Genomic DNA, 230,686 nt, shown 5'->3' on the forward strand with positions numbered 1-230,686 from the left:
TGGATTTTTACTGATTGATCGATCGAAAATATTTCATTGATTGAAGGTAAAAATTACTCGAAGTTTATTTGAGAAATATTTGTCAGAAAATTGATGAGCCAAGATTTGTAGCCATAAGCTACTAATGATTTTAACTGAAGAGTTTGATCATGGCTCAGATTGAACGCTGGCGGCAGGCTTAACACATGCAAGTCGAGCGGGGAAGGGTAGCTTGCTACCTGACCTAGCGGCGGACGGGTGAGTAATGCTTAGGAATCTGCCTATTAGTGGGGGACAACATTCCGAAAGGAATGCTAATACCGCATACGCCCTACGGGGGAAAGCAGGGGATCTTCGGACCTTGCGCTAATAGATGAGCCTAAGTCAGATTAGCTAGTTGGTGGGGTAAAGGCCTACCAAGGCGACGATCTGTAGCGGGTCTGAGAGGATGATCCGCCACACTGGGACTGAGACACGGCCCAGACTCCTACGGGAGGCAGCAGTGGGGAATATTGGACAATGGGCGAAAGCCTGATCCAGCCATGCCGCGTGTGTGAAGAAGGCCTTTTGGTTGTAAAGCACTTTAAGCGAGGAGGAGGCTACTTGGATTAATACTCTAGGATAGTGGACGTTACTCGCAGAATAAGCACCGGCTAACTCTGTGCCAGCAGCCGCGGTAATACAGAGGGTGCGAGCGTTAATCGGATTTACTGGGCGTAAAGCGTGCGTAGGCGGCTTTTTAAGTCGGATGTGAAATCCCTGAGCTTAACTTAGGAATTGCATTCGATACTGGGAAGCTAGAGTATGGGAGAGGATGGTAGAATTCCAGGTGTAGCGGTGAAATGCGTAGAGATCTGGAGGAATACCGATGGCGAAGGCAGCCATCTGGCCTAATACTGACGCTGAGGTACGAAAGCATGGGGAGCAAACAGGATTAGATACCCTGGTAGTCCATGCCGTAAACGATGTCTACTAGCCGTTGGGGCCTTTGAGGCTTTAGTGGCGCAGCTAACGCGATAAGTAGACCGCCTGGGGAGTACGGTCGCAAGACTAAAACTCAAATGAATTGACGGGGGCCCGCACAAGCGGTGGAGCATGTGGTTTAATTCGATGCAACGCGAAGAACCTTACCTGGTCTTGACATAGTAAGAACTTTCCAGAGATGGATTGGTGCCTTCGGGAACTTACATACAGGTGCTGCATGGCTGTCGTCAGCTCGTGTCGTGAGATGTTGGGTTAAGTCCCGCAACGAGCGCAACCCTTTTCCTTATTTGCCAGCGGGTTAAGCCGGGAACTTTAAGGATACTGCCAGTGACAAACTGGAGGAAGGCGGGGACGACGTCAAGTCATCATGGCCCTTACGACCAGGGCTACACACGTGCTACAATGGTCGGTACAAAGGGTTGCTACCTAGCGATAGGATGCTAATCTCAAAAAGCCGATCGTAGTCCGGATTGGAGTCTGCAACTCGACTCCATGAAGTCGGAATCGCTAGTAATCGCGGATCAGAATGCCGCGGTGAATACGTTCCCGGGCCTTGTACACACCGCCCGTCACACCATGGGAATTTGTTGCACCAGAAGTAGGTAGTCTAACCGCAAGGAGGACGCTTACCACGGTGTGGCCGATGACTGGGGTGAAGTCGTAACAAGGTAGCCGTAGGGGAACCTGCGGCTGGATCACCTCCTTAACGAAAGATTGACGATTGGTAAGAATCCACAACAAGTTGTTCTTCATGACGATGTATCTGAGGGTCTGTAGCTCAGTTGGTTAGAGCACACGCTTGATAAGCGTGGGGTCACAAGTTCAAGTCTTGTCAGACCCACCAAATCTGACTAACAAGCATTGTTAAATGCTGAATACAGAAAACAGAAACATTGACTTATTGATAAGCTGGGGACTTAGCTTAGTTGGTAGAGCGCCTGCTTTGCACGCAGGAGGTCAGGAGTTCGACTCTCCTAGTCTCCACCATAGATTATAGAACTTAGTAAGTTAAAGCTTATTAACTTCTGTGATTTATCACAGTTTCCTGACCTGACGAAGGCTGGAAAAATCATTAACAGAATATATTTGAGTTGAAATAATTTGTTCATACTCGTTTTTAAGATCGACATTAACAGTGATTTATTACTGATTGATGAAGATTGAAGAAATGAGTTACTAGCGAAATTAACTGAATCAAGCGTTTTGGTATGTGAATTGAATTGAAGCTGTACGGTGTTTAAGTACACAGAGCAACAAACTGTATGATCGAGCAATCGATCTGTCCTAGTACTACTTGTAGGTGCTACGACTGTTTGGGGTTGTATAGTCAAGTAATTAAGTGCATGTGGTGGATGCCTTGGCAGTCAGAGGCGATGAAAGACGTAATAGCCTGCGATAAGCTCCGGGGAGGCGGCAAATATCCTGTGATCCGGAGATTTCTGAATGGGGAAACCCACCTGTCATAAGGCAGGTATCGTATGATGAATACATAGTCATACGAGGCGAACGAGGGGAAGTGAAACATCTCAGTACCCTTAGGAAAAGAAATCAATTGAGATTCCCTCAGTAGCGGCGAGCGAACGGGGAAAAGCCCATTAAGTCATATAAGTTCTAGTGGAATGCTCTGGGAAGTGCAACCATAGTGGGTGATAGTCCTGTACACGAAAGGGCTTATATGATGATGTCGAGTAGGGCGGGGCACGTGAAACCTTGTCTGAATATGGGGGGACCATCCTCCAAGGCTAAATACTCCTGACTGACCGATAGTGAACCAGTACCGTGAGGGAAAGGCGAAAAGAACCCCTGTGAGGGGAGTGAAATAGATCCTGAAACCGCATGCATACAAGCAGTGGGAGCCGACTTGTTCGGTGACTGCGTACCTTTTGTATAATGGGTCAGCGACTTACATTCAGTAGCGAGGTTAACCGAATAGGGGAGCCGTAGAGAAATCGAGTCTTAATAGGGCGTTTAGTTGCTGGGTGTAGACCCGAAACCGGGTGATCTATCCATGAGCAGGTTGAAGGTTGGGTAACACTAACTGGAGGACCGAACCCACTGTCGTTGAAAAGCCAGGGGATGACTTGTGGATAGGGGTGAAAGGCTAATCAAACTCGGTGATAGCTGGTTCTCCCCGAAAGCTATTTAGGTAGCGCCTCGGACGAATACCATTGGGGGTAGAGCACTGTTTCGGCTAGGGGGTCATCCCGACTTACCAAACCGATGCAAACTCCGAATACCAATGAGTACTATCCGGGAGACAGACTGCGGGTGCTAACGTCCGTAGTCAAGAGGAAAACAATCCAGACCGCCAGCTAAGGCCCCAAAATTATAGTTAAGTGGGAAACGATGTGGGAAGGCATAGACAGCTAGGAGGTTGGCTTAGAAGCAGCCACCCTTTAAAGAAAGCGTAATAGCTCACTAGTCGAGTCGGCCTGCGCGGAAGATGTAACGGGGCTAAAACTATATGCCGAAGCTGCGGATTTACACGTAAGTGTAAGTGGTAGGGGAGCGTTCTGTAAGCCGATGAAGGTGTATTGAGAAGTATGCTGGAGGTATCAGAAGTGCGAATGCTGACGTGAGTAACGACAATGCGAGTGAAAAACTCGCACGCTGAAAGACCAAGGGTTCCAGTCCAACGTTAATCGGGGCTGGGTGAGTCGACCCCTAAGGCGAGGCCGAGAGGCGTAGTCGATGGGAAATTGGTTAATATTCCAATACTTCTATGTAATGCGATGAGAGGACGGAGAAGGTTAAGTCAGCCTGGCGTTGGTTGTCCAGGTGGAAGGTTGTAGGCATGTATCTTAGGCAAATCCGGGGTACTCTATGCTGAGAACTGATAGCAAGCTGTACTTGTACAGTGAAGTGGCTGATACCATGCTTCCAGGAAAAGTCTCTAAGCTTCAGTTACATAGGAATCGTACCCGAAACCGACACAGGTGGTCAGGTCGAGTAGACCAAAGCGCTTGAGAGAACTCTGCTGAAGGAACTAGGCAAAATGGTACCGTAACTTCGGGAGAAGGTACGCTGCCGACGGTGATAGGATTTACTCCTTGAGCTATTGGCAGCCACAGAAACCAGGCCCCTGCAACTGTTTATTAAAAACATAGCACTCTGCAAACACGAAAGTGGACGTATAGGGTGTGATGCCTGCCCGGTGCTGGAAGGTTAATTGATGGGGTTAGCGTAAGCGAAGCTCTTGATCGAAGCCCCAGTAAACGGCGGCCGTAACTATAACGGTCCTAAGGTAGCGAAATTCCTTGTCGGGTAAGTTCCGACCTGCACGAATGGCATAATGATGGGGGCGCTGTCTCCAGCAGAGACTCAGTGAAATCGAATTCGCCGTGAAGATGCGGTGTACCCGCGGCTAGACGGAAAGACCCCGTGAACCTTTACTGCAGCTTGACATTGAACTTTGATCTTACTTGTGTAGGATAGGTGGGAGGCTTTGAAACCGAGACGCTAGTTTCGGTGGAGCCAATCTTGAAATACCACCCTGGTAATATTGAGGTTCTAACTCTGCTCCATTATCTGGAGCGAGGACCATGTCTGGTGGGTAGTTTGACTGGGGCGGTCTCCTCCTAAAGAGTAACGGAGGAGTACGAAGGTGCGCTCAGCGTGGTCGGAAATCACGCGTAGAGTATAAAGGCAAAAGCGCGCTTAACTGCGAGACCCACAAGTCGAGCAGGTACGAAAGTAGGTCTTAGTGATCCGGTGGTTCTGTATGGAAGGGCCATCGCTCAACGGATAAAAGGTACTCTGGGGATAACAGGCTGATACCGCCCAAGAGTTCATATCGACGGCGGTGTTTGGCACCTCGATGTCGGCTCATCTCATCCTGGGGCTGAAGCAGGTCCCAAGGGTATGGCTGTTCGCCATTTAAAGAGGTACGCGAGCTGGGTTTAGAACGTCGTGAGACAGTTCGGTCCCTATCTACCGTGGGCGTTGGAAATTTGAGAGGATCTGCTCCTAGTACGAGAGGACCAGAGTGGACGAACCTCTGGTGTACCGGTTGTGACGCCAGTCGCATCGCCGGGTAGCTATGTTCGGAAGGGATAACCGCTGAAAGCATCTAAGCGGGAAGCCTACCTCAAGATAAGATTTCCCTAGGACTTTATGTCCTCTAAAGAGCCGTTGAAGACTACGACGTTGATAGGTTGGATGTGGAAGCATAGTGATATGTGAAGCTGACCAATACTAATTGCTCGTGAGGCTTGACTATACAACACCCAAACAGTTGGTGTTGTGGTTCAAATCACTGCAAACAACTTGATTTAGTTATAAAGCTAGATACAATATCCAACTCAAATATACCTGTTAATAACTCATTTGATGAAAGTTAGGCATACACAATGTGTAAATAAGACCCAACGAATAGTCATAAACAGTTGTGCTGGCGACAATAGCAAGAGTGAACCACCTGATCCCTTCCCGAACTCAGAAGTGAAACCTCTTAGCGCTGATGGTAGTGTGGAGTTATCCATGTGAGAGTAAGTCATCGCCAGCTCATTAATTCTAAATCCCCCTCCGCTTAAAGCAGAGGGGGATTTTTTTATGCTGAAAAGATTAAAATAATAAAAATAAATAATTATTAATAGGGAAAAAGAGATAGAGAACAAGTGAAATAGCTTATCTATAAGGGCCTAAATGGTAAAAAGCCAGCAGTTGCTGACTTTTATGTCTTATTTAAAAGAGGTTACAGAGCATCTTTTAAGTTTTTTTGATGTGCTTTAACCTGTTTGGCATATTTCTTTCCTTGACGCTTCATTTTCCAGGTCGAATGGTATCCTGTTGGACCGACATTATAATAAGCCAAAGCTTTGGGCCAACTTTCTGCTTTTTGGTTATAGCTAGCGAGAATATAGGTGCCACAATTAATATTATTAATCTCTTCAAATAAATCGCCAGGGCAGGTTTGTTGCCAATAGCGTGGGATAACTTGAGTAAGTCCAATAGCACCAGCAGGGGAAACGGCATAATTTCTATAGCTAGACTCTTGTCTTATGACTGCTGCAACTAGTAATGGATCCACATTATAACGATCTGCACTTTGTACAATCATAGGTGCAATACGTAGTGCTGTTGTTGGTTCAACAGCATATGCCTTTTGAATGCCATTGGCTAATTTTGCTGAACGCTTTTCAACTGAACCGCCACCAAGTGATGAACAACCAGTAAATATTAAAGTTGTTGTTAAAATTAAAACAGATTTAGCTTTAATATGAGATGTTGGCAAGTATCGTTGATAATTCAGCAAACTGTATATCCATTGGTATAATGTCTGAGAAGATCATATTGAGCTGTGCAATTACAGTCAAGTTGAGACAGAAGGTACTATTTTATGGTTTTGTTAAATCCGTACTTTATTTAAGCTAAATAGAGGCGATTAATTGAAATTCTAGATTTTATGCTGTTAGTAGATCCACTTGCAAAGATAGTTTTGTCATATAACCCCATAGTATTTAACTTTTTTATAGGTGATTGCATGGACAAGTCAAAGAAATTCTTCTTGCTTATAACAAATAGCCTAAGCAGTATCTAAGTTGGTAAGACTTACTATTCTCCAAATATTAAATTTGCTCAATAAATCTAAGTTCTGTGATAGCGATACGTTTTTTGAAGCCCAACAAATAAGTTCAGCCGTTGTTAGATAGCATGAATTTAAGTCCAGTAATTTCTACTTTTATATTACTTCAATGTGAGGCCATAATCTTCTATTTATAAAAACTATGGCATCAACATATCTGAATGAGATGTTTTATATTATTTCAATTCGCTCGATGACTTTCCGAGTTCACGGCGTGCGATAATGAGTTGCTGAATTTGTTGCGTACCTTCAAAAATATCTAGAATTTTAGAATCTCTTGCCCATTTTTCTAAAAGCTCATCTTCGTTGTAACCAACCGTTGACGCAAGTTCGACGCACTTAAGGGTAATTTCATTACAAATTCGACCAGCTTTGGCTTTGGAAATGGAGGCTTCCTTTGAGTTCGGTTTCTTGTTATCTGCCATCCATGCGGCTTTTAAGGTCAGTAAACGTGCTGCTTCCCATTCGGCTTCCATACGATAAATTTGACTCACAATATGAGTCGTTTGTAAGTATGGGGTTATATATTGAGGATCTAAACAATCGCTGAAGATCTCTTTAATGCGTTCTAGTGAGGCCTTGGCACAGCCTATAGCCATCGCTGCAACGAGCGGACGGGTATTATCAAAAGTTTCCATCACGCCAGCAAAGCCTTTAGCAATGTCAATTTCCGCATTTCCTAGTAAGTTATTGGCTGGCACTCGGCAGTCGATTAAACGAATAACTGCGGTATCAGAGGCTTTGATTCCTAGCTTATGTTCTAAACGTTCCACTGTCATGCCAGCAGTTCCTTTAGGAATTACAAAAGATTTGATCGCTGAACGGCCTAATTTTTTATCCATCGTTGCCCAAACGACGATAGCGTCAGCACGCTCTCCTGAAGTCACGAAAATCTTTTCACCATTTAAGATGTAATCTTCACCATCTTTTATTGCTGTGGTGCGAATCGCGGCTGAGTCCGAACCACAGTTTGGTTCAGTGATTGCCATGGCTGCCCATGTGTTTTTGAAAAGCTCTAACTGCTCTTCATTGGCAACAGCTGCAATTGCTGAGTTTCCCAACCCTTGGCGGGGCATTGATAGAAGTAAAGCGGTGTCTCCATAACACATTTCAATTACACTTAAAGCGGTAGAGAGATTCACTCCATTTTTATTGCCTTGTTCATTGGTGCCCCGCTTACCGATAGCAGCACCCGCGTTCATACCTTCACCGCCTTCATTCATACCATCGACCAAAGATGCCAACATATCCAGTTCTTTAGGATAGCTGTGTTCAGCTTTGTCGTATTTTCGGGAGATAGGTCGAAGTACATTGATGGCCACTTGGTGGGCTTGATCAATCAGTAATTTAAATTTTTTAGGGTTTTGTAAATTCATGCCAGTTTTCCTTTTTATTATGCATGTAGACCAGAGTGAACAATCGCTGTTGCACGTAAATCACGATACCAACGCTCAACAGGGTGTTCTTTGGTGAATCCGTGCCCACCTAAAATCTGTACACCATCGGTGCCAATTTTCATGGCTTTTTCGGCACAAAGTAAGCGTGCTAAATAGGCTTCACGGTGAAATGTCTGCCCAGATTCAGCTAGACTTGCGGCATTTAGAATGAGCATACGCATGGCATCAATTTCGATGGACATATCGGCAATCATAAATGCAACACTTTGACGGTGAGAAATTGGTTCACCAAAGGCGGTACGTTCATTGGCATATTCAATACAATATTTTTTGACCGCTTCACATGTGCCGACCGCCATTGCACACCACATTAAATTGCCGAGGTCTAAAAATGCCGTGTAGTTGAAATCTTCATCACCTAAGCGTAAAGCAGGGGTTTGATTAAAAATTAAAGTTGCTGTTTCCGTTGCTTTGAGTCCCATAGCGGGAGATTTTTTAAACTGAATACTTTCATCCCGTCTGAGAATAAAAACTTCAGCTTGGCCATTAAGTTCAGCACTGACAAGGAAAATATCTGCACTTTCAGCCAATAGTACCAGTGTCTTTTCACCTTGAATAAAATATTGACCATCACATGAAATGGCTTTGGTTTTTAACAGGTAAGGATTAAAAGCAGGCGTAACTTCTTGAATTGCAAAGCTAGCGCGAATGCTACTGTCTTGCACAAAACTATTTAAATATAAAGCTTGTACTTGCTCAGAACCCCATTGTGTAATGGCATTAATTACACTAAAGGTAGAGAGCATACCCGCGGCTAAACTAAAATCACCTTTGGCCAGATGCTCTGCAATAAGTATATTGCTCAAAATATTTTTCTCAGCAGCGACACCACCAAGCGCCTCAGGCAAAGCATAAAAGTTCAGACCTAGCTCTTCAATATATTGCCAAAGTTCTGTTGGAAAAGTTTCATTTTGATCGGCACTTGCGGCTAACGGGTAAAGTATATCGGCGGCAAACTGTGACATGGTGTCGATGGCCATTTGCTGATCTTCTGAATAGCTCAGATCAAATAATGATTTTTCTTGATTGTTGAGTCGCTGTTTATGCAGATCCTTATTGGCTTTAAAGGCTTTTTGTGTTTTTGATAAAGTCTTATAGCCCGCTTTTGAGCCTTGATATAGCGATTTCTCCACAAATTTTCTAAGCTTTAATTGGTCAAGTACGTCGCTACTTGCCATTTTTGTGATCAGTGATAAGCCAAATCCCTGCGCCTTATTTACCATATTTGTCATTATTTTCATCCAGCAGAATTATTCTGTGGTTTTATGCTGACATAGCGGCATACGAATAACTATGTCATGACTGACATGATGTATTGTCAAAGATAAACGGTATGTGGTGTATTTTAAATTATTCTAATATTTTGTTTTTTAAATTTTTTATTGAATCGTTTGGAATTGAAGTGATTGATCAATTGACCAAAATGACATCGCGTCATTTTGGTCAATGTACTTTTAGATAAATTTTTTCACCATTGCACGAACATTGGTTTTCGCTTCAATCACAGTCATAAAGGTATAAGCACCGATGAATTTACGGCTGATAAACATAAACTCTTTGGGTGGAACACTGAAATAACGAGATGCCATCGACTTTGAAGCTTGCTGCATTACACGGCTATGAAGCTGGCTTGCTTTCCAGTCATAAGCAAAGTTTTCACCCATAACACCAGCAGGTAAGTCTGGGTTGTTGCTTGGGCTGCTGAATGCTTCAGTTGCAAGTAAGAAGACTTTAGCCATATCGGGTTTAATGCTTTGAGGGATAGAGTCGAAAAACTCATAGCCTGTCATTGCTTGAACCATTTCTTCACTACTATGATTAAACCCAGCATGAATGAGCTTGCGAGCAACACTAAGTAAGTGTTCATCAAACTGTCGGATTGCACCAAAATCAAGCAGAACGATTTTATCCAAGATGTCATTGCCATTGCCTAAGCGAACGAGGTAATTACCAAAGTTCGGGTCGGTCTGCATTTCACCCCATTCAAAAATCTCGCGTACCGCAATTTCAAGTGATGCTTCACCAAGTTTGTTGCGACGTTCTTGCGGCAGAGACAGCATGACAGGGCTGTTAATCGGCACGCCACGTTCAAATGTCATACACAATACTTGGTCTGTGCAGTAGCCATCTATAATTTGTGGCACGATGTAGCGAGGGTCTTCTTTTAAGCGAGCAGCAAAGCGGCGTGTGGTTGCAGCCTCAATTTTATAATTCACTTCACGGTGCATCATCTCACGAACTTCATCGAACCATTGGTCGAACTCGCGTGTTTGCGGCACCATTCGTGTCAGTTTAAGCATGTTTTTAAACAGGCTCATGTCTGAGTCAATAGCTTCAGCAACGCCTGGATATTGAATTTTCAATACCATCTCTAAACCATCAGACTTGCGCGTTGCACGGTGGACTTGTGCCAGTGATGCAGTGCCCAGTGGCTCATGATCGATGGTCAAATCATCTAGTTTAGAACCCAACTGGCTGTGCAGTTGCTGTTTAATCGCAGGCCACGCTAAAGCGACTGTTTGATTATTTAAAGTATTTAAGGCTTGTGTGATTTCTTCAGGTAGAAAGTGTTCACCATAAAGTGCCATCATTTGGCCAATTTTGACGATAGAACCTTTAAGTTTGCCTATTTCAGAAACAAGATAATCGGCCTGTTCTTTCATTGCTTTTTTGCGTTTCTTTTCTTTTTCTTCTTCGCTAGAAAACATAGTTGTCGCATTAGAAGCAGCCCAACGTGTTCCAGCAAGCAACGAAGCTTTGGCAATCGATAAACGACGATCCATAGAGGAGGTTTTCAGTTGTTTAAGCTTATCGTTGTGATCTGACATAATTCAGTAAAATCCTTTCATCAGCAAGGGCAGCATTTTAGATTGTAACGGATAATATCGTGTATTCACGTATTAAAAAAGTTCAACTTGCTGAATCTAGAGTTAAAAAAGGCCATAAGTGTTAAGCAACCATCTAAATAAAGCCTAATCGGGATTGTTACATGCGAAATTTTACTTTAAGCGTATTTTTCTGAATCAATTCATCTTTATGCATTTGTATGTGTTGGAGGATCATTTCTTGTACCGGTTGGTGCATAAATCCATGTGCATAACCTTTAACAATGATGATGCTCGGTAGGCTAAAAAAGAAGTATCGAGCATCTTCAATGGTTGCACATTCATAGATCCCTTGCTGCTGTAACAGCTGCTGAAAAAAAGCTTTTTCAGTGTCGACATGATTGTTTTCGGTGTCATTCCAATAGCGTTCACGCATCGCCATTAAGTTGTTGTGTTTATAACTCATAAGTTTGGAGAATATTGGCAGAAGAACTCACTTTATAATAAGGCTGTTTGATCAGGTTTCAATGCAAAGCCTGTGAGTTCATGTAAAAAGCTGTGTGGTGGAAATTTTATAGAGGGCTAGTATGTTCATACAAAATAGGATGTTATATTAAAGCGCTGCAGCACGTAGATGTTGTGAATGACTAGATTAAAAAATGAATGAAGAAAATTTGCTTTGGGGAAAGGAATTGAAACAAATATTTAGTGCATTGCTTGTTGTGGGATTGTTCAGTGGTTCAGCCTATGCAATGGGCCCAACTAAAAAATATGAAGCATGCATGAAGCAAACTGGCAATGTGTTGAGTGAAATTGATGCATGTATGAGTAAAGAATATAAAGCACAAAAGAAACGCTTAAAGAAAGTATTTAAGCCGTATTTGGCGCAGGCTCCTGTAGATGAGCAAGGATTGGTTAAACAGTCTCATCAGCAATGGCTGGCGCAGCGTGATCAGATTTGTAATAACAAACCTATCGTGAAAAATGAAAAGACTGAATTACAGCGTATTTCGTGTCTGATGCAAATGACGCAAACCCGTGCAGATATGTACGAAGCACGTACAGGCCGTATAAACAAATAAGTGCAAAGCGTATGAAAATGTGTTTGCTGTGCATCAAAACATTATAAATCATAGAAAAACAGGGTATCATAAGGCGTTTTTATTATGACCTTGGAGACGCCTTTAGTGGATCGCCCGACTATTAGCCCTGAACATATACAGGAAGCCGCTGAAAACTTAAGCACAATTCGTGATTTTATCCGTTTTGGAGTGACAGCATTACGTCAATACGATGCACATTTAGGTCAAGGTACAGAAGACTATTTTGCTGAAAGCTCAGCTCTGGTTTTACAAACTTTATCTTTAGATTGGAATGCGGATGCTGAAATCTTAGAGTCGAAGCTACTACCAAGCGAAAAGACAGAAGTTTTAAGCTTATTAGAACGTCGTATTAATGAAAAAGTACCGACTTCATATTTGCTTAATTTGGCATATTTTGATGGCAAACCATATTATGTCGACGAACGCGTACTGATTCCACGTTCACCGATTGCAGAATTGATTCAAAACCGTTTTGCACCTTATTGCTTAGGTGAAAATGGCCAAATGGGTGAAGCAGTCAATAACTTGCCAGAAAACCCGAATCCAAAAACGCCACAACGTATTTTAGATATGTGTACGGGCTCAGGTTGTATCGCGATTGCTCTGGCTTATGCGTACCCAGATGCCGAAGTAGATGCAACAGATATTTCTAAAGAAGCTTTAGAAGTGGCTCAAATTAACTCGGAACACCACGACAAACAGTATCAAGTGGCTTTACTTGAGTCTGACCTGTTCTCCAAAATTCCTGCTGAAAATCAATATGATCTCATCGTGTCGAATCCACCTTATGTGGATGCTGAAGACATGGCAGATTTACCTGAAGAATTCCACCATGAGCCAGAATTGGCATTGGCGGCAGGTCAAGATGGCTTAGATTTGGTTCGTAAAATGTTAGCTCAAGCGCCAGATTACTTAACTGAAGATGGTCTCATCGTGATTGAAGTGGGTAATTCTGAATGGGCAATGCGCCAAAACTTTAATACTGTTGATTTTTACTGGTTACAGTTCCAAAAAGGCGGTACAGGAATCTTTGCATTGACTGCAGCTCAATGTCGTCAATTCCGTGATTTATTCATTCAATCTGTTCAAGCATAAAAGGAGTCGTTGGACATGGCAGGTAATAGTATAGGGCAACTCTTCCGTGTAACGACTTGTGGTGAATCTCATGGTGTAGGCTTAATGGCGATTGTGGATGGTGTTCCACCGGGCCTTGAGCTTACAGCAGACGATTTACAAAAAGATTTAGACCGTCGTAAGCCGGGCACCTCTAAATTTGCGACGCAGCGCAAAGAACCTGATGAAGTTGAAATCATTTCTGGTGTGTTTGAAGGTAAAACAACAGGCACACCAATTGGTTTATTGATCCGTAACACCGATCAAAAATCCAAAGATTACGGCAATATTGCACAAAGCTTCCGTCCGGGACATGCAGATTATACTTATACACAAAAGTACGGTTTTCGTGATTACCGTGGCGGTGGTCGTTCAAGTGCGCGTGAAACGGCGATGCGTGTGGCTGCGGGTGCAATTGCGAAAAAATACTTGGCTGAAAAGTTTGGTATTTTAATTCGTGGTCATGTGACCCAAATTGGGACTGAAATTGCGGAAAAATTGGATTGGAATGAAGTACCTAATAATCCATTTTTCTGTGGCGATGTCGATGCCGTACCGCGTTTTGAAGCACTGGTAACTTCATTGCGTGAGCAAGGTACCAGTTGCGGTGCAAAGCTTGAGATTTTGGCTGAAAAAGTGCCTGTAGGTTGGGGTGAGCCTGTTTTTGACCGTCTAGATGCTGACATTGCCCATGCCATGATGTCTATTAACGCGGTTAAAGGGGTTGAGATTGGTGATGGTTTTGCCGTTGCTGGTCAGTTTGGACATGAGAGCCGTGATGAGTTAACGACTGATGGCTTCCTTGCGAACCATGCAGGGGGTATCTTGGGCGGTATTTCAAGTGGTCAAACCATTCGTGTGGCCATTGCTTTAAAACCAACAGCGTCTATTACCACACAGGGTAAAACGATCAATATTAATCGTGAAGATACTGATGTATTAACCAAAGGTCGTCATGACCCTTGTGTGGGTGTGCGTGCGGCTCCGATTGCAGAAGCAATGCTTGCGATTGTTTTAATGGATCACTTTATGCGCCATCGTGCTCAAAATGCAGACGTCGTTGCACCATTTGCACCGATTGAATACTAGAAAATTCTCTTTATATTTAAGAGAGTACGCATTAAAGTCAGACTTCGGTCTGACTTTTTTTTATTTGCGTATGAAAGCTAATCTTAAATATAAGAAAAGAGCTGTTGGCATATTATGCACGTTATGGTTATCACGATACTCAGAAAACGGCATCTTACCTATTAAGTGCCAAAGTAGGCCAAACGTTGATGAATCTTCATTCGGTCTTACTGAGTAAGAAAATTTAGAGAGTTCATTTTTAAAAGAAAAAAGGAAGGGGGATATGAATAAAAAAATAAGCACAGTCAGACGAGGCACCATTATATTTTTATCACTACTCACAGTTTTGGTTATTTCATTGTTGATATATGGCTATGACAGTATGCATGACCCTGAAAAAGTTAAAGCGCGCTTATATGCTTGTGGAAAATTTGGTGATCGGCACATGCTCATTGATAAGCAGTATTTACTTTTTGGCAGAGTGACTTATCAAGGTGTGAATTATTGGGGGAAAAATATCGAAGAAGAACACGAGGCCAAAGGTTGTGATGATCAAATTCAAAGTATTGATTTGAAAGTAAAATGGCCTGAAATGACAGCATCTAGAGAAGGCTTTAGACTAGGTTCTGAGTTTAAAAATGATATCACAATCGCATTAAACCAACGTTCCGTTTGGAAAGAGGAGTGGGGAAGTAAAGACTTCTTTAATTATTTGGGTCATTTAAAAAGAAAATTAAGAAAAGGAATGTTTTCATCTAGTGGAGAAGAGGTGAGTGAAATATGGGTAGATGAAACAAAAAAATTTAACTCAGATTTAGGACTCTATGAAATAGAGGTAAAAAGTGATGACGGTGTTGGAAAAAAGGTGTATTGGCAGGAGCGTAAAGGTAAAGGGGTAAGTCTCACTATTAAGTGTCTTTATTTTAAGAGTGGTGCAACAAGTTGTGAATTTAATACACATCAGCCCAATTATGGGTTTAATACGAGTTATATCACTATAAAATTTCATAGTGAGTTACTGCCGCATTGGCAAGAAATTTATCAAAATGTAGAACAACTCATTCATTCTTTTAAGGTTGAGAAAAAATAAAATGAAACATCCGAAGAGTATAGACCGTACTCATGCTCAAAGATGTTTAGATGACCTCAGGATAGCGCTAATGTCCGACAGCATGCGTCCTCTTTTGAAGCAAAAGATAGTCATGTTAGCCAGTATAGTGCAACGCTTGTCCTAAGCTGAGGTTGTGCTCTATAAAAATAAACGAAAGATAATACTTTAAGAGCAGTTTCCAATAGGGTGATTACATGGTATATAAATTGCTCATAGAATAATAAGCATTATTGCAGGAGAGAAATGTTCTGCATTCGCCGAAGGAGCAACGACCCCGGAAACTCTCAGGCAAAAGGACTGTAATAATGAAAAAACTCTGGAGAGAAGTGTTCAATCACTCACCGAAGGGGATGGTTTAAAACATCATGGGATGTTTTAGGTCGAAGCTCTCAGGTACACATGACAGATGGGGTTGACATCAAACAATAAAAAGGAGGTGTCTATGTGTCATGTCGTTGTCATTGGTGCTGGAATTACAGGCGTCACAACTGCATATGAATTAAGTCAACTGGGTTATCAAGTGACAGTTGTGGATCGGCATTTATTTCCAGCCATGGAAACTTCTTTTGCAAATGGTGGACAACTGTCTGCATGCAATGCGGAAGTTTGGAACCAAAAATCGACAGTGCTGAAAGGCATGAAATGGATGTCTCAAAAATCTGCCCCTTTATTGCTCAATCCTGCGTTTAGTGTGCATAAATATGCATGGCTGATGGAATTTCTGGGCAATATTAAACATTATGAGGCCAATACCCACGAAACAGTACGTTTGGCTTTATTGGCTCGTCAACGCTTGTTCGAAATTGCGGATAAAGAATCAATCGACTTCAATTTAGAAAAACGTGGTATTTTGCATTTTTATCATAATAAACAAGATTATGACGTCGCCATTCGAGTCAATGATTTACTCAATAAAGGTGGACTTGAACGTTGCGGCGTAAGCAATGAAGAAATTAAGCAAATTGAGCCGACATTGACCGGCGACTATTATGCTGGATTTTATTGTGAAGGCGATGCGACGGGTGATATTCATAAGTACACGACAGGTTTGGCTGAAGTTACCAAAAAGTTAGGTGTGAAGTATCGTTTTGGTATGGATGTGACAGATATCGAACATTTAACTTCAGGTGTTGAAGTGAAGTTACAGCCAAGTTCTGAGAATGTAGAGCTTGCACCAGCGGAAGTTGAAATGCTCGCTGCCGATGCTGTTGTGGTTTGTGCTGGGGTGGGTAGCTATCAATTGGCTGAATTGGTCCAAGAGCGGGTCAATGTTTATCCTGTAAAGGGATATTCGATTACGGTTATGTTAAATGACGAAGAAAGCCAGCAAAATGCGCCGTGGGTGAGTTTGCTGGACGAAAGCGCGAAAATTGTAACTTCACGTTTAGGTAAAGATCGTTTCCGTGTCGCGGGCACTGCTGAGTTTAATGGCTATAACCGTGATATCCGGGCAGATCGGATTCAACCTCTTGTTGACTGGACCAATCGTAACTTTAAAGTTTCGACAGAGCATGCGGTCCCTTGGGCAGGTCTTCGCCCCATGATGCCGAATATGATGCCTGTAGTTCGCCGTGGAAAGCTAGAACGTGTGTTCTTTAATACAGGACATGGGCACTTAGGTTGGACGCTATCTGCGGCAACTGCGGCAATGATTAGTCAGGAAGTCGCGACAGCGTATCCTGTTTAATTCGAGTGCATTCTTGGATAGATAAAAACAAGTTTGCTTCGAGCTTGTTTTTATTATTTCTGTTTAATGATGTTATAATTCTGCCTTAATTTCAAAAGATTGCTCACAAATGAATACTTTAAACTTGAGCAAAAATAAGTAGTATTGTTTCAAGCAATTGATGACTAATGTGAAGGTGCATAATGATTAACATGAAAATGGCTTTGGTGGTTCTAGCTTCTGCAACAATGCTGTCGCTTGCTGCGTGTAGTGACAAAAAACAAGAGACTGAACAAACGTCAGTGGAAAGCTCAGCAACTGAAACACCAGTGACCAATATAGAAGTTAGTCCAGAGATGATTGATGCTGCACCTTTAGAGTCTGAAGAAGCAGGTGCATCAGCACCAGTGGCAGCGTCTGAAGCAAAATAAGTCCAAAGATCAAAAAGCCTCCCGATGTGGAGGCTTTTTTTATGGGTGAGAGTGATATCAGCGTTTAATCGTAAATATTTAGATTCAGGATATAAATCAAAAAATCATATTGAAACCATAACGAACAATCGATAGAGTTTATTTAGTAAATATTGTCAATTTGTGATGGTTTTCATCAATGCATCCTTTGCAAGCAAATGGACAGTAGAAAACATGATGTTTAATCATAACTCATGTAAAAATGAGGGAATATTTTGTACGCAGTTAAGCTCACAGAAGTATCGTTGAATTTTAAACAGCATGGCCGAGCATGTTTGATTGTTGCTGCGGTGATTTTTGTCTGCTGTTTGCTTGGGATATTCACTCGGCCGATTGCATATTTCGCTTATTTTTGGCCAGCTAATGCAGTATTGATCGGCTTATTTTTACGGTTAAGCCACTTAGAAATGTTGGTGGCTGGTTGGGCGCATTTATTGGTTATATGTCGGCTGACTTAGTCACAGGGAATCATCTTGAGCTGACGTTGGCTTTAACAATTGCCAATTTTATGACAGTAGGCGTGTCTTTATTCTTTATCCATTATTTACAAATTGACTATCGTGCATATAACAAAGACTTAAATTTTCTTTATCTTTTCTTGGTTTGTGTTTTTCTTGGGTGTTTTTCTAGCGCGATATTTGCCGTTGCGGTCGTTCCGTATATGCCACATACTTTTATGAGTACGCAAGACCTGTGGGCTGAGTTTTATATTTGGTGGACAGGGGAAGTGCTAAATTGTATTTCACTTTTACCCCTCATGTTGACCTTTCCTGCAGCGAAGAAATTAAAGTATCTTTGGAATAACCGTAGACAGTGCGAAACCCAGTTTGTCGATGTTTTACCCTTACTCTCAGTTTTAATTTCTGTGGCATGTACACATCTGTTCTTTGGTCCTGGTGCCTTACTTTTCCCTCTAGCAGGGCTCATTTGGGCGGCTTTAAGTTACAACTTATTTTATGTGAGTATCATTAACAGTTTGGTTTGTTTTGTGACTTACCATAGTTTAACGACCTATTATATTTCACGTACAGCAGATAACTTCTTGGCCACTTCTATTTCGGTGCGTATAGGGCTGTGCATGTTGATGATTGCACCTTTGCTTTTATGTATTGTGAGTCGTAATCGTCATGATCTGTATAAAGAAGTACTTTATCTGGCCAACCACGCCCCCTTAACTCATGTGGGAAATCGCCGTTTTTTCTTCACTCAAACTGAAAACTTATTGAAGGAAAATCTGGTTAAATCGATGAGTATCATTGTGCTAGATATTGATCATTTTAAGAAAATGAACGATCAATATGGTCATTATATTGGTGATGTATTGCTACAAAGCTTTGCTACGACGGTGAAAAGTAATTTGCGTGAACAGGATTTATTTGCGCGTATGGGCGGTGAAGAATTTGTGGTGGTGTTAAATAATACCACTGAAATTGAATCACAAATCATTGCAGAACGTATCTGCCGTGCTGTCGCTACTTCAAAAACTCAAGTGGCACATGCTGTTTTGAGTATGACGGTGAGTCTTGGTGTGGTGCATCAAGTTTTACCAACGCAAAATAGCCTACAGAGCTTGTTAAATCGTGCTGATCGGGCGCTATATCAGGCCAAAACTTTAGGACGCAATCAAGTACAACTTGCCTCATAGGTTAAAATTTAGTAAAAGTATAAAACAATAAAAACTATAGATACTTGGATAAAAATGAATTTTTCTGAATACCTTCGTTATGATGGGCTGGGTTTAGCTGAGTTGGTTGCACAAAAACAAATCCATCCCGCTGAATTATTACAAATTGCAATTGAGCGTAGCCAACAAACCAATCCTGCTTTAAATGCGATTATTATTCCGATGCATGATTATGCCAAGAACAGAGCGCAAAATGCATTGTCTGGCCCATTTGCTGGGGTGCCATTTTTAGTAAAGGATTTATTTCAAGAATATGCAGGTTATCCAACATCTTATGGATGCCAAGCATTTAAACGTACGGGCCATATTGCAGAACATAATGCAGAAATTGTAAACCGTTGGGAAAACACAGGCATTTTAACTTTTGGGCGTACCAATACCCCTGAGTTTGGTATCAAAGGCATTACAGAATCAGATGCTTGGGGAGCCTGTCATAATCCTTGGAATTTAAAACATAACAGTGGTGGTTCATCGGGTGGTTCCGCTTCTGCGGTGGCCGCAGGAATTGTTCCCATTGCGGGTGCGGGAGATGGCGGTGGATCGATTCGAATTCCTGCATCGTATTGTGGTTTATTTGGTTTAAAACCAAGTCGTGGACGTACGCCGTGGGGCCCAGATATGAGTGAAGCAATGCATGGGGCTGCGATACAGCATGTATTGAGTAAAAGTGTAAGAGACAGTGCAGCGATGTTAGATGCAACGCAGGGTGCAGAGCATAGCTCATTGTTTAAAATTGAACTACCCAGCCAAAGCTATTTGGCCTGTCTACAGCAGCCTGTAAAAAAACTTAAAATTGCATTTAGTACTCAGTCGCCTATCGGAACCACAGTGTCTAAAGATGCAATTGATGCTGTACACCATACCGCACGTTTGTTGGAGTCTTTAGGGCATACAGTGGTCGAAGCACAACCTGAGATAGATGGTATGTCTTTGGCCAGAGACTTTATCACGACGTGGTTTAGTCAATTTTCTTATATGTTAGAGCAGATCAAGCAACACGTTCCGACCACAGCAGGAGATTTTGAGCTGGATTCTTTAGCTTTGGCTGCCTTTGGTGCCAAAACGACTGCGTTAGAATATATTCATAATCTGAATAATTGGGGAGTATATGTCACCAAAATGAACCAATTCTTTGATCATTATGATCTTTATCTGACTCCTGCTACAGCCTCAGTCGCACCCAAAAATGGGCAAATTTCTACCCCATCATGGCAAAAACCAATTTTAAAAAGTTTATTAAAAGTCGGCAAAGCACATCTGTTGGCACAAGGAAAACTGGTCGATAAAATTGTGAAAGATAATTTGCGTTGGGTGCCTTTTACTCAGCTAGCCAACATCACAGGTTTACCTGCGATGTCTGTACCTTTGTATTGGAATGCTGACAATCTTCCGCTTGGTTCACAGTTCATTGCGCCTTTTGCCCGTGAAGATCGGCTCTTACAGTTGGCTAGTCAGCTTGAACAGGCCCAGCCATGGTTTCATAAATATAGTGAAATCAAAGTTTAGAAAGCTGAATAATGAAACTGCTGCAATTTATGTGTGCAGATCAGAAGAGAACTTTTTAAGCTTGAACTTCTTTGGGTAAGTAGCGAATAAAACCCAAACCCAGTAGAACCGCACAGCCTGCCAAAATAAAAATAAGTTCGCCTGACAGGCTGTGCCAATAATGTCCTGCAAGAATACTTCCAGACGCTACACCCAGTCCCCACATGGTGCTATACAGGGCTTGACCGCGTCCTTGTTGTCCTAAACTAAAGTTTTGGAAAATGATACGCATGGCGATGAGATGAAATAGGCCAAAGCTAAAAGCATGAATGGTTTGTGCGAAGAACTGGATCGCGAAGATTTGTGGAAAAGAACCAACCATAAACCAGCGTAGCGCCGTGAGGATAAGACAAATAGACACCATGAGTCGCCATGAAAAGCGTTTGAAAAAAATGTGAGCAATGGCAAACATAATAATTTCGGCCATGACACCGACAGTCCACAAAAAACCAATTTCTGTGGTTGAGTAACCAGCTTGTTTTAAGAAGTTGCTATAAAAACTATAAAAGGGCGCATGCGAAAAAAGCAGAATAAACTCGATACCGAAAAATGCCGCGACAACGGGTTTTTTTAAAATCGGTAACAATGGCTCGAGCTGCCCTTGTGAATGAGGTGCAGTGGTCGGTTCTTTGATGCTAAATGACCAAATAAAGGCCAAAAAAGAAATGCACAGCAATAAAACAGGAAGCATAGAGATGGGTAAAATTTCTAATAAGGCTCCGATACCAAAAACCCCGACAATAAAACCGACCGAGCCCCACTTTCGAACTTTTCCATACAAAGCACTGCGCTGTTCCGCGAGCCAAAATAGCGTAACGCCTTCAAATTGAGCCAGAATGGCGTTTTGGAAGAAGCTAAAGATCAGCATGAGTAGGGCGATCGCCTGAAAGGAGTTTGGAATGATAAAAATCATGAACCAAATACAGGCTTCCATCCACGTTGCAACTCTGACCAAGAGCATCCGTTTCCCTGATTTATCTGCAATCCAGCCCCAAATAAAAGGAGCAAAAAAACGGGTAATGATCGCAATTGAGGAAAGGATGCCGATTTCACTGTAGTTAAAGCCTTGATCTTCGAGATACAGGCTCCAAAACGGCATGAAGGTGCCTACAATGGAATAATAAAAAAAGTAAAAACCAGCCAGTCGGTGCCGAATGGGGAAAGAAAGCATCGTACTGTGTTCCTTGGTTGGGTGGGCAGATTATGAAGAAGACTTGAACCTAAAACAAAGCTTCAAGTCGATGAAGCTTCGAGAATTTTTAAAATGGATGGTTTAAATCATGCTTATTCAGAGTTCAGGGATTAAAGCTCATTATCCTTTGACTAAACCACCATCGACAATCAAGTTTTGACCTGTCACAGCACAAGAATAGGGCGATAAGAACATTAGAATGGCTGAGGCAAATTCCTCAGGTGTAACTACACGACGCAGTGGTGTTGCACTTGCGATGTAATCAAAAACTTCATTGGGCGTGCTTTTGCTAGCATCAGTGGTTTGCAGTAAACCGCCAGAAAGCATATTGATATTAATGCCATATTGGCCAAGTTCATGCGCTGAGGTACGCGTAAAAGCCAATAGTGCAGCCTTCGCTGTGGTGTAGTCATGATAAGGCACCACTGGGTTTTGCACCAGATTGGTTCCGATGTTTACAATGCACCCAAACTGGTTTTGTTTCATACCTTCAAGCGCTGCTTGGGTAGTATTCAAAGCGGCTTTAACTGCACCCTCAAATTGTTGTTGCATAGTTTCCCAGCGGAGCTCATGAACTTTTGGGCGGGCCTCACCATTAAACTCGAATTGAATCAGCGCATTATTAATCACGGCGTTGATATGCTGTCCAAAATGCTGAAAGCTTGCATCAAACATACTTTTGACTTGTGCACTGTCTGTAACATCAGCTTGGTAGATAAAAACCTGCTTTGGATACTGCTGGACTAAGGTTTGCGCTGCAACATGGCTGTTCAAATAGTTCACGACTACACGAGCACCTTCATTGATTAAGGCGTGTGTAATCGCAAGACCTAAACCGCGTGCGCCACCTGTGACCAGTACAACTTGATTTTTAATGTGCATAATGTTTCCGAGCAGATAAATGCATGTATTTTTTGGATAAAGCAAGTATATCAAAACCTTTTCCGTACCTGAGATTTTACAACCGCTGCTTTTCAAGTTTTCGATGCTCATTCAGCTGAGTTAGAGTATTCGGATAAAAATCGCCAAGTAGTAGAACATTTTTAGTACTGTTGATCATTGAGCCCGAGTTTGCTCAAGGTGTAACCTCAAAATACGCCGTAATTCTAATAATGTTTCTGCTTCCTCATGCACCGAATGGTTGCCTTTAATGATTCTTTCAGAGACAGCCTGTTCTAAATGTGAACTGGAATAAGGCACAATACCATCGCTCATGTCATGTATGTCATTGTTCTGACGGTGATTACCAATAATAGAATGATAAGGAACTCTAGATACAGGCATGATGTTACTGGTCAAAGCCATAAAGCGTGACTTTGGACTTAAGTCGTCTGGGCCAGATTGCACCATGCCTTTGGTGCTAGAGCTACCATTGAGTTGTATATCCACTTGGTTAAAGAAAGTGATCGGCAACTTGACCATTTTCTTCACCAATTCCATGTACCAGCGGTCAGACAGTTCACTACCACGGTGAGGCGCGGCAATAAAAATTGCACGTCCAATGGGTAAATCAGAATGAAATTGAAAACGTTCTTTGATTACGGGGTATTGTTGTAATCGGGTGTATTGCTCATAGTTTAATAGTGGAATCACTTGCTCAGAAATATCGTGCTCACTAATCAGTAAGCGACTAATGACGCCGCCCATACTATGTCCAATCAGCACGGCGTCACTTGCCGAGCGAGAGTTGGGTTGAACTTGTGCAAAGGCTTGTTTAAGTAGTGCATGAATTTGATAGCAGCTTTCAACAATCGGCATATTGGTTGAATAGAATACCTGCCATACCTGAAAGTTCTCCCGTAAAGCTTTATCCCGCAAAATGTTATTGGTCAGATTGACCCAAGTTTCAGGGCTGCTGGCGAGACCATGAATAAGTACAATCACTTTTTTATTCGGCTGGTAAGGTTCAAGCATATAGACATGTGGCATACGCAATCGCTCAGTCTTATCGAGCAAGGTCAAGTAGCCTGTTGAGCCCAGTTTATTTTCTGCCAGCCAGTAGGCAAAAGGCACAGAATAATTCGCCGTGAGAATGTATTTTTGTTGATGTATGTCTACATACTTTTGTGTATAAGGATTAAATAGCTCAATCTCAAAAATGGCTTTGCCATTAAGCACATCTTCAATGCTGCTTTCAGGGTTTAATGGCTGTGCCGCTGCGGTTACGGACAAATAGCGTGCAGGATGGATATTGGGATTGGTTTGATTTTGATAAAACGATATCGGGTCAAGGATAAAATCATTTTTATGAATAGGATCCGCTTTAGTCACAACCACGAACTCTGCGCCCAGACCATCTTGACGGTTGACTTGATAAAAACCCGAGAAGTTTAAATTATAACTGGATTGAACTCGGTCAATGGTTTTACTTTTCAGTTCAGGATAGTGTTCTAAATTTACAATATATTGACGTTGTTGGACGTTGAGTTGCGCGGGAACTTGTTGAAAAGGTTGCGTACGGTACGCCGTGGTAATTAAACGCGACAAAGCGACATTGTAAAAAGTGCGGACATGCATTTGTCTTTGATCAAAAACCCGGGTACTTGGGCTTTCTTGCATTTTAAATAAATACACATAGCTATAACGTAAACTCTGGTCGAAGGCCTCAAGGCTCTGTTCTAAGCAGTGATTATTTTCACTATGTGGCTGTGCTTGGGTACAGTTGCGTTGTTTTGAAATATCTAAAGCTTGGGCCAAATACAGTTCACTTAAAGCGGCATAGCGTTCATCTGCAGCAATATCTGTTTGTGTGTTTAAGCGCTTCAAACATGTTTCAAATTCAGCGCTGCATTGCTGTGGCGTCACGCTGAGTAATTTGAGTAAGCTGGTGGTTTCCGCACTCAATTGTTCGTGGCTTAAGATATTTTCGGACTTGCTACGAATAGCCTGATGGATATTATTTTCTTTAACTTTGACCAACTGGCAGGCCGGCAGTAAAACAATCGTTAGCCCTAAAATGATTGGTCGCGTGAAAGTATGATGTCTCGTTAAAAGCATAGTTTTTAGCACGGACGTTATCTATATAGGCTAAAGATGTCTTTCATTTTAAGATAATTTCTAACGAGTTACATCCAAATTCAGTCCAATCTTTTGTGTCCCTAGACATAACTTAAGAACGCTTATATTCAGCTCAAGCAATTTAGCGAGCAAAGGCTTTGCCCAAAACATGTTTATGTATAAATCGTAATTTATCGAGGACTGGCGCTGATAGCGTAAATGGATAAGCATCTTCTAAACCCATACTGCGATTTAACGCATTTAAGTTAAAAGTCAGTGTCATCCATTGTTTGAGGAGTAAATCAAAATTTTGAGCGCCGATTGGATTTTCATAAAAGCTTAAGTCATGCGTATCTTTTCGATTATTGCGCACGATTAAACCTGCATAGTAAGCGGTTTCCAATGTGTCCATCATGTGTAAATAGTGTGCCCACGTTTCTGCCCAGTCTTCCCAAGGGTGTGTGCTGGCATAAGAGCTGACATAAAACTTGTCCCAGTTTTGCGGTGCGCCATCTTCATAGTGGCGTTGTAGTGCTGCGTTATAATCTTGACGCTCATCTCCAAAATACTGACGGAACTCGTCGACCAGCTCAGGATGTAGCGATTTAATGAGGTCAAAATAATAATGACCACTTTCATGACGGAAATGCCCCAAAAGCGTACGGTAGTTTTCACCCATTTTAATACGGGTCGTTTCTCTATAGATGACATCTGCTTCACTAGCATTGAGTGTAATGACACCATTAGCATGTCCTGTCAGCACAGGGTGCTCTGGTTCAGGCATGAGAAAATTAAAACGGAGTCCGTAGCGATCATCATCGTTATATTTGGGCCTTGGCATAATATTCAGGCGTTGCATTAAATACAGAAAACGCCGTTTAGCATGTTCGAGCCGTGACCAATAGACGATATGATCAGGGTTGTCGAGAGTAGGAATGGTATATGTGAGTACACAAGACTCACAGTAGATGTCGTTGCTCTCTGCGGGAATAACCCAATTACAGACTTGATGATGCTGATAGTTATAACAAGGCTTATAGCGCTTCGTCTGGTATTTTTCATTTAGCGCTAACCAAAGAACAGGGCTATGCTGTTCAAAGCTCCCCATATCTTTTTCCGATGCAATATAACCGAGTGTAGTTTGGCAGCTCACACATTGTGAGTTGGCAAAAAAGACTTGGTTTTGACAGGATGCGCAACTAAAGAATTTCATCGGCGGCTGTGTCTTTGGTGAGCTTTTAGAACCAGTATAAAGGATGTCGGTTCCCTTCGTCATGTTCTGTCATCTGTTTTGATAGGCTTGCAAAGTTGAGTATTCATTTGCATATAATTTGAAAAGTTTTTAGTCGTTCGTTTGATATACAGGTATAAGCGCGGTAGTGCTTGCCTAGAGTGCATATTAGAAAGAATACATGTGCTTGGTTAGTAGCGAGCTTTTCAGTGGGGTTCTTTTCTTTCATATTTGTATAAAGAGATATAAATTTTAAAATTTATAAACTGAATGAACGAAAAAGCTTGATTTAGGTGCAGATTCGTCAAAAATAGGGACTGGGAAAAATCAAAGCTTCATTTTAGAATTTCAAAGCCTTTTAAGTTTCTGGGAGTAAATATAATGATAACGAACGTATCGCCAAAAAAATGGCTACTCATGAGTTTGGGGGCGATGTTGCTTTCAGGTTGTGCGACAACCTCTACAGACCCAAGTCGTCAAAATGTGGGTACCACAGGTTTACTCATTTGTGCGCAGAATGAGCTTTGTCCAGTGGTCACTGTGAGCTGGAATGAATCGAACAAAGAGCTGCTTAAGTTAAAAATTCATTTGAGCAGTACTTACAATAAATATGAGATTCATAAAGTTGAGTTTACAAATGAGAAAGACTTTCAAACTTTTGCTGTCACAGGGCCAACTGAGCATGATCATGTGTTAGGTGCCAACCGTTCGACCAATTATATTTTAGCGCCTGTAAATTTGATGAGTAAGTTAAAGGGAACGGATTCGATCAAGATGGATATTTATACGGATAGAGGTATTATCTCTCGATATGTGTATAAAGATGGCGTCTCAGCTCCAATTTTGGGTGAGTTCCAAAAAGTTTATCAATAAAAGAAAAAATCGCCATCTGGCGATTTTTTTTGCTTATAAGTGAGAGAAAACTAAAACTTGCGAGGACATAAGATCTCATTTTCAGAAGGTATTCTGTCTATAGGGACGTAAACATTGGGCCTTTGACGGATGAAAAGTCAAGCTGAATAGCCCGAAATGCACTTTGATGTATCAATCTTAAAAATAGAAATATATTTTGCACAAAAAATAAACTTTCTCATACGCTGTTGCTGTCAATCTAATCAAAAAAATTGGCATGTATTCTGCTTAGTTCTAGGTATTACAAAAACCTTTTTTGGTAATACCGAAAGGAGCAACAAATGTCTAAACAATTCAAAGGTGACTTAAATGCATTCTTCACTGTATTTAAACAGCTCGTGGTTGCCATCTTAAGTGCTAGAGCGGGCATTTATATCAAGCAAGACCCACCAAAAAAAGGATAAGCACGTGCCGAAACATAAATTGGCACGGATCAGCATCACTGTGCCTGAATTAACTGTCGATGCATTGGATCAGAAAATTGTTGATCAGCACTATGAAAGCCGTTCTCAAGCCATTGTCGACATGATCAATAAACATTTGATTGCGGATCAGGAGCAACGTAACGCCGTGATGGTGGGGACGTTTACCTTGCTCTATGACGCCAGTGTTACGCCACTTAGAGTCCAATTGCTGGACTTACAGCAGCAGTTTTTAGAACAAGTGGTCAGCTCACTACATATTCAGTTAGATGAGCAAAAAATTCTAGAAGTGATGATTTTGCAGGGCTTAACTACAGAGTTAAAAGCATTAAGCCAGCAATTCATTGCTTTGAAAGGTGTGATCAAAGGGCATTTGGAGTTGATGGATGCAGTGATGCCGCCGATTCCACAAAATGAAAAACAGAGCGCGTTGAAATCGTGACCATGTTCACCGCCCTCAATGACTCACTCTATACATAGCAAGTTTAAACATTTACAGCATCGGGAAAATTGCATCATGATTAAAAAAGCGTTCTTATCAGTCTCTATTGTTTCGACTATTTTATTGGCAGGTTGTGATAACACCGCCAAAATTCCTGAAACAAAAAACAGTGCATCTGAGAGCACAGCCACCAAAAACATCACGATTGGCTACAGTGATTGGCCGGGTTTTGTTGCATGGCAAGTGGCAATTGAAAAAGGTTGGCTCAAAGAAGCAGGGTTGAATGTTGAGTTTAAATGGTTTGATTATTCATCATCGCTTTCTGCTTTTGCAGCCAATCAGCTAGATGCAGTACTGGTGACCAATGGAGATAATCTAGTCACAGCCTCTGGGGGCACTCAAGGTGTCATGATTATGGCGACAGACTATTCCGCAGGTAATGACGTGATTATCGCAAAAGATGGAATTAACAGCATTGCCGATTTAAAAGGCAAAAGTATTGCCACTGAAAAAGGCTTAGTTGACCATTTATTGCTAAGTACAGCACTAACAGATGCAAAAATTAAGACCAGTGACATTAAATTGGTCAATTCTATGACCAATGAACTTCCACAAGTTTTTGCAAGTCCAGACATTGCTGCAATTGCGGTCTGGCAACCTGTAGCCAATCAAGCGTTGAAGTCTGTTGCAGGGTCTAAAATTATTTATAGTTCTAAAGATAAGCCAGGTTTAATTTATGACACGCTGACTGTAAATATGAGCCATCTTTCTGCCAATAAAGAAGATTGGAAAAAGATGATCCAAGTGTGGGATAAAACAGTCAAATATATTAATGACCCTGCAACACATGAAGACGCCGTGAAAATTATGTCTAACCGTGTTGGCGTCGATCCGAAACAATATGAACAATTTATTGGCGGGACGCATTTACTCGATTTGACAGCCAATAAAACCGTCTTTAAAAAAGGTTCAGGTTTTGACTCGATTTATGGCTCAAGCTACCATGTAAACAAATTCAACGTTGAAAATGGTATTTATAAAACAGAAATGGATGTTGATGGTGCAATTTATCCAGCTTTGGTTGAAGAGTTAAAGTAAGATTTCGTAGAAACTAAAAGCCCAAGTTAACTTGGGCTTTTTTTGTATGAGTGTGTTTAAAAAGCAAAGAAAGATCTAATTTTAAATAAAGAGTAGATTTTAAGGCATGTATTTATAAATGCGTACTTTTAGAAAACACATGAATAATCACGATGCCGATAATCATAAAACTTAAACCAACAACCGCCGCAAAGTCGAGCTGCTGTTTAAAGTAAATCCAACCGACTGTAGAAATAAGAATAATGCCCGCACCTGACCACAGTGCGTAAGCTAGCCCCATAGGGATCGATTTAAACGTTAGACCTAAGAAAAACAGTGCAATTGCATAACCGATAATGGTTAAAACGACAGGTAAAGGTGCAGTGAAACCATTGGTTGCTTTTAATGCAGAAGTCGCGAGGACTTCTGCAATCACGGCGATCAATAAATAGAGAAAAGCCATAACTTATTAAAGCTCCCTTACGCAACCACAGTTGCATGATGCATGAGGTGATGTTGTTCTTGTTTCAGCCAATCCTGACTGTCCGCCGTGGTAGATGTTACATTTTGAAAAGCGTATTCAGGTTCATACACATCCACGACAAACACCAACTGATATGCTTCGCCATCGATCAATTTACGCTGTATGAGGGTTTTAGTATCAAAGACTTCAAAACCGTCTAGAATGAGTTGCTGTTGAGTCATTTGGGTGCAGCTTGAATATTGAATGAGTTGATCCTGAGTTGAAACTGATACTTCATAGCTTTCAATTTGATTTAAGTCAGAAGGACTTTGCTCCACATAAGAAAGAACCCCTAACGCGTCTATATTCTGTTGAATATGGGGTAAACGTGACTGTGCATATGCCATATGCTCACCGCAGATGATGAGACCGCCATCGAGTGAAATTTCTTGCTGCGTGGCAACATGTACGGCTTTGACTAAGCGTAGTCCTAAAAATAAACCTATACTGGCTTGTTGACGCCAGTCTTCAACATAGGCATTACTTGGTGAAAACTCCAAAATACAATTGCCAATGCTATGTAGGGTTGCAGGCTCAGGCCACTGGGTATGGTTCTGATAATTGCTACTTAGCACCCATGACAATGATGCAGTTTGTGCATCCCAATGCGTATAACCGACCCATGCTTGACGCTCTACGATAGGTGTATCTGTTACTGATTTGAGACGTAGGTCAATGGTGAAGCTCTTGGACTGAAACCAATACACAATCGTATTTTCATCAGTCAAACCATTGTAAAAGCTAATACTCTTACGCCGAAATGCGCCCATTAAATAGGTTGGTACATTGCCTGAAGCAGCTGTGATAGGTTTTAGTTGACTTAGAGTTTCGAATAAATTCATGGGGTGTACTCCATGTTTGACTCAGTCAGACCAAAAGAATAAAGCGGAACGGCATTCTTTAAGACCAACTCACCACTGGCTACACGTTGTTTTAAATAATGAAAGGTTTGAGCCGTTTGATTAAACAAATGTTCTCCACCTGCCAGTGGCGCATATTTAGGTGGCTCATTTGTATTAATCGGTTGGATGACATAGTCATAGTCACAAGAAAAAAATAAAGGGAAGGAGTAGCGTTCTTGTTGGACTTTTTTGACCCGATGTTTGGTGGCTAAATATTTGCCATTGGACAAGATTTCCATCATGTCACCAATGTTCATCACCAACGTATTTTCAAGCAGAGGAATATCAATCCATTCGCCTTGCTTAGTAAGGACTTGTAAACCGGGGGCTGTGGGGAGTAATAAAGTAAAGCACTCATAGTCGGTATGCGCTCCGATGCCTTCTGCATCTGTCGCTTGAGGGTTATATGGATAGTGAATGAGGCGTAACTGGCTGGGTGCATGTTGAATATGTGCATCAAAAAAGTCTTCTTTTTGCTCTAAAGCCAGCGCAAAACAGCGAAACAGCTGATGACCAATTGCTTTTAAGTGCTGATAGTACTGCGAGACATGACGTTTAAATGCGGGATCATCTGGCCATTGTGTTGGGCCAAGTAAGGGATAATTTAATGCAGACCCTTGATAGTCATAATTCACATCATAAGATTCTTTTAAATCGTAGCTGTTACTCGAAAACTGTTCTTCACCTATAGGCACATAGCCACTATGATTCAGCGATTTGCCAATATAATTTTGCATTTTGAGTGCGTCATCTTGGGCAAAATAGCGCTTCGCGATGTCACATAACTGTGCAAATAATGCAGGTTTAAATTGATCACCTTTGAGGTAGAGAAAACCAACTTCTTTGCAGGCCTGATCAAGCGCTTGAGCAACTTGCATATGGTCATCTAGATTTGGGCTATTTAAAAGGCTGATATCCACCAGTGGAAGGACATATTTATCTTGCATAGTAAAATCCTCGTGTTGGCCGTCCAACAGTGCATAAAACCTAAGGGTCGTCCCTCAGGCTAGATCAATGAATTATTTATGCGTACTAATTTGGGTCATACGTGGAATTTTGGGTAAATCTTCCAGTGCTGGATCGAGTTCTTCTTCTTGTGCATGTACTAGGAAATCGACTCGCTCTCGAAGTAGCTTAAAGGCAGGGCTGGACATCAGTTCAGTGTTTCGTGGACGGGGTAAATCCACTTCAATAATTTCTTTAATTTCCCCAGGATTGGCTTTCAGCGCTACGATACGATCAGCCAGTAAAATAGCCTCATCCATATCATGGGTTACAAAAATGATGGTGATATCAATGTTTTGCCATAGGTCCATTAGGTGTTTTTGCATTTTCTGACGGGTATGCGGGTCAAGCGCACCGAAAGGTTCGTCCATCAGTAAAATTTTCGGTTCATTGACTAAAGCACGGGCAATCGCAACACGTTGCTTCATCCCGCCAGACAGTTGATGCGGATATTGGTTTTCATACTTCTCTAAGCCAATAATATTGATCCATTCTCGTGCAGCCGCTTCGGCTGAGGCATGACTTGCACCTTTCATCAGTGGACCAAACATCACATTTTCTTTAACCGATTTCCAAGGAAATAAGGTATAGCCTTGAAACACCATGCCTCGCTCTGGGCTAGGGCCTGAAATGGGCTGTCCATCTACTAGTAATTCGCCACTGCTATATGGGTCTAGACCCGCAACAACACGACTAAAGGTCGATTTTCCACAACCAGACGGGCCAATCACACAAATAAACTCTCGCTTATGAATTTTCAAATTGAGTTGATTTAAAATCGTGCGTGAGTTTTTACCATGCTGAAAAACTTGACTAAGTTGTTTGGCCTCTAAAATGACAGGACGTTGATAAATGTGATCAAAATACTGACGAGCATTGAATTCTGGCGTTCTTATATCTGTAGTTATCATTATTTTGCTCCCGCTTTCCATTTAAACAGATGTTGTCCGAGTTTCATTAAAATCACATCACAGACCAAGCCAATCACCCCAATAATTAAAATCGCAGCATAGACATTGTCAAAGTTCTGGTAGCGTGCTTGCTGGGTAATAAACCAAGTGATCCCTGTGGTGGTGCCAATCAACTCAGAGACAATCAAGTAGGTCCACGCCCAGCCCAGCAAAACACGTAAATCACGGTAAATATCGGGTAACGCCGCTGGAATGACCACGTGAAACAGACTTTTTACTTTATTCGTCCCTAGGGTATAACCCGCTTCAATCAGCCCGCGGTCCACCATACGCGTAGTATTGGCAATAATCAGAATTTGCTGAAACAGCGTCCCAATCACGATGATGGCAATTTTTGGTGCATCATTAATGCCTAATATTGCAACAGCCAGTGCACCAAAGGCAGGCGCAGGTAAGTAGCGAAAGAACTCAACAAAGGGTTCAGTGAGCTGGGAAATTTTGTTGGAAAAACCACATAAAATCCCCAATGGAATACCAACGAGTGATGCAATAAAGAAAGCACTAAATACAATCTTGATACTGTGCCAAAGACTTTGATGAAACCATGGTGCATCGGCTTGAGTGGGTGGTGTCGTAAATGCCGTCACTAAGGCTGTCGCAACTTGGTGGGGTGCTGGTAAATAAATAGGATTGACCAAATTACCTTGCGGCGGTTCAGTGCCTGTATTGACGGCATTTTGCGCTTCTGCATAGAACACACTTTTGTCTACACGGCTACCGATTTGTAAAAAAGAGACACTGCCAGAGTTGGTGATTTGTACTTGAGGATGCCAAATAAATGGTAAATAACTCACAGCACACCAAATGAGGATTGGTATTAGAAATGATCCAAAGCCCAGCAATATTTTGCTTTGAGGACTGAGTTCTCGTGCGACATAACCCATAGTTGCTTAGCCCCGATATTACTTTTTTTATAAAACGTAATACTGTTAAGCAAAATGAATGCCAAATTTGTAGTGCTATTGAGTGTTCACCTATGTGCTAATTGTTTAAATAAAAACAGCCTTTGACCTAAATATGTTTTAAAATGCGCTATCGATAGATTGACGCTCAAAAGGGGCAGCATCGCATGGCACAAAAGTCACAACAATCTGCATTGAATGAATTAATTGCGGAACAAAAACTACTGTGTGAAGAATTTGACTCGGCTTATGTTGAAGTAAAAGGTGATGATGTCGTTGCTGTTGCTGTGCATACTTTGAATCAAGAACCCATTGTCGGTTTACGTAAAAAGCCAGAAACTGAAGAGAATGTCGCTTGGTTTATTTATGGTGGTGAATTGGGTGAAGGACAAGACTTTTTTACAACCATGACTGTACGTGAGTTACAAGATATCTTGCCTGACGTACTTCCATACTTGGCTTTAAGTGAAGGTTATCGTTTTATGATTGATGGCGATGACTATGAAGACGTATGGAAAGAAGGCGATGAGTCTTAATACATGAAAAAACAAACATGGACGTTGCTTAGCCTTTCATTATTTTTATCATCGTTTCTATCAACCCTGAGTTATGCAGAAATAACGAAGCTGACTCAGGCACAGTATGATCAGAAGATGGCTGAATATACAGCAACTGTGAATTCAACCAAAACCGTTTTAGATGCAAAAGATAATCCAGCGACAGCAACAGAAATGAAAACCGCATTTTGTCAGCGTATGGATGCATATCATCAAATTGCTGCGCTATCTAAAGCCAATATTGAGTTAAGTACCGCTTCAGTGATGCTGATGGTGGCCAACCGTTATCTTGAGCAGCAAGAAAAAAGCCTGACCGATGCAGGGATGAATGAAAGTGCCTTCTGTCCAACGGCTAAAGCTTTACAAGTTGAAGATACGAAACGATTAAAAAGTAAAGTAACCGAATAAGACAGCATGAAATTAGTGTGGATATTAAGATCTAATTTATTGTTTCAGGATGCTGTATAAATAGACAATGTCCTCGATTGTGTTAAGATAAATAAAAATCAACCATCGTTTGAGTAGGAGTTGGTGTATGGCAGCTTATACCGACATTAAAGTAGGCAAATATGAGGATGATATGATTCCTAAACTTGCCATTCATGCTTTTCATGATGCTTTTCAAAAAGCAACCACTCGTTCGTCTGTAGTTTATGCAAAAGCTGAACAATTGGTTGAACGCGATATTCATGGCAATGAAACTGTTTTACAAGACTTAAGTCATGCTTATGTCGATGTAGGCGTTTTACCGAAACTGACACGTAAAAAGAAACACGCAACCGTATAGATTGATATGCCACCTCGACAACCTAGAATAAGAATGTTTGCAGGGCCGAATGGTTCTGGTAAAAGCACTGTTAAAGATTACCTCTTGCCCCAACATATTGGGGCATATTTAAATGCAGATGAACTGGAACAAAACTTAAGACAGAGTCAACGCATTGATTTATTGCATTATCATCCTTCCTTAAAAGCTTTAGAGTTGGTCACTTTTCTAAAAAGTAAGAAGCGTCCTCAAGCGGGACAGTTCGTGGCCTTACTTGCGCATGAACCAATTGTGCTAGATGAATGGAAGATCGAGTTTAAAACCGAAGAAATTGATTCTTATCTCTGTGCACGCATTATTGACTATATCCGGCTTGAGTTTCTGCGCTTAAAAGTCAGTTTTACTTTTGAGACGGTCATGTCACATATCTCTAAAGTTGAGTTTCTCCGAGAAGCGAAACGTCAGGGTTATAAAACCTATCTATATTATGTCTCAACAGTAGATCCACAAATCAATATTGCCCGAGTCAAGTATCGCGTCAGTGTGGGTGGTCATCCTGTTCCTGAGCAGAAAATTATTGAACGTTACTACCGTAGTATGGATCTGCTCATGCAAGCCATAGAGTGCTGTGATCGAGCCTACTTGTTTGATAACTCTTCTGACGGTATACAAGCGTCTTTTCTTGCAGAAATAGAAGCAGCTGAAACCTTAAAAATGAATGCCGCCGTGTCTAAGCTCCCAATATGGTTTGCAGAACGGGTATTATCAGAATTTCAATAAACTGCTCAGAAAAAGAGCAGATTATTTTATCCTTTTTCATGTGTCTGCCCGCATAAAAAAATATTCAAAAGTCGTAAATGTGTTTCATAAACTGAGAATAATACTCATGATGTAGAGATGTGCCCTAATTCTATTCAGTTTCTTTAAATGAAAACTATCATGAAATAAAGCGAGAGAAGTTAAGTATTTCTAATCTAAAAAAGGGCTGAATACAAAATCCCTCGGGGATATATTCAAGCTTTTTACGTTATTGTGAAGAATAACTATGTAAAAAAATGCTTTAAGGTGTTATCTAAAAGACTAAAAGCTTCGAGAACGGACGGGTAGTGCCATTCAAATATCTAAAGCTAGATGAAAGACCCCGTAGACAGTGACCATAGACATGCATAGCATCCATAGATACAAAGGACGCTTGATTATTTTTTAATTAAATATATTATTAAAACATATATTGTTTTAAGGCGCTTACCAATGCATGATTTTGCGTGGTCTTTTATAGGTGGAATATTACTCGGCATCTCCGCCGTTGGATATTTATATACCAATGGACGAATTGCAGGAATCAGTGGTCTGGTCTCTCAAGTTTTAAACTTAAAAGGGATCATAAATACGCCTGCACTGTGGTTTTTATTGGGCCTGTTCATTGTTCCGTTTATATATGCCGCTTTTGTTCAGCCAGAAATCTATATTGAAGCTACACCTTTCATGTTAATTATTGCGGGCGTATTGGTAGGTTTTGGAACTCGCTTAGGCTCTGGTTGTACCAGCGGGCATGGTATTTGTGGTATCAGTCGTTTATCCAAACGTTCAATCATCGCTACAATGAGTTTTATGTTCGCAGGCTTTATTACTGTGTATGTTGTCCGTCATATGTTTGGAGCAATCTAAAATGAAAAATGTTTGGGCATTCATTTGGGGTGGATTATTTTCAATTGGTCTCATGCTTTCAGGAATGTCGAATCCTGCGAAAGTGATTGGCTTTTTAGATATTTTTGGGCACTGGGATGCCAGTCTAGCTTTTGTGATGATGGGGGCGATTGCGATTGCATTTATTCCTTTTCAAAAAGCTGTACGTCAGCCACATCCACAAACCTTTTATGGTGAAGCCATACAACTTCCTAAAAATACGAAAATCGACAGAAAACTGATCTTCGGAAGTCTGCTATTTGGTATAGGCTGGGGAATTGCGGGAATTTGTCCTGCGCCGAGCTTTACTTTGATTGGACTGGGTTATTATCAAGCGATCTATTTTATAATTGCGATGTTCGTTGGTGTACTGCTACATCGTAAAGTAATGGAGAAAATGCCATGATGCAAATTGCTCAAGTAAAAGCATTTTTTGATACAGCGAGCAACACGTTTAGTTATGTGGTGAGTGATCCCGACACTCAGTGTTGCGCCGTGATTGATAGTGTATTGGACTATGATGCAGCATCGGCAACGACCAAAACAGAGCAGGCCGATTTAATCATTGCTTATATTCAGGAAAATAGCCTAAGCGTAGACTGGATTTTAGAAACACATGTGCATGCAGATCATTTAAGTGCTGCACAGTATTTAAAGCAAAAACTAGGTGGAAAAATTGCGATTAGTCATAAGATTGAGATCGTACAACAAACTTTTGGTGAGATTTATCACTTAGATATTAAGAGTTTAAATGCCAAGCAGTCATTTGATTATCTTTTTGCAGATCATGAGATATTTTTGATAGGCAACATAAAAGCATATAATATTCCGACACCAGGGCATACACCTGCGTGTCTCAGTTATGTCATTGGTGATGCTGTTTTTGTCGGGGACACGTTGTTTATGCCTGACTATGGGACGGCACGTTGTGATTTTCCAAAGGGGAGTGCGGCGGCTTTATTTGATTCAGTGAAGACTTTGTACACATTGCCAGATCAAACGCGGATGTTCTTATGCCATGACTACTTACCCGAAAGTCGTGATCAATACCAATATGAGACATCGGTTTATTCGCAAAAGCATAAAAACATTCATATCAATACTACAACGGGAAAAGTTGATTTTGTCGAGATGCGAAACCGCCGTGATGCAACGTTAAGCATGCCAAAATTGATATTACCAGCAATTCAAATCAATATGTTTGCAGGCAAGTTCCCTCAACCAGAAGACAATGGTATTCCTTACTTAAAAATTCCGCTGAATTATTTTTAAAATACAAAATTAGTAAGACTTAAGGCATTCGGCATCTTTTCATTTGCTTAGAATCTGATTCAAGAATCTAATCTGATATTAAACAGACATGTACATCATGCTTTTAAATTTAGCCTAAGCTAAAATCTCCCACTCAAAATAGCCTAAGCAAAATTGAGCTTAATATAAAAAGTCATTTGATTTATTTCCATTAAAAATTCAATATCTATAGTAATCAAATAAAGTAAGTTTCATATGATCCTAAATCATCAATTTCATCAAAATGAGCAGCCGCGTGCAAAAACATTGGTCTTTGTTCATGGTTTATTTGGCAGTTTAAGTAATTTAGGAATGTTGGCTCGGGAGTTTTATTCAAGCCACCATGTATTACAGGTAGATGTACGTAATCATGGCTTATCGTCACATTCCAATGTGATGAATTATGAGGTCATGGCAGCTGATCTAATTGAAACTTTAGATGAACTCAACATCGAACACTTTTCTTTGATCGGGCATTCGATGGGTGGAAAGCTGGTGATGAAAGTGACCGAACTCGCAGGAGATCGACTAGATCAACTGGTGGTGTTGGATATTACGCCTATTGCTTATAAAGAAAATCATCATGAGCAAATTTTTAAAGCGCTCATTGCAGTACAAAAAGCAGATATTGAAACACGTCAACAAGCCATAGAAATCATGCGTGAATATCTCAAAGAAGAAATGGTGATTCAGTTTCTCTTGAAATCTTTTAGCAAAGGGAAGTGGTTGTTTAATGTAGATGCACTGTATCAGAACTATGCCCAAATTCTGTCATGGGAAAATATAGAAACATGGCATAAGTCTGCATTGTTTATACGTGGTGGAAACTCACCTTATGTAGCAAAGCCAGAATATATAGAAGCTATCCAATCGCAGTTTTCTCAAGCCCAGATTCAGACGGTGGCAGATGCTGGACACTGGTTACATGCAGAGAAAACTGCGCAAGTTTTGCAAATCATCACTCAATATTTAAGTCAGCCTTCAACCTGATTAACTCAAATTCGCAGCTGAAAGTTGTCCTTCAGAGGTCAGCTTTTCAGCCATTTCCGCAGTTTTCTTTAAATTCGGCATTCGAAATTCGGTATGGCCATAGTCTTGGATCGACTTCCAACGTCCGCCCCAAGTTAAACCTACAGATTCTGCAACTTCACCATAGAGCTGATAGCCACGCATTGCCCATGGGTCTCGTTCAGAAATAACGACTTTTCCATCCCGCTTAAATGCGACATCCGCCGCCAATCCAAATTGGTGGTAACTCTGATAACCACGCGCCAAAGTCGTATTTTTATTGCTGGCTAAAGAATTCTGACGCTGCGGGCTACGATAGCCTTCCAGTAAAACCAGTTCATATCCATGCTGCTCACGCATTATTTTAAATACCATCAGTAGACGTTGTTTATAGCGTGGGTTCATTTTGTGCCACTTACGGTCAGCCGTTGCTAAATTGTCATGTGAATGAGTTGAATGTACATCCTGAATACTTGGATCGTAACTCAAAGCACTGGCTTGAATAGAATTATTATTAAGATCCGCTTGCTCAAGCATACTTGCTTCAACTATGGCCGCAGCAACTAAGGATTCTTCGATCTCTGGTGGCGGAGACAAAATTTGTCCATCAAGTAGGGCATAAATTTGTGGATCCGATTGTCTTAAATAATCCGCTTCGATTTTAGTGGGTGTGACGGGGCTGGTAAAAGCAAACATTAAGATGCTGGCAAATAGAAGTAGGCCCGCAACCAATATCCACCACTGTTGAATATGCCAATGTGATTGCAATTGCTCAGGCGCAGCAGCATGATTTATATGCTGTGCAAAATGACGAGCGGATTGAAATCTTTGTTTTCCTTGAGGAATTAACCCGACAAAAAAGCCAGCTAATTTTGCTCTAAGTTCATAGGACAGTGCTAAACCGAGCCCTAGTGCCAGGATTAGAAAAATCGAAAAAATAGCATAAATCATAGTCTGATAGTAGCTGGCATTGGGGCTTCGACGGCACGAGTTGTAATCTTGGTTTGTACACTGCCTGTGGGAGATTCTTCGGATTTTTCCACAGGCTGTTCTGATTTAGTCACTTTGCCGTGATTTTTATCTTTCGGTGTAGCCGAACTTTGCGTTGACGAGTTTTGTTTCTTATTTTCTTTTGGTAAGGGCTGCGGACTAGCACTCTTCATCGATGGTGCAGTAACTGTTTCAGCTGGACGAAGAAAAGCTCTGCTTAATTCATCTTCTTTGGGTTGAGGAAAATCAGCAGGCGGCTCAGTTACATTTGAAGGTTGAACACTTTTAGAAGGGATGACTTTAGTCGCTTCAAAAATAGCTTCGGGTTCCCGCGTCGGGGCTTCATTATCGACTGAGGGTTCAGTGACATCGACGCTAGAATTTTGGCTAACGTGTATTGAATCATTTTTTTGTTGTGTAAAAAAGTAAGTAAAACCAAGAGTGGCCATCAATAAGACACCACCCAAAAAACCACCAAATGCATAGAGCATAGGTGAAATATTTTTCTTTTTTGTAGACGTCAAAATTTTGACTGAAGTCCGTTTTTCATGAGCCATGGAGTTAGTTCTTAGGGTAAATGAATAGTAATATGTGCCTGTTCTGTTGGCGTAGAAATGACATTTTCATATGTGGCCAAAGAATTCGTACTTTGCTTTGATAACATATAGCGCAAGCCTGCAAAGGATAAGAGCGCGAATAGGATTAGAAAAAGTAAAATCCAGTAAAAAGGAAGCTCACGGTGAATCATGTGTTTAATTTGATCGGGGAGCGATGCAAAAGGAGAAAAGGCAGCCTTTTTTCCTTTCAAATAGTCAATTTCATCGCCCACACGTGCGACCAAATGGTTTAAATTTTCTATAGATTCAATGCGATATCTACCATGAAAACCCAGGAGCATGCAGTAATGATAAACTTCAAGTGCGGCTAATCGACTATTTCCTTTACGGCGTAACTCTTCTAAAATTTCAAAAAAACGATAACCCGCAAGTTGCGAGCCAAATAAACTAAGCTGTAAGGGACTGATTAACCAACTATTTTGTAGCTCGAAAAATTGTGCATCTTGCTGAGTCACAATGGTTTCATCTAATAATGCACAGTAAGCATATTTAGCATCTTGAATGTCATCTGATGAAAATTGTAATTTTCGAGCTTGGTTTTCAAAACGGTTGAGTAGGACAAGAATTTTTTCACGAAATTCAGTCGAACTACTCGGTATATATTTGTTTTTTAATAAAAATACAATATAAAAACCATCATGGAGTAAGTCAACCAAGTTGGTTGTACTGGTGACTTTGGCGGTCATGGGCTGAGTAATTGAACCAGTTCCAATTTGTCCATCATCAAAAAGTGAAGGGGCATTATTCATGATTCATTTCCTTAGCCATTCATCACAGCAATCAATTCAACAGCAATATCTTGGAAACCCGCTGGAATATAAATACAAATCGACTCGGCATCCAACATGCGTTGGTATAAGTCATTATTCGGTTCAATTTCAAAGTAACTCACACCAGATCGCACTGGAATAGCAGTTGGAACCTGCATTAAATGATGCAAAGGAACTGCAGGGAGTGCAGCGATGACACGTTGTTCCACATCTACGGTATTGCCCACTTTAAAGCGCAATGGAACCAATTGAATCAGTTCGTGGCTTTGCATCATGCTGCTTGAAACAGCCAAGTAAAGTCTTGAATCTCGGGTGATTTTATCTGACTCTAAACTGCCTAACCAATAGGATGGTCGTGTTTCTTTGAGTTGGATACTGATGTAGCGGTTTGAAATAATCGTATCTAATAACTCACGTAGAATGAAATCGAGCTGACTAAAACTTTCTTGTAAATTATGATGTTGGTAGCGAGGTAAATGATCAACCTCATGAGCCGTTGAAAAAGTCAGCAATGAGCCAGTCAAACGTAATAATTCAAAGAATAGCCGCTCTGGATGGATATGCGGGTATTGCAATAAATGATTCAACGTCGCGTGTGCTGTGTTGAGTGCATTAACCAGCCAAAATGACACAATGTCGCCAGAGCGAAATTCAATCAGTTTTTGCTCGTTTTCTCGATTATTACTTTGAATGGTTTTAATTTTCGCTTTGATAACATTTAAACTGCGTTTCAAACTCGAGATAAGATTTTCAGAAGATTCAATATGCAAGATAGGCGGAATAAAATGACGATCAAATTCAAATTGACCTGAGCTTTGACGTTTAATTTTTGCTAAAGCTAAATACAAAAAACCATCCAGCTCTTGATTCGGTTCTACGTTCGCCTCTAACAAGCGAAACTCTGCACGGCGGCGCAATAAGGTGATATCTGCTGCAATTGCATCTGTAAATAAATCGTGGGTTGAGGTCAGATAAGAGTGGTAGCGACCGAACTGCGCACTATTTTCAGCGCTCACATTTTTCTTATTGGCTTGTACAATCGGCAAAGCCAAATAAACCAAGATTTCGCCACGTAAATTCAGTTCATCTAATAACACTGGCTCTGGCAGTAAATCACGTGTCGGCGCTTGATAGATTTCACCATCTTGCCAAATCATACTAATACTTTCGAGTGCCAAGATATGTGTGTGTAACTGTGCCTCATCAAATTGAATATTTTGAATGCCATAGGCAAATGGAATCGTGGAACGAATGGTATGATTCAGACGTTGTTCATGATACGCATCTTGTAATTGAAAATGTTGAGGGCGTAAAAATAGACCTTCACCCCAAAGTATTTTTTCTGCTTTAAACATTTAGATTACCAATCGTTTGATTCATTTGCTTGTTGTACGCCCAGTAGTTCTTGGACGTTATGCAGTGGATTTTCGTTTTTAATGACTTGATTTAACCATTCATGTAGTGGCATCTGACTCCACTTGATGGTTTTTTGTAACATATAACTTACTGGACTATGCGGTTCATTAGCTTGGAAATAGTCAGAAATTTCTTGTAATACCCGCATGGCTTGTTCACGGTTTGCTAAGTGATTTTGCGGTTGAACCTGAAAGCCTTTGGATGGATGGACGATGTTCATGTCAATCTCTTGTTCTTTGTGCTGAGTAAATGAAAGTGTCTGTGTTGTTATCGTTGTGGCAGCAGAAGACTCAGACGTATGTGTCGCCATTACAGGTTGGGTAAAAACATCGGTTTTATAGAGCTTTTTTAAACTGGTGTGGATGTTTTCAAGCTGAGTATCAATAGCAGCAAAGCTTGGTGCATCTAAGCCCATTAAGGTATCTAACACACTTTTCAAAATTGACCATTCAGCCAGAATCGCCGAAAAATGTTGATAGTTCTGATATTGAAATGATTTTGATGTGTTGAACAAGCTCAGCTCAAACTGTTCCAAAATTTGAGAGCTATTGGCATCCTCCGTATAACTTTCTACTTGTTTCAACAAATGATTTTTTTGTCTCAGTAAGGCTTCATAATCGCTGAGTGAAAATGCAGGAACATTCACGATAGCGACTTGTTTAATCAGTGGAATCAAATGATTAATGGAACCTTGCAACAAACCTAGACGTTGATCTAAATCTTCTTCTTCAATTTCAGGATGAAGTTGTGTCCAATACTCATTTAGCGTTCGATGCATAAGCTCTAAGGCTTTTGCGGTGCCTTCGAATCCGTATAAATTTGACCACGCTTCAAGTAACCAGCCCATTAAGCGTAAATCTTTTGATTTTCCCGTGAGCAGCTCGATAGATTTTTGTTCAACGAAATGCCAGTCTGCTTGCTTAGGTTCAGCGACCCAGTCGCCTTGATCGAGTAGTGGATCATCCTGAGTTTTTGCAATTTTGATAGCGTGGAATTCATTGGAAAAAGACAAGTCTTGTCCACATGGTTGATCGCTTGAGATAGGAGACAATAAAGACTCGATTTCTAAGCTCATAATTTTACACTCTATATTCTATTAAACTTGATTCGCTTTATTTTTAGCAGGATGTCGTTTCTTTTTAGCCGTGGTCTTTTCGACAGGGTCTAAAACATACGTAATTTCATCATCTTTGACATCAATCTGAATGACTTTAGGCAAATTGTCTACTGCCAAAGCCATCAATATTTCTGTGGCTAAAGCAGGCAATATACTGGCATTCAAAATGTGATCAACATTTCGTGCACCGCTATCGACTTCCGTGCAGCGACTTAATAACAGTTCTACCAATTCCTCTGAATATTGAACTTTGGTTTGGTACTGCTTCTCAAGGCGAGAGGTTATTTTCTTGATTTTATGATGGATAATTTGAATCAGTAAATCATCATGCAGTGGGAAATAGGGAACGATACGCATGCGCCCTAAAAAAGCAGGTTTAAATTGTTTATATAAACTTGGTTTTAACTGCTCTGCTAAGCTTTCCGCGGTTGGCCATGTATCAATCGGTTGATTCAAACACGCCTGCATAATGGTATTCGAACCTACATTCGAGGTCAAAATAATGGTGGTATTCTTAAAGTCGATGACTCGACCTTCGCCATCTTCAAGCGTACCTTTGTCAAAAACTTGATAAAAGAGTTCTTGAACATCGTTGTGTGCTTTTTCAATTTCATCCAATAAAACCACACTATAAGGATTGCGGCGAACGGCTTCAGTCAGCACACCACCTTGACCATATCCCACATATCCAGGTGGAGCACCTTTTAAAGAAGAAACGGTATGTGCTTCTTGATATTCAGACATATTAATAGTGATTAGGTGGGATTCTCCACCATAAAGCTCATTCGCCAGCGCAAGCGCGGTTTCGGTTTTACCGACACCACTTGGACCCACCAACATGAACACGCCTTGCGGTTTATTGGGATCATCCAATTTTGCTTTAGATGTTTTAATTCCCTGAACCAGTTGATGTAGGGCAGAGTCTTGTCCCATAACACGCTCAGCCAGTTTGCTTTCTAGGCTGAGAATTTGTTTTATTTCATCGTTCACCATATTACCCACAGGAATACCGGTCCAGTCTGAAATAATTTCATTAATGATTTGTGCATTAACACGCTCAAACACTAAGGGATTCTGGCCTTGTACATTGCTTAATTCTTCACGAAGCGCAGCAATCTCTTTTTGATCGTTGTGAACCGTTGTATCTTGTTGGCGTTGTTTTATCTGTTCAACAAGCGCTCTTTCTTTTTGCCATTGCGCTTGAGTGTGTTCAATTTCACACTCAAGCTGCACTAGTTTTTGCTTTAGATCATGTAGGCGCTCATGATGAATCGGCAAATTTTTATGTTCATTTTCTAAAATCTCATATTCAAGTTTGAGATTATGTTGTTGAGCAAGCATCTGATCTAACTTCACAGGTTGTGCGTTTTGAGTGAGTGCTACACGCGCTGCGGCTGTATCGAGTACGCTAATCGCTTTGTCTGGGAGTTGGCGGCCACTAATATAACGATGCGAAGAATGTACGGCTGTGATGATAGCTTCATCATCAATATTTAAATTAAAATGATTGGCCATGACTGGTAACATGGCACGTAACATATCGATGGCGACATCTTCGGTTGGTTCTTCAACTTTAACGACTTGAAAGCGTCGACTGAGCGCTGCATCTTTTTCAAAATATTGTTTATATTCAGCCCATGTGGTTGCTGCAATGGTACGTAACTCACCACGAGCCAGTGCGGGTTTTAATAGATTGGCAGCATCATTTTGGCCTGCTTGACCTCCCGCACCAATCAAAGTATGTGCTTCATCAATAAATAAAATTATAGGATGAGTGGCAGACTGAACCTCTTGAATCACTTGTTTCAAGCGATTTTCAAATTCACCTTTTACACTGGCACCTGCTTGCAATAGTCCCATATCAAGCGTATGCAGTTGAACATTTTTTAAAGCATCAGGCACTTGGTTGTTCACAATTTTTAATGCCAAACCTTCAACGACAGCCGTTTTTCCTACACCCGGTTCACCAGTTAAAATGGGGTTATTTTGGCGTCGACGCATTAGGATATCGAGCATTAAACGTATTTCAAACTCACGACCAATAACGGGGTCGATAAGGCCACTTTGTGCCTTTTGGGTCAGGTTAATTGTATATTGATCAAGTGCTGGCGTTTTGTTTTTAGCCAAATGCTGTGCAGGCTCAGTGCTTTCGCTTGGTGCTGTTTCCTGTAAAACATCTTGTTCGATACTGTTTGAGCATAGGTCTAAAAATTTATGCTTCATTGTATCGATCGGGAACAGTTCAAATTGGCCCGAAGCGCGTAATGCCATTTGATGCAAATCTGGTGCTGTTAAAAGTGCTACCAAAATATGACCTGTTCGAATGACAGGATTTTGTTCGGCTGAAGCAAGTAACCACGCTTGCTCCAATAAACGAATAATGGATTGAGCAAATATCGGGGTGCGAGTATTTCCTTTAGGCAACTGGGAAAGACTGAGTTGTAAATCCTTAACTAAAAAATCATGGGAAATTTTATATTTTTCAACCAATAAGTGGAGATCATTTGGCTCTTGTTGTTCTAATAATTCAAGAAAAAAATGCTCAATTTCGATTTCATAATTTTGTTGATTAATACAACTATTTGCAGACTTCTCTAGAGCAACACGCGCATGATTAGATAGCTTCTTAATTAATATTTTAAGGTTATTCATATGTAACTCAGTCATGCTTTATAGCAAAGTTTTTACAAGACAAATATGCCAATGGCTATCTGTGTTTTTAGTGTAAATATAAAATTATTTATAAATTAGCATTTTACAAGCCATTATAAATGCTATTTGGCGGGTATTTTATATATATGCCATCATAATACACAAATGAAATTTAGATAAAAAAGAAGATATATTACAAAAAGCAAACACAGTTACTTTTGAGTAACATTTTTTACCTTGACTTTAGGTGCCATATTTTTGTTAAATCCAAGCGCATTATATAAGCAGAAAGTATTTACCTAGGGTGTGTATATTTTAAATCGAAGTTACTGATAATAATTTTAATTTTTATTCATAAAGGTTTGAGGCAAGTTTTGAAAAAATATTATTTAATTTTACCTACATTCGTTTTATTAACGGCGACACCATTTGCTTTTGCAGCGGTAGAAGAGGGTATTAGTTTAAAAAATAAGTGTATTAAAAATTACCCATTGGTAAATGGTGAAACTGATCATGATTTACTAAATTTATATGCACAGATTTGCGATAGTAAAAATAAAAAAAATGATGAGCTAAAAAATAAATTATTGGTTCAAGCTGCTAGTCGATATCAAGAACTTGGGAAAAGTTATAAAGCACTTCAACTGGTTGAAGAGTTAAATGCGCGAAATATTAATCATACATCATTAACAGATACTCGGTTTTTAGCTGGCGTTTCGATTGCAAATACGGCGTTAAACCATATGCGTCAAGAAGAAATGCGCTATTTATCTACAGATTTAACCTATCCGCCTGCCAAAGAGCTGTCTAATCTCGTTCGTAATTCTTTGCCTGCGCCAGATACGAGTGATGCAAAGGCTGTGGTGATCAAAGCACCAAAGAAAACCACGCGTAAGACTGCGAGTTCAACCAAACAAACCACAAAGAAAACAACGGCTCAGGTGGCAAAACCCAAAAAAGTTGAGAAAGTACAATCAACAGAAGTGGCGAGCAAACCGAATACAAATCCCTTCAATTCACTTTAAAAACTTTCATTTTTGAAATAATAAAAAACAGGATTTTCATATGGCTAAACGTGAAAGCGTCCAAAAAAAGTTACAGCGTATTCGACCACCTCGGGTACAACTGACTTATGATGTTGAAGTTGGTGATGCTAAAGAAATTAAGGAATTACCATTTGTTGTTGGTGTTTTAGGTGATTTCTCAGCGGCATCTGAAATAGAAAAAACCAAGCTCAAAGACAAAAAATTTATTAATGTTGATTTGGAAAACATTGATGAAGTCATGGAGTCTTTAGCACCACGTGCAGCCTATCAAGTTGAAAATACATTGACTGAAGAAGGTGGACGTATGTCTGTTGATTTGACGTTTAAGTCGATGGAAGATTTTCGTCCTGAAAATGTGGTTCAGCAAGTGGATCCATTGAGAAAATTAGTGGAAGCTCGTGAACGTTTAACTGATTTGCGTAACAAAATTTCGAATAATGAGCGCTTAGAAGATCTACTTGATCAAGTTCTGCAAAATACAGATCAAGTACGCAAAATGAGTGTGGAGGCTGAAAATGAATAATGCCCAATCCGCTGCAGTTGCTCAAGATACTACTGAAGAATTTACGCTTTTAGATTCAATCGTTGAACGTAGTCGAATTGCTCGAAATGAAGAAGAGCATGATCGAGCGAAAAGTTTAATTGGCGAACTTGCTAAAGAAGTGATGGCGGGGACGATTACTGTTTCAGAAAATATGACATTATCGATTGATAAGCGTATTGCTGAAATTGATGCGCTCATTTCGACGCAGCTCAGTAAAATTATCCATGATGAACAATTTCAAAAAATTGAATCGACATGGCGCGGTTTATATTACTTTTGCCAAGAAACGCCATCTAATCCATTGATTAAGATTCGTATGTTGAATACAACGAAGAAAGAATTAATCAAGGATTTTCAAGGCGCAACGGACTTTGATCAAAGTACATTGTTTAAAAAGATCTATGAAGAAGAATATGGGTCATTTGGTGGTGCGCCATATGCCACATTAATTGGCGATTTTGAGTTTGATCGTACACCTTCAGACATGTATTTGCTGGAACAAATTTCACATGTTGCTGCAGCTGCACATGCACCTTTTATTTCTGCAGCAGATGCCAACATCCTCGGATTGGAATCCTTTACGGATATTGACCGTCCGCGTGAAGTATCCAAAATTTTTGAAACCGCTGAATATGTCCAGTGGCGTTCTTTCCGAGAAAGTGATGATGCGCGCTATGTTGCATTAACAATGCCACGTGTATTGGGGCGTCTGCCTTATCACCCTAAGGAAGGTACAGCGACTGAAGGCTTTAACTTTGTGGAAGAAGTCTCTGGGCAAAATCATGATGAATATTTGTGGATGAATGCAGCCTATGCTTTTGGTACGCGTTTGACCAATGCTTTTGATATGCATGGTTGGTGTGCTGCCATTCGTGGTGTTGAAGGTGGTGGTTTGGTAGAGGGATTACCTGTTCATACCTTTAAAACCAGTGATGGTGAAGTGGTCTTTAAATGTCCAACTGAAATTGCCATCACCGACCGTCGTGAAAAAGAACTCAGTGATCTTGGCTTTATTCCTTTAGTACATTGTAAAAACACGGATTATGCAGCATTTTTTGGTGCGCAATCGACGCAGAAACCTAAAAAGTATAATAGCGATTCTGCCAATGCGAACTCTGCTTTATCTAGCCAAATTCAGTACATTATGGCCGTTTCACGTATTGCACATTATTTAAAAGCCATGATGCGCGATAAAGTCGGAAGTTTTGCTTCGGCTGGAAACATTGAAACATTTTTAAATGAGTGGTTGGCTCAATATATTTTGCTTGATGACGGGGCTTCACAAGAGGCGAAAGCGCAATATCCGCTGCGTGAAGCATCTGTCAAAGTTGTAGAGAACCCAGCACAACCGGGGCACTACAAATCTGTGGTTTTCTTAAGACCACATTTCCAGTTGGATGAGTTGTCAGTATCACTGCGACTTGTTACTGAGTTACCTCAGTCCTCAAACTAATTTGAGTGCCAACACATAATAACTTTAGAATAGGAAAAGATTACAAATGAAAGACATATACGTACAGTTCAGAGGTAAATATAAGGTCGATGGCGAGTCACGTGATACAGAGCACCAAGGCTGGTTAGAGGTGAACTCTTGGTCACACAATATTCGTCAGCCAAAGTCTGCAACATCATCAAGTGTTGGTGGTCATACAGCGGAACGTGTTGAACATTCTGATATGCTGTTTGTTAAAGATTTGGATGCAACCAGTCCAAAACTTTGGGAAGCATGTTCAGCGGGTTATACCTTTGATGAAGTACAAATTGATTTTTATCGTGCAAATGGCGATAAGCGCATCAAGTATCTACAAATTAAATTGAAGCATGTTTTGGTTTCAAGTGTTACGCCAACAGTAAGTGAGGAAGGTGTTCCGCTTGAAGGGTTTGGTTTGAAATATGCTGCTGTGGAATGGACGTATAACCAGCAAGATATTAATGGCACACAAAAAGGTGCTGTGACCAAGAAATGGTCTCTATCAAACAATACTGCATCATACGCTGCATAAAAATAACTGAAAAAATAAAGGCTAACCAACGTTGGCCTTTATTTATGCGAGATGATTTTAATCAACATGAATCTAGATCAGCTTTATCCCTATGGGTTTAGAAAAACGCTATTTGACCGATTACTACCGACCACTGAACAGGACCGATTGGGGATGTCTCTTCAGGAGCTACGTGAATCCGTCGCGACCGACTTAGAAGATTTGTTGAACAGTCGTATGGCGAATTTTAATGATTCAATTGATGCTTTTCCGTTGGTGAAAAAGTCCATTGTTCAATTTGGAATCATTGATTTTGTTGGATTATCGACTGCAAATCCGACCGATCGCGATAAAATTTGCCAGTCGATTGCAGCGTCTATTACTGCACATGAGCCGAGACTGAAACAAATCAAAGTCGAAATGTTGCTTGATGGACAGAATATGGGGGCGTTGTGTTTGAGTATTCAAGCCTATTTAAATATTCATCCTTTATATGAACCCGTGATTTTTGATGCTTTGCTCAAACCGACAACACAACAATATGTTATTTCTGCAAGAGCTTAATGGGGCTGATTTGTGATTGAAGAATTATTACCGTACTACGAAAAACAATTACAAGAATTTGGGCAGCAGTCCCGTGAGTTTTCGCAAAAATATCCAAAAATCGCTCAGCGTTTATCCTTAAACCAAGAGCAAGTAGATGATCCACATATAGAACGCTTAATTCAGTCCTTTTCTTTAATTGCAGCAAGAATCGATAAGAAACTGGCGGACAGTTACGACATCTTTACTCGGTCTTTGTTTGAGGTGATGTTCCCTCAATACCTCAAACCATTTCCTGCATGTACTGTGGTCAGTTTTGAAGACCTAAATAAGTGTAAACAATTAACTGAAGCTCATCTTATTCCTAAAAATACTGCAATAAAATCAAGAAGTTTTAAAGGTGTACAGTGTGAATTTAGCACCACACAAGAACTAAAGTTATTACCCATTGAACTTAGTCATCTCAATTTTAAAACCAATCCTAGTGCGCATATGCATTTAAATCAAAATGCAACGCTTAGCTTAGGATTTAATATTTTTAATCAGGCACATCGAATTTTAGAAAAAGAAAATTTGCCTATTTATTTGGATGCGATATCCAATTTTCCACTACAAGTTTTGGATGCTGTGTTCCAGTCGAGTACAGGATTTTCATTAAAGGTTGGTCATCGCGTCATCGACATCACAAATCCGTTTAGTATCATGGGTTTTGCTGAAACTGAAAGTCTGTTGCCCTTGGATCAACATACACATCATGCATACCGGCTGTTGATGGAATATTTCTGTTTTTCTGAAAAATTTAATTTCCTCAATATGAACTTAGGTTTGTTAAAATATTTAGAAAAAGAGCAAAATCAGTTTGAAATTTTGATTCATCTTAAACTGAATTTAAATGATCAGGTCAATATTCGAAATTATTCTGAGTTGAATATCGCGAACTTTAAATTATATGTAGTACCAGTTATCAATTTATTTAAAAAACAGGCTGAACCTCAAAAAATTAATCATCAACAACTCGAATATCCTTTAATTACCGATGCTCATCATCCTGAGTTTTATCAAACTTATTCGATTACTAAAATGCAAATGATTCGTGAAAAGTCAAATAAAGATCAAACTACTTTTGACATTTATCCATTCTTTGCGATGAGTCATTATCAAAAGGATGAGACTCAGTTTTTTTATAGTTTGAATTCGGCACAGCTACAAAATAAATATGTTGAAACAGGTTATAGTATTATTTCAAAACATTTATCACCTGAAACAACCAAATCTGATTTTATCAGTACGCAATTATTATGCTCCAATCGTGATTTACCCCATGAGGCATTGAGCCAAGCCAACAATATATTAAATTTGAATGACAGTAGTCTGGCACGGCGAGCTGTGGTTTTAAAAAGACCGAATAAACCCTATTACTTTGAACAAAATAAAAAAGAGCAATGGCGGATCATTTCGCATTTATCATTAAATACTTTATCTCTCACCAAGGGCGATGCTTTAAGCCATATTCAGGAATTGCTTGAACTGTATAACCTGCCTCAGCTCAAAGAAAACCACCTTATTATTAATGCGATTCAGTCGGTTAGTTTTGAATTAAAGCAAAAGATGGTGGATGCAAAACCATTCCCACTCTTTATACGAGGGTTGAAAGTAAATCTAGGGGTTGATTCGAAAGTGTTTCGAGGACATAGCCTGTATATTTTTAGTCAGTTGTTGTCGCATGTCTTTAATCTAAAAGTCCAGATGAACAGTTTTGTCGATGTTGTTATTTCAGATGCTCAATCTCAACAGGAGTTATACCAATGCGTGCAGAACGTTGGTGGCAAGACACTTCTATAGTTGACGTACTGGTTGAACAACCGAACGCTTTTGAATTTATTCAGGCCACGCGATTATTACGTCATGCGGAAGCTCCCCATGCCCAAAAAGAAGGGGATTGGGCAAAGCAGTTTAAGTTTCATAGTTCACTGAATCTCAATTTCCCGAATGCCGAAATTGAGAGTTTGACCCTTGACGAAGAAAAAATTCACTTAACCAACTTAATGATTGGTTTAACTGGGATTCAGGGCACCTTACCGTATAGCTATACCAATAAAATTAAACAAAGTGCGCGTATACAACGGAATGAAACACTTCATTTTTTAGGTTTATTTAATCACAAGCTCACGGCGCAATATGTGGACGCCTCTTTAGCTTACCATTTACCGATTCGCTATGAGATTGAGCAAGAAAACCATTACCTCGATATTTTGCATGCACTAAATGGTTATGTGAGTGCTCAACATGAGCAACAGGACTTAGATGATTATTTTGCTGAATTCGCTGGATTAATGCAGGGGCAAAATAATACAGCACATGCGCTAAAAACCATGCTGGGCTGTGTGTTTAAGCAACCGTTTAAAATTAAAGAATTTGTGGAAGAGATCTTTCGCTTGTCCCCTGAACAAAGAAGCACACTGGGGGGCAATAATCAATTAGGCATTAATACCTTTTGTGGAGAAAATATCCGTCAAATAGATGGAAAAATTGAAATAGAAGTTGGCCCCGTCTCATACACCGAGTATTTAAAATTTTTACCCGATCAAGCTGAGAGTATAAAACTTAAACGATTACTTGCAAGCTGGCTGAGTCCAACGCTTGGGGTGGATTTAAGAATCATCCTGAGGAAAGAGGATATTCAACCGATTCAGCTGAGTTCAACGATGACCATTGGTTTATCACAAGGCGCTTTTTTAATGCCGATGCCGACCGAACACAATCACGAAACCTGTTATACATTGATGGGGATGGGACATGCTTAAGCTCTTTATTGGTACTTTGAGCAGCTTATTGTTGTTTGTCGCAGGAATCGTCATTTTTTACTGGCGTGATATTCAGTATGACCCAACTGGGGCAGACCTGCTTAATTATTTACTTCTATTTCCATTGATTCTGTGCGTAATTTTATGGTCTCCAGTATTTATTTATCGTGCAATTAAAGCTCACCAAAAGCGTAAAGAGCAACAAAAACAAGCACAAGTAGAGCAGCATCAGGATGATGAGAACCAACAGGCTGGAGCTGTTGAAGTTCAGTGGTTAAACCTGAATATTTATTCCTCGTCTGCATATAGTGCCTTTGGGGAAAATGACGAGATTCTTGACGAGATTAAAAAATTTAAAAGCCCAGAGCTCGATACGCAATTACAAAATGCCTATGGCTTACCGATGCTGTCTTATCGCATACATGCACTAGATCATGTCATTACAAATCAGGACGATGATGAAGTTGTTGATCATCCGCGCCATCTGCGAATCCAAGCCCTGATCGAGCATCAACTAGAGCAACATGCAGAAACATTGTGGCAAATCTCACAGCATTTAAAGCAATCTGCCTTATTTTATGATAGTGAATTGGCCTATGAGTATCGTATGCATCCGGCATGGATTGATCCTAGGAGTGAATATGATAGCAATGAACCAGAGGAACAACCTGATGTGCAGCAGGTTGCTAAATTAAACCGTATCAATATACATATGCTGCTGCCTGAATCGATGTTACATGCTTGGAATGAAGAACAAAGCAGTGGTGTCGTACAGGATTATTTAAGTTCACTGGGCATGATTACGCAGCAAATTCATCTTGAGCACCATTATTTCAGTCAAGAAACAGCCTATAAAGAGTGGATGCTGTTATTGGAGCAAATTTCTCAGCAGTCAGAAGAAATCACGTTCATCCTGAATGTAGATTCAGAAATTGACCAAGAACTGCTTGATGAAAAAACATGGTTAACCGACCATTACTTGCCTGCTGAATATGCCTCTAGTTGGTGCTTAGCATCATCTTCTTTACCATTACTTGATATCAAACCCTTAAAACAACTCAAGATTGCACTAAACGAGGCCAATCTTGCCAATCATTTTGCATCCCCACCGATGAAGCAATTAGAACAATTTAAAGATATTCAGCCTTTTGTGCTGATGCTCGATGATATTACAGACATTCAAACCATGAAAAAACTTAACCAAACTTTCGATCGAAGTGGGATTGAATCGCATCACTTCATTCATACCAAACAAAGCTTTGGACATACGCAGCATTTGGCCAAAGTATTTGGATTTATGTTGAGTATGCATTTGCCTGATGAGTTGATGGCGATGATTTATAGCACTGATCAATTGTCTACACATTGTTTTCTACATGCGTGTGAAGACAGTAATATCCCTATAGAACCAACCATTTAAATTAAAAAAGAATAAGAGAGTATTGTGAATTCTTTATTTTATAACGTCTTAGGTTATGTTTGGCAGTATGTGAGCAACCCGAAAGCCATTATGGCCATATCGGGTTTTGTCGCACTAATGGCCATGTATAACGTCATTCCAGCCAAAATCTTTTGGCCTTTAATGATTTGTTATGTATTCGGGGTGATGCTGTGGGGGATTTATTTACTCATTGTACGTCGTCGACATGCAGCACAAGGTGAAGCTCTTGCCGATGCCATTGCACATGATACCAATGCGGAATATGGCAAACAAAAAAACAAAGATGAACTTCATTTGATTCAGCAACAAATGAAAGAATCTATTCAGTTGATTCGAAAATCAAAACTGGGAGATAAAAAGGGCAATGCTGCACTCTACGAGTTGCCATGGTATATGGTAATTGGTAATCCTGCTGCGGGTAAAAGTTCGGCCATTTATAACTCAGGTTTAAAATTTCCTTTTGAAGAAACCCATCAAAAATCAGTTTCTGCTGGACTCAGCGGAACGCGTCATTGCGACTGGTTTTTTTCAACAGAAGGCGTGTTATTAGATACTGCAGGGCGTTATTCCGTTTATGCGGAAGATCATTTTGAATGGTTAGGTTTTTTAAATATTTTGAAAAAAAACCGCTCCAAAGCACCAATCAATGGTTTGATTGTGATTGTCAGTATTGCTGAGTTGGTGAGTAACAGTCCAGAAAAGTCGATCAAACTGGCAAAGAATTTACGTGCACGAATTCAAGATCTTACTGAGCGTTTAGAGGTTTTTTCGCCTGTTTATTTGGTCTTCTCTAAAATGGATTTGATTGCAGGTTTTACTGAGTTTTTTGAATGCTATGAAGTCGGTGAATTTGATCAGGTTTGGGGGGCAACACTGCCTTATACAACCGATGGGGCCAATAATGCTGTTGAATTGTTTGAAAAACATTATTCAATTTTATATGACGGTTTAAAAGGCGTCAGTACGACACATCTCAGCCGCCGACATTCGCAGAATATTTCTCCAAGTGTCATGACATTTCCTTTAGAGTTTAAGAGCTTAAAGCCTGCGTTAAAGACATTTATCGGCACACTGTTTGAAGATAACCCTTATCAATTTAAACCTGTTTTCCGTGGCTTTTATTTCACCAGTGCGCTGCAAGAAGGCATTATTGAAAGTCCAATGACCGAGCAAATTGCTCAAGACTTTTTATTGCAAAAAGGTTTAGACAATGAAAATGGCATTCCAACGCGCTCAGTTTCTCAAAACCATGGCTATTTTTTAAAAGGTTTATTTTCTGACATTATTCTCAAAGACAAGAACCTCGTTAAACAACATATTAACCCTAGCCGAAAGCGTCAGCGTTATATTGCCTTTGTTGCCGCTTTATTTGGTGTAGCTATTATTCTAAGTCTATGGGTGTGGTCTTATCGGAATAATCAGCAATTGATTGCAGACGTACAAGCCGATTTAGACAAAGTCGTTTTACTTGAAAAGCAATCGGGTCAAGAGTTGTCTACACAACTGAGTGCACTCTTGATTTTACAGGAACGTATGCAGCAGTTGGACCAATTTGAAGAAGATCGTCCTTTAAAGCTGGGTTTTGGTCTATATCAGGGAGATGAGCTGCAGGAGAAGCTAAAAACAGAATATTTAAAGGGTGTTGAGCAAATCGTCTTGATTCCAACACAACAAAATATTGCCCAATATCTACAGCGGGTGAAAAGCAATGAAGAAAAATTGCGCACAAACCATGCAAATGTAGAGCTGACACCTGTTGCGAAAACCCAGCAATATTTAGAGCCTAATGATGCAAATCCACAAGATGCATACAATGCTTTAAAAGCCTATTTAATGATGGGTAATACTCAATATATGGATGCAAGTCATTTAAGTGATCAAGTCACACGTTTCTGGCGTTCATGGTTGGATAATAATCGTGGTCAAATGCCGCGCGGAGAAATGATCCAAAAGGCAGAGCAAATTTTGTCGTATAGCATGACTTTAGTTGGCGATCCTAAATTTCCAGTACTCAGCTCAGACAGCTTGGTGGTGGATCAAACGCGTCAAGTTCTTCTGTCTGTTATTCGTGGAATGCCTGCACGAGACCGAGTTTATAATGAATTAAAAATGCGTGCGGCTGTCCGTTATCCAGCATTAACCATAAAGCAAATGCTTGGCGATGCCAATCAAAATGCAATCTTAGGCAGTTATGCCTTACCGGGTATGTTTACACATGCTGCATGGTCAGAATATGTTGAACAAGCCATCGATGAAGTTGCAAAACGACCTACGGATACCAAAGACTGGGTACTCAACAGCACACAGTCGGATGACTTATCATTTAGTGGTAGCCCAGATCAAATCCGTAAACAGCTCACAGAACTCTATAAAAAAGAATATATTGCGGAATGGCGGAAATTTTTAGGTGCGATACATTATGCCAAAGCTAAGGATTACGGACAACAGGCGAGCTTTGTCCAAGTTTTAGGCGAGCCTGAAAACTCACCCATTCGTAGTGTTTTTGATCGCGTTGCGAAAGAAACCAGTTGGGACAATCCAGTCGTAATGGCGGAGCTGGCAGCGCCACAAACAGGTTTTGTGGCTTGGTTTAAACGCAAAGTATTAAGACGAGATGAAACTCAGATTGATGCTAAAGTCATGAATCAAGCGCAAGGCCCGATTTCTAAAGAATTCCAAATGTTTTATCAGTTGGTGCGTAAACGTGATGATCAACAAAATAAGTCTTTGCTTGATGAATACATGCAATCTTTAGCTCAAGTTCGAAGTAAATTCAATGACTTGAAAAGCTCAGGTGATATTGGGCCATCTGCGATGAGTTTGGTTAAGTCGACCATTAATGAGCAAAATTCTGTCTTTAATACAACGCAGAAGTTGGTCGATGAAAAAATGTCAGTTGGCCTATCTGAGGTTGATCAGAAACTGCTCCAAAAGCTGTTGATGTCGCCACTGACACAATCATTTGAAAGTTTAATTCTCCCAGCGCAAGATGAGATGAATAAGCTATGGGTTATGCAAGTCTACCAACCTTTCAATACGAACCTGAGTAAAAAATATCCATTTAACTCTTCAGCGACACTGCAAGCAACAAGCAATGAAATTAGCCAGATTCTTGGCGAAAATGGCAGTATTGCGCGTTATGTCAAAGAGTATCTTGATCCACTTGTTATTCGTCGTGGTTATACCTTGACTTCTAAGACGTGGAAAGATTTAGGGATCAGCTTGAATCCACAATTTGTAATGAATTTTCAAAGCTATGTTGCGCCAAGTAATGGGATGGCAACAGGAGCGTTAAATCAAGCTTCGTCTGCACCTGCGGCTACGGCGCAATCCAATTTTCAATTTTACCCAATTGAAAATCCTAAGTTTTTATCCTATACCATTGATATTGATGGACAAAGAATGCTTTATGAAAACGGTATTCAACAATGGGTGAATTTTGTATGGCCAAATGCCGGAGCAATTCCAGGTGCACGTATTACAGCCATTGATTTAGATGGGAAAACGCATACGATTTTTGAGGCACCTGGTGAATATGGTATTAATCGTTTAATTGATGGTGCTGAGCGAACGCAACGTGGCGGAAGCTATGAAATGATTTGGAGAAATCAGCAAAATCCAGAGCTTGCAGTAAAAGTCAATTTCCGTTTAATCAGCGGGGACGCCAATGGTGGAGTAGGCGGGCAGCGCAGTTACAATGGCATGCAACTGGTCGATCAAATTGTCACCAATAAATCCGTACGTGTGGTGGCAGCGCAAACCACACCTTCAGCAACAGCTGCAAGTCCTAAAGCTCCAACACCAGGTATACAGGAGCCTCGTTTATGATTTCTAGAAAGTGGCTAGGTTGTAAGGAGTATTGCGATGGATGAACTGCGGACTTTAGCTTTATATTACGGAAAATGTCCTGCACGTGGTGATTTCTTAAAAACACGCGGTCAGTATGCCTTAATTCAACTAATTGATCAGTGGATTACTGAAGCATTAGAACATGCCATGCAATCAGAGGGATTTAGTCAAGCGTATGAAAAGCTACCTTCATTAGACTTTTTTATTGCCAATCCACAAGAAAATAATTTTCTTGTGGCAAATTTGATTGCCAGTCACGATAGTTCTGGCCGTCAATTTCCAATGGTATTGAGTCATTTATTAGAAGTTGAAAATAGTTTTGATAATATTATTTATGCGCCATATCGCTATAAGCAAACTTTAATCGACTTATTTCAAAAGAATCGTGTGGTACGTTCGATACGTGACCCTAATATCGTGCTCGATAAATTATCTAAATTAAATAATGAGATACAAGTTTTTAATCACAGCGAAGTTTCGGCATTTTATGAACACCATACGATACATTCATTTGCTCAATTACTAAGAATGAGCAGTTACGAGCTTGCACAAAGCATGATTGGACTCGGGTTATTGTTACAGCCCGTCATTCAACATGGTACTAGTCGCTTAACTAAAGTGTTGATTTTACCTATTAATAACTCTAGCTACTGCTATGAAATTGCAGCTTTTTGGGTCAATCTAATTAGTTTTTTTATTCAAAATCAAAATGCTGAGCTTCTGATAGGGATTTTGCATAGCGAAAAACCGGTACTGCTTTTTGGCTTTCAAGGGGCAGATATTATGACTTTAAGTGAAATTTTCACGCAAAAGTTAGATTCAGATCACTGGGTTTCATTGGTTCAAGCCAATTGGATTGATGCATATTTAGAGCAAAATGCAGGTTTGGCAACGCTGGAGCAAGCTTTGTGTGAGCGGCAATTGAGCTTAATACAAGCTGTGAAACTTTTTAAAAAAACTTTTATAGATTAATAAAATATGAAAATAAATCATAGATTTAAGTCGAATAAATGGCTGCTGACTTTAACGTTGGTTTTGAGCGTGAATGTCTGGGCTGAACCGATTATTATTGAAGGTGTTGTTCCAAATGATGCCAGTAAGCAAATCATTTTGAACAAGATGTACAGTGTCTATGGCACTGACCAAGTGATTGATAAAATAAAGGTTAAAGCAGTTAATGCTCCGAATGGTTGGAGTGAATCTGTTGCGAATATGGTGGTTCCAGAGTTAAAAAAAGTTCACCAAGGTAAACTTTCTGTACGTGGTACGCAAATGGAACTTAATGGAAAAATATCGAGTTCAAATGAAATTCAGCCAACAACAAACTTATTCCAAAGTTTAGTAACACCACCGTATCGCTTAAATGCGCAGCTTTCTGTCAATCAGGCTGAGCAGCAAATTGTAGATGAAGCACTTAAAAACAGAATTATAGAATTTGAATCTGGCAGTGCAGTTTTGGCTATGAGTGGAACTCAAATCTTAGATGAAATGGCGGTGGCTCTGAATAAGGTTGGTGGAAAAAAGGTTAAAATTATTGGACACACAGATAGTTCAGGTGACGCTGCAAAGAATCTTGCTTTAAGTAAAGAGCGTGCTGTAGCTGTTAAAAACTATTTGATCAATAAAAGTATTGCAGCTGAACGTTTAAGCGTCGAAGGATTAGGCTCGAACAAACCTGTTGCTGATAATGCGACTGCAGATGGTCGTAAGAAAAACCGTCGAATTGAATTTGACGTAATCTAAGTCATTTATAAAAAGCCACAATTGATGATGTGGCTTTTTATAAATGACTTAGATTACGTATAATGTATATTATGTTAAATCCGATACACCTAACAATAACTTCATATCCTTCTTTCTTAAACTAAAATTCAATAACTTAACTAATTTCTATTTCAATCATAAAATATGATATGTTGACATTAATAATACTTCATAAACTTTACTATGTTTGCTTTAAAAACAATTCATTTGGAAAAGAAATTCTCAAACGAAAATCAAATTATTCTTTTATTTGATTTGGATTCATCTTGTCCATGTTTGTACCCTATGCTGTACACCATGAAATTTCTTAGATTTCAAAGTATTTCTACGCAGCATGCAGATTTAATCGCAATAAAATTTTGGTATGAATTTTGGTTTGAAAAGTTTGCCACGTCCTTTTGTGAATCTTTTTATTCGTCGTCATACAACTTTGAAATCATTCAAAGTGAAATTGATAATTTCATTATCTATTTAGAAAACAACAAAAAAATTGACAGTAATCTCATAAGATTAAGAAATAAAGAACATACTAACTACACTACAATTGGCCATAGAATTAGATCCTTTCTAAAGTTTTACAACTTTTTGATTGATGAATACTTAAGCATCCAATCACAACCACAACTCACGTTAAAAGAAATTCAAAAAATTAAAGAAAACTTGAATAAATATATGACAATAAAGAAAAAAATTATAAATAACTTTTCAAAAGCCAATAAAACAATTAAAAGTGAGATAAATCATAATTTTAAGAGCATGAATCAGGAAATGATTAAAGGATTGTATTCAATTATTTCACCGAGCAACGCTAATAAATACAATGAATTAAATCCTTTTATATCTAAAAGTGTGCAACTCAGAAATTTTCTGATCATACATCTCATGCTTAACTATGGTCTTAGAATTGGTGAACTTATGCTACTAACAACTAATTCTATTAAAAAATCAATTCAGAATCATAATTTTAGCTTAATTATTACAAATACAGATGATGAGTTTGATGATCGATCAAAAAAGCCAAAAATCAAAAATGAATATTCGTACCGAGTAATAAAACTACAGGAACGAGACTATAGAATCCTTCAAATTTATATGAATGAAATCCGAAATGAAATCCCTTCACAAATCTTATTTACATCTTTAAAGCCTCCCTACTCTGCTTTAAGTTATGCCAGTGTTAAAAAGATATTTGATCAGATAGATTTATCATTAAAAGCATTGTTGCCTGAGTGTTTTGATACTTCAGCTTATGATTCAATAGAACGTCTAACTCCACACGTATGTAGACATTCTTGGGCTTATATGATGTTAAGTTTTTCTTTTGAGAAATATAAGAAAGAAAATGTTAGTCACTCTGATCTCAAACAAAGTGTAAATGATGCTCTACTAAAAGCACAGGATGATCTAAGAGCCTTAGGTGGTTGGTCACCTACAAGTACAATGCCTATATATTATGGTAAACGCTTTATTGTAGAACGAGCTAATTTTATGAACTTGGCTCGGATCATAGATTCCAGTATTAAATTTTGATTGATAAAAATATGTCCCAACTTAGTCTAGATTTTGAAAAAATTGATAATAGTCATAGTGAATTTATTATTTTCCATGATGCTGATCTTAGGCTCATAGAGTCTTTACACTTACCGACAATCATTCGATTTCATAGAGCGGATAAATTTGATAGCAAGTTCGTTCAAACATCTAACGATGTTTGGAATTTTTCTTATTCAGGGAAAAAACTTCACTTAAACTTTTCTAACTTCAGTACGTCAGAGAAAAAATTGGCTAAATTTTTTCTAGCTAATTACATTCAAGTTAATACACCATCTGCACTTGAAGCTAAATTACAGGCTTACGTTTTTGCAATCAAGTCGCTAAAAACTAGAAACTTAAAGCTTGATTTTAAGAATGCGAAATCTTTATTGGTTGATTTAGCGAAAGCCGATAATTCTACATACTATTATCATTTTAAGTTTTTGGTGAAGCTACTATTTCTTGAGAACTTTTCACGCTTTGATCTTGACCACGAATACGAGTTGGAATTTCTTGAACGTCCTCAAGCATTTAATTCAAGATTATATTACCAACAATACGAAGATTCTATTGATTACCCTCTTATTTCAATGATTCAACAAGGCTTTATTAAGCTAAACCAAGCTATCAAAGATGATTTTCAAGGTATTGATAAACAAACACTGCTTTACTCATCAATACTTGGTTTGGTGTATGTAACTGGTCTTAGGCCTGTGCAATTAGCTAAGTTATCAGCTGAAGATATAAAAATAGATACCACACGTACTACTGATCATTTTCATCGCTATAGCATACTAATTCCCTATGCAAAACAAGCACGTTATGTACATGAGAAAATAGCTGTAAAACTTCCAGAAGAAGTGGCTGAAATTATTATTGCTTATATTGAAAGATTTGACTTAAGTCCAAAAGATAAGTTATTTGATTTAGGGGAAAATTCTGCACGTTTTTGCTCAAAAGCTATTAATACACAATTATTTGATTTTGCTCCTATAACCTATAGAGAAGCTGTTCTTGCTGGTGAAATGATACAACAAAAGTATTCCTTTTCTGATTTTAGGCATCATGTTGGATATAGTTTGGCAATGGCAGGATCTTCTGCTGAAGAGATTGCTTATATCTTGGGTCATTCATCTGTTGTAACTGCCAGACATTATATTTTCTCTACCCCTGAGCTTGCTCAAATTAGAGCGCAAGCACTTGGTAAAAACTCTTTGTATAGACAAATGATTGCTATGCTCCTGACAGGAAGGCTTGTTTATAAGAAAGATTGGCTTCAGAAAAAAGTACTAGGAAATATTGGTGGCAAAATTCATTATGATATTGGTGGGTGCTCCTACGAAGACAAATGTTTATTTCAACCAGTTCGTAATTGCTATGGTTGTATGTACTTTCATCCTTTTATTGATGCTAACCATAATCATGTTTTAGAAAGCATACAAAATGAAATAAACGATCTTATTAAGCTATCAGATGGTATAGGTGTTTCCAGAAATCCACTGATTCGAGTCCATGAGTCCACTAAATTTGAAATTGAATCCATAATTGCTCGTTGTATAACACACAAGGATGATATTTATGAATCTTGAAAAATATAATGCTTTTATTGAAGAACAAAAAAGTTATTTTAATGAAAACATCAAACCAAATTTCAAATGGGAATGGACTGATCCTGAATGGGCTGGAGGGGTTGTTGGTTCAGGATGGTTGCTTTCGCGTAGTGGGAGAACACATTTTTCATTTCAAGCTGCGAGAAGAATGAAAGGAATAGATGACATTTCTATAAATATCAAGTATCAAGAATTTATCAAAGCTGTAATGGTTCTTAGTTATAGAAAGGCTAATTCAAAAACTTCACCGCAAAAACTATATGCAGAAGTGCTTATTCTTAAGCGTTGGTATAGTGAATTATTTAAAACGAATCCCGAAAATACTCATCCTTGCTTCTTATCAACATTAACTTTAGAAAAGTCTTTTGAAATACTAGCTCATAACTCAAGTAAAGCTAACCTTCCTGACCATACTGGAACATATCTTAGATTACAGGAAATGCTCAATCATTACGGTTTTACTGAACAGCAATTGGAATTTTCTCAGAAATATTTATACATAAATTCTCAAAATAGAACACCGAATGCCAAAAAAACAAAAGCTTTGATAGACCAGTTAGAGCTTGATGAAGATGATCTTAATAAAGATAAGCTGATTTCTATTCGTACATTTATTAACATTGTTTCGCTAATTAATTTGTGTGAAACGAATGGTGAAAAGATAGTTCTCAATCTTTTGTTATTACTTATCATCACTGGGTTGCGTTCAACAGAAGTTATTCTTCTAAAAACAGATGCTTTAATTAAACAACCTATACTTGATCCTGCCACCCAAAAACACTTAACTTTAGATGGTATTAAGCAATATACCCTAGGTATCCAATATCACGGTGCCAAAGGTGCTGGTTTTAGAATCCACTGGGTTGAGCCATCATCTGTAAAACTAGTTGAGAGTATTTTTAAATCTGTATTGGAACTTACATCTGAATATCGAAGTCATCTAAATTACATAAGATCGAAAGGTTGTATAGATTATTTTCCTAAATCGATAGATGATATAAAGGAAGAATATCTTGAGATTGATGATTTAATTAATACTATTTTTAGTTTAAAAGATCACGAAAAAGGTCTGAAAAGAAAAAGACAAACTATAGTGGTTAATTTGAATGCTGTCCCAATTTTAAAAGTTATAAAAAATGGCAAAGAATATCAAAAATATTATCTAAAAAAGGATATTGATGCACACCTAAAATCATTAATCAAAGCAAATTTAGAACATCCAATTGATTATGTATTTAATTATGAAGGTAAAATTGAAACGATCGCTTATGAAGATTTGCTTTTTATACATGAATATAGATCTATTAATATGGGGAAATATTTTATCTTTAAATCCCTTGTGGTTCCATTCAGTGTGGTAATGATTAATAATGTTTTAGGTGCTAGGTCGGTTAAGTCAAATAAGTCAATGTTCCAAAAATATAATTTATTAGAAACAGAAACAGAACATTCAAGATTAAGCAGTCATATTCCAAGACATAACATAAATACTTTTCTTGCCCTTAGTGGCTTAGCCGAGCATTTACAGGCAATGCTAATGGGGCGTGTAGATATTAAACAAAATCAATATTATCACCATTTAGCTTTAAAGCAACGTAAAGTTGCGGCTAGTATGCTAGAAAAATATGAATTAATGCCTCCAAGCGAAATTAATCAACCACAGAAAGCTGATTCCCCAATAGATGCTATTAAGCAAGATGGTTTAATGTTCTTTTCGGAACAATTAGATCTAGAAAATAATTTAAAAATGAATTTCCAGACTTTTGACTCAAAAAATGAAGTAGCTAATTATTTAAAGGACTCATTTTTTGATGAGTATTTTCAAGATATTGCTGAATCATTTAATGAATTGATTAATGAAGATCAAACATTAGCTAACTCATTGGTTCAACGGCACGCTTGCTTACATCCCTTACCTTTTGGCGGGTGTATGCGTGAGGTTGCTGTGCATGATTGTCCTAAACGTCTTGCCTGTCAATCCGGCGATCAATGTGGAAATTTTGCTCTAACTGGTCGAAAAGGTGAATTAGAAGTTCTGCAACACACTTTGAATAATTTGTTGGTTGAGTTTGAATATATAGAACAAATCGTAGCTCATGATTCTACATATACTGAAATGCTTGCACAGTTCCGTCAAAAAATTCATTATTTAAGGGATTTAAAAGAAAAAGCACTTGATAGGCAAAATAAATTAATACCTATTCCTGTTTTTCCTTATGGAGATACGATCACTAAATTACCAACAACATTAAGTGAACTATTTGCCATAGAGCAACAAAAAATTGAGTCTAAGGAATCCTGAAATGTTACGTGGTAAACAATTAGATGAAGTAATAGAGCAAGAATTGCAAATGATGTTAGTTGAGGGTTTTGAGAAATCGCCTATTTCGCACAAAGCTCTACATAACCGCTTAACTTTTAAGAGGTATATATCTGGCGGATTAAGTACCTTAAGTTCTGTTGAAAGGAAGAAACTCATCAGCTTATATTTATCAGAACAAATTTCGCCATTAAACTTAAAAGCAAAAGAACAGCAACTTTATGTGAATAAAAAGACAAGACAGGCTCTTTCCGATACTAATAAAAATCTACGTACACAAATTGAAGACTTAGAGTCTCAGCTTCATCAGAATACGGAAACACTTATAGATATCATTGAAGAAGTAAAACTAAGGACTAATTTGAAAATTGATCATCTATTGGCCCCCTACCTACTCAAAAAGTATCTATCAAGGGAGTAGCATTCACATATAATAGTAATATTGACTTCTCCCCTTTAATTCACCCCAAATAGCTACGGTCAATTGCAGTTAATAGTGCTAACTGTTCTTGACTGATGTAAGCATCCAGTAAAGCCCGCTTGAACTCTTGTAGGCTTTCAGTTATGCGGCAGTGAATCACGCAATTTATAACTTGTAGTTCTCCCTCTTTAGAATGATTCAAGTTGATCTTTTTCAATATCATTGAAAATATTCACTATAAAACTGTTCTTATTTTCTAATTCCTTTAACTCTTTAGATATAACATTCTCATATTTGTCGAAAAAACCTTGTAGATCTGGGTTTTTAGTAATGATATTTTCAATGAAAATTTTCTCGGTTTTACGTCGTTCGAGTACATTTTCTAAACTCTTTTGTTCCTCAATTAATGCTTCTTTGACCTTATTTACTTTCTCAACATTTCGATAGGATTTTAAATAAGAGGATTCGCTGTATCTAAAAATATTACGGTTACCCTCATCTCTCACTGTTAAAAGAAAATTGCATTTTACTAGTATATTTAATCCTCTATAAATACTTTGCTTTTCAGAGGGTCTAACAAATTGTCTATCATTAAAAATAGCCTTTATAAAGTCATTCGCTCGCCATTCGATGATTTCATGATTCAGTAAAATGTGAAAAAAATCACTATAAAAAGGTAGAGTATATTTTGACATGGATAAGCACAATTAAAGCAAAAGAGAGTTGATGACCTAAGTGTTGAACTGTATATAGAATCATAACTTTAACAATTGATAGGGGTTCAAAAATAGGCACTTGAGATCAATGCAGATCTGGCAAGTTTGTTCAAAAGTTACCATCGGGCAATTCAATGTAGACTTCTTGATTTCACAATACTAAGGAATCCTTAGTAATAACTCAAGTTGAAACTAAGAAAATCTTAGTTTTAAGGTGGGTGCCTATGTTTAATGCCAACACATAATTTAAATGTTTTTGCCTTACGATTACGTATAGCGCGCAAAGCAAAAAAACTTTCACAAGAGCGCTTAGGGATCTTGGCTGGAATTGATGAATCTTCTGCTAGTGCGCGTATGAATCAGTATGAACGTGGAAAACATGTTCCTGATTTTTTAATGGCTTCCAAAATTGCAGAAATTTTAGACTTACCAACAGCTTATTTTTATGTAGAAAACGATTTATTGGCAGAAATAATACAAGTTAGTCATACTTTAAGTAATGAGCAGAAGTTAGAAGTTCTACGATTTATTAAAGACTTACAAAAGTTTTGAATCTTATATCTTTCCTCTTGAATAAGATGAGTATAGTTCATGATGCAACTTTGACTTCGGTCTGGCGGAGGCAAAATGCTAGCTCATCTTGCCTCCTTCCTACGATTTAATCTCTGTTGTACTTTATTTTTAGATCTAAGTAGGTGTTTAGTCCCAGATTTTAATGGTGCAATATTCTCAGATAAATGGAAGGAAGCACTATGGGACAAGTTCTACACAGCAGCGCCACAACGACACAGGCAGTGCGTCGAGCAATACAAAATAGTCAAGAGAGCTTAAGAACGCTAGCCAAGCGTTACGGCATCAATCAAAAAACCGTCGCAAAATGGAAGAAACGTACTTCAGTAGATGATCTTACAACCGGCCCAAAGAATCCTCGCTCAAGCGTGTTATCGCCTGAAGATGAGGCGGCAATTGTTGCTTTTCGAAAACGCACTTTGTTGCCGCTAGACGATTGCCTTTATGCATTGCAGCCGAGTATTCCTTATCTGACACGCTCGTCGTTACACCGCTGCTTACAGCGGCATGGTATTTCACGACTGCCTGAGGTACAAGGTGATCGCCCTGTCAGGAAGCGCTTCAAGAGCTACCCCATTGGTTACTTTCATATCGACATCGCTGAGATGCAAACAGCACAGGGTAAGCTTTATCTCTTCGTTGCCATTGATCGCACTTCCAAGTTTGCGTTCACTGAATTGCATACTAAAGCCAGTAAGATGGCAGCCGCGGAGTTCATGCGCAATCTGGTTAAGGCTGTGCCCTATAGAATCCATACGGTGCTAACAGATAACGGCATCCAGTTCACGAACCGCACCTGTGATCGCTACGCCTCTGAGCACATCTTTGATCGGGTTTGTACTGAATGTGGCATTGAACATCTTCTTACCAAGGTTAAGCATCCATGGACCAATGGACAGGTCGAGAGGATGAACCGAACGATTAAAGAAGCTACTGTCAAACGGTTCCATTACGACGATCACACTCAGCTATGCATTCACCTTGCTGATTTTATTGCTGCATACAACTTCGGTCGCAGACTCAAAACACTCAGGGGCCTGACTCCCTACGAATTCATCTGCAAACAGTGGACAGATGAACCTGAACTTTTTAAAATTGATCCGATCCATCAAATGCCGGGACTAAACAAGTAGGGTCTGTTGACATTTACTGTTCATAATTAACCCTATAAAGGTAGCCATAAAAATATACAGGCTAAAGCAACAGAACTTTGATAATTTCTTTTGAACTTGTCATATCGAGTAGCTATTCCTCTAAATTGCTTTAATCTACAAAACATATTTTCAACTAAATGCCTGATTTTATATAAATACCAGTCCATATGGTCATTGTTCGATTGGCTATTCGTTTTCTTGGGTATATTCGCTTTAGTCTCTGTTTTCCTGATCTGTTCACGCAGTGGTTCTGAATCATAGCCTTTATCTGCGCATACCACTTTTGTCTCTTTTAAATCTAATGTTGATATTAAATCAGGTGCAACTTTAACATCATGTGTGGTTCCATCGGTAATCATGAAATCAATAGGATTGCCATGTGCATCAACAATCAAATGTATTTTTGAGGAGTTTCCTCCTACACTTTTAGAAATAGATTGATTCGCTATGCCGGCAGAATGTTGATGAGCACGTACATGAGAGCCATCAATAAAAATCCACTCCATATCGGGGCATGAGGCTAGTAATTTGAATAATCTAAGTAACTTACCGCTGCTTGACCAACGATTAAAACGTTTGAAAATAGAGTTTGAATGGGCTTTGTTGCACAAACCTATCTGGGTAGTCCTCCCATAAATAACCGAAGTTAAAAGTAGAGGTTAAGCAGCCATTAAAGGTGGCTTTCCTTTGTTAGCCTGATGTGGTCTTTCATGATTGTAATGCCACAGCCAATTTGTTGCATAATCTTGTACTTCATCCAAAGTATCAAATAAATGTTTGCTCAGCCAGCTATAACGTACGGTTCTATTATAACGTTCAATATATGCATTCTGCTGTGGCTTACCTGGTTGAATATATTCAATACGTATACTGTGTTCAGTTGCCCAGCGTACAAATTCATGACTGATAAATTCAGGTCCATTGTCACATCGGATCACTAACGGTTTTTCTCGATATTCTAGTAACTGATTGAGGGTTCGAATAGGCTTTGTTGCACAAAGATTTGAAATGCAAAGCGCCCCTAATTGAGCCAAATTTAAGGCGTAACTTGGGTAAGTGGTCGACCTAATTCCGTAAATCTGTTTAGGACTGCTACACGTGCATGGATCTCATTCACTTGGCTATCAAAACTCCTTGCACTGAGTTTATCTCCTAATAATTTGATGCAATGCATCTTAGTTTCAACCAAACTTCGCCGATGATAGCCTGACCATTTTTTCCATAGTGTCCTGCCTAAACTTTTAATTGTTCGAAGTAATTCATTTCGCTCTAGCGAGCTACTCTTTGTATCTTTCCATGGTTTCGCATTTTTTCTAGGTGGAATCACCGCATGCCCTTGCCGATCTGCAATGACCTGACGGCATTGCTTGGTGTCATAAGCTCCATCGGTATAAACAGAGTTAATCTGCTCATCTTGTGGAATCTGATTAAGTAAATCACCAAGCACCTGTGAATCACTGACATTATTGGTTGTAAGCTGAACTGCTCGTATTTGTAGGGTTTTAGCATCTATACCAATATGAAGTTTACGCCATTGGCGACGATATTCAGGTCCATGTTTCTTGCGTTTCCATTCGCCCTCACCTAGAAACTTCATGCCTGTAGAGTCCATGAGTAGATACAGCCCATCGCTACTTTTTTGGTAGCTGATTACAATATCAATATGCTTTTGTCTTCTACAAAGCGTGGTGTAATCTGGAGCTATCCAATTTAATCCGCAAAGTTTAATCAGACTTTGCACAAAGCCAGTGACCATACGTAAAGACAGACGGAATAAGGATTTAATCATTAAGCAGCATTGGATGGCTGCGTCGGAGTAGGTTTGATTTCGCCCTTGTTTGCCTTTTGATGGCGCATACCATTGCGTAGCAGGATCAAACCAAATGGCAATATTTCCGCGACTCATGAGTGCTCGGTTATATGCGGGCCAATTGGTTGTGCGGTAGATTTTGTGTGTAGGCTTCTTCATTTGAAAATTATATCGCTGAAAAAGCCTTTACAGATAGGTTTGTGCAACAAAGCCCTCAACATCTATAAATCCTAGAAATCTGGATAAATATTTTCTTAATATTTTTCCTACTATAGGAAATCATTTATTCGTATTTGAAGTATAAAAATTTATTAGTAATATATTCTACAAATATGTTGAGTATACTACATGTCTATTTCTTTACTCATAACATCTCTGCCTACACAGAACACAAGTACTCGGATGAGAGTCTGGCGATCTTTGAAAGCAAGTGGTGCCGCGACCCTTAGAGATGGGGTCTACATACTCCCTATTAATCATAGTGAGAAGTTTACCTCTATTGCTAATGATGTTGTTTCTGAACAAGGAACTGCTTATGTGTTTTACGCAGAGCCACCTTTAAATCTTGAACTCGCACCTATTTTCAGTCGAAAAGAAGAGTACGAAACCCTCTATAAACAACTCACGGAAATAAGAGATCGTCAAACTAAAGATGATAAGAAAGAACTACTCAAACAGATTCGTAAATTAAGAAAAAGCATCGATGCACTTGTAGACATTGACTATTATCCAGATGAGACTCAAGTACAGGTTCTTAATGAACTTTCCTTATTGGAACTCACTATTGCACGTCTCGGTGAAGTCGATGAACCTAAAGCTATACAAGCTCATATTCAACATCTGGATAAAGGTAATTATCAAAACAGAATTTGGGCAACACGTAAAAGACCTTGGATTGATCGTCTAGCCTCTGCATGGCTAATCAAAACTTTTATAGATACCTCACCAACATTCATTTGGTTAGAAACCCCAACTGATTGCCCCGAAGATGCATTTGGATTCGATTTTGATGATGCAACTTTCAGTCATGTCAATCATTGGGTGACCTTCGAAGTTCTTTTACATAGTTTTGATCTAGAAACACCCGCATTAAAGAAAATCGCTGAAATTGTTCATTACCTTGATGTAGGAGGAATTGAGCCTCCAGAAGCGATCGGTATTGAAAAAGTTATTCAAGGAATTCGAAGTCAGATAAGTGACGATGACCAATTATTTGCATTATCGAATCACATTTTCGATGGCTTATATGCCAACCTATCAAGAGAATAATCATGGAACAAGAACTTGTTATACAACCAGAACAAGAGATACAGTCAGTTTCATTTTGGCAAGCATTCCTATTCTGGCTTAAATTGGGGTTCATTAGTTTTGGGGGGCCCGCAGGTCAAATTGCGGTCATGCACCAAGAACTGGTTGAACAAAAGCGGTGGATTTCAGAGAAGCGATTTTTGCATGCACTGAACTATTGTATGCTCTTACCGGGTCCTGAAGCACAACAATTAGCAACTTATATCGGTTGGTTAATGCATAGAACCGTCGGTGGTTTAGTTGCAGGGATTCTTTTTGTACTACCCTCACTATTTATTTTAATTGGTCTTTCATGGGTTTATGTAAAATTTGGTGATGTAGCCATTATTGCAGGGCTCTTTTACGGTATTAAACCTGCTGTTGTTGCCATTGTTTTTCATGCAACACATCGAATCGGCAGTCGATCACTTAAAAATAAATTTTTATGGCTGATTGCAGCCCTTTCATTTATTGCTATATTTTTCTTCAACTTACCCTTTCCTTTAATTGTGCTCTCTGCCGCAATCATTGGTTATCTAACCAGTAAAAAATATCCAAGCCTATTTTCTAGTGGAAACGCACACCAGCAGAATAAAAAAGATTATGGTCGTGCTTTAATTGATGATGATACTCCTACACCTGAACATGCGATCTTTAGCTGGAAACGATTGGGCAGTATTCTGCTAATTGGTGGTCTACTGTGGTTTATTCCAATCCTGAGCCTAAGCTTAACGCTGGGGTGGGATCATACTTACACCCAAATGGCTTGGTTCTTTACGAAAGCAGCCCTGCTCACCTTTGGTGGTGCCTATGCAGTATTGCCTTATGTTTATCAGGGTGCTGTAAGCTATTACGGTTGGTTAAGTCCGACTCAAATGATAGATGGCTTAGCTCTAGGTGAAAGCACGCCCGGCCCTTTAATTATGGTGGTCGCATTTGTTGGCTTTTTAGGAGCATTCAATCAAGCACTCTTAGGCTCAGATCATTTATTCTTGGCGGGCACCATTGGAGCAAGCATAGTCACTTGGTTTACTTTCCTGTTTTCCTTTGTTTTTATTTTAGCTGGTGCACCAATTATCGAATCAACACATAATGAGCTCAAATTTACAGCTCCGTTAACGGCTATTACAGCCGCAGTTGTTGGTGTGATTCTTAACCTTGCCCTATTTTTTGCTTATCATGTACTTTGGCCAACAGGTTTTAACGGCTCTTTCGATATTGTTGGTGCGTTAATTGCACTTGTAGCTTTGGTTGGCTTATTTCATTTCCAGCTCAAAGTGATGTACGTCCTTGCAGCTTCAGCATTAATTGGTTTAATTTGCTTTAACTTTCTTTCTATGTAATTTAAACAGTCGAAGTATAAGCTTCGACTGTTTTTTATATCTTTATATTTCTATTTGACTACCGATCTCTACCACACGATTCGATGGAATCTGGTAAAAATCACTGATAGGACTAGTATTCTTATGCATACTCGAAAATATTTGTTCTCTCCATTTATCTAAGAGCTTATTCTGTTTAGAAATAATTCGTTCACGTGAAACGAAGATGCTGATTTCCATTAGATTAAATTCAATATGATAAGCATCAAAAACAGCTTCAAGCTCTATAGGTAAATTGGGTTGTTCTTTAAAACCATAATTCAATTTAATCCGAAAGAAGTTTAGCTCTAACTGTTCAACAAGAAACCTATCATCCTTAGAAACATACGGTATATCTTGGACATCAACTGTAACCAATACATTTCGTTCATGCAGAATTTTATTGTGCTTTAAATTATGCAAAAGTGCATGGGGAACAACATTTGGTGTACCCGTGAGGAAGACGGCAGTTCCAGTAACTTTATTAACCGAATCATCTACATGTTGAATGAACATATCTAAAGGTAGTGTATCGCTCTGAAGTTTTGCCTGAAGCTCCCCCCTACCTCTCTTCCAGATCATCATTAATGTGAAAACAATAAGGGCAACCACTACAGGCATCCACCCACCAATAAAGAATTTTAATAGGTTTGAACTTAGGAGTACCAAATCAATTACAACGAATGGAACAATAAATAGAATAAGTTTCCAAGTCTTCCATTTCCAATAACTATAAGCTAAAAACCCAACCAGAAGAGTGTCACAGAACATAGTCACAGTAACAGCTAGACCATAGGCTCCTGCTAAATTGCTACTACTTTTAAACAATAGAACAACTGCAATAATAGAAATAAATAAAAGCCAATTTAAAAAAGGAATATAAATTTGGCCCATTTCTGATTCAGAAGTATGCTGTATCGTTAAACGAGGTAAATACCCTAACTGGATTGCTTGTTTTGCCATTGAAAATACACCACTGATTAATGCTTGTGATGCGATAACCGCGGCAGCAGTAGCAAGTACAATCATTGGATAGAGTAACAATGACGGAACTAATAAATAAAATGGATTAGAAATAGCAGTAGGATCTCGAAGTAATAGAGCACCTTGTCCTGCATAATTCAGAATTAAACAAGGCAGTACGATAAGGAACCAACCGAACCGAATTGGTGCAACACCAAAATGTCCCATGTCAGCATAAAGGGCCTCACCGCCTGTCACGGTCAATACCACAGCCCCCATCACAAAAAAAGAAATTAGCGGGTTAGTGAGGATAAAAGAAATTCCCCAATGCGGGCTCAAAAAGGCCAAAATTGAAGGGCTTTGAATAATACTCATCCCCCCTAATCCACCGATGGCTAAAAACCACAATAAAGTGATAGGACCGAAAAACTTCCCCATTATAGCCGTGCCATGCCTTTGTACTAAAAACAAAGCTGTTAAAATTCCGATACTGATAGGGACAATGTATTTTGCAAGTGTAGGTGTAGCAATAGACAAACCCTCAACCGCAGATAACACTGACATTGCAGGGGTGATGATTCCATCCCCAAAAAATAAAGATGCTCCAATAAATCCTAAAGTAGTAATAATTATTTTTGTTCTATTCGAGAGCCCCTTTTGACGAAGATTCAAAGCTAACAATGCCATGATTCCCCCCTCACCATTATTATCGGCTCGCATGATCACCATGACATATTTAAGCGAGACAATCAGGGTAATAGTCCAAAATATTAAAGAGAGAATTCCCAAAATATTAATTTCATTGATAGGCATACCATGTGTTGCATGGAAGCTTTCTTTTAACGCATAAAGTGGGCTCGTACCAATATCTCCAAAAACCACACCTAATGCAGCTAACGTTAATATGGGGACACCAGCCTTTTCGGCTACCTGATTTTGCATATAGTAAAATCACATGATAAAAATTGTATCGATACTAGCACTACAATAACAACATTTACTCTTTAGACTAAAAAACCATAATTTCCTCACTTATTATTGTTTTTACAATTAATTGTAAAATAAAGGAAAATTCAACTAATTATTACTTCTCTCTTTATATATTCTAGAACATCAGCCATTTGAATTAGCGTAGAAATAACTTCCCTCAAACAAAATATCTAAAAATGATGAACAGAATACCGACTTTCTTATTCGCAGCCCAGTCATTGCATGTTCATCCAAACAGAACCTCGATTGAATTAGCTTTATGACTCTCGTTAATGAAGCTGCGAGATGTAATGCTAACAGTGCTTTCAGGTAATAAGGTATTGAAATAAATTTTGAACAATTCATATAAATAAGTTTCTCGTAATAAAAATTAAGCAGGTTGTTTGACCTGCTTAATTTGAGTAGGTTATATAGCAACTTGAAACTGAGTTATTCGATTTATCTCTACGGAAACATGAACGATTTCTTCGTGTATAGAGAGCCCTTTTCTGACACTATCGGCTGTCAGCTTATTGCTATCAGAATCTAATGAAAGAATACAAGAAAATTTACCTTTTCCTACCTTCCAAACATGAATATCAGTAATAACAGCCTGCGCATCTAATTCTTCAATGACTTCAATAATTTCACCAACTACAGGATGTTCCATTTCAGCATCAAGTAAGGTTTTACCTGTTTCACGAATTAATCCCCAAGACCAGTGTGCGACCAAGATGGCACCTACAATACCCAATACAGCATCCAGAAAGTCCCAACCAAAAAACTTACCGGCAAACAATGCAATAATTGCCAATATAGAAGTCACTGCATCAGCCACAACATGTAAAAAAGCAGCCTTTTGATTTAAGTCATGATTATCATGATTGTGAGCATGGTCATGATGATGGTGGTCATGCTTATGACCGTGATGATGGTGATGACTACTGTCATGCAGCAACCATGCACATACGAAATTTACAATCAATCCAATTACAGCAATTGAAATTGCTTCATTGTAGTGAATATTAACTGGATTCATTAAACGCTCAACAGACTGAATCCCCATAAATACAGCAACGACCATCAATAGAATAGCGCTTGAGTAACCGGCTAAAATTTCAATTTTCCAAGTGCCAAAGCAAAAACGCTGATCTTGTGAATATTTCCGAGCCATTCTATACGCAAAATATGCTAAGCCTAACGCCAGCATATGTGAACTCATATGCCACCCATCTGCTAACAAAGCCATTGAATTAAAAAACCATCCCCCAAAAATTTCAAAGACCATCATCACGCCAGTTAAAATGGTTGCTATCAAAATTTTCTTTTGTGCTAAAGGATTCCCCTCATCAAATTGATGGGTATGGTTACTTTTTACATTACTTAAATATTGCATTTGAATGTGCCACAATAGATACTCCCCCACAGTATATATTTTTTATGAGTAAAAGCTATGTCTCACTTAAATCAAAACAAAAAAATCATGAACCGTATAAAACGGATACAAGGTCAAACCAATGCCATAGAGCAGAACTTATTATCTGAAAATATTTCTTGTATCGAAGTTCTACAACAAATTGCCGCCATAAAAGGAGCAATAACAGGTTTAATGAATGAACTAATTGAGCTTCATCTTAGAGAGCATGTACTTAGTGATTTAGAAAAAATAAATGAAGAAGATTTGAATGACTTCTTAGCCCTAATTAAACGTTATACATAAAAAAGAGCACAGTTTGTTATATCACTTAAAAACTGTGCTCAACTCACTCTTTGTTAATGACAGTGATGATCACCTGTTTTGCTATTGGTATGGCAACCCTGTGAATTTGTACCGCCTGAATGGGCATTTACATTTGTCACTGTAAGTATCAATAAAGAAAAAAATAAAATTTTGCTCATAACACCCTCTTTAAATTAATATTCAAGATATAAAGAAGTTAAACTGTACATTATTTAAACAAAATGTTCAAAATTTACTTAAAAAATACCAAGATAAAGCAAATAAATAAAAATATATCTTAATAATTTTGCACAAATAACAATTGATAAAAATTTAATGAACTTCTCTTTTAATACACCACTGACTAAGGTAATAGGATCGCCAATGATCGGAACCCAACTTAGAAATAATATTGCTGATCCGTATTGCATATATAAATTTTGGGCTCGTAGTAATTTGCTTTCTGAAATAGGAAACCACTTTTTATTCTTTAAAAGTTCCAGTTTCATACCAAACCACCAATTTAGACAAGAACCAAGGACATTTCCCACTGTAGCTACTAGGATTAGTAAAACAATAGAATATTCACCGAGTACCAATAATCCTGCTAGAACAGATTCAGACTGTAAAGGAAGTAGCGTAGCCGCTCCAAAGGCACTCAAAAACAAGAATAGATAAGCAATCATCTATTTAGGCCATTTCTGATGATATTCATCAATCACATATTCATGTTCATGCCTTTTACCATGCTTGTGATTCACTAAGTGCTCATGATCCGCAGGTAAATCATCATGTGAATGAACTAAAATCAAGTCATCCTGTTTTGGCCAAATGAAAAAAGCAAAAGACATTGCGATTAAAGCTATGATTGCCATAGGGACAAAAGTAAATAATGTTCCCACATTAGTACTTAACCATCCTACCAATGGATAAGTAATCAGCCAACAAGCATGAGAAAATGCAAATTGGGCAGCGAACAATGAAGTCCTATTTTCACTCGATGCAGATTTACGTATTAAACGACCTGTAGGCGTTTGTGATACAGAATATCCTATCCCTAAAATAAACCACAAAACTAAAAGCCCTCTATAAGAAGATATTAAATATCCGCAGAACAGGCCAGCTACCAAAATTGCCGTACCAGTTAACATGACAGAGCGATCATTTAACTTTTCTAAGACTATAGGCAATATGAAGGCTGCCAACATTGAACCCAAACCAAATAAACCAAATGCCCATGTCGTCGCTTTTTCCGTCAAGCCAAAGGTCGTTTGAACAAGAACGACTGTATTTACGATAACGACTGCACTGGCTGATGCAATTGCCAGATTTAGTGCCAAAAGTGCTTTTAGACGCGGTGTATTAAAATAAATTTTTGTCCCTTGCTTTATACGGCTGTAGATACCTTTAAACTCAGGTACTTTAGCAATAGGTAGTTTTGCACTGACAACAAATAGAGCTGAGCCAATAAAACCAATTACTGTTCCTAAAAACAAATTGTGATAGCTAATATAGGTCAGAAGAAATCCAGCCAACATTGGGCTAATGATATTTTCTAAATCATAGGCTAAACGTGAAAGTGACAACGCATTTGTATATTCTTTTTCTTCAGGCAATACGTCAGGAATCATGGCTTGAAATGTTGGTGTAAAGGCAGCAGATGCAGATTGTAAAATAAAAATTAAGACATAAATTTGCCAAATCTGAGTGACAAAAGGCAGACATAATGCTGTTAAAGCACGAATGATATCTAAAACTACTAAAACTTTTTTACGTGGTAGTCGTTCCGCAAATGCTGAAGCAATAGGTGCAACACCAATATATGCAATCATTTTGATTGCCAGCGCTATCCCAAGTACCTGAGCTGCTTCACCCTTGGCAATATCATATGCCTGCAAAGCTAACGCAATCGTAATGAGTCCCGTACCAATCAAAGCAATGACTTGAGCTAAGAACAAATGCCTATATGTTGTGTTTTTTAATACTTCTAGCATTTTAGGGACTCCTTTATTTAGAACCTAATTGTTATGCAGAACAGGTTCCAAATGAGGTCTAAACCTCATCTGGAATTTTAAAAATTAAAAGACTTTTTTCATTTCACTAAATTGACCTTCTACATTTAGAGTCACAGTGATTGTATTTTCAGTACGATTGCGCCAGAACCAGCCATGCTTACCATCGAATGCAGCAGTTAATGTTCCCTGTTGAGCAGTTTCATTTTTCCCTTTACCATAGCCATGATAGAAACCTTTTGGTGCATTTACAGCATCACCATGTGTGTCGTAGTTTAAGCCACCACCTGAAGACTTCCAATCAAAGGCTACACTCGCATCTTTAGGCATACTTAGCTTCACTTCCGTTGCCTGATTTGGTTTTAACTCAAGTGAAATTGTTTCTTTGGCAATTGGAGGCATCGGCATTTTTGAAGATGAACCCAATGGTAATGCACTACTTAAATTTTCAGTTTCCTGTTTAACTTGATTTGGAATTGAAGCCACTTGAGCTTCTCCTATCCCATTTTCTGATTCTTCCGCTAAGGATTGTTTGATCTCACCCATTTTGCTTAATCCAAGTACTTTACCAATCCCTGTAGGGTCAATCGCATACTCAGCAGGCATCACACAGGTCACTAAAACAACGATAGCGCTTACAGCTGCAATAGCCGTTGATTTAAGTAGTTTTTTTGAAGATGGTAGTTCAACATCTTTTGGAATTTCAGCGTTATACATAATTTAGATCCTTATTGAATAATGAAGCCGGTAAGTTGATAGCCAACAAGTAAAAAACCAAAGAACATTAAAAAGACATTACTTTGATATGCTGTTTTGAAGAAATAAGGCGTTTTTCTCCACATCGTCATCAGCAATAAAATGATAGCTAATGCCATGAATTGCCCTAATTCGACACCAATGTTGAATGAGATCAAATTCGCAAGCAGACCATCATCTGGCACTTCATATTCTTGAATTTTCACAGCTAAACCAAAACCATGAATCAAACCAAAAATCAGTGTGGCAATTTTTGTATTGGGCTGAAAACCGAACCAACGTTGATAAGCACCTAAATTATCTAAAGCTTTATAAACAATAGAAAAACCAATGATTGCATCAATAATGTAGGCATTCATTGAAATGTTGTAATACACACCTATGAGCATGGTAATTGAATGACCAATGGCAAATAAGCTGACATATAAACCAATATCTTTCATACGGTATAAGAAGAAAATAATACCAACGAGAAATAATAAATGGTCATATCCAGTGACCATGTGTTTGGCCCCCAAATAAATGAATGGAATCACATGGACACCATAAATTTCTTGAATATAGCCCTTATCACCTTCTGCTACGCCATGTGCAAAAAGTGCAGGACTAACAAGTAATATACTTAGAGCAATAAAGAGCTTTAAGTAGTTTTTTAACTTCACAAAATGTGAATCAATAATTTGCATATAAATCAAACTCCAAAATAAATAATGAATTGAGAACTCATTGAAGTTTTTGGTGGTTTGAAAATACGGCTTGCCATTAAAAAAATATAATTTTTAGTTCGGTCAAAAATCCGAATACTTAACAGAAGTAAAATGACTGCAATTGCTTTGATAGCTTCATAGCCAACAAAATGTTCATAAAGATTATCTTGATGACTATGTGAATACTGCTGATTTACTTCATGATGGTGAGAGTGAATTGCATCCACATAGTCATGCTCTTGAAGACTTATTTCAGTCACATGCTCATTAAAATGCAGGCATAGTGCAAGACTGATGATGCAGGCTAGCCACACACTAAAAAATTTAAACTTTTTATCTCGCATCATGCTAGTCATCAAAAGTTCTTCTAGGCTTCTTGCTGTTCAGCAAAATCTTCTGATTTCTTTCGACGTTTTTGGTTAAACCAAATATAAAGTGTCGGCAAGATAATCAAAGTCAGCAACGTAGAGGAAATGATTCCACCAATCACCACGGTTGCAATAGGTCGTTGTACTTCAGAACCAATCCCGACATTAAATGCCATTGGAATGAAACCTAAAGAGGCAACCAATGCTGTGATGAGTACAGGTCTAAGTCGTTCTAGTGCACCATGCTTTACTGCTTCAACAAGCTCTTCTCCTTGGCTTGTTAAGCGCTGAATCGCAGATACAAGGACTAAGCCATTCAATACAGCTACACCTGATAGTGCAATAAAGCCAACCGCAGCAGATATTGAAAATGGTATGTCTCTCAAAGCTAATGCGATTACACCGCCTGTTAAAGCAAAAGGAACGCCTGTAAATACCAACACACTATTTCTAAAATTACCGAGTGCCATATAGATCATGGCAAAAATTAGAATCAAAGCAATTGGAACTACAATTAAGAGCCTATTTGTAGCAGACTCCATTTGCTCAAATGTACCGCCCCAAGTGAGCCAATAGCCTTCAGGTAATTGAAATTCGGAATCTAACTTTGACTGAGCTTCCGCGATGTAACTTCCAATATCTGTACCGCGTACATTCGCTGTGATTACAATTCGACGTTTACCATTCTCACGAGAAATCTGGTTTGGACCTTGAATATTCTTCAACTCAATTAATTCTGACATCAGTACACTTGAGCCATCAGGTAAGTTGAAAGGAATTTGATAGATTTTTTCTAAGTCAGTAACTGAGTTTTGATCCATACGAACCACAATATCGAACTTACGGTCACCCTCAAAAACCTTACCTGCTGTTTGTCCTGTAATTAGGCTTGAAACCTGCTCCTGTACATCTTCAGCGTCTAAACCGTAGTTGGCGATCATGTCTTTTTTGAGTTCAACGGATACCATGGGTAAACCAGACATCTGTTCAACTTTCAAATCAGCCGTGCCATTTACCTCTTCCAACACATCCGAAACACGATTACCTAATTCCAATAGCTGCTCTAAATCATCCCCATAGATTTTGACCGCAACATCAGTACGAACACCTGAAATAAGCTCATTGAAACGCATTTGAATTGGCTGAGTAAACTCGTAGTTATTTCCATACACACCTTTAGAAACACGCTCAATTTCAGCAACGACAGCAGATTTTTCCTTATCAGGATTCGGCCATTCGTTACGCGGTTTTAACATGATGAAGTTATCTGCCACATTAGGTGGAACAGGGTCGGTTGCAATTTCCGCAGTACCTACTTTGGCAAAGATGGTTTGAACTTCAGGAATCTTTTTAATTTCTTTCTCAAGTGCATATTGCATTTCTATTGCTTGAGTCAGAGATGTACCCGGAATACGAAGAGCATGTAGTGCAACATCACCTTCATCCAAGGATGGGATAAATTCAGAGCCTAAACGTGTTGAAAGGCTTGCACTAAATACAAAAAACACCGCAACAAATACAACTAATAAATAGCGATGATTAAGCGACCAATCTAAAACTGGGTTATAAAGCTTTTTAATAAAATGAATAATTTTAGATTCTTCATCTTTGATTTTACCTGCGGTAACTAGAGCAACCATTGCTGGTACAAATGTTACCGACAGGATCATTGCTGCAACCAATGCCATCACCACTGTTGCAGCCATAGGGGTAAACATTTTGCCTTCAACACCTGTTAAGGTCATTACTGGCAAATACACCAAAATAATAATAAGTTGACCATACAGAATGGCTTTTCTTGATTCTTTAGTCGCTTCAAAAACAGTCGTAAAACGCTCTTGTCTCGTCAGTATTCGTCCCAGCTCTTTTTGCTTCATAGCTAATTTAGCAAGTGAAGCTTCCACAATAACAACCGCACCATCAACAATAATCCCGAAGTCTAAAGCCCCCAAGCTCATCAAGTTTGCACTGATTTTCTGATTCACCATACCTGTAATGGTCATGAGCATAGATAAAGGAATAACCATCGCTGTAATAAGCGCAGCACGGAAATGCCCAAGAAAAACAAACAAAACAACAATGACAAGAATGGCCCCTTCTAGTAAATTCTTTTTCACTGTTTCAATGGTGGCATCAACCAATGTAGTACGGTTATACACAGCTTTCGCTTCAACGCCTTCAGGTAGAGACTTTTGAACTTGCTGTAATTTTTGATCTACTGCATGTGCAACATTTCGAGAGTTTTCACCAATCAACATAAAGGCTGTACCAAGAACAATTTCCTGACCATCCTTGGTTGCTGCTCCTGTACGCAGCTCGTGACCTATTGAAATTTTAGCAACATCTTTAAGTCGTAAAATATAACCACTACTTGTGGTGATCGGAATATTCTGAATTTGCTCAATAGAGCTAATTTGAGAATCAGAACGAATTAAATACTGTTCGCCATTCTTCTCAATATAACCTGAACCTTTATTCATGCTGTTCTTTGAAATGGCATCCAAAACATCTTGTTGATCTAGTCCAATGCTGCGCAAGTAAGCATAGTCAGGCTGTACAACAAACTGCTTTAAATATCCACCAATTGTATTGATTTCATTTACACCTTCAACATTCCGCAACTGGGGCTTAATGACCCAATCTTGTAATGTCCGGAGATCAGTCGGTGAAAGTGGGTTCTGATTATTTTTCGCATTTTCCACCGTGTACATAAAGATTTCGCCAAGACCAGTAGAAACGGGTCCCATTGAAGTCGATATTCCACTCGGAAGGTTTGGAGTAACACCTTGAAGTTTCTCATTGACAATTTGACGAGCAAAATAAATGTCCGTGCCTTCCTTGAAAATAGCTGTGACCTGAGACAAACCATATCTTGATACAGAACGTGTGTAGTCTAGATTTGGAATCCCTGCCAAAGCCGTTTCAATTGGGTAAGTGACCTGTGACTCCATCTCCAGTGGAGATAGACCCTGTGCTTCACTGTTAATTTGAACTTGTACGTTAGTAATGTCGGGTACAGCATCGATGGGCAGTTTAAAATAGTTATAAACGCCAAATGCTCCGACAAATAAGAAGATGATGAGTACCAGCCAACGATTCTTAATCGAGAGTTTTACAATTTGATCAAACATAATCGCTACCCCTTAGTGATCATGAGTAGCGCCAGATTTACCTAGCTCTGCTTTCAGTAAATATGAGTTACCTGCTGCATAAACTTGTCCTGCTTTCAGGCCAGATTTAACCTCAACGTAACCATTAAATTTATCGCCTAACTCTAGAGGACGTGCTTCAAAGTCATTACCCACTCGAATAAATACGACATCCCAATCACGGAAGGTCTGTAAGGCATCTTCACGGACAACCATCTGCTTCATCGTTTGCTTTTCAAATATTTGAGCCGTAATTAACTGCCCTGAGCGCCATTTGAATTGGTTCGAGATTTCAATAAAGACTTGTGCAGTTCGTGTTTTCGGATCAATCACATCACTGATGTATTTGATACGCCCTAAAGCTTCCTCTGTGCCTGTTTGAGTTTGAGGCTTAACAGTTACTTTATTGTCTGGATTGATCTCATTTAGTTTGTCAGCAGGAACATTGACTACGGCTAACAACTGTGAGGTATTGGCTATTTTGAATAGCGGTGATGCAGGAGTAACATTGGAACCAACAGCACCAAGTACCTGTAGAATCGTACCCGACATTGCCGCTCTGACTTCAATCGTACCATTACCAGAATCACCATATGAACGGATTAAGCTGTTCAGCTCATTGGCACGAATTTGCGCATCTTCAAACTCGCGTTGAGCGTTAATATAATCAATTTCAGGTGAAACTCTTTTTTGGAATAATGTACGTTCTTGTTCCATCTTTTTGCGAGAAAATTGCAATGTATCCATCGCTATAGAACGCTCAGCATTTAAACGGATGAGGTCTTGGCTTTGTACTGTCGCTAAAAGATCACCTTGACTCACTTTGTCACCAATCGTGCTATACGTTTTAATTAAAGTCCCACTCGCTTTTGGTGTGATAAAACTTTCAAAATTATCAGGGAACTTAAGCTCACCTTTGAGTTCCAGTGCATTTTCAAACATCATTGGTTCAACTTTAAGAAGTTCCAAACCACTGCTTTTGATACTGCTATCAAGCATGGTGACACGGCCTTCTTTGGTATCCCACTTCCAACTATGTTTTTTACCTTGATAATCAACATTAATGACCATCAAGAATGAATGTGGTTCATAAACAATTTCATTACCAATTAGGTAATCACTTTCAGGCTTAAAAGTAATAGTTTGTTCTGCATCTAAACGCTTAATAAAGATATTGGCATTAATTTCATTTGGTTTTAATGGTTTATCTTTGAAATAGCCATACACTCGTAAGTGTGGCTCAACTCCTTCTTCAAAGATTTTTACTTCGGCTGAAAAATCGCCATCACGATATAAACGCCCCCCATGTGGACCTTTCTCATCACCAGCGACTGCAACTTTCTCTTCAGTCGCTTCCCCATGTGCTGATGAAGTTTGTGATTTATTGCTTGTTTTATACCAAGCCAATGCACACAGTACGATCAGTAAAGCTATTGCACCTGTAGCCACAATTTTATTTGTTGGTTTGTTCATCATCATTCACCCTTATTCTTGATTTAAATTGGTTACATAATTTCGTTCAACTTCTGCAATTTGATTTTGCAAAGCCAACCACAAATCAAAACGGGCAAGATGTTTATCCAACCATATCTGTTTAATGCTGTTAAATTCCAACAATGAAATTTTCCCTGCTTGATAAGCCATTTCAGCGATACGTAAACTTTCTTTGGTCGCAGGTAAAACGGTTTGATCAAATTGTTTAATTGAATCAATCAAGTTAGAGATTTCTATAGCTTTATTTTCTAGATCAATTTTAGAATTACGCGTGATCAATTCAGAAAGTGCTTCAGCATTTGTTTGTTCTGCTTGGGCAAGTGCAATGTTTCCCTTATTACGGTTGAAAACCGATAATGGAATAGAGGTTGATACCAAAAATACTTTATCACTGGTTTCTTGATAGTTACGTACACCCACCCCAAATGTGATGTCTGGTACAGCCTCTTTTTTCGCGAGATCAAATTGCGTTTGGGCTAATTGCTTTTTAATCGATGCTTCTTGCTCAGATAAACTGACTTTATCTGAAAAATTAATACTCAAAGGAACTTCAATTGCAGCTTCAGGAAGTGCAGTGATAAATTTTCCACAGAGATTTTTTTGGAATTGAACTTTTTTAAGTTCATTTTGGTGACGTAATTTAGCCTCAGAGGATAAAGCTGAACTCAGTTGCACATCTGATGGAATCACCCGTCCAAATTTTAATTTCTCATTTAATACATTCGCTTGGCGTGCATTCAATTTACTTTCAGTGGAATAAATCTCTGCACGTTTTGACGCTATATACCAATTTGACATACATAAACGTAAATCGGCTTTTAGTTCAGCTTGGCGTTTAACAATTTCAAATTGATTACTATTGCCCTGAAAACCCGCCAATTGTTTACGTAAAGCAAGTTTATTATTGAGAGGAATGTCCTGCGATAGACCAATCATTGTTGTTGGTCCATCTAGTTGTTTCAAATCCGAATTACCAAGATTATCTAATTCAACATTAAACGTTGGATTAGACAATCTACCTGCATATTTTTGATTAATTTCATATGCTTGCTGAGACTTTTGTAAACTCTTCAAAATTGAATCGTTTAAAATTACCTGTTGTTGTAGCTGTGCGTAATTAGATTCTGCAAATAATTGAGTCGCTGTTGCTACTAAACCACAGGCAAGGAATATCTGATATTTTTTAGACATGACTTCACCTATACAAAAAAAATGGAAATTATTTTTTGTATAGGTGAATCAATTTCTTAGAACAATTAGATCTTTTGTAAATGTATAGGAATTAAATAAATAGAATATTCTTTTCCTAAAATCGTATACACGAATTGGCCTTTCAAATAGCCCCAGAAAAAGTAATATAAGAGGAAAAATAAAACTTAAAATAAATATGGGATCAATCGTAAAGTGATTCTCGGTTTGATCTGGTTTTATTGAATGATGAAACTGTGGTTCATCATAGCTTTTCCAATTATGATTTTTAGTATCGTCTATAGACGATTTTTGGTCATCTTCATGATGAACCAAAGACCATTGACTTGAATCTTCAGCTTCAACAAAAATATTCAATTCATGATGATGATCAATATTTTTAGCAAAAACTGGCGCCCACGTATAAATCCCCGTCGTTGTTATAGCAAACAAAAACAGGACAAATACGAGAATAAGTTTTGATAACTTATTAGCTAGCATATGATCGAATCACTTAATGATTAGCGAAAGAATACTGAATCGAGTTTCAAATGTAAATCTTTGACTGATTAATTTCAGTAAAACAACAATTGATTATACAAAGTGAAAGCATTTTTTACTTTGCCTAATAGCTTGACCTGCTTCTTACTCAGAACACATTTTTACTTCTATACACATTCTAGATTACTTATAAAAATTTAAACTCTAAACTTAAAGATCATGCATAATAATTTTAGATAAATTGAACAGGTTAATTTTATGGACCCTTCGCCGAGTATCAACTCAAGAAAAAGCAAAATTCCTAATAGACTCATTAGAGGTACAAACTGATGGAGTTTTTGTTAGACCCTGGAATTTGGATTGGCTTATTAACGCTGATCGTTCTAGAAATTGTTCTTGGTATTGATAATCTGGTCTTTATTACTATTTTGGCCGATAAGCTTCCTCCAGAGCAACGTGATAAAGCCCGTTTAATAGGACTTTCCCTTGCACTCTTAATGCGATTAGGCTTGTTATTTGCAATTTCTTGGTTAGTCACTTTAACAAAACCTCTGATTACAATCTTTGATTGGACATTCTCCGGACGTGATTTAATTCTTTTACTTGGTGGTTTATTCCTGCTTTATAAAGCAGTCAGTGAGCTGCATGAAAGGATGGAAGGCCATACTGAAGTTCAAGTGACTACGAATGTTGTGTATGCAAGCTTCACAGCAGTTGTTGCACAAATCGTAGTATTGGATGCGGTTTTCTCTCTTGATTCTGTTATTACTGCGATTGGGATGGTTGATAATATTTATGTGATGATGGTAGCTATGATTGTAGCTATGGTTGTTATGTTAGTTGCTTCTAAACCTTTGACTCGTTTTGTAAATCGTCATCCAACAGTAATCATCCTTTGTTTAAGTTTCTTACTCTTAATTGGTATCAGTTTGATAGCAGAAGGCTTTGGTTTCCATATTCCTAAGGGCTATATTTATGCAGGTATTGGTGTCGCGATCTTAATTGAAGCGTTTAATCAGTTCTCTCAGCGTAATGCTAGAAAGCACGAATCCAAAATTCCATTACGCCATCGTACTGCAGACTCAATTTTAAGAATGATGGGTGGAAAAATGGAAACTATCTCAGATAGTGCCCATCATGCTGAAGCCCAAGAAGCATTTGCGGATGAAGAGCGTTACATGATTGGTGGTGTATTAACACTGGCTGAACGATCTGTAGCAACGATTATGACTCCTCGCAGTCAAATCTCTTGGATAAATATTAATGAAACACCTGAGAAGATTCGTGAGCAGATACTGTCTGTTCCACACAGTTTGTTCCCAGTGTGTCGAGGTAGCTTAGATAAGGTCTTGAGTGTAGTTCGTGCTAAAGAAATATTAGAAGTACTAGATGATGAAGAACAACTTAAAACGCTTCTTAAACGCTATCGTCCAATTTTCATTTTTGAAAAAATGAAAGTTATTAATGCAATTAATACTCTAAGAACATCTAAAGGCTCATTAGTCTTAGTTAATGATGAGTTTGGGAACATACAAGGCTTAATTTCCCCTTTGGATGTGTTTGAAGCAATTGCAGGTGAGTTCCCTGATGCTGATGAACAACTTGATTTAATCGAACTGGACGATAACAGATGGAAAGCATCTGGCATGCTTGATTTGTATCAACTTGAGCTTGTATCCGGATTAGATCTATTTGAAGAAGATGCTAGCTATATCAGTGTTGCAGGACTGATTCTTGATAAATGTAATGGTGTGGTAGAAGTTGGTTCAACTCTAGATTATCAAGGAGCACACTTTGAAGTCACAGAGCTAGAAGCCAATCATATTAAAACAGTCATAATCACTATCAAGTGATCAAAGTAAAAAGCCCTCATAGATTTATGGGGACTTTTACATTAAAGCGGCTTTGTTGCACAAACCTATCTGTAAAGGCTTTTTCAGCGATATAATTTTCAAATGAAGAAGCCTACACACAAAATCTACCGCACAACCAATTGGCCCGCATATAACCGAGCACTCATGAGTCGCGGAAATATTGCCATTTGGTTTGATCCTGCTACGCAATGGTATGATCCATCAAAAGGCAAACAAGGGCGAAATCAAACCTACTCCGACGCAGCTATCCAATGCTGCTTAATGATTAAATCCTTATTCCGTCTATCTTTACGTATGGTCACTGGCTTTGTGCAAAGTCTGATTAAACTTTGCGGCTGAGCAGCCCCGAATATCAGTGCTATTCGTACAGTACGCTTTGTAGAAGACAAAAGCATATTGATATTGCTATCAGCTACCAAAAAAGTAGCGATGGGCTGCATCTACTCATAGACTCTACAGGGATGAGGTTTCTAGGTGAGGGCGAATGGAAACGCAAGAAACATGGACCTGAATATCGTCGCCAATGGCGTAAACTTCATATTGGTATAGATGCCAAAACCCTTCAAATACGCGCTATTCAACTCACTACAAATAATGTGAGTGATTCACAAGTGCTTGGTGATTTACTCGATCAGATTCCTCAAGATGAGCAGATTGACTCTGTTTATACCGATGGAGCTTATGACACCAAGCAATGCCGTCAGGTCATTGCAGATCGGCAAGGGCATGCGGTGATTCCACCTAGAAAAAATGCGAAACCATGGAAAGATACAAAGAGTAGCTCGCTAGCGCGAAATGAATTACTTCGAACAGTTACACGTTTAGGCAGGACACTATGGAAAAAATGGTCAGGCTATCATCGCCGCAGTTTGGTTGAAACTAAGATGCATTGCATCAAATTATTAGGCGATAAATTAATGGCAAGAAGCTTTCCTAGTCAGGTGAATGAAATTCATGCACGTATAGCAGTCTTCAACAGATTTACGGAATTAGGTCGACCAGTTACCCAAGTTACGCCTTAAATTTGGCTCAATTAGGAGCGCTTTGCATTTCAAATCTTTGTGCAACAAAGCCAGTCAAATTTGTAATGCACTTTTATATTTGCTTCAGTTAAACAAGTTTTCCTCAAGGTCTCATTTCGTAAAGAAATAGCCAGAACTCCCATGAGCTTAATGTGCCACCAACAATGATTTAATTTATTCTTAATGTATCAATAACAAGTTTCAAAGCTGGTGACTGCTGTCTACGATGAGGATAATACAAATGAAATCCTGGGTAGGCTATTGCATACTCATCCAATACTTTTATTAATTGCCCTTGTAATAAATTGTCCTGAATAAGCTCTTCAGGAATGTAAGCAATGCCTTCTCCAGCTAATACTGCATCAGCAATAAGCTCAGAATCATTAAAGACCCATTGCCCAGAAACTTTAATTTTAGTTTCAATGCCTTCAACCAAGAATTCCCATTGATATAATCCACCTTGAGTAGACAATCGATAGCCAATACAGTTATGTTGAATCAAATCTTGTGGTTTTTCTGGGATGCCCTTTAGCGCAAGATATTCAGGCGATGCCACCACAACCATTCTGACATCTGTACTAATCCGAACAGCGATCATTCCTTCCGCTACCCGACTACCAAAACGAACCCCTGCATCAAAACGTTCCGCTACAATATCAACCATGCCATTATTTGCAGTTAGCTCAATATTGATATCTGGATAAAGCTGCGTTAATTGCTTTAATTTCGGTAATAGCATATAACGGATAGCATGATGACTTGCATTTATTCTTACATTTCCCGCTGGTGTATCTCTTAGTTTCGACAGTAATGATAATTCATTATCTATATGATCAAAACTCGCTCCAATCGTCTGTCTTAGCTTGTCACCAGCCTCTGTCGGCGAAACGCTACGTGTAGTCCGAGTGAGCAATAACATCCCTAAACGCTCTTCCAGTCCACGAATGGTATGACTCAAAGCAGACTGGGAAACACCTAGCTTACCTGCTGCTTTAGTAAAACTTCCTTCACGTGTCACCATCAGAAAGGCATATAGATCATTATAGTTTTCTTTTGTAATCATATAGACCCTCTATGGTTCAGTAATTTAAGCGTTAATATTAGAAATAATACCACTTAGAAACGTATGATTTATTAATCCTATTGTAAGCGTCCGCTGAATCCCATGCCTATTTTTTAATTTTGGTCGGATTTCCAGCGGTGTGGCAGTAATTCTTCTATTTGGGTCACTTTATGCGTCGGCAGCCTTTTCAGCACATCACTTAAATAGGCATACGGATCCAGTCCATTCAGCTTTGCTGACTGGATTAAAGTCATGATATTGGCAGCTCGTTGGCCGCTGCGCAGCGAGCCAGCAAACAGCCAGTTCTTACGTCCCAACGCCCAGGGGCGCATCTGATTTTCAATCCAGTTATTATCTATAGGCAAATTACCATCATCCAGATAGCGGCAGAGTGCCTGCCAACGTTTTAGGCTGTAATTGATCGCCTTGGCGGTGGGAGAACTCGATGGCACTGTCAGATGATGTTGGTTGAGCCATTCATATAGTTGTTGCATCACTGGTTGACTATGCAGTTGTCGGTATTCGCGGCGGTCTTCCGCTGTACCATCGGTCTTTTTCCTGAGTTCTGCTTCTATCGCATACAGTTTCTGAATCATCAGTAATGCCTGTTCAGCGATCTGACTTTTCCCAGTCACATGTAGCTCATGGAATTTACGACGTGCATGCGCCATGCAGCCCACCTCAATGACATCGCCTGATTTAAAGCGTGCTTTATAACCACTGTAATCATCACAGACCAGATGGCCCTGCCAGCCATTCAGGAACTCTTCTGCATGCTGACCTGAACGGCTATCCTGAAAGTCATAGATCACCGCTTGAACTGGATTGTACTGTGTAGTGGCATAGGCCCAGACATAACCTTTCTTCGGTTTTTTCTCATCATCACCCATCCGCATGATGGTGACTGGTGTTTCATCGGCATGGATCACCCGCTGTTGCAGCACCACCTGTTTTAAGGCATTCGCCAGAGGTTCCAGTTCCACACCGCAGCGACCAATCCAGTCAGATAAAGTAGATCTGGACAGATCAATGCCCGCCCGCTGATAGATCAGGCGCTGACGGTACAGCGGCAAATGATCGGCATACTTCGATACCAGCACATGGCTGAGCAGTTCAGGTGAAGCAATGCCTTTATCAATCACATAGGCGGGCATCGCTTGCTGAGTCAGGGTGTCACACTGATCACAGACCCATTTGCCACGCACATGCTGTTCCTTATAGAACTGTGCCGGTCTGAAATGCAGTTTTTCACTGATATCTTCGCCGATACGACGTAACTGGCAGCCACAACTGCATTGGGTTGATGCAGGTTCATGCTCAATACGGATGGTGTGTAGATGATCGGGTAGCAGTCGACGTTTAGGTTTATTGGTTTTGGCTTTCTGTGTCGCTGCATCGGTTTTATCTGCATTCAGCCGCTCCAGTTCCAAATCAACTGCTGCGATATCCTCTTCAACCGCTTCGTCCCACAGATGGATTTGTTTTGCGGTGAGATGTTCGTTTTTACTGCCAAATTTGTGCTGTTTAAATAGTGCGAGCTCATGCTCGTATTTTTGATTGAGAATAGAAAGATGTTGAACTTTAGAATCTAATTGCTGATTGGTGACTTCAAGATGTTGAACTCTGGCATCTAATTGCTGGTTTGATTGTGCTAGAGACTGATGCTGCAGCGCCAACTGTCTGGTGAATTCCAGCAGTTGTTCATGGGTCAGTTGGCTTAAGTCAGGCAGCGTATTCATGACCGCAGTATGCCTGAGGTCATGAAGATAATGAAATAGAACGTTTGGAGGATGGCAGAATGGTCGAGCTTGGTTTAGAGCATATTCACCACTTGCTGCAATCCAATTCTCTGCCAGGGCAAACCTTGGATTAATGCCTGTAACTGTTCCGGGCTGAGGGCCACGGTTTCACCTTGGTGAACTTGAGCCCAGTGAAATTTACCCTGTTCCAAACGCCGGGCACACAGCCAGATGCCCAGTCCATCATGTACCAGCACTTTCATGCGATGGCCACGTTTATTACAGAACAGGTAAGCACAATGCGGTTTGATGTAGCCAAAGGCTCTCACCACCTGAGCCATGGCCGTATCCATACCTGCACGCATGTCCATGGGCTGAGTAGACAACCAGATTTCATCAATGCGGATCATGTTGCAAGTGCCTTGAGTAATTCTGCCAAGGCAGGTATTTCTGATGTCTGCCATTTCAAGCCAATTTCTGCTTTTGAGTGGGGTAAAGTAATTTGAACCGTTAACATGTCAGTAGGAGTAGGATCTAATGGTGCAGAGCAAGATAAGGCAATAAATGCAGGTTTATTCGGTAGTGGTGAGCGATCATTCCCTGGCTTACCATCAATTAAGCGAATCCATTTGGATACAAGATTTGTATTCAATCCATGTTGCAAAGCGACCGAAGCAATTGAAACGTCCGGTGCTTTACAAGCCTGAACGATCTGCTGTTTAAATTCAGCACTGTATGTTCTTCGTTTTTTCGCAAGAGATGCGATGGATGTCTGGTGATTTGTAGTCATAAATTTTAGTCCCCACTAGTTTTTAAGTGGGGACTAAATTAAGGCTTATAGGATGAATTCATAAGGTGTGTTCAGCGGACGCTTACATCCTATTCATGACTCTATCCCATTTTAGCTCCTTACTCATAAATTTTCGTATTTCTATCATCTGTTATGCTTCGCACAAGTAATTGAAGTTAAAAATAAAAAATCTATAATTCTTAAAAACTATAAGAGATTTGAACGAGATATTTCCCTCTTACCACGTTCATTATTAAAAGAAATATATAAGCTCTAATCCGTAAGCGTCCGCTGAATCCCATGCCTATTTTTTAATTTTGGTCGGATTTCCAGCGGTGTGGCAGTAATTCTTCTATTTGGGTCACTTTATGCGTCGGCAGCCTTTTCAGCACATCACTTAAATAGGCATACGGATCCAGTCCATTCAGCTTTGCTGACTGGATTAAAGTCATGATATTGGCAGCTCGTTGGCCGCTGCGCAGCGAGCCAGCAAACAGCCAGTTCTTACGTCCCAACGCCCAGGGGCGCATCTGATTTTCAATCCAGTTATTATCTATAGGCAAATTACCATCATCCAGATAGCGGCAGAGTGCCTGCCAACGTTTTAGGCTGTAATTGATCGCCTTGGCGGTGGGAGAACTCGATGGCACTGTCAGATGATGTTGGTTGAGCCATTCATATAGTTGTTGCATCACTGGTTGACTATGCAGTTGTCGGTATTCGCGGCGGTCTTCCGCTGTACCATCGGTCTTTTTCCTGAGTTCTGCTTCTATCGCATACAGTTTCTGAATCATCAGTAATGCCTGTTCAGCGATCTGACTTTTCCCAGTCACATGTAGCTCATGGAATTTACGACGTGCATGCGCCATGCAGCCCACCTCAATGACATCGCCTGATTTAAAGCGTGCTTTATAACCACTGTAATCATCACAGACCAGATGGCCCTGCCAGCCATTCAGGAACTCTTCTGCATGCTGACCTGAACGGCTATCCTGAAAGTCATAGATCACCGCTTGAACTGGATTGTACTGTGTAGTGGCATAGGCCCAGACATAACCTTTCTTCGGTTTTTTCTCATCATCACCCATCCGCATGATGGTGACTGGTGTTTCATCGGCATGGATCACCCGCTGTTGCAGCACCACCTGTTTTAAGGCATTCGCCAGAGGTTCCAGTTCCACACCGCAGCGACCAATCCAGTCAGATAAAGTAGATCTGGACAGATCAATGCCCGCCCGCTGATAGATCAGGCGCTGACGGTACAGCGGCAAATGATCGGCATACTTCGATACCAGCACATGGCTGAGCAGTTCAGGTGAAGCAATGCCTTTATCAATCACATAGGCGGGCATCGCTTGCTGAGTCAGGGTGTCACACTGATCACAGACCCATTTGCCACGCACATGCTGTTCCTTATAGAACTGTGCCGGTCTGAAATGCAGTTTTTCACTGATATCTTCGCCGATACGACGTAACTGGCAGCCACAACTGCATTGGGTTGATGCAGGTTCATGCTCAATACGGATGGTGTGTAGATGATCGGGTAGCAGTCGACGTTTAGGTTTATTGGTTTTGGCTTTCTGTGTCGCTGCATCGGTTTTATCTGCATTCAGCCGCTCCAGTTCCAAATCAACTGCTGCGATATCCTCTTCAACCGCTTCGTCCCACAGATGGATTTGTTTTGCGGTGAGATGTTCGTTTTTACTGCCAAATTTGTGCTGTTTAAATAGTGCGAGCTCATGCTCGTATTTTTGATTGAGAATAGAAAGATGTTGAACTTTAGAATCTAATTGCTGATTGGTGACTTCAAGATGTTGAACTCTGGCATCTAATTGCTGGTTTGATTGTGCTAGAGACTGATGCTGCAGCGCCAACTGTCTGGTGAATTCCAGCAGTTGTTCATGGGTCAGTTGGCTTAAGTCAGGCAGCGTATTCATGACCGCAGTATGCCTGAGGTCATGAAGATAATGAAATAGAACGTTTGGAGGATGGCAGAATGGTCGAGCTTGGTTTAGAGCATATTCACCACTTGCTGCAATCCAATTCTCTGCCAGGGCAAACCTTGGATTAATGCCTGTAACTGTTCCGGGCTGAGGGCCACGGTTTCACCTTGGTGAACTTGAGCCCAGTGAAATTTACCCTGTTCCAAACGCCGGGCACACAGCCAGATGCCCAGTCCATCATGTACCAGCACTTTCATGCGATGGCCACGTTTATTACAGAACAGGTAAGCACAATGCGGTTTGATGTAGCCAAAGGCTCTCACCACCTGAGCCATGATAGTATCCATCCCTGCTCGCATATCCAGAGGTTGGGTAGAAAGCCAGATTTCATCAATGCGGATCATGTTGCAAGTGCCTTGAGTAATTCTGCTAAAGCAGATATTTCTGATACTTGCCATTTCAAGCCAATTTCTGCTTTTGAGTGGGGTAAAGTAATTTGAACCGTTAACATGTCAGTAGGAGTAGGATCTAATGGTGCAGAGCAGGATAAGGCAATAAATGCAGGTTTATTCGGTAGTGGTGAGCGATCATTCCCTGGCTTACCATCAATTAAGCGAATCCATTTGGATACAAGATTTGTATTCAATCCATGTTGCAAAGCGACCGAAGCAATTGAAACGTCCGGTGCTTTACAAGCCTGAACGATCTGCTGTTTAAATTCAGCACTGTATGTTCTTCGTTTTTTCGCAAGAGATGCGATGGATGTCTGGTGATTTGTAGTCATAAATTTTAGTCCCCACTAGTTTTTAAGTGGGGACTAAATTAAGGCTTATAGGATGAATTCATAAGGTGTGTTCAGCGGACGCTTACTCTAATCCAACATTCTGCTCGTGACAATGCTTATTTCTTTATTCATATCCGTTTATGAGTTTCCGACTCAATTGGATTACTTTGTCGTCAAACGTGATATCAAAATAGAAGAAATAACCAAAATAAGTGCACTGGCTACAAAAGTTATCTGATAACCACTATGGTCAAATAAAATTCCACCCAGTGTTGAACCTAAAGCAATTGCAAGTTGAATCACCGCCACCATTAAACCGCCACCCGCTTCTGCATCATTAGGTAAGGTACGTGCTAACCATCCCCACCACCCCACAGGTGCTGCTGTTGCTAAGAACCCCCATATGCAAAGCATCACTGCAACGACAATCGTCCAAGTTCCAAAAAATACGAGTGACAATGCGATAACAGCCATCATGATAGGAATAACGATCAAAGTTGCATAAAAACGACGCTTCAAGAACGTATTAATTACGGCAGTGCCAATAAATCCCATAATCCCAATACCTAGTAAAATAAGTGACAAGGTCGAAATATCAACTCGGGTTATGGTTTCTAAAAATGGTCGTACATAGGTATAAAGAGAAAACTGTCCCATGAAAAATAAACTGATCGCTAACATACCCATCATAACGACTGGATTACGCAATAACCCCAAAATGGATGATTGCTTTTCTGTTTGACGAGAAGTAGCTGGCATTGAAGGTAAACTCAACCATTGCCAAATAAAAGCGATGATAGCCACAGGAACTAAGCATAAAAATGCACCACGCCAACCAATGATTGAGCCTAGATAACTTCCTAAAGGAGCAGCAATCACCATTGCCAAGGCATTACCACTGTTAAAAATTGCTAATGCTTTAGGAACTTGTGAGCTTGGTACTAATCGCATTGCCATTGCGACTGACATCGACCAAAAACCACCAATCACCAAACCAATCAACGCACGACCTAGCATATAAATTGTATAGTTTTGCGCCAATGCCACGATTGCACCTGAAACTGCCATAATGGCCGTTAAAACTAACAAAAGTGTTTTACGATTCATATCTCCTGCTAAGCGAGAAATCGTCAAACTTGTGATCACAGCAAAAGCACCTGAAATTGCAATTCCCTGTCCAGCCAAACCTTCTGTAATATGAAGATCTGTTGCAATCGGTGTCAGTAAACTCACTGGCATAAACTCTGATGCAATCAAGGCAAAAACACATAAGGTCATTGCAAAAACCCCACTCCAGTAGGCAGGAGCTTCTACGAGGCTTTCTTTTTCTTCAGGGTTAAGCATTGACTATCTCTACTCGAAATTGGAGTAGCAATTATAAAAATAAGGTTCAACTGGAATAAGTAGCTTAAGCCGAATAGAGTTATGTATATAATTCATGAATCATAATAGTATAAACATCGTATTTTTCGCAGTTTTTAGTATTTACACTTTTAAAAAATCAAATAATTTTTATTTAAATACATTATTTTCAATTACTTAAAATACCCACCACCCAATTAATGAATATAAATCATAAGTCTATGCTGTTTTTTTAGGCTAATACTTCTTGGAAAGAATAGATAAACTCCTTTCAATCCCTAAATTTATGAATCATCTTTTTACAGGAAGCTGGAATCATGCAATCACATATAAAGAAATTCCGTAATGCAACTCTAACAGCGACCCTCATTGCCACAATGGGTTTATTTTCTTCAACTTCAACAATGGCGGCAGATATGCCAAAAGATGCAGATAACTTCTATCAAAGTAGTCAGGTCACGATTCAAAAAGTTACGTTTAAAAATCAATACAACATGAATGTTGTCGGTAATTTAGTGATTCCTAAAAATTTAAATAAGAATACTAAAGCTCCTGCAATTATTGTTGGACATCCAATGGGAGCGGTGAAAGAACAAAGCTCAATGCTTTATGCACAGAAATTGGCAGAGCAAGGCTTTATCACTTTAGCAATTGATTTACCTTTCTGGGGCGAAAGTGAGGGACAACCTCGCAACTTAGTTGCCCCTGAACTCTATACAGAAGCCTTTAATGCTGCGGTAGATTATTTAGGCAGTCAAACCTTTATTGATCGTAATCGTATTGGCGTATTAGGTATTTGTGGTAGCGGTAGCTTTGCGATTAGTGCAGCAAAATTAGATCCTCGTTTAAAAGCCATTGCGACTGTTGCAATGTACGACATGGGTGCGGTAACACGTAACGGTTTAAATCACTCCCAGACGCTTGAGCAACGTAAGAAAATGTTAGAAACAGCAGCAGAACAACGTTACTCAGAGTTTCAAGGTAAAGGTAAAGGTAAACAATGGATAAACTATTTACCTAAAACAGTCGATGCCAATAGCGATCCTATTGTAAGTGAATTTCATAACTTTTATCGAACACCACGCGGAGCAGCAATTCCTACGGGCCAGACTTTGGAACAAACTCAAAATAGAGCTTTAACCAGTGAAGTTAGATTTGTGAATTTCTATCCATTTAATGACATAGAAACCATCTCACCTCGCCCAATGCTTTTTATTACTGGTGATCAAGCGCATTCCAAAGAGTTTAGTGAAGATGCCTATAAACGTGCTGGTGAGCCTAAAGAGTTGTACTACGTTAAGGGTGCAGGACACGTTGATCTATATGATCGAGTTGATGTTATCCCTTTTAACAAATTAACTGACTTCTTTACTAAAAACTTGAAGTAATCTTCAGTTTAGCCAAGTTGTGCTGACTCAAACCAACTTGGCATTTTTTAATTGAAAGTCCATATTATTGCCCAACCATGATGAGAACGAAAAATAAAGTTAGCCTTATTCTGATTACATTAGGCAGATTTTTACCATCTGTACTACTTTACATCGTCCCCAATTTGGACACTTTGAATAGCCACTGATTTTGTAGACACCTTTTAATTAGTGGTGGACTGCCACTACTCTCCTAGACAAATTTAGCCTTTTCCTAAAACCTTTTTAGTAGGAAAATATGCATTCATAGCTAGGTTCATGAACCAAATATTTTATAAGTTATCACTTTAGTGCGCTAAGTAATTAAATTTATTGTTTATTAAACATAAATTTAATTGTGAACTAGATTCTAGGTGAACATAAGTTAAATTGAGTACATGATACTTTAAGTTCATTAATATTGATATAAAGTAACTTTTATCTTATTTACAGTCAAGATGAATAGCCATTTTATCGTACTGCTCCCCATATTCTAGACACGAGATAGCTTCATTTTGTAGCTGCCCCCAAATGCATCTGGGCTAATTCCATCAAGGTGCGAATAGCGCCTAATCCGATTGTAAAACATCTCGATATAATCAAACATATCTGCACGTGCCATTTCGCGTGTTTTATAGATCCACTTTTTAATTCTTTCCTCCCTTAATTTGCTAAAAAAAGATTCAGCAACGGCTTGCAACTACTTATGCTGGGATAAGAAAGCCCCCTACTAGAACTTCTGGTTAAGTAGTAGGAGTATATCGATACAGTTAGTGAGACTATAAAGGCTGGAAGATTTTTTGTAACGTTTTAATGAACCAATTACGAGCCTCTAAGTCATTATGGTGGTTATACCAGTTGGCACTCACATTAAAAGACTTTACAGTAAATGGTAATTCAAAAATATTAACTTCACTATTTTGCATGTACACTTGTGCCGCGCGTGAAGGTAAAGTAACGAGTAATTCAGAGTTAGTTACTACATTTTGTAATACACTGAAATGCGGTACTTCTAGCGTGATATTTCGTTTCAAGCCAAGTTCTTTCAACCTTTGATCAATTTCCATATGCCCAGTAGATGATTTAATGGCTACATGTGTTTCTTTTAAATATTGTTCTAAACTCAAATGATCTTCGAGACGTGGATGCTGTTTATGGGCAATGCACATATATCTCTCTTCAAATAAATTACGTGATTCTATTTTTGGCATGACTGTATAGCTACTATTAAACACAGCAACATCTAAAAAACCTTCAATCAACCATGTTTCCACTTGATCTGAGCGAATTTCTTCAATTTCAATTTTTATAAATGGCGCTTCTTTGGATAAATATTGAATTAGAGATGGTAATAAACAAATTTCACCTAAATCCGAAAGACCTAAACGAAAGGTTCGGTTTGAGGTTTTTGGATCGAAATATTGTGTTGCTGAGATGGCAGTTTCTATTTGATCAATAGACTGACTGAAACTTGGATATAACATCTGAGCTAACTTGGTTGGTTTGACGCCAAATTTATCGCGTTCAAACAAGGGATCATTGAGGAATTTACGCAGACGATTGAGATTGTAGGTAACGGAAGGCTGACTTAAATTAAGTTTTTCAGCAGCATGACTAATATTTTTTGTTTCATAGATGATAATAAAAACTTTAATAAGACTTAGATCTATCAATTTTAATATTCCAAATATAAATCAGGGAGGCTACAACACTCCCTTAATCAATCATTGAGCTTGTACAATTTCAGCTTTTGATTTTTTTTGTTTCAGATAATAGTTAATCATTGAAACACTAATCACGGCAATCATACATGGAATGGCAAGAGCAATAAAATTATAAGTGAGCGGTAAACTCAAACTGAGCAACCAACCACATAAGATTGGACCTAAAATCGCACCTAAACGCCCTACACCCAAGGCCATACCTAAACCAGTCGCACGAATATTGGAAGAATAGTATTGTGACATATATGCCAGTAATAAAATCTGCCCACCAATTGAAGCCGCCCCAGCAACAGCAATACACATGTAAAGAATGAAAGTCGGCAGACTATAGCTGAGTAAGAACAAGGCAATTGCGCCGCTAGCAAATAAAGTGCATAGCACCTTGGCTAAATTAAAACGGTCTGCCAGATATCCACCAAAAATTGCACCTAACATGCCACCAATATTCAATGCAAAAAGGAAAACTAAACTGGTGGATAAATCATATCCTGCCTCAACCATCAGTTTTGGTAACCAGTTGCCTAATGCATAAACCAGAATTAAAGCCATAAATACGCTGGTCCAGAAAAGTAAGGTCACAGAACCCCGGTTTTCTGCAAATAAATCTTTTACAGGTGATTTCGAAACTGCTTGATTCTCATTATGCAAGCTAATCTGCATTTGGTTGTTATAAGTGAGGCTGTTATCAATTTGTTTAAGAATTTTAAATGCCTCCTCTGTATTTTTACGTCTGACCAAATAATCAATTGATTCCGGTAACAGATACCAAATCAACGGCAATAATAGCAGTGGTAAGCCTCCCATCATAAACATGATTTTCCAGCCAAATTGTGGCACTAACCAGATCCCTAATAGCGCAGAACACATTCCACCCACAGCATAGCCGCTAAACATCAGTGAAACGAGCGTGGCACGTAATTTTTTCGGTGCGTATTCAGTCATCAAGGCAATGACATTCGGCATCACCCCACCGAGACCAAGTCCCGCTAGAAAGCGAAAGATACCAAAGCTTTGCGGATTAGTTGCATAGCTACATGACAGGGTAAAGCCACTGAAAAATATGATACATAGTACAATTAGTTTTTTACGGCTAAACCCGTAGCTTTCTAACTTATCGCTAAGACTGCCAAAAATAATTGCACCAAACATCATGCCGAATAAAGCAACACTTCCTAGAAAACCGGCAGTGATGGTATCAATTTGCCATTCCTGCATGAGTTTTGGTAACGCTACACCGTAAATTACTAGATCATAACCATCAAAAATAATAATCAATGCACTAAGCAGAATCACACGCCAGTGAATTGGTTTCAATCGAGCATGATCTATAATTTCATTAGCATTAATATTTGGCATAACTGACCTCCCTGGTCAAAACATTGTGCATTTTTTTGTTTTGATTCCTAAACTTAATCCGCTATTATTGCTAGCTGCTGTAACTGTTGCTGCAATGATGCTGCGGCTGTTTCAATATCCTGCTCAAGTGAATGCTGCCACAACCAATCAAATCGATGCGTTAAGTGGGCACCAATCTCTTTAAAACTTGGATATTGAGGTGAAGAAAGTTCGTAAATTTCACCTGATTCATGAGAGGTATTTTGGACTTGTACAGCACGCTCTAAACGTACTTGCTCATAAATTCCGGAAACTAATTTTATCGTTTCATGTGTCAGCTTTTGATTGGCAAGCAAATTTGCTAAAATTAATGCATCTTCTAATCCTTGCCCAGCACCAGCACCTTGATGTGGTAACATGGCATGAGCAGCATCACCGATCACAATCACATTTTCTGTCTTATTCTTATAGGTTTTTAAGGGGTGAATTTCATGCAGTGCCCATAGGGTTGGAGCTTCAATTAAATTTAGTAATGCCTGACAACTATCGCTCCAATCTGTGAAATCATCCAGCATTTCCTGTTTGGAAACTGATCTGGTCCAAGGCGTATTTTCTGGTAAGACTGTTTGTGTACGGTCAGACTTAAACGCGACGATATTGATTTCTTCACCTTGGCGAATTGGGAAAGTTAAAATATGTTTATCCTTGCCTAGTAGCATTTGTGGAACGTCAGCCAATTCTAGATCATTATCGAGTTCTTTGATGGCCTGCTGAAAATCCTTAAATTTAATAATACCTCTATATGCCCAAGTACCAGAAAATTGAGCAGCAACACGTGGAAGTTGATGTGAATCAAGCACATGATCACGTACTACTGAACGAATACCATCACAGCCAATTACAAAGTCACATTCAATCTCTTGTCCATCTGCAAAAGTAATTTTTACCTGATCACTGGTGGCATTTATTTCATGTAAACGCTTATTAAAATGTACATTTGATGACGGTACGAGAGGTATTAAAGAGTCCAAAAAGTCTGCGCGATGAACAGAAGATTGCCCTACATTTGGTGCGACAGAGGCTGATAAATATTCATCTGTATAGCCATTCCGCCATTGAAACCAAATATCGGTATAGGGTGCTTTTACTTTATCAGCAATAGCCTCGTATTCTTTACCTAGACCCAATAAATGGATTGCTTCAACAGCATTCGCACCAAAAGAAATTCCTGCACCAATTTCAGAAAATTGTGGAGCAGATTCATAAAGATGGACGTCAAGATGGCGTAGCTTAACTAACTGAGTTGTAAGTGCTAATCCAGCAATACCACCACCAATCACAGCAACTTTAATTTTTCTATCCATTTAAGCATTCCTTACTAGTTTTATCTGAATTTTTATCATTCTCCATTTTTAATGTTTAATCCAATTTATATTTTTTACCTTATACTATTTAATTTTTTGATATTAATAATTTATTAGTACATAACTAACATAAAAATTAGGAAGACCTAATTTAAGTTTTAACTTAAATTTTAATAGGATATGAAGTTTAAATTATAGAAACTTGCTTTGTACACGACAAATTTCACAGAACCCTTATCCTATCAGGATTCTGCTTTCTTAAAATTGCCAAAATTTCCTTAAACTCTTCTTTTTTCCCAAAACCAATTAAACGCTGAATCGCCATTTGAACATAGTCTAAACCATAGCGAAATAAACTCATTGAGAGTCGTCCATGCTTCTTTATTATTATCGCTTTTTTTTGATTATGTTGCCATTCACCCGTTAAGTAACACCAACAGAAGCTTATAGCTAACACCGCAATCAATTTTTTCACTCGTCTAGGGTCTGTCAAGCGCGTATTTTCAAGATTAAACCCGCGTCCTTTGAGACAACTGAATAAGGTTTCAATTTCCCAGCGTAATGCATAATCCTGAATAGCATTGGCATTAAACTGAGGAGAAACGACGAGTAAAAGCTCTCCATTTTCTAACTGTAGTGCACTTATATATAGTTTCACCCGACCAACCAAAATCCGTCGTTTACGACATTCAATTTGACCAACTTTAAGATGGCGAAATAAATCACTAATTTTATGATTCTTTCCTAAATGATTGGTGACAATGAAGTTTTTTTAACACGAATGCAGAAGTTGATGTCTTGTTCAATTAACCATGTAAACCACTGCTCACCGATAAACTCTCTGTCTGCGAACACATTCACAATACGGTCTTTACCAAAAATGGCTATAAAGCGTTGAATCAAAGCAATACGCTCTTTCGTATCTGAATTTCCACGTTTATTAAGCAATGTCCAAAGGATAGGTATCGCTATTCCACGATAAACGATTGCGAGCATCAGGATATTAATATTTCGTTTTCCCCATTTCCAATTGGTTCTATCTAAAGTCAGTTGCACTTGGTCGAATGAAAACATATTGAAAATCAACTGAGAAATTTGACGATAATCAAAATACTGACCTGCAAAGAAGCGCTGCATACGTCGATAAAATGATTGTGGTAAGCACTTGATGGGCAAGGCTTTAGATGCAGAAGAAAGATTACATGTTTGCTTTAAAATGATCACAAGCATGATGAGCGCAAAGCACTTTAAATGTGACTTGTTCCATTTTAGAGATTTGTTTAAGATAAGATATAACTCATTGAGATGTGTCATAGTATTCGTCGTTAGAAAACAATTATTGTGACATTATTTCAATGAGTTATCTATTTTTGTCGTGTACAGAGAGAAACTTGTTAAGTAATGATCTTTTATAATTGATTAAATTATAAAATATTTTTCAAAAAAATACTCTAAAGGTATTTTTATAGAGTTAAATAGTATTCTGATTGATTAAGGTTTTTCAGCTATATTAATATTAATTAACAGCATATGAAATCAAAATAAACTGGCAGTTTGTCTTTTAGATGATCATCATATAAAAGTCAGTTCGCATGATAAGGACATTACTATGCAGCTTACGAATAGTGCTTGGAAAGATATAAAGCAAAATTTTTATAAATTTGGAATATTGCCAGATTCATTTGATGAAAACACCCCTTTTGTTCGAGCCTGGAGACTGGCCAAAGCTTCTGGGTTGGATCCTAATACAAAAATATCAGCATTAAGTAAGCTTGGTCTAGAAAGACTAAACAAAAGTGAAAAGGTTTTGGCAGAGTTCATTACGCCTGTTATTCATGACATTTGGAAGCTATTCAGCCAGCAGGATATTTGTGTTTTTTTCATCAATGAAAATTATAAAATTATTGCCGAAAAACATGCTGACAATGATCCTCAAAGCTATTATTTTTTACAACAAGGGCAAATTGTTGAACCATCACGCTTTGGTGCAATTGCACCAGTTTGCAGTATTTTATCTAAAAAGCCGGTCATCATGACTGGTCATGAACATTATCTAAATGAATTTTCCGAGTATTCTTGTGCTTCAGTTCCTGTATTTAATGGTGAAGGACAAATATTAGGTGCTATTGATACCACATCTAAACATGGACTTTTAGCAAGTAACTGGTTTCGACATTTACTCTATCAAAGCCATGTTTTAGAAAATAATTATATTCGTAACAACTGCAGATCCAATGAAAAAACTATTGCTTTTCAGCACTCTAATGATTTACTAGATACGGCTTATGCTGGGCTCATTGTAATTAATGAAGCTGGTCGAATTATCAAGGCAAATCAAATGGCTCTTAAGCTATTAAATATTGAATTTGATCAAATTTATCACTCGTATTTATCTGATTTTTTTATTATTCAGCATAATTTTCAAGACATTTTAGATCATAAAAACCTTTTGATTCAAAGCAGAGATAATGCTTATTTTTATGCTAGTTTGAATGGGGGGAAAATAAGTTATCAAAACTTCGAAAACACTCTTCCTTCCCAAAATCAACAAGTAAATACAGCTGTTAAAGCACTGCTAGCTGATATTCCTGTGCTGATTACAGGCGAAACAGGTACTGGAAAAGATTACGTTACCCGCCAAATTCATGAACGATTTTCATCGAACATCCCTCTCATTTCAATCAACTGCGGAGCAATACCTGAAAACCTAATAGAGTCCGAGCTTTTTGGTTATGAAGAAGGCGCATATACAGGTGCTAAAAATAAAGGGCAAAAAGGTCTCATTGAATTAGCCCATGATGGTATTTTATTTTTAGATGAAATAGGTGAAATGCCGATGCATTTGCAAGTCAAACTATTAAGGGTATTACAAGATCAAATGTTCTACAGAGTTGGCGGGCGTACACCCATTAAATCCAATTTTAAATTAATTTGTGCGACCAATCAAAATCTGAAAAATTTAATCGAAGCTAAATTATTTAGAAGTGACCTCTATTATCGACTACAAGGTTTTGAAATATACTTAAAACCATTGCGTGAACGTATTGATAAAACTTCAGTTTTTCACCATATTTTAAAGTCTCAGAATATTGCACACTGGGATAGTTCTATTGAACATGCTTTTAATAATTATCATTGGCCTGGAAATATTCGGGAATTGATAAATGTAGTTAAAGTTTCCAAGCTGTATATTCAAAATCAAAAATTAGAACAATTGATTTTACCCAAACTGCCTGCTTATTGTTTAACTCAATTAGGAGAAAAGAAAGAATTGAAACTGGATGACATCATTAAAGAACAAATACAATACGTTATAAATGAAGAAAACGGCAATATTTCTAAAGTTGCAAAACGCCTGAAAATCTCACGAACGACTATATATAAATATATTAATCTCCTCTGATTTTATTCTTTATTCTTTACTAAGAGGTTTAGGTAAAAAAACGGCAAATTTGCCGTTTTTTTATAATTTTAAAGTGTCCAAAATATGGACAATGAATATTCAAAAATTGTTAATTAATTGGACAACCCCTTATTCGTGAATAAAATAAAACACTAAATAACAAATACTTATAATTTGGCATGCATAATGCAATCATCCCATATGTACAAAATTCAATGAATGAATTTAACGTATGAACATGGAGATAAAAGTAATGCCCTTTTTAGATCATATTTTATGGAATAAAAAAGTTTTTAATGGTCAATGGTCAGATGCAAGCAAATCATATGATGTTATTGATAAAGCGTCATCCAATATACTCGGACAAATTGGCTGCGCAGATGCAAATTCTGTATCTGCTTCATCAGTCATCGCGAAGAATAAGCAAATTGCTTGGTGGCAAAAAACGTATTTAGATCGCCAAAATATTTTTGAAAATGCAGTAAAAGTTGCGCAAGAAAATCAAAATGAAATTATAGATTGGCTGATGAAAGAAAGTGGATCTTTGAGAATGAAAGCTGCATTTGAAACGCAGATTACCATTCAGATTCTTAAAAATTGTATTTCTTTGCCGACGACTGAACAAGGTCAAGTCTTACCCTCTACTAATGGGAAATTAAGCATTGCGAGACGCTTTCCTTTAGGTGTTGTTGGGGTAATTTCCCCTTTTAACTTCCCCCTTTATCTGGCGATGCGTGCTGTAGCTCCAGCTTTAGCCTTGGGTAATGCCGTCATTTTAAAACCTGATGAACGCACAGCAGTATGTGGCGGAATGATTATTGCCCGTATCTTTGAACTAGCTGGACTACCCGAAGGACTTTTGCATGTATTACCTGGTGGTGCCGATGTAGGTGAAGCAATGACCCTAGATAAAAATATTGCGAGCATTCAATTCACAGGCTCAACGGCAGTTGGAAAAATTATTGCGGAGAATGCTGCTAAAACTCTGAAAAAGGTTTCTCTGGAATTAGGTGGTAAAAACTCTCTTATTATTCTTGATGATGCAAATATAGAAACTGCAGCAGCAAATATTGCTTGGGGGGCTTTTCTGCATTCTGGTCAAATTTGTATGACGTCAGGCAAAATTTTAATTCATGAATCAATTTATAAAAAAGTAAAAAATCGAATCATTGAAAAAGTTCTAGATTATTCAGTAGGCAGCCCTCTAGATGAGTCAACCATTATTGGCCCTTTGATTGATGTAAAACAGGCTAATCGTGTGATTCAGTTGGTTAAAAATGCTGTTCAACATGGTGCCAAACTAGAAATTGGAGGAACTGCAGATGGAGTTTTTGTTCAGCCAACAGTTCTATCAGATGTCGATAAAAGTAATCCAATATTTTCAGAAGAAATTTTCGGACCTGTTGCTGTTCTTATTCCATTTTCAACAGATGAAGAGGCTATAGCTCTTGCCAATGAAGGTGATTACGGTTTATCAGCTGGGATTATTACCTCCAATGCTGGACGTGGTATCAGTCTCGGACAACAGCTCCATGTTGGTTTGCTGCACATTAATGACCAAACAGTGAATGATGAAACGCTAAATCCTTTTGGTGGATTTGGTGCATCTGGTAATGGAACACGTATTGGTGGACCTGCAAATATTGATGAATTTACACAATGGCAATGGATGACCATTCAATCACAAGCACCACTTTATCCACTTTAATTTAATAAAGCTATTTACAAAATATAAGGAAATTCAAATGAACCAATCACTTAAAATTACAGCTGCAGTCATTGAAGCAAAAGGTACTGACTTTAAATTGCAAGAGCTAGAAATCCGTCCGCCCGTAGAAGATGAAGTTTTAGTTAAAATTGTCGCTACTGGCATGTGCCATACAGATTTAATTGTACGTGACCAATACTACCCTGTCCCATTGCCTGCAGTACTTGGGCATGAAGGTGCAGGTGTTATTCAAGCTATCGGACCAAATGTCAAAGATTTAGCAGTTGGTGATCATGTTGTGCTGAGCTATGGTTATTGTGGCAAATGTAATTCCTGTAATACCGGTAATCCAGCTTATTGCATTGAGTTTTTTGGACGTAATTTTGGTGGGACTGATTTATATGGACATACTGCGATTTGCACTCATGATCACCAGCCTGTTCATGACCATTTCTTTGCCCAATCTTCTTTTGCCACATTGGCTTTAAGCCGTGAAAATAATGCTGTAAAAGTCGATAAATCGGCACCCCTTGAACTACTTGGACCTTTAGGGTGTGGTATTCAAACTGGGGCTGGCTCTTCAATCAATGTATTAAAAGTTACACCAGCGAGCAGCTTTGTCACCTGGGGAACTGGTGCAGTTGGCTTAAGCGCATTATTAGCAGCTAAAGTTTGTGGTGCGTCAACAATTATTGCTGTGGATATTGTTGATTCACGTTTGGAATTGGCCAAAGAACTTGGTGCTACCCACGTTATTAATAGCAAACTGGTTAATCCTGTAGAAGAGATTAAAAAAATAACAGGTGGTGGAGTTAATTTTGCGCTGGAATCTACTGGTCGTCCAGAAATCTTAAAACAAGGTATAGATGCATTAGGGCTTTTAGGCAAAATTGCTGTTGTCGGTGCACCACCTTTGGGTACAAATGCTGAATTTGACGTTAATGATCTACTTTTAGGTGGAAAATCAATTGTTGGCGTAGTTGAAGGTAGCAGCGCACCGAAAAAATTTATTCCTGAACTTGTTCGTCTTTATCAACAAGGTCTATTTCCATTTGACAAATTAGTTAAATTTTATCGTTTTGATGAAATTAACCAAGCTGCAATTGATAGTTCAACAGGTACTACCTTGAAACCTATTATTCGTATTCAAGAATAATTTAAGTAAATCAAGTATTAAGCAACTGGGCAGTTTCATCTTTCAAACTGCCTTTAAATATGGAGATCTAAATCAATGAAAAATTTGAATCCACAATTGGCTTCATTCTTTATAGCCTTAGAGCAGAATGAAGTACCACCTTTTGACATAGGTACAGTTGATCAACCAAATATTGCAGCAATGCGTCAATGGTATTTGAATTTTGGTCCGCAAGTTGGTGGTGAAGTAAAGCCAATGCATGATGTATTTGATACTTATGCTGATGCACGCGATCAGACGTCAATTCCGTTACGTGTTTACAAGCCCTCAGCACAGAAAAAGGCCCCTGCTGTTATCTATTTTCATGGCGGTGGCTGGCTCATGGGCGATTTAAATAGCCATGATAAAGTCTGTCGAAATATTGCTACTGTCACACAATCAAATGTCATTGCAGTACACTATAGTTTAGCCCCTGAAGCACCTTATCCGACTCCAATATTTGATGCAATTGATGCTGTTAATTGGATTTTTTCCCACCATCCAGAGTTAGATATCGACCCTAACAATATTGCATTAGCTGGTGATAGTGCTGGTGGAAATTTAGTAGCCGCTGTTGCCCTCGCATTACGTGATAAGCAGCAATATTCACCAACTTGCCAGATTCTCATTTATCCTTGTTTAGATTTGAATACAATTAAGAATGATAAAAATCATTCATTTAAAGTCAATGCATTGAACCCACCATTAACAGCAGATCAGATGAGTATTATGATGAAGATCTATCTGCAAGACATTAAAAAAGCTGAAGAATGGATGGCTTCACCAATCAAAGCAACGTCACATGAGAATCTGCCTCCAGCACTGATATTAACTGCATCTTTAGATCCTCTCAGAGATGATGGCATCCAATATGCTGAATTGCTAAGCAAGTCAGGTGTGGATGTACTTCATCGTAATTATGCAGGTTTAGTGCATGGTTTCTTTGAAATGGCTGGAGTTCTCGACACGGTACAAGACAGTCTGAACTTAATTGCTGATTGGGTTACTTTATTTCAACGTAAATAAATTTACGATTCACATTTAATTCTCACCTATATTCGGCGGAATTTATTTCTGCTGAAGGTGGGGTTTGTCCAAAATTTAGAGTTAAGGATTGCTCTAATGAAATATAGCTGCTTCTTGACCTGTTTAATGACGTCACTGTCATGTTTTGCGGATAGTGATGTATTGAATGGCAAATGGAAAACAATAGATGACCGCACGGGATATGCCCTGACTGAAGTCACTATTCACAAAAACAAACAAGGACTATATGAGGGGGTCATTACCAAACTTTACCCCATTCCTGGAACAAAAGTGGAAGACACCTGCACGCATTGCACTGGTGAATTTAAAGATAAACCCTTTATAGGCACAACTTTTATTTGGGGATTTAAGCCGAGCAAAATAAATCCATCAGAATTTATCGATGGGAAAATTTTGGATCCTGTAGACGGCAAATTATATGACGGAAAAGCCAAATTAAATAGAAAAGGCAACCGAATGATTATAAGGGGATATTTAAATAATTCACCGATAGGCCGCAGTGCTACATGGATCAAACAATAACACTAAATGTAATAGCTCAGTTAGTTAAACCAATATTTTAAGGAAGAAATCATGAAAAAATACTATTTGGCTGGATCACTCGCCATGCTATTCCCGCTTTCAGCTCACGCATTCAATGGAATTTTATTGACAGGTACTGGACAAGTTTCAGCTGGTATGGGGGGTGTTAGTATCGCAGCAGGTTCGGACCGGACATCCATCAGTGAAAATCCGGCAAACCTTAGTTTTCAAAATGCTGGTGCAGATGCACAATTAGCATTACTCAGCGTCCATTCCAAAGCGAATTTTTTAGGCCAAACTGAGGAGCATAGCTCCACACAGTTTATACCAATTCCAAGTTGGGCCTTAGTACACCATGTAGATAACCAATTCAGCATCGGACTTAGCAGTATTGGTGCAGGTGCTTCTGTTGACTATGATAAAAGTGCATTACATGGCTACCCTGCTGATAATGCAAAAGATAATCTTGCGATTGTAACGATTAATCCTTCATTTTCTTATCGACCGATTCCAGAACTCAGTATCGGTCTTGCATTAAATCTTGGAATTGAACAATTTAGAGCCAAAGGGGTTCTGGCAGGAACAGACCCGCAAGGTTCACCAGTTTTTTTGCCAAGTCATGGTAACCAATGGGCTTATGGCTTTGGTTATACACTAGGTAGTACTTGGAATTTTCAGCCTGATTGGTATTTAGGTATATCTTATATTAGCGAGACTCAATTCACCAAGCTCGATGGTTACAAAGAGGATTTGCTTGCCCAAAGCAAAGGCCGAATCAATTTACCTGAACGTTATGGGATTGGTTTAAAATATAATTTGGACAACCGTCTTACCCTGGCAGCAGACTTCCAATATATTAATTGGGAAGATTCCGATGGACTAGGTAAAGATAGTGGCTTCAATTGGCAAAATCAAAAAGTGTATCGACTAGGATTAGATTATCAATTAAATGATACTTCTAATATTCGATTAGGCTATAACCATGCAAATGAGACTGTAGATTCAAAAGATACATTAGTTAACTTTTATGCCAATGCTGTAGCAAACCAAGCATGGACTGTTGGATATGGTCATCGTTTTAAATTCGGGACTTTAAATTTAGCTTATGAATATGCTTTAGATAATGAAGTTAAAGGTACAGGAACAAGTCTAGGAACCAACTTAAAAAATGAAAATCATGTAATTACAGTAGGTCTATCTAAAGATTTTTGATTCTAGTTGACCCAAATCGTGAATAAGAATTTTATTTTTAATAATCATAGGATCAATAATATAGTTTTTTTACAGGATTCGGGTTGGTTAACAACATATGCTACAAAAATCCCAAAAGGAGCTTAAAAGATCCTTTTGGGATTACATTTTTTAAATAAGGTTTGTAGGCTGCGAAGCATCAATATCCCGACTATCCATGATGAACACTTTATAGTCAAAACCATTTAGAAGATTGATCAGCTTCTTCGACCAATAGGTTAATTACATTTCTAAGCTAGCAATAAGGGCATTCTTTCACCCAAAAAATACGATAACAGATGGTTATATCTTCTGGAGTTCTAAAAAATTAATCTTAACCATCTATTAGTTCTAATTTGTCCATTTTTCCTATAAGCCCAATCCATTTTTATTCAATGTGAATGCTTCATCCTACTTTTAAATATAGGTAGATACGCACGAAATGAGCAAGGTGCACAATATTTTATTTAATTAGGACTTACGCACTGTTATTTATAGACTCTCTGTGGTAGCAGATGATTTTTATCGAGAATAAAGTCATCAATGAAGTTTTTGATCATTGGTCTAAATAATTTCTTCTGCCAACGATATACATTTGCAAAGATCCCCTCAAACTGGTTCTTTTGTATCTCAACGTAGGCCATCAAGGCTGAAAAAATATGATTCAAAATCAGTTTAGATCGTCTTACTTGAAACTTTTCAATATGACAAACCTGTTTAATCACTCGGTGATATTGTTCTATTTTCCAATGACTTGAATGTAATTCATGAAAACCCTCAAAGGACAATAAATCATCTTCATCTTGATGCACAATATAAAACCTCTGCTGTTCTTTTAACTGAGTCTTAAATAATTGTACAAAGCCAAAATCTTTGAGCCAGACCACTTGACCCTGATGGAAATTCGGCAATAAACGCAGTTGAAACCATTGTCCTTTTTCTGGGGAAACCTTACGGTTACAGTCGATACCAAACATAAATCGAATACCATGTTTTCTTATGGTTTTTAGATTTGCAGTCGATGAATACCAACTATCACCTGTAATAAATTGAATCTTTGCACCCCAACTAAGTACTTCACTTAACATATCCATAAAGTAATCATTCTTGGTTTTACCCTCAGATTTGTCATAAATTCGGAAATTAATTGGAATATTTTGACCATTCTGATCTGTCGCATACAAGGTAATGAGATTAATCCCCTTGACGGATCGGTGGTGTTTGCCTGACCAAAAATAGCCAACCAAGTCCATATGTTGACTATATGGTTTATCTAAAACAGTATCATCAATACTGACTATAAGTTTATTATTATCAATATGTTGAATTGCTTCTTGATATAGGTCGTGAGGTGTGTAGTCTTCACGCTCTAGAAAGCGATTTACACTATCATGCGAGATATTATAAGTCTCGGCAAGTTGTGTGCAGCTAATAGAGTTCGGTTCTGTCATGAGAAAGCCCATATAAATGGGTAGAGTACAAGTTGCTGTAGAAGCATTTTTAATTCGTCTGATCACAGATACTTTATAAAGTATTTTAATACTTTTTTGAATCCGTCAATGCGTAAGTCCTATTAATCAGTGTTGTAGTTCAATCTGCATATTTAAAAAAATAAGGTCTAGAATTTAATTTTTTAGTTAGTTCATGAACCTATTTTTTCTAGTATAATAAATTTTATTGATAACTATTTAAATTTTATTAAAATATTTAAAAATTAAATTATGAACTAGACTTTAGGTAAACATAAGTTAAATAGAATATCCAAGACTGTAGCCTACGCAACCTCAGTTGGTGCTACAGCTCGACATTGTGAATCTCAGTAAAATTATATTCACAATGCCGAGTACGCTAATGAACATAATATACGTTATGCCGAAATCTACGCGCGCAGCCTATCGATGTGATGATCTAACTTAATAAAAAACTGTTTGAGCTGATCTATTTCTTTATCGTTATCTAATTCTGAATTTTGCAGTTGTTCTAGCACAGTCTCCAGTAGATCGCGCATGTACACATAGTCAGCCTTGGTTAAAACGCCCTTTGATCTGTCATAGCTTCCAGTTTTGTACAAATGTGGGTTTACACGCATAAATCTTTACCGGCATCTTATTAATGGGGGTATCTAAAAATCCCATTCCCCACGTACAAACTTGCGGTATTGATTGTTTTTTGTTCAACATTATTCAATCCCCATATCACGCATGATGTCGTTTTCTTGTTTTAGTGAATCGCAGTACTCAGCAACTTTTGCAGAACGATAGCCCCACTCTGTCATGACCATTTCAATGTGAAAAAGAACCATCTCTGATTCGTAAGCAGGATTTCCCCCGACAATTAATTGACATGCACGGTCGAAAATAATCTTAGATACGTCTTCAAAAGCTTGTTCTTTAGTCATTTGTAATTTGTCACAAGTTACATTTGACTGAAAAATAATATGTCAGATGTTACAAAACAACATGTAATACGATATAAATTACAAATCACATGGAGCAACTAAATGTCCACTACAGTTAGAATTCGAGATGAAGAGGAAGAAATGCTTCAGGAACTTACTTTAAATATGATGATTGAAACGAAGTCACGCATAAAAGAATCTGATGTTCTTCATACACTTATAAGAAAACATCTAAAAGATATAAAAACTTCCGATGTAATGAAATATCGTGAAGAAGTACTAAAAAAAGACTGATAATCTATGTCGATCCAGACTATTAGATTTATAAATAAAAAAGGGCGAATTTATCGCCCTTCTCTTTTGCGCTTGATGTCGCATAACGTAATTTTATGTTAAATCCGATACACCTAACCATAACTTCATATCCTTCTTACTTAAACCAAAATTCAATAACTTAAGTGATTTCTATTTCACTTATAAAATATGATATGTTTACCTTGAGAATACTTCATAAACTTTACTATGTTTGCTTTAAAAACAATTCATTTAGAAAAGAAAGTCTCAAACGAAAATCAAATTATTCTTTTATTTGATCTAAATTCATCTTGTCCATGTTTGTACCCTATGCTGTACACAATGAAATTCCTTAGATTTCAAAGCATATCCACACAGCATGCAGATTTAATCGCAATAAAATTTTGGTATGAATTTTGGCATGAAAAGTTTTCAACATCCTTTTGTGAGTCGTTCTACTCGACATCCTACAATTTTGAGATCATTCAAGGTGAAATTGATAATTTCATTGTCTATTTAGAAAATAATAAAAAAGTTGATAGCAATCTTATTCGGCTAAGAAATACAGACCATACCAATTACACAACAATTGGTCATAGAATTAGATCCTTTCTAAAGTTTTACAACTTTTTGATTGATGAATACTTAAGCATCCAATCACAACCACAACTCACGTTAAAAGAAATTCAAAAAATTAAAGAAAACTTGAATAAATATATGACAATAAAGAAAAAAATTATAAATAACTTTTCAAAAGCCAATAAAACAATTAAAAGTGAGATAAATCATAATTTTAAGAGCATGAATCAGGAAATGATTAAAGGATTGTGCTGCAATGGTTTGTACTAAAAACTGGTCAGATATATTAAATGTGGTACGAAATATCTCATGACGACGCACAATTTCATTCAAGGCAGCTAGCATCTCTGGTATTTGAACTTGCCCAATTAGTCGAGTCATCGCAGATATATTATTAAATTCATTAACACATTTGACCTCCTCCTTGGACAGAAATTGCTCTTGTTCAAATGAAAGAGGAAAAAAATTAGTTGAATTTTTAATTAATGACTTCATTAATTATACTTCCAAAATTAATTTAATAGTACTCAACATATTCACCTACTAAATAGTAGAATATAATCTTGCACATTTTGATTTTTGACCAGTTCCTAATGCAAATTAAAATAATGCGGAACATTCCATTTTTTGATTTTTTTCACCAGAACTAAGTGGTAAAACCTCCCACTCAGATATAAAAACAAAACCATGTCTAGAATAAACATCAACAGCTCTAGAGTTTCCAGGTGATACACTTAATACAATCCTATTGTGCCCTTTAGAAATCGCTAGCTCCTTAATAGTAGAGATCAAAATATCTGCAATTCCCTTTCCACGAAATTTAGGATTTACCCACATCGCCACTAAGTTAAAATCATGAGCTGAATTTTGTATCCCGCCAACAATTCCAATAGCTTGGGTATCTTTGATTGCTAAAATATATTGATATTTAGTTTTATGCGCAGCCCTATCACGCCATTCAGATTCACTATATTTCTCAACAATGGCATAAGTGGCAGAAAAAACATCGGGACTATCTAGAAGTGACTCCAAACGAACTGTTTTAAGAATTTCCCAGTCTTCTTCTATAGTAAGACGTACCTCTATTTCATCCAAACCTTGACTCATTTAACACCTCTAAAGAATTCTTCTAAAAGTAGTAGATAATTAATTTAACTAACAACTCGATACTTTAAACATTTCGATATAACCAATATATTATTCAGCCATATTAGGTCTTTATTTCAATAAAATTAAACAATTTAAACCACCAACTTATCCGAACCCATAATTACAACCAAACCACCCTCAAGTTAATAATTTACACTTTCAAATAATTAGCACTATAAAAAACAAAAAAAATTAAGATAGTAAAATATATTTAACACGTTAAAATTCAAAAAACTCAACTTTATAAAAATACATACCCCTCACATCAAACCATTTTACACTAGTGGTTTTTTAAAATTAAAACATTTGAAATCATAACAACCTCTTCATTGAAGGCTTAAGTCGTAAAATTGAAATTAGATGTTTTTGCATAGATCCAAGTGTTAAGTCATCATTGCGATTTTTACGTACCACACCATGGGCACGTGAAAAAGTAGAAAGCTTATATTTGTATGTCTTATGCCAAAAAGCCAAACAGAAATCGTAGCTTTCAAAACCCCAACCTCAGTCTAATATTTTATACCAAACAGTAAACTAAACCTATTGAATAGCCAATGATTTTGTAGACATCTTTTAATTGGTGGTGGGCTGCCACCACTCTCCTAGCAAAATTTAGTCTATATCCCTATGGTTTATTTAAAAAACTTATTTTCTATCTTTACTAGGCTGTATGATCAAAATCATACTGGCACTCAACACTTTAAATTTGAGAATGAATCTGTAAGTACAGAGTCACTCCCTATCGCTAAAGATATTAGAAATAGCTACATAAAGTTTATTTCTAGCTTATTCAAATTTGTCGTTAAAATTAGGTTTTACTACGGATGAACAATAATTTTTACTGCAGACTCATTATTATGAATCAGCGTTTCAAAGCCTTTAGAAACAAGATCATCTAATGCAATACGTTGGGTAATAAAAGGTTCTAGATTAATCTTACCTTGCTCGACTAAGCGGATGGTTTCCTGATGGTCATTGACATAAGCAATCGTGCCACGAATATCTAGCTCTTTCATAACCACACTATGCACATTAATTGTGGCAGGATGGCTCCAAATCGAAACGATAACGACCACACCAGTTGGTTTCATCGCCGCCACCAGTGTATCCATGACTTTATTAACACTACTACATTCAAAAGCGACATCAACACCACGGTCTTCCGTAATTTTCATCACTTCAGCGACCACATCAACCTTAGATGGATCTAGCACATAATCTGCAACACCCGCTTCTATCGCTTTTTCTTTACGCTTTGCACTCAATTCAGTAATGATGACCGTGAGACCTTTAGCCTTTAAAATGGCTGATAAAAGTAAGCCTATAGGGCCTGCTCCACCAACCAGTGCTATATCGCCAGCTTTTGCACCACTTCTGACATAGGCATGATGACCGACAGATAAAGGTTCTATCAATGCGGCCTGATCTAAGGGAATATCATTTGAAATAGGATGTACCCAACGTCGTTGAACTGCAATTTTTTCAGAAAGACCGCCGCCACGTCCGCCTAAACCAATAAAGTTCATATTTTTTGATAAATGATACTTATCATTCAGGCCAGTCGGGACATCATCCGCAATAATATAGGGTTCAACTACGACATGTTGTCCAATTTGGATATCGTCTACACCCTCACCAACTGCATAAACTACGCCTGAAAATTCATGTCCCATTGTTACAGGTGCAGATTCTCCCGAAATTGGATGTGGATGACCACAAGGTGGAATAAAAATAGGGCCTTCCATGAATTCATGTAAATCTGTACCGCAAATACCGCACCATGCAACTTGAATTCCAACTGTGCCTGGAAGTACTTTCGGTTCAGGGATATCTTCAATTCGAATATCCCCTCGATCATAAAAACGAGCTGCTTTCATTGTGTATTCCTTATGTTGATATTAACGGTAAACCATTCCACCATCTGTCAAAATAGACTGACCTGTAATATAGTTTGCATCCTCGCTGGCTAAAAATGCAACTAATGCAGCCACGTCATCTGGTGTTTCAGCACGTCCTAAAGCAATACCATCTACATATTTTTTATACGTTTGACCAATTGGTGCACCTGTAATTTCAGAGAACCGCTGATCTATTTCGACCCACATGTCTGTACCAACAACACCCGGACAATAACTATTTACAGTAATTTCAACACTGGCATATTCTTTAGCCGCAGCTTGCGTCAATGCACGAACTGCAAATTTAGTTGCCGAATAAACACCGAGTAAAGCAAAGCCTTCATGACCTGCTATTGAGCATGCATTAATAATTTTTCCAGCCTGTTGGCGTTGTTTAAATTTATTTGCTGCGGCTTGAATCCCCCAAAGTACACCACCGACATTGATGTTCATAATTTGGTTAAATTCACTCGGCGTTACTTCTGCCAAAGCTTTGACTTGTGCAATACCTGCATTATTAATCATGATATCAAAGCCATTAAGTGTCGATTCTGCATGATTAATAGCGTCACTGATTTGTATTGGATCTGAAATATCCGCAATAAATGTGGTGGCTTTTACGCCAAAGGCTTCAACCTCTTGTTGAACAGTATTTAACTTTTCTTGATGAAGATCGACCAAGGCAATATGTACACCTTCTTGTGCTAAACGTAAGGCAATACCACGTCCAATGCCTTGTGCCGCACCCGTAATTAAAGCAACTTTGTTGTTTAAACCTCTAGGCATGTTGCGACTCCTTAAATATGGATTGCACGTTGCATCGCCGACAAGACCGACTCATGCATCGCCTCAGACAAAGTAGGATGAGGGAAAATGACCTGCGCTAAGCTTTCATCTGTAGCTTCTAGGTATTTCGCGATGGCAAAACCTTGAATGTGTTCGGTGACTTCATGTCCAACCATGTGAGCACCCAACAATTCACCCGTTTCCTGACTAAAAATGGTTTTAATAAATCCTGCGCTATCGCCCAAAGCCAATGCTTTACCATTCGCTTGTAAAGGAAACTTACCCACATTGATATTCAAGCCCGTAGCTTTCGCTTTCTGTTCTGTCAAACCAATACTGGCCACTTGTGGATGGGTAAAGATACAGCCCGGAATTTGTGTACGATCTAAAGCATGTACATGACTTAGGCCTGCAATTTTCTCCACACAAAGAATGGCTTCATGACTGGCTTTGTGTGCCAAACACGGTGCACCTGCGACATCACCAATTGCATAAATGCCCACTACATTGGTTTTACACCATGAGTCGACTTTAATAAAACCATTCTCAAATTCAACTCCCAAAGCTTCTAGGCCAAGATTTTCAGCATTCGGTTTCACGCCAATAGCTGAAAGCACCTTTTCAACAGTAATGATTTGCACACCTGTGGCAGTTTCAATATGACAATGTACTTGAGTCTGATCAGTTTCTATTTTTTTTACAGTCGCTTCGGTTAAAACCTGCATACCCTGCTGTTCAAATTGCTTTTGTACATACTTCGCAACTTCAATGTCTTCGCTAGGGAGAATCTGCTTTGCAATATCAACCAAGGTAACTTGGCAGCCTAAGTCTTGGTATAGGCTTGCAAACTCACTGCCTATAGCCCCCGAACCAATGACCAGTAAAGATTTTGGTAATTGTTCTGGAACTAAAGCTTCTTTATAACTCCAGACCTGATGGCCATCTACAGGAATATGAGGCAAATTGGCCGCACGTGCACCTGTTGCGACAATAATATGCGGTGCAGAAATCTGCTGTTTTTGACCATTCGCATCTGTAAGCTCTAATTGCTCTTTGGCAATAAACTGGGCTGCCGCGTTAAAAACAGTGATTTGATTTTTTTTCAATAATTGACCGATACCTTGTACCAGTTGCTCAGAAACCTGTCTGCTATGATGGACCAGTTTTTGAATGTCAAAATCAATCGCGTTAAGAGTAAAGCCAAACTGCCCTGCATGTTTGAACTGCTGTGCAAGCGCAGCCCCGCTCAATAATGCCTTGGTTGGAATGCATCCCCAATTAAGACACACTCCGCCTAAGTGTTGTTTTTCAACGATTGCAGTTTTTAATCCCAGTTGCGCTGCGCGAATCGCAGCGACATATCCTCCAGGACCAGCACCAATAACCACAAGATCAAATTGTGTATCTGACATGGCTATTCCTCCTACACCAAAATTAATGCAGGATTTTCGACAAACTGCTTAAATGCCGATAAGAATTGAGCACCCAACGCACCATCAATGACACGATGATCACAAGACAATGTTGCGGTCACCATTTCACGAACAACAATCTCATCATTTTCAACGACAGCACGTTTCTCTGCTGCACCTAAGGCTAGAATTGCACCTTGAGGCGGGTTAATAATTGCATCAAACTGTGGAATACCAAGCATGCCCAAATTGGAAATACTGAAACTGCCCCCTTGAAACTCATTAGGTGCCAATTTTCCAGTTTTGGCACGTGTCGCCAGATCACGCATATCATTGGAAATTTGCGCCAAAGATTTACGGTTCGCTGCTTTAATAATTGGCGTGATCAGTCCATTTTCGATGGCTACAGCAACCGAAATATCAGCCTGTTCAAACTGTAAAATCTGCTGATTCTCTTCATCAAACTGAACATTAACTTGTGGAACTTTAATCAGTGCAGCAGCAGCAGCTTTAATCAGCATATCGTTAATGGACAGTTTGACTTGCGGTACAGTACTGTTAATTTGCTGACGCAAAACCTGAACCGACTCAACATTTAAGTCTATCGTTAAGCGAAAATGTGGTGCATTGCGTTTTGCCGCTTGTAGCCGTGCAGCGATTGCTTTACGCATACCATTCATAGCTACGGTGGTGAATTTTGCAGACTCTGTTGGATGCGCATACTCAGTATGTTGAGCTTGTACAGGATTTTCCCGTTGATATACAGCTTCAACATCTTCCTTACAGACTCGTCCACGTGAACCTGATGCGCGACAATCATGCAAATTAATGCCCCATTGTTTTGCCAAACGGCGGGCAACAGGTGTCGCTAGAACATAACTGTCATCTGCTTTAGATTTCGCGGCTTTCGTGCTGGCTTGATGACGTACATCTGGCCAAGAACCACCAGCAGCTTGAACTGCGGCCTGAATATCTTGAACACTGATACGGCCTTCACGTCCAGAACCCGTAATCTGAGCCAAGTTTACATTATGCTTTTCAGCCAATTTCAAGGCATGTGGCGTTGCAAAAATATCATCGCTTTGTTGGTAGCCTTGTAACTCATCAGGAATAGAATATCCGCCCTGAGTCACCGCTTTTGATCCATTATCAACACTGTTCTGTTTAGGAGCAGCTTGTACTTTGGTTTCAACTTGAGCCACATCGACTTTTTCAGGAACCGCTGCTACCGCTTTATTTTCAGTTACAGCAGGTGTTCCACCTAAAGACTGTGCAAATGCTTCAACTTCTGCATCGGAAACTTGAGCGTCTGCACAAATTGCAATGATTCCACCTACGACCAGTGTGTCACCATCGTTAGCAATAATTTTTCGTAGCAGGCCATCAAAAGGTGCCTCCAATACATTGACGATTTTTGTGGTTTCAATTTCACAAATTTCCTGTCCTTTACTAAATTGGGTACCTTCCTGAATCAGCCATTGGGCAATCGTACCCTCTTCCATGGACAAACCCCATTTTGGGATTTCTAAAGTTTTAATTTCGCTCATCCTAAGCCTCCAACGTCTTGCGTACAGCCTGTTCGATGCGTTCTACACTAGGTAGCCATTCTTTTTCTAGTACTGGTGAAAATGGTACGGGTGAGTGTGGTGGAGTGACTAATTCGATTGGTGCTTTAAGATAATGAAAGCCTTTCTGGGCAATAAGCGCAGCCACATCATGTCCGAAACCACAACGTGCTGCTGATTCATCTACAATCACCACACGACCTGTTGAAGCTACTGACTCTAAAATGCCATCTTCGTCTAATGGTGAAATGGTTCTAGGGTCAACCACTTCAACCGAAATGCCTTCTTTTGCGAGCTTATCAGCGACTTCATTGGCACGATGCACCATCAAACTTAAGGCAATAATGGTGATATCTGTGCCTTCACGGGTGTAATTTGCGACACCAAAAGGAATGGTGTAGGCCTCATCTGGTACTTCGCCCTTAATGTCATATAACAACTTGTGTTCACAAAAGACTACTGGGTCATCATCTCGAATGGCTTGAATCAACAACCCTTTCACATCATAGGCGCTCGAAGGCACCACCACTTTTAAACCAGGCACTGAGGCAAATACGTTATATGGCGACTGAGAATGCTGTGCTGCTGCAGAAAAACCTGCACCAATCATGCCACGTACAACGAGTGGCGCTTTGGCTTTGCCACCAAACATATAGCGGAATTTAGCCGCTTGGTTATACAGCATGTCATAACACACGCCGTAAAAATCCATGAACATTAAATCTGCCACAGGTCTTAAACCCGTTGCAGCAGCACCTGCCGCCATACCAATAATCGCAGATTCTGTAATTGGAGTATCAATGACTCGCTCAGAACCAAATTCAGTCCATAAGCCTTTGGTCACGCCAAGCACACCGCCAAAACCTTCCAGTTTATTGTCATCGGTATTTTTGCCACCATGCCCACCACGAACATCTTCACCAACCACAATGACACTTGGGTCTCGGCGCATTTCTAATTCAATTGCTTCTTTAATTGCGTTTCGATAACTTTTATTTGGCATTTTTCTACTATTCCTTTAGTAAGAGACATAAACATCAGTAAGTAACTGAGAGACTTCTGGGTACTTAGCTGCACGTGCTTTTGCAACGGCATCGTCTACATTGGCTTTAGACTGGGCATCAATCGCATCTAGCTTGGCTTCGTCAATTTTGCCTTTGATTTTTTCACGGAATATTTTCAATGGGTCTTTATGTTCTTTGACATAATCCAGTTCTTCTTTGGAACGGATAAGCCCCGGATCACCTTCAAAATGTCCATAAAAACGGTTTGTTACCGTTTCAATCACACTCGGACCTTCACCACAGCGGGCACGTTCAATGGCTTTTTGTGCAACTTCATACACAGCAAAAAAGTCTGTTCCATCTACTTTTTCAGCGGGTAAGCCAAAACCTGCTGCTCGGCCTGCAATGTCTTTACTGCCTACGGCATAGTCGTGTGCAGTGCCTTCACCAAAACCGTTGTTTTCAAAAACAAAAATGACAGGGAGCTTTAACACGACAGCCATATTAATGGCTTCAAAAGTTAAGCCCTGATTTGATCCGCCATCACCGGTAAAAGATAGACCAATCCCACCATTTTTCAGTGTTTTAGCACTTAAAGCTGCCCCAATAGCCAAAGGTGGACCACCACCCACAATACCGTTTGCACCGAGCATGCCTTTATCTAAGTCCGCAATGTGCATTGAGCCGCCTTTACCACGACACAAACCATCATCTTTGCCAAAAATTTCTAACATCATGGCATGAATGTCACAGCCCTTGGCAATACAATGTCCATGACCACGATGCGTTGATGTAATGAAGTCCTTGTCTGTTAAATTTTCACAGATCCCTACGGCAACAGCTTCCTCGCCGCTATATAAATGGATGAAACCGGGAATATCACCTGTATTATTTTCATCGTGAAGTCGATCCTCAAATTCACGAATGTCGCGCATTCTTTTGTATGCTGCTAGCAATTGCTCTTCCGTTAATTGCATATCTTTGTTCCTTATTAACTACGCTTAAAAGAAAATCCAAAAATTAATGGTTGAATTTTTAAACCGTATATTTATATAAATATATTTTTATTTAATTTCATATTAGACTAAAAAAAAATAATGCATAAAAAGATGAGAAAAATATTAAAAACAGAAGGTTGAGAACTTAAAGAATTTTTAAAAATTTTACAGTAGTTCAATCACATATGAAAACAAACCTTTAACCAACCTTTATTTTATATGATAAGTTTTTTGCACTGTTTTAATTTTATTAAAGCACCTAAAAGAGCTTATTTAATATCGGGATCTATATTAATTATTTTAAACGATGGAGTGTTTGTAATGGATTTAAATAACACAGTATTAACTGGAAAGAAGCTACGTGGCGCTGAAAAAATGGCGCGTATTCCAATTAAAGTTGTTCCAACGGAAACGACACCGAAAAAGCCAGAATGGATTCGGACTAAAATTAGTCAACCTGAGGAAGTTCAAATCATTAAGGATTTATTACGACAACAGAAACTACATACGGTTTGTGAAGAAGCGGCCTGCCCCAATTTGCCACAATGCTTTAGCGGAGGGACTGCAACGTTTATGATCATGGGAGATATTTGTACTCGACGCTGTCCATTCTGTGATGTCGCACATGGTCGTCCTAATATCCTAGATCCTAATGAGCCAAAGCATCTGGCTGAAACAGTCAAGAATCTAAACTTAAAGTATGTCGTGATTACTTCTGTTGATCGAGACGACTTAAAAGATGGTGGTGCACAGCATTTTGCAGATTGCATTCGAGAAATTCGTCAAACCAGTCCAGACACTTTGATTGAAGTTTTAGTTCCTGATTTTCGTGGTCGCGCAGATATTGCACTTAAGATTCTGAGCAAAAACCCACCTGATGTCTTTAATCACAATATTGAAACCGTGCCACGCCTGTATAAAGCCATGCGACCAGGCGCTGACTATCAGCATTCATTGGATTTACTTAAGAAATTTAAACACTACTGCCCTGATATCCCAACGAAATGTGGTTTGATGGTCGGTTTAGGAGAAGTCGAGGCTGAGGTTATTGTCTTATTAAATGATTTGAAAGATTATCAAGTAGACTATGTCACAATCGGTCAATACTTACAGCCATCTAAATCTCATGCGCCAATTCATCGTTTTGTTACGTTGCAAGAGTTTAAGCATTATCAAACACATGGAGAGCGCTTAGCGTTTAAAAATATTTGGAGTGCGCCATTAGTACGATCAAGTTATTTTGCAGACCGTCAGTATCATGGTGAAGCTGTGCCTAACCCTTACATGAGCGAATGACTTTTCATCCTATTTACGTTTATTAACATTTCAGATGGAAATAGTCATTTTCAGCTCATAAGAACACTTTTAAAGTAGCTCAAGGACTGGTAAAGCCAAAAGATCTAATTTAACCAAGCAAAGAAAAAAGCATTTAAAATCGAAGCAAGAAGAAATGACGTAAATGACCATAAATTTTGAAGCTCATTTCTAAAGTTTAAAAATATTACAGTCTCATCATAAAGGAATATGATATGAACCTGTTCAATACCGCATCTGCAAAACAGCTGCAAACGACGCATTTAATTAATCAAACTACTGTACATGCTGCCCCTGTTTTAGCATTGCCTCAAGAAGATCAAACGTCTTTATTCCGCCGCTCTATTCAGCATAATTATGCTGACTTACTCAAAATAGCGGATGATTCAGATATGGCGATTGGTCTTACAGATCATCACGGGACTCTCTTATGGACATGGAGTAGTTCAGCCATGCTTTCTTCTGCTGAACAGGTACATTTTATTGAGGGCGGACATTGGTCTACACAGGCAGTTGGAACCAATGCGATTGGTATGACCTTGAACAGCCAAATTTCAAGTTGCGTCTATTCTCATGAAAACCAAATGGACAGTGTTCGTGATTGGGTTTGTTATGCCGCACCGATCTGGGATCCAGCATCAGGTCAATTTCATGGCATTATTAACCTTTCCACAAAATATAAAAAACATACGCCTTTAGGGCTGCTTGCAGTTGAACGCTGTGCAGATTTAATACAACGCGCCATAAAACTTGAACAGCAAAATTTTTTATACATTAAGGCACTAGGCTCGCCTTGGGTTCAATTTAATGGGCATACATTGAACTTGAGTCACCGTCAAATTGAAATACTATGCATTTTAGCTTTGTATCCCCATGGCATTTGTTTAGAAGAGTTACACTATGCCCTTTATGGTGAGCGTAGTGTCAGCCTAAAAACCCTAAAGGCTGAGCTTTCACAACTTCGTAGCTTATTACCCCATTCAATTGAGGCTCGCATTTATAGGCTTAGCTGTGAAGTTCAATGTGATTTTTTACGTGCTGAACAATCATTAAATGCAAATCTTATATCCAGTACATTCTCGCTATATAAAGGTAGCTTTTTATCTAAATCAGAAAGCCCATTACTCAGCACATGGAGACATTGTTTTGATGCCCGTTTAAGCCAGTTGATCTATCAAATAAAGGATATCGATCAATTATTACGAATTATTGGGCAAACACATGATCGAATTGATGCAATACAACGCTTATTAGAACTCTTACCACAAGATAGCGCCCACCGTAATTATTTTTCTAACCTAATTTAAATATTATTTTTGGCTTCAACTCTAAAGTTTTATTGTGTAGAAGATTGAAAAGGAAGTATGACTTTCATACTTCCTTTAATAAAATTTAAAATTGAGAACTAACTACAGTGAAGTCTAGTAATTCACTTACCTAGCTTTGACACCCAGTTTGTCGCTGGATGGTGTACCCATGCCATTACTACAGCTTTAATAGTTAAAGCCACCAAATCTTCTAAGTCTAAGTTATGTAAGTGTGACTTACCATAAGCGCACGTCTATGCCGTGATGGTGACGATAAATATTTAAGAATGCTGACAAGCTTCATCCACCGTTGGTGATATAGAGGATCGGCATCCCCTTTCTTAAAGGGGTTTCAATGAGGTGTGAATAGCCCCCACTCTTCTAGACAAATTTAGTCTATTCTTAAGACCTTTTTAGTAGGAAAATATCTATTCATAGCTAGGTTCATGAACCAAATATTTTACAAGTTGTAACTTTAGTACTCTAAGTAATTAAATTTGTTGTTTATTAAACATAAATTTAATTGTGAACTATATTATAGGTGAACATAAGTTAAATGAATAATAATTAATATTTTGTTCATTAATACTGATATACAACGAATTTTATTATATGTCACCCCTCAATTACAAATATAAATGACTGCTCGTCTAATCATCTCCATTACACAATTAAATGTTAAAATGCATAGCTAGCTTCATCTAAGATAAAATATATGTATCCAAATCTACAGCACAGCTTCGAAAACAGCGTCATTCTTGTTGTTGAAGATGATTATGATATTGGTGACATTCTTGAAAAATACATAAAAAATGAAAACATGCAAGTCATTCGTGCATTGGATGGACAGCAAGCTTTAGAGTGCCTGAAAAACTACTCTATCGACCTGATTCTCCTTGATATTAAATTACCCAAACTAAATGGCTGGGAAATTCTACAAATCATTCGTCAAACAAGTCATATACCTGTAATTATGTTGACTGCATTAGATGATCAAGTGAATAAGATTATAGGGCTAAAAATGGGTGCTGATGACTTTATTATTAAACCATTTAATCCGAATGAAGTGATTGCGCGAATACAAGCTGTACTTAGACGAAGTACAAGTCAAAATACTGAAATTAATCATGTTATTCGTTATAAAAATATTGAAATTAACCCTGAATATCATCAAGTTTACATTTCAAATGGTCAAAGAAATCAGCTACTCAACCTTACTTTAACTGAGTATAAAATACTGGTTTTGATGGTGAAAACACCAAATAAAGTCTTTACGCGTAATGAATTGATCCAAAACTGTATGCCTGAAAGTGATGCTTTGGATCGCACTGTAGATAGCCATATCAGCAAGTTACGCAAAAAACTTGAGGAAAATTATGTAAATGGCTTGTTAATAAATGTCCGTGGCGTGGGTTATCGCTTAGATCAAAACTATGAAATTTAATTTTTTAAAAAACTCAGTTGGAATTAACTTTCAGTTTATCATCATGATGAGCCTACTCAATTTAGGCGTTACGCTGTTATCTTTCATGATTGGCTATTTTGTTTATAGCTGGGCAATCGAAATCGGCTTTTTAGATTTCCAAAGTGTTAATTCAAATGAATTTTTCATCACATCCGTAGACTTTATATGGCTATTTTTAGTTTTATTAACAGGCTTTTTTCTTTCTACTCTCCTCGCCTTTAAATATGGAAAACGCTATACACAGCCAATCAGTGATTTAGCCGATGTTATTCAGCAAATTCAACAAGGAAATTTAGCACTCAGAATTAAACAGCCACATCATGATATTCCACATGAAATAAAATCACTCATAGAGAACTTCAATGCCATGGCAAACCAGCTTGAAGTATCGGTTAAGAATTCAACCGTTTGGAATGCTGCGATTGCGCATGAACTAAGAACACCTGTGACAATATTACAAGGCCGTTTGCAAGGTATTGTCGATGGCGTATTTATTGCCGATCAAGCTTTACATCAAAGTTTATTGAACCAAGTCGAAGGCTTATCTTACCTTGTGGAAGATTTACGGACACTAACACTGATTGAAAATAAACAATTACGTTTAGAACTAGAAAAGACCAATTTAAAAGACAGTATTGAAAAATGTCTGCAGATGTTTCATGAACGGTTTCAATTTAAAGGTTTAACGACTGTTTTAAATTTGACGGATGAATTGGTTTGCGTTGATGTAAGAAGGATGGAACAAGTCTTTATTGCATTATTCTCTAATTTTCTAAGATATTCGAATGCTGGACAAATCAATATAACAACAGTGACCACAACAGAGCATTGGGTATTAACATTTGAAGATGAAGGCCCAGGTATTAATGAATCGCATCTTGAACACTTGTTTAAACCCTTCTATCGTTTGGAAGACTCTAGATCCCGTTTAGATGGTGGTACAGGATTAGGCTTGGCAGTGATTGATGCAATTATTGAAGCACACCAAGGTCATATTTATTATTCTAAATCCAAAAGCTTAGGCGGCAGCTGTTTTACAATACAGTTAAAGGCCCAAGCTAATTTGAGTATTTAAGTTAAAAATACTCAAATTAGCATCATAATTCTTTTAAAAATCAAACTTTATTAACACCCCACTCTTTCTTTAGGATTGCATATTGCATGGTATTTTCATATTTTGGTGAACCATCTGGATTTTTAATAAATGAGATAAATTCTATAAAATGTCCCTCTTTACGAAAACCTAAACGCTCGCAAAGTTTTTGTGAAGCGGTATTGTAATCTTCGACATAGGCATAGATTTGTCTCGTATCTAATTGATTAAATAAGTAATTTATAAATGTATAAGCACTTTCGTTGGCATAACCTTTGCCATGAAATTTTTCATTAAAATTCCAGCCAATTGAATATGTATCTGGTTCTTCTTTGATAAAGAAAATCTCACCAATGAGTTGATCAGAATCTTTCAGGCATACTGCAATACAGTCATTGTCATTTTGCCTTTTGTGAATTTTAGCCAGTGCATTTTCAATCGTTGTTGTCGTATCGGAGGCAAAACAATTGGTGATTGGCTTTGATAAATATTCTAATAATCCTGACGCATCTCGTTCTTCAAATGTTCTCAAGATTAAACGAGGGGTTTCGATTCGAATTGTCATATTCAATCTCGCATGATTCATCATTAAATTTGGGGATGAGCTGAAATATATTATGTTCAGCTCACCGATTTAGTGAGTTAATGCGCAGCTTTGCGTTTCGAGAATTTCTCTACCATGCTCATGACTACAATAAAGAAAATCGGTACAAAAATAACAGCCAAAACAGTTGCACTGATCATGCCACCAAACACACCTGTACCAATCGCTTTTTGAGTTTCAGAGCTTGCGCCACTGGCAATAACTAAAGGAATAACGCCACAAGTAAATGCTAGAGACGTCATTAAGATTGGGCGTAGGCGCAATTTTGCAGCAGCAACAGTTGCTTCAACCAACCCCATACCTTCTTCTCTCAGCGCTTTAGCAAATTCAACAATGAGAATGGCATTCTTAGCGGATAGACCAATAATCGTGATCATGCCAACTTTAAAGAAAATATCATTTGGCATACCTCGAATCATGACTGCAACAAAGGCGCCAATTAATCCTAAAGGTACAACCAACATCACAGAGAGTGGAATTGACCAGCTTTCATAAAGCGCTGCCAAGACAAGAAAGACGACTAACATCGACAACAGTAATAAAAACAAGGTTTGTGATTCAGACTGTTTTTCTTCTAGAGAAATCCCCGTCCACTCATAGCCCACGCCTTTCGGAAGTTGTTTAATCAGATTTTCCATTTCGCTCATGGCTTGTCCTGAAGACATACCTGCTGCTGGACTGCCAGTAATACTCAATGATGGGCGACCATTGTAACGATTGTATTGTTGTGGTGAATGTTGCCAAATTGGGCTGATAATTTCAGACATGGAAACCAATTTACCACTTTGGCTATTCACCTTAATCTGAAGAATATCCTCAATATTCATACGTGATTTGGCATCAAGTTGCACAATGACTTGTTGCATACGATCTTGATTTGGGAAATCATTGACATACATCGAACCCATCGAGGTCGAAATAATATCGGTCACATCACTGAAATTAACACCCAAAGCCTGCAATTTATCGCGATCAATTTTAAGCTCTACAGAACTGCCGTCAGGCAAACCTTCAGGATAGACCTCCGCCACGATTTTACTTTGTGATGCTAATGCTAAAAGCTGATCTTGCGCCTCTCTTAAAGCAGGCATACCAATGTTGCCATGATCTAATAATCGCAATGAAAAACCAGATGAATTCCCCAGTTCATCAATGGCTGGTGGTAACACAGACATGGTCTGGCCTTCTGAACTTTCAGCCATCGCCATATTGGCATTATTCACAACTTCTTGTGCCGTAATAGTACGCTCTTCAAATAGCAATAGATTGGTAAAATACATCGCTGTATTTTGACCAGAACCACTAAAGCCAAAGCCCAATACAGCCATGTTGTCTTTAATACCCGTCTCTTGGTCTAAGTGACTTTGAAATTCAGCAACGACTTTACGGGTACGTTCTTGTGTTGCATCCGCAGGCAGCTGAATCGAGGTCATAAACCACCCCTGATCTTCTTCAGGCATAAATGCAGTCGGTACTTGTTTAAAGCTAAAAATCAGCACAATAACAATGCCTAAGAAACACAACATTGCGATGGTTTTATGTTTAATTACTTTAAATAAACTGCGCTCATAGCGATTGTTCAGCTTCTCAAAACTACGATCAAACCAAGCAAAAACACCTTTTTTCTGATGATCTTGATCAATCGGCTTTAACATCGTTGCACATAAAGCTGGGGTTAATGTCAGTGCAAGGAATGCTGAGAATAAAATTGAAACCGACATGGTAATGGTGAACTGACGATAGATAATCCCCACCGAGCCTGCTGCCAAAGCCATCGGTAAAAATACAGCGGCTAACACTAAGGTAATACCAATAATCGGATTGGTAATTTCCTTCATGGCTTTAGATGTGGCTTCAACTGGAGATAAGCCTTCTGTCGCCATAATGCGTTCAACATTCTCAATGACCACAATCGCATCATCGACAATAATCCCGATCGCAAGCACCATACCGAACATGGTCAACACATTAATCGAAAAACCAGCAAGCAGCATGACTGAGAATGTGCCAAGCAATGCGATCGGTGCAACAATAGCTGGAATCAAGGTATAACGAACATTGTGTAAGAAGATAAACATGACAATAAAAACTAATGCCATAGCTTCAAGCAATGTCATGATTACTTTTTCAATCGAGACTTTTACAAAAGGTGCAGTGTCGTAAGGTATAGAGTATTTCATACCATCAGGCAATGCTGGGCTTAACTGTTCAATTTTCGCTTTGACGCCCTCTGCAGTCTTAACAGCATTGGCACCAGGGCTCATTTGTATCGCCACAGCTGTAGAGGCTTTACCATTTTCTAAAATCGCAAAGTTATACATCTGCGCACCAATTTCGACACGAGCGACATCCGACAGTCGAACATTGGCGCCATTTTGCTGAGCACGTAGACTAATATTTTTGAATTGCTCTACAGTTTCTAATTGACCTTGAGCCGTTAAAGGAATAGTAATTTGTTGCCCCGTCAAAGTAGGAACATCACCAATACGACCTGGTGATATCGGCAAGTTTTGGTTTTGGATGGCTGTATTCACATCTTGAATACTCAATCCATAAGAGATCAAATGGTCTGGATCGACCCAAATCCGCATAGCTTTCTCAGCACCAAAATTTTGGACTTTACCAATACCTTCAACCCGCTTTAATTCTTCAATCACATAGCGTGTCATGTAGTCACTGACATCAATTTCACTATATTTGCCATTCGGTGAACTTAAGCCCACCATCATTAAAAAACCAGATGATGCGGCGTCGACCATCAGTCCTTGTTGTCGCACTGTTTGAGGTAAGCGTGACTCAATGGCTTTAATTTTGTTTTGCACATCAACTTGTGCCAGTTCTACATCTGTACCTGGTTTAAATGTTGCGGTGATTGTTGCTGTTCCAGAACTATCTGAACTTGAACTGTAATACAGTAAGTTTTTGACACCTGACATTTCCCGCTCAATCAAAGTCACAACACTATCATTCAATGTTTTTGGCGTAGCACCCGGATAGGTCGCAGTAATACTAATCTGTGGTGGCGCAACACTCGGAAATCGCGCAATAGGTAACTTGGGGATGCTGAGCACACCTAACAATATAATAAATAAGGCGATTACCCATGCAAAAATAGGACGCCTAATGAAAAATTGAGACATTATTGCTGTCCTCCATTTTCCTGAGTATTTGTAGGTTGCCACTGCTTAATTTTTAGTTTTTGCTCAGGCTGTATACGATCAGCGCCTTCAACAATGACTTTTTCGCCTGCTTGTAGCCCTTGTGTTACTACATAGCTATTTTGATAACGTTGACCAAGCTGAACAGGCTTGCTTTGCGCTAAACCTTTTTGATTAACAATCGTAACATTGGCTTTACCGCTAATATCATGTTGAATCGCTTGTTCAGGTACTAGGAGTGCATTTTCAACTTGAGCTCGGCTCATATTGACTCGAACATACATACCTGGCAAAAGTTTTTGATTTTCATTATTGGCTAAAATTCGAATCGTGACATCACCAGTGTCAGGATCAACTTTAGTACCCGAAAATAGGATTTCACCTGTAACATGATAAGGTTTACCCTGACTATTCAGGATTTCAACCGTATGTTTGGTGTTTGACACGTCACCTTGCTGTAAAGCTTCCTGTAGTTTTTCATAATCACTAATTGATTGCTTCACATCGACGTAGACTTTATTAATCTGTTGTATCACAGCCATAGCATTTGTATCACCTTGACCAACCAGAGCCCCTTCAGTCACCAAAATTTCACCAATCGTTCCAGATATAGGGGCTGTAACAGTCGCATATTTAAGATTAAGCTGCTGTCTGCTTAACATAGCTTGCATTTGCGCCACGTCCGCTTTTGCTTTTTGATAATCTGCTTCCGTATTGTTGTATTCCTGCTGACTAACCGCATTTACTTTTACTAATTCAGTGTAGCGTTTTAACAGCACCTGCAAACGTGTCACCTCAGCCTGTGCACGGTTTAAAGTCGCTTGATTGCTTTTTACATCTGCCTGAAAAATTTCAGAATTTAATTTAAAAAGTGGTTGACCAGCTTGTACATAAGAGCCTTGTTTAAAAAGCACTTTATCAACAATTCCACCCACTTGCGGACGAATCTCAGCAATACGATAAGCTGCAACACGACCGGGAAGATTTTCAATTACATTTAAGGATTGCGGTAATACAGTGATGGTACTGACAACTGCCGGCGGCATTTCTGTTGGGGACTGATCAGCATCTTTGGATTGTGTACAGCCGATTAAAAATACAGTTGTAATAAGTATTGAACTTATTAAATGATGACGTGTTTGCATGCTTTTTCAGAGGGAGTTTTTAGATGCTAATATTTTGAAATAGCAGTGTTTATGAATTGCTGATGTTGTGTGGAGATTGTGTGGAGAGATTAAAATATTTATTGTTTAATGACACGCTTAAACAGCGTGGCTTGTAAATGGGTATAAATAATTTTGTAGTTCTACATTTTTTGATCGTATCTTAGTTTTTACTCATAGTTCATGAACTTTAAAATTCTAAACTAAGACTAATATCTACATAAGCAATTGAAAATAAAATACATAGTTTCTTTATAAATTTATGAAGTGAACTTTAGGTGAACATAAGTTAAATAGCATATCTAAGACTGTAGCCTACGCAACCTCAGTTGGTGCTACAGCTCGACATCGTGAATCCCAGTAAAATTATATTCACGATGCCGAGTACGCTAATGAACATAATATACGTTATGCCGAAATCTACGCGCGCAGCCTATCAATGTGATGATCTAACTTGATAAAAAACCGTTTGAGCTGATCTATTTCTCGATCGTTGTCTAATTCTGAATTTTGTAATTGTTCTAGTGCTGTCTCTAGCAGATCGCACATATATGAATAATCTTCTCTGGTTAGAACGCCTATTTTTCTGTCGTAATTAACTGTTTTGAACAAATGTGCATTTCGAATCATAAGTCTTTATCTGCATCTTATTTATGGACTGTGGTTCATGGTAAATCTACTTTTTTTATTTCATGTTTTCCTTAATGATCTGAATCGTGAATTGGAATTATAAAAAATAGTCTGTATCACTTTGAATTTTAGGAGAAATATGCTGCTCAACCCATGTTAACCATGCCCTTGTTTTAGCATCTATAAAATGACGCGATGGCAGTAATGTATAAACACCAATATCAGGTGATCTCCAATCTGCTAAAACACGGCGCAATCGCCCAGTACGTATAGCCTCAATCACAGCAAAAGTTGGAAGTAATGCGATACCCATATCTTGTTGCACCATGTCTAATAATAGTTCTGGTGTGTCAGCAATCAACTGCCCTGTAATATCGATTTGATACGAACAACTATCTTCACTTACAAGATGCCATTGCGGTGTAATCGATGGGTTCACTAATCTTAAACATGCATGTTTTTGTAGATCATCTAGTGATTTGGGTTCGCCATATTTTTCTAAATAAGCTGGTGATGCGCAAAGTAATGAAAATATTGTTCCAATTCTGCGAGCAACAAATCTGGAGTCAGCCAAAGATTCGGTGAGATATAAACTGACATCAATTCCTTTGGCTAAAAGGTCTGGCACATTCTGGGAAGTACGGTACTCAACCGTAAGCTCGGGATAGGTTTGACAAAACTCGGCCAGCATCGGAGACACATAATGATGACCAAAACTGGCCATACTCAAAACACGTAACTTGCCCTGCGGTTTGCTTGCCATTCCCATGGCTTGAGCTTCTGCTTCTTCCACCATTGCAAGCACTTGACGGCATTGCTCTGCATAAGCTGCACCAATATCGGTCAACGCATGCTGTCTGGTCGATCGTTGTAGTAATTTTGTACCTAAACGCCCTTCTAACTCGCTAATGAGTCGAGACACTTGCGCTGTTGTCAGTTCCATCTGCTCTGCGGCAGCGGTAAAGCTTCCACTATCAATGACTTTTAGGAAAGCATGCATTGCATGGAGTAATCCACCCTCAAGATTTTTGCGCATAACGTAAATATGTTTTTCTTAATTACGCATTGTTGCACCAGTCTGGATCACCCACAATGACATTAATGTACATACATTGAACAGTTTCATTGTCTTAAGTTGAACTGATCAATCTTTTTCCAAGTATGTCATTTACTCCAAATATTCAACGGGATGTTGAGAAAAGAAAGTAGCTCGATCTACAAAATTCAAAGGAGATATAAATGAATATAGCGACAAAATTTACCCCAAATAAAATTCCAACCAAGGATGTGTCACTTGAAGATAAATATCTCAGTGATAACGGTACTGCTTATATGACAGGTATTCAGGCTATGGTGCGTTTACCACTCGCGCAAACACGGCGGGATACTTTAAACGGTTATCATACTGCTGGTTTTATTTCAGGTTATCGTGGTTCCCCTGTCGGAAATTACGATAATTTTCTCTGGCAAGTTGAAGGCATACTCAAAGACCATCATGTTGTTTTTCAACCCGGTGTAAATGAAGATCTCGCTGCTACTGCAATTTGGGGTACCCAACAAGCCAATCTCGCAGGGCAAGGTAAATATGATGGTGTAACGTCTTGGTGGTATGGCAAAGGCCCTGGGGTAGATCGTTCTGGAGATGTTCTGCGTCATGCCAATCTTGCAGGAACATCAGAACGAGGTGGTGTGGTTGCCTTCTTTGGTGATGACCACTCTTGTAAATCGTCAAGTATTCCACACCAGTCAGAATACGTGATGATTGGTTGTGGCATTCCAATTTTTTACCCGACTTCAATACAGCAAATTCTTGATTTAGGTGCTCATGCGGTTGCCATGTCACGCTTTGCGGGTGTATGGACATCAATGAAGTTGGTCAGTGAAATCGTCGAAACCTCTGCTTCTGTTCATGTGGATTTAGATCGAGTTACTCCTGTTTTACCCCAAAATATTCAAATGCCTGAAGATGGTGTCAATATACGTTGGCCTGATCACGGCATTCAACAAGAAGAACGTCTTTATAAATATCGCTTACCCGCTGTATTGGCTTATGCACGTGAAAATCAACTAAATCAGGTGACATGGCATTGTCCTGATGCGCGTATTGGCATTGCAGCAAGTGGTAAAGGTTATTTAGATACGATTGAAGCGTTACGTATTCTCGGAATTGAAGGTGAAACGGCCCAACAGCTCGGATTGAGAGTGTATCAAGTTGCTTTAATTTGGCCTTTAGAACCGCAAGGTCTGCGTGAATTTGCCGAAGGTTTAGAAGAACTGATTGTTGTAGAAGAAAAACGCCCGATTCTTGAAGCACAAATTAAAGATGAACTCTATGCGCTTCCAGATGGCAAACGCCCGCGTATCATCGGTAAAGCGAGTGATGGAAAAGGTGAATGGAGTACATCGATTGATGAAGCGCCTTTGATTGGTCACTATGAATTCCAACCTGAACCGATTGCAAAAATGTTGGCTGCTCGATTCTTAAAATTAGATCTTCCAGAAAGCTTAAAAACGCAAATTCAAAATAGACTTGAGCTGTTACAAAAAGCAGAGCACGAGTCACGGCGTGTTTTAGATATTGCAGAACGTAAACCTTTCTTCTGTAGTGGCTGCCCTCACAACTCATCAACTAAGTTACCCGAAGGCAGTCGTGCACTGGGCGGGATCGGTTGTCATTATATTGCCGTGTTACAAGATCATGACACAGAAACGTTCACGCAAATGGGTGGTGAAGGTGTGAGTTGGGCTGGTGCTTCTCATTTCACCAATGAAAAGCATATTTTTGCCAATCTTGGCGATGGAACCTATTTCCATTCAGGTTATCTTGCTATACGCCAAGCGATCGCTGCAAAACTCAATATAACCTACAAAATTCTCTATAACGACGCAGTTGCAATGACAGGTGGACAACATGTCGATGGTCATCTCAGCGTGGCACAATTAACACGACAACTCGATGCTGAAGGAATCACAAAACAAGTCATTGTTACGGATGAACCTGAGCTGATTCATGCTGAAGAAGGTATTGCTGCTCATGTCGAGATTTACCACAGAAATGAATTAGATGATGTCCAACGCAAATTACGTGAGATTTCTGGGGTTACGGCGTTAATTTATGTTCAAACCTGTGCCAGTGAAAAACGTCGTCGTCGTAAACGCAATGCTTATCCTGATATTGCAGAACGCGTTTTTATCAATACTGAAATTTGTGAAGGTTGCGGTGACTGTTCTAAACAATCGAACTGTTTGTCGATCGAACCTGTTGAAACGGTATTAGGAACCAAACGTCAAATTAATCAAAGTAGTTGTAACAAAGACTTCTCTTGTGTCGAAGGCTTCTGTCCAAGTTTTGTGACAGTCCATACTCGTGATATGAAACGTCCAGAAATATTCAAAGGTATCGAAGCTGGCTGGCCAGAAAATCCTATCCTTCCTGAACTAGATCAACAACCTATCCGGATCATGGTCGGCGGTGTTGGCGGTACAGGTGTAGTTACAGCGGGTGCTTTACTTGGAATGGCTGCTCATTTGGAGGGTAAAGCTACACGTATCATGGATATGGCTGGGCTTGCTCAAAAAGGTGGTACGGTTTATTCCTACATACAACTCGCTACAGACGATGATCAAATCTCCGCAACCAAAATCCCTGCGGGTCAATGTGATCTTTTAATTGGTGCAGATGCGATTGTTGCAGGCAGTAATGCGGCACTTTCTCGTCTAAAATCTGACGCTGTTATCATCGTCAATGAAGATGGTTCCCCTACTTCTGATTTCCTTCAATCTCGTGATTGGTATGCGCCAATTACAGATTTGATTCACCGACTTCGTGGTCGAACGACTCAAGGAAAACTCACATCTTTACCTGTAACACGTATTGCCACACAGGTTTTAGGTGATGCAATCTTTGCAAATCAGATCTTACTTGGCATGGCTTGGCAAGCAGGTCAGATACCGCTTAAACGCGAAAGTATTGAAAAGGCAATTCACCTCAACGGTACGGCTACTGAAAAAAACCTTGAAGCTTTCCGTATCGGTTGTCATTTGATGAGTGAGCCTGACTTAGCCAAACGCATTATTGCAACCATACCAACAACGCGTAAACCAACCACGTTGGCCGAACTTGTTGAAGATCGTACAGCGCGTCTGGTCGAGTATTGGAATCAAGATTATGCAACGCAGTATCGAAATCTTGCTGAACAAGCTACCAAAGTATTACCCGAAGAACTCGCTGGAACCATTGCGACACAGCTGTATAGAGTCATGGCGTATAAAGATGAATACGAAGTTGCGCGCTTACTCACAGGAAAAAGCTTTAAACAAACGATTGAAACGCAGTTTGGCAAAGGTCTACGTTTAACCTATCACTTAGCACCACCAGCTTTGGGTGCTCATGGTGTCATACGCAAACGTGCTTTCGGATATTGGATACGCATTCCGATGATGATTCTTGCTCGCCTACAGTGGCTCAGAGAAACTTTTCTTGATCCATTCACTTTACAGCAAGAACGTCAAAAAGAACACGCTTGGCGTGATCGTTATATCGTATTTGTCAAAGCCATCAGTTCTACACCTGAAAGTTATGACTTATCTGTTGCTGAGCAAATCGCTCAATTACCAGCGGATGTACGAGGTTTTGGTCATGTCAAAATGCAAGCGATGGATGTAGCGATACGACGTTGGGATGAGCTTTCTTTGAGTCTTCGTAAATAACATAAATAAAGGAAATAGATTTATATAAGTAGCTGATACAGGATCTTAGGTTGTATCAGCTACTTATCATTTGGCGATGTTTCAAAATGTATGTTGATCGTTTTAACACCGCAAAATTTTGACTAAAAAGTCTTAGATTTGAGCCTACAGTACATCATTAGATAACGTAGACTTTTTTATTACGCATTTTCGTGAACTAATCTGCTTATTGCTCCAGCGAACAGTACACATACCATCATTGTGTAGACATCTAACAATTCTAATATTGTTGAAGGGATTTCTTGCTTATTTTTTTCGAAAGCACCATAAAGATAATATTTCAAAGGTTCAAGATCATCGATCGATATCTTAAAATTTACGCGGTGGCTAATTTTATTTCTTATCTTATTCATAGCCTTAATTGAGGGTATAAGTTCCTTATAAGGCTCAGAAATTTGAAAATTAGATAATAAATTTATTTTTTGAGCAAAGGTCAACTTACAGTCATCCCAACTTAAAGTCTTATATTCAGCTTTTAAATACTCATCAAGATAGTGTTCTATTATTAAATGGCATGACAAAAAATACCCTAATTCCTCATAGTTAATATTATCTAATCGTTGCCATGTTATAGATCCTTCCGAAATATTCCCGACTAAAGGTGGAAGCCCTTTCTCGTTTCTCATTAATTAACCTTATTTGATTTAAGCCGTATAACTTCATTTTATGTTAAATCGAAATATCGTAATCTGAACTGTGCAGCTACGCAAGTCTCGGTGGCAAGGGCTTCTATTACAGATGATATTCTTCTTCAAGAAATTACCCAGCTATTTTTAAATGCAATATACCTAAAGCTAGATGTTATGATTACATCCTGTTTATGATCTAATTCTCATATGAAAAATCCATTTTCTGACAACGCCCAAATTAGTGTAGTTTCTAACTTCTCTAAACTTGTAAATTCGAATTTTCAAGGAGAAATGAATGCTATCTGCTGGCGTAGAGATTTGGTTGGCGATTTTAAAGAAATTGTGGCTAAACTTGAGTTAAAAGAGAATATTACAGAAGTTTCCGTTGAAGATCTTTTAGCTTTACAACTTTCAGAAAAAGGGAATCTCGCAAGGGAAATCATTTTAAAAGATATACAGCTATTAACCGATTTTGGCGCATCCCCTGCACTTAACTTATTGAAATGTTATGAACGTGATGACGAGCTAGATTTTATTTCAACAGATGTATATTCGTTTCATATTGATCGTTCACCCATAGAAACAGATACTTTCTTATGTACCTACCACGGTGCTGTAAGTGATATCGTGCCCAATGCTCAAGTTGAGAAAAAAGTTCTCATTCCCGAAATCAGAGAAAAGCTTAAAAAGCGGCATGATGGCCCAGAAACAGAGTTTGAAACTTTCCTAGAAGAGTACTTTTTCGACCTGCATTATCAACCTAAACCGAATGCAAAACCTGTGAATTTAGGCTTAGGACATCTTTGGCGCTTGGCGGTAGATCATCCGACGCAACAGGTCTTGCCTTGTGTGCATAGAGCGCCTGTCGAAAAAGATGGTGAGTATAGGTTGCTATTGATTTGTTAAATATTTATTCGATATAGAGTCGATGAATTTAATCTATTTATAGACGGTAAAAAAGCACCTTAAATTTTTAAGGTGCTTAACTGAAAAGCATTACTATGCAAGTTCACAGTTATTGATTTTAGTAATCCCAAAAAATGCGTTGGATTTCCTTGGCATCTTTTGTTTTTGTTAAAGCAAGTGCAGCAAGTAATTTAGCTTTTTGCGGGTTAAGATCATGTGCGACCACCCAACCATATTTGTCATCTGGTTGTTCTGCATTTCTAAGAATAAAACCTTGAGGTACGCGAGATGAACGAATAATTTGCACACCTTGTTTTTGTAAGTCAGTTAATGTTGGAACAATATAATTGGCTACCGATCCATTCCCTGTACCTGCATGAATAATAGCTTTTGCCCCTGCTTTAGCATAAGCCGTGTATGCATCCGGCAACATATTGCCTGAACCATAAACAATTTGTACCAGCGGTAAGCTATCACCTTTAATATTTTCAATATTAAATTCTGAGCTCTTATTATGACGTTTTGCTGTATTTCTGAACCAGTAAGGTTTTCCTTCGACTAAGGTCCCGAGTGCACCCCATTGGCTCATAAATGCATTGGTATGGATATTAATTGTTTTTGAAACATCTCGTGCTGCAAAAATGTCGTCATTCATGAGCACAAAAGTTCCTTTACCTTTTGCACTATCGTCGGCAGCAAGTGCAACCGCACTATAAAGGTTCAACGGGCCATCAGCAGAAAGTGCAGTACTTGGACGCATTGACCCGACCAATACAATCGGCTTATCTGAATGAATCACTAAATTTAAAAAGAAAGCTGTTTCTTCTAGTGTGTCTGTTCCATGTGTAATCACGACACCATTCACATCAGACTTTTTAAGTAAGTCATTGACTTGACGTGCAAGGGATAATAATTCTTTATCCGTAATACTTTCTGATGCAACTTGCATGGCCTGCACACCAGTCACATTGGCAAGGTTTTGAATCTGGGGAACCGCATTTAATAATGCATCCACAGGAACTTTTGCCGCAGTATAGGTTGCACTATTGGTAGAGCTTGCTCCAGCACCTGCAATCGTTCCACCAGTAGCGACAACAACGACATTATTTTTGGCAAATGCTGCACATGGGAGTAATAGGCTTAAACTTAATGTCAAAGCTGAAATCGTTTTTTTCATAGGTCATCCTTTTTGAGTCATTTTATTCTTAGCATTTTTCATACCATAGTAAAATTACTGGAAAAAGATAGGATTGTATAGGTGTAGAAATTGTATTTTTTGTCCATCACATTTCTTAAATACGATTAATCATGGTGCATCTCTTGTAGTTTTGAGATGAGTCCTATTTACCCAATACAGAACAGTTGCAAGAAAATATTCAAAATACGGTACGACTATTTTTAAATGGTTATCGCACTTTTTAGCAAGTTGTTATTTTATTTAGGATGAAAGCAATATGCAGTCCCTCCAAGAATGAAAAACTGCACCGTATTATTTAGGCGGTGGCTATTTATTACCACGTTATTTCATGACCTTGAAAGTCGACAAACTGTTGTTCATTTTTACCAATAAAATCTTCAACCACACGTACAATGCCCGTTGTGCTTTCTTTTACGTTGATGGGTGCATGGCTTCCGCCCATTTCAGTTTGCACCCAGCCTGGATGTAAGTTCAGCACGCCTATTTGGGCAGGAATTGCCTCATTTATCGCAAAGCCCCGTGTGATACTATTGAGAGCAGCCTTGCTTGCGCGATACAGCTCCATACTTCCATCATCGTTTAAAGCAACGCTTCCCATGCGAGAACTCATAAATGCAATGACACTCTTTTCTTTCATCAAAGGAAGAAGTGTTCTCGCAATCGTCACGGGTGCAATGCTATTTACCCAAAACAGATTGGCAATCTCATTGGGCGTGCACTGCTCAACGCGTTGATGTTTTGGCCCAAGAATGCCCGCGGAAACCAACAGTAGGTCGATGGATTTTTCATGATATTTACTGAGTAAACGGTCTGCCGTTTGTACATAGCTTAAATCTAATTCGGTTAATTCAAGTCGGTCGGGATACTCAGAAAGCAGTTGATTTAAGCCTGTAGAGACTTGGTCTATGTCTCGGATGGTCGCGATAACCTGCCAGTGCTGATTAAGCAGCTCACGAACCAGACCTAGGCCAATCCCTCTAGAAGCTCCAACCACGATTGCCCGTTTATTCTTATCAGACATAAAATGTTCCTCTATCACGATAATTCAAGGTGTTAAAAACGCTTGAGCTCAAACCTTCAAAGTTTGCTTTGGGATATTGATTCACAAGCTTAAGAATTCGCTTTGATCATAGTGCAGTAAGAATTTTTTATACAAACCTATTTCTGTAGACTTATTCAACCTTCATCATTCATTCAATGAATAAGCCCACAACTAACACATGAGTCTTACCAGCAATAGGTTTTCCTACGACCCAAAATTGGAGAATTTAGAAAACCTAAAACCTAGCGATTTCTGTCTAGAAGTTCACAGTCCATGAAAATTGTGCTGTACGTGGTGTACCCAGAAATAAATAGTCATCCCCGAAAAAGCTTCCTGCATCTCGCCAATATTTTTTATTGAACAGGTTGTCCACATTCAGGCGAAGCATATTGTCATAACCATAAGCACGGAAGTTATAAGCTGCACCCGCATCGAATACGGTATAGCCTGAAACTTTAACCGTACCCGTTTTGTTGGCGTATTTACTGCTGCTGTATTGCATACCTGCGAGTAAACGTAAACCTTCTACTTGAGGCATTTGATAAGACACATGACTGGCAAAACGAACTGTCGGTACGTTTTGAGTTTGATGCCCTTTATAAGCATCGACCTGTATATCTTCCAAACGTGAACGGGTCAGTGCCAAAGTCGATGTCATATCCAGATTTTCAGCAACACGACCTTGCAAGCCCAATTCCAAACCTAGATTATGCTGTTCACCATCGGTGACATAGTAATTGTCTAAGTTGGTATATTGATGGTCTTGTGTTAAGTCAAACAAAGCGGCAGTAAATAGTAGCTCTTGCCATTGCTGTTTAAGACCTAATTCATATTGAGTTGAACGTCTTGGTGCTAAAGTTTCAAAGGCATTTCCTACGATACCTTTATCCTCATTACCATAGGCAGACCACGGCGCTTGACTGCCGTCACTTATCCCTTTGGCATAAGAAGCATACAGATGAGTGTTCTGCCAAGGCTGATACATCAACGCGAGCTGTGGCAAGAAGCGATTGAAGTCGGTGTCACGAATACTGTTGCCATCCGCAGCATAGGCACTTTCATTTAAATGCAAAAGCTTACCGCCCAGCAAAACTGACCATGCATCATTAAATTCGATTTGATCCAACAGGTTGAGGGCTGTTTGTTGACTATCTAACGATTTGTAATGATTACCTAAGGCTTTGTCCGTAGGCGTATATGTAATAGGATCATTATAAATATTTCCTGAACCTATCCATTCATTGATTGCATCATACTGAGTATGGCGTTTGTAGGCATGTGACAACTCTAAACTCAGGTTATGTTGCCATGCTCCAGTGTTGAATTTTCCGTTTAAGCCCGTTTTAAATTGATTGGTTAGATAACTATCATCTGGGCTGCGGAAATCATAAATATCGTAGTTACCATCAGTGTCAAAGGTGTAGGCAAAGGCTGAGTAATCATCTACGACCACACGACTTTGTGAAACAGACAGATTGCCGTTCCATTTATCATTGATTTGATAACTATATTTCAGACTCGTATTTAGACTTTCATTGGTGATTGGTTTGCTCCAGCTTTGATAACCCAGCAAACGATCCCATTCCACTCCTGTCGGTACAGTTTCACCACCAAGTAGCTGATAACCTGGTACTGAACGTTGTTTTTGACGCTGTGATTCAAGATCAAATTCAAGTTTTGAACGATCTGAAATTTTCCAGTCTAAAGCCAAGGAGCCAAACAAACGTTTTCCATCGGCATGTTCAACATACGGGTGAATGTCTTCATAAGCTGCATTCACGCGATAACCAAATTGTTGATTGTCTCCAAGCCATCCACCAAGGTCGGTTGCCACACGGCTACCGCCATGACTGTCTGCTTCGATGGTTAAAGATTGGACATCTTTGGGGCGTTTACTCACATAGTTCACTACACCGCCTGGCGTGGACATACCACTTTGAATCGCACTCATGCCTTTTAGGATTTCAACTTGTTCTTTATTTTCAAGCGCCACGTTTTGCTCACCGCGTAGCAAATTACCGTTCAGTAAATAACTTGATCCCGCATTTAAGCTAAATCCACGCATCACAAAGTTTGCATAGTAACCAATAGGTGCATAGCCATCCCCAACAGACGCATCGTTCTTTACCACATCGCTCAGTGTTTTCGCATGTTGATCTGCGATCAGTTCAGCAGTAACGGTGTGAATAGATGCAGGAATTGCTGCAAGGTTTTGCTGACTAAAGCCAGACAAATTAACTTTGGGTTGATAATAAGCCAGTTGTTCAGTCTGAGCAGTAGTTGTAATGGTTGCGAGTTGCTCTACATCACTCTCTTCTGCCGCATGTACCCATACCGAGTTCAGCCCTAGACATGAAAATGAACCAACCGCCAATAATGCTTTTTGTAAACGAGAAAATGGATACGTTTTCACTGTCGTTGCTAACCCCAAAAGATAAATTTACAGCCTGAATTTTGCGGCATGAGTATTCACAATTTTCTTAAAATGAACAAGCACATTATTCAACATATCTCAGCTTTTTTTTAAAATTATCTGGCAATAGCTTTGAGTGTGTAGATTTTGAAATTGAGTTTAACTATCTGATTTTAAATTATAACGTTGATCTGCGTTCAATATCTTCAGCCGTATTTGATACAGCATATGGTAGATGGGAATTTATCTGACTTGAAGCAGTGTATTGTAGATTGGAACCTAAAAGCTTAGGTTGATTTATTTCATTTTTTTAAGATATTTTTTAATTTTAGAGTGATTTTTTAACTATAAATCCATTAAAATATTATAACATAACAATACAAGTCTAAACTACTCTCCTTCATGATGAATAAATTCTCTCTTTTTTCCTCAAGCATATATTTAAGCCTGCTGAGTTCTTTCACTTGGGCCGAAACTTCAACAGAAGTACTCCAGACCATCCAATTACAAGCCGAAACTGAGGGTGAAAACCTTCAACAAAGCACAGCAATGACTAAGTTTTCACATGACATTTTAGACGTGCCATTTAGTCGAAGTGTGTTATCCAAAGCTTTAATTCAACAACAAGATGTGCAACGTATTGACGATGCATTAACACAAGTGAGCGGGGTCTATAATCAAACCAATTATGGTGGCGGCTTTTGGGATAACTTTTCATTTAGGGGTTTTAGTACAGACCCCAATATTGGGGCACAAATCATCAGAAATGGTCTAAGTGTCAACCGTGGACTCAGCGCTCCGCGAGATATGGTGAATATTGAATCCCTCGACTTTTTAAAAGGCCCAATGGCTGCGCTCTATGGCCGTGGGGAAGCTGGCGGTCTACTGAATATCAACACTAAAAAGCCTGAATGGGAAAGTTCTTCAGAAGTGAATTTACGTGCCAATAGTTTAGAAAAATACCGTGCTAGTTTTGAACATACTGCCCCAATCAGTGATGCTGTGGCTTATCGTATTGCGGTCGCACATGAAGATAATCAAAGTTTTCGTGATCATGTGCAGAGTGAGCGTTGGTTTTTCTCCCCTCAACTCACATGGAAAATTTCAGATTCAACCCAGTTAGATTTTGACAGTGAATTTACTCGACAAGATGGAACCTTCGACCGTGGTGTAAGTAGTTATCAAAAACAATTTGTGATGGATCCTAAAACATTTACAGGCGAACCTGATGATGGTGATCATATTCAAAAAGATCATTTCTATCAGCTTCGACTTGCACATCAGTTTAATGATGACTGGAAAATGAATAATGCCCTCAGTGTGAAAGATACTCAGCTCAAAGGCTTTTCCAGTGAACCTCGTCGTATTCAAAGTGATGGACAGACATTAGAGCGCCAGCGTCGCTACCGTGACAATAAAAGTGATGACATTCTTTTTCAAACTGAAGTTCTTGGGACGATCCAACAAGACTGGGCCCGTCATGAAGTACTTTTGAGCACTGAACTTGGGCAGATGAAGTACCGTCAATTACAACTGCGTCGAAACCACAGCAGTAGCGTGCCAAATAGCATTGATATCTATACTCCTATTTATGGACAATACTTACCCGAGCTGCCACTTTTCATTAACACCGAAGAACAGCAACGCTATTTTGCACTGAATCTACAAGATCAAATTTTCCTGAATGATCAATGGAGTGTGCTGTTTGGAGCGCGCTTTGATCACGTCACCCAAGACTTTCAAAATAAACTTGCAGGTACATCCAATAAAAAGGATTTACAACAAACCAGTCCACGCTTGGGTTTAAACTACCGACTGAATGATCGTTGGTCATGGTACGCCAACTATGGAGAATCCTTTGCGCTCAACAGTGGCATGGACCGAAACGGTGATGTGTTTAACCCTGAAAAAGGCAAAAGCTATGAAATTGGTGGGAAATATCGGATTACCTCACAGAGTTTGCTGAGTTTAGCCCTCTTTAAAATGGTTAAAGAAAATGTCTTAACCACAGATCCAGCAGATAGTAACTATCAAATCACCGCTGGAGAAGTCTCAAGTAAGGGGCTAGAGCTCGATCTAGAAACACAACTCAATGATCAATTCTCTATACGTGCCAATTATAGCTATACAGACGCTCAAGTGGAAAAAGACCAGAGTCTTGCTAAAGGTTCACGACTCAGCAATGTACCAAAACATAGTGGTTCTGTTAGCAGCAACTATGAATGGACCCTTGCGAATGCAGACAAAGTTGGACTCGGTGCAACGGCGATCTATGTGGGCAAACGTAGTGGACACAGTACAGATAATGGCTTCAACTTACCTGAGTACACGTTGTTGAATCTAAATGCTTATTATGCGCCAACAGATCAGCTACGTTATCAGTTCAATGTGTACAATCTCTTAGACGAAACGTACTATGTTGCAAGCTATAGCGATATGTGGATTCAACCTGGTGACCCGTTAAATGCATCTATCTCAGTACAATGGAAGTTTTAAGGTTTAAACAACCAGACTTGTCTCGTTATGAGTCGAGTCTGGTAGTCAGAAAAGTAAGATTCTGATTAGTTTTGAAGTTTTAGCTGCCTTAGTTTTCTTTAGCATTACTATGTACTTACTTCAAAAAATATTCCCAGATGATAAATCCAAGAAAAAATCCAAGAAACGAATATAAAGTAATGATAAAGAATACAAACCAAGCTCTATTTTTCTTCAGTAAAAAGTTCATTTCCAATACCTCAACGCTCTATCTATATTCATTATTCTAAGGTTTCCTATACGAAAGGACAGATACAGTTCTTTGTGAAAAAAATATAACAGACTATAACAGATTTGCCATTTTTAACTTCCAAAACCGATCATACTGATATCAAGTACTATATAAAAGCATAAGGAGACTATTTTGCCTCCTCATGCTTCAACTGATTAAGAGATTAAACTTTCGTTTCTTTTTTTGCATTCATCCAACGATACAACACTGGTAATAGCACCAAGGTCAATAACGTCGAAGAAATAATTCCACCAATCACCACAGTTGCCAGTGGACGTTGAACCTCTGCTCCTGTGCCCGTGGCAAGCGCCATGGGAACAAAACCTAAAGACGCCACACAAGCGGTCATTAAAACAGGTCTTAAGCGCAATATTGCTCCTTGCCAAACGGCTTCATGCAGGCGGTATTGCCCTCTTAACTCTTTAATGAAGGTCAGCATGACCAAACCATTTAAAACGGCAACGCCAGACAAGGCAATGAAACCAATGCCCGCCGACATCGACAAGGGAATGTCTCTTAACCACAAGAAAAGCACACCACCAGTTAGAGCAAATGGAACGCCAGTGAACACAAGCAAGCTTTCTTTGATGTTATGGAAAACGGCCATCAGCAAAATAAAGATCGTCAGTAATGCCAGTGGAATCACAATTTGCATTCGAGCCTGTGCCGAGGCCAGATTTTCAAACTGACCACCATATTCAATCCAGTAGCCACTTGGTAACGGATACTGCTTAAGCTGACTTTGTACTTCTGTGACAAAAGAGCCCAAATCACGCCCTTCCACATTCGCCGTGACAATCACACGACGTTTGCCATTTTCACGACTGACTTGGTTGATGCCATCCATCATTTTTACAGTGGCAATATCAGTGAGCAGAATGCTGCCACCGTTCGGAAGCTGTATTGGCAGTTGCGCAATCCCACTGACACTACGGTCTTGTTCACTGAGTCGAATGACAAAGTCAAAACGGCGGTCTCCCTGTAAAATTTCACCGACATTTTGCCCGCCAATGCTTGCTGATACATAGTCTTGTACGGTTTTGACACTTAGGCCATATTGCGCTGCCAAGCTTTTATCAATTTCCACATTGAGCAAAGGTAAACCCGATGTTTGTTCAACTTTAACTGCTGTACTGCCTGAAACTTGTTGAATCAATTTACTGATTTTTTCAGCTTCCGCATTTAATACTTGCATGTCATCGCCAAAGATTTTGACACCGACATCGCTACGTACACCCGATATTAACTCATTGAAACGTAGTTCAATTGGCTGAGAAAACTCACTGTTGTTACCGGGCAATGTTGCTAAATAGGCCTGCATACGGCTACGCAGTTCATCGAGTGTTTCTTTTGGATTTGGCCATGCATCACGGGGTTTCAGCATGACGTAACCATCTGAAATATTTGGAGGCATTACATCTGTCGCCACTTCAGCCGTGCCTGTCCGCGCAAAAATAGCGTGTATTTCAGGGAATTTCTTCAGAAGTAGCTTTTCCGTATTTTCCTGAATACGAAGTGATTCTTCTAAGCCTGTGCTTGGAGAGCGCAGTTGCTGTACAGCAAAGTCACCTTCACTCAGTTGCGGTGCAAACTCACTGCCGATACGCGTTGCAAGCAATCCCGTCAACATCAATAAGCACAGTGCAAAGGTTAAAACCACCGCTTTATACTGATAGGCACAGTCCAATACCCGCTGATAACGATCCTTTAGCCACAGCATCCAACGGCTTTCAGTTTCTTTGATGTCACCTTTAACAAAAAGTGCGACAGCCGCAGGTACAAAGCTGATCGACAAAATAATGGCTGCAACGAGTGCAAGTACAACAGTCAAAGCCATTGGGTGGAACATTTTTGCTTCTACACCAGTCAGTGCAAAAATCGGTAAATACACCACCAAAATAATCAGCTGACCAAAAATGAGTGGCCGGCGGGCTTGGCGTGCTGCCAAAAACACTTCTTTAAAACGTTCCGACTGAGTCAACGGTCGTTTGAGCAGTTGTTGTGCATGGGCTAAACGCCGAATACAGTTTTCAACAATTACCACTGCACCGTCGACAATAATACCGAAATCCAATGCACCCAAACTCATCAGGTTGGCACTGATGTTCTGCTGTGCCATACCTGTTAAAGTAAACAGCATAGATAGTGGAATCACACAGGCTGTAATTAACGCCGCACGAATATTACCCAAGAATAAAAAGAGGATCACAATCACCAAGATTGCGCCTTCGACCAAGTTCTTTTGTACCGTTTTAATGGCTTTTTCCACCAAAGTGGTACGGTCATAAACCGTTTCTATTGTGACACCTTGCGGTAAACTGCTTTGCACCTCTTGAATTTTGGTATCTACTGCTTTAGACACCGTTCGGCTGTTTTCCCCCATCATCATCATAGCAATGCCGAGTACAGTTTCTTCGCCGTTATAGGTTGCTCCTCCTGTTCGGAGGTCATGATCAATTGAAACCTGCGCAATATCCGCGACACGAATAGGGTTCCCATTTGGGCTGGCAACCGTTGTATTTTCAATATCTGCAAGACTGTTGAGTGTCCCCGGAACACGCACTGTAAGCTGCTGACCATTTTCCTCAATATAGCCGGCACCACGGTTTTCATTATTTTCCTGTAAAGCTGTTTGTAGCTGGCTTAAGGAAATATTCAACTGCTGCATACGGTTAAAGTCGGGAGCAACCACATAGGTTTTGTTAAACCCGCCAATACTGTTGACCTCGGCCACCCCCGCAACACGTTGCAGTTGTGGACGTACAATCCAATCTTGGATCTCCCGCAAGTCCATCGCGCTATAAGCCGTACCATCCGCTTTTTTAGCATTCGGTTCGGCTTTAATGACCCACTGATAAATTTCACCTAAACCCGTCGAAACTGGTGACATGGTTGGAGAAACATCGCTAGGTAAGTCCGCTTTGACCTCTTGCACCCGCTGATTAATCTGCTGACGTGCCCAATAGATGTCTGTGCCATCCTCAAATACAATGGTGACTTGGGACAAACCATAACGTGAAATAGAACGAGTCAGCTGTAAATCGGGAATACCCGCCATTGCAGTTTCAATTGGATAGGTAATCCGCTGCTCAACCTCCAGTGCGGTAAAACCATTGGCTTGGGTATTAATTTGTACTTGCGTATTGGTAATATCGGGCACTGCATCGATCGGCAGTTTTTGATAGCTATAAACTCCGACCGCAATCCATGTACAGACAAACAGCATGACCCAAATTGCATTTTGAATAGAGAACTGAATAATTCGTTCAAACAAACCCTCAGGCTTGGGTAAATCATGATTAGTGTGCATGATCAGCCTCGCCTTTTTCTAGTTCAGACTTAAGAACAAAGCTGCCTTGACTGACATAGCGTTGTCCTGCTGTTAGGCCTGAAATCACTTCCACCCATTGAGCGTCATTTGAAGCTTGCCCAAGTTGAATGGGCTGCGCTTTCAAATGCACTTGTCCTTTTTGTTCAGCGTCGACCACAAATACCGAAGTTTGGCCTTCAATGTTTTGAATAGCACTTTTATGGACGCGAAGCGCTGTTTTTGAACTGGTATTGTCTAAAAAGATATTCACTAAAACATTTGGACGTAGTTCCGCCGCTTGGCTTTTTAATTTAGCACGTACCACCAAGCGTCCTGTTTGTGCATCGGCTTGAGAGGTTAAGCTTTGGATAATGGCTTCATATTTTTGCTCAGAAGCATTCGGCTTAAATGTCAGACTCTGATTGGCTTGTAACTGACCTGAGTACTGAGCAGGCAGATTAAACTCAAGCCATAACTCTTTAAATTGTTCAATCACAAAAAGCTGATCGGCCAATTGTACGTTTTCACCCACTACGATATCTTTTTGGCTAATCACACCAGAAATGGGTGCTTTAATGGCAAAACGACCATTTACCCCACCTGTTGCACCCAATGCACTTAAACGGCTTTGCACCGATTGCACAGTAATCTGCGCTTGTCGGTAAGCATTTTCTGCTCGTTGGTAGTCTTGCTTGGCAGAAATGCCCTGTGACCATAACTGCTGTTCACGTTGATAATCTTGACGTGCCAAATCCAAACTGGCTTGTGCCATCCGCAAATTGGCTTGTTGATCGATCAGTTCAGGGACAGACAATACAGCTAAGGTTTGTCCTTTTTGTACGTTTTGACCAAGCTCAACATTCACCTGTTCCACATGCCCACCAAAGTTTGGCGAAATATGAGCTTGCTGATCGGTATTAACCACAAGCTTTCCGGGTAGAACGGTGACTTGAGACACCACACCTTGTTGAGCTGAAGCGATTTGAATGCCTTGCTCTGTCAGTTGCTGTGCCGTCAGTTGAATTTCACCTTCCTCGGCATGTCCTTTTTCTGCCTTGGGCTCATCCGCATGTTCAGATTCTTCATGTTCGGCATGCGCATGCTCATCAGTAGTTTTATCTTTTGAGCTAAACCAGATCCCAACAGCGATGAGAAATGTAATGAGGATCAAAAGCCCAATCATCAATGGCTGTGATATTTTTCCAAATTGGTTTTTTAGTTGCATATTATTGTGCTCCGCCAAGGATGAGGTCTTGTATTTGTGCGATTGAATTTTTACTGATTTGGCTATAAGCATCTGAACTACTGATCTGTTCATAGCTGGTACCGAGGCTGAGTGCTTCTGCGCTCAATGCGGTCTGCCAAGCTTGACGTAATAACTGCAACTGCCCAAGGCGTATGCTTTGCAGTTGTAAGTTGGCTTGTTGAATGTCGGTAATGGACAGTTTTCCCGCTTTAAAACCTTGCAACGTACGTAGTTGAACTTGTTCTGCCAAAGTGGTTTGTTGGTTTATTGAACTGAACTGCTGTTTTAGTCCTTTAAGCTCATGCATGGCATTGGCGATATCTAAAATCTGCTGTTTTAACTCGCGCTGTTGCTGCTGATTTAACAAGCTTTTCTGGCGCTGGGCCATCGGAATGCTGTATTGCTGGCGGTTAAAAATATTCAGCGGAATATCCACACCGACACCTAATGTGGTATCACTGCTTTCATTGGGTGCTTGACTCCGTTTCATGCCGACATTTAAGGTCGGATTGGGACGCGCCTGCACTTTTAAACTTTCAATGTTTAAATTGGATTGTTGAATATTCAGTGCATACAGCTTTTCCAACCAACCTTCAGCAATATAGCGCTGTACTGTTGCATCGCTTTGATCTGGCCATGGCATTGAGGTCGCATTGAGTTGAACATCTGCTTTAGTTTCGCCCCAAAGGTTTGAGAGTTGACGCTGTGCTACTTGTTCTGCCAGTACCGCTTGTTGGTATAAGCGCTGCATATCCAAACTTTCGATTTGCGCACGTTCATAGTCAACCAAAGCAATACTGCCCGCCTGATAACGTTTTTTGGCACTGTCTAAATTGTTTTGACTCACTTTAAGTTGTGCTGCGTACAGCGATTTTTCAACTTGTGCCAAAGCCAACTGAGACCATGCAAATTTCACCACCAATTGGCTTTGTGCTGTCCACAGTTGTTGCTGTAACTGCCCTTGTTGCTGCGCTGTTTCTGCGAGTTTTTGATTGAGCTTACGCTGTCCAAAAACATCTAAGGGCTGACTGATGGCAATACTGAGCTCACGTTCGGTATTTGAACCAAAACCATCTTGATTGATATTTAAGCTAGGATTTTGCCATAGGCCACTGTTTTTGATGTTCAGCTCTGAAATGCTTTGACGCTGTTGCCCAATGTCACTTTGGTTTTGATAGCGCTCTACTTTTGCTAAAGCTTCATCCAAAGTCTTGATCGGTTCGGCAAAACTCCATTGCATCGCGGCTGTTGTTATGCCCACAGCAAGGGCTTGGCGTATCAACGCCTTAAATTGATTCGACATGCTTTTTCCCACTAATTTTTAGAAGAAGTGGTGGGAAATGTTTTAGGCTAACCCACCATTAGCGGGGAAAGTTCAGGAGGAGGATGTTGCCCCAATAAATCAGGGGCTTGATAGGCATTGTGCCAAAAAAACTGCGGACGCTCACGAACTTCAAACGCGAGCGGCATTTGATAGTTTATTTCTTTCGGAATAATCAAATGTGCCATTGAAGGCAAATGATCTTGATGGTCTTGATGGTCTTCACCCAATTCAAACTGATCATTTGCCGTTTGAGTATGGCTATCGGCACTGCTTTGCTGGTGTGCCTTATCATCAGACACACACAAGGTGGTTTGATGATGCCCAAAATGAAAATTTTGTTGCGTCACGACTTGAGTTTTTTGTTCTTCATGGACGCAAAAAGCTGCCGCCACGTTCCAAAGACTTTGGAACATGAATAAAGCAACTAAGACGCTAATCCACGTGGTAGAACGCATAATGTCGTACTAAAATAAAGTGACGCTATTGTAAAGCCTAGACTAAGTCTAAGGTCAAGTCTTTTTTAATGACTATGTTCATGTTGGTGTGGATGGCATTCATCTTCTTCAATCTGCAAAGTCACTTGCGTAATCCCATGCTCATGCCCCAATAACTCCACAGCTTGGTGGTATAAAGCTCTCTGATCTACATCAGGTGCAATCAAATGCGCTGTTAAATGCACATTCTTAGAGGTAATGGCCCAAACTTTAAGCTGGTGAATACCTTGTACACCCTCTAAAGCCAGCAAATCATTGCGTAAAGATTCGATATCAATTTCACTTGGTACACCTTCGAGCAAAATATTGATACTTTGTTTTAGTAACACCCAAGTTCTAGGTAAGACCCAAAAGCCAATCAACACCGCAATAACGGTATCTACCCACATCCAACCTGTGAAATAAATCACCAGTGCGCCAATGATCACACCCACAGAGCCCAAGGCATCACTGAGCACTTCAAGATAAGCCCCTTTCACATTTAAGCTGTCTTGACTGCTCGACACCAAAATCTTCATTGAAATCAGGTTAATGATTAAACCCAGAACCGCAACAACCAACATACCCAAGCTTTGAATTTCAGGTGGCTGACTAAAACGCTGATAGGCTTCATATAAAATGTAAATGGCTACCACAAACAACATCATGGCATTAAACAAAGCTGCCAAGATTTCAAACCGTTGATAGCCAAAAGTACGTTTATCATCGGCAGGTTTTTGCCCAATTTTGATGGCTGCTAAAGCAATCGCTAAAGCAGCGGCATCGGTAAACATATGCGCTGCATCGGACAGTAAGGCCAAGCTTTGCGTGATAAATCCTGCGACCACTTCTACAATTAAGAAGGTAAACGTCAGGGCAAGTGCGATGGTTAATTTCTTGGCATTTTTTGCAGTCACTTCAACATGACTGTGATCATGGTTATGAGAACCACTCATGTAGGACTCCTTATCATTTTATTTAACGGAATGCTTTAGCATTGAAATCGAAGCTTTTTTTAATTTAAAAATTACTCGATTTAGTATACTCGGTTAAAACAATAAAATCATCTTTCATGTGAATACGTCTTTATTTACGGCGTTTTTTCCCTGTCAAAAAGCTCATGGCCTGCGTATAGCCTGTTGGTGTAATACGCTGTACCAGATCGATAATTTTGGCATCTGTTCCAATTAAGACACGGCGCTCATCTTTTTTCACAGCCTTTAAAATGGCCTGTGCTGCGACATCTGGCGGAGTTTTAAGCATTTTATTGAAAGAACGACTGGCACGCTCTGGGTTCATACCCAGCGCACGAATACTGTCACTCATTCGTGCACTATTGGCGATATTGGTACGTATACCCCCCGGATGAACACAAGTTGCACTGACGCCACAGTCTTGCAAATCTAACTCTTGACGTAGTGCCTCGGTAAAACCACGGACAGCAAACTTTGTCGCATTATAGGCACTCTGAGTAGGTTGAGCAGTGAGCCCAAATAAACTTGAAATATTCACAATATGCCCAGAGCCACTTTGTTTTAAATAGGGTAAAAAAGCTTTGGTTCCATACACCACACCCCAAAAGTTGATGTTGAAAATCCACTCGGCATCTTCATAGCTCAGACCTTCAACAGTACTCGCTAACGCGACCCCTGCATTATTAAAAACTAAATTGACCTGCCCGAAATCCTGCTCACACTGCTTTGCCCAATCCTCTACTGCCTTACGGTCTGAAACATCTAGTTTTGTGAGCGTGACTGAAACAGGATAATCTTTGACGTGGTTTAAGGTTTCCGCCAAACCTTGTTCATTAACATCACTGAGTGCCAAATGTGTACCTTGCTTTGCAAGTTGAATCGCCAACTGCTGCCCAATGCCAGAACCTGCACCTGTGATCGCAGCCACTTTATTCTCAAAATTTTTCATAATGCTCTCTAAATATAGTGTTCTAAATATCGTTTTACACTTAAACGCCATGCTGAAGGTTCAAGTGCTCTAGTCTACGCAGACAAGGTGCTATTTTAGTTAATGTACAAAAATTACACTCATGAATGAAATGATCATTTCTAATGATTAAGTATGTATAAAATTCATGAGTAGTATTTTAAATATAAGATCATTTTTTATTGGGTTTGTGTTCTTAAGTGATAGGACTCTAGAAACTGAAAGCAAGTTACTGATATCTAAATACTGTCCTCACAAGCTTTAGACTATAACAGCTATGAGCAATTCTGCTTTATCTGTTATATTTTTTTAATCTTGTTTTTGTATCTGCTTCATCCGTCCTTTGCTTTGCATAATGTACTCATCACCTCAGTTGAGTGCAGTAACCATGAAAGATCTAGACTCAAAAAAACCAGCAAAATATGCAGATAGTTCAATTTCAGATAAAGCTTTTAAAAACATGATTATCTGGTTCGCGATTTACTGTGGGCTTTTTTGTATAGGTGTGATTTTCTTTGTCGGTGCAGATCAAAACTACCTTCTTCAGTAAGAATCTGAAGTTTGCTACACTAATATCAACATCTAAATTTTGGCCTCAGAATTGAATTTTACGAGAAGTACACACTTTGGAGATTAAACCTAGACATGGGTTTAGTCTCTATTTTTTAAGTTGAACTACGATAAAATGGCACTAACATTATATTTTGAATGGTTAATGTCATTACAACTGAATGACAGGGGGTGCATAAAGATCAGACTTCAAGCCCAAATCACTAAAAGTGCAGCAATCACCACCAATACAATACCGAGATGTTCAGCACGTGCCAGCTTTTCTTTAAAGAAGTAGGCTGAAATCAACATACTAAAAATAATCTCAACCTGCCCCAAGGTTTTTACAATGGGCACGGACTGCATACTCATGGCACTAAACCAACCCAGTGACGCCAAAAAACTACATAGGCTGACACGAAATGTAAGTCCAATACGTTGCCACATCGCCCATAACGTTGCACGGCGAAATATACCTAAATACATTAAAAGTAAACAGCACTGTGTTCCAATCACCATTAAGAGCACCCAAGCTGCACGGTGAATAAACGGTAAATTATCTAGTTCTAAACTGGCCTCACGTACCAAGAGCGAGGTAATGGCAAAACATAAACCACTTCCGATACCTATACACAAGGTTTGTACGGAAAAATCAGAAAAGTCCCGACCTTTAGACATTAAAAAAACTGCGAAACCTCCAACAGCAACCCCAAACCAGCCTAAAAGGCTTAAATGATCAGATAAAAAGACTACAGCAATAATCGCAGCAAGTACTGCTTCACTTTTAGCAAGACCCACCCCAATTGCATAATTTTTTTGCTTAAAAAGCTGAACCATCAAGGCTGTTGCTGCAATTTGGCTCAACGCCGCAATAAGCACATAAATAGCAAAACGGAGATTGAAATGGACGGAATCTGTCACAGGTTGGAAATGGTAAAGACAACTGATGTAAAGCAGCGCTAAAGGTAAAGCAAAGATGAACCGCGCTAGAGTCACTCCATAAACATCTACAGTAATACTGAGTTGCTTTTGAAAAGCGTTGCGCCAAGCCTGCATGAAAGCGGCCATAAGCGTAAAAAGAATCCATGTTATTGTCATCAAGTACTCTATATACAGTTACTTACCTCACCTAATGTAACCCGTTGATGGCAGCAACTGTGCTTTATTTTCATGACTTATTCTTATGTGACAAATAACTTAAGTTCTGACGAAACTTCGACTATTGCATTACTTTCACAACATCTCCTCAAAACTGAGTATTGAGGAAATTAAATAGCAAGACATAAAAAACCGAAGGGCTTATCCTTCGGTTTCTGTGTGAAATTTCACTTCATTCTATACATATCAAAGTGAAAACGGGTTATCACTTCAAGCATTAGAAGTTATAAATCGCAACCAAGTTCACACGGTTGTCTTCACCTTTTTTACTACCATTTGCCGCAGGTGCAAACGCTTCACGCTCACCGTAGACATACTCTACGCCAAGGCTAACAGGCTGAACTGGGCTATAGAATAAATTACCCCATGCTTGCCATAAGTTTTTATTGATTTTGGTATCATCAGCTACAGCATCAAGGTAGTCCTGATTTTTATCAAAAGTCATATAACCATAAGCCAAAGTACCACGTAATTTGTCATTAAACTTTTGTGTTAAACCGACAGTAATTGAGTCAAATTCACTTTGTTCAATACTTGTGCCTGTTGCAACTACACCAGGGTTAGTAAAGGAAACAAAGCTGCTATCGCCTTTAACATGGTAGTAGTCCGCTTTCACGGAAGTCACAGGGGTGATGTCAAATTTGGCACCAACACCTACACCATATGCCCACTCTTCCTGATTTTGAATGCGTTTTTCATGCGCCATTGCACGTCCACTGACTGAAAGAGCATCATTAAACTTATGATTGAGTCGTCCTGTAAATGCTGGCATACGTTGACTCATGCTGGCATCTTTCGGGTCTTCCACTGCCGCGACTAAGTTAGTATTTGGCGTGAATTTATGGGTATAACGCACTTGAGGTGTACGTTTAATTGAAGCACCCACATAAGCCAAAGCATCAATCGTTTCAGGGATGTAGTCTGGAGTCGCAAAGTTTGACCACGTTTGACCAATTAACCAGTTACCATAGTTTAAATACGCATGACGAATACGTAAATTATCAAGGTTTGCACCGCCTAAAAAGTCGACCTCAATTTTTGCATTTAAGTTCTGATCGGCGACTGGCGCTTTAAAGTCCAAACCTAATCGCGTTGCTGAAAGGGTTGATCTTAAACGATCGCTATTTTCAGCATTTCCTTCTAAAGGCACGCTATTGATTTGGTTATAGGGCATATCACGAGCACCACCTTCAGCCTGATACGATGCGTCCGCGCGAACATTACCGTATAAGTTGAACTCTGCCCCACCTTTGGTCAAACCTAAACCCGTTTTTTCAACCGTTTTTGGCGTCGTCAACACTTGACGTTCAACAGCGCTCAATTGAACAGCTTGCTGCTGTTGTTGCTGCGTATTCTGTTGAAGCATTTGTTTTAACGCATTAATTTCATTTCTAAGTTGCTCAATCTCTGCCGTCGTATTGGTTTGTGCGTGTAATGCTGCACTACTTAACATAGATAAAGTGACAACTAAAGCATTCTTCTTAAATTGTTTCATTTAACACGGGTCCTGTGTATTTAAGTCTGTCCTGACTTTTACTCTTTAATATTTAGCTCTCTTTTTCATCGCTGTTTTCTAACGCAATGCATTTTTTTTAATACTTTAAAATGAAACTTTTTATCGCATTAAAAATCGCGTTAAAAAACAACTTATAAAAAGCAAATTGATTTTAACAGTTCATACAGTTTTTGAAATGAGCCTACTACTAATGCACTAGACTCATGGGTTCAGTATTATTTAATTCGCTGTGGATTTAACTGCATCAAACACTTGTTTTGATTTGGTTTTTTCACCATCTACAGACACTTTTAAGTTGACCATAAACACTGCCAAAGCCGCAATCACACCAGGTATCGCAATCACGAGAAAATTCATTTGATGTGGCAACTCAAAAGTTAACAATGCACCTGTCAGTACTGGTCCAACAATTGCGCCAATGCGTCCAATGCCTGAAGCCCAGCCCATACCTGTAGAGCGCACCGCAGTTGGATAGAACTGTGCAACAAAGGTATACAGTAGAATTTGTGAACCAATAGTTGCTGCGCCTGCAATTGCAATTAAACCGTACAGCACCATTTGTGGGCTGTTGAAACCAAGTAGAATCAGTGCAATCGCTCCTACAGTGAACATCGTCGTCAAAACTGGTTTTAAGTGGAAACGGTCTGCGAGCGCACCGCCGCCAATTGCTCCCACCATACCGCCAATATTTAAAGCAAATAAGAAAATCATACTCGCACCAAGCGAATAACCTGCTTGAATCATTAGTTTTGGTAACCAGCTTCCAAGCGCATAAACCATGAGTAAGCACATAAAGAATGCCACCCAAAACATCATGGTGCTAAAGGTACGGCCTTGTTGGAACAATGCCTTTAATGGAGCGTCATCACCTGCAACAGGTTCATTGAGCTTAAATGTCGTTTCAGGCTGAATGGCTTGCTCCGGTGCAATTTTTTGCACAATTTCACGGACTTTTTCAGTTTCACCCTTTTTAGTCAGGAACATTAAAGACTCAGGTAAAAACTTCCAAAGAATCGGTAAAGCCAAAAATGGAATGATGGCGATATAGAACATGATTTTCCAACCATAGTCTGTTACTAACCATGCACCCAGTAAAGCTGAGGTCATGCCACCAATAGCGTAACCACTGAACATAACCGCCACGAGTGTGCTACGAATACGCTTCGGAGCATATTCAGTCATGAGTGCGACCACGTTTGGCATCACCCCACCAATGCCAAGTCCCGCAAGAAAACGTAAAATACCAAATTCGATAGGATTGCTTGCAAATGCGCCTAGAAAGGTGAAGCCACTAAAAATAGCCACACAAATCATAATGGTCTTTTTACGGCCCAATTTGTCAGACAACGTACCAAAGCTCATCGCGCCGAACATCATGCCAAACAATGCGGTACTTGCAAGTAAGCCTGCTTGTACTGCACTGAGTCCCCACTCTTGCATCAGAAGTGGCAGTGCCACGCCATAGATGACTAAATCATAACCGTCAAAAATAATAATCAGTAGACACCAAATGAGTACACTCCAATGAAAGGGCGTAAATTTGGCTTCATCGACCACCGTGTTGATGTTAACTGGATTTGTATTCACTTTAAGCCTCCTGCTTGCGAATGTTTGTTGCTGTGCACATTGCAGCAAAAGTAGCTTTCTTGTCCAAAACCGAATAACTCTATATTTATACCTTTAAGGTCGGTTAAGGTTTTTATTGTTTTAAATAAATAGGTTATATAACTAATGTTTTAAGTGGGAGACAGAAAATAAGCAAAACCAAGTGAAAATGACTATAAAAAAAGCCATCCCCTAAGGATGGCTGAAAGGGTTCGTTTTAAAATGTAGACTTTAAAAGTATTGTGAAATTTAAATTCCCAAGTTTAGATAAATGCGCGGTCATATTTGATCGCTTCAAGGTCATAGACCTGATAAATACAATCAAATAACGAACGAATGTCCTCGCTTTCATCCATGGAACGAATGGCGAGAAAAATGGGGCTAGTCGCTGCATCATCTAAGATTGGAATATAGTTCAAATGCGGCAGTTGAATGGTTCGTGCACTTTCTGGAACCACACAAATTCCTTCTCCGGCTGCAACTAACCCTAGTGCCAACTGTATTTCACGGACTTCTTTTAAATGTTTGGGTTCCAGTCCATATTCTGAAAACAGCCCTTGGACTTGGGTAGAAAAGTTTGGCTTGGGATGACTTGGATAAAGAAATAAGTTTTGATCGACCAAGTCCGACAGATACACACCTTGTTTTTGCGCCGTCAAAGGATGACTAGAATGTGCCGCCAACATCAGCGGTTCTTCACGCAGTAAAACCCGACGCACAGCAGGATCTGAAATACGTAAGCGTCCAAAACCAACATCAATCCGCCCTTCTTTTAAGGCCTGAATTTGATCCTTGGTACTCATTTCGATCAATTCGATTTTTAAATGCGGTTGTTGCTGCCGAAATAAATACACAATTTTAGGCAATAAACCATATAACAATGAACCCACAAAGCCCATAGTCACCGTTTTTTCAACCAAGCCTACACGTTGTGTCATGGCTTTGACTTCTTCGGCATTAGACAAAAGTTTAACAGCGTGTTGATAGAAGAATTGTCCTGCTTCCGTGGTTTTGAGTGGACGGCTGCCACGTTCAAATAATTGCACCCCCAATTCAGCCTCCAGGTTTTGTATCTGGCGGCTTAAAGGAGGCTGTGCAATGAATAATTTTTCAGCAGCTTTGGTAAAACTCTGCTCTTCTACAACAGCTACATAGTAGCGGAGGTGTCTCAATTCCATGACTATTTATACCTTTAAGATATATTAAAATGCTAATTTGATCTTCGACAGTTCATATTTATTCTTTTAAGGTATATCAAATCAGGTACACAACGCAAGGCTGCGCAGAGTTAAGATGTATAAATCTATAGAAACCTTACTCGTCGAAATCCCCACTATTCGCCCACACAAAATGGCGGTAGCGACTATGCAAACGCAAACGCTTGTCTTGGTGAAAATCAGCACTGAAGATGGCTTTGTCGGTTGGGGTGAAGCGACAACAATTGGCGGACTGGGCTACGGTGAAGAAAGCCCAGAAAGTATTAAGACCAATATTGAAACTTATTTTGCACCTTTATTGAAGTCCCTTAAAGCTCAAAATATTGCACAAACCATGCGTGCTTTGAAAAAAAATATTAATGGTAACCGTTTTGCCAAATGTGCAATTCAAACGGCTCTACTCGACATCCAAGCGCAACGTTTAGATTTACCCCTTTCTGAAGTATTGGGTGGCCGCTTACGTGACAGCTTACCTGTACTTTGGGTATTGGCATCTGGTGACACTGAAAAAGATATTGCTGAAGGCCGAAAAATGATTGAGGCAAAACGCCACAATATTTTCAAACTTAAAATTGGTTCACGCCGTGTAGAAGAAGATGTCGAACATGTTCTTGCGATTAAACAAGCACTGGGTTCAGACATTTCCATCCGTGTCGATGTGAACCGTGCATGGTCTGAGCTAGATGCGATTAAGGGTATTCAACTCCTACAAAATGGTGGTGTTGACCTGATTGAGCAGCCGTGTGCGATCGACAACATTGATGCGATGCAGCGTTTAACACGACGTTTTGATCTTGCCATCATGGCGGATGAATCGCTCATGGGACCAAGCTCAGCCTACCGTTTAGCCAAAACCAATGCGGCCTCTGTTTTTGCAGTGAAAGTGGCTCAGTCTGGTGGACTAATCGAAGGTCATGAAGTGGCGAAGATTGCCAACTTAGCCGGTATAGATTTGTATGGCGGAACCATGCTTGAAGGTGCAGTCGGCACGATTGCTTCGGCACATTTGTTCTCGACTTTTGAAAATTTAGCTTATGGCACCGAGCTATTCGGCCCACTGCTCTTAACCCAAGATATTTTAAAAACCCCACTTCAATACACTGACTTCGCTTTGCACTTACCTCAAGGCAAAGGACTCGGTATTGAGTTGGATGAAAACAAGATTGATCAGCTGCGCCGCGCTTAAGCGACGTCTTAACCGTTTAGGAGTTACACATGCTTTTTCACGTACGTATGGATGTAAACATTCCACTGGATATGGCTGCTGAAACTGCCAGTAAAATTAAAGCAGTCGAAAAAGCATATTCGCAAGAGCTACAAGCTCAAGGCAAATGGCGACATATTTGGCGCATTACAGGTCAGTACTCAAACATCAGCATTTTTGATGTAGACAGCAATGAAGAGCTACACAACATTTTGCAAGGTTTACCCCTGTACCCGTATATGAACATTGAAGTGATGCCTTTGAACCGACATCCATCGTCTATTCGCGAAGATGATCGTTAATTGAAAAAAGATTTTATGCAATTTAATCACTGGAACCTAATGAATGATCTAGTGAAAGAAATTAACAAGGAACGTGGCAGCTAAGCTTTTCAACCTATTCATAAAGCTAGCCACCACACAGCAAACATACTTAAGGAGCAATAGTATGAATCGTCAACAGATTGATGCATTAGTCAAAACAATGAATGTGGATACAGCAACCGGTTCTGTAGACGCACGTACTCAACAAATTGTGGTTCGCCTATTGGGTGACTTATTCCAAGCGATTGAAGACTTAGATTTGAGCCAAACTGAAGTTTGGAAAGGTCTTGAATACTTTACGGATGCAGGTCAAGCCAATGAACTTGGTTTACTTGCGGCTGGTCTTGGTCTTGAGCATTACCTCGACTTACGTGCAGATGAAGCCGATGCCAAAGCAGGCATTACAGGCGGAACGCCACGTACCATCGAGGGTCCTTTATACGTAGCTGGTGCACCTGAATCGGTTGGTTTTGCACGTATGGATGATGGTTCTGAAGAAGGCAAAATTCCGACTTTAATTATTGAAGGGACAGTGACTGACACTGATGGTCAGATTATTGAAGGTGCAAAAGTTGAAGTTTGGCATGCCAATAGCTTAGGCAACTATTCTTTCTTCGATAAGTCACAATCAGACTTCAATCTACGTCGTTCAATCATGAGTGACCAAGATGGTAAATACGTTGCTCTCACCACGATGCCTGTTGGTTATGGTTGCCCACCAGAAGGGACAACTCAATTTGTATTGAACAAGTTAGGCCGTCACGGTAACCGCCCTTCGCACGTACATTACTTCGTATCTGCGCCAGGCTACCGTAAGTTAACCACCCAATTCAACATTGAGGGTGACCAATACCTGTGGGATGACTTTGCATTTGCAACACGTGAAGGCTTAGTGGCTACCGCTGTTGATATCACCGATGAAGCCGAAATTGCGCGCCGTGGTTTAACTGGTCCATTCAAACACATTCAATTCAATGTTGAACTTGTGAAAGACCAAGCGGCTGCACCATCAACTGAAGTTGAGCGTCGTCGCGCCAGCGCTTAATTACCCTTGGAACCGAAATAGCCACTGCAAAGTCGCATTTCGGGGACTTCCTCACTTTTGGAAAGTCGGAGAACGGACATGCCACGTATCCCAGTTATTAATACTAGCCATCTCGATCGTATCGACGAATTACTTGTCGACAACTTTGAAACAGGCGAATTCAAACTTCATCGTTCAGTGTTTACTGATCAAGCCCTTTTTGACCTAGAAATGAAGTATATCTTCGAGGGTAACTGGGTTTACTTAGCACATGAAAGCCAAATTCCAAATAACAATGACTATTACACGACGTATATTGGCCGTCAGCCTATTCTGATTGCACGTAACCGTAATGGTGAACTCAATGCCATGATCAATGCCTGTTCACACCGTGGTGCACAGCTTTGTCGTAATAAACGTGGCAATAAAGCAACCTATACATGCCCTTTCCACGGTTGGACATTTAACAACTCTGGCAAACTTTTAAAAGTTAAAGATCCAGCAGATGCAGGTTATTCAGACTGTTTTAACCATGAAGGTTCACATGATCTGAAAAAAGTTGCACGTTTTGGCAACTATAAAGGTTTCTTGTTCGGTAGCTTAAATCCGGATGTTCCCTCTTTAGAAGAGTATTTAGGCGAAACCAGTAAAATCATTGACATGATTGTAGATCAGTCTGAGCAAGGTCTTGAAGTTTTACGTGGTGCATCTACCTACACTTATGAAGGCAACTGGAAACTAACTGCTGAAAATGGTGCAGATGGTTATCACGTTTCTGCGGTGCACTGGAACTATGCAGCGACCACCCAACAACGTAAAGAAAAACAAGCGGGTGACAACATCCGTGCCATGAGCGCAGGCGCTTGGGGTAAACAAGGCGGTGGTTCATACGGTTTTGACAATGGTCACATGCTACTTTGGACACAATGGGCGAACCCAGAAGACCGTCCAAACTTCCCGAAAGCCAACGAATACTCTGAAAAATTTGGCGAAGCAATGTCGAAGTGGATGATTGAGCGCTCACGCAACCTTTGTCTTTATCCAAATGTCTATTTGATGGATCAATTCGGTTCTCAAATTCGTGTACTGCGCCCAATTTCAGTCAATAAAACTGAAGTCACGATTTACTGTATTGCCCCTGTAGGCGAAAACGCGGAAGCACGTACACGCCGTATTCGCCAATATGAAGACTTCTTCAATGCCTCAGGTATGGCTACACCAGATGATTTAGAAGAATTCCGTGCATGCCAAGCAGGTTACGCAGGCATTGAACTGGAATGGAATGATATGTGCCGCGGTTCAAAACATTGGATTCATGGCCCAGATGATGCTGCCAATGAAATTGATCTAAAACCAAAACTTTCAGGTGTGAAAACTGAAGATGAAGGCCTCTACCTTGCACAGCACCAACACTGGTTAGACATGATGAAAATTGCAATTGCCAATGAAAAGGCATTGGCTGTTGAAACTGCAAATGAACAAGGAGAAGTGGCATGAATGCTCCTACAACACTCAACACCGTTAGTATCGAACAAGTCAGTCAGTTTCTATATCAAGAAGCGCGTTTTTTAGATGATGAGCAATGGGATGATTGGCTTGCATGTTATGCCCCTTCTGCATCATTTTGGATGCCTGCATGGGATGACGACGATACCCTGACTACAGATCCGCAGTCTGAAATTTCACTGATTTACTACCCAGACCGCCAAGGTTTAGAAGACCGTGTGTTCCGGATTAAAACTGAACGCTCTTCTGCGACCATGCCAGACACACGTACTTGTCACAATGTGAACAATATCGAAGTGATTGAGCGTGATGGCGACAAAGTTACCGTCCGTTTTAACTGGAATACGCTGAGCTTCCGCTACAAAACCAGTTATAGCTACTTTGGTATGTCGCGTTATGAAATCGACTTTTCAGGTGAAAAACCACAAATTTTAAGTAAATACGTGGTACTGAAAAACGATTACATCAACCAAGTGATTGATGTTTATCACCTCTAAGTTTTAGCCACACATCCTTAGTATGCTTTCAGCCAAATGGAGTTTTGGCTGAAAGTTCCAAGTTTCAACGTTTTTAAAGGATATTCAGCCATGTCAAACCACAATGTTGCACTTCAATTTGAAGATGGCGTAACGCGTTTTATTACCGTGACTCAAGGTGAGTCTTTATCAGATGCCGCTTACCGCCAAAAAATTAACATTCCGCTAGACTGCCGTGATGGTGCATGTGGGACTTGCCGTGCATTTTGCGAATCTGGTAGTTATGACATGCCTGAAGAGACGTATATTGAAGATGCGTTAACACCAGAAGAAGCGGAACAAGGCTATATTTTGGCTTGCCAATGCCGTCCAAGCTCGGATGCCGTATTCCAAATTCAAGCTTCATCTGAAGTCTGCAAAACCGAAATTCATCAGTATCAAGGCACTTTAGTCGCTGTTGAAAACTTATCAGAATCGACCATTACTTTTGATATTCAGCTTGATGAAGGTCAACCTGACATTCACTTCCTTGCTGGTCAATATGTCAACGTCGGAATTCCAGAGACAGCAGAAACTCGTTCCTATTCATTTAGCTCGAAACCGGGCAACCGTTTAACTGGCTTTGTGGTACGTAATGTGCCGAATGGCAAAATGAGTAGCTTTTTAAGTAGTGCTGCCAAAACTGGCGACAAAATGACCTTTACAGGTCCATTTGGTAGCTTCTACCTGCGTAATGTGGTTCGTCCTGTTGTCATGCTTGCGGGAGGTACAGGTATTGCCCCTTTTATGTCTATGCTACAGATTTTAGAAGAAAAAGGCGCTGAACACCCTGTTCGTTTGGTGTTTGGTGTCACCAATGACTTCGACTTAGTTGCTTTAGAACAACTGGATGCACTTCAAGCTAAACTCCCATGGTTTGAATACCGTACTGTGGTTGCAAGTCCAGACTCTGCGCATGAGCGTAAAGGTTATGTGACTGGGCACATTGACAATGAATGGCTCAATGGCGGTGATGTTGATGTCTACCTTTGTGGTCCTGTCCCTATGGTTGATGCCGTTCGTGGTTGGTTAGATAGCGAAGGTGTAAAACCTGCAAACTTCCTGTTTGAAAAATTCTCTGCAAACTGATTGGGGCCACTTATCATGTCTGATCGTCAAAGATTTTTAAACAAAGTCGTGATTGTGACTGGTGCCGCTCAAGGCATTGGTCGCGGTGTTGCACTCCAAGTGGCGGATGAAGGTGCGCAAGTTGTCTTAGCCGACTTATCTGACTATGTCGATGAAACATTAGCAGAAATTGAAGCACATCAAGGCGATGCAATAACAGTCAAAACCAACCTTGAAACCTTCGCAGGTGCTCAAAGTGTTGTAGACAAAGCACTTGAAGTCTATGGCCGTGTCGATGTGCTCATCAATAACGTCGGCGGTGCAATTTGGATGAAACCTTTTGAAGAGTTTTCTGAAGAAGAAATCATCAAAGAAGTAAATCGTTCATTATTTCCAACGCTGTGGTGTTGTCGTGCTGTTTTACCTGAAATGATTAAAAATCAGAAAGGTACGATTGTAAATGTGTCTTCTATAGCGACTCGTGGCATTAACCGTGTGCCTTATTCGGCATCCAAAGGTGGGGTTAATGCCCTTACTGCATCACTTGCTTTTGAGCATGCCAAAGATGGGATCCGAGTGAATGCAGTTGCGACAGGTGGAACCGAAGCGCCGCCGCGTAAAGTGCCACGTAATGCAAATCCACTGTCTGAAAATGAAAAGTCGTGGATGCAACAAGTGGTCGATCAAACTATTGATCGTAGTTTTATGAACCGTTATGGCACGATTCAGGAACAAGTGAATGCGATTGTATTCCTTGCTTCAGATGATTCGTCATATATGACAGGTACAGTTGTTCCTGTCGGCGGTGGCGATCAAGGTTAATTGATTGTTACATTATTTTATATACAGGATCATGTCTGCATGGAGGCAAATGAATGGCTACCCTGTTTAAAACTTTGAAAGAAGATTGGTCTATTTCAGCCACTGTCGCAGGATTTTTGGCCGTGCTGATTTCCTATTCAGGACCACTCATTATCTTCTTTCAGGCTGCGCAACAAGCTCAGGTTTCCCCGGCCATGATGATTTCATGGATTTGGGGTATTTCTATTGGAGCAGCCGTGGCAGGAATCTTTCTTTCCATTAAGTTCAAAGTCCCTGTGATTACCGCATGGTCTGCGCCAGGTACGGCTTTATTGGTCACCCTGTTCCCGAATATTAGTCTGAATGAAGCTGTAGCCGCTTATATTACCTCAGCCGTGGTGATTTTTCTGATCGGGATCAGTGGTTACTTCGATAAATTATTGAAATGGATTCCGCAGTCAGTAGCCGCTGGAATGATGGCAGGTATTCTATTTCAGTTTGGTTTAGGTCTATTTAGTGCCACTAACAGCATGCCGATTATTGTGTTTAGCATGCTGTTTGTCTTTTTAGTCGCAAAACGAATTTCACCGCGTTATAGCATGCTTTGGGTACTGCTTTCAGGTGTGGCCTTGAGCTTTGGGCTTGGTGAAATGAATGCGGTGAGTTTAGATTTCCAACTTGCTATTCCTCAGTTCATTAGCCCTGAATGGACTTGGCACTCAACCTTAAACCTTGCCCTGCCTTTGATTTTAGTCAGCCTGACAGGACAGTTTTTACCGGGCATGGCCATCATGAAACTGAGCGGTTATGACATGCCTGCCAAGCCGATTATCACCACCACCAGTATTGCGTCTTTAGCTGTTGCATGTGTCGGCGGTATCACCATTGTTTTAGCGTCAATTACGGCTGCACTGTGTATGGGCAAAGATGCGCATGAGTTAAAAGAAAAGCGTTATATCGCAGGCGTTGCTAACGGCATTTTCTATATTTTAGGTGGTTTGTTTGCAGGCAGTATCGTTCTGCTCTTCAGCTTGCTACCGAAAGAGCTTGTTGCTGCTTTGGCTGGCTTGGCTTTATTAGGTGCAATTTCAACCAATATCGCTGTAGCCATGAAAGATGAATCTCAACGAGATTCCGCACTCATTACCTTTTTAGCTACAGCTTCAGGTATGCACTTTTTAGGTCTAAGTTCCGTTTTTTGGGGCATCGTTATTGGTTTAACTGCGCATCTAATTTTAAGTAAACGTAGTCCTGATATTTCAGCTTTAGCTTCAACTCCAAGCTCAAATCCAAGTTCCAAAAGTTAATAGGTACGCTGTGCCTAGGACAATATTATGATTGATAAAAGTTCAGCTTCTTTAACAGAAGCACTTTCGCAAATAAAGGATGGTTCCACCATCATGATTGGTGGTTTTGGTACCGCAGGACAACCTGCTGAACTGATCGATGGCTTAATTCAACTCGGCATTAAAGACCTCACCATCGTTAGCAACAATGCTGGTAATGGCGACTATGGTTTAGCCAAGCTACTCAAAGCGGGTGCTGTGAAAAAAGTCATCTGTTCGTTTCCGCGTCAGTCCGACTCTTGGGTCTTCGATGAACTCTATCGTGCAGGCAAAATCGAATTGGAACTGGTGCCTCAAGGCAACTTGGCTTGTCGTATTCAAGCCGCAGGTATGGGACTTGGTGCAGTGTTTACCCCCACTGGCTACGGTACCTTATTGGCTGAAGGCAAAGAAACCCGTCACATCGACGGGAAAGATTATGTGTTGGAATATCCAATCAAAGCCGACTTCGCTTTGATTAAAGCACAACAAGGCGACCGTTGGGGTAACTTGGTCTACCGCAAATCGGCACGTAACTTCGGCCCGATTATGGCCATGGCCGCAGGTGTAACCATTGCACAAGTGTCTGAAGTGGTGGACTTGGGTGAATTAGACCCTGAACACATCATCACCGCAGGTATTTTTGTTCAACACGTGGTACAGGTTCAACCTGAACCTGTTGCTGTGTAATCGGGAGAATATCATGAGCTATCAAAAACTCAGCCGTAACCAAATTGCAGAACGTGTCGCACAAGATATTCCAGATGGTGCTTATGTCAATTTAGGCATCGGTTTACCGACCAAGATTGCCAGTTACCTGCCAAGTGACAAAGACGTGTTCTTACATTCTGAAAATGGCTTATTGGCTTTTGGTCCACCACCTGAAAAAGGTCAAGAAGACCCTGAACTGATCAATGCAGGTAAAGAATATGTGACCATGCTGCAAGGTGGTGCCTTTTTCCATCATGGGGATTCTTTTGCCATGATGCGTGGTGGTCACTTAGATATCGCAGTATTAGGTGCCTTCCAAGTGGCAGCCAATGGTGACTTGGCCAATTGGCATACAGGTGCGCCTGATGCGATTCCCGCTGTCGGTGGTGCGATGGACTTAGCCGTTGGTGCCAAGAAAGTGTTTATCACCACCGACCATGTGACCAAACAAGGTGAACCAAAGATTGTGGCTGAACTGAGCTACCCAGCAACAGGTTTGAAATGTGTTGATCGCATCTACACCGACTTGTGTGTGATTGATGTCACCGCAGACGGTTTAAAAGTGATTGAGAAAGTCCACGGCTTAAGCTTTGCAGAATTGCAGGCAATGACCGGTGCAACTTTAGTGGATGCGACACTGTAAATTTCAGAAAAATTTGCTAGAGCTTATAGTCATCAACAACCTGTCGAGCGCTTTAAAAGTATTGTTTTTGCAACAGCAGTGGAAAATTGCTGTGAGTGAACAGGTTTTGTTGATGACAACGTTTTTGGTCACTTTTTTAAAAAAGTGAAGAGAACGAGCTACTTCTATTTGACTGAACACGGTAAGACTCCGTCGTGACTAGATACAGTTGATCTGTCAGCAGAGTCCCGTTTTAAAGGACAAGATTAAAAATGAAAAATGCTTATATCATCGATGCCATCCGTACCCCATTCGGCCGTTATGCAGGTGGACTCGCTCCAGTGCGTGCCGATGACTTGGGCGCAGTGCCGATTCAAGCCTTAATACAACGTAATCCAAGCGTAGATTGGAGCCAAGTCGATGACGTGATTTACGGCTGTGCCAACCAAGCGGGTGAAGACAACCGTAATGTCGGACGTATGTCAGCATTGTTGGCAGGTTTACCAGTTGAAGTCCCAGCCACGACCGTAAACCGTTTATGTGGTTCATCCCTAGATGCCATTGCGATGGCAGCCCGTGCAATTAAAGCCGGCGAAGCAGATTTAATCATCGCAGGTGGCGTCGAAAGTATGTCTCGTGCACCTTTTGTCATGGGTAAATCAGAAACCGCTTATGGCCGTAGCCAGAAGATTGAAGACACCACTATGGGCTGGCGTTTTATTAATCCTAAGCTCAAAGCGATGTATGGTGTAGAGACCATGCCGCAAACCGCGGAGAACGTGGCACAACAATTTAATATTGATCGAGCCGATCAAGACCAGTTTGCCTTGGCGAGTCAACAGCGCACCGCAACCGCGCAAGCTCAAGGCTTTTTTACGCATGAGATCATCCCTGTGAATATTCCACAGCGTAAGGGTGATCCGATTGTGGTCGACACGGATGAACATCCACGTGCATCAACCACCTTGGAAGCTTTGGCAAAACTGAAGCCAGTCGTGACAGCAGAAGGCACCGTCACTGCAGGAAACGCATCAGGCATCAATGACGGTGCGGCTGCTGTACTGATTGCTTCAGAACAAGCGATTCAAGTGTACCAGCTTAAACCGCGTGCCAAAATCATTGCTTCAACAGCAGTGGGTGTAGAACCGCGCATCATGGGCTTTGCACCAGCACCTGCCATCAAAAAGTTACTCAAACAAGCCAATCTCACAATCGAGGAGATGGATGTGATTGAACTGAATGAAGCTTTTGCGGCACAAGCACTGGCCGTTACACGTGACCTAGGTCTAGCGGATGACACCACACAAGTGAATCCGAATGGTGGTGCGATTGCGATTGGTCATCCACTCGGTGCTTCAGGGGCACGTTTGGTGACAACTGCATTGAATCAATTGGAACAAACCGGTGGCACTTATGCCCTGTGTTCAATGTGTATTGGTGTTGGTCAAGGCATTGCCATGATTATTCAGCGGGTTTAACCCTTCTTCTGATCTGACGTGGTGTTTTTGCTCATAACACTTTTTGCTGATAACAACAGTGGAAACACTCAAAATTTTTAATGAATTAAGGAAAAGCATATGCCAAGTTTTACTTCAAATAATGCCGAAATTCACTATCAAACTTTTGGTGACCCAAAAAATCCCGCGATCGTTTTTTCAAACTCGCTAGGCACGAACTTCAACATGTGGAAACCACAAATTACTTTTTTCCAGAAAAATTATTTTGTGATTTGCTATGACACTCGCGGGCATGGCCGGTCTTCTGCGCCTCAAGGGCCTTATGATATTGAACAACTTGGTCTAGACCTGATCCATTTACTGGATCATTTAAACATTGAGAAAGCCATTTTTTGCGGTATCTCAATGGGCGGACTTACAGGTCAGTGGTTAGTCATTCATAAACCTGAACGTTTTCACCGTGCCATTGTATGTAATACCTCTGCCAAAATTGGCAATGAACAGGCATGGAATGATCGCGCATCATTAGTACGCACCCAAGGTTTAGAACCCATTGCATCAACGGCTGCGAGCCGTTGGTTTACCGAACCCTTTATCCAAAGCAACGCAGCAACTGTAGCAGCGCTTTCAAACGACTTAGGTGCTGGCAGCCCAGAAGGTTATGCGAGTTGTTGTGAAGCTTTGGCTAAAGCGGATTTACGTGAAAAACTCGAAAGTATTTACGTGCCTTTACTTGTTATTGCAGGGCGTAAAGACCCCGTAACAACAGTCTCAGATGCACAGTACATGGTGAATCACATCCGAAGTAGTGCCCTATTTGAAATCGATGCCTCTCATATTTCAAATATCGAACAGCCCAAAGCCTTCAATCAGGCCATCTTAGACTTTATTGCTTAATGATCTAGGTCTGAACTCAAAACAGCCCTACATGGGCTGTTTTTTTCGTACCTATCTAAAGAAAGCGATAGGAATGCTTAAAACTCATTATTAAAAATATGCTGGCTTTGGTTCATTCTATTTTTCCTCTTAAAATCATCAAAACTCAAAAATTGTATATAAAACAAACTGAAATTATTATGATTTCAAAATCATATCTTCAGAATTTCACTTATTGCCAATCCTAAACTCACTAGATCCCATCATGTATAGCCACATCTACCCAGTTAAAATGAGCAAAATAGCCAATCGTTTTGTTTTATAAATTTTCTCGCACAGCAAAAGCCAATACTCAACAAGAGGATATTTTTTCAGTACATTCCACTACTCAGCAATTTTTCTACAGTTTTTTGCTTATTTAACGGCAAAATTTTTCAGTGAAGAGGATGCTGAAAAACACCGTTAGAAACCTGAATTTTCCTTTTACTGTTTCAAGTTTTTCAGTTTTTTTCTAAAAGATCATGGCATCAGCTAAATAGACCTTAACAACAGACAAAAATGTCTATATACATTTCAACGTAACAAGTTGATGTTTTAATTGATGAAAGTGATATTTTTCAAGTTCAATATTGATCCAATAAAGCTGAGAAGCTGTATTGATCATGGTCGTCCAGCCAGCCAAAAGAGCTGGAATAAATTGATCAGATAATGCACATATACAAACCATATCAGACTTTAGTTTTATTTTGATATACAGTTTAGTCATATAAGAATTGATCTAGATCTGATGTAGCGTGAGCTACCGACTAAGAAGTCTGAGTTGCCCTCTTTTCAAGACTTGAGTTGTACCTGTGGCATAAAACGAAAACAAATCTGCTGCTTTTAGTCAATTTGGCTTACAATGTAAAAAAGAGTAATAATCCGAAAATTTGTAATCTTTTAACATTGCCAATTCCTTGCAAAATTTACATTATATTGCCGAAGTTTGGCACTAAGCATCTACGTCAATTCAAACAAACTATAAAAAAAATGTAGAACTTTATGCCATAATACGCAAACTTTGCAGCCATCTTGCAAAGATATATTGCAATTTATAAATGGAGCAAGCTAAATGAGTTCGACCATTTTGGTTATTCATGGACCGAATCTAAATTTGCTAGGAAAGCGCGAACCAGAAGTATATGGTTCTCTAACGCTGAACGACATCAATCAGCAACTCATTGCACAAGCTGAAAATGCTTCAATTTCTCTCGACACTTTCCAAAGTAATTGGGAAGGTGCCATTGTTGACCGTATTCATCAAGCCCAAGCGGATGGCGTCCAATTTATTATTATTAACCCTGCTGCACTCACGCATACCTCTGTTGCTCTACGTGATGCCCTGCTTGGTGTAGCCATCCCATTTATTGAAGTTCATTTATCAAATGTTCATGCGCGCGAAGCGTTTAGACATCATTCATATTTATCAGATAAAGCCGTTGGCGTTATTTGTGGCTTAGGTGCTCAAGGTTATAGCGCTGCGCTCAATTACGCTCTCACTAAAATTCAACCCTCTACGCAATCATAATTAGGAATACTGTCACATGGATATTCGTAAAATCAAGAAACTCATCGACCTGATGATTGAATCTGACTTACAAGCGATTGAAGTTAAAGAAGGCGATCAATCGATTGCACTGACTCGTCGTAGTCCAGTTGTTGCAGCTGGTGCTCCTGTTGCTATGGCAGCTCCTGTTGCTCAAGCTCCAGCGGCTAAAGCACCACGTGGTGCTGTAGAAACTTCTCCAATGGTTGGTGTGTTCTACGCGGCTCCAAGCCCAGGTGAAGCGCCATTTGTTAAAGTCGGTCAAACCATCACTGCTGGTGAAACACTTGGTATTATCGAAGCAATGAAAATCATGAACCCGATTGAAGCAACGCAAAGCGGCGTGGTTGAAGAAATTTTAGTGAAAAACGGCGAAGTGATCCAATTCGGTCAACCATTATTCCGCTACCGCGCGTAATAGACGGGGACTTATAATGTTGCAAAAAGTTTTAATTGCAAACCGTGGTGAAATTGCCCTGCGCATCACCCGTGCCTGCAAAACTTTAGGGATTAAGACTGTAGGAATCTATTCAGATGCCGACAAAGACTTAATGCACCTACGTTTTGTAGACGAAGCAGTATGTATTGGACCGGGTGCGAGCAGTGAAAGCTACTTGAACATTCCTGCCATTATTACAGCGGCTGAAATTTCAGGTGCAGATGCCATTCACCCAGGTTATGGCTTCTTATCAGAAAATGCTGAATTTGCTGAAATTGTAGAAAACTCAGGTTTTATTTTTATTGGACCACGCCCTGAACACATCCGTTTGATGGGTAACAAAGTTTCTGCGATTACTGCAATGCGTAAAGCAGGTGTTCCAACTGTACCGGGTTCTGCAAATGCGGTTACACCGCAAAATGCACTGGCTGAAGCTAAAGAAATTGGTTTCCCATTGATCGTGAAAGCTGCCTCTGGTGGTGGTGGTCGTGGTATGCGTATTGTAGAACGTGTCGACACCCTGCTTGAATCCGTTCAAGCCGCACAGCGTGATGCTGAAATGTGGTTTGGCGATGACACGGTGTATATGGAACGTTTTCTACAAACACCTCGTCACGTTGAAGTTCAAGTTCTTGCTGACGGTAATGGCCATGCGATTCATCTCTATGACCGCGACTGCTCTTTACAGCGTCGCCATCAAAAAGTGTTAGAAGAAGCGCCTGCGCCAAACTTACCTGAACAAGCACGTGCTGACATTTTAGAAGCTTGCGTAAATGCTTGTAAATTAATGCAGTACCGTGGTGCAGGTACATTCGAGTTTTTGTTTGAAGATGGTGAATTCTTCTTTATTGAGATGAATACACGTGTTCAAGTTGAACACCCTGTAACTGAAATGGTGACAGGTATTGACATTATTGAACAACAGCTCCGCATTGCTGGTGGCTTAGGTCTTGAAATTGAACAAGATCAAGTTGAAGTCAAAGGTCATGCGATTGAATGCCGTATCAATGCTGAAGATCCAACGACCTTCTTACCATCACCAGGTAAAATTGAGAATTTTTATGTGCCAGGTGGTGCAGGTATTCGTCTTGATTCACATATCTATCAAGGCTATAGCATTCCGCCATACTATGACTCGATGATTGCGAAGCTGATCGCACACGGTAAGGATCGTAAAACATCACTTGCTCGCATGCGTCAAGCGCTTGATGAAATGATTCTGACCGGTATTAAAACCAATATTCCATTGCATAAAGATTTGATTCTTCAAGATGAAAAATTCTGTGAACAAGCAATGGATATTCACTACCTTGAAAAGCATTTGTTAAAGCAAATTGAAGGAAATCAAGATAAATAATTGTCTTGATTCTTAAATAAAAAACCGCGATAAATCGCGGTTTTTTATTTATAAAAGAATTAATTAAGGCAGCACACGACGTAGTGTTGCAAAACATTGTTGTGCTTTATCATTGGCACAAAAATTAATGGTCGATGGACTTTGCCATTTCACAAAATACTGAGACATTTCACCAGTCTGATCTTCTTGAGACCCAGAACAATCCACTTGGTTATTGTCAAATTTGACCTGTAAAATCAAAGCAGGCAGTTGTACATTTTTATCGGTAGATGGCTGGTAATCATAAATTCCCGTGGACCATTCTTCCCCACTTTTAATCACAACATCACTATTACTTTTAAAATTATAGTATTCAACGCATTTACGATTATTTGGAATTTCCATTCCCCATAAGCCCACAATTTCAGGGCGAGTCGTTACACGAATATTATTTTGATTTGATGCTTGAGTATCCTCAGCCTGACTTGGTGTATTTGCCATAAGCACTGATGAAGTTAACATGAATAACATGCCGAGTAATGTTTTTTTCATACAAGCCATAATGTTTTTAAGCGTCTCACTAAATTAGCATATTTTGATTCAAAACATCATTTTATAACCATTTCATAACAATCTATTTTTTGTTATGGGTTGCAATCTTAATTTAACAAAACGATTTATTGTCAGTACTAGATAAATTCTCCTTTCAGAATCGAAAAAAGACCGCTTAAGCAGTCTTTTTTGTATTTCTTGATATTTGAGTTTAGGCTACAGGTGCCAGTGTAAACAGCACCTGACCTGTTTTTACCGTTTGCCCTTTTGCAATGGTAATGGCTTCAACCTTCATCCGCTCAGGTGCAATAATGGGAATTTCAATTTTCATGGCTTCAATCACGGCCAAAGTTGCCCCTTCTTCCACAATGTCTCCAGAGGTACATTCAATTTTCCAAATAGAACCCGGCATATGCGACTCTACTGCACAACCACCTTCAGGAATTTGAATTTCACTGTCATCTAAAACAGCATCTAGGCTTTCAGAAACATGTTCAGCCAAACCAGCCTCATGCCAGCGACGGCGTTCCTCTTCAAAGTTCGCTTGCTGTACCGCTTTAAAACTCGAAATGGATGCCGCATTTTCAATGAGGAAGTCATTATATTCTTTTAGGTTTAAAACCCCATCTTCTACGTGAAGCTTTAAGCGCCCCGCTTTAAAGTCTTCCCGCATTTGCATCAGTTCTGTTTCAGACACTTCATAAAATTTAATTTGATCAAAGAAGCGCAGTAGCCATGGTTTTCCTTGTTCAAAGTCTGGATTTTTGCGGTAACGACTCCACATTTGGGTTGTACGCCCAACAAACTGATAACCGCCCGGGCCTTCCATACCATAGACACACATATATGCGCCACCAATACCGACTGCATTTTCAGGCGTCCATGTACGTGCAGGATTATATTTAGTAGTCACTAAACGATGACGTGGGTCCAGCGGCGTTGCCACAGGTGCCCCCAAGTACACGTCTCCCAAGCCCATCACCAAATAATTGGTGCTGAATACGATATCCTTCACTGCTTGCTTTGAGTCTAGCCCATTGATACGACGAATAAACTCAACATTGTCAGGACACCACGGCGCATCTGGACGTACTGTTTGCATATAACGTTCAGTCGCCAACTGAGTTTGCGAATCTTCCCAAGCCAAAGGCAAATAGACTGTGCGCGACGGGACTTCCATTGCGGTCACATCAGGCAATTCACTTTCTGCATGCTGTAAAAGGTCCAATAAATGTTTTTGATCTAGCACCAATGAATCAAAATGAATTTGCAGCGAACGAATACCCGGTGTTAAGTCTATAATCCCTTCTATACTTTGATCTTTGACCCATTGCATTAAAGCATGAATACGGAAACGTAAATTGAGGTCTAGAACCAACTCTCCATATTCAACCAGTAAATAACTGTTCCCTGCGGGACGATAAATCACATCAGGTCTAACGTTCTCACCTTTTTGGGCCGCTAAAACTGCATCTGAGAGGGTTTCCATTTCAGCATGAAAGCTTGGAGAAAATTCTACATTTTCAGTCGTATCTGCGGTTAACGCTGCGCTATATTTTTGATTCAATACTTGTGCTTGATCATAAGAAATTGGGATAAATTTAACTTTATCACCCGCTTTGAGCTGACCAATTTTCCATAGTTCTGAGCTGACCACCACCGCAGGACAAACAAAACCGCCTAAGCTTGGACCATCAGGCCCTAAAATAATTGGCATATCTCCAGTGAAATCAATCGCGCCAATGGCATAAGCATTATCATGAATATTCGAAGGATGTAGTCCTGCCTCACCACCATCGGTACGTGCCCATTCAGGTTTTTCACCGACTAAACGAATGCCTGTACGACTTGAGTTAAAGTGAATTTCAAATTCTTGCTCAAAGAAGCGCTCAATATCGCGTTTGGTGAAAAAGTCGGGCGCTCCATGTGGTCCATACATCACTGCAATTTGCCAAGTCTGGCTAAAGCTCGGCACCTGCGCTGCACCAAGTGCAACGGTTTCTACTGAAGTATAAGCCGTAATGGGCAACATATCTCCAATGAGTAAATTCCGTCCTGCATGACCACCAAACTGACCTAAAGTAAAAGTCGCTTGCGAGCCTAAATAGGCAGGTACATTGAATCCGCCTTTAATACCAATATAACTGCGACAACCTGTGGTGATTTTACCTGTTTTAAGAATTTGCCCTTTTTTAACATTAAGGGTCTGCCACATGGCAACGTCGACACCATCCAATGTCGCAAGCATGTCGCCACCCGTAATCACGATTTGGCTGTCACAATGGAATTTTAAAGTTGGGCCTTGTAATGTACATTCGAGCCCTGCGGTATTAAATGGATTTCCCAATAGTTGATTAGCAACATTTAACGATAGTGGATCAATCGCACCTGATGGTGGCACTCCAACATCCCAGTACCCCAAACGACCATTGACGTCTTGTATTGACGTTTGAATACCAGACTGTAATACCTCAACTTTTTGGGTTTTCCACTCAAAAGTATTTAAGAAACGTGTAGTCTGTGTCCCTGCTTTAAACACTTCACAGTCAATAATATTTTGTAAATACTCAAGATTGGTTTCAATTCCTGCCACTGAGGTTTTTGCCAAAGTATCGCTCATGGCCTGAATTGCACTTTCACGGTTTTCGTGAGTCACAATGATTTTGGCAATCATTGGATCATAAAAGGAAGACACGTTTGAACCTGTTTCTACCCATGTTTCATTACGCGCTTGCGGATCAAACTCGACATAAGTCAATAACCCAGCACTGGGTTGAAAATTCTTAATTGGATCTTCAGCATATAAACGGACTTGGATCGAATGGCCTTTAGGTGCAAGTGTATCTGTTGGCGCAGTCCAGTCACCGCTACCTAAAGTAACCATCCATTCCACAAGGTCTACACCAAACACTTGTTCAGTCACGCCATGTTCAACTTGTAGACGTGTATTCACCTCTAAGAAATAGAATTGCTGGGTGTCAGTATCCATCACAAATTCAACCGTACCTGCCGAACGGTAATTTACTGACTGCATCAGTTGAACCGCAATACCCTGAATATAAGTACGTTGTTCAGCATTTAAATGTGGTGCTGGAGTCTCCTCGATTACTTTCTGGTTACGGCGCTGTACTGAACAGTCCCGCTCTCCCAAAGCCAGAACCAAACCTTGGCCATCACCAAAAATTTGGACTTCAATATGACGCGCATTTTCCACAAACTTTTCTAAATACAAACCTGCATCTTTAAAGTTCGCTTGTGCCAAATAAGATACCGTTGCATAAGCATCTTTAAGCTCTGCTTCATTCCACACCAATCGCATACCAATACCGCCACCACCTGCGGTACTTTTCAGCATCAAGGGATAACCGATACGATTCGCCTCTACCAGTGCTTCCGCTTCATCTGCTAAAAGTTGGCTCCCCGGTAACAATGGCACGTTCGCCTGAATGGCTAGTTCACGCGCAGTATGCTTTAAGCCAAAACTCCGCATTTGCGCTGAATTCGGCCCTAGAAACACAATGCCCTGTGACTCACACAAATCACAAAACTTCACATTTTCAGACAAGAAACCATAGCCTGGATGAATGGCTTCAGCACCCGTTTCTTTCGCGACCTGTAAAATTTTTTCAATATTTAGATAACTTTGGCTGGCTGGACTATCACCAATAAATACCGCTTCATCGGCTAACGTTACATGTAAGGAATCACGGTCTGCTTCTGAATACACCGCAACAGACTGAATGCCTAAATTCTTTAATGTACGAATTACTCGGCAGGCAATTGCCCCACGGTTGGCGATGAGAACTTTTTTAAACATGCTGCTTACTCCTTGCCTTCACGTACAATCAGTTGAATTTGGGTCGGGTTATAGGCATTACAGGGGTTGTTCAGCTGTGGGCAGTTAGAAATCAGCACGATGAGATCCATCTCTGCTTGAATTTCAACATATTTACCCGGCGCCGATATTCCATCGTCAAACTTGAGATGCCCATCACTGCTCACGGGAACATTCATAAAGAAGTTAATATTCGGCCCAATATGACGAACATTTAGTCCATGCTTTTTCGCGATTGGGTGCAAAGCTAAAGCTGTCATAAAGTTATTACGGCAACTGTGCATCGGAAATGTGTCGTGTGCATAACGTACGGTGTTACTTTCACATGAACAAGCACCGCCTAAGGTGTCATGGCGACCACAGTTATCATCATGGATCGTGGCGATTTTGTTGCCATAGTTGGTATATAGAGCTGTGCCTTTTTCTAGATAAATCTGCTGATTAATGGCTAGAGTATCGGTTGCGCTGTAACGTTCTTCAGGATTGCTCGCAGAAATCAATAAAGTATCGACTGCTTGGTTGCCTTCGAGGTCAATAATGCGGAAATACTGCCCTTTCTGGACTTCACACATCCATGCCTCACCCGCTGGACAGACTTCATTTAAAACGGTTTGATCAAATGCTTGTAAACTGGTCATATGTATTCTCCTCGGGCTTAAGCAGCATCAAATGCGTAATAACGTGCGTTGTTTTGAAAACCGCGTTGGTTTTGTGGGCATGAATCACGACAAATATCGTGTGTTGCTAAAGCGGAGGCTTTGAATAAGCGCATTTTAATATCGGCAGGCTGATACTTTGCTGCTTGGCTCAAACCATGTGGCGCAGCAGATAAGAACACCAGACAGTCCATCTCAAAACGCAGTTCAATAGTTTGATGGGTATTATCGACATCGATATAAGATAAGTTGCCTGCATCATCAGGGCGAACTTTAGAGAATAGGTTGACCGTAGCTGACAGGTCGGCTTGACCTAATGAGAACTTGGTCATTTCAAGTAACAGGCTGTCGCGTCCACTTCGAAACATCTCATTTCGCGTATCTTGAAAAGTTTGAGTGCCGAATTGTTTTTGGATCTGTTCTGTGCGACTCGGACCACATAAGGCATCATTCCAACCATGATCATCGTGAACAATTGAAGCCATAACCCGACCTAAGTCCGAATACAACACATGCCCTGTACTTAGAAATGCCGTATGTTGTGCCTTTAGGCTATCTGGCATATTAAAACGTTCGAGCTTATTTTCGCTGTTGACACAGAAAAGAGAAACGTTGGCTTGTGCCCCCAAGGCTTTAAACTGTAAGACTGTGCCGCGTTGAATACGTCCAGACCAGTGATGCCCACCCGGTAAAAGTTCAGTCCATAGTGCGTTATCGTCGTGATAAGTTATTGTGCTCATGCGCTTCTGCCTAAATCGTAACTGTTTACCTCCCGGGCTTTTATCCCTCCGTGTAGCTCTTTCGAACCGTGAACTCTCGGTCGCAGACATACATAAAATAGATATGTATCGGAACCCTAGATCACTCTTTCAGATTAGATGATGCAAAGGCTGTGCCAATTTAGTATTACGATTTTTAAACTTCGTAATACTATTTATGAGCAATAAATGGACACTTTAGATTTCAAGCACGCATATTTTTGCTATGCGCACTAAAAAGCATCAAACTTTAAGAATTACTTCATTAAAATTTCATGGAACATGTGACGCAGCCACTGATGACTGGTTTTGTGATGACAAGACATATGCCAATACTGCTTCACCCCATAACTTGGGAAGGCAATTGGTGCATTAAAGATTTTTAAATTGCCACGTGAAAGCAGCACTTCACTTAAATAATACGGGACTGTCGCAATCGCGTCGGTTTCTTGTACCACCAAGCCTACCCCTAAATAGCTCGGTAAACGCATTAAAATGTCACGTTTTAGTTCTAAATTGAGCAGTTCGTTTTCAATATGGTAATGTCCCATGCCTGCATCAATATCGATATGTGACTCAGCCAAGTACTGCGCTGTGCTGATACAGTCACCTGTCAAACGCGGATGATCTTTGGCGGCAATCACCACATAATACTGCTCAAACAGTTGCTGTTGATAAAAGCCATTTTCCAATTGTGGTAAAAAACCCAGCGCCAAATCAATCTCACCATTTGCCATTTGATAACTGGTTTCAGAGGTGATCGGACGGATATTCAAACGAATATGCGGCGCATGTTTCTTTAAGTATTGCGAAATTTTCGGCAACAACACCAAATGCGAAACATCGGTCATGGCCAAACTAAACTGTTGCTGCGAAGTGGCTTGGTCAAAATCAATCGTAAAGTTATTGATGATTTCAACCTTGTTTAAAGCCTCACTGACCAATGGAAATAATTGTTTCGACAGCTCAGTCGGCACCATTTCATTGCCAATCCGTAAAAATAGCGGATCATTATAATGTTGGCGAATTTTATTCAGAATGTTACTCACCGTCGGTTGACTCATTTCTAAATGATCAGCCGCCAGTGACACACTTTTAAACTTATAAACGTAAAAAAAGATACTGAGTAATTTACAGTCCAGTTCAAACACGAAAAAAATGTTCCTTATATGTATGTGATGGTAGACGATCCATCATCTACCCATTATAGCGATGATCCAATGCTCAAAACTTACTTTTACAGGCATCTAGGTCTAATATCAGACATTTCAGCAATAAAAGCACATTAATTATACCTTTAGCTGTACTGAACAATCGATGCTTTCCCTGAAAAGTTATGACGCATGATCTGCATGTATTTTACAAAATAAAAAAGGCCCGAATCAATCGAACCTTTGATGAAATCAACCATGCCGAATTATAGCTATTTAAATCATTTTCTTCACAGGCATAGCTAAGGATATTACAGCTTTAGTCTAGCAGCTCGACAGCAATAGCAGTCGCCTCACCACCACCGATACATAAAGCAGCTACACCCTTTTTCCCACCAGTACGTTTCAAAGCATGCAGTAAAGTCACGATAATACGTGAACCAGATGAACCCAATGGATGACCAAGTGCACAAGCGCCACCATTCACATTGACTTTAGCAGGGTCTAAATGAAAACTATCAATGGCAAGCATTGTGACCATCGCAAATGCTTCATTGACTTCCCACAGATCTACATCACCCGCAGACCAGCCTGCTTTGGCTAAAACTTTCTCAATGGCACCTACAGGGGCAATGGTGAACTCAGATGGATGCTGGGAATTACTTGCATAAGCCACAACTTTTGCCAATGGCTTAAGACCACGTGCGTCAGCAACTTCGGATGAAGTTACAACCAATGCCGAAGCACCATCCGAAATAGAACTCGAATTTGCCGCGGTAATCGTGCCGTCTTTTTTAAATGCCGGACGTAAAGTTGGAATTTTATCCACTTTGGCATTGAGCGGCTGTTCATCCTGATCAACCACAACATCGCCTTTACGGCTACTTACCGTCACAGGCACGATTTCATCTTTAAAGAAACCACCTTGAATCGCAGCAACCGCTTTATTTAAAGAACCAATGGCATACTGATCTTGCTGCTCACGGGTATAGCCTTTTTTATCTGCCATTTCTTGAGCAAGTACACCCATCGACAAACCTGTTTCAGCATCTTCTAAACCTTCTTGGAACATGTGATCGGTGGTTTTACCATGTCCCATACGGTAACCCGCGCGTGCTTTTTCAAGTAAGTACGGCGCATTTGACATTGACTCCATACCACCGGCCACCACAATTTCAGCTGAACCTGCTTTAATCGCATCAGCCGCTTGCATGACGGCTTTCATCCCAGAACCACAAATTTTATTGATGGTTGTTGCACCCGTTGAGTCAGGTAGACCTGCGATACGCATTGCTTGACGTGCAGGGCCTTGTCTTAAACCTGCTGGAAGTACACAACCAAAGATCACTTCATCCACATCGGTCGGCTGTAAGCCAGAACGGTTTAACACTTCTTTAATTGTCACCGCACCAAGTTCAGGTGCGGTACAGCTCGCCAGTGAACCTTGAAAACCACCCATTGCTGTACGTACACCGTCTACAATAACAATCATTTTCTATTTCATCCTTTTTCGCTGTTTACTTACTTTAAGCCCAATTAAAAGGCTTAAAGACATTCCCTATCTATTTTTTCATATTGCAAAGGGGTTAATCGTTTCAGATCTTATTTTAATGTTTTTCATAGTGCTACCGTCTCAAAGCGAGTCATCTATAAAGACATTAAAATAAACACACGTGAATAAGACATCTTTCCATACGACAGATGATCCATTTATCAACCCGCACTGCATTCGAGGCTTGAGCACTAAAGGTTCTCGTCTCTAAGAACACAGTGGCTATACTGACAATAGTGTAAAAATCACGAAAAAGGAATGCAATGGCCCAAATTTGATCTCTAGAGATCAAATTTATTGACAACGAAATGCGAAAATGTTCCTGAATTTATTTCTATTGTTGAACAAGTGGATATTTTTAAAACGATTGTAGTAATATCCAAGACCTTAGTTGCATTTTCATTTTCAACCAAGTTCAATAGCCTCTCTATAGTTCTCATGGAATACACTGGAATAAGCCAATGACTTCAGTACGCCAACAAAATTTTCTATTACGCAAAGAGAAAATTTTAGCCATGGCTGAGACTTTATTATTAGACAATAATCAAGACATCACCTTAAGCGAATTAGCAACGGAACTCGATATTGCGAAGGGTACGATCTACAAGCATTTCAAAAGTAAAAATCAACTTTATTTAGAGCTGATTATCTTGAATGAAACTCGCCTGCTAGAAATTTCTCAAAAGCATAACAATGATATTAAAACGTATGTTTCCGAATACATGCTTTATAATATGTTGAACTCGAACCGTACGATTTTACTGCACGTTATTGAAGAACGTTTAACCAATAATGAACGTAAACTCAAAGAACTTTTTGAGAAGCTCTACCAAATACGTGAACAACGTATTATCGAAATTAAAGACATGACCTCTGACTATTTAAAGTCTTTAGACAGCGCAATGTCCATTCGTGACTATTTATCTTATGTATGGACAGTGACCTACGGTGCGTCATTGTTACTCAATTCAACGCATTATCAAAAATCAATCGGTTCTCGTGAGCGTCTGATTAAACTGTATGTCAACCAAGCCCTCATGACACCTGATAAAATTTCACACGCAGCCCTTTAAGCTTCTAAACGGTATAAAAAAGCTAAACATTTTATGTTTAGCTTTTTTTTCATATATTTAATTAGTCTGCGGAAATATCTTCAAACAAAACTGAAGATAAATAACGTTCACCACCGTCAGGTAAGATTACTACAATGGTTTTACCTGCATTTTCAGGGCGTGCAGCAAGTTCAGCTGCTGCTGCCATCGCTGCACCACTTGAAATACCCACCAAAATACCTTCTTGACTTGCTGTTTTACGCGCCCAATCAATTGCTGTAGCAGCATCAATGGGCATCACTTCATCAACCAAGTCGAGGTCTAAGTTTTTAGGAATAAAGTTAGCGCCAATGCCCTGAATCTTATGTGGTCCAGGCGTCAAAGTTTCACCACGTTTGGTTTGATCAATAATCGGCGATTCAGCAGGTTCTACCGCAACTGAATACAAGGCTTGTTTTTTTACTTTTTCAAAATAGCTTGAAATCCCTGAAATCGTACCGCCCGTCCCGACACCAGCAACTAAAATATCAACTTTACCACCTGTTGCATCCCAAATTTCTGGGCCAGTGGTTGCTTCATGAATAGCTGGGTTTGCTGGGTTTTCAAACTGTTGTGGCAAAAAATAAGTTTCAGGATTTTCATCCAACAAACGCTGTGCTTCTTCTACCGCACCGCGCATCCCTTTTGCAGGATCGGTGAGAACCAAATTTGCGCCCAAAGCTTTCATCACTTTACGACGTTCGATACTCATGCTTGATGGCATAGTCAGGGTTAACGCATAACCTTTTGCAGCAGCAACAAATGCCAAAGCAATGCCTGTATTGCCACTGGTTGGTTCGACAATGTGCATTCCTGCTTTCAGCACACCGCGTGCTTCCGCATCCGCAATCAGCGCAGCCCCAATACGACATTTTACTGAAAATGCAGGATTACGGCTTTCAACTTTGGCTAAAACGGTGGCTGGACTTTGTATAATTCGGTTAATACGAACCAATGGTGTGTTACCAATCGCTTCTGCATTATTACTATAAACCGCTATCCCTAAATTATTAGGCGTTGGAAAAGCTGAGTCAGTACTCATACCAATGTTTCCTATGTTGTTTTTAATGATCCACTCATTATCATACCCTGATTTTTAAATGCAAACTGACATTTGGTTGGGCTTATGTTTTTATTTGATAAATAAATCACTTAAACAGAAAAAGCATGAGTTTTCCCATGCTTTTCTCCCGCGCGACCAGCTTAAACGAGCCTTACACTATTCCACTTTTCTAACTGTGTAACGGCCGCGCTAAAATCTACTTGTGCAGCCTGTTCTCGATCTGTTTTTAAGAACAGTTCTTGTGTCACTTGAAAAACAGGTGTTTTCATCTGTCCTTCTTCGGCCAGATCCATCGCAATACCAATGTCTTTTTGCAACAGGTTTAAAGCAAAAGTTTTTTGAAAAGTTCGGCTCAAAACTTTTTGCGCCATCACCGTTTCAGACATGATACTTTTACCACTGGAGTGATTAATACAACTCAATGCTCCAGCCAAGTCAACGCCTCGATTCTTCAAAATAGACAAACCTTCAGACAGTGCCCATAAATGCGTTGCCATGAGCGTATTGTTCACCGCCTTAACCGCAAAGCCTGCACCACTTTCCCCAACGTATTCAATCAGCCCTGCAAATGCCTGAATAATAGGTTTTGCCCTTTCAAATCCAGCGATATTACCACCCAACATAACCGTCAAAGTACCGCGTTCAGCACCAATGGTTTGACCCGAAACAGGTGCATCTAAGTAAATTACTCCACGTGCTGCCAAATCAGTGGAAATTCGCTGCGCAGACTCAGGCACGCCACTGGTACAATCCACCCATAAACTGCCAGATTTGGGTGGATATAACGCCATTAAAGCTTCAACATCTGCACTGGTCGGTAAGCATGAAAATATCACATCGGCTTGCATCGCTTGTTGGAGTTCAACCTGCAAAGTACCAAAAGTTTGCGCATGTGAAGCAGCTTTTTCCGCTGTGCGATTCCACACCCAAACAGGATGACCCAGTTTTGGCAAATGGGAGGCCATATGCCAGCCCATTGCCCCAAGTCCTATAAATGCAATATTCAGACTCAAAATGTACTCCTAACTGTGTGCAATAGTGCTATTGATTTGATCTGCTGATTTTTCTACGACTGGCTCTTTTTCACTGCCTCGGTTCAAGAAAAGATTAAGCAGAATGGCTGCTAGTGTTGCGGTGCCAATACCACCTAGGTCAAAACTCCCTATTTGTAAGCTGTAATTGCCTGTTCCCATAATCAAACACACGGCCCCAATCATTAAAGTACTGTTCTTGGTGAAATCAATTTTGTTATCGACCCAAATTTTTGCGCCAGCAACGGTAATCAAACCAAAAACCACAATGGATGCACCACCCAAGAGTGCAACGGGAATTGTACTAATCACTGCGCCAAACTTAGGAGAAAGCCCCAGTAAGATCGCAAATACACCTGCAAAAACAAAGATTGTGGTTGAATAAACTTTAGTGACTGCCATCACCCCAATGTTTTCAGCATAGGTGGTCATCCCTGTGCCCCCAACTGAGGCAGACAGTGTGGTACATACCCCATCTGCAAAGAAACCGCGTCCCATATAAGGAGACAAATTTTTCCCCGTCATCGCCGACACAGCTTTGAAATGTCCTAAGTTTTCAGCCACCAAAATAATCGCAACGGGTGCAATCAACATCATGGCGTTTATATCAAAGGTTGGGCTGTGGAAAGTTGGCAAACCAAACCATGCTGCTTGACCGACTTTTGCAAAGTCAATTGCAGTGCCAAAACCCATGACATTGGCGAGTAAGAAGTAAATAAAATAAGATGCAACTAAACCTAAAAGTAGCAGTAAACGGCGCACCATACCTTTGGTAAATACAGCAATGACACTAATACAAATAATCGTGATTAACGCCATCCAAGAGTCAAACTGATTGGCTGACACACTTTTGATCGCAACTGGTGCGAGGTGTAGGCCAATAATCATTACGATGGCACCTGTCACAATAGGTGGCATCAACTTTTCAATCCATGCCGTACCAGTGCGTATCACAACTAAACCGATTAACGCGTACAGCACTCCACACGCAATGGTTCCACCCAGTGCTAAAGAAAGATTTGGGTTTGCTCCAACACCTGTATAACCCGTAACTGCAACCACTGCTCCAATGAAGGCAAAGCTGGACCCCAAATAGCTTGGCATACGTCCACCGGTCATGAGGAAGAAGAGTATCGTACCAATGCCTGTAATGAAGATCGTTAGATTCGGATCAAAGCCCATCAGCAATGGGGCAAGTACGGTTGCACCGAACATGGCAAAAGCATGTTGCAACCCCAAAATAATGCTTTTTCCTGCGGGTAAATATTCATCTGTTTGCACAGGCATTGTATCTAAATCGCCTTGATAAGGCTTAAATTTTGGGAACCACGATTCTTTTGTTTGCATGGGTTTCCCCTCCTTGTAAAAGTAGGAATTTTTGAATTAGCACATTGGTAATGGCTCACAGTAACCACGGTTAAAATACATCAGCGCATTTAGTCCATAACTTTGCTTCATGGCTTTGACTTGGCAAAACAGCACGTCATGGCTACCTACAGACATAGTCTGTACCACTTCACAATCAAAGCTCACCAAGGCATCCTCCAATACAGGTGCATTGGTCAACAGTGTGGACCATGTGCCTTGAGCAAAACGTTCGGGCATTGGCGTTTTCCCCCCAAACAGATTAGATAAGTGTTGTTGCTGACTCGACAACGTGTTTACACATAACACTTGATTGGTTTTAAAAGTATCAAACACAGATGCTGAGCGGTTTAAACACACTAACAACGTTGGCGGTGTATCGGTCACACTACATACTGCCGATGCCGTAAAGCCTGCCTGACCTGCCCCCCCATCTGTTGTAATCACATTGACCGCAGCCCCCAGATTCGCCATACCTTGACGAAATGTGTGTTGATCCAACATTGCCTCTGGTGCTTTATGATTCAGCATGGTTTCAACTTGATCTTGATTCATCAGTTTTGCATTCATCGTATTCTCCATGCCCTAAAAAATCGTATATCAGGGCATTAAAATTTGATTATTCCACTTAAGCCACATGTGCAACCGAAGCGATTTCAACCAAAGCCTCTGGCTTGACCAGTCCAGTCTGTACGCAATAGCGTGCAGGTTTATCGTTTGGAAAATACTCGGCATATACAGCATTAATCGCGCCATAATCGGCCCAATCTTTCACAAAAATATGATTAAAAGTGACGTCATCCATTGTGCCTCCTGCAGTTGCAAGGACTCGTTTAATGGTTTCTAAAATATGTCGAGTCTGTGCTGCGGCATCACCAACATGAACGACGTTGTTATGTTCATCAAAGGCCAAGGTGCCTGATACATAAACGATATTGTCAGCCTTAGTTGCAGGTACAAATGGTGCAAGTGGTTTCGCTGTGCCTTCAGGCACAATAATTTCTTTAGGCATGAGGTTTCCTCTATCTTTCGTATGTATGACTTATGCTGTTTTTGCCAGTGTTTGACTGCTTGGGGTTTCAAAGGTGTTCACAAAACTTTGTGTATCAGACACCCAACCAAAAAAGGTTTTGATGTTATAGAGACTTGCTTCTTGCGCCTCGATAGGCCCAGCTTGATAGCACGCATCCTTAAGAGCGACCCCAAAATACTCCAAGAAAAAACCATCCCTTAAAGTCGACTCGACACAGACATTGGTCGCAATACCGACAAAAACTAAATTTCGGATTCCTCGCACCCGCAACATACTGTCCAACGCAGTATTAAAGAATCCACTATAGCGAGGCTTTTCTATGACTAAATCTTGTGGTTCAGGCTTGAGTGCATCAATCAACTCAAAATCCCAACCACCTTTTGCCAGTAGTTTTCCCTGCAGCTCTGGATTTTTGCGCATGGTTTTTAAAGCATTCGACTTATGGAAGTTTGGTGAATCACTCCCTCCTGCTTCACGATACTGATCATCCCAACCATTTTTAAAGTAAATCACCTGAATGCCAGCTGCATGTGCAGCAGTAATGGTTTTTTGAATGTTTTCAACCACAGGTTTGGTTTTAGATACATCAAACCCGGCCAAGTCCAAATAGCCACCTACTGAGGTATAGGCATTTTGCATATCAATCACAATCAATGCCGTGTGTTCAGGTGCTAAAGCAATATGTTCAGGTTCTGCTTTTAATGTTTTTGCTTGCAGACTTTGTTTTGTAAATTCTGCACAGACTATAGATTCATTCATGCGCTTTTCTCCAAAACAACGCGTGGTGCATCCGCTTCAACCACGATATGTTCACGGCATTTCATCAAAGGTTGTATACGCTGACCAAAGTCTTCGACCCCTTGAACAAAATCATCAAAGGTAAGCAAAATACCTTCAGTCCCCTGAATTTCACCAATTTCATCCAACATGTGAGCAACATGTTCAAACGAACCGACTAACGTTCCCATATTGATATTCACAGGCGAAACCGAGGATGCCATTTGGCGAATATTGGTATCTGTTCCAGATTTGGTATCTTTACCACCTTGGTTCATCAGCCAATTAATCGCCTCCATATCCGCACCAGCATTATATGTTTGCCATTTCGCATGCGCCTCTTCATCAGTTTCTGCAGCAATCACCATAAACAACACATAGGTTTGTACATCACGACCTGTTTTATCGGTTTGCTGTTTTAAACGCTCATTGATTTCTGCATAGGCTGTCGGTGTATTCAGCCCTTTACCGAAAACAAAGTTGTAATCGGCATATTTAGCAGAAAACTCAAGCCCTGTATCAGACTGACCCGCACAAATAATTTTCATGTCTGCTTGCGGACGTGGACTCACACGGCAGTCCTGCATAGTAAAATGCTCACCTTTAAAATCTGAACGACCTGTCGCCCAGAGTTCACGCAAAATTTCTACATATTCAGAAAGATATTCATAGCGCTGTACAAAGTATTCATCTCCTGGCCACATCCCCATTTGCGTATATTCGGGTGCTTGCCAGCCTGTCACGACATTTAAACCAAAACGACCATTTGAAATGGAATCAATGGTTGACGCCATTCGTGCCACAATTGCAGGCGGCATCACCAACGTCGCAGCTGTTGCATAGATTTGGATTTTACTTGTCACCGCAGCGAGCCCAGCCATCAAGGTAAATGTTTCTAGGTTATGATCCCAAAACTCTGTTTTCCCGCCAAAGCCACGCAGTTTGATCATCGACAAAGCAAAGTCAAAACCATAATGCTCAGCACGTTGAACAATTTTTTTGTTTAGTTCAAATGAAGGCATGTACTGTGGCGCGGTTTCCGAAAGCAGCCAGCCATTATTTCCAATCGGGCAAAATACACCTATTTTCATCTCGTTTATCCTCTACACTTATTTCATTATTCGCAGAACATCAAAGGCTAAATACAGCAAGACTTTTAACCTTTAGTTTGATAAAAATATATTTGCATAAGCTATGCCAACTATTATTTATTATTATTTTTCAATATATTAAATATTTTTAATTAATTTTATTTTTTACCAAAAAGTAAAATTAGTTTTTATTTTATGCACTATCTCTGTGAGGAGTGATCAATGATTGTGCGGTAAGTGATCCAAACTAGAGTTTTTATATTTTTAGCCTAAATAAAAAAGGTGTATAGATTTCAAAACCTATACACCTTCAATTTATAAAGCCAAATTAAACAATCGATAATCTAAACTAAACTTTCCAGCACTGTTAAAAAAGCCAACATTTCCTTATTCATCACGACTGTTTCGGTTACAGTCGCTGCATGAGCGCCCTGCTTTAAAAGAGTCAACTGTGCATGCGGAAACAACCGTTTTAGGTTTTGTGAGCGTTGGTAAGGCACAAGGAAATCATCTTGGTTTGCAATCAAATGCATCGGTATATTCTGCAAAGCGGCTCGTACCTCCTCGCTCAGTTCAAAGTCCATTAAAGCACTTAGCCGTCGCAATACATTTTCATGCGGTGGAAAGTTTTGAATTTGAAACTGTTCTTGTTTTTGAATACTTTCTATATTTGCTGAAATCCAAGCTGGTGGATATAAAAACAAGGCCTGTGCTTTGACATAAGCCTCTGTGCCTGCACATGTTAAAAGATTAATTCGGGTTTCAAAGCATTTATAGGTATGCGCATCTAACGTGTCCCACCCATTTAAAATCGTGATTGACAACATCTGATACTCGGTCGATTGGCATAAGGATGCCAACTCCGCACCAATAAAACCACCCAGTGCATGGCCGATAAAATGAAACCGTTGAATATGTTGTTGCTTTAAAATCAGCAAAAGCTGCTGGCCCAAATCGCGTATACAATAATCTGGTTTTAATAATGTACTGTTTTCATGGCAACCTTCTTGATCGTAAGTTAGGACATGAAATTTGGTTTGTAGGTCTTGAATTTGTGGCTGCCAAAACTGCGCATGTCCACCTAAACCCGATGATAAGACCACATAATCAGCATCATCTATATGGGATGGAAAAATTTGTACATTCATCTCAAAGTTTACTTTTTGGTCAAAAATATTATCTAGCAATAATTATGCCTTTTAATAAATGTTTGTATTTTTTAAATTTATAATGAATTTTTTAAAAAGCTCTGTAATTATGATTTTAATGCTCTATATGATAAAATATTCAAAGCTTATTATAAATAATCATAAAGAATGAGTTTTTAATTTAAAAAATCGGCTTAAATTATATAAATATCGAGAACTTAAGTAATATTTCGAATAACTAATTTTGATGTAAATATTAAGTATATATAACTTTAGCTAATATTTTATTTCACTAAAAGCCATGCATATTGGACTTGAAAAGACAGCATTATGAACGGCTTGGTTTTATACTAAGCACACAGTTGTTTTGTTTTATGAGTAGGTTTTAAATGAACACAGGACTTGAAATAACGTCTATGCGCGACTCTGCTGAAGTTGTTGTGAGTATTTTAAAATCTCTAGCCAATACTGATCGTTTATTAATTTTGTGTCATTTGTCGCAACAAGAACTGAATGTTTCTCAAATTGAAGAAATTACCGACATCAAACAGCCGACTCTTTCTCAACAATTAATGATGTTACGTAAAAGTGATGTGGTAAATACGCGCCGTGATGGTAAGCAAATTTATTACTCCATTAAAGATGAACGCATGATTGAAGTTTTAAATACTTTGTATAGCTTGTACTGCCCAAAACCACGTCTCTAAACCAAATCACTCTATATTTTCTGTGCTATGAAAACGAATGCTAAGACTTCTTAGCATTTTTTATGCATAATATATCTATATTTATGATTTAGATTGTTTTATGTCTGATTGGAATCGTCGTCTAATCCATTATCTCCCCGCATGGCAATGGCTCAAACACTATGACACGCCTACGTTTAAGTCAGATTTACTTGCATCTTTTATCGTTATTGCCATGTTGGTTCCTCAAGGCATGGCCTATGCCATGTTGGCAGGCTTACCGCCAATCACTGGGTTATATGCCAGCATTATCCCAATGATTATTTATGCCATCATTGGTGGCAGTCCCACACTTTCTATTGGCCCTGTTGCCATCATTTCGATGATGACCTTTGCGACTTTGAACTCGATGTTTGAAGTTGGTTCACCAGTTTATATACAAGCGGCATGTTTATTAGCCCTGATGGTCGGTGTCATTTCCCTGCTGTTGGGTTTATTTCGCTTTGGTTTCCTCATCCAACTGATTAGCCACCCCGTCATCCAAAGTTTCATTATTGCGTCTGCTTTGCTGATTGCGTTGGGTCAGTTGAAGTTTATTGTCGATCTACCTTTAAAAGCCAATAATATCCCCGAGTTTGTGGTAAGTGTTTGGCAATACATCAGTTTAACTCACATAGGTACGCTGTTGTTTGGACTGTGTGCAATCGCATTTTTAATTTATGCACCAAAGTTGCTGAATACTAATGCCTTAAAAGGTTTGTTCGGATCGACCGTATTACTTTCGCGTACTATTCCTTTATTTTTAGTGGTTGCCTCGATTGCCTTGGTCTATTTTTTCCAACTGCAAACGCTTGGAATCAAAACGGTCGGAATCATTCCATCTGGTATGCCTCCACTCGATATGCCGTATTGGAACTGGACTTTAGTTCTGCAACTTTTGCCAGGTGCAACTATGATCGCGATGATCAGTTTTGTTGAATCACTTTCCATTGCTCAAGCCACTGCTTTACAAAACCGAAGCCAACTCAACAGCAACCAAGAACTTATCGCTTTGGGGTTAGCCAATATCAGTGCAGGTTTCAGTTCGGCCTTTCCTGTAACAGGCAGCCTTTCTCGTACTGTCGTTAATGCAGATGCAGGCGCTCAGACCCCTATGGCTGGTGTGCTCTCTTCGCTGTTGATTATTGTAGTGAGCTTATACTTTACAGGTTTCTTTCAGGACCTTCCTTTAGCTATTTTGGCTGCAACGATTATCGTCTCGATATGGAAACTTGTGGACTTTAAACCCTTCATCGAAGCATGGAAGTATTCCAAAGCAGATGGTATCGCGATGTGGATTACCTTTTTTGGTGTTGTCAGTATCGATATTTCAACCGGCCTGATCATTGGCATGATCTCAACCTTTATTTTGTTGCTTTGGCGGATTAGTCGGCCACATATTGCTGTGATTGGCTTGGTCGAGGGAACGCAACATTTTCGCAATGTTGAACGCCATCAAGTTCAAACCACGGCACAAGTACTGTCAATGCGTATAGATGAAAGCCTAACCTTCTTAAATGCCAATATATTGAAAGGCGAGCTGATCAATGCCGTGAGCCAACAACCTAAGTTAGCCCATGTGGTGATTAATTGCTCCAGTGTGAGTAGTATCGACTTGAGTGCTTTAGAAATGCTGGAAGATATTAATCTAGAATTGGCCAAGCAAAACATTCAGCTGCATTTGTCCGAAGTTAAAGGCCCTGTGATGGATCGACTGCAAAGCTCAAAACTATTGAAACATTTGAGTGGGAATGTCTTTTTAACTCACTATCAAGCCATTCAGACCCTTTCACCTCAGCTGCTTAAAACTTCATAAGAGACCGAATGTCTGCTTGCACTTTTTCAATATAGTGAGAAATATCAAGCAGGCATTTATGATAAAAATCCATTAAATATGTCATTTTTATGAATTAAAATGAATAATAAAAACTGGAATTACAACAACTTAATTTTTATATCTAAATATTTTTCAGTCAGTTAGCAAATTAGGTATAAAATGGCGCACTTAAAATCCGTATTTTGTCCTCGTAATTTCAACAAGGCGCCTCTATGTTTTCTGTTTTAGCGCGAATGAGTCTAGTTACTCGAATTATTATTGCCATTATTTTGGGTATTGGTGTAGCCCTTGTTTTCCCAGGCGTTGCACCTTATTTGAGCCTGCTAGGCGACTTATTTATTAAAGCGTTAAAATCTGTCGCGCCTGTACTTGTATTTGTCTTGGTTCTTGCTTCTATTGCAAATTTTAAAGTAGGTCATAGTGCGAATCTACGTCCTATCATCATCATGTATGCCGTGGGTATGCTACTGGCTGCTTTTTCAGCAGTTGCTGTCAGCATCGCTTTCCCAAGTACTTTGTTCTTAAATTTACCTGCAAATACTGACTTACAACCACCAAGTAGCTTGATTGAAATCTTTAAGAACCTGCTGCTGAGCTTTATTGCTAACCCTGTAACTGCCATTAGTGAAGCAAACTTCATTGGTATTTTAGCGTGGGCTGTGGCCTTGGGTGCTGCATTCCGTCATGCCAAAGACTCAACCAAAGACTTACTCAATGATACTGCACACGCAGTAAATAGCGTGATTCGTTTGGTGATTAACTTTGCGCCTATCGGTATTTTCGGTCTAGTGGCGGTAACCTTTGCAGAAACAGGTTTAAGCACATTAGCAAGCTATGCACACTTATTGGCGGTCTTACTCGGCACAATGGCTTTCGTTGCCTTAGTCATCAACCCGCTTATGGTTGCTGTGGTAACACGTAGCAATCCATATCCTTTGGTATTTCAGTGTTTACGTGAAAGTGGTATCACTGCTTTCTTCACGCGAAGTTCTGCTGCGAACATTCCTGTGAACTTAGATCTTGCAAAACGTTTGGGTGTTGCTGAATCTACAGCGAGTGTAGCCATTCCACTCGGTGCGACCATTAACATGGCCGGCGCCTCAGTGACTATTACCGTGCTTACACTGGCAGCAGTCAATACACTAGGTCTTAATGTTGACTTTACCACCATGATGATTTTATCTGTGCTTGCAACAGTTTCAGCTTGTGGTGCTTCTGGTGTCGCAGGTGGTTCTTTGCTGTTGATCCCTGTTGCGTGTGGACTGTTTGGTATTTCATCTGATATTTCAATGCAAGTGGTTGCAATTGGTATGGTGATTAGCGTACTACAAGACTCTACTGAAACCGCATTGAACTCATCAACTGACGTATTATTTACTGCAGCAGTTGACCGCGCTTCAAAATAATATATTGTAGAATCAGTATATTATTTCTTTTTTGAAGTTATGCCATTTCAACACTTACCACTTTGGATTCAACTGGGGGCATTCTTTCTTGCAGTCAATGCAGGAATGATTAATGTCTTAGGACTGGTGACTGTTTTACACCAGTCTGTTTCCCATATGACTGGTAATGTAAGTGTTTTGGCGATGTCGCTTGTACATTGGCAATCCGAAAGCATTTTATATTTGCTATTAGTAACTGTCTGCTATGTCATCGGTTCATTTTATAGCGGTGTAATTCTGGGAAATAGTCACTTTCGATTGGGACGCCGCTATGGCGTACCACTCACGTTAGTGGCTTTTTTTATTTTTCTGTGTTGGTTCTTTCTGCCTTATTTTCCACGCTATGCTTTACTCTGGGCCTGCGTCGCAATGGGTGTGCAAAATGCCATGGTGAGCCATTATAAAGGCACTATCATTCGCACTACACATTTATCGGGTGTCCTTACCGACCTCGGTTTAGCGCTTGGCTATCGAGTGCGCGGACTCGTGGTTGAGCGTCGGCGCGTAGTTTTACATCTTTTGATTTTAAGTGGCTTTTTGATCGGTGGACTCTGTGCAAGTTGGATGTATCCCTATTTAAAACTCAATTCTTTTTTAGTTCCAACAGCATTAAGCTTGATCCTTAGTGTTGTATATTGGATCATTTACTTTCGTTATCGTCGTTTTTAAACGCAGTTGTGGAATTCGCTATGGTAAAAAATGCATTACAGGCTCAGTTACTCAAAGCCGGTTTAGTTGACAACAAAAAGGCCAAAAAACTTTCTAAACAAGCAGTGCATGAGCAAAGAACAGGTCAAAGCAGTGAAGCTGAGATCAAGGCAAAAATTGCACAAGACAAACAGCAAAAACAGGCCAAAGATCAAGCTATTGAACTTGAAAAGAAAGCGATATTGCAAGAAAAAGAGCTCAAAGCGACGATCATTCAAATGATCACGCAGCATAAAATCCGGGATACCGACGGTGACGTGGCCTATCAGTTTATTGACGATGGCAAAATCAAAAAACAATATATCAATCAACAAATTTATAATGCCTTGGTTGCTGGTAGCCTCGTGATTGCACGTGATCATGAAAGCTATGCCTTCTTACCTAAAGCTTTAGCTGATCGTATTAATGCCAAACTTGAAGGCTTTATTATCGTAAATACCTCAGAGAAAAATGAAGCAGTCACCGATGAGGAAGATCCATACGCTGCATACGTGATCCCTGATGATCTCATGTGGTAATTATTGAGCCATCAGAAGCTTCCATATTGGAAGCTTCTTTTTTCCTAGTTCATTATAAAACTAATTCACCATTCCACTGACCTGACATATCCCAACCATCAACGAGCTATACTTCACGACATCCAAATAATGACTGAAAATCGAATCGAAGAGAGTAAATAAACAAGTCGTTGAAAACATGTATAAACTTAGTGACACAATTTGCTTAATTCGTATAGCTGATTACACTATTTGCAGTGTTTTAATCAAAAGAAGATCGCATTTTGGATAATTTTCATTTTATACAGAGTTTAAAAGACTGGTCGGATCAGTATCCTTGGATCGAAATGCTGACAGGATTCTGCATACTCATTTTAGTGGCTATACTGGCATATATTATTGCCAAGCATGTTGTGGTTCGTGGTATTCGGCATCTCATCACTAAGCTAAAATTTGCCAATCACGACATCATGTCGCAGCATAGCGTGATTCGTCGAATTGCGAACATTGTCCCAGCAATCGTCATTATGAATGGTATCGTCACCGTTCCTCACCTGTCTGCGAAAATGGTCAGCTTTGTCCAAATGGCGGCACAGGCCTTTATTTTCTTAACCATTGCGCTCGCGATTGGTGAATTACTGAATATCTTCAATTTAGTTTATCAACGCAATCCGAAGTCTAGAAATAAACCCATCAAAGGCTATTTACAGCTAATCAAACTGATTATTTTCATCGTTTGTGGCTTGATGATCTTAGGGACTTTCCTGAAAAAAGATGTATTCACCTTGCTGGCGGGTTTCGGTGCTATGGCGGCAGTGCTGATGTTGGTCTTCCAAAACACCATTTTGTCTTTGGTGGCTTCTGTTCAGATTTCATCCTATGACATGGTCCGCATTGGAGATTGGATTGAAATGCCATCCCTGAATGCAGACGGTGATGTCATTGATATGTCATTACATACCATCACCGTACAGAACTTTGATAAAACCTTTACCACAATTCCAACCAACAAATTGGTCACTGATACTTTTAAAAACTGGCGGGGTATGTCACAGGCAGGCGTACGTCGTATCAAACGCTCACTTTATATTGACCAAAGTAGCGTTCACTTTATGTCTGAAGCAGAACAAAGCAAACTTAAAGAGTTTTTATTATTAGACCAATATCTAGATCACAAGAGTACAGAGCTGATTGAGTTTAATCAGAAATTGAGCAATACATCTCCTTGTAATCAGCGACGTTTAACCAATATTGGGACCTTCCGTGCGTATGTTGAGCTGTACCTTAATCAGCATCCGAACATTTCAAAACACCAATCTTTAATCGTACGTCAGTTACAACCGACTGAAAAAGGCTTGCCACTGGAAATTTATGCATTTAGCAATCAAATTGCATGGAAAGATTATGAAGCGATTCAGTCGGATATTTTCGATCATTTAATTGCCATTCTTCCCGAATTTGGTCTCAAAATTTACCAAGCACCATCGGGATATGACATGCAAATCGCAATGTCAAACCCGTAATTTTTTCACTTTGGTATGCTAAAACCACTCTAGTTTTAGCATACTAAGGTCTTAAAAACGAAGAATAGGCATTTTAATATACGTTCTAAATCACCAACTCTAGAATAAAAATTATGAAAATACATAACATTAGTTTTTCAACAACTGTGTTATTTACCTTGTGTATTATGTAAGTTAATTATGTGATTATTTACATGAAATATACCTCAATATCACAATATCAACCTTTTCTCTTCATTAAATTAGCCACTCCTTTTCACTTTGTAAGACTTTCTAAAATGAATACTTTAAATAAATCTTTATGTGCCGCCCTTTTAGCTGTAGCAGCGACATCTTCTTTTGCAGCAGAAACTCAAGTTGTAGAAACCACTCAAGCTGCTGTTGCAACTGAAAATGCAGCACCTGCTTCAGAAGCTGCTGCATCTGATGCGGTTGCGACATCAGAAGCTCAAGCAAACTAATGCTTTAAGCATCTTGGGGGATTCATTTGATTGGATTCCCTTTCATCAACCATCTCTCTCAGACTTTTTATATCTATTCATCTACATTTCTTGCTATCCATACTGCTACAACATCGTTTAGCCTCTCTTAATTTACACAGACCACTGAGGTCTTTTCATGCTAAAATTTTCAAACTCTGCTTATTTATAAAACAAGTCATTACCTTATAAATGACTTATTTTTAGAAGGTTTTATTCATGTTCAAATGGTTTGAAAAACGTGTTGATCCCTATCCAGAAGAAGGTTTAAACCAACCTTTACCGACCACGTTCTTTCCGTTTGTATGGCAGGCCGCTAAAGGTGTACGTGGCTATTTGCTGATTTTGGTTTTATTCACGGCTGGTGCTGCCAGTTTTGAAGCCTTGTTTTATGCCAAAATTGGTGACTTAGTAAACTGGCTCAGTAAAAGCCAGCCAGAAACATTTTTAGCAGAACATGGTTCAAATTTAGTCCTTTTATTCTGTATTTTATTGGCCAATATTTTATTTGCCAGTTTACAGTCGATTATTAAACACCAAATATTATTTAGCACTTTTCCGATGCGTCTGCGCTGGCGCTTTCATAATTTACTGCTGAAGCAAAGCCTCGACTTTTTTCACAATGATTTTGCAGGAAGACTCTCCGCAAAAGTCATGCAAACTGCACTGGCAATACGTGAGTTCTGGGTTATTTTGGGTGACATGTTAGCTTATGTGCTCATTTATTTTGTCACAGTCAATTTGGTACTTGCCGCTATTTCCCCACTCCTAATATTGCCTTTACTGGTCTGGTTGGCGTTGTTTATCTGTGCTGCGTATTACTTCATCCCACGTTTGAGTAAAGTTTCAAATGAACAGGCTGATGCCCGAGCTGTGATGACTGGCCGTGTTACCGATGCTTATACTAATATTCAAACAGTGAAGCTTTTTGCCCATGCAGGACGTGAAAGCTTATATGCCAAATCCTCGATGCAGGAGTTCATGGTCACCGTTTATAAACAAATGCGTTTAGGTGCTAAGTATGAAATCAGTATCCTGTTTTTAAATATAGTACTGTACGCGGGCGTATTGGGCACTGCAGTTTGGTTATGGATGAATGGGCGAGTTGAACTTGGTGTTATTGCTGCTGCAACGGCTATGATTTTAAAACTGAGCAGTATTGCTGAATTTATCATGTGGCAAACCTCAGCACTTTTTGAAAGTGTCGGCACCATTCAAGATGGCATGAAAACCCTCGGTCGTTCGATCACGATTCAAGACAAACCTGATGCCAAAGACCTTGAAGTTAAACAAGGCATGATCGAATTTAAAGACGTAACTTTTGCGTATAACAGTAAAAATGTCATCGACAATTTAAACCTACGCATCCGAGCTGGTGAAAAAATTGGGATCGTGGGTCGCTCTGGTGCAGGAAAATCAACACTGATTCAACTATTGCTACATTTTTATCAATTGAAACAAGGTGAAATTTTAATTGATGGACAGAATATTGAAGATGTCACCCAAGACAGCTTACGTCGTAATATTGCCTTAGTGACTCAAGACACCTCCCTGCTACACCGCAGTGTTGCAGAAAATATTAAATATGGCCGTCCCAATGCCAGTGATGAAGAAATGTATGCTGCTGTACGTAAAGCCAAAGCCGAAGAGTTTATTCCTCAGCTGACTGACTTACGTGGTAAATCAGGTTATGAAGCCTATGTTGGTGAGCGTGGAGTGAAACTTTCAGGTGGCCAACGCCAGCGTATCGCCATTGCTCGTGTGTTCTTGAAAGATGCACCAATCTTAATTTTAGATGAAGCCACCAGTGCCCTAGACTCAGAAGTTGAAGCTGCAATTCAATCTAGCCTTGATGACCTAATGCAAGATAAAACGGTGATTGCGATTGCTCACCGTCTTTCAACCATTGCTCAAATGGATCGTTTGATCGTGCTTGATGAAGGTCGTATTGCAGAACAAGGGACACATGAAGAGCTGATTCAAAAAAATGGTATCTATGCGCACCTTTGGCAGCGTCAAACAGGTGGATTTTTAACGGAACAACATCCAATTAAAAAGAAAGAAGCCTAGTTTTACTTTCCGTCCTCAGCACGCTTAGATCATTATCATCAATGATTTTAGCGTGCTGATTTTGAAAAGATTTTACTTAACTTTTAGCATCATTTGCTGAGCCTTTATTTTTATCGAGAGTCTTATATTTTTGCTCAGAAATTTATGATATTTATAATATCGTTCCACTAAATAAGAAATGAAAAGGATACTGAATTGATATAGGCTTGGAGCATATTGTCCAACAATATGCTCCATGAATTTGAAATATTCATGCCAATATAACTTCAGTCAGAAAAGAAAGAAAAATGCAATGGATCGCGCATGAAAACAGTTTCACTTCGCCAAGATCAAGGAATTCCTGGTGTTTATGGCTTATTGTTGTTAGATGTTGTGTCTCGTTGGGGCTATAATGCAGAGACGCTATTTTCCCCTTTTCAACTCACGAGTGAACAACTCGCAGAGCCTGAGTTCCGCATACCCGTTCATACTGCCAATGAACTTGTGAAGTTGGCCAGCCGTCTCACTGGTGAGCCCACGCTTGGCTACCATCTAGGCACGCAAATGCGTATTTCAATTCATGGCTTCATTGGCTATGCCATTATGACAACTCATGATATTGGCGAAGCCTTGGTACTTGCTAACCGTTTTATTCAACTGCGCATGCCTTTTTTGCAGCTTTTCTTTTCCACCTTTGGCGAAAAAGCGACTTTACAATTACGCTGTGATGTCGATATAGAACCGTTGCGTACCGATATTGCGATCAGTATTATTTTTGGCATTGTTTCTATGAGCAAGGCGCTCACTGGCATTGAAAATCTGGCTGGGGAAATTGATTTCGATTTTCCAGAACCCGAAGGCTTTGATCGCTATCGTGCAAAGCTACCTAACCATAGTGTTCGCTTTGATCAACCACATTTACTTTTGAGTTTTGATAAGCATTATCTAGGCTTTAAAATGGTCAATGCTGACCCACTTGCAAGCCAAATAGCCATTAATCAATGTGAAGCTGAACTCTCAGCCATGGGCGAACGCCGAAGATTATCGATGCGTGTTCGTGACATTTTAACGCGCTCAGAACAACACTATTTAAGCATCGAGCACGTAGCTGACCTCTTACACATGTCTGATCGCACACTGAAACGCCAATTGGCTGCTGAAAGCACGTCTTTTTCTACTATTGTGGATGAAGTTCGTTACCGTCATGCCACGTCACTTTTGTCACGTACAGACTATAGCTTAGAGCAAATTGCGGACGAACTGGGATATAGTGATGTGGCAAATTTCAGCCGAGCCTTTAAGCGTTGGAGTGGACGCAGCCCAAGTAATTGGCGTAAAGATCCGTATTTATAGATCTTTTGTTTTGATAGAAAAGCATGTATAAATCATGCGAAAAATGATTTTTGTATTTTAAGGAGTTATTCATGAATCATCCTTCAGAATTGAAGTATGCGAGTACACATGAATGGGTGCGTATTGAAGGTGATCTTGTTGTAACTGGTATTTCAGACCATGCACAGGATGCCTTAGGCGATTTAGTCTACGTTGAAACACCAGAAGTTGGTCAACAAATCACTGCGGGCGAACAAGCGGGTGTGGTGGAATCTGTAAAAACAGCTTCTGATATTCATGCACCAGTTTCTGGCACCGTGGTAGAAATCAATGCCAATCTGGAAGATGATCCTGACTTCGTCAATGATGACCCCTACGGCAAAGGTTGGATTTATAAAATCAAACCAGACAATATCGCAGATGTAGAACAACTCCTTTCAAGCACAGCCTATGAAGCGGGTCTAAAAGCCTAGTATTCATATTTACGGCTCAAAAAATCAGTCTGCGGACTGATTTTTTAAAAAAATTATCTTATTCTGATAAATCAACTCGATATTTATATATTCACATCAATTAAATACCTAATTTATCACTATAATTATACTTTTCACGTGCATTATCTTATAATCTGGTTGTTTCAATTTCACAGCCGTACCCTAGCTTCTGTATAAAATAATAACAACAGTTTACGTCCTGTAGCCTCATCTTCGAGCCAAGGGTTCTGCATGTCTGCTCTCAATACATCATCACTATGGAATAAGTCTTTTATTCTTTGCTTAGCGAACAATCTGTTTTTGTTCATCTTTTACTTTGCACAGACCTCAATCCTTCCAATCTATATTTTGAATGATTTGGGTGGAAGCCTTGCTCAAGCAGGCTTAGCCATGACTTTGTTCATGGCATCGTCTATCGCAGTTCGCCCTTTTAGCGGACTCATTATTGAAAAATTTGGCAATAAGAAAACGCTTTTTATCGCGAAAGCCCTATTTTGTTTGTTTTCCTTGGCCTATTTGTTTGCTGATAATTTACAACTTTTACTACTGATTCGTTTTCTACATGGCATTTGGTTCAGCATCGTCACCACAGTTGCCGTACCTATCGACAATGAGTTTATTCCAGAAAAACGTAAAGGCGAAGGCATGGGCTATTTTGTCATGTCCATTAATCTGGGGATTGTACTTGGGCCATTCCTCGGTTAAACTCTGATCCAGTCTGTATCCTATCCAATGGTCGCAGGGATTTTAGCGTTTAGTGTCTGTCTCGGTTTCTTGTTTTGCTTCTTTATCCCAATTCAGCAGACCACTCAAAAATTGACACCACCCGTGAAGCGCAAGCTCAATATCCATGACTTTGTTGAAACTAAAGCCTTGAATATTTCAATTATGGGCATGATCGTTTCTTTTTCCTATGCCAGTATCATGTCGTTCATTTCAACTTATGCAGAGTCTAAACATCTGCTGAACTATGCGAGCCTATTTTTTATCGTCTTTGCAATTTCCATGATGAGCCTACGCCCAATTACAGGCAAAATTTATGACCGTCGTGGGGCAAGTTATGTGATTTATCCAGCGATTATATTATTTAGCTTGGGGCTTATGATTCTCAGTCAGATTCAATCTCTGACGGGTTTATTGGTTGCGGCTGTATGCGTTGGCATGGGCTTTGGTTCTGCACAGCCTTGTCTACAAACTTTAGCTATTCAAGGTGCGGAAAAGCATCGGATTGGCCATGCGACCTCCACGTTCTTTACCATGTATGACTTAGGTATTGCTCTTGGCTCTGTATTGTTGGGTCTACTCATTTCTAAGCAAGGTTATAGCTTCACCTATTTATTCTGTGCACTGACAACCGTTTTAAGTTTATTGTTCTATGCCTTTATCGCGAATAGAAAGAAAACCGCTTAAAATATCAGTCCGTATGCGCATAGCAATGAACTTACGGACTCAGAAAATTAGGCGTCGGCCTTCTCTTCTTCAGCGTCTTTGGCTTTTTCAGCAACCGCTTGATCAAAAGACAAAGCACTATTTGAGTTTAACTGCGGGTTGGCACGACTACTCTTTAATTTAATCTGTAGACGTAATTCATTGACCGAGTCTGCATTTCGTAGTGCTTCTTCATAAGCGATTGCACCTTGATTGTATAAATCAAACAAAGCCTGATCAAAAGTCTGCATGCCTAACTCTCGTGATTTCGACATCACTTCTTTGAGTTCGTGGAAATTCCCTTTAAGTATCAAGTCTGACATCAACGGTGTATTGAGCATGATTTCCACTGCTGCTCGGCGGCCACGCCCATCTTCAGTTCGCACCAGACGCTGTGAAATAATCGCCTTCATATTGGAAGATAAGTCCATCAAAAGTTGATTGCGACGTTCGTCTGGGAAAAAGTTAATAATTCGATCTAAAGCCTGATTTGCATTATTGGCATGCAGTGTCCCCAGGCATAAGTGGCCTGTTTCCGCAAAAGCTATGGCATGTTCCATCGTCTCCGTGTCACGAATCTCACCAATTAAAATGACATCGGGCGCTTGGCGCAGAGTATTTTTCAAAGCATTGTGCCAAGAATGACAGTCCACACCCACTTCCCGATGAGTAATCATCGATTTCTTATGCTTGTGTACATACTCCACAGGGTCTTCAACTGTAATAATGTGCCCTGCCGAGTTTTCATTTCGATGATCAATCATGGCTGCTAAAGACGTCGATTTACCCGACCCTGTACCACCGACAACGAGGACCAAACCACGTTTTTCCATAATTACGTCTTTTAAAGACGTTGGAAGTTGTAACTTAGTGAAGTTAGGAATTTCCGCAGTAATCGTACGAATCACCATCCCCACATGCAGTTGCTGCTGAAAAACATTGACACGAAAACGCGAAACATTGGGAACGTTAATTGCAAAATTACACTCAAGCTCGGTTTCGAACTCCAATCGTTGCTTTTCGTTCATTAAACTATAAGCAAAGAGTTTGGTCTGATCAGATGGCAAATTTTGTTGACCCAATGGCTTCATGAGGCCCTGATGCTTAATACTTGGCGGAAAGTCTGCAGATATAAATAAGTCTGAACCACCATACTCAACCACTTTGCTGAGCATGTGAAACATCATCCGACGGGCTTCTTCTAAAAGTTCTGCAGAATACATAGTGTTCTCTAAAAATTAGTGCAAATAGCTGACTTTAAAAAGCATTTCTTTTCTTCAAAATACAATTTTTTATCGTGTTCTTTCAGGCTTCTGATTTTGCATAAGTTTCTGCTCTAGCTCAACCTAATTTATCGTTTGATAAATAATTTTTAGCTTATTTTTCAATTTATTATCTTCATTTATTGAACTACATCACAAAAAAAAGACCTTTCAATGAAAGGTCTTTTTGGCTGCGTTGATTAAGCACTACGTTGAACAGCGTGGCTGCGTAATGTGTCGGCAACCTCTAAAAGTACTTGCTCGGTTTTTTCCCAGCCTAAACAGCCATCCGTAACAGACTGACCATAGACCATGTCATCTGAAATTTTCTGATTACCATCAACCAAATGACTTTCAAGCATGACACCACACACATTGCTTTGCGTACGTTCTGCAACAATGCTACGCAATACATTAGGTTGATTGAGTGGATTTTTACTACTGTTACCATGACTACAGTCAATCACCAAAGCAGGTAATTCATCTTTGACTTTATCTTGCATATGACGAATATCGGCTAAAGCATAGTTAGGCCCCGAGTTTGCACCACGTAAAATCAAGTGTGGCTTCGGATTTCCTTGGGACTGAAGCATACATGCCATGCCTTGCTGCCCAATTCCCATGAACTGGTGAGGGTTTGATGCAGACTGAATCGCATCCAGAGCAATTTGAATTGAACCATCTGTGCCATTTTTGAAACCAATGCTAAACGGCATATGACTCGAAATTTCACGATGAATCTGCGACTCGCTGGTACGCGCACCAATAGCTCCCCATGCCAACAGATCGTCGAAATAAGCAGTCGCCATCGGGCTTAAAATTTCTGTAGCAATCGGCAAACCCATTTCAATAATCGCTAAATACAATGCTCGAGACTGCTCTAATCCCAACTGCATATTGGAAGATCCATCAAGTAAAGGATCGTATAAAAAACCTTTCCAGCCCACCGTAGTCCGTGGTTTTTCAATATAGGCACGCATTACGAAGAAAATCTGATCTGAAACTTTGGTTTGTAATTGTTTTAACTTTTCAGCGTATTCTAAAACCGCAATAGGGTCGTGAATGGAACACGGGCCTGTAATGACCATTAAACGATGGTCTTTGCCTTCTAATATATTTTGAATGGTTTGACGCTGTTCAGCAATTTGTAGTTTTAATGGCGTTGAAAGTGGCAACTGCGCTTTGAGTTGCTGCGGCAAACTTAAAAGTGTTTCTTGAACTGTCGTTTGAGTACTTTGTAGTGCAGTATTTAGAGCATTCATTGGTTTGTATCCTTTGGACTGTGGTGTTCAGTCCGATCTTTTATTTGAGCGTTATGGGTCTAATGGATTGCTGGGCTAAAGTCATAAATTGACTAAAGTAAAACCAATAAAAGTTGCTAAAGTATGAATAGTTAGTTGTTTTCATGAAGTACTCCAAAATTTATTAAAACAGCAGATATAAAAAAACCTGACCAGGGTTGCCGATCAGGTATTAACTAGGTGGGCAACCTCTTGATGCCCGAACGCGTTCAGGCAATTATCTAAATTGCCAGAAGTAATAATTTGCGTTAGAGATTACAGGTTGCTTTAACATTTTTATATCTTCAAAAAATATGTTATCTGAAATTTAAAATACGCTGATTTTTTTGCTTTTACAACACTTTTTTATACAAAAAATTCTGTTCTATTCCGTTTAAGCCTTTGCCTTTAACTTAATGGCCTATCATGTTTGAGTTCATGAGAACAGTCGCTATGAAGCCTAGTGTAGTTTTAGCAACTGCATTTCTGCCTGCTGAGCACAAACAGGTGGACTAAACAGATAACCTTGCCCAATACGACAGCCCATATCTCTTAACAGCTGCAATTGTGTTTCGGTTTCAATGCCTTCGGCAACGATATCCATTGATAAAATCGGGCCGAGTTTGGCTAACCCTTCGACAATGGCATAAATCGATTTATCATCACTTAAGCGTTGTACAAAAGAGCAGTCAACTTTAATAATATCAACAGGATAATCGCGCAAATGAGTAAGAGAAGAATGCCCCGTACCAAAATCATCCAGTGCTATTCGCACACCATTTGCTTTGAGTTTTTTTAAAGCACGAACCACATATTCATAGCCGCGTTCAGCCAAATGATATTCAGTAACCTCAATTTCAACAAATTTTGAGGGTATGCGGTAGGATTTGAGACGTTTTAAAAAGATCTCCGCAAAATTATCACGCATAAACTCAACAGGTGCTGCATTAATTGAAATGGGTACAATGTGTAAGCCTTTTGCCCACCATTCAGTAATCTGCTTGAAAACCTGATGCTGCATAATCTCACCAATACGGCTGGATAACTCATAATCATTAAAAGCTGCTGCGATTCGTGCAGGGCTTTGAATGTTATTCTGATCATCACGCCAGCGTAATAGCGCTTCATAACCAATAATTCGTTCTGAATCTAAACAGACCTTCGGTTGAAAGAAAGCCTCGATGGCAACATTACGAATAATTTGGTGCGCACAATTCAGTTGTTCAGATTGTTCCCGTACTGCATTAAACATATCCTGATCAAACATGCGCATACCGCCACGGCCTTGTGCTTTAACATCATTAAGTGCTGTGTCGGCACATTTGAGTAACTCACTGAGGTCATTGGCATCATCTGGATAGAGGCCACATCCAATGCTCATACCACCATTGATGTAGTTCCCCGAAAATGTGATGGGAATCTCGAGTTGTTGCAAAATCTGCTGGGCAATTTGATTGAGCTCACCGATATCCTGCACATTCGGAATAATCACACCAAACTCATCCCCACCAAGACGTGCCAAGAAAGCACGTCCTTCTAAAATTTGTTTTAAACGTTTCGATAAATTCTTAAAAGGTGGTCACCTGCCGTATAACCCAGTGTGTCATTGATGGTTTTAAAGTGATCTAAATCCATCAACATGACGGCTAACTTTTGTTTTTTATCACGTGCACTGCTATACAGTTTTCTGATTTTTTCTTTAAACGCACGTCGGTTATTTAAACCGGTTAACTCATCACGTTCACTGCCTTGTTTTAATTTTTGTTCGGTGAGATATTGCAGCGTGATATCACGTGAAACACATAAAATACTCTGGGTCTTTCCGTCAACATCAAGTACAGGTGTCAGAACATTATCCCAATAATAAACTTTACCATCCGATAAACTCATGCCATTAAAACGGGAAATTTGGCCTTGGCCTGCATCATACAATGCTTTTTTGGCTTTTTTACGCGCCGCAGGAGGCAAAAGTTCGACCCAAGACATACCAAAGTCCTTAACATCTGCACTTCCCAATAACATGACACATGCCGACTTATTCATATGTGTGACCATACCATCTGGCTCAACTACAATAATGCAGTCTACGCTGGCATTTAACATATCCGAATGGGCACGTAACAGCGCCAAAGACTCGATATAAATTTTCATGCCCTGATGAATATCAGTGCAACTCAGTTGAAATCCAGCGGTAGAGCGATCCATTTCACCTTGGACTAAGAACCAATGATACTGGCCCTGACGATTACGAATCCTACAGGTTTTTTCAAATGTGAGCTCGGCAATTATCGGTTGATGCAAAAATTCATCTAATGCTAGTACATCTTCTGGATGAATATATTCGACCAAATTGAAGCTATCTGCGGATAAATCCATTCCTCCGACATACTGACGTAAGGATAAATTTATATATTTGCAGAGGTCATTATGAATCCAAAAAAGCTGAGGAATAATATCAATCAGATGATGGTTTTTTTTTGAAGCAGAACTCTTTCCTGCCCGTTGATCATAAGCAATATTTTTAGATTTATTCTTAGGCTGTGAATGGGTTCGAGACATAATAATTATCTGCAACTTAAACTTGCTGGTTTAGTCCATAACCAGACATATTGTTTAAAAAAGAAATCAAGCAAAGTCATGAAAAACAATGAAAAAACAAAAAAGTAAATATAAGTATAATGACACTGCGTGATTACCATCACAATATGCATCATATACAACTTATATAAGCGTATACCAATGAAAAATTGCAACTATTACACAAATTAGACAAATAACTGAGAGCCGTTTTCAATAGCAAATGAGCATTCATTTGAGCAACACCGAAAAGCTAAACAACTTTCAGTGAAAAACTAATATTAACAATAATTTATTTTAAGTAAATACCGACTATTCACATAATGATTAAATTTAATCCGACTTACACAAAGACATCATATAGAGGGGTTTTACGCCCTACTTTTGTGCAAAAAAAGCAGAAACCTAATGGGTCAATATTATCCAATAAAGTTTCTGCTCTAGTACATGCTTGTGAGCTATGATTTAAAGATTCTTTTCTTCAATAAACTCAGATTGTGTTTCAGAAAAGACTGTGTAGGGTCACTTTTTTCATAACATTCATTTGGCAGTGAGTATTTAGCCAATTTCACCCAAACAGATGAAAACTGTTTGATAAAGCTCGCTTCATTGTAATGAATCCCATACTCTGCACACAGTGCTTTAATTTTGGGTGCGACTTGTGCGTAGCGATTGGCAGGCATGTATGGGAAAAGATGATGTTCGATTTGATGACTCAAGTTCCCGCTTAATATATGCAAGCCCTGTGTCCCACTAAAATTACTTGAGCCTCGAATTTGACGCAGATACCACTCGGCCCGTGTTTCATTGTCGATATTGTCCATTTCAAAGTTTTCAGCGTCTTCGGTAAAGTGACCATTAAAAATCACCGCGGATGCCCATAAACTACGAATAACATTGGCTACTGCATTACCTGCAAAGACTGGCAGTGCATTTGGCCCAGCAATGATGGGGAAAAAGACATAGTCCTTAATCACTTGGCGTTTCATTTTCTGTCTAAAATCATATGACTCTGCCCAAACTTCGCGCCAAGTTTTTGTTTTATAGGCGACCACATCCTCTATATGCAGATTTTGTATACCTACATACCATTCAAAAAACACCATCAATTGTGCAGCTAAAGGTAGATTCAACAAAAAGCGCGGTTCCCAGACCTGTGCATCGCTCACACGGACTAAGCCATAGCCGACATCATGGTCCATACCAACAATATTGGTGTAGGTATGATGGATATAATTATGCGTATGTTTCCAGTCGGGGCCTGTGGCTATAGTATCCCAGTCATAATTTGTGCCATTGAGACTCGGGTCATTCAACCAATCAAACTGACCATGCATGACATTATGCCCAAGTTCCATATTTTCTACGATTTTAGATACCCCCAATAAACCTGTGCCCAAAAGCCATACTGGAGGCAGCCATCCTGCAAACATGAGCATTGCACGTGCGCTTATTTCGCTATAACGCACAAAATTTCGGATTTTGTAAATATACTCAGCATCTTTTTCATTGAGATTTTCCATCACTTCACGACGGATCGCTTCAACTTTCACACCAAACTCTTCGATTTGTGCAGGACTTAAATATTTGGATTTACTGCTTTCACTAAAATAAACGGGAAGATTCATATCTATACCTTCTTAAAGGTTGATCACAACAGGACTAACCGCCTGTGAAATACATAATTTAATTTGTGTGTTATTGTTTTGATCAAGCTCGCCTGTGAGCAGATTCCGCACCACGCCCTGAACTTTTGTACATGAACAAGTATTACAAATGCCCATACGACAGCCATGTGCGGGACGTAAACCCGCTTGTTCTGCACTGTCTAATAAATTGCTTTGGGCTTGAAACTGTTGCTGCGAACGTTGAAACGTGACCACTTGAGCGCTCTGAGTATGATCGACAACAATTTGAAAGTATTCGGTATGCAGATGGTCAACTAAGTCTAAAGCCTGATAAATTTCTGTCAGGCTTTGCATCATATTGGCAGCACCACAGGCATAGCATTCACGTTGTTCAAAACCTTCCACCTTTTGGCTAAGCAAGTCTAGGCTCAGATGTTGTTTATCCAGCAAGGTATTTACATGATGGAATTTAAACTGCGGATAATGTTCAGTAAGTTGTTGCAGTTCTGCATGAAAGGCATCATCCCGCGTAAAGTAAATTAAATCGATATAGGAAACTGTTTGTGGTTGTTTTAATGCAGCCTTAATCAATGCGTAAATTGCGGTAATACCACTCCCCGAGGCAATCATCAATGCAGAGTGAAGCTGACTTTTTAAAACAAATTCACCTTGCGTTTGGGAAATTTCAACTACACTTTTTACAGGCTGTTGAGTGAGTGCATTTGAGACTTTGCCCTGTTGTTTGACAGCAATCACAAGATTGCCATTTTCTAAAATCTCGACAATCGAATAGCTGCGCTGCCAACGTACACCAGCAATGAGTACTGTCACTAAGATACTTTGCCCAGCGTGATAGTCGGTTGCTTTAAAATGATGATTTGGCTGTAACTGCATGTACACAAAGTCATCTGACAAGTGATGCTTTGCAACAATCCGCGCTTTGGCTTTTTTCCATGCCCATAGCGGATTTACTTTTTCAGCCAGAAAATCGATGAAATCTTCACGTACCCATTCAGGACGGTATTCAACATGCTTTCCCATAGTCACCCTCTGCTTTAGTTTATTTTTATACAAGTGTGCATTATTGAGACATCAAGATAAGGTGAGAACCTATTTTCGACTATGTCATAAAAGGACAAAATCTAACGAATTGACATTTTTTATCATTTTTGTCTAACAACATGAACAGTTTTGCCAATTCACTTTTCTTCTAATCAAAAACAAAAAAACCAAGCCGCAGCTTGGTTTTTTAAACATCTTACAGCGAATTAGTCTTCAAAATGAATCACCGTACGGATTGATTTTCCATCATGCATTAAGTCAAAGGCTTCATTGATTTTGTCGAGACCCATAGTATGCGTAACAAATGGCTCTAAACGAATGTCACCAGTCATGGCTTCTTCAACCATACCTGGCAGTTGTGAACGACCTTTTACACCACCAAAAGCCGTCCCTTTCCAGGTACGGCCAGTGACCAGTTGGAATGGACGTGTTGAAATCTCTTGGCCTGCACCCGCCACGCCAATAATCACAGACTGGCCCCAACCACGGTGTGCACATTCAAGTGCTGAGCGCATGACATTAGTGTTACCAATACATTCAAATGAGTGATCAACTCCCCAACCAGTCATTTCAACAATGACTTCTTGTACAGGACGGTCATGATCCTTAGGGTTTACAAAATCAGTTGCTCCGAATTCTGCTGCTAATTTATATTTGTCAGGGTTCGTATCAACCGCAATAATACGGCTGGCTTTGGCTTTTTTTGCACCTTGTACAACTGCTAGACCAATACCACCTAAACCAAAGACTGCAACGGTATCACCCTCTTGTACTTTGGCTGTATTTTTGACTGCACCTAAACCAGTGGTCACGCCGCAACCCAATAGGCAGACGTGTTCAGGGTTAGCATCTGGATTGATTTTAGCCAAAGACACTTCTGCAACAACGGTATATTCAGAAAAGGTTGAACAGCCCATGTAGTGATATATCGGTTGTCCATTATAAGAAAAACGCGTTGTACCATCTGGCATCAGACCTTTGCCCTGCGTCGCACGGACTGCAACACATAGATTGGTCTTGCCTGACTGGCAGAATAAACACTCGCCACACTCAGCCGTATACAGTGGAATAACATGATCACCCGGCTGAACGCTGGTTACACCTTCACCGACCTGAACTACGATACCCGCACCTTCATGGCCTAAAACTGCTGGAAAAACACCTTCAGGATCATCACCAGATAAAGTAAATGCGTCGGTATGGCATACACCTGTATGGGTAATCTTGACTAAAACTTCACCTTTTTGTGGTGGAGCGACATCAATTTCTACAATTTCCAGAGGTTGTCCAGGTCCAAAGGCAACAGCTGCACGTGATTTCATTTTCGCTATCCTTAACAGGTCTTTAACAGATGCGCTACAGTAACCGCTTTTTATTCTCTGTTTCAACCTATAACATGTGAAATATATAACTTATAAAAATTAGGTCTTTAAAAGAAATATGGCGATACTAACTCATTGTCGACCGCTGATTTTGCTTAGCACCGTTTTAACACTCGCGGGATGCCAGCTCGCCCCCAATCAGGCTAAGCCTTCAGCCCCTGTAGAGGTATATGCAGAGCATTGGCTCAATGGTCAAGATGCGTCTACACAGCAAAAACAGGGACTTACGGCTTATTTGGCGTTGTATGAGGCATTTATGAGCATTGCCTCACGCTTACACTTGATACGAGAGGCCAAGCACAGTCTAGATGTCCAATACTATATTTGGGGAGATGACTTTATAGGCCATATGATGTTGCACGAACTGCTGAATGCTGCGGATCGTGGGGTGAAAGTACGTTTATTAATTGATGACCAAAACGGCACGGCACTTGATGAAACCTTCAAAAAGTTGGCCGCTCATCCCAACTTTGAAATCAAATTATTTAACCCTTACAAATACCGCCATTTACGTGTGATTGATTATGCTTTCCGCTTCAATCACATTAACCATCGTATGCATAACAAACTGATCATTGCTGATGGTGCAATTGCGGTAACTGGTGGTCGTAACATCAGCAGTGAATACTTTGATGCCAGTGAAAAATTCCAATTTACTGATTTGGACATTTTGTTTTATGGACAAGCGGTAGAACATGCTAACAGTGTATTTCTAAATTTCTGGAATGATGATTTCAGTTATACAATTCCCCAATTAGTGGGTCGTGGAACAAAAGAAGAACTGGCTCAATTAAAACAGCACTATGAAGCGGATGCCTTAGATAAAAATGTGATTGAACAGAAAATTGATTTGGCTCGGATACAAGTCGATTCAGAGCTAACTAAACATCCTGTTAACTGGGCAAAGGCTCATTTCATTGCCGATTCTCCCAATAAAATTCGCGGCGAAGCAAAGCCTGATGAAATCATTGTCAAACAAATGTTCGATTTGATGGGCAAGCCTGAAAAGCATATGGAGTTGGTCTCCGCATATTTTGTTCCAACCACAGCAGGTGCGGACTACCTTTCCAATTTGGCAAAAAATGGAACTCGAGTTCGAGTCTTAACCAATTCGTTATTGGCTAATGATGTTGCCATTGTGCATGCATTTTATAAAAAATATCGCCGTGGCTTGCTCGAAAATGGTGTCAAACTGTATGAGTTTAAACCTTATATCGAACGAGAGAAATACACATGGTATGAAGTGGTAACTGGCCATGTGATTCCAGCTAAAGGTCGAAGTTCCTCACGGCTCCATGCCAAATTTTTTGATATAGATGGAAAAGTCTTTGTCGGTTCGTTTAACTTTGACCCGCGCTCAGCCCATTTAAATACAGAAGTGGGCTTAGTGGTGGAGTCAGATCAATTGCAAAATGCAATCTCACACAAGTTAGATGAATTTCTCCCGCATATTGCATATGAGTTAAAGCTTAACCCTCAAGGCGATATCATTTGGCTTGAACATCAAAAAGATGGAACTGTCATTGAATATCAAACAGAACCTGAAACCACAAAATTTCAGCGTTTTATGATGAAAGCTGTATCATACCTACCCATTGAAGGGATGATGTAATTACAGGTGGATGACATTATCCATGCTCGCTAATGTAAGATAGCTTTCTGTTTAGGCTGAGTTGTTTTGTTTTTAATCTCAGCTTAAAAATGCTTTAGCTATTACTACTCTTAATAAACGCCATTGAATATAAGACTCGAACAGAATAATTGGCTCTGATACCTAAATTCATTCAAGGGCTTGAAAGGTTTTACTCAGTACACACTTTGATTTAACATGCAGCCCTACTTTTTTATCACTCCTTTATAAAGTTTAGTAATGCAATTTTTTGATTTAAGTCGTCAGTTTAATCTCAGCAATATTTTAACCCCCTACAAAACACTAGAAGATCTTGCCCGACAAGAATGGTTTCTAAGTAAAGTGCGTGTTGAACATGACTGCTTGGTTGACAATGACATGGTTGAAGGACAAGTCGTTTTAAAATCCAATCAAAATATCCAAATTGAACTGGAGTGGCAAATCCAAGATACAGGCCATGAACTTTTGGTTCAGTTTAAAGGGATCGAAACAGCTGCAAGTGAAGAGACTTTTGTTTTGGTGAAAGGTGCTCAATTGATCGATGAATCGCAACAACCACTTTCGGCAGGTGCACTCAGCCTTTGGATTGATGGAACCTTATTTCCTATGCTGCCGCAACTACGTAAACAGATTAAAGCGCGGCTTAATCTCTGGGACTATGTTGAGTACGAAGACTAAAGCAGACCACTATCTACGAATGGTTGGAAGATTCAGTCATGTGGATAATCCCAAAAGTTACCTAAAGTAAGCCTATTTCAGAAAATAAGTTTTGATAAGCCTCAGCTTTTTTCTCTAAAGCCAAAGGATAGGCACGAGAAGAAGATGGCATCCGATAAAGCCTCAGGTCTCGTCCAGCAAAATGTGTCTCGGACTTCATGCCAATTTGTGGTTTTAACGTACCTGTAGGCATAGACAGCATGAGCGTATCAGTAGCTTTATCGCCAGTGGTCATCACACTATGACAATCGGGCATTTGTTCAAGTAAATGTTGTATATTGGTTGGGGTAATAATGTGCAAAAACTTATCTGAAGCATTGCCTTTTTGGCGAATCACTTCATAGGCCGTATCAAAAATCGCAATGCCCCGTTCATTTAAAAATGTACGGATCTGTTGTTCTTTAAATGTCTTCTGCTCGATATTGAGAAAATAATTTTTATCTTGGAAAAAACACAGACCAAATATTTTCCACATATCATTTTGAAAGTTTGGATAGTAAAAGTCCATTTTCCAACGGGCCTTAGGCGGTGGAAAGCTGCCCAGCATCAATAATTTGGCATTAGCTGGCAGGAAAGGTTTAAGTGGATGTTTTTCAATTTCAACTGAATGTGTCATAAGCTATAAAAAATTTGTCTTTATTGTATTTTAAAAAAGATTGGCGTATTTTTTCAGTCACTTGTTTACCCCAATACTGATAAATTTCTTTGCTCGGGTGAAAGCCATCCTCTGCCATATCCAAATTCAGATTTTTAAATTTCTCTAAATCGTATTCAATCCACTCCATCTGATTTTGCTGTGCGACAAATTGACCTAATTCTAAGTTCATCGCTTTAGCATATTGACCGAACAACCATGCAAGTGGGTTTGGAAGTGCAGGAAACTGATCCATCGGGGGAATACCAGATGCAATTGTTAGTTGTGGACTAAACTTATTTTTGAGTATTTGATAAAGCTGCTTCTGTTTTGCGATCCAAGCCTGCGGCGAAGTGAATTTTGTAATGTCATTTACGCCCACAGAAGTAATGATGACATCAAAATGCTGTGTCTCAAGCATTTGGATGGACCGAATGACTTGATCTGTAGTGAAGCCTGTCGTTGCTTGTAAATAAAATTGAATACTAAATTCTGATGACAGTTCTTTTAAAATTGAACCCAATAACGCATCATCTTGAACATTTACACCAACACCCGCCGCCGCTGAATCCCCCAAAATGAGCAAAGCAAGCGACTTACCCACGCCCTTTTGTCCAATGCGCTCTCCTTCGGGTTCAGCCAATCTTGGTGTATTTTTTTTGACGGCATAACCTTGAAATAGAATGACTGGAATCAAAGCCAGGGTATAAATTTTTAATCGCATATTCAGTGACTGGGTCTAAGCTAACTGAGAGATGAAAATAGTATACGTTGAATTGCACCGATACACAGACTTAAATATTTTTCAGAAATATTGCTGCAAAGTAAATAACATAACACCTATTAAATCAATAATTTATAAGACTTAATATTATTCTAACAATTTGAGTCTTTGTCTTCGGCTATTTTTCTAAGTGACAAATATAATCTACAACTTCACTTGCCATCATACTAAAGCGGCTGTTGGCAGGAACATCAAAACTTTCACCTGCATAATACAGAGTCATTTCAGTCTGTAGCCCAATTTTAACTTGGCATTGACCTGAAACAATTTCAATATGCTCCGCAACATGCGTTTCAAACGTCAGCGGTTGATCTGTAGGCAAAATAACCCCAAGGGTCTTTTGTGAACCATCTTCACATTGAATGACATGACTGATTGAGCGCCCACCAAAATGAACATTGGGCTTTTTTCTGACTGAAACAAAGTCGAATTGTGTGGACATCTTGATCACCTTTTTCTTCAATGCTACCTCGATTTTATGACCAACTCATGAATACACTCAAATGATCATCTGGAAATAGCAACATATGTTTAGAAGGCAGTGGCATAGTTAAAAATAAAAAGGCTGATTTACAGCCTTTTTATTTCAATCATTAACCCAGTTTATTGACCAATTTCAGTGGTAAAATTTTCATTGCTAAACCCAGTGGTAACCACGGCCATTTAGGAACATAGGCTTTTACAGGGGCTTTTTCAATTTCTGCGGCCAACAGTCGTGAACCTGTTTTTTCATCCACTTCAAAAGGTAGCGGTTTGGCACCCTCATTAATTTCTGTACGAATATAGCCAGGAAAAATAGTCGTGACTTTAATTGGGGTATTGAGCAGTTCTGCACGAATACCTTCAGCCAAATGTGCAACACCCGCTTTACTTGCACCATACGCTGTCAAATGTTTCGGCATACCGCGGACTGCACTCATAGACGAGATAACAACCAAATGCCCTGCATTTTGCTCACGGAAAATTTCAACTGCAGCTTCGCACTGCGCTAGAGCTGAAATAAAGTTGGTTTCAACCGTGGCTTTATTAATCGCAAAACTGCCTTTACCAATTCGACGTCCATCTCCAATTCCAGCATTTACAATCACACGGTCTAAATGACCAAACTCTTGTTTAAATGCACGAAAAACTTCAAATACTTGATCATAATTGGTCACATCTAAAACTTTAGGGATAACTTTTATTCCATACTTACTTTCCAGTTCCTGTTTTAGGCTTTCAAGGCGATCTAAGCGTCTTGCACAAATTGCCAAGTTATAGCCTTTTTGTGCAAATTCGCGTGCCATACCTGCACCAATGCCAGAACTTGCCCCTGTAATTAAAATTGTTTTAGCCATGTCTTAATCCTGTCCTTAGATCCATGTCAGTAAGTTTGAGTTTTCGGCTTTAATAAAATGATGTTCATTCAGACTTAAAAGCTGCGGTTCATTGCCCACCAGTCGTAATGTGGTCATGCTGCTGTTGGCAATAGCCCAATTAAGCGCAAAGGTTTTATTTGGACTTAAACCCAAAAGTTTGCCTGCAACCACTGAAATTACACCACCTGAAGTAAACACCACAGCATAGCGCGGTTTGCTTTGAGCCAGTTCATCACACAAATCTTGTAAAGCGACTTCAATTCGACTTTTAAACTCAGGCCATGATTCATCGTACTCATGGTGATAGTCGCCACCTGTCCATCGTTCAATTGCCCCTTCAAATATCTTGGCCAAATATGCACGTGGGTTCGACTCTTTAGCCACATCGGCTTTTAGTAAATGTGGCTCGTTAAAACGCGGTTCGTAATGAGCAAAGACTTGCTGATGATTGAACTCATTCCATGCAGAATCTGTTAAGACATCTACTTCAGGAAAGCATTCAGCCAAAGAAATACATGCCGTTTGCTGATGTCGCTGCATGGAGCCTGACACCACCACAGGCGCTTCTTTTAAGATCTGATCAAAATATTGACCCAAAATTTTGGCTTGAAGTTCACCATTGGGAGAAAGTTGATCATAACTTTCTGCACCAAAAGATGCTTGCCCGTGGCGAATGAAATAAATAGTGGTCATTTGCCTAATATTTCCTTCATTTTAATAATGTATTTTTGAGCAACTTCATTGGCTTCAATTTTCTGTAAACCAATCAATTTAAGTGCGCGAATATGGAGAGCGTGAATCAAAATCCAAAAATCTTTGAAAGCTGGGTTATTGGTCTGTTTATGGTGATAGCGATAATAAATTTGTTGGGCAATCACAGCTAAACGGAAAATGCCAAAGACTTCGTAAAAGGTCCAATTCTCGACGTCTAAACCCGTTTTTTCTAAATAATAATCGACCACTTCTTTACGTGTGAACATGCCTTTAAGATTTGTCGGTTGACGACGTGTCGCTTTAAAAAGTGCACTATCCGACTCTTCAACCCAATATGCCAAGGCCGAACCTAAGTCCATGAGTGGATCACCAAGCGTTGCCATTTCCCAATCCAAGACACCAATAATTTGTGTCGGATGATTCGGATCTAAAATAACATTATCAAAACGCCAATCGTTATGAATTACACAAGTTTTTGAGTCTTCTGGAATGTTATCCTTCAGCCACTTACGTACATATTTAAATGAAGGGACGTTAATGGTTTTGGCTTTTTCAAAACGAGCGTCCCAACCTTCCACTTGACGACGGCAGTAACCATCACCTTTACCAAGATTCTCAAGTTCTGTGCCTTGGTATGGCACTTGATGAAGTTCGATCAGTTTATCAATCACATTGATACACAACTCACGAACTTGGGCTTCTTTAAAATCTAGCTCTCTCGGTAAATTGGCACGTGGAATAATGCCTTCTACACGTTTCATCACGTAGAAGTCACAGCCAAGAACAGATTCGTCCTGACACAATGCAACCATTTCGGGAAGTACAGGATAAAAAGGGGTTAAATGCTTTTGCACATGATATTCACGTGCCATGTCATGTGCAGATTTAGCTTTGGTACCTTTGGGTGGGCGGCGTAGAATTAGATCGACATTGTCGTATTTCAATCTATACGTCCAGTTAGATGCACCGCCTGAGTATTGCGTGACTTCAACCTGCCCTTGTAGATCGACACCTTGTGCTTTGAGCCAGTTTTCTACGGCTACAGCATCCAGTTCTTCACCCGCCCGAACTGTTCCACCTACATCAATCGCTGACATTCTTTTTTCCCAAACTCTCAATCTTTTCTTTATAACTTAGAAGATCATCTATTTTTATTTCAAAACAATGAATTAAAGAGATGATCTTCTCCTCTATTATTTTTTACGACGCGTACTATAGCCACGTTTTGCCAGTTCTAATTTAGCAATCATGCCTTTATGGACTTCATCTGGCCCATCAGCCAATCGCAGTGAACGTGCTTGAGCGAAGAAACCTGTCAAAGGTGTATCACGCGACACACCTGCTCCGCCGTGAATTTGAATCGCCATATCGACCACTTTTTCAAGCACACTTGGCGCAACGACTTTAATGGCAGAGATTTCGGTTAACGCTGCCATATTCCCTAAAGTATCCATTTTATACGCAGCATACAAGGTTAATAAACGTGCTTGATCAATTGCAACACGTGCATCAGCCACGCGCTCTAGGTTTCCACCTAATTTTAAAATTTCTTTGCCAAATGCAGTACGACTCATACCACGATCGATCATCAATTCTAAAGACTTTTCCGCAGCACCAATACAGCGCATACAGTGATGAATACGACCTGGCCCTAAACGACCTTGGGCAATTTCAAAACCTTGACCTGCGCCACCAATAAAGTTAGAAATAGGTACACGAACATTACTAAAGCTAATTTCGCCGTGACCATGTGGAGCATCGTAGTCACCAAAGACTGGTAACATTCGTTCTATTTTGACACCAGCCGTTTCAACAGGCACTAAAACCATCGAGTGTTGATGGTGGCGATCTTTCGTTTCATCTGGTGTATGTGCCATAAAAATAATAATTTTGGCATTGGGGTCGCCTAAGCCTGAAGACCACCATTTACGGCCGTTTAACACAATTTCATCGCCTTCGATCACGGCTGTTGCTTGCATATTGGTCGCATCAGATGAAGCAACGGCAGGCTCTGTCATGCAGAAAACAGAGCGAATTTTTCCATCCAAAAGCTGCGTAAGCCACTCTTGCTTTTGAGCTTCAGAGCCATAACGCCACAATACCTCCATGTTGCCACTGTCAGGCGCATTACAGTTAAACACGGTCGGCGCAAGAAGACTTCGACCTGTGAGTTCTGCAATATGAGCGTACTCTTGAACCGATAGACCTTGACCCAATTCAGGACAAGGCAAAAACATATTCCATAAACCCGCAGCTTTTGCTTTGGCTTTGAGCGTTTCAAGTTGTGCGGGCCACTGCCATTTGGTCCAGTCGCCACCTTGGTTCAGTTCATGTACCTCATGCCAAAAGTCTGTTTCGATCGGCTCAATTTCGTTTTGAATAAATTGTTTGGTACGTTCTACATAATCTTGAGCACGTGCTGAAAGTTCAAACATGGCTGCTTCCTTCGATCTATTTTGATATTTTCGCTTTACATCAACATAACCTGAAAACTAATATGAACAAAATGATTTTATTTTATAGATCAGCATGAACAACATTCATAGTAAGTCACCCATTGATATGGGACTTTTTCATCGCATCGATATCAATTTATACCCACTTTTTATTGCGATTTATGAGCAAAAAAGTATTTCAAAAGCAGCTCAAATCTTGTCGATTACGCAGTCTGCTGCCAGTCATGCCTTGCAGCGTCTACGTAGCCATTTAAAGGATGATTTATTTGTTCGCTCTGGCAGCCAAATGCTTCCAACACCTTTTGCAGAACAAAATTATCTGATTATTAAAAATGCTTTAATTGCAATCCAAAGTATTTCCATGCAGCAGCAAAGCTTCGACCCGAACATGGTTCAAAGCCTAAAAATTGCGATTCATGATGAAATAGAACCGATTGTTTTCCCAAAGTTAGTCGCTCACTTTCAAAAACTTGGATTAAGTATTCAGTTTATGAGTAGTAAGCTTGACCGTAAAACAGTAGATGCTGATTTAGTTTCTCAACAAATTGATTTTGTGATTGATTTGGAACAAAACTTTGGCGATAAAATTCAATTTGAGAGCTTGGTCAAAGACCAGTTTGTGGCTTGTACTCAGCTCCAGCAAATCAATGCTGAATTGTATTTGGCTGCACCGCATATTGGTGTGTCATCAAGGCGAACTGGTGTTTTGGTTGAAGATGTTCATTTAAATCGTAAGCAACTGTCTAGGCAGGTTTTTTTGCGTTGTCAGCACTATTCCACTGCGCTACAAATTTTAGAGCAATATCCAAATGCAATTTTAACGATTCCTCAAAATATTTTGAGCCATTTGCATGTTTCCCCTCTACTCAATATTTTTGATGTTCCTGTGAAACTGCCGCAGATGAATATTGGAATTTATTGGCATAAAAATTTAACTGAAAATAAAAGACACCATTTTTTAAGGAACGAAATTTATAAAATTTTTGCTTAGGCTATTTTTTTATCTCATAAATCCGCTTAGGCTATTGCTAGATAAATTATAAATTCACGCAACTCGACTAGTTATTGGCTTTTTTACTTCGTTAAAAATTTGTTCCAGTTTACTTGTTTAATTAAACATCTATTTTCTTATGAAAAATAAACACTTGGTATCACTTAAAGCATTTTAAATAGTGTATCTGCCATACAATGTCTTTTTGATATTTTTATTTTCTATTGCTCTCCTCTATGTTTGATCACCTGTCCAATAGCTGGCTCATCGGTATTGGCTTCGTCCTTTGCCTGATACTGGTATTTACTTTTTATAAAATACAAAATGCTCTCAGCCAATTTCTCCATCCCTTTAAAAAAGGTAAAACCTATTGGTGTCGAATTACGGCTATAAGTGATGGTGATACGCTAACATGTTATCGCTTTAACTTTCGACGCTCTGAAACCAAATTACGCTTTGCCTATATTGATGCGCCTGAGTCCACTCAAAGCTATGGGCCTGAATCCAAACGCTTAATCAAAAAAATGGTTTATCGGAAAGTGGTTCGTGTTCGCATTACAGACATTGACCGTTACGGTCGTTGTGTAGGTGAAATCTACCGTTTTCGGAGAAGTATGAATGAGGAGATGGTTAAACGTGGTGCAGCATGGGTCTATGAGGACTATATTAAGGATAAAAAGCATTTAAAACATATGAATGCTTTACAAAGTCATGCGAAAAAGCACAAGAAAGGTTTGTGGCGCGGCACCCGCCCTATTCGCCCGAGTGACTACCGCAAAATGAAGAAGTAGTCGACCTGTAAAAAACTCAGCCTAAAAAAAGCCGCTCCATCGTGTAGAGCGGCTTTTTGATTAATTATTTGAAGACTTTAAAGCGTACAGCATCATCCACAAAGCCTTTTTCTTTGGCTTCCCCCTCAACCGAGCCGAAGACCAGTTGTGCACGCAGTTTCCAACTTGCAGGCACATTCCACTCAGCATGGACTTCTTCATCTACAATTGGATTGTAATGCTGTAAAGATGCACCTAACCCTAAGGTATGTAATGCAGTCCAAGTTGCAAACTGTGCTATTGCAGTTGAATGCTCTGCCCATACTGGGAAATTTTCAGCATAAGATGGAAATTGCTCTTGTAGACCCTGAATTACATCCAGATCTTCAAAAAATAAAACTGTACCTACACCTGCTGCAAAACTGGCCATTTTTGCCGTTGTTTTAGCCGCACTTTCTTCATCTTTAGCATAAGACTTCAGTTTTTCAGCCACAAAAGTCCAGAACTTTTCATGTTGCGTATTAAATAAAATCACCGCCCGAGATGACTGTGAATTGAACGATGATGGGCTTTGTTTAATGGCAGTTTGAATCAAATCAGTTAAAAATTCAGGGCTGTACTCGACCTTTTTACCAATGGCATAAATGGTACGACGCTTTGTGATTAAGTCGATGAACTGATTTGACATATTATAAAATCCTTACGGCTATAGTGTGAATGATGACGCAATGTATCAAGCAATATTAATTCCAATATTTGACCAAATAATAAAATTTAGTGCTTTAGATGCAGTTTAAATACTTTCTTATGCTCGCAAATACATAGTTTTGCTATCGATATAAAAAATCCTCCATTTGGAGGATTTTTTGAATGACTTAAAATTTAGCTTCTAAGACTTGAGTGGAAATTTTATTTTTCCATAAGTCACGAAGAACAGGTAAATAGAACTTTTCACCCAGTTCAACCAATTCTGCATCGATCAATGCATGAATCTCATGCATAAATAAATAATCAAGTTCAACTGTTTTCAACTGTTGCTGTGCTTTTGCAAAGTCTTTGCGTTTTTGTTGTGCACGTTTCACTAGAGCATCGGCAAAATCTTTATCTTTAAACTGTTTGATCGCGTTTAAGCGTAATTCAATCACGCCCCAACCACTCAACAACAGTTTGAAAAGTTCAAAGTCAGTCGTGGTTGATTCCCATGTCATTTCTTCAAGATTTTCATTTTCAGGTAGAACAGGAAGTAATAACTCCATAACACTTGGGAAAATCTTTTTGAAATTTAAAACAAATTTAACAGGATGTTCACCCGGATAATCGTTAAATTGCACGTTTTTCTGAACATCTGTCAAATAAATATCAAGCATGGTAACTCATCAGCAGTTTATCTTTAGTCGACCATTGTACCGACTTCACCCAAAGATAAAAACTGCTGATGTTCATTTGCTCTTTAGTTGAGCATCTGGACCAAGGGCTATTTTACATTTGGGGAAATCATTTGCTCTGGACGTACCACTTCATCAAACTGCTCAGCCGTGACTAAGTTCAACTCTACGGCCACCTGTTTTAACGTTTTCCCTTCTTTATAGGCTGTTTTGGCAACTTTCGCTGCATTTTCATAGCCAATCACTGGGTTTAAAGCCGTAACTAACATCAATGAGTCATGTAAGAAGTGATCAATTTTTTCACGGTTTGGTTCAATACCCACTGCACAGTGATCATTAAAACTATTACATGCGTCACCCAAAAGCTGAATCGACTGCAACAAATTAAACGCAATCACTGGCATGAATACATTCAACTCAAAATTACCCGATGCGCCCGCAACATTAATCGTGGTGTCATTGCCTAAGACTTGAGCCACCACCATGGTCATCGCTTCACTTTGAGTCGGGTTCACTTTCCCCGGCATAATACTTGAGCCTGGTTCATTTTCAGGAATACGTAACTCGCCAAAACCACAACGTGGGCCACTTGCCAACCAGCGAATGTCATTGGCAATTTTGTTCAAGCTTACCGCAAGCGTTTTTAATGCACCTGAGGCAAACACTGCTGCATCACGCCCAGCCAATGCTTCAAATTTATTTGGTGCAGTCACAAAAGGTAGCCCTGTCAACTGTGCCAGTTGCTCTGCTGATTTTTCTGCATAATCAGGATGAGCATTCAATCCTGTACCTACAGCCGTTCCACCTAAAGGCAGCTCATACAAGCCTAAAAGTACTTGTTGTAAACGCTTTAAGCCGTGATCGAGCTGAGAAACATAACCGCTAAATTCTTGGCCTAAGGTTAAGGGTGTCGCATCTTGTAAATGAGTTCGACCAATCTTAACGATGTCTGAAAATGCTTGAGACTTTGCAGCTAAAGTATCTCGAAGCTGTGTCACCGCAGGAATCAGTAATTCATTGATCTGGATACTTGCTGCAACATGAATCGCCGTTGGGAACGAGTCATTGGTCGACTGAGCACGATTTACATGATCATTCGGGTGTACAGGTTTTTGTGCGCCTAAAGGATTGCCGAGTTTCTGATTGGCGATATTGGCAATCACTTCATTACAGTTCATGTTGCTTTGTGTGCCTGAACCAGTTTGCCATACCACCAAAGGAAACTGACTATCCCACTGCCCTGCAATCACTTCATCCGCAGCACCGACGATGTATTGCGCCAATTCTTGTGGAATTTGGTTGAGCTCAGCATTGGTTAATGCTGCTGCTTTTTTCACTAAGCCCATGGCACGAATCATTGGACGTGGTAGACGTTCACTGCCAATTTTAAAGTTTTGGAAACTACGCTGAGTTTGAGCACCCCAAAGTGCTTCACTCGGTACTTCAACTTCGCCCATCGTGTCATGTTCAATACGTGTTTGCATTTTAACCTCTTCCTTTTTAACTGAATTGCAAAATGATTATTTTGCGCTTGTTTTCCTTATTTTAATGATTAAGCAAAAATATGTAAATGATAATTGTTATCAGTAAATTAATTAACGGCCATCTAAATTTTGTTGGTAGAAACGCCATCCATCTTCAAGGGTCTGTTCTAAACTGCGCTTCGCTTCCCAGTGTAAAATGTTTTTCGCTTTACTACACTCGGCTGCGACCTGATCTAATTCCACGATGTGCGAATCCTTCACATCGACTGTAGCAATATCACTTTGCGTCACGCTTTCAACTTTTTCAATCAACTGCTGTATCGACACACTTTGACCTGCAATATTAAAGGCTTCACAAGCAAACTGTTGGGTGCTTAACCATTGTAACGAAGCCGCAATCGCATCACAGGCATCGAGGATATGTAAAAAACTACGCTCTACGGTATGGTCTGTGGTTTGTGCACTTTTTCTAAGTTCAATATGATCACGCTGTTTTGCAGCGACTTGCATCAACAGTGGAATAATATTTTTCGGTAAAGGCGGGAATAGTTCTCCGAGCATCGCATTTTCAAATGCACCAGCGACATTGCCCATTCTTAAAATTGCAATTTTCCATTCATTATCCGTTTTTGCTGTATCTCGAATAATTTCTTCGACCATTTGCTGCGACTTGATATACGGGTTTGGATAGCCGAAATTCAGCTCCAAATCTTCTTCTAGATGTAGGCTGGATTCACCATAGACCGCAAGACTGGAAAGATGAACCAAAGTTCGGACACCTGTGCGCTGCATGGCACGCAGTAAACTCATGATACAACTGACATTGTCATTATAGTATTCCAAAGGCTTCAATACAGATTCTTCAAGCGATTTAAAACTTGCTGCATGCACCACCGCATCGATGGAATACTGCTCAAAAACTTTGTTTAAAGCAGGCGTATTTCGTATATCAATTTTGACAAAAGGCACGTACATGCCACTAATAAATTCTAATCGTTCAAGAGTTTGCAAGTTCGCATTGGATAAATTGTCTACAATAATGACCTCTTGCCCATGCGCCATAAAGCTCAAAGCAATATGAGAGCCTATAAAGCCTAAACCACCAGTCACTAAAATCATTGTATAGATACTCCCTATAATAATCAGCAAGTTGCATATCATTGGTGTATTTTTGGTGTTGCAAATGAGTTATCC

Annotated in this window: 192 protein-coding genes, 2 tRNA genes, 3 rRNA genes, 9 pseudogenes and 2 riboswitches; of the genes and pseudogenes, 96 read left to right on the forward strand and 110 right to left on the reverse strand. The window is 39.8% G+C overall.

Annotated elements, in window-relative coordinates:
* Nucleotides 1-131 precede the first annotated feature (131 nt).
* From AC5EUN_RS07330 to rrf, 5 genes are all read left to right on the forward strand, one after another.
* Nucleotides 132-1,669 (forward strand): 16S ribosomal RNA (locus AC5EUN_RS07330).
* Nucleotides 1,670-1,730: 61 nt separating this feature from the next.
* A tRNA-Ile gene (locus AC5EUN_RS07335) sits at nt 1,731-1,807 on the forward strand.
* A 67-nt stretch (nt 1,808-1,874) separates the two neighbouring features.
* Nucleotides 1,875-1,950, forward strand: a tRNA-Ala gene (locus AC5EUN_RS07340).
* 338 nt (nt 1,951-2,288) lie between these two features.
* Nucleotides 2,289-5,182: ribosomal RNA gene (locus tag AC5EUN_RS07345) — 23S ribosomal RNA — on the forward strand.
* A 170-nt stretch (nt 5,183-5,352) separates the two neighbouring features.
* Nucleotides 5,353-5,467 (forward strand): 5S ribosomal RNA (rrf, locus tag AC5EUN_RS07350).
* The 16S, 23S and 5S rRNA genes sit together here with 2 tRNA genes alongside, the layout of an rRNA operon.
* A gap of 189 nt (nt 5,468-5,656) precedes the next feature.
* Here the strand turns inward: rrf and AC5EUN_RS07355 are convergent.
* From AC5EUN_RS07355 to AC5EUN_RS07375, 5 genes are all read right to left on the reverse strand, one after another.
* Nucleotides 5,657-6,217 carry a lytic transglycosylase domain-containing protein gene (locus AC5EUN_RS07355; RefSeq protein WP_010326766.1) on the reverse strand — a complete coding sequence of 187 codons (561 nt, stop codon included), beginning with the start codon at nt 6,215-6,217 and terminating at the stop codon, nt 5,657-5,659.
* A 506-nt stretch (nt 6,218-6,723) separates the two neighbouring features.
* A complete protein-coding gene (locus tag AC5EUN_RS07360) occupies nt 6,724-7,923 on the reverse strand; it encodes an acyl-CoA dehydrogenase family protein (RefSeq protein ID WP_094148610.1) in 1,200 nt (399 codons plus the stop codon).
* A gap of 17 nt (nt 7,924-7,940) precedes the next feature.
* A complete protein-coding gene (locus AC5EUN_RS07365; RefSeq protein ID WP_171056741.1) occupies nt 7,941-9,227 on the reverse strand; it encodes an acyl-CoA dehydrogenase family protein in 1,287 nt (428 codons plus the stop codon).
* Between the two features lie 231 nt (nt 9,228-9,458).
* A complete protein-coding gene (locus AC5EUN_RS07370; protein ID WP_010326762.1) occupies nt 9,459-10,832 on the reverse strand; it encodes an ABC1 kinase family protein in 1,374 nt (457 codons plus the stop codon).
* Between the two features lie 157 nt (nt 10,833-10,989).
* Entirely contained in the window at nt 10,990-11,295 is a 306-nt protein-coding gene (locus tag AC5EUN_RS07375; RefSeq protein WP_029575032.1) for a hypothetical protein, read from the reverse strand.
* A gap of 226 nt (nt 11,296-11,521) precedes the next feature.
* On the opposite strand from AC5EUN_RS07375, the gene AC5EUN_RS07380 reads away from it, so the two are divergent.
* The 8 genes and pseudogenes from AC5EUN_RS07380 to AC5EUN_RS07415 all read left to right on the forward strand — a co-directional run bounded on the left by AC5EUN_RS07380 (nt 11,522) and on the right by AC5EUN_RS07415 (nt 20,550).
* Nucleotides 11,522-11,911 (forward strand): lysozyme inhibitor LprI family protein, encoded by a 390-nt coding sequence (locus tag AC5EUN_RS07380; RefSeq protein ID WP_227557022.1) that lies wholly within the window; start codon nt 11,522-11,524, stop codon nt 11,909-11,911.
* 105 nt (nt 11,912-12,016) lie between these two features.
* Nucleotides 12,017-13,027 (forward strand): 50S ribosomal protein L3 N(5)-glutamine methyltransferase, encoded by a 1,011-nt coding sequence (gene prmB, locus AC5EUN_RS07385; RefSeq protein ID WP_010326759.1) that lies wholly within the window; start codon nt 12,017-12,019, stop codon nt 13,025-13,027.
* Nucleotides 13,028-13,042: 15 nt separating this feature from the next.
* On the forward strand, nt 13,043-14,134 hold the full coding sequence (aroC, locus tag AC5EUN_RS07390) for a chorismate synthase (RefSeq protein WP_010326758.1): 1,092 nt from the start codon (nt 13,043-13,045) through the stop codon (nt 14,132-14,134).
* Nucleotides 14,135-14,396: 262 nt separating this feature from the next.
* Nucleotides 14,397-15,203 carry a hypothetical protein gene (locus AC5EUN_RS07395; RefSeq protein WP_228259162.1) on the forward strand — a complete coding sequence of 269 codons (807 nt, stop codon included), beginning with the start codon at nt 14,397-14,399 and terminating at the stop codon, nt 15,201-15,203.
* 244 nt (nt 15,204-15,447) lie between these two features.
* Nucleotides 15,448-15,534: riboswitch (glycine riboswitch) on the forward strand.
* Nucleotides 15,535-15,666: 132 nt separating this feature from the next.
* The gene (locus AC5EUN_RS07400) at nt 15,667-16,911 is read left to right on the forward strand and encodes a D-amino acid dehydrogenase (protein WP_010326755.1); all 1,245 of its coding nucleotides are present in this window, start codon (nt 15,667-15,669) and stop codon (nt 16,909-16,911) included.
* A gap of 182 nt (nt 16,912-17,093) precedes the next feature.
* Nucleotides 17,094-17,321 (forward strand): hypothetical protein, encoded by a 228-nt coding sequence (locus AC5EUN_RS07405; protein ID WP_010326754.1) that lies wholly within the window; start codon nt 17,094-17,096, stop codon nt 17,319-17,321.
* Between the two features lie 254 nt (nt 17,322-17,575).
* Nucleotides 17,576-19,005 (forward strand): annotated as a pseudogene (locus AC5EUN_RS07410) (GGDEF domain-containing protein).
* Nucleotides 19,006-19,059: 54 nt separating this feature from the next.
* On the forward strand, nt 19,060-20,550 hold the full coding sequence (locus AC5EUN_RS07415) for an amidase (protein ID WP_010326752.1): 1,491 nt from the start codon (nt 19,060-19,062) through the stop codon (nt 20,548-20,550).
* A gap of 55 nt (nt 20,551-20,605) precedes the next feature.
* Here AC5EUN_RS07415 and AC5EUN_RS07420 read toward each other — a convergent pair whose 3' ends face one another.
* The 4 genes from AC5EUN_RS07420 to AC5EUN_RS07435 all read right to left on the reverse strand — a co-directional run bounded on the left by AC5EUN_RS07420 (nt 20,606) and on the right by AC5EUN_RS07435 (nt 25,991).
* Nucleotides 20,606-21,760 (reverse strand): MFS transporter, encoded by a 1,155-nt coding sequence (locus AC5EUN_RS07420; RefSeq protein WP_029575031.1) that lies wholly within the window; start codon nt 21,758-21,760, stop codon nt 20,606-20,608.
* 141 nt (nt 21,761-21,901) lie between these two features.
* On the reverse strand, nt 21,902-22,663 hold the full coding sequence (locus AC5EUN_RS07425; protein ID WP_029575030.1) for a 3-oxoacyl-ACP reductase: 762 nt from the start codon (nt 22,661-22,663) through the stop codon (nt 21,902-21,904).
* Between the two features lie 174 nt (nt 22,664-22,837).
* Complete coding sequence (locus tag AC5EUN_RS07430; protein WP_010326749.1) at nt 22,838-24,778, reverse strand: esterase/lipase family protein; 1,941 nt, start codon at nt 24,776-24,778, stop codon at nt 22,838-22,840.
* Between the two features lie 142 nt (nt 24,779-24,920).
* Entirely contained in the window at nt 24,921-25,991 is a 1,071-nt protein-coding gene (locus tag AC5EUN_RS07435; protein ID WP_029575029.1) for a zinc-binding metallopeptidase family protein, read from the reverse strand.
* Between the two features lie 399 nt (nt 25,992-26,390).
* Between AC5EUN_RS07435 and AC5EUN_RS07440 the strand changes: the two genes are divergently transcribed.
* The 4 genes from AC5EUN_RS07440 to AC5EUN_RS07455 all read left to right on the forward strand — a co-directional run bounded on the left by AC5EUN_RS07440 (nt 26,391) and on the right by AC5EUN_RS07455 (nt 28,883).
* Entirely contained in the window at nt 26,391-26,882 is a 492-nt protein-coding gene (locus tag AC5EUN_RS07440) for a hypothetical protein (protein ID WP_029575028.1), read from the forward strand.
* A 320-nt stretch (nt 26,883-27,202) separates the two neighbouring features.
* The gene (locus AC5EUN_RS07445) at nt 27,203-27,325 is read left to right on the forward strand and encodes a hypothetical protein (RefSeq protein WP_256732956.1); all 123 of its coding nucleotides are present in this window, start codon (nt 27,203-27,205) and stop codon (nt 27,323-27,325) included.
* A gap of 4 nt (nt 27,326-27,329) precedes the next feature.
* Entirely contained in the window at nt 27,330-27,785 is a 456-nt protein-coding gene (locus AC5EUN_RS07450) for a CopG family ribbon-helix-helix protein (protein WP_010326746.1), read from the forward strand.
* Nucleotides 27,786-27,860: 75 nt separating this feature from the next.
* Nucleotides 27,861-28,883 (forward strand): ABC transporter substrate-binding protein, encoded by a 1,023-nt coding sequence (locus tag AC5EUN_RS07455; RefSeq protein ID WP_010326745.1) that lies wholly within the window; start codon nt 27,861-27,863, stop codon nt 28,881-28,883.
* 112 nt (nt 28,884-28,995) lie between these two features.
* Here the strand turns inward: AC5EUN_RS07455 and AC5EUN_RS07460 are convergent, their stop codons facing one another.
* The 5 genes from AC5EUN_RS07460 to AC5EUN_RS07480 form a co-directional block, all read right to left on the reverse strand.
* On the reverse strand, nt 28,996-29,325 hold the full coding sequence (locus AC5EUN_RS07460) for a DMT family transporter (protein WP_010326744.1): 330 nt from the start codon (nt 29,323-29,325) through the stop codon (nt 28,996-28,998).
* A 17-nt stretch (nt 29,326-29,342) separates the two neighbouring features.
* The gene (locus AC5EUN_RS07465) at nt 29,343-30,227 is read right to left on the reverse strand and encodes a hypothetical protein (RefSeq protein WP_010326743.1); all 885 of its coding nucleotides are present in this window, start codon (nt 30,225-30,227) and stop codon (nt 29,343-29,345) included.
* Entirely contained in the window at nt 30,224-31,234 is a 1,011-nt protein-coding gene (locus AC5EUN_RS07470; protein ID WP_010326742.1) for an isopenicillin N synthase family dioxygenase, read from the reverse strand. The genes AC5EUN_RS07465 and AC5EUN_RS07470 overlap by 4 nt, the downstream gene beginning before the upstream one ends.
* A gap of 72 nt (nt 31,235-31,306) precedes the next feature.
* Nucleotides 31,307-32,203, reverse strand: coding sequence for an ABC transporter ATP-binding protein (locus AC5EUN_RS07475; protein ID WP_010326741.1), 897 nt, complete (start codon nt 32,201-32,203; stop codon nt 31,307-31,309).
* Complete coding sequence (locus AC5EUN_RS07480) at nt 32,203-33,147, reverse strand: ABC transporter permease (RefSeq protein WP_010326740.1); 945 nt, start codon at nt 33,145-33,147, stop codon at nt 32,203-32,205. Before AC5EUN_RS07480 ends, AC5EUN_RS07475 begins: the two co-directional genes overlap by 1 nt.
* 185 nt (nt 33,148-33,332) lie before the next feature.
* On the opposite strand from AC5EUN_RS07480, the gene AC5EUN_RS07485 reads away from it, so the two are divergent.
* From AC5EUN_RS07485 to AC5EUN_RS07520, 8 genes are all read left to right on the forward strand, one after another.
* Nucleotides 33,333-33,701 (forward strand): immunity protein Imm33 domain-containing protein, encoded by a 369-nt coding sequence (locus AC5EUN_RS07485; protein ID WP_004693046.1) that lies wholly within the window; start codon nt 33,333-33,335, stop codon nt 33,699-33,701.
* A 3-nt stretch (nt 33,702-33,704) separates the two neighbouring features.
* Entirely contained in the window at nt 33,705-34,130 is a 426-nt protein-coding gene (locus tag AC5EUN_RS07490; protein WP_010326739.1) for a hypothetical protein, read from the forward strand.
* 127 nt (nt 34,131-34,257) lie between these two features.
* Entirely contained in the window at nt 34,258-34,509 is a 252-nt protein-coding gene (locus AC5EUN_RS07495) for a hypothetical protein (RefSeq protein WP_010326738.1), read from the forward strand.
* A 33-nt stretch (nt 34,510-34,542) separates the two neighbouring features.
* Nucleotides 34,543-35,268, forward strand: a complete 726-nt coding sequence (locus tag AC5EUN_RS07500; protein ID WP_010326737.1) for an ATPase — start codon at nt 34,543-34,545, stop codon at nt 35,266-35,268.
* Nucleotides 35,269-35,739: 471 nt separating this feature from the next.
* Complete coding sequence (locus AC5EUN_RS07505) at nt 35,740-36,156, forward strand: YeeE/YedE family protein (RefSeq protein WP_010326736.1); 417 nt, start codon at nt 35,740-35,742, stop codon at nt 36,154-36,156.
* A 1-nt stretch (nt 36,157) separates the two neighbouring features.
* Nucleotides 36,158-36,580 (forward strand): DUF6691 family protein, encoded by a 423-nt coding sequence (locus AC5EUN_RS07510; protein WP_010326735.1) that lies wholly within the window; start codon nt 36,158-36,160, stop codon nt 36,578-36,580.
* Nucleotides 36,577-37,446: an MBL fold metallo-hydrolase gene (locus AC5EUN_RS07515; protein WP_029575026.1), complete on the forward strand. Its 870-nt coding sequence runs from the start codon at nt 36,577-36,579 to the stop codon at nt 37,444-37,446. The genes AC5EUN_RS07510 and AC5EUN_RS07515 overlap by 4 nt, the downstream gene beginning before the upstream one ends.
* 234 nt (nt 37,447-37,680) lie before the next feature.
* Entirely contained in the window at nt 37,681-38,454 is a 774-nt protein-coding gene (locus AC5EUN_RS07520; RefSeq protein WP_010326733.1) for an alpha/beta fold hydrolase, read from the forward strand.
* Here the strand turns inward: AC5EUN_RS07520 and AC5EUN_RS07525 are convergent, their stop codons facing one another.
* From AC5EUN_RS07525 to tssH, 6 genes are read right to left on the reverse strand one after another with little or no spacing between them, the layout of a single operon-like run.
* Nucleotides 38,455-39,423: a M15 family metallopeptidase gene (locus AC5EUN_RS07525; protein ID WP_094148609.1), complete on the reverse strand. Its 969-nt coding sequence runs from the start codon at nt 39,421-39,423 to the stop codon at nt 38,455-38,457. It abuts the gene before it with no gap.
* Nucleotides 39,420-40,019 carry a hypothetical protein gene (locus AC5EUN_RS07530; RefSeq protein ID WP_130235031.1) on the reverse strand — a complete coding sequence of 200 codons (600 nt, stop codon included), beginning with the start codon at nt 40,017-40,019 and terminating at the stop codon, nt 39,420-39,422. The genes AC5EUN_RS07525 and AC5EUN_RS07530 overlap by 4 nt, the downstream gene beginning before the upstream one ends.
* A gap of 11 nt (nt 40,020-40,030) precedes the next feature.
* A complete protein-coding gene (gene icmH / locus AC5EUN_RS07535; protein WP_005399426.1) occupies nt 40,031-40,828 on the reverse strand; it encodes a type IVB secretion system protein IcmH/DotU in 798 nt (265 codons plus the stop codon).
* Between the two features lie 11 nt (nt 40,829-40,839).
* On the reverse strand, nt 40,840-42,204 hold the full coding sequence (tssK, locus tag AC5EUN_RS07540; RefSeq protein ID WP_094148607.1) for a type VI secretion system baseplate subunit TssK: 1,365 nt from the start codon (nt 42,202-42,204) through the stop codon (nt 40,840-40,842).
* A gap of 5 nt (nt 42,205-42,209) precedes the next feature.
* On the reverse strand, nt 42,210-43,340 hold the full coding sequence (gene tssA / locus AC5EUN_RS07545) for a type VI secretion system protein TssA (RefSeq protein WP_094148606.1): 1,131 nt from the start codon (nt 43,338-43,340) through the stop codon (nt 42,210-42,212).
* 21 nt (nt 43,341-43,361) lie between these two features.
* On the reverse strand, nt 43,362-46,049 hold the full coding sequence (tssH, locus tag AC5EUN_RS07550; protein WP_372239164.1) for a type VI secretion system ATPase TssH: 2,688 nt from the start codon (nt 46,047-46,049) through the stop codon (nt 43,362-43,364).
* A gap of 359 nt (nt 46,050-46,408) precedes the next feature.
* Between tssH and AC5EUN_RS07555 the strand changes: the two genes are divergently transcribed.
* The 15 genes from AC5EUN_RS07555 to AC5EUN_RS07625 all read left to right on the forward strand — a co-directional run bounded on the left by AC5EUN_RS07555 (nt 46,409) and on the right by AC5EUN_RS07625 (nt 65,891).
* On the forward strand, nt 46,409-47,059 hold the full coding sequence (locus tag AC5EUN_RS07555; RefSeq protein ID WP_094148605.1) for a hypothetical protein: 651 nt from the start codon (nt 46,409-46,411) through the stop codon (nt 47,057-47,059).
* Between the two features lie 40 nt (nt 47,060-47,099).
* Nucleotides 47,100-47,603 carry a type VI secretion system contractile sheath small subunit gene (gene tssB / locus AC5EUN_RS07560; protein ID WP_004979583.1) on the forward strand — a complete coding sequence of 168 codons (504 nt, stop codon included), beginning with the start codon at nt 47,100-47,102 and terminating at the stop codon, nt 47,601-47,603.
* On the forward strand, nt 47,596-49,077 hold the full coding sequence (gene tssC, locus AC5EUN_RS07565; RefSeq protein ID WP_004693079.1) for a type VI secretion system contractile sheath large subunit: 1,482 nt from the start codon (nt 47,596-47,598) through the stop codon (nt 49,075-49,077). The genes tssB and tssC overlap by 8 nt, the downstream gene beginning before the upstream one ends.
* Nucleotides 49,078-49,123: 46 nt before the next feature.
* On the forward strand, nt 49,124-49,627 hold the full coding sequence (locus AC5EUN_RS07570) for an Hcp family type VI secretion system effector (RefSeq protein ID WP_004693082.1): 504 nt from the start codon (nt 49,124-49,126) through the stop codon (nt 49,625-49,627).
* Nucleotides 49,628-49,693: 66 nt separating this feature from the next.
* Complete coding sequence (gene tssE, locus AC5EUN_RS07575) at nt 49,694-50,170, forward strand: type VI secretion system baseplate subunit TssE (RefSeq protein ID WP_010326723.1); 477 nt, start codon at nt 49,694-49,696, stop codon at nt 50,168-50,170.
* A 12-nt stretch (nt 50,171-50,182) separates the two neighbouring features.
* Nucleotides 50,183-51,991, forward strand: coding sequence for a type VI secretion system baseplate subunit TssF (tssF, locus tag AC5EUN_RS07580; RefSeq protein WP_010326722.1), 1,809 nt, complete (start codon nt 50,183-50,185; stop codon nt 51,989-51,991).
* Nucleotides 51,955-52,953 carry a type VI secretion system baseplate subunit TssG gene (gene tssG, locus AC5EUN_RS07585; RefSeq protein ID WP_094148604.1) on the forward strand — a complete coding sequence of 333 codons (999 nt, stop codon included), beginning with the start codon at nt 51,955-51,957 and terminating at the stop codon, nt 52,951-52,953. Before tssF ends, tssG begins: the two co-directional genes overlap by 37 nt.
* Nucleotides 52,946-54,373 (forward strand): hypothetical protein, encoded by a 1,428-nt coding sequence (locus tag AC5EUN_RS07590; RefSeq protein ID WP_094148603.1) that lies wholly within the window; start codon nt 52,946-52,948, stop codon nt 54,371-54,373. The genes tssG and AC5EUN_RS07590 overlap by 8 nt, the downstream gene beginning before the upstream one ends.
* A 90-nt stretch (nt 54,374-54,463) precedes the next feature.
* Entirely contained in the window at nt 54,464-58,222 is a 3,759-nt protein-coding gene (tssM, locus tag AC5EUN_RS07595) for a type VI secretion system membrane subunit TssM (RefSeq protein WP_171293180.1), read from the forward strand.
* A 36-nt stretch (nt 58,223-58,258) separates the two neighbouring features.
* Nucleotides 58,259-59,215 (forward strand): type VI secretion system-associated protein TagF, encoded by a 957-nt coding sequence (gene tagF, locus AC5EUN_RS07600; protein ID WP_010326718.1) that lies wholly within the window; start codon nt 58,259-58,261, stop codon nt 59,213-59,215.
* Between the two features lie 6 nt (nt 59,216-59,221).
* Nucleotides 59,222-59,986 (forward strand): OmpA family protein, encoded by a 765-nt coding sequence (locus AC5EUN_RS07605; RefSeq protein ID WP_010326717.1) that lies wholly within the window; start codon nt 59,222-59,224, stop codon nt 59,984-59,986.
* A gap of 204 nt (nt 59,987-60,190) precedes the next feature.
* Nucleotides 60,191-61,537: a site-specific integrase gene (locus AC5EUN_RS07610; RefSeq protein WP_279692924.1), complete on the forward strand. Its 1,347-nt coding sequence runs from the start codon at nt 60,191-60,193 to the stop codon at nt 61,535-61,537.
* A gap of 11 nt (nt 61,538-61,548) precedes the next feature.
* Nucleotides 61,549-63,129: a tyrosine-type recombinase/integrase gene (locus AC5EUN_RS07615; protein ID WP_348960539.1), complete on the forward strand. Its 1,581-nt coding sequence runs from the start codon at nt 61,549-61,551 to the stop codon at nt 63,127-63,129.
* Nucleotides 63,119-65,452, forward strand: coding sequence for a hypothetical protein (locus tag AC5EUN_RS07620; RefSeq protein WP_348960538.1), 2,334 nt, complete (start codon nt 63,119-63,121; stop codon nt 65,450-65,452). The genes AC5EUN_RS07615 and AC5EUN_RS07620 overlap by 11 nt, the downstream gene beginning before the upstream one ends.
* A 1-nt stretch (nt 65,453) precedes the next feature.
* Nucleotides 65,454-65,891, forward strand: coding sequence for a hypothetical protein (locus tag AC5EUN_RS07625; RefSeq protein ID WP_004692100.1), 438 nt, complete (start codon nt 65,454-65,456; stop codon nt 65,889-65,891).
* Nucleotides 65,892-66,079: 188 nt separating this feature from the next.
* On the opposite strand, the gene AC5EUN_RS07630 is transcribed toward AC5EUN_RS07625, so the two are convergent.
* Nucleotides 66,080-66,586, reverse strand: a complete 507-nt coding sequence (locus tag AC5EUN_RS07630) for a hypothetical protein (RefSeq protein WP_126036501.1) — start codon at nt 66,584-66,586, stop codon at nt 66,080-66,082.
* A 252-nt stretch (nt 66,587-66,838) separates the two neighbouring features.
* Here AC5EUN_RS07630 and AC5EUN_RS07635 point away from each other — a divergent pair, with 252 nt between their 5' ends.
* Together AC5EUN_RS07635 and AC5EUN_RS07640 are read left to right on the forward strand one after the other, a co-directional pair.
* Nucleotides 66,839-67,159, forward strand: a complete 321-nt coding sequence (locus AC5EUN_RS07635; protein ID WP_004695717.1) for a helix-turn-helix domain-containing protein — start codon at nt 66,839-66,841, stop codon at nt 67,157-67,159.
* Between the two features lie 200 nt (nt 67,160-67,359).
* A complete protein-coding gene (locus AC5EUN_RS07640) occupies nt 67,360-68,310 on the forward strand; it encodes an IS481 family transposase (RefSeq protein WP_126036498.1) in 951 nt (316 codons plus the stop codon).
* Between the two features lie 13 nt (nt 68,311-68,323).
* On the opposite strand, the pseudogene AC5EUN_RS07645 reads toward AC5EUN_RS07640, so the two are convergent.
* The 3 genes and pseudogenes from AC5EUN_RS07645 to AC5EUN_RS07655 all read right to left on the reverse strand — a co-directional run.
* A pseudogene (locus tag AC5EUN_RS07645) lies at nt 68,324-68,927 on the reverse strand (IS5-like element ISAba31 family transposase); the annotation flags it as partial.
* 63 nt (nt 68,928-68,990) lie between these two features.
* A pseudogene (locus tag AC5EUN_RS07650) lies at nt 68,991-69,317 on the reverse strand (integrase core domain-containing protein); the annotation flags it as partial.
* A 50-nt stretch (nt 69,318-69,367) separates the two neighbouring features.
* On the reverse strand, nt 69,368-70,300 hold the full coding sequence (locus AC5EUN_RS07655) for an IS5 family transposase (RefSeq protein ID WP_493352230.1): 933 nt from the start codon (nt 70,298-70,300) through the stop codon (nt 69,368-69,370).
* 189 nt (nt 70,301-70,489) lie between these two features.
* On the opposite strand from AC5EUN_RS07655, the gene AC5EUN_RS07660 reads away from it, so the two are divergent.
* Both AC5EUN_RS07660 and chrA read left to right on the forward strand, forming a co-directional pair.
* A complete protein-coding gene (locus tag AC5EUN_RS07660; RefSeq protein WP_490792559.1) occupies nt 70,490-71,410 on the forward strand; it encodes a chromate resistance protein ChrB domain-containing protein in 921 nt (306 codons plus the stop codon).
* Between the two features lie 2 nt (nt 71,411-71,412).
* On the forward strand, nt 71,413-72,771 hold the full coding sequence (chrA, locus tag AC5EUN_RS07665; RefSeq protein WP_490792558.1) for a chromate efflux transporter: 1,359 nt from the start codon (nt 71,413-71,415) through the stop codon (nt 72,769-72,771).
* A gap of 42 nt (nt 72,772-72,813) precedes the next feature.
* Here chrA and AC5EUN_RS07670 read toward each other — a convergent pair whose 3' ends face one another.
* Together AC5EUN_RS07670 and dmeF are read right to left on the reverse strand one after the other, a co-directional pair.
* Nucleotides 72,814-74,694 carry a potassium transporter Kup gene (locus AC5EUN_RS07670; RefSeq protein ID WP_493352231.1) on the reverse strand — a complete coding sequence of 627 codons (1,881 nt, stop codon included), beginning with the start codon at nt 74,692-74,694 and terminating at the stop codon, nt 72,814-72,816.
* 454 nt (nt 74,695-75,148) lie between these two features.
* A complete protein-coding gene (gene dmeF / locus AC5EUN_RS07675) occupies nt 75,149-76,117 on the reverse strand; it encodes a CDF family Co(II)/Ni(II) efflux transporter DmeF (protein WP_126036490.1) in 969 nt (322 codons plus the stop codon).
* 57 nt (nt 76,118-76,174) lie between these two features.
* Between dmeF and AC5EUN_RS07680 the strand changes: the two genes are divergently transcribed.
* Nucleotides 76,175-76,441, forward strand: coding sequence for a metal/formaldehyde-sensitive transcriptional repressor (locus AC5EUN_RS07680; RefSeq protein ID WP_126036488.1), 267 nt, complete (start codon nt 76,175-76,177; stop codon nt 76,439-76,441).
* 53 nt (nt 76,442-76,494) lie between these two features.
* Here AC5EUN_RS07680 and AC5EUN_RS07685 read toward each other — a convergent pair whose 3' ends face one another.
* The 10 genes from AC5EUN_RS07685 to AC5EUN_RS07730 form a co-directional block, all read right to left on the reverse strand.
* Nucleotides 76,495-76,620: a YHYH domain-containing protein gene (locus AC5EUN_RS07685; RefSeq protein WP_101598941.1), complete on the reverse strand. Its 126-nt coding sequence runs from the start codon at nt 76,618-76,620 to the stop codon at nt 76,495-76,497.
* A gap of 78 nt (nt 76,621-76,698) precedes the next feature.
* Nucleotides 76,699-77,127, reverse strand: a complete 429-nt coding sequence (locus tag AC5EUN_RS07690; RefSeq protein WP_005399451.1) for a YqaA family protein — start codon at nt 77,125-77,127, stop codon at nt 76,699-76,701.
* Nucleotides 77,128-78,435, reverse strand: coding sequence for an MFS transporter (locus AC5EUN_RS07695; RefSeq protein ID WP_279692955.1), 1,308 nt, complete (start codon nt 78,433-78,435; stop codon nt 77,128-77,130). It lies immediately after the preceding gene.
* Nucleotides 78,436-78,519: 84 nt separating this feature from the next.
* A complete protein-coding gene (locus tag AC5EUN_RS07700) occupies nt 78,520-79,170 on the reverse strand; it encodes a hypothetical protein (protein WP_005399453.1) in 651 nt (216 codons plus the stop codon).
* Nucleotides 79,171-79,181: 11 nt separating this feature from the next.
* A complete protein-coding gene (locus AC5EUN_RS07705) occupies nt 79,182-79,895 on the reverse strand; it encodes a HupE/UreJ family protein (RefSeq protein WP_039889605.1) in 714 nt (237 codons plus the stop codon).
* Nucleotides 79,896-79,900: 5 nt separating this feature from the next.
* Entirely contained in the window at nt 79,901-80,272 is a 372-nt protein-coding gene (locus tag AC5EUN_RS07710) for a hypothetical protein (RefSeq protein ID WP_493352232.1), read from the reverse strand.
* 11 nt (nt 80,273-80,283) lie between these two features.
* Nucleotides 80,284-83,415: an efflux RND transporter permease subunit gene (locus AC5EUN_RS07715; RefSeq protein ID WP_493352233.1), complete on the reverse strand. Its 3,132-nt coding sequence runs from the start codon at nt 83,413-83,415 to the stop codon at nt 80,284-80,286.
* A 12-nt stretch (nt 83,416-83,427) separates the two neighbouring features.
* A complete protein-coding gene (locus tag AC5EUN_RS07720; protein ID WP_279692116.1) occupies nt 83,428-84,906 on the reverse strand; it encodes an efflux RND transporter periplasmic adaptor subunit in 1,479 nt (492 codons plus the stop codon).
* 12 nt (nt 84,907-84,918) lie between these two features.
* Nucleotides 84,919-86,118 (reverse strand): TolC family protein, encoded by a 1,200-nt coding sequence (locus AC5EUN_RS07725; RefSeq protein ID WP_279692118.1) that lies wholly within the window; start codon nt 86,116-86,118, stop codon nt 84,919-84,921.
* 48 nt (nt 86,119-86,166) lie between these two features.
* Complete coding sequence (locus AC5EUN_RS07730) at nt 86,167-86,616, reverse strand: hypothetical protein (RefSeq protein WP_279692120.1); 450 nt, start codon at nt 86,614-86,616, stop codon at nt 86,167-86,169.
* A gap of 329 nt (nt 86,617-86,945) precedes the next feature.
* On the opposite strand from AC5EUN_RS07730, the gene AC5EUN_RS07735 reads away from it, so the two are divergent.
* Nucleotides 86,946-88,469: a TerC family protein gene (locus tag AC5EUN_RS07735; RefSeq protein WP_493352234.1), complete on the forward strand. Its 1,524-nt coding sequence runs from the start codon at nt 86,946-86,948 to the stop codon at nt 88,467-88,469.
* A gap of 102 nt (nt 88,470-88,571) precedes the next feature.
* A pseudogene (locus tag AC5EUN_RS07740) lies at nt 88,572-89,512 on the forward strand (IS5 family transposase).
* A 169-nt stretch (nt 89,513-89,681) separates the two neighbouring features.
* Here AC5EUN_RS07740 and AC5EUN_RS07745 read toward each other — a convergent pair.
* The 8 genes from AC5EUN_RS07745 to AC5EUN_RS07780 form a co-directional block, all read right to left on the reverse strand.
* Nucleotides 89,682-90,575, reverse strand: a complete 894-nt coding sequence (locus AC5EUN_RS07745; protein ID WP_493352235.1) for a LysR family transcriptional regulator — start codon at nt 90,573-90,575, stop codon at nt 89,682-89,684.
* 113 nt (nt 90,576-90,688) lie between these two features.
* A complete protein-coding gene (tnpC, locus tag AC5EUN_RS07750; RefSeq protein WP_493352236.1) occupies nt 90,689-92,314 on the reverse strand; it encodes an IS66 family transposase in 1,626 nt (541 codons plus the stop codon).
* Between the two features lie 74 nt (nt 92,315-92,388).
* Nucleotides 92,389-92,724 carry an IS66 family insertion sequence element accessory protein TnpB gene (gene tnpB, locus AC5EUN_RS07755; RefSeq protein WP_068523813.1) on the reverse strand — a complete coding sequence of 112 codons (336 nt, stop codon included), beginning with the start codon at nt 92,722-92,724 and terminating at the stop codon, nt 92,389-92,391.
* Nucleotides 92,721-93,104 (reverse strand): IS66-like element accessory protein TnpA, encoded by a 384-nt coding sequence (gene tnpA, locus AC5EUN_RS07760; protein WP_034589178.1) that lies wholly within the window; start codon nt 93,102-93,104, stop codon nt 92,721-92,723. The genes tnpB (AC5EUN_RS07755) and tnpA (AC5EUN_RS07760) overlap by 4 nt, the downstream gene beginning before the upstream one ends.
* Before the next feature lie 311 nt (nt 93,105-93,415).
* Nucleotides 93,416-95,041 (reverse strand): IS66 family transposase, encoded by a 1,626-nt coding sequence (tnpC, locus tag AC5EUN_RS07765; RefSeq protein ID WP_493352236.1) that lies wholly within the window; start codon nt 95,039-95,041, stop codon nt 93,416-93,418.
* A gap of 74 nt (nt 95,042-95,115) precedes the next feature.
* On the reverse strand, nt 95,116-95,451 hold the full coding sequence (gene tnpB / locus AC5EUN_RS07770) for an IS66 family insertion sequence element accessory protein TnpB (protein ID WP_413131288.1): 336 nt from the start codon (nt 95,449-95,451) through the stop codon (nt 95,116-95,118).
* Nucleotides 95,448-95,831: an IS66-like element accessory protein TnpA gene (gene tnpA / locus AC5EUN_RS07775; protein ID WP_004762545.1), complete on the reverse strand. Its 384-nt coding sequence runs from the start codon at nt 95,829-95,831 to the stop codon at nt 95,448-95,450. The genes tnpB (AC5EUN_RS07770) and tnpA (AC5EUN_RS07775) overlap by 4 nt, the downstream gene beginning before the upstream one ends.
* Before the next feature lie 162 nt (nt 95,832-95,993).
* Nucleotides 95,994-97,175 (reverse strand): MFS transporter, encoded by a 1,182-nt coding sequence (locus tag AC5EUN_RS07780; RefSeq protein WP_493352237.1) that lies wholly within the window; start codon nt 97,173-97,175, stop codon nt 95,994-95,996.
* Between the two features lie 335 nt (nt 97,176-97,510).
* Here AC5EUN_RS07780 and AC5EUN_RS07785 point away from each other — a divergent pair, with 335 nt between their 5' ends.
* Nucleotides 97,511-98,581 (forward strand): alpha/beta hydrolase, encoded by a 1,071-nt coding sequence (locus tag AC5EUN_RS07785; protein ID WP_493352238.1) that lies wholly within the window; start codon nt 97,511-97,513, stop codon nt 98,579-98,581.
* Between the two features lie 511 nt (nt 98,582-99,092).
* On the opposite strand, the pseudogene AC5EUN_RS07790 reads toward AC5EUN_RS07785, so the two are convergent.
* The 5 genes and pseudogenes from AC5EUN_RS07790 to AC5EUN_RS07810 form a co-directional block, all read right to left on the reverse strand.
* Nucleotides 99,093-99,293, reverse strand: a pseudogene (locus AC5EUN_RS07790) (IS3 family transposase); the annotation flags it as partial.
* Nucleotides 99,294-99,378: 85 nt separating this feature from the next.
* Nucleotides 99,379-100,269, reverse strand: coding sequence for a LysR family transcriptional regulator (locus AC5EUN_RS07795; RefSeq protein WP_025465771.1), 891 nt, complete (start codon nt 100,267-100,269; stop codon nt 99,379-99,381).
* Nucleotides 100,270-100,323: 54 nt separating this feature from the next.
* On the reverse strand, nt 100,324-101,679 hold the full coding sequence (locus AC5EUN_RS07800; RefSeq protein ID WP_001132921.1) for an MFS transporter: 1,356 nt from the start codon (nt 101,677-101,679) through the stop codon (nt 100,324-100,326).
* A gap of 53 nt (nt 101,680-101,732) precedes the next feature.
* The gene (gene salA / locus AC5EUN_RS07805; RefSeq protein ID WP_000375182.1) at nt 101,733-103,022 is read right to left on the reverse strand and encodes a salicylate 1-monooxygenase; all 1,290 of its coding nucleotides are present in this window, start codon (nt 103,020-103,022) and stop codon (nt 101,733-101,735) included.
* A 223-nt stretch (nt 103,023-103,245) separates the two neighbouring features.
* Nucleotides 103,246-104,336 (reverse strand): IS4-like element ISAba1 family transposase gene (locus AC5EUN_RS07810; RefSeq protein WP_100222571.1). Its coding sequence is split into 2 segments (ribosomal slippage): nt 103,246-103,796 and nt 103,796-104,336, totalling 1,092 coding nucleotides; the frame shifts between segments, so codons are not numbered across the junction.
* A gap of 295 nt (nt 104,337-104,631) precedes the next feature.
* Between AC5EUN_RS07810 and AC5EUN_RS07815 the strand changes: the two genes are divergently transcribed.
* The 6 genes from AC5EUN_RS07815 (at nt 104,632) to AC5EUN_RS07840 (ending at nt 112,088) form a co-directional block, all read left to right on the forward strand.
* Entirely contained in the window at nt 104,632-106,425 is a 1,794-nt protein-coding gene (locus AC5EUN_RS07815; RefSeq protein WP_001177620.1) for a sigma-54-dependent Fis family transcriptional regulator, read from the forward strand.
* Nucleotides 106,426-106,678: 253 nt separating this feature from the next.
* Nucleotides 106,679-108,133 (forward strand): benzaldehyde dehydrogenase, encoded by a 1,455-nt coding sequence (locus tag AC5EUN_RS07820; protein ID WP_109426799.1) that lies wholly within the window; start codon nt 106,679-106,681, stop codon nt 108,131-108,133.
* 37 nt (nt 108,134-108,170) lie between these two features.
* Nucleotides 108,171-109,289 (forward strand): NAD(P)-dependent alcohol dehydrogenase, encoded by a 1,119-nt coding sequence (locus AC5EUN_RS07825; RefSeq protein ID WP_493352239.1) that lies wholly within the window; start codon nt 108,171-108,173, stop codon nt 109,287-109,289.
* A gap of 75 nt (nt 109,290-109,364) precedes the next feature.
* Nucleotides 109,365-110,333 carry an alpha/beta hydrolase gene (locus tag AC5EUN_RS07830; protein ID WP_493352240.1) on the forward strand — a complete coding sequence of 323 codons (969 nt, stop codon included), beginning with the start codon at nt 109,365-109,367 and terminating at the stop codon, nt 110,331-110,333.
* Between the two features lie 96 nt (nt 110,334-110,429).
* A complete protein-coding gene (locus tag AC5EUN_RS07835) occupies nt 110,430-110,876 on the forward strand; it encodes a DUF2147 domain-containing protein (RefSeq protein WP_493352241.1) in 447 nt (148 codons plus the stop codon).
* Between the two features lie 51 nt (nt 110,877-110,927).
* Complete coding sequence (locus tag AC5EUN_RS07840) at nt 110,928-112,088, forward strand: OmpP1/FadL family transporter (RefSeq protein ID WP_493352242.1); 1,161 nt, start codon at nt 110,928-110,930, stop codon at nt 112,086-112,088.
* 506 nt (nt 112,089-112,594) lie between these two features.
* On the opposite strand, the gene AC5EUN_RS07845 is transcribed toward AC5EUN_RS07840, so the two are convergent.
* Nucleotides 112,595-113,623 carry an IS701 family transposase gene (locus AC5EUN_RS07845; protein ID WP_074964441.1) on the reverse strand — a complete coding sequence of 343 codons (1,029 nt, stop codon included), beginning with the start codon at nt 113,621-113,623 and terminating at the stop codon, nt 112,595-112,597.
* Between the two features lie 662 nt (nt 113,624-114,285).
* The gene (locus AC5EUN_RS07850; protein ID WP_010326714.1) at nt 114,286-114,504 is read right to left on the reverse strand and encodes a hypothetical protein; all 219 of its coding nucleotides are present in this window, start codon (nt 114,502-114,504) and stop codon (nt 114,286-114,288) included.
* Between the two features lie 102 nt (nt 114,505-114,606).
* On the opposite strand from AC5EUN_RS07850, the gene AC5EUN_RS07855 reads away from it, so the two are divergent.
* The gene (locus AC5EUN_RS07855; protein ID WP_004979651.1) at nt 114,607-114,798 is read left to right on the forward strand and encodes a hypothetical protein; all 192 of its coding nucleotides are present in this window, start codon (nt 114,607-114,609) and stop codon (nt 114,796-114,798) included.
* Between the two features lie 228 nt (nt 114,799-115,026).
* Nucleotides 115,027-115,626: pseudogene (locus AC5EUN_RS07860) on the forward strand (site-specific integrase); the annotation flags it as partial.
* Here the strand turns inward: AC5EUN_RS07860 and AC5EUN_RS07865 are convergent.
* Both AC5EUN_RS07865 and AC5EUN_RS07870 read right to left on the reverse strand, forming a co-directional pair.
* Nucleotides 115,549-115,872 carry a condensation domain-containing protein gene (locus AC5EUN_RS07865; RefSeq protein WP_129556769.1) on the reverse strand — a complete coding sequence of 108 codons (324 nt, stop codon included), beginning with the start codon at nt 115,870-115,872 and terminating at the stop codon, nt 115,549-115,551. The pseudogene AC5EUN_RS07860 and the gene AC5EUN_RS07865 sit on opposite strands and share 78 nt — an antisense overlap.
* 105 nt (nt 115,873-115,977) lie before the next feature.
* Nucleotides 115,978-116,484 (reverse strand): GNAT family N-acetyltransferase, encoded by a 507-nt coding sequence (locus AC5EUN_RS07870; RefSeq protein WP_004692085.1) that lies wholly within the window; start codon nt 116,482-116,484, stop codon nt 115,978-115,980.
* 373 nt (nt 116,485-116,857) lie between these two features.
* On the opposite strand from AC5EUN_RS07870, the pseudogene AC5EUN_RS07875 reads away from it, so the two are divergent.
* A pseudogene (locus tag AC5EUN_RS07875) lies at nt 116,858-117,013 on the forward strand (VF530 family DNA-binding protein); the annotation flags it as partial.
* Nucleotides 117,014-117,344: 331 nt separating this feature from the next.
* Here AC5EUN_RS07875 and AC5EUN_RS07880 read toward each other — a convergent pair.
* The 6 genes from AC5EUN_RS07880 to AC5EUN_RS07905 are packed head-to-tail and all read right to left on the reverse strand — an operon-like array spanning nt 117,345 to nt 124,168.
* The gene (locus AC5EUN_RS07880; protein ID WP_010326712.1) at nt 117,345-118,403 is read right to left on the reverse strand and encodes a 2,3-butanediol dehydrogenase; all 1,059 of its coding nucleotides are present in this window, start codon (nt 118,401-118,403) and stop codon (nt 117,345-117,347) included.
* Between the two features lie 21 nt (nt 118,404-118,424).
* Nucleotides 118,425-119,210 (reverse strand): acetoin reductase, encoded by a 786-nt coding sequence (locus AC5EUN_RS07885; RefSeq protein WP_108619593.1) that lies wholly within the window; start codon nt 119,208-119,210, stop codon nt 118,425-118,427.
* 11 nt (nt 119,211-119,221) lie between these two features.
* On the reverse strand, nt 119,222-120,622 hold the full coding sequence (lpdA, locus tag AC5EUN_RS07890; RefSeq protein WP_493352243.1) for a dihydrolipoyl dehydrogenase: 1,401 nt from the start codon (nt 120,620-120,622) through the stop codon (nt 119,222-119,224).
* An 11-nt stretch (nt 120,623-120,633) separates the two neighbouring features.
* Nucleotides 120,634-122,169, reverse strand: a complete 1,536-nt coding sequence (locus AC5EUN_RS07895; protein ID WP_029575024.1) for a dihydrolipoamide acetyltransferase family protein — start codon at nt 122,167-122,169, stop codon at nt 120,634-120,636.
* Nucleotide 122,170: 1 nt separating this feature from the next.
* Nucleotides 122,171-123,190 carry an alpha-ketoacid dehydrogenase subunit beta gene (locus tag AC5EUN_RS07900; RefSeq protein WP_004979604.1) on the reverse strand — a complete coding sequence of 340 codons (1,020 nt, stop codon included), beginning with the start codon at nt 123,188-123,190 and terminating at the stop codon, nt 122,171-122,173.
* A gap of 15 nt (nt 123,191-123,205) precedes the next feature.
* Nucleotides 123,206-124,168, reverse strand: coding sequence for a thiamine pyrophosphate-dependent dehydrogenase E1 component subunit alpha (locus AC5EUN_RS07905; protein ID WP_010326708.1), 963 nt, complete (start codon nt 124,166-124,168; stop codon nt 123,206-123,208).
* A 342-nt stretch (nt 124,169-124,510) separates the two neighbouring features.
* On the opposite strand from AC5EUN_RS07905, the gene lipA reads away from it, so the two are divergent.
* The 4 genes from lipA (at nt 124,511) to adeS (ending at nt 129,350) form a co-directional block, all read left to right on the forward strand.
* The gene (lipA, locus tag AC5EUN_RS07910) at nt 124,511-125,485 is read left to right on the forward strand and encodes a lipoyl synthase (protein ID WP_010326707.1); all 975 of its coding nucleotides are present in this window, start codon (nt 124,511-124,513) and stop codon (nt 125,483-125,485) included.
* Between the two features lie 233 nt (nt 125,486-125,718).
* Nucleotides 125,719-126,810, forward strand: a complete 1,092-nt coding sequence (locus AC5EUN_RS07915; protein WP_010326706.1) for a sigma-54-dependent transcriptional regulator family protein — start codon at nt 125,719-125,721, stop codon at nt 126,808-126,810.
* 715 nt (nt 126,811-127,525) lie between these two features.
* Complete coding sequence (gene adeR / locus AC5EUN_RS07920) at nt 127,526-128,254, forward strand: efflux system response regulator transcription factor AdeR (protein ID WP_010326703.1); 729 nt, start codon at nt 127,526-127,528, stop codon at nt 128,252-128,254.
* Nucleotides 128,244-129,350, forward strand: coding sequence for a two-component sensor histidine kinase AdeS (gene adeS / locus AC5EUN_RS07925; protein WP_010326702.1), 1,107 nt, complete (start codon nt 128,244-128,246; stop codon nt 129,348-129,350). The genes adeR and adeS overlap by 11 nt, the downstream gene beginning before the upstream one ends.
* Nucleotides 129,351-129,390: 40 nt before the next feature.
* On the opposite strand, the gene AC5EUN_RS07930 is transcribed toward adeS, so the two are convergent.
* The 4 genes from AC5EUN_RS07930 to AC5EUN_RS07945 all read right to left on the reverse strand — a co-directional run bounded on the left by AC5EUN_RS07930 (nt 129,391) and on the right by AC5EUN_RS07945 (nt 135,959).
* Complete coding sequence (locus AC5EUN_RS07930) at nt 129,391-129,933, reverse strand: GNAT family N-acetyltransferase (RefSeq protein WP_010326701.1); 543 nt, start codon at nt 129,931-129,933, stop codon at nt 129,391-129,393.
* A 77-nt stretch (nt 129,934-130,010) separates the two neighbouring features.
* Nucleotides 130,011-133,112, reverse strand: a complete 3,102-nt coding sequence (locus AC5EUN_RS07935) for a multidrug efflux RND transporter permease subunit (protein WP_159152781.1) — start codon at nt 133,110-133,112, stop codon at nt 130,011-130,013.
* The gene (locus AC5EUN_RS07940) at nt 133,112-134,275 is read right to left on the reverse strand and encodes an efflux RND transporter periplasmic adaptor subunit (protein WP_171056720.1); all 1,164 of its coding nucleotides are present in this window, start codon (nt 134,273-134,275) and stop codon (nt 133,112-133,114) included. The genes AC5EUN_RS07935 and AC5EUN_RS07940 overlap by 1 nt, the downstream gene beginning before the upstream one ends.
* Before the next feature lie 745 nt (nt 134,276-135,020).
* Nucleotides 135,021-135,959 (reverse strand): LysR family transcriptional regulator, encoded by a 939-nt coding sequence (locus AC5EUN_RS07945; protein WP_010326697.1) that lies wholly within the window; start codon nt 135,957-135,959, stop codon nt 135,021-135,023.
* 203 nt (nt 135,960-136,162) lie between these two features.
* On the opposite strand from AC5EUN_RS07945, the gene AC5EUN_RS07950 reads away from it, so the two are divergent.
* Nucleotides 136,163-139,633, forward strand: coding sequence for an indolepyruvate ferredoxin oxidoreductase family protein (locus AC5EUN_RS07950; protein WP_493352244.1), 3,471 nt, complete (start codon nt 136,163-136,165; stop codon nt 139,631-139,633).
* Between the two features lie 179 nt (nt 139,634-139,812).
* On the opposite strand, the gene AC5EUN_RS07955 is transcribed toward AC5EUN_RS07950, so the two are convergent.
* Entirely contained in the window at nt 139,813-140,298 is a 486-nt protein-coding gene (locus tag AC5EUN_RS07955) for a hypothetical protein (protein ID WP_010326695.1), read from the reverse strand.
* Nucleotides 140,299-140,508: 210 nt separating this feature from the next.
* Between AC5EUN_RS07955 and AC5EUN_RS07960 the strand changes: the two genes are divergently transcribed.
* Nucleotides 140,509-141,207 (forward strand): DUF1826 domain-containing protein, encoded by a 699-nt coding sequence (locus tag AC5EUN_RS07960; protein WP_010326694.1) that lies wholly within the window; start codon nt 140,509-140,511, stop codon nt 141,205-141,207.
* Nucleotides 141,208-141,325: 118 nt separating this feature from the next.
* Here the strand turns inward: AC5EUN_RS07960 and AC5EUN_RS07965 are convergent, their stop codons facing one another.
* The 3 genes from AC5EUN_RS07965 to AC5EUN_RS07975 all read right to left on the reverse strand — a co-directional run bounded on the left by AC5EUN_RS07965 (nt 141,326) and on the right by AC5EUN_RS07975 (nt 145,860).
* Nucleotides 141,326-142,384 (reverse strand): asparaginase, encoded by a 1,059-nt coding sequence (locus tag AC5EUN_RS07965; protein ID WP_010326693.1) that lies wholly within the window; start codon nt 142,382-142,384, stop codon nt 141,326-141,328.
* Between the two features lie 334 nt (nt 142,385-142,718).
* Nucleotides 142,719-143,426: an SDR family oxidoreductase gene (locus AC5EUN_RS07970; RefSeq protein ID WP_010326692.1), complete on the reverse strand. Its 708-nt coding sequence runs from the start codon at nt 143,424-143,426 to the stop codon at nt 142,719-142,721.
* A 277-nt stretch (nt 143,427-143,703) separates the two neighbouring features.
* Nucleotides 143,704-145,860, reverse strand: coding sequence for a TonB-dependent siderophore receptor (locus AC5EUN_RS07975; RefSeq protein WP_010326691.1), 2,157 nt, complete (start codon nt 145,858-145,860; stop codon nt 143,704-143,706).
* 402 nt (nt 145,861-146,262) lie between these two features.
* On the opposite strand from AC5EUN_RS07975, the gene AC5EUN_RS07980 reads away from it, so the two are divergent.
* On the forward strand, nt 146,263-148,356 hold the full coding sequence (locus AC5EUN_RS07980; RefSeq protein ID WP_493352245.1) for a TonB-dependent receptor: 2,094 nt from the start codon (nt 146,263-146,265) through the stop codon (nt 148,354-148,356).
* A gap of 115 nt (nt 148,357-148,471) precedes the next feature.
* Here AC5EUN_RS07980 and AC5EUN_RS07985 read toward each other — a convergent pair whose 3' ends face one another.
* The 11 genes from AC5EUN_RS07985 to AC5EUN_RS08035 form a co-directional block, all read right to left on the reverse strand.
* Nucleotides 148,472-148,585 carry a hypothetical protein gene (locus AC5EUN_RS07985; protein ID WP_010326689.1) on the reverse strand — a complete coding sequence of 38 codons (114 nt, stop codon included), beginning with the start codon at nt 148,583-148,585 and terminating at the stop codon, nt 148,472-148,474.
* A 205-nt stretch (nt 148,586-148,790) separates the two neighbouring features.
* Complete coding sequence (locus AC5EUN_RS07990) at nt 148,791-151,937, reverse strand: efflux RND transporter permease subunit (protein WP_493352246.1); 3,147 nt, start codon at nt 151,935-151,937, stop codon at nt 148,791-148,793.
* Entirely contained in the window at nt 151,927-153,162 is a 1,236-nt protein-coding gene (locus tag AC5EUN_RS07995; protein WP_493352247.1) for an efflux RND transporter periplasmic adaptor subunit, read from the reverse strand. Before AC5EUN_RS07995 ends, AC5EUN_RS07990 begins: the two co-directional genes overlap by 11 nt.
* A 1-nt stretch (nt 153,163) precedes the next feature.
* Nucleotides 153,164-154,486, reverse strand: a complete 1,323-nt coding sequence (locus tag AC5EUN_RS08000) for a TolC family protein (protein ID WP_493352248.1) — start codon at nt 154,484-154,486, stop codon at nt 153,164-153,166.
* Between the two features lie 47 nt (nt 154,487-154,533).
* Nucleotides 154,534-154,962, reverse strand: a complete 429-nt coding sequence (locus AC5EUN_RS08005; protein WP_004693170.1) for a cation efflux protein, CzcI-like — start codon at nt 154,960-154,962, stop codon at nt 154,534-154,536.
* A gap of 65 nt (nt 154,963-155,027) precedes the next feature.
* Nucleotides 155,028-155,936 carry a cation diffusion facilitator family transporter gene (locus AC5EUN_RS08010; protein WP_004693172.1) on the reverse strand — a complete coding sequence of 303 codons (909 nt, stop codon included), beginning with the start codon at nt 155,934-155,936 and terminating at the stop codon, nt 155,028-155,030.
* A 130-nt stretch (nt 155,937-156,066) separates the two neighbouring features.
* Nucleotides 156,067-156,903, reverse strand: a complete 837-nt coding sequence (locus AC5EUN_RS08015) for an SDR family NAD(P)-dependent oxidoreductase (protein ID WP_493352249.1) — start codon at nt 156,901-156,903, stop codon at nt 156,067-156,069.
* A gap of 777 nt (nt 156,904-157,680) precedes the next feature.
* Nucleotides 157,681-158,568, reverse strand: a complete 888-nt coding sequence (locus tag AC5EUN_RS08020) for a DMT family transporter (protein ID WP_493352250.1) — start codon at nt 158,566-158,568, stop codon at nt 157,681-157,683.
* Nucleotides 158,569-158,845: 277 nt separating this feature from the next.
* Nucleotides 158,846-160,123 carry a DcaP family trimeric outer membrane transporter gene (locus AC5EUN_RS08025; protein ID WP_183176022.1) on the reverse strand — a complete coding sequence of 426 codons (1,278 nt, stop codon included), beginning with the start codon at nt 160,121-160,123 and terminating at the stop codon, nt 158,846-158,848.
* A gap of 240 nt (nt 160,124-160,363) precedes the next feature.
* Nucleotides 160,364-161,731, reverse strand: coding sequence for an MFS transporter (locus AC5EUN_RS08030; protein WP_058869586.1), 1,368 nt, complete (start codon nt 161,729-161,731; stop codon nt 160,364-160,366).
* Nucleotides 161,732-162,012: 281 nt separating this feature from the next.
* A complete protein-coding gene (locus AC5EUN_RS08035; RefSeq protein ID WP_005399482.1) occupies nt 162,013-162,927 on the reverse strand; it encodes a LysR family transcriptional regulator in 915 nt (304 codons plus the stop codon).
* Nucleotides 162,928-163,042: 115 nt separating this feature from the next.
* On the opposite strand from AC5EUN_RS08035, the gene AC5EUN_RS08040 reads away from it, so the two are divergent.
* The 15 genes from AC5EUN_RS08040 (at nt 163,043) to accC (ending at nt 177,779) form a co-directional block, all read left to right on the forward strand.
* Nucleotides 163,043-164,152, forward strand: coding sequence for a muconate/chloromuconate family cycloisomerase (locus AC5EUN_RS08040; RefSeq protein WP_010326681.1), 1,110 nt, complete (start codon nt 163,043-163,045; stop codon nt 164,150-164,152).
* A gap of 29 nt (nt 164,153-164,181) precedes the next feature.
* On the forward strand, nt 164,182-164,472 hold the full coding sequence (gene catC / locus AC5EUN_RS08045; RefSeq protein ID WP_010326680.1) for a muconolactone Delta-isomerase: 291 nt from the start codon (nt 164,182-164,184) through the stop codon (nt 164,470-164,472).
* Between the two features lie 145 nt (nt 164,473-164,617).
* Entirely contained in the window at nt 164,618-165,538 is a 921-nt protein-coding gene (gene catA, locus AC5EUN_RS08050) for a catechol 1,2-dioxygenase (protein ID WP_004979728.1), read from the forward strand.
* 78 nt (nt 165,539-165,616) lie between these two features.
* Complete coding sequence (benA, locus tag AC5EUN_RS08055) at nt 165,617-167,014, forward strand: benzoate 1,2-dioxygenase large subunit (RefSeq protein WP_010326679.1); 1,398 nt, start codon at nt 165,617-165,619, stop codon at nt 167,012-167,014.
* The gene (gene benB / locus AC5EUN_RS08060; protein WP_010326678.1) at nt 167,011-167,520 is read left to right on the forward strand and encodes a benzoate 1,2-dioxygenase small subunit; all 510 of its coding nucleotides are present in this window, start codon (nt 167,011-167,013) and stop codon (nt 167,518-167,520) included. The genes benA and benB overlap by 4 nt, the downstream gene beginning before the upstream one ends.
* Before the next feature lie 90 nt (nt 167,521-167,610).
* Nucleotides 167,611-168,627 (forward strand): benzoate 1,2-dioxygenase electron transfer component BenC, encoded by a 1,017-nt coding sequence (gene benC / locus AC5EUN_RS08065; protein ID WP_010326677.1) that lies wholly within the window; start codon nt 167,611-167,613, stop codon nt 168,625-168,627.
* Nucleotides 168,628-168,642: 15 nt separating this feature from the next.
* Complete coding sequence (gene benD / locus AC5EUN_RS08070) at nt 168,643-169,428, forward strand: benzoate diol dehydrogenase BenD (RefSeq protein WP_010326676.1); 786 nt, start codon at nt 168,643-168,645, stop codon at nt 169,426-169,428.
* Nucleotides 169,429-169,481: 53 nt separating this feature from the next.
* The gene (gene benE, locus AC5EUN_RS08075; protein ID WP_010326675.1) at nt 169,482-170,714 is read left to right on the forward strand and encodes a benzoate/H(+) symporter BenE; all 1,233 of its coding nucleotides are present in this window, start codon (nt 169,482-169,484) and stop codon (nt 170,712-170,714) included.
* 27 nt (nt 170,715-170,741) lie between these two features.
* Complete coding sequence (locus AC5EUN_RS08080) at nt 170,742-171,422, forward strand: 3-oxoacid CoA-transferase subunit A (RefSeq protein ID WP_010326674.1); 681 nt, start codon at nt 170,742-170,744, stop codon at nt 171,420-171,422.
* A 13-nt stretch (nt 171,423-171,435) separates the two neighbouring features.
* A complete protein-coding gene (locus tag AC5EUN_RS08085) occupies nt 171,436-172,086 on the forward strand; it encodes a 3-oxoacid CoA-transferase subunit B (protein WP_010326673.1) in 651 nt (216 codons plus the stop codon).
* 251 nt (nt 172,087-172,337) lie between these two features.
* Nucleotides 172,338-173,543, forward strand: a complete 1,206-nt coding sequence (pcaF, locus tag AC5EUN_RS08090; RefSeq protein ID WP_010326672.1) for a 3-oxoadipyl-CoA thiolase — start codon at nt 172,338-172,340, stop codon at nt 173,541-173,543.
* Nucleotides 173,544-173,642: 99 nt separating this feature from the next.
* Complete coding sequence (pcaD, locus tag AC5EUN_RS08095; RefSeq protein WP_010326671.1) at nt 173,643-174,419, forward strand: 3-oxoadipate enol-lactonase; 777 nt, start codon at nt 173,643-173,645, stop codon at nt 174,417-174,419.
* A 1,090-nt stretch (nt 174,420-175,509) separates the two neighbouring features.
* The gene (gene aroQ, locus AC5EUN_RS08100) at nt 175,510-175,965 is read left to right on the forward strand and encodes a type II 3-dehydroquinate dehydratase (protein WP_010326669.1); all 456 of its coding nucleotides are present in this window, start codon (nt 175,510-175,512) and stop codon (nt 175,963-175,965) included.
* Nucleotides 175,966-175,981: 16 nt separating this feature from the next.
* Entirely contained in the window at nt 175,982-176,401 is a 420-nt protein-coding gene (accB, locus tag AC5EUN_RS08105) for an acetyl-CoA carboxylase biotin carboxyl carrier protein (protein ID WP_010326668.1), read from the forward strand.
* Between the two features lie 16 nt (nt 176,402-176,417).
* Nucleotides 176,418-177,779: an acetyl-CoA carboxylase biotin carboxylase subunit gene (gene accC / locus AC5EUN_RS08110; RefSeq protein WP_005399493.1), complete on the forward strand. Its 1,362-nt coding sequence runs from the start codon at nt 176,418-176,420 to the stop codon at nt 177,777-177,779.
* Between the two features lie 63 nt (nt 177,780-177,842).
* Here accC and AC5EUN_RS08115 read toward each other — a convergent pair whose 3' ends face one another.
* The 6 genes from AC5EUN_RS08115 to AC5EUN_RS08140 form a co-directional block, all read right to left on the reverse strand.
* The gene (locus AC5EUN_RS08115) at nt 177,843-178,310 is read right to left on the reverse strand and encodes a hypothetical protein (RefSeq protein WP_010326667.1); all 468 of its coding nucleotides are present in this window, start codon (nt 178,308-178,310) and stop codon (nt 177,843-177,845) included.
* 211 nt (nt 178,311-178,521) lie between these two features.
* Nucleotides 178,522-182,127 (reverse strand): urea carboxylase, encoded by a 3,606-nt coding sequence (gene uca / locus AC5EUN_RS08120; RefSeq protein WP_010326666.1) that lies wholly within the window; start codon nt 182,125-182,127, stop codon nt 178,522-178,524.
* A 5-nt stretch (nt 182,128-182,132) separates the two neighbouring features.
* Nucleotides 182,133-182,783: an urea amidolyase associated protein UAAP2 gene (locus AC5EUN_RS08125; RefSeq protein ID WP_010326665.1), complete on the reverse strand. Its 651-nt coding sequence runs from the start codon at nt 182,781-182,783 to the stop codon at nt 182,133-182,135.
* Between the two features lie 17 nt (nt 182,784-182,800).
* A complete protein-coding gene (locus tag AC5EUN_RS08130; protein WP_010326664.1) occupies nt 182,801-183,541 on the reverse strand; it encodes an urea amidolyase associated protein UAAP1 in 741 nt (246 codons plus the stop codon).
* A 27-nt stretch (nt 183,542-183,568) separates the two neighbouring features.
* A riboswitch (guanidine-I (ykkC/yxkD leader) is annotated at nt 183,569-183,672 on the reverse strand.
* Between the two features lie 144 nt (nt 183,673-183,816).
* Nucleotides 183,817-184,710, reverse strand: a complete 894-nt coding sequence (locus AC5EUN_RS08135; protein WP_010326663.1) for a LysR family transcriptional regulator — start codon at nt 184,708-184,710, stop codon at nt 183,817-183,819.
* Between the two features lie 319 nt (nt 184,711-185,029).
* Nucleotides 185,030-186,202, reverse strand: a complete 1,173-nt coding sequence (locus AC5EUN_RS08140) for a thiolase family protein (RefSeq protein WP_010326662.1) — start codon at nt 186,200-186,202, stop codon at nt 185,030-185,032.
* A gap of 521 nt (nt 186,203-186,723) precedes the next feature.
* On the opposite strand from AC5EUN_RS08140, the gene AC5EUN_RS08145 reads away from it, so the two are divergent.
* On the forward strand, nt 186,724-187,335 hold the full coding sequence (locus AC5EUN_RS08145; RefSeq protein ID WP_004693224.1) for a TetR/AcrR family transcriptional regulator: 612 nt from the start codon (nt 186,724-186,726) through the stop codon (nt 187,333-187,335).
* 61 nt (nt 187,336-187,396) lie between these two features.
* Here AC5EUN_RS08145 and cysK read toward each other — a convergent pair whose 3' ends face one another.
* The 8 genes from cysK to rutD all read right to left on the reverse strand — a co-directional run bounded on the left by cysK (nt 187,397) and on the right by rutD (nt 194,861).
* A complete protein-coding gene (gene cysK, locus AC5EUN_RS08150) occupies nt 187,397-188,395 on the reverse strand; it encodes a cysteine synthase A (protein ID WP_010326661.1) in 999 nt (332 codons plus the stop codon).
* A 161-nt stretch (nt 188,396-188,556) separates the two neighbouring features.
* A complete protein-coding gene (locus AC5EUN_RS08155; RefSeq protein ID WP_010326660.1) occupies nt 188,557-189,393 on the reverse strand; it encodes an NAD(P)-dependent oxidoreductase in 837 nt (278 codons plus the stop codon).
* Nucleotides 189,394-189,438: 45 nt separating this feature from the next.
* Nucleotides 189,439-190,794, reverse strand: a complete 1,356-nt coding sequence (gene rutG, locus AC5EUN_RS08160; RefSeq protein ID WP_010326659.1) for a pyrimidine utilization transport protein G — start codon at nt 190,792-190,794, stop codon at nt 189,439-189,441.
* Between the two features lie 36 nt (nt 190,795-190,830).
* The gene (gene rutF / locus AC5EUN_RS08165; protein WP_228127605.1) at nt 190,831-191,367 is read right to left on the reverse strand and encodes an NADH-dependent FMN reductase RutF; all 537 of its coding nucleotides are present in this window, start codon (nt 191,365-191,367) and stop codon (nt 190,831-190,833) included.
* Between the two features lie 73 nt (nt 191,368-191,440).
* On the reverse strand, nt 191,441-191,824 hold the full coding sequence (gene rutC / locus AC5EUN_RS08170; RefSeq protein WP_010326657.1) for a pyrimidine utilization protein C: 384 nt from the start codon (nt 191,822-191,824) through the stop codon (nt 191,441-191,443).
* A 30-nt stretch (nt 191,825-191,854) separates the two neighbouring features.
* On the reverse strand, nt 191,855-192,604 hold the full coding sequence (rutB, locus tag AC5EUN_RS08175) for a pyrimidine utilization protein B (protein ID WP_010326656.1): 750 nt from the start codon (nt 192,602-192,604) through the stop codon (nt 191,855-191,857).
* Nucleotides 192,601-193,713 carry a pyrimidine utilization protein A gene (gene rutA, locus AC5EUN_RS08180; RefSeq protein ID WP_010326655.1) on the reverse strand — a complete coding sequence of 371 codons (1,113 nt, stop codon included), beginning with the start codon at nt 193,711-193,713 and terminating at the stop codon, nt 192,601-192,603. Before rutA ends, rutB begins: the two co-directional genes overlap by 4 nt.
* A 344-nt stretch (nt 193,714-194,057) precedes the next feature.
* Complete coding sequence (gene rutD / locus AC5EUN_RS08185; RefSeq protein WP_029575017.1) at nt 194,058-194,861, reverse strand: pyrimidine utilization protein D; 804 nt, start codon at nt 194,859-194,861, stop codon at nt 194,058-194,060.
* A 389-nt stretch (nt 194,862-195,250) separates the two neighbouring features.
* Between rutD and AC5EUN_RS08190 the strand changes: the two genes are divergently transcribed.
* From AC5EUN_RS08190 to AC5EUN_RS08240, 11 genes and pseudogenes are all read left to right on the forward strand, one after another.
* Nucleotides 195,251-195,568: an ArsR/SmtB family transcription factor gene (locus AC5EUN_RS08190; RefSeq protein WP_004693230.1), complete on the forward strand. Its 318-nt coding sequence runs from the start codon at nt 195,251-195,253 to the stop codon at nt 195,566-195,568.
* A gap of 100 nt (nt 195,569-195,668) precedes the next feature.
* The gene (locus tag AC5EUN_RS08195) at nt 195,669-197,402 is read left to right on the forward strand and encodes a SulP family inorganic anion transporter (protein WP_159152793.1); all 1,734 of its coding nucleotides are present in this window, start codon (nt 195,669-195,671) and stop codon (nt 197,400-197,402) included.
* 233 nt (nt 197,403-197,635) lie between these two features.
* On the forward strand, nt 197,636-198,829 hold the full coding sequence (sstT, locus tag AC5EUN_RS08200; RefSeq protein WP_004979798.1) for a serine/threonine transporter SstT: 1,194 nt from the start codon (nt 197,636-197,638) through the stop codon (nt 198,827-198,829).
* Between the two features lie 39 nt (nt 198,830-198,868).
* Nucleotides 198,869-199,537 carry a YoaK family protein gene (locus AC5EUN_RS08205; RefSeq protein WP_010326651.1) on the forward strand — a complete coding sequence of 223 codons (669 nt, stop codon included), beginning with the start codon at nt 198,869-198,871 and terminating at the stop codon, nt 199,535-199,537.
* A gap of 20 nt (nt 199,538-199,557) precedes the next feature.
* On the forward strand, nt 199,558-200,094 hold the full coding sequence (locus tag AC5EUN_RS08210) for a DUF2058 domain-containing protein (RefSeq protein WP_005399509.1): 537 nt from the start codon (nt 199,558-199,560) through the stop codon (nt 200,092-200,094).
* A gap of 263 nt (nt 200,095-200,357) precedes the next feature.
* Nucleotides 200,358-201,596: a mechanosensitive ion channel family protein gene (locus tag AC5EUN_RS08215; RefSeq protein ID WP_010326650.1), complete on the forward strand. Its 1,239-nt coding sequence runs from the start codon at nt 200,358-200,360 to the stop codon at nt 201,594-201,596.
* A gap of 194 nt (nt 201,597-201,790) precedes the next feature.
* Nucleotides 201,791-202,057: a hypothetical protein gene (locus AC5EUN_RS08220; RefSeq protein ID WP_035330456.1), complete on the forward strand. Its 267-nt coding sequence runs from the start codon at nt 201,791-201,793 to the stop codon at nt 202,055-202,057.
* 237 nt (nt 202,058-202,294) lie between these two features.
* Entirely contained in the window at nt 202,295-204,145 is a 1,851-nt protein-coding gene (locus AC5EUN_RS08225; protein WP_010326648.1) for an ABC transporter ATP-binding protein, read from the forward strand.
* Between the two features lie 303 nt (nt 204,146-204,448).
* A complete protein-coding gene (locus AC5EUN_RS08230; RefSeq protein WP_004693238.1) occupies nt 204,449-205,477 on the forward strand; it encodes an AraC family transcriptional regulator in 1,029 nt (342 codons plus the stop codon).
* A gap of 71 nt (nt 205,478-205,548) precedes the next feature.
* Nucleotides 205,549-205,929: a glycine cleavage system protein GcvH gene (gene gcvH, locus AC5EUN_RS08235; RefSeq protein WP_058951997.1), complete on the forward strand. Its 381-nt coding sequence runs from the start codon at nt 205,549-205,551 to the stop codon at nt 205,927-205,929.
* A gap of 252 nt (nt 205,930-206,181) precedes the next feature.
* Nucleotides 206,182-207,360, forward strand: a pseudogene (locus AC5EUN_RS08240) (MFS transporter).
* 47 nt (nt 207,361-207,407) lie between these two features.
* Here the strand turns inward: AC5EUN_RS08240 and AC5EUN_RS08245 are convergent.
* Both AC5EUN_RS08245 and AC5EUN_RS08250 read right to left on the reverse strand, forming a co-directional pair.
* Complete coding sequence (locus AC5EUN_RS08245; RefSeq protein ID WP_010326644.1) at nt 207,408-208,601, reverse strand: PilT/PilU family type 4a pilus ATPase; 1,194 nt, start codon at nt 208,599-208,601, stop codon at nt 207,408-207,410.
* 239 nt (nt 208,602-208,840) lie between these two features.
* Nucleotides 208,841-209,902 (reverse strand): 3-deoxy-7-phosphoheptulonate synthase, encoded by a 1,062-nt coding sequence (locus tag AC5EUN_RS08250; RefSeq protein WP_010326643.1) that lies wholly within the window; start codon nt 209,900-209,902, stop codon nt 208,841-208,843.
* On the opposite strand from AC5EUN_RS08250, the gene AC5EUN_RS08255 reads away from it, so the two are divergent.
* On the forward strand, nt 209,881-209,994 hold the full coding sequence (locus AC5EUN_RS08255; RefSeq protein WP_157843581.1) for a hypothetical protein: 114 nt from the start codon (nt 209,881-209,883) through the stop codon (nt 209,992-209,994). The two genes, AC5EUN_RS08250 and AC5EUN_RS08255, sit on opposite strands and share 22 nt — an antisense overlap.
* Before the next feature lie 386 nt (nt 209,995-210,380).
* Here AC5EUN_RS08255 and AC5EUN_RS08260 read toward each other — a convergent pair whose 3' ends face one another.
* The 5 genes and pseudogenes from AC5EUN_RS08260 to AC5EUN_RS08280 all read right to left on the reverse strand — a co-directional run bounded on the left by AC5EUN_RS08260 (nt 210,381) and on the right by AC5EUN_RS08280 (nt 216,509).
* Nucleotides 210,381-211,193, reverse strand: a complete 813-nt coding sequence (locus AC5EUN_RS08260) for an EAL domain-containing protein (RefSeq protein WP_493352490.1) — start codon at nt 211,191-211,193, stop codon at nt 210,381-210,383.
* Nucleotides 211,194-211,241: 48 nt separating this feature from the next.
* Nucleotides 211,242-212,479: pseudogene (locus AC5EUN_RS08265) on the reverse strand (diguanylate cyclase domain-containing protein); the annotation flags it as partial.
* 476 nt (nt 212,480-212,955) lie between these two features.
* Nucleotides 212,956-214,125 (reverse strand): fatty acid desaturase family protein, encoded by a 1,170-nt coding sequence (locus tag AC5EUN_RS08270; RefSeq protein ID WP_010326640.1) that lies wholly within the window; start codon nt 214,123-214,125, stop codon nt 212,956-212,958.
* 12 nt (nt 214,126-214,137) lie between these two features.
* A complete protein-coding gene (locus AC5EUN_RS08275) occupies nt 214,138-215,166 on the reverse strand; it encodes a flavin reductase family protein (RefSeq protein WP_010326639.1) in 1,029 nt (342 codons plus the stop codon).
* Between the two features lie 227 nt (nt 215,167-215,393).
* Entirely contained in the window at nt 215,394-216,509 is a 1,116-nt protein-coding gene (locus AC5EUN_RS08280) for an S-(hydroxymethyl)glutathione dehydrogenase/class III alcohol dehydrogenase (protein WP_010326638.1), read from the reverse strand.
* A gap of 118 nt (nt 216,510-216,627) precedes the next feature.
* Here AC5EUN_RS08280 and AC5EUN_RS08285 point away from each other — a divergent pair, with 118 nt between their 5' ends.
* Complete coding sequence (locus AC5EUN_RS08285; RefSeq protein WP_493352251.1) at nt 216,628-218,181, forward strand: phospholipase D family protein; 1,554 nt, start codon at nt 216,628-216,630, stop codon at nt 218,179-218,181.
* Between the two features lie 258 nt (nt 218,182-218,439).
* On the forward strand, nt 218,440-218,877 hold the full coding sequence (locus tag AC5EUN_RS08290; protein ID WP_010326636.1) for a hypothetical protein: 438 nt from the start codon (nt 218,440-218,442) through the stop codon (nt 218,875-218,877).
* A gap of 61 nt (nt 218,878-218,938) precedes the next feature.
* Here the strand turns inward: AC5EUN_RS08290 and AC5EUN_RS08295 are convergent, their stop codons facing one another.
* The 7 genes from AC5EUN_RS08295 to AC5EUN_RS08325 all read right to left on the reverse strand — a co-directional run bounded on the left by AC5EUN_RS08295 (nt 218,939) and on the right by AC5EUN_RS08325 (nt 224,841).
* Nucleotides 218,939-219,532: a uracil-DNA glycosylase family protein gene (locus AC5EUN_RS08295; protein ID WP_010326635.1), complete on the reverse strand. Its 594-nt coding sequence runs from the start codon at nt 219,530-219,532 to the stop codon at nt 218,939-218,941.
* Nucleotides 219,516-220,274: an SGNH/GDSL hydrolase family protein gene (locus AC5EUN_RS08300; protein WP_493352252.1), complete on the reverse strand. Its 759-nt coding sequence runs from the start codon at nt 220,272-220,274 to the stop codon at nt 219,516-219,518. The genes AC5EUN_RS08295 and AC5EUN_RS08300 overlap by 17 nt, the downstream gene beginning before the upstream one ends.
* A 178-nt stretch (nt 220,275-220,452) precedes the next feature.
* A complete protein-coding gene (locus AC5EUN_RS08305; protein WP_010326633.1) occupies nt 220,453-220,776 on the reverse strand; it encodes a pyrimidine/purine nucleoside phosphorylase in 324 nt (107 codons plus the stop codon).
* Between the two features lie 151 nt (nt 220,777-220,927).
* Nucleotides 220,928-221,671, reverse strand: coding sequence for an SDR family oxidoreductase (locus AC5EUN_RS08310; protein WP_005399526.1), 744 nt, complete (start codon nt 221,669-221,671; stop codon nt 220,928-220,930).
* A gap of 15 nt (nt 221,672-221,686) precedes the next feature.
* Nucleotides 221,687-222,385, reverse strand: a complete 699-nt coding sequence (locus AC5EUN_RS08315; RefSeq protein ID WP_010326632.1) for a histidine phosphatase family protein — start codon at nt 222,383-222,385, stop codon at nt 221,687-221,689.
* On the reverse strand, nt 222,382-223,503 hold the full coding sequence (locus AC5EUN_RS08320; protein WP_010326631.1) for a phosphotransferase family protein: 1,122 nt from the start codon (nt 223,501-223,503) through the stop codon (nt 222,382-222,384). The genes AC5EUN_RS08315 and AC5EUN_RS08320 overlap by 4 nt, the downstream gene beginning before the upstream one ends.
* 96 nt (nt 223,504-223,599) lie before the next feature.
* On the reverse strand, nt 223,600-224,841 hold the full coding sequence (locus tag AC5EUN_RS08325) for an acyl-CoA dehydrogenase family protein (protein WP_010326630.1): 1,242 nt from the start codon (nt 224,839-224,841) through the stop codon (nt 223,600-223,602).
* A gap of 94 nt (nt 224,842-224,935) precedes the next feature.
* Here AC5EUN_RS08325 and AC5EUN_RS08330 point away from each other — a divergent pair, with 94 nt between their 5' ends.
* Both AC5EUN_RS08330 and AC5EUN_RS08335 read left to right on the forward strand, forming a co-directional pair.
* A complete protein-coding gene (locus AC5EUN_RS08330; RefSeq protein ID WP_010326629.1) occupies nt 224,936-225,853 on the forward strand; it encodes a LysR family transcriptional regulator in 918 nt (305 codons plus the stop codon).
* A 236-nt stretch (nt 225,854-226,089) separates the two neighbouring features.
* Nucleotides 226,090-226,644 carry a thermonuclease family protein gene (locus tag AC5EUN_RS08335; protein ID WP_004979847.1) on the forward strand — a complete coding sequence of 185 codons (555 nt, stop codon included), beginning with the start codon at nt 226,090-226,092 and terminating at the stop codon, nt 226,642-226,644.
* Between the two features lie 64 nt (nt 226,645-226,708).
* On the opposite strand, the gene AC5EUN_RS08340 is transcribed toward AC5EUN_RS08335, so the two are convergent.
* The 4 genes from AC5EUN_RS08340 to AC5EUN_RS08355 all read right to left on the reverse strand — a co-directional run bounded on the left by AC5EUN_RS08340 (nt 226,709) and on the right by AC5EUN_RS08355 (nt 230,611).
* A complete protein-coding gene (locus tag AC5EUN_RS08340) occupies nt 226,709-227,311 on the reverse strand; it encodes a nitroreductase family protein (RefSeq protein WP_010326628.1) in 603 nt (200 codons plus the stop codon).
* Between the two features lie 187 nt (nt 227,312-227,498).
* Nucleotides 227,499-227,990: a hypothetical protein gene (locus tag AC5EUN_RS08345; protein WP_010326627.1), complete on the reverse strand. Its 492-nt coding sequence runs from the start codon at nt 227,988-227,990 to the stop codon at nt 227,499-227,501.
* A 107-nt stretch (nt 227,991-228,097) separates the two neighbouring features.
* Nucleotides 228,098-229,492, reverse strand: coding sequence for a class II fumarate hydratase (gene fumC / locus AC5EUN_RS08350; RefSeq protein WP_010326626.1), 1,395 nt, complete (start codon nt 229,490-229,492; stop codon nt 228,098-228,100).
* Between the two features lie 111 nt (nt 229,493-229,603).
* A complete protein-coding gene (locus tag AC5EUN_RS08355) occupies nt 229,604-230,611 on the reverse strand; it encodes an NAD-dependent epimerase/dehydratase family protein (RefSeq protein ID WP_010326625.1) in 1,008 nt (335 codons plus the stop codon).
* Nucleotides 230,612-230,686 lie beyond the last annotated feature (75 nt).

It is taken from the genome of Acinetobacter sp. CAU_H_S170_2 (genome assembly GCF_058890445.1).

Excerpts from the sequence above, each read along its gene's own strand:
- AC5EUN_RS07360 (WP_094148610.1), bottom strand. The coding sequence starts at position 7,923 with ATGAATTTACAAAACCCTAAAAAATTTAAATTACTGATTGATCAAGCC.
- AC5EUN_RS07365 (WP_171056741.1), bottom strand. The coding sequence starts at position 9,227 with ATGGTAAATAAGGCGCAGGGATTTGGCTTATCACTGATCACAAAAATG.
- AC5EUN_RS07370 (WP_010326762.1), bottom strand. The coding sequence starts at position 10,832 with ATGTCAGATCACAACGATAAGCTTAAACAACTGAAAACCTCCTCTATG.
- AC5EUN_RS07375 (WP_029575032.1), bottom strand. The coding sequence starts at position 11,295 with ATGAGTTATAAACACAACAACTTAATGGCGATGCGTGAACGCTATTGG.
- aroC (WP_010326758.1), top strand. The coding sequence starts at position 13,043 with ATGGCAGGTAATAGTATAGGGCAACTCTTCCGTGTAACGACTTGTGGT.
- AC5EUN_RS07395 (WP_228259162.1), top strand. The coding sequence starts at position 14,397 with ATGAATAAAAAAATAAGCACAGTCAGACGAGGCACCATTATATTTTTA.
- AC5EUN_RS07400 (WP_010326755.1), top strand. The coding sequence starts at position 15,667 with ATGTGTCATGTCGTTGTCATTGGTGCTGGAATTACAGGCGTCACAACT.
- AC5EUN_RS07405 (WP_010326754.1), top strand. The coding sequence starts at position 17,094 with ATGATTAACATGAAAATGGCTTTGGTGGTTCTAGCTTCTGCAACAATG.
- AC5EUN_RS07415 (WP_010326752.1), top strand. The coding sequence starts at position 19,060 with ATGAATTTTTCTGAATACCTTCGTTATGATGGGCTGGGTTTAGCTGAG.
- AC5EUN_RS07420 (WP_029575031.1), bottom strand. The coding sequence starts at position 21,760 with ATGCTTTCTTTCCCCATTCGGCACCGACTGGCTGGTTTTTACTTTTTT.
- AC5EUN_RS07425 (WP_029575030.1), bottom strand. The coding sequence starts at position 22,663 with ATGCACATTAAAAATCAAGTTGTACTGGTCACAGGTGGCGCACGCGGT.
- AC5EUN_RS07430 (WP_010326749.1), bottom strand. The coding sequence starts at position 24,778 with ATGCTTTTAACGAGACATCATACTTTCACGCGACCAATCATTTTAGGG.
- AC5EUN_RS07435 (WP_029575029.1), bottom strand. The coding sequence starts at position 25,991 with ATGAAATTCTTTAGTTGCGCATCCTGTCAAAACCAAGTCTTTTTTGCC.
- AC5EUN_RS07440 (WP_029575028.1), top strand. The coding sequence starts at position 26,391 with ATGATAACGAACGTATCGCCAAAAAAATGGCTACTCATGAGTTTGGGG.
- AC5EUN_RS07445 (WP_256732956.1), top strand. The coding sequence starts at position 27,203 with ATGTCTAAACAATTCAAAGGTGACTTAAATGCATTCTTCACTGTATTT.
- AC5EUN_RS07455 (WP_010326745.1), top strand. The coding sequence starts at position 27,861 with ATGATTAAAAAAGCGTTCTTATCAGTCTCTATTGTTTCGACTATTTTA.
- AC5EUN_RS07460 (WP_010326744.1), bottom strand. The coding sequence starts at position 29,325 with ATGGCTTTTCTCTATTTATTGATCGCCGTGATTGCAGAAGTCCTCGCG.
- AC5EUN_RS07465 (WP_010326743.1), bottom strand. The coding sequence starts at position 30,227 with ATGAATTTATTCGAAACTCTAAGTCAACTAAAACCTATCACAGCTGCT.
- AC5EUN_RS07470 (WP_010326742.1), bottom strand. The coding sequence starts at position 31,234 with ATGCAAGATAAATATGTCCTTCCACTGGTGGATATCAGCCTTTTAAAT.
- AC5EUN_RS07475 (WP_010326741.1), bottom strand. The coding sequence starts at position 32,203 with ATGATAACTACAGATATAAGAACGCCAGAATTCAATGCTCGTCAGTAT.
- AC5EUN_RS07480 (WP_010326740.1), bottom strand. The coding sequence starts at position 33,147 with ATGGGTTATGTCGCACGAGAACTCAGTCCTCAAAGCAAAATATTGCTG.
- AC5EUN_RS07485 (WP_004693046.1), top strand. The coding sequence starts at position 33,333 with ATGGCACAAAAGTCACAACAATCTGCATTGAATGAATTAATTGCGGAA.
- AC5EUN_RS07490 (WP_010326739.1), top strand. The coding sequence starts at position 33,705 with ATGAAAAAACAAACATGGACGTTGCTTAGCCTTTCATTATTTTTATCA.
- AC5EUN_RS07495 (WP_010326738.1), top strand. The coding sequence starts at position 34,258 with ATGGCAGCTTATACCGACATTAAAGTAGGCAAATATGAGGATGATATG.
- AC5EUN_RS07500 (WP_010326737.1), top strand. The coding sequence starts at position 34,543 with ATGTTTGCAGGGCCGAATGGTTCTGGTAAAAGCACTGTTAAAGATTAC.
- AC5EUN_RS07505 (WP_010326736.1), top strand. The coding sequence starts at position 35,740 with ATGCATGATTTTGCGTGGTCTTTTATAGGTGGAATATTACTCGGCATC.
- AC5EUN_RS07510 (WP_010326735.1), top strand. The coding sequence starts at position 36,158 with ATGAAAAATGTTTGGGCATTCATTTGGGGTGGATTATTTTCAATTGGT.
- AC5EUN_RS07515 (WP_029575026.1), top strand. The coding sequence starts at position 36,577 with ATGATGCAAATTGCTCAAGTAAAAGCATTTTTTGATACAGCGAGCAAC.
- AC5EUN_RS07520 (WP_010326733.1), top strand. The coding sequence starts at position 37,681 with ATGATCCTAAATCATCAATTTCATCAAAATGAGCAGCCGCGTGCAAAA.
- AC5EUN_RS07525 (WP_094148609.1), bottom strand. The coding sequence starts at position 39,423 with ATGATTTATGCTATTTTTTCGATTTTTCTAATCCTGGCACTAGGGCTC.
- AC5EUN_RS07530 (WP_130235031.1), bottom strand. The coding sequence starts at position 40,019 with ATGGCTCATGAAAAACGGACTTCAGTCAAAATTTTGACGTCTACAAAA.
- icmH (WP_005399426.1), bottom strand. The coding sequence starts at position 40,828 with ATGAATAATGCCCCTTCACTTTTTGATGATGGACAAATTGGAACTGGT.
- tssK (WP_094148607.1), bottom strand. The coding sequence starts at position 42,204 with ATGTTTAAAGCAGAAAAAATACTTTGGGGTGAAGGTCTATTTTTACGC.
- tssA (WP_094148606.1), bottom strand. The coding sequence starts at position 43,340 with ATGAGCTTAGAAATCGAGTCTTTATTGTCTCCTATCTCAAGCGATCAA.
- tssH (WP_372239164.1), bottom strand. The coding sequence starts at position 46,049 with ATGACTGAGTTACATATGAATAACCTTAAAATATTAATTAAGAAGCTA.
- tssB (WP_004979583.1), top strand. The coding sequence starts at position 47,100 with ATGGCTAAACGTGAAAGCGTCCAAAAAAAGTTACAGCGTATTCGACCA.
- tssC (WP_004693079.1), top strand. The coding sequence starts at position 47,596 with ATGAATAATGCCCAATCCGCTGCAGTTGCTCAAGATACTACTGAAGAA.
- AC5EUN_RS07570 (WP_004693082.1), top strand. The coding sequence starts at position 49,124 with ATGAAAGACATATACGTACAGTTCAGAGGTAAATATAAGGTCGATGGC.
- tssE (WP_010326723.1), top strand. The coding sequence starts at position 49,694 with ATGAATCTAGATCAGCTTTATCCCTATGGGTTTAGAAAAACGCTATTT.
- tssG (WP_094148604.1), top strand. The coding sequence starts at position 51,955 with ATGCGTGCAGAACGTTGGTGGCAAGACACTTCTATAGTTGACGTACTG.
- AC5EUN_RS07590 (WP_094148603.1), top strand. The coding sequence starts at position 52,946 with ATGCTTAAGCTCTTTATTGGTACTTTGAGCAGCTTATTGTTGTTTGTC.
- tssM (WP_171293180.1), top strand. The coding sequence starts at position 54,464 with ATGGCCATATCGGGTTTTGTCGCACTAATGGCCATGTATAACGTCATT.
- tagF (WP_010326718.1), top strand. The coding sequence starts at position 58,259 with ATGGATGAACTGCGGACTTTAGCTTTATATTACGGAAAATGTCCTGCA.
- AC5EUN_RS07605 (WP_010326717.1), top strand. The coding sequence starts at position 59,222 with ATGAAAATAAATCATAGATTTAAGTCGAATAAATGGCTGCTGACTTTA.
- AC5EUN_RS07610 (WP_279692924.1), top strand. The coding sequence starts at position 60,191 with ATGTTTGCTTTAAAAACAATTCATTTGGAAAAGAAATTCTCAAACGAA.
- AC5EUN_RS07615 (WP_348960539.1), top strand. The coding sequence starts at position 61,549 with ATGTCCCAACTTAGTCTAGATTTTGAAAAAATTGATAATAGTCATAGT.
- AC5EUN_RS07620 (WP_348960538.1), top strand. The coding sequence starts at position 63,119 with ATGAATCTTGAAAAATATAATGCTTTTATTGAAGAACAAAAAAGTTAT.
- AC5EUN_RS07625 (WP_004692100.1), top strand. The coding sequence starts at position 65,454 with ATGTTACGTGGTAAACAATTAGATGAAGTAATAGAGCAAGAATTGCAA.
- AC5EUN_RS07630 (WP_126036501.1), bottom strand. The coding sequence starts at position 66,586 with ATGTCAAAATATACTCTACCTTTTTATAGTGATTTTTTTCACATTTTA.
- AC5EUN_RS07635 (WP_004695717.1), top strand. The coding sequence starts at position 66,839 with ATGCCAACACATAATTTAAATGTTTTTGCCTTACGATTACGTATAGCG.
- AC5EUN_RS07640 (WP_126036498.1), top strand. The coding sequence starts at position 67,360 with ATGGGACAAGTTCTACACAGCAGCGCCACAACGACACAGGCAGTGCGT.
- AC5EUN_RS07655 (WP_493352230.1), bottom strand. The coding sequence starts at position 70,300 with ATGAAGAAGCCTACACACAAAATCTACCGCACAACCAATTGGCCCGCA.
- AC5EUN_RS07660 (WP_490792559.1), top strand. The coding sequence starts at position 70,490 with ATGTCTATTTCTTTACTCATAACATCTCTGCCTACACAGAACACAAGT.
- chrA (WP_490792558.1), top strand. The coding sequence starts at position 71,413 with ATGGAACAAGAACTTGTTATACAACCAGAACAAGAGATACAGTCAGTT.
- AC5EUN_RS07670 (WP_493352231.1), bottom strand. The coding sequence starts at position 74,694 with ATGCAAAATCAGGTAGCCGAAAAGGCTGGTGTCCCCATATTAACGTTA.
- dmeF (WP_126036490.1), bottom strand. The coding sequence starts at position 76,117 with ATGCAATATTTAAGTAATGTAAAAAGTAACCATACCCATCAATTTGAT.
- AC5EUN_RS07680 (WP_126036488.1), top strand. The coding sequence starts at position 76,175 with ATGTCTCACTTAAATCAAAACAAAAAAATCATGAACCGTATAAAACGG.
- AC5EUN_RS07685 (WP_101598941.1), bottom strand. The coding sequence starts at position 76,620 with ATGAGCAAAATTTTATTTTTTTCTTTATTGATACTTACAGTGACAAAT.
- AC5EUN_RS07690 (WP_005399451.1), bottom strand. The coding sequence starts at position 77,127 with ATGATTGCTTATCTATTCTTGTTTTTGAGTGCCTTTGGAGCGGCTACG.
- AC5EUN_RS07695 (WP_279692955.1), bottom strand. The coding sequence starts at position 78,435 with ATGCTAGAAGTATTAAAAAACACAACATATAGGCATTTGTTCTTAGCT.
- AC5EUN_RS07700 (WP_005399453.1), bottom strand. The coding sequence starts at position 79,170 with ATGTATAACGCTGAAATTCCAAAAGATGTTGAACTACCATCTTCAAAA.
- AC5EUN_RS07705 (WP_039889605.1), bottom strand. The coding sequence starts at position 79,895 with ATGCAAATTATTGATTCACATTTTGTGAAGTTAAAAAACTACTTAAAG.
- AC5EUN_RS07710 (WP_493352232.1), bottom strand. The coding sequence starts at position 80,272 with ATGACTAGCATGATGCGAGATAAAAAGTTTAAATTTTTTAGTGTGTGG.
- AC5EUN_RS07715 (WP_493352233.1), bottom strand. The coding sequence starts at position 83,415 with ATGTTTGATCAAATTGTAAAACTCTCGATTAAGAATCGTTGGCTGGTA.
- AC5EUN_RS07720 (WP_279692116.1), bottom strand. The coding sequence starts at position 84,906 with ATGAACAAACCAACAAATAAAATTGTGGCTACAGGTGCAATAGCTTTA.
- AC5EUN_RS07725 (WP_279692118.1), bottom strand. The coding sequence starts at position 86,118 with ATGTCTAAAAAATATCAGATATTCCTTGCCTGTGGTTTAGTAGCAACA.
- AC5EUN_RS07730 (WP_279692120.1), bottom strand. The coding sequence starts at position 86,616 with ATGCTAGCTAATAAGTTATCAAAACTTATTCTCGTATTTGTCCTGTTT.
- AC5EUN_RS07735 (WP_493352234.1), top strand. The coding sequence starts at position 86,946 with ATGGAGTTTTTGTTAGACCCTGGAATTTGGATTGGCTTATTAACGCTG.
- AC5EUN_RS07745 (WP_493352235.1), bottom strand. The coding sequence starts at position 90,575 with ATGATTACAAAAGAAAACTATAATGATCTATATGCCTTTCTGATGGTG.
- tnpC (WP_493352236.1), bottom strand. The coding sequence starts at position 92,314 with ATGAATACGCTGCCTGACTTAAGCCAACTGACCCATGAACAACTGCTG.
- tnpB (WP_068523813.1), bottom strand. The coding sequence starts at position 92,724 with ATGATCCGCATTGATGAAATCTGGTTGTCTACTCAGCCCATGGACATG.
- tnpA (WP_034589178.1), bottom strand. The coding sequence starts at position 93,104 with ATGACTACAAATCACCAGACATCCATCGCATCTCTTGCGAAAAAACGA.
- tnpC (WP_493352236.1), bottom strand. The coding sequence starts at position 95,041 with ATGAATACGCTGCCTGACTTAAGCCAACTGACCCATGAACAACTGCTG.
- tnpB (WP_413131288.1), bottom strand. The coding sequence starts at position 95,451 with ATGATCCGCATTGATGAAATCTGGCTTTCTACCCAACCTCTGGATATG.
- tnpA (WP_004762545.1), bottom strand. The coding sequence starts at position 95,831 with ATGACTACAAATCACCAGACATCCATCGCATCTCTTGCGAAAAAACGA.
- AC5EUN_RS07780 (WP_493352237.1), bottom strand. The coding sequence starts at position 97,175 with ATGCTTAACCCTGAAGAAAAAGAAAGCCTCGTAGAAGCTCCTGCCTAC.
- AC5EUN_RS07785 (WP_493352238.1), top strand. The coding sequence starts at position 97,511 with ATGCAATCACATATAAAGAAATTCCGTAATGCAACTCTAACAGCGACC.
- AC5EUN_RS07800 (WP_001132921.1), bottom strand. The coding sequence starts at position 101,679 with ATGCCAAATATTAATGCTAATGAAATTATAGATCATGCTCGATTGAAA.
- salA (WP_000375182.1), bottom strand. The coding sequence starts at position 103,022 with ATGGATAGAAAAATTAAAGTTGCTGTGATTGGTGGTGGTATTGCTGGA.
- AC5EUN_RS07815 (WP_001177620.1), top strand. The coding sequence starts at position 104,632 with ATGCAGCTTACGAATAGTGCTTGGAAAGATATAAAGCAAAATTTTTAT.
- AC5EUN_RS07820 (WP_109426799.1), top strand. The coding sequence starts at position 106,679 with ATGCCCTTTTTAGATCATATTTTATGGAATAAAAAAGTTTTTAATGGT.
- AC5EUN_RS07825 (WP_493352239.1), top strand. The coding sequence starts at position 108,171 with ATGAACCAATCACTTAAAATTACAGCTGCAGTCATTGAAGCAAAAGGT.
- AC5EUN_RS07830 (WP_493352240.1), top strand. The coding sequence starts at position 109,365 with ATGAAAAATTTGAATCCACAATTGGCTTCATTCTTTATAGCCTTAGAG.
- AC5EUN_RS07835 (WP_493352241.1), top strand. The coding sequence starts at position 110,430 with ATGAAATATAGCTGCTTCTTGACCTGTTTAATGACGTCACTGTCATGT.
- AC5EUN_RS07840 (WP_493352242.1), top strand. The coding sequence starts at position 110,928 with ATGAAAAAATACTATTTGGCTGGATCACTCGCCATGCTATTCCCGCTT.
- AC5EUN_RS07850 (WP_010326714.1), bottom strand. The coding sequence starts at position 114,504 with ATGACTAAAGAACAAGCTTTTGAAGACGTATCTAAGATTATTTTCGAC.
- AC5EUN_RS07855 (WP_004979651.1), top strand. The coding sequence starts at position 114,607 with ATGTCCACTACAGTTAGAATTCGAGATGAAGAGGAAGAAATGCTTCAG.
- AC5EUN_RS07865 (WP_129556769.1), bottom strand. The coding sequence starts at position 115,872 with ATGAAGTCATTAATTAAAAATTCAACTAATTTTTTTCCTCTTTCATTT.
- AC5EUN_RS07870 (WP_004692085.1), bottom strand. The coding sequence starts at position 116,484 with ATGAGTCAAGGTTTGGATGAAATAGAGGTACGTCTTACTATAGAAGAA.
- AC5EUN_RS07880 (WP_010326712.1), bottom strand. The coding sequence starts at position 118,403 with ATGAAAGCAGCTCGTTTTTATGATCGAGGGGATATTCGAATTGAAGAT.
- AC5EUN_RS07885 (WP_108619593.1), bottom strand. The coding sequence starts at position 119,210 with ATGCCTAGAGGTTTAAACAACAAAGTTGCTTTAATTACGGGTGCGGCA.
- lpdA (WP_493352243.1), bottom strand. The coding sequence starts at position 120,622 with ATGTCAGATACACAATTTGATCTTGTGGTTATTGGTGCTGGTCCTGGA.
- AC5EUN_RS07895 (WP_029575024.1), bottom strand. The coding sequence starts at position 122,169 with ATGAGCGAAATTAAAACTTTAGAAATCCCAAAATGGGGTTTGTCCATG.
- AC5EUN_RS07900 (WP_004979604.1), bottom strand. The coding sequence starts at position 123,190 with ATGCCAAATAAAAGTTATCGAAACGCAATTAAAGAAGCAATTGAATTA.
- AC5EUN_RS07905 (WP_010326708.1), bottom strand. The coding sequence starts at position 124,168 with ATGCAATTAACGGAAGAGCAATTGCTAGCAGCATACAAAAGAATGCGC.
- lipA (WP_010326707.1), top strand. The coding sequence starts at position 124,511 with ATGGATTTAAATAACACAGTATTAACTGGAAAGAAGCTACGTGGCGCT.
- AC5EUN_RS07915 (WP_010326706.1), top strand. The coding sequence starts at position 125,719 with ATGAACCTGTTCAATACCGCATCTGCAAAACAGCTGCAAACGACGCAT.
- adeR (WP_010326703.1), top strand. The coding sequence starts at position 127,526 with ATGTATCCAAATCTACAGCACAGCTTCGAAAACAGCGTCATTCTTGTT.
- adeS (WP_010326702.1), top strand. The coding sequence starts at position 128,244 with ATGAAATTTAATTTTTTAAAAAACTCAGTTGGAATTAACTTTCAGTTT.
- AC5EUN_RS07930 (WP_010326701.1), bottom strand. The coding sequence starts at position 129,933 with ATGACAATTCGAATCGAAACCCCTCGTTTAATCTTGAGAACATTTGAA.
- AC5EUN_RS07935 (WP_159152781.1), bottom strand. The coding sequence starts at position 133,112 with ATGTCTCAATTTTTCATTAGGCGTCCTATTTTTGCATGGGTAATCGCC.
- AC5EUN_RS07940 (WP_171056720.1), bottom strand. The coding sequence starts at position 134,275 with ATGCAAACACGTCATCATTTAATAAGTTCAATACTTATTACAACTGTA.
- AC5EUN_RS07945 (WP_010326697.1), bottom strand. The coding sequence starts at position 135,959 with ATGCGCAAAAATCTTGAGGGTGGATTACTCCATGCAATGCATGCTTTC.
- AC5EUN_RS07950 (WP_493352244.1), top strand. The coding sequence starts at position 136,163 with ATGAATATAGCGACAAAATTTACCCCAAATAAAATTCCAACCAAGGAT.
- AC5EUN_RS07955 (WP_010326695.1), bottom strand. The coding sequence starts at position 140,298 with ATGAGAAACGAGAAAGGGCTTCCACCTTTAGTCGGGAATATTTCGGAA.
- AC5EUN_RS07960 (WP_010326694.1), top strand. The coding sequence starts at position 140,509 with ATGAAAAATCCATTTTCTGACAACGCCCAAATTAGTGTAGTTTCTAAC.
- AC5EUN_RS07965 (WP_010326693.1), bottom strand. The coding sequence starts at position 142,384 with ATGAAAAAAACGATTTCAGCTTTGACATTAAGTTTAAGCCTATTACTC.
- AC5EUN_RS07970 (WP_010326692.1), bottom strand. The coding sequence starts at position 143,426 with ATGTCTGATAAGAATAAACGGGCAATCGTGGTTGGAGCTTCTAGAGGG.
- AC5EUN_RS07980 (WP_493352245.1), top strand. The coding sequence starts at position 146,263 with ATGATGAATAAATTCTCTCTTTTTTCCTCAAGCATATATTTAAGCCTG.
- AC5EUN_RS07985 (WP_010326689.1), bottom strand. The coding sequence starts at position 148,585 with ATGAACTTTTTACTGAAGAAAAATAGAGCTTGGTTTGTATTCTTTATC.
- AC5EUN_RS07990 (WP_493352246.1), bottom strand. The coding sequence starts at position 151,937 with ATGCACACTAATCATGATTTACCCAAGCCTGAGGGTTTGTTTGAACGA.
- AC5EUN_RS07995 (WP_493352247.1), bottom strand. The coding sequence starts at position 153,162 with ATGCAACTAAAAAACCAATTTGGAAAAATATCACAGCCATTGATGATT.
- AC5EUN_RS08000 (WP_493352248.1), bottom strand. The coding sequence starts at position 154,486 with ATGTCGAATCAATTTAAGGCGTTGATACGCCAAGCCCTTGCTGTGGGC.
- AC5EUN_RS08005 (WP_004693170.1), bottom strand. The coding sequence starts at position 154,962 with ATGCGTTCTACCACGTGGATTAGCGTCTTAGTTGCTTTATTCATGTTC.
- AC5EUN_RS08010 (WP_004693172.1), bottom strand. The coding sequence starts at position 155,936 with ATGAGTGGTTCTCATAACCATGATCACAGTCATGTTGAAGTGACTGCA.
- AC5EUN_RS08015 (WP_493352249.1), bottom strand. The coding sequence starts at position 156,903 with ATGAAAAATTTTGAGAATAAAGTGGCTGCGATCACAGGTGCAGGTTCT.
- AC5EUN_RS08020 (WP_493352250.1), bottom strand. The coding sequence starts at position 158,568 with ATGACAATAACATGGATTCTTTTTACGCTTATGGCCGCTTTCATGCAG.
- AC5EUN_RS08025 (WP_183176022.1), bottom strand. The coding sequence starts at position 160,123 with ATGAAACAATTTAAGAAGAATGCTTTAGTTGTCACTTTATCTATGTTA.
- AC5EUN_RS08035 (WP_005399482.1), bottom strand. The coding sequence starts at position 162,927 with ATGGAATTGAGACACCTCCGCTACTATGTAGCTGTTGTAGAAGAGCAG.
- AC5EUN_RS08040 (WP_010326681.1), top strand. The coding sequence starts at position 163,043 with ATGTATAAATCTATAGAAACCTTACTCGTCGAAATCCCCACTATTCGC.
- catC (WP_010326680.1), top strand. The coding sequence starts at position 164,182 with ATGCTTTTTCACGTACGTATGGATGTAAACATTCCACTGGATATGGCT.
- catA (WP_004979728.1), top strand. The coding sequence starts at position 164,618 with ATGAATCGTCAACAGATTGATGCATTAGTCAAAACAATGAATGTGGAT.
- benA (WP_010326679.1), top strand. The coding sequence starts at position 165,617 with ATGCCACGTATCCCAGTTATTAATACTAGCCATCTCGATCGTATCGAC.
- benB (WP_010326678.1), top strand. The coding sequence starts at position 167,011 with ATGAATGCTCCTACAACACTCAACACCGTTAGTATCGAACAAGTCAGT.
- benC (WP_010326677.1), top strand. The coding sequence starts at position 167,611 with ATGTCAAACCACAATGTTGCACTTCAATTTGAAGATGGCGTAACGCGT.
- benD (WP_010326676.1), top strand. The coding sequence starts at position 168,643 with ATGTCTGATCGTCAAAGATTTTTAAACAAAGTCGTGATTGTGACTGGT.
- benE (WP_010326675.1), top strand. The coding sequence starts at position 169,482 with ATGGCTACCCTGTTTAAAACTTTGAAAGAAGATTGGTCTATTTCAGCC.
- AC5EUN_RS08080 (WP_010326674.1), top strand. The coding sequence starts at position 170,742 with ATGATTGATAAAAGTTCAGCTTCTTTAACAGAAGCACTTTCGCAAATA.
- AC5EUN_RS08085 (WP_010326673.1), top strand. The coding sequence starts at position 171,436 with ATGAGCTATCAAAAACTCAGCCGTAACCAAATTGCAGAACGTGTCGCA.
- pcaF (WP_010326672.1), top strand. The coding sequence starts at position 172,338 with ATGAAAAATGCTTATATCATCGATGCCATCCGTACCCCATTCGGCCGT.
- pcaD (WP_010326671.1), top strand. The coding sequence starts at position 173,643 with ATGCCAAGTTTTACTTCAAATAATGCCGAAATTCACTATCAAACTTTT.
- aroQ (WP_010326669.1), top strand. The coding sequence starts at position 175,510 with ATGAGTTCGACCATTTTGGTTATTCATGGACCGAATCTAAATTTGCTA.
- accB (WP_010326668.1), top strand. The coding sequence starts at position 175,982 with ATGGATATTCGTAAAATCAAGAAACTCATCGACCTGATGATTGAATCT.
- accC (WP_005399493.1), top strand. The coding sequence starts at position 176,418 with ATGTTGCAAAAAGTTTTAATTGCAAACCGTGGTGAAATTGCCCTGCGC.
- AC5EUN_RS08115 (WP_010326667.1), bottom strand. The coding sequence starts at position 178,310 with ATGAAAAAAACATTACTCGGCATGTTATTCATGTTAACTTCATCAGTG.
- uca (WP_010326666.1), bottom strand. The coding sequence starts at position 182,127 with ATGTTTAAAAAAGTTCTCATCGCCAACCGTGGGGCAATTGCCTGCCGA.
- AC5EUN_RS08125 (WP_010326665.1), bottom strand. The coding sequence starts at position 182,783 with ATGACCAGTTTACAAGCATTTGATCAAACCGTTTTAAATGAAGTCTGT.
- AC5EUN_RS08130 (WP_010326664.1), bottom strand. The coding sequence starts at position 183,541 with ATGAGCACAATAACTTATCACGACGATAACGCACTATGGACTGAACTT.
- AC5EUN_RS08140 (WP_010326662.1), bottom strand. The coding sequence starts at position 186,202 with ATGATTGTTATTGTAGACGGTGTACGTACAGCAATGGGTGGTTTTCAA.
- AC5EUN_RS08145 (WP_004693224.1), top strand. The coding sequence starts at position 186,724 with ATGACTTCAGTACGCCAACAAAATTTTCTATTACGCAAAGAGAAAATT.
- cysK (WP_010326661.1), bottom strand. The coding sequence starts at position 188,395 with ATGAGTACTGACTCAGCTTTTCCAACGCCTAATAATTTAGGGATAGCG.
- AC5EUN_RS08155 (WP_010326660.1), bottom strand. The coding sequence starts at position 189,393 with ATGGGCTGGCATATGGCCTCCCATTTGCCAAAACTGGGTCATCCTGTT.
- rutG (WP_010326659.1), bottom strand. The coding sequence starts at position 190,794 with ATGCAAACAAAAGAATCGTGGTTCCCAAAATTTAAGCCTTATCAAGGC.
- rutF (WP_228127605.1), bottom strand. The coding sequence starts at position 191,367 with ATGAATCAAGATCAAGTTGAAACCATGCTGAATCATAAAGCACCAGAG.
- rutC (WP_010326657.1), bottom strand. The coding sequence starts at position 191,824 with ATGCCTAAAGAAATTATTGTGCCTGAAGGCACAGCGAAACCACTTGCA.
- rutB (WP_010326656.1), bottom strand. The coding sequence starts at position 192,604 with ATGAATGAATCTATAGTCTGTGCAGAATTTACAAAACAAAGTCTGCAA.
- rutA (WP_010326655.1), bottom strand. The coding sequence starts at position 193,713 with ATGAAAATAGGTGTATTTTGCCCGATTGGAAATAATGGCTGGCTGCTT.
- rutD (WP_029575017.1), bottom strand. The coding sequence starts at position 194,861 with ATGAATGTACAAATTTTTCCATCCCATATAGATGATGCTGATTATGTG.
- AC5EUN_RS08190 (WP_004693230.1), top strand. The coding sequence starts at position 195,251 with ATGAACACAGGACTTGAAATAACGTCTATGCGCGACTCTGCTGAAGTT.
- AC5EUN_RS08195 (WP_159152793.1), top strand. The coding sequence starts at position 195,669 with ATGTCTGATTGGAATCGTCGTCTAATCCATTATCTCCCCGCATGGCAA.
- sstT (WP_004979798.1), top strand. The coding sequence starts at position 197,636 with ATGTTTTCTGTTTTAGCGCGAATGAGTCTAGTTACTCGAATTATTATT.
- AC5EUN_RS08205 (WP_010326651.1), top strand. The coding sequence starts at position 198,869 with ATGCCATTTCAACACTTACCACTTTGGATTCAACTGGGGGCATTCTTT.
- AC5EUN_RS08210 (WP_005399509.1), top strand. The coding sequence starts at position 199,558 with ATGGTAAAAAATGCATTACAGGCTCAGTTACTCAAAGCCGGTTTAGTT.
- AC5EUN_RS08220 (WP_035330456.1), top strand. The coding sequence starts at position 201,791 with ATGAAATATACCTCAATATCACAATATCAACCTTTTCTCTTCATTAAA.
- AC5EUN_RS08225 (WP_010326648.1), top strand. The coding sequence starts at position 202,295 with ATGTTCAAATGGTTTGAAAAACGTGTTGATCCCTATCCAGAAGAAGGT.
- AC5EUN_RS08230 (WP_004693238.1), top strand. The coding sequence starts at position 204,449 with ATGAAAACAGTTTCACTTCGCCAAGATCAAGGAATTCCTGGTGTTTAT.
- gcvH (WP_058951997.1), top strand. The coding sequence starts at position 205,549 with ATGAATCATCCTTCAGAATTGAAGTATGCGAGTACACATGAATGGGTG.
- AC5EUN_RS08245 (WP_010326644.1), bottom strand. The coding sequence starts at position 208,601 with ATGTATTCTGCAGAACTTTTAGAAGAAGCCCGTCGGATGATGTTTCAC.
- AC5EUN_RS08250 (WP_010326643.1), bottom strand. The coding sequence starts at position 209,902 with ATGAATGCTCTAAATACTGCACTACAAAGTACTCAAACGACAGTTCAA.
- AC5EUN_RS08260 (WP_493352490.1), bottom strand. The coding sequence starts at position 211,193 with ATGCGCATGTTTGATCAGGATATGTTTAATGCAGTACGGGAACAATCT.
- AC5EUN_RS08270 (WP_010326640.1), bottom strand. The coding sequence starts at position 214,125 with ATGAATCTTCCCGTTTATTTTAGTGAAAGCAGTAAATCCAAATATTTA.
- AC5EUN_RS08275 (WP_010326639.1), bottom strand. The coding sequence starts at position 215,166 with ATGGGAAAGCATGTTGAATACCGTCCTGAATGGGTACGTGAAGATTTC.
- AC5EUN_RS08280 (WP_010326638.1), bottom strand. The coding sequence starts at position 216,509 with ATGAAATCACGTGCAGCTGTTGCCTTTGGACCTGGACAACCTCTGGAA.
- AC5EUN_RS08285 (WP_493352251.1), top strand. The coding sequence starts at position 216,628 with ATGGCGATACTAACTCATTGTCGACCGCTGATTTTGCTTAGCACCGTT.
- AC5EUN_RS08290 (WP_010326636.1), top strand. The coding sequence starts at position 218,440 with ATGCAATTTTTTGATTTAAGTCGTCAGTTTAATCTCAGCAATATTTTA.
- AC5EUN_RS08295 (WP_010326635.1), bottom strand. The coding sequence starts at position 219,532 with ATGACACATTCAGTTGAAATTGAAAAACATCCACTTAAACCTTTCCTG.
- AC5EUN_RS08300 (WP_493352252.1), bottom strand. The coding sequence starts at position 220,274 with ATGCGATTAAAAATTTATACCCTGGCTTTGATTCCAGTCATTCTATTT.
- AC5EUN_RS08305 (WP_010326633.1), bottom strand. The coding sequence starts at position 220,776 with ATGTCCACACAATTCGACTTTGTTTCAGTCAGAAAAAAGCCCAATGTT.
- AC5EUN_RS08310 (WP_005399526.1), bottom strand. The coding sequence starts at position 221,671 with ATGGCTAAAACAATTTTAATTACAGGGGCAAGTTCTGGCATTGGTGCA.
- AC5EUN_RS08315 (WP_010326632.1), bottom strand. The coding sequence starts at position 222,385 with ATGACCACTATTTATTTCATTCGCCACGGGCAAGCATCTTTTGGTGCA.
- AC5EUN_RS08320 (WP_010326631.1), bottom strand. The coding sequence starts at position 223,503 with ATGTCAGCGATTGATGTAGGTGGAACAGTTCGGGCGGGTGAAGAACTG.
- AC5EUN_RS08325 (WP_010326630.1), bottom strand. The coding sequence starts at position 224,841 with ATGTTTGAACTTTCAGCACGTGCTCAAGATTATGTAGAACGTACCAAA.
- AC5EUN_RS08330 (WP_010326629.1), top strand. The coding sequence starts at position 224,936 with ATGAACAACATTCATAGTAAGTCACCCATTGATATGGGACTTTTTCAT.
- AC5EUN_RS08335 (WP_004979847.1), top strand. The coding sequence starts at position 226,090 with ATGTTTGATCACCTGTCCAATAGCTGGCTCATCGGTATTGGCTTCGTC.
- AC5EUN_RS08340 (WP_010326628.1), bottom strand. The coding sequence starts at position 227,311 with ATGTCAAATCAGTTCATCGACTTAATCACAAAGCGTCGTACCATTTAT.
- AC5EUN_RS08345 (WP_010326627.1), bottom strand. The coding sequence starts at position 227,990 with ATGCTTGATATTTATTTGACAGATGTTCAGAAAAACGTGCAATTTAAC.
- fumC (WP_010326626.1), bottom strand. The coding sequence starts at position 229,492 with ATGCAAACACGTATTGAACATGACACGATGGGCGAAGTTGAAGTACCG.
- AC5EUN_RS08355 (WP_010326625.1), bottom strand. The coding sequence starts at position 230,611 with ATGATTTTAGTGACTGGTGGTTTAGGCTTTATAGGCTCTCATATTGCT.